The sequence below is a fragment of the Sphingomonas sp. SRI_018 genome (assembly GCF_057586275.1).
The window spans coordinates 336383-567068 of sequence record NZ_JBYCZO010000001.1 but is presented as its reverse complement, the minus strand read 5'-3'; the positions used below and the strand labels follow the sequence as shown (position 1 = coordinate 567068).

Genomic DNA, 230686 nt, shown 5'->3' with positions numbered 1-230686 from the left:
GTCTTCGCGGGCTCGTCCCAATAACCGAGCATCACCGAATAGCCGCGGGTGCACAGCTCCCCCGGCGTTCCGGTCGGCACCACCTCGCCGCCCTCGTCGACGATCTTGCATTCGAGATGCGGCTGCACCCGCCCGATCGACCCGACGCGGCGCTCGACGGGATCGTCGATCGCGGTCTGGAAGCTGACAGGGCTGGTCTCCGTCATGCCATAGGCGATGGTGATGTCGCATATGTTGAGTCGCTCGATCACCTGCCGCATCAGCGGCTCAGGACAGATCGCGCCGGCCATGACGCCGGTGCGCAGCGAGCTGAGGTCGAAACGATCGAACTCCGGATGCGCCAACATGCCGATGAACATTGTCGGCACCCCGTAAAGCGCGGTGCAACGCTCCGCCGTGACCGCCCGCAACGCCGCATCGGGATCGAAGCCGGCGCTCGGATAGACCATCCTCGCGCCATGGGTGATGCTGGCGAGATTGCCCATCACCATCCCGAAGCAATGGTAGAGCGGCACCGGGATGCAGATGCGGTCCTCGGGCGTCAGCGCCTGAGCGCGACCGACGAAATAGCCATTGTTGAGGATGTTGCGATGGCTGAGCGTCGCGCCCTTGGGCAGGCCGGTGGTGCCGCTGGTGAACTGGACGTTGGCGGCATCGGTGCTCCGCAGCGTCTCGCCGAGCGTGCCCAGCCATTCGCGGTCAGCGGGACGGGCCGAGGCTGTCACCTCGTCGAATGCCCGCCATCCCGCGGGCGGCGTGCCGCCGATCTGGATCGCATGGCGCAACGTCGGCAGCCGCTCGCTGGGCAGCGGCCCCGGCGCCATCTCAAGCAGCATCGCGGCATAGTCGCTGGTCCTGAACCGCTCGGCCAGTACCAGCGCCGACAGGCTGACCTTGTTGATCGCGAACTCGGCTTCGGTGACGCGATAGGCGGGATTGATCGTCACCAGGATGAGACCGGCGCGCGCAGCGGCGAACTGGGTGATCGTCCATTCGACGCAATTGGGCGCCCAGATGCCGATCCGGTCGCCCGGCTCCAGCCCCAGCGCCAGCAGCCCGGCGGCGAAATCGTCGGCGCGGGCGAGCAGCTCGGCAAAGCTCAGTCGTACTCCCTGCTCGACCGAGACTAGCGCCTCGCGTTCCCCCCAGCGCTCGGCGGCGAGCGCCAGCGCCGTGCCGATCGTATGCTCGATCAGCGGCGGCTCCGACGCGCCCCGCACCCGGCTGAGGGCGAGCGGGCTCACGATTTCGGCGCCACGCAGGCGAAGCTGGCCGCCTCGTCGGTCGAGCCGCTGCCGGTCCATTTCGCGACCTTGGGATAGGCGCACAGCGGGCGCGTGCGGGTCGGCTTGGCCGGCAGGCCGAGATAGGCGAACAGGTCGTTGTCGTACTTGGTCGCGACCATCGTCTCGGGCGCGGCGCCCCCCTGCCGCCACGTGTCGAGCGTGGTGAGCGCATCGAAGATGCTCGCACCCGGCCCACCCAGGCAATGCGACATGCCCGGCACCATGAACAGCCGCACCGACTGCGCCGCGCCCGGCGTCTTCTGCAGCGCCGCCTGGTAATATTGGATCGTGTTCTCGGGCGGGATCGCGGCGTCGTTCCAGCCGTGGTAGAGGATCAGCTTGCCGCCGCGCCGGATGAAGGGCGTCAGGTCCGGATTGTCGCTGTCGAGGATCGGCGCCATCCGCGCCTTCGCCGCGGCATAATCGCGCGTGAGGTCGAACCGCACCGGCTGCCAGTTCGGGTCCGAATAGACCATGTAGCGGAAGAATTCGGTGGCGAAGACGCCGTGCTGTGCCTTGGGCCCCGTCAACCACACATCCCAAGTGCCGGGGAAGGCCTCCGCGCCGGGCATCATGCCGGGGAAGAACGGCTTGCCCTTGGCGTCGACCGCGCCCCGATAGAGCGCCTTCGCCGCCGCGACCTGCGGCGCGGTCAGGCAGTCGGTGGCGTCACCCGCCTTGCATTGGAGCACCGCCGGGTCGAAGCCGCAGCTTCGCGGATCGTCGATCACCTCGTCCTTGACGCCGTCGGCCGCATCGCATTTCGCGAGCGCGGCACTCTGCAACAGCTTGAGCTTGGCGGCGGGAATGGCGGATTCCGGTCTGGCGAACACAGCGCGATCATTGGCCATGAAGCCGGCCATCATCCGCGTCCAGGCATTGGCCGGCGCGCCCGCGATGATCGCGTCATAGTCCTCCGGATAGCGCTGCGCCTCCATCAGCGCCTCCCGCCCACCGTCGGAGCAGCCCTGGAAATAGGCGGCCTGGAGTCCGCGGGGATAGAAGGCCGCGATCACCGCCTTGGCGAAGTTCGCGGTGAGGTGGTTGGCGCGGTGCCCGAAGTCGGTGATCCGCTCGGGCTCGTTCAGCGCCCATTTGCCGTCGGTGTCGCCGGTACCGACGTGCCCCAGGTCGGTGCCCGCCGTCGCATAGCCCTTGCCCAGCGCCCCATGCATCGTCAGCGAGGACAGGGTGAGGCTGCCGCCGAAGCCACCGTTGCCGGCGCCGACCATCTTGCCGTTCCAGCTCGCCGCCTCGGGCAGCCACACCTCGACCCGGATGTTCGACCGCGCCACCGGCGTCAGCACCGCCTGGACGCGGCAGAAGCTCGCCTGCGCGGGCAGGCCGGGCTTGCCCGCCTCGGTCACGACGGGCGCACCCTTCGTCACCATCGCGGCGCTCTCGATCCGGCCGTTGGCGATCGGCATGCCCGCGAGCGCGGCGCAGTCCGCCGCCTTGAAGCCGGCCTGCGCCGGCGCGGCGGTCTCGGTGCCGATCATGCCCGGGACGAGCGCCGCCGTACCCAGCAGCAGCGGAGGAACGATCCTGATCATTTGCCGAGCAATCCCTTGGCTTGCAGCCATTGCTGCGTCCGTTCGGTCCAGGCGTCGGACGCCTTCCCTTTCTTCGCGATGCCGAAGCCGTGGCCACCCTCGGGATAGGTGACGAGCGTCGCGTCGGCGCCCGCATCGGTCCATGCCTTCGCGACGCGCCCTGCGTCCTCGCCGGCCAGCTTGTCGTCCGCCGCCACGATCGCGAGCAATGGCGGCGCCTTGGGCGGCACGGCGATGCTGTCGCCGACCAGGCCCGGATAGACGGCGACCACGAAATCCGGCCGGCTCTGCGGCTGGTCGGCGAGCGTCGTCCACATCGTCACCGCCCCGCCCGCGGAGAAGCCCATCATCCCCAGCCGCCCGGGCTTGATCCCGTAGCTGGCGGCGTTGGCGCGGACATAGGCCATCGCCGCCTCGCCGTCGGCGGTGTCGAGCGGCTTCAGCGGCGCGACTGTCGCCTTGAGCTGATCGATGTCGCCGAGTAGCTTGATCAGCGAACCCGGGAACTCGCTGCCGGTCGGCACCAGCCGGTAGCGCAGCACGAAGGCGGTGATGCCGAGGCCATTGAGCCACTTCGCGACGCCGATCCCCTCATTGTCGATCGACAGCATGTGGAAGCCGCCGCCCGGCGCGATCACCACGCCGGTGCCGTTGGCGACCGCCGGATCGGCCGGGAACACGCTGAGCGACGGCTCGCTGACGTTGCGGGTGATCGTGCCGAAGAACAGCGATCCGTCGGTGGTCTCCGGCTTCGCGGGGCCGATCGTGCCGGCCGGCCCGGCCGGCGACAGCCTGATCCGCTCGCCCTCGCTCGCGCTGGCGTTGGCGCAGCCGATCAGCAGCGCCAGCGCCGGGAACGCCGCCATCCATTTCCGCATCACTTCGCGCCTCCTTGCTTGGCTGCATCGCGTACCCTCTCGATCGCGGCGATCGGCGGCTCGGTGGCGGGGACCGTCTCCGCCTTGTCGTTGCCGATCGAGAGCTTGACCGGCGCCGCACCGGCAAAGCGCGGCCAGCCGGGATCACCCGTCTTCGCGAAACGCACCCAGCGATCCGCCAGCGCCTTGGCGACGGCCTGATCCGCCGCGCTCACCGGCGCACCGATCTTGTCGAGATTGTCGAATTGATAGGGCACGTCGGTCGCGTGCGAGGCGCCGAGATCGGGCTTGCGCTTGGCCTCGGCGACATAGCCGAAGCGGTAGAGCCAGGCCGGCGCCACCTTCGCGTGCCGCCGCGCCAGCGCCAGCGCCGGCTCGGTGAAGGTGACGTCGCTGGCGATGTTCCGGTCATAGGCTGCCTGCGAGCCATAGGCGGCGCGCACCGCCTCTGCGCCCGCGCCCAGCTCCGCGGTGGTCTTGGCATTGAAGCCGGCCAGGAACGGCGCCGGGATGAAGCCGAGCTCGTCGCTGTTCGACCCGACGACATAGGGGATGCGCGCCTGCCTGCCCGCGGCGAACAGCACGTCGGTATCGCCCGTCACGATGCGTCCGTCGGTGATCGGCCCGGAGTAGCGCGCCTCGTCCGAGTTGATGAAGTTGATCTTGCCGAGCACCGTCTCGGCCGGGATCGCCCGCAGCGCGGTGAGATCATCGCCCGCGACGCCCGCGTCCTTGGCGAAGGTCACACCCTTCGCCTCCGCCTCGGCGAGGCTCGGCCAGCTGTTGCGCCCTCCCCCGGACGAGACGATCGCTTTGGCGAACAGTCCCCTGGCGGCGGTGGACGTCATCAGCCGATTGACCGACTCCCCGCCGGCGGATTCGCCGAAGATGGTGACGTTGCCCGGATCGCCGCCGAACGCCGCGATGTTGCGCTTCACCCATTGCAGCGCGGCGATCTGGTCCATCAGCCCCCAGTTGCCGGTCGGCGCTGCCCCGCTCTCCTTCGTCAGCGCCGGATGCGCGAAGAAGCCGAAACGGCCGAGCCGGTAGTTGAAGGTCACCACCACCACGCCGCGCGCCGCGAGCCGGCTGCCGTCGAGGATCGCCGCCCCGCCGCTGCCGTTGGTGAAGCCGCCGCCGTGGATCCACACCATCACCGGCAACTTCGCGCCCGCCTGCGGCTTGGGGGTCCAGACGTTGAGGAACAGGCAGTTCTCGCTCTGGGGCTGATCGGTGTTGGCGACGTCGCCCGGCAGCCGCACCTGGAAGCAGTCGTTGCCGAGTGCGGTCGCCTCGCGGAGCCCCTGCCACGGCGCGGCGGGCTCGGGCGCATGCCAGCGCAGCGGACCGATCGGCACGGCGGCATAGGGAATCCCCTTGAAGCTCGCGATACCTTCCACCTCGGCGCCGCGCAGCGCTCCGCTGTCGATCGTCACCACCGGCGACGCTGCCATCAGCAGCATCGCCAGCGCCGGCATCATCGCCTTCATCGCGCTCCTCCCGTGGTGAACTCGAACGTGCCGGCGCCGGTCCGATAGACGACCGCGCCTTTCTCTTCCCGCACCCGCGCCGCCCCCGCCGGCACGCCGGTGATTGCGCCGAAGCCGGTCGGCACCCACACCTCGCCCGCGCTGTTCATCGGGATGGTCGCGGTCAGCGTCAGCCGGCCATCCGCGATCTTCCACGCCGATCTGGCCTCGCCCTGCGGCGTCGTCATCGTCGCCGAAGCCCAGGCGAGCCCCGCCGGGATCGCCGGCCGCACTTGCACGGTGCGATAGCCCGGCGCGCCCGGCCTCAATCCCGCGAGCCGCTGCCGCAGCCAGTCGGCGATCGAGCCGAAATAATGATGGTCGCGCGAGCGCGAGCCGAGGCTCCAGCTCTCGAACATCGTCTTGTGCCCGTTGGCGAGCCAATAGCCCCAGCTAGGCTCCTCGGTACGGGTGGCGAGCCTGTAGGCGAGGTCGGCATGGCCATGGTCGCTGAGCAGGTCGAGCAGGTAGCGGGTGCCGTACACCCCGGTCTTCAGCCCCTGCGCGGCGACATCGGCGGCGATCGCGTCGGCGACCGACTGCTCGCGTCCCGCCGGCGCCATGCCGAAAGCGAGCGGAAGCACGTTCTGGATCTGGGTCGGCTTGCCGGCCGCGCCCTTGTCGTCGACGGTGCGGTACCAGCCGTTCGCGTCGTCCCAATAGCGCTTGTTGTAGGCGGCCCGGATCGCTTCGGCGAGCGCGCCATAGCGCTCGGCGTCGGCAGCCTTGCCGATCACCTGCGACGATTGCGCGAGCAGCTTCGCCTCCAGGAAGAAATAGGCACTGGTCACCGCGTCGATCCCGCCGCCGCGCGCGTTCATGAAGTCGAGCGATCCCGGTGCGCTCCATTCGCTCAGCGATATCTTCGGCCCGCGATAGTCGGGCGCGGCAAACTTGGTCGCGGTGTAGTCGACCAGCCGCCGCTGCACCTCGTGCATCCGCTCCAGCACGCGGGTGTCGCCGTAGGTCTGGTAGAGCTCCCACGGCAGGACCATCGCCGCCACGTCCCACGGCGTCGTCGGTCCCCACACCAGGTTCCACCCCGGCGTGTTCTCATAGCCGTAGTAGGGCGTCGCCGGCACGATCTCCGGCAGCTCGCCGCTCGGCGCCTGCGCGTCGGGGAAGTCGGCGAGCCACTTGCTCCACACCCGCGCCACGTCGAGGCTCCGTACCGCCGCGCCGGCCGAAGCCTGCGCGTCGCCGGTCCAGCCGTTCTTCTCATAGGTCGGCGTGTCGGTCTGGAAGCCGTGCATGTTGTTGAGGATGGTCCGGATCGCCGCCTGGTCGATCTCGCCGAGCAGCGGGTTGGCGCTGGCGAAGCTGCCGGTCCGGGCCACAACGGAATGCGCGACCTTGCCGGTCAGCGTCGCCAGCGTCGGCGTGCCGGGAAAGCCCTCGAGCTGCACGTAGCGGAAACCGTGGTAGCCGAAGCTCGGCTCCCACCGCTCGCGCCCCTTGCCGGCGAGCGTGTAGCGATCGGTCTGGAGCTGCGCGTCGATCAGGCCCGAGGCGGGCAGGATCAGCCCGTCGTCGCCGATCCGCTCGCTCGCCGCCATCGAGACCGTACGCCCGCCGGGCCCGGTCACGTCGAGCGCGACCCAGCCGGCGAAGATGCGGCCGAAGTCGTAGACCCAGACGCCGGGCTTCACCTGCTTGAGCGAGACGGGAGCGACGGTCTCGACCGGAGCGATCGGCTCCAGGTTGGCCGCGCGGAGGATGCCCTTCGGTCCCTCGACCAGCGACGCCGCCGCCCAGCGTCGATCCGAGAAGCCGGGCCTGTCCCATCCCGCAGGAAGCAGCCGCGCATCATAGCGCTCGCCGCGGTGGATCGAATCCGCCAGCGTCGGGCCCGAGATCGTCTTCCAGCTCCCGTCAGTCGCGATGGTCTGCCGCGACCCGTCGGCGAAGGTCACCTCGAGCTGCGCCTTGACCGCCGGCTCGCCATGCCACGGCGCCTGCTGGAAATACCATTCGTTGGGATCGGTAAGCCCGTACCAGCCCCGCCCGAGCTCGGCGCCGATCACATTGGCCCCGGCGCGCAGCCGATCCGTCACGTCATAGGTATAATAGAGCACCCGCTTGTCATAGGCGGTGAAGCCTCCGCCCATCGCACTCGCGCCCACGACGCCGCCGTTGAGATGCAGCTTCGGCCAACCCGCTCCGGCGACATAGAGCCGCGCGCTGGCGATCCCCTTCGCCGGCAGGGTGAAGGCACGGCGCAGCAGTGGCGCCGGGGATTCGATCGGCAGCACGATGTCGACATTCGGCAGCCCGCTCGACACCACTAGCCCTTCGGCCTCGACGCGGCCGCCGGTGAAGGCGTTGTCGTTCGCCTCGAATCGCGTCGCGAAGGCCGGGCTCCCGCTGCCGGCGACGCGCACGCGATGGATCACCGCCGCCCGCGGCTCCTTCGCCGCGAAGCCGACGGTGCCGTGCGCCTGCGCGCCGTCGGTGAGGGTATCGACCGTCTTCCCGTCGATCGCGGTGGTGATCGTCCGGCCCCTCGCGGTGATCGTCACCCGATGCCGCACGCCCTTCAGCATCACGCCGGCCAGCGGCACGCGCTTGAGCTCGGCCACCTTCACCGCCGAGCTCGCCCCGCCCGGATAGCGCCGCACCCGCTCGATCAGGACCGGCCCGTCCTTCTCCTCGGCGAGCGTCCAGACATAGGCCTCGCCATAGGTCTTGCCGACCGGCCGCGCGCGGAAGATGAGGTCGAGCGACGCCCCCGTCATGGTCAGCTCGCTCTCGAACGTCAGGTCCGCCCAGTCATGGTCGGTCCGCTTCGGTCCGGCGATCCAGCGGGCAGACCAGTCGGCGGGCCTCAGCAGCCCCATCTCCCACCAGCCGGGCCTGCTCCATCCGCTCTGGCGCCCATCCCCGTCCCAGGTCGCGACCTGCCACCAATAGCGCGTGCGCGAGGCGAGCGGCGGTCCGGCATAGGCGACCTGCGCGTTGGCATCGGACGCGACCCTGCCGCTGTCCCACACCAGTTTCTCCTGCGCCAGCGCTTCCGGGCTGGCGGCGACGCGGATGCGATAGGCGGCCTGTCGCGCCGTCGGCACCCGCCATGCCAGCCGCGGCGCCGGCTCGTCGATGCCGAGCGGCTCGGCGGCATATTCGACCTTGAGCGCGGAGGGCGCATCCGCCTCGGCCGCCGCGCCGGGCACCAGCCCGGCCGCGCCCACCAGCAGGACGAGGCGGCCGATATGCGAGCCACCTCTTCCCGTCCCCGTTGTCGGCCGATACGGCAACCGATCCTCCCCTAGAACTTGGTCCGGATGCCGAAGGAGACCAGCCGCCCCAGCGTACTGCCGTTGGTATAGCCGGTGGCATTGTTCAGATACGGCGGATCCTCGTCGAACACATTGTCGACGTTCACGGTCAGCATGGTGTCCTTCATCACCTTGCCGAGATCGTAGCCCAGGAATAGGTCGACCGTGTCGAATGAGGAGACGCGGGTCTGCGGGAGCACCCCGAGCAGCGGAAATCCGCTGCGATGGTTGAGCGCCGCGCGGCCGATCAGATCGCCCACCTTGCCGCCCAGCGTCGCAACGAATTGAAGGCGCCCGTAACCATTCTTCAGGTCGTTGCTGAAGTCGCCACCCTGGATCGCCTGCGTCCTGCGTTTCAAGGTGTACGTGCCGGCGAAGCTCGCGTTCACCGATCCGAACGACGTGTCGTGGGCGTAGGCGAGGTTGAAGTCGATGCCGCTGGTGTTCACCGCGCCGAGATTGGCGCGCTGCGCCAGGAACAGCACATAGGGTGAGCTGACCGCGTAGAGCGCCGCCAGACTCGGCACCCCATCGATCCGCAGGTTGCCTGCCGCGGCCGTCGCCTGGGCCAGCGTCGGATTGAGGATGAAGAAGCTGGCGTAGTTGGGATCGGTGAACAGGATGGGCGAGGTGAACGGCGGAACGCTGATCGCGTCCTTGAACCTGACGTTGTAATAGGTCGCGCTGGCAATCAGGCCGGGCAGCGCCGCGGGCTTGAGGTCGAAGCCCAGCGACCAGGTATCGGCAGTCTCCGGGCGAAGGTCGGCGTTGCCGCCGGCGATCGCCATGGTCGGCCGCAGGATGTCGAACGGCGAGCTGTTCGGCGCGCGGAACGGGCTGAACGGGATAACCTGAACGCGCGAATCCACCGAATTGCCGAGGTCGGCGAGGCTCGGCGCATGGAACGACGTCCCATAGTTGCCGCGCAGCGTCAGCGCCTGGAACGGCCGGTAGGTGACGCCGATCTTGGGATTGGTGGTGCCGCCGACGTCGCTGTAATGGTCGTAGCGGACCGAGCCTGATATCTCGAGGCTGTAGAAGCCGCCGCTGCGGTTGTCCGCGCCGACGAGCGGCACCAGCACTTCGCCGAACACCGACTTCACGTCGCGGCTCGCGAAGGAGCTCGCGCCCACGACCGCGGCCTGGGGACCGCTGCCGGTGAACGAGCGGATGTTCTCATAATGATATTCGGCACCCACCGCGAGGCGGACGTCGCCGCCCGGCACCGCGAACAGCGGCCCGTCGAGGACCGCGCGGCCTTCGGCCAACTCCTGGTCGGCGTCGCCGTAATTCACGAAATCGTTGATCGCGGCGAGCACCGCTGGCGCCGTCGCCGAGAGATTGTAGGGATTGAGCGCCGTCGCCGTGCTCGTTCCCGCAAGTGCGGCAGTGACGGCGGTCGCGTTGAAGGAATCCTCGGTGGTGACATTCTCGCTGCGGCCGAAATTGGCCTGTGTGCGCAACTGCCAGCCGCCGCCCAGCTCGAAATCGAACTTGGGCGTCACACCGTATGAGGTGAAGGAAGCCGGGCTGACGTGGCTCGGCCCGAACACGTCGTCGAAGGCGAAGGCGACGGAATGCGCGAGCTCGGTCCCGATCCGCGAGAAATACGGGTTGGCAGCGGTGATCGTACCGCTCGCGCTCCCCTGCGCGGTGCGCGTCACCGTGTCGCGCCGCGACCAATAGGCCGTGGTCGAGAAGGTGATGCCGTCGCTCAGCTCCTGCATGAGGCTGGCAAAGACGCTGTGCCGCTTCTCGCGCGGATAGAGATCGGCGTAATCGGTCTGGTCGCAGCGGTTGAGCGAGCCCGGAACCCGACCCGGCAAGGCGTAGGTGGTGGTGCCGATGGTGATGTTGGCCAGCGGGCATGCGGTCGACCGATTGTCGGCGCCGCCGCGCGGGACATTGTTCGCGGTCGCGTAATCGCGATCGATGCCGAGCAGATTGTCGTGCCAGGCATAGGCATAGGAGACGTAGATCGAACCCGATCCCCAATCCTTGCCGGCGATCGCGCTGGCGTCGAACGTCTTGTAATTGTCGGCGAAGCCATAGCGCGCGTTGACGCCGATCCCGTCGTAGCGCTTGCGCAGGATGAAATTGATGACGCCGCCGATCGCATCGGAACCGTAGATCGACGATCCGCCGTCGGGGATCACCTCGACCCGATCGATCGCATCGGGGGGTATCACCGACGGATCGACCGACGTCTGGAGGATGCCGGCACCGACCAGCCGATGGCCGTTCATCAGCACCAGCGTCGTCGAGCCGCCGGACGCACCGAGGTTGCGGATGTTGGGCCGCACGATCGGATTGCTGTAGTTGCCGAGACCCGCAGGCACCGTCCCGAAATTGCCGATCTGCGGAATCGAGGCCAGCAGATCGTTGGACGAGGCGGCACCGGTGGCGACCACCTCGTCACGCGTCACGCCGATGACGTTGGTGCCGGTCGGCGCAACGCCGCGCAGCAGCGTGCCGGTGACGACGATGTCCGCCGCAGTCGCTTCGTCCGGGCCCGCAACGGGATCGATCTGCTCGCCCGGCACGGTATCCTGCCTCGGGTTCGCCGTCTCCGGCGCGACCTGCGCCTCCGCAGTCCCTGCCCACAGCAGCGCTCCCGCCAGCGCCGCCCGCGACAATCCGCGCGCGATCTCGCGCCGGTCCCGAAATGTCCTGACTATGCCGATCATACCGCCTCCCCTTCCCCTCGCCCGTTCGGGCGCTCGTCGATGCACGGCGGAACGGCCGACCTTCCCGTCGACCTCGCCTCCCTGGAATCGCTCTAGCGGCACCTTTTTCGCAATTATCCATCCACGATCCCGACCAATCGTGTCAATGGTAATTTTTTATTATTAATTCAAAATTCGATAAATTAGTACGGCCTCTTGCCCTTTTCGCTCCGGACGCTCATCCGGAGCGGCAGGAGGATGTTTCATGGAAGCCACGCTGGATTTCGGCCTCGGCGAGACCGCCGACATGATCCGGGACACCACCCGGCGATTCGCGCGGGAAAGGATCGAGCCGCTCGCCGCCCGCATCGATGCCGAGGACTGGTTTCCGCGTGACGAGCTATGGCCGGCGATGGGCGAGCTCGGCCTGCACGGCGTCACCGTCGAGGAGGAATGGGGCGGCCTCGGCCTCGGCTACCTCGAGCATGTCGTCGCCTGCGAGGAGGTGAGCCGCGCCTCGGCCTCGATCGGGCTCAGCTACGGCGCGCATTCCAACCTGTGCGTCAACCAGATCCGCCGCTGGGCCAACCCGGAGCAGAAGGCGAAATACCTGCCGAAGCTTGTCTCCGGCGAGCATGTCGGCAGCCTCGCCATGTCCGAGGCGGGCGCGGGCTCCGACGTCGTCTCGATGAAGCTGCGCGCGGAGAAGACCGAGCGCGGCTACGTCCTCAACGGCACCAAGTTCTGGATCACAAACGCGCCCTATGCCGACACGCTGGTGGTCTACGCGAAGACCGGGGACGGCTCGCGCGGCATCACCACCTTCATCATCGAAAAGGACATGCCCGGCTTCTCGATCGGGCAGAAGATCGAAAAAATGGGTATGCGCGGCTCGCCTACCGCGGAGCTGGTATTCGACGGCTGCGAGGTGCCGGACGAGAACGTCATGGGCCCGGTCAACGGCGGCGTCGGCGTGCTGATGAGCGGGCTCGATTATGAGCGTACCGTGCTCGCCGGCATCCAGCTCGGCATCATGCAGGCGAGCCTCGACGTGGTCCTGCCCTACATCCGCGAGCGCAAGCAGTTCGGCCAGCCGATCGGCCATTTCCAGCTGATGCAGGCGAAGGTCGCCGACATGTACGTCGCGCTCAACTCGGCGCGCGCCTATGTATATGCGGTGGCGAAGAGCTGCGACGCCGGCCTCACCACCCGTTTCGACGCGGCCGGCGCGATCCTGCTCGCCTCGGAGAATGCGGTGAAGGTATCGCTGGAAGCGATCCAGGCGCTGGGCGGCGCCGGCTACACCAAGGACTGGCCTGTCGAACGCTTCGCCCGCGACGCCAAGCTGCTCGACATCGGCGCAGGGACGAACGAGATCAGACGGATGCTGATCGGACGCGAGCTGATCGGGGCGAACTGAGGCCGTCGTTCCGTATTTCTAGGGCGGGTCGACATTTGAGGAAATGGCCGACATCTCCACCCCTCACCGTCACCCCGGACTTGTTCCGGGGTCCACTGAGCCTGCGGGCTGCGCTCAAGCCTCTTGTCCAGTCCTTGCCTCCCGCTGGACCCCGGAACAAGTCCGGAGTGACGGTTGGGAACCGGGCTACGGCAGACCTGCAACCCCAAATGTCGACAGGCCCTATGACTGCGGACTGACCAGGAACTGCTCGAAACGGCCGTTGTCGCCCGGTTCCGCGAAGGTCGAGAGCCTGAGCACTCGGTCGGGATAAGTGATGCGGTAGCTGCGGATCACATAGCCGCCGCGCAGCTGGGGGCCGCCCGCCGGCGCGAAACCGGTGGGCTCGCCGAGCGGGCCGAGGCTCGCCTTGTAGTCCGCCTGGGCGGTCGCATCGAAATAATAGTTGGCGTCCTCGGTCAGCAGCTTGCGGTCGAGTGAGCCGGCGCGGAGCTGGTCGAATACCTGCCGCGCCTTGGCCGCCGCCGCGGCTTCGGGTCCCGGCAGCGGCGGCGCCGCCATCACCGTTCGGACGATGCCGCGCGCGATCGTGCCGGTCGCATTGCCGAACCAGCTGTTGGTGAGCACCACCACCGCCGCCTTGTCGTCCGGGAACACCATGTTCTCGGACAGGAAACCCACCGCCTCGCCCGAATGCTCGATCATCTTGCGCCCGTCGGGCGTGCCGACGAACACGCCGAGGCCGTAGCTGGTGTCCTTGCCGTCCTTCAGCTTGGTCGTGGTCTCCTGCGCCTGCCAATCGTCGGCAGGGACGAGCGCGCGGTTGATCCGGGCGATGTCCCATTTGGCGAGGTCGGTCGCAGTCATCGACAGCTCGCCCGCCGCATAGAGCCACCCGGGCGCCGCCGGCGTCTCGACGCGGACGGGGCCGAGCGCGAAACGCTTGTAGCCCTGCGGATATTTCGGTCCGATCGCCTTGTCCTGGTCGAGCACGCTGGTCATGCCGAGCGGCTTGAAGATGCGCGCGCGCAGGAAATCGAGCAGCGGCCGGCCCGACACCTTCTCGACGATCATGCCGGCGACGACATAGCCGGTGTTGGAATATTGCCATTGCGTGCCCGGCTCGAAATCGAGCGGCTGCTTGGCCCAGCGGTCGACGATACCCTGCGGCGTGGTTGGCTTGGCCATGTTGGCGGGGCTGTAGTCGTGCGGCCAATAGTCGCGGATGCCCGAAGTGTGGTCGAGGAGCTGGCGTAGCGTGATGCGGTCGGCGCCCGTGATCTCAGGGAGATATTGCGCGACCTTGTCGTCGAGGCTGAGCTTTCCCTCGTCCTCCAGCAGCAGCACCGCCATCGCGGTGAACTGCTTGGAGATCGACGCGATCTGGTACGGCAGGTCCGGCGTCGCCTGCGGGATCGTCTCGGCCGCCTTGCCATAGGCCTTGGCATAGACGATCCGCCCGCCGCGCACGATCGCGATCGAGGCCGAGGGCGTGCCGGTGCCGGCGAGTGCCTCAGTGACGATCTTGTCGACCTGGCTGCTCTCGGCGGGGGTGAGCTCCTGCGCGGCGGCGGGAGCGGCGATCAGGGCGGTGGCGAGAAGGATGATGCGCATGGCCGCACCAAAGCAGGTGCGGCGGACGGGTGCAATCACTCGGTGGAACGACTGCATGGCTAACGTGTTTGGCACGATGGAGCGAGCCTGACGACAGGTAAGGGGCCTGCCGGATTCCTTCGCCCCGATCGGAACAACCGTAGGGGAGCACCGCCATGCCACATCGCCGCAGCTGGGCCGCGATCGTCGTCGGCCTGATCGTCGCCCTGATCGGGCTGGTGCTGGCGGTCGGCGGGGCCTGGCTCGCCGCGATCGGCGGCTCGCCCTATTATGTGATCACCGGCATCGCGATGATCGTCTCTGGCGTGCTGATGATCCGCGGGCGGATGAGCGGCGCGTGGCTCTATGTGGCGATCGTCGTCGCGACGATCCTGTGGGCGTTCTGGGAGGTGAGCTACAACGCCTGGGCGCTGGTGCCGCGGATCGTGGCGCCGATCGTGCTGCTGGTGGCGGTCATCCTCATCATGCCGACGCTGACTGCGCGGCCGCGCAGATGGGCGATCGCGCTGGGTTCGATCGCTGTCGTGGTGGTGGCGACGGGTGTGCTGTTCACCGTGGCCGGACGCGACCGCAACATCGCACTGCCGCTGCCGGCTCCGGGCGCGGCGATGAGCGATCCCTCCGGCCAGGCGACCGGCGCCGACTGGCCCGCCTATGGCGGCACCTACGCCGCTCGCCGCTATTCGCCGCTGACGCAGATCAACGCCAGCAATGTCGCCAGGCTCGAAAAGGTGTGGGAGACGCATACCGGCGGCACCCCGACCGATCCCGCCTATGCCAAGCTCTACGGAACCGAGAACACGCCGATCAAGGTCGGCAACCTGCTTTATACCTGCACCGCCAAGAACGTGATCGTCGCGCTCGATCCCGCGACGGGTAAGCAGGCATGGCGTTATGACCCGCAGGTGCCGGACGAGTGGATTCCCTACACCACCGCCTGCCGCGGCGTCGATTATTACGCGGTGCCGAACGCGGCACCGGGCAGCGAGTGCGCCGCGCGGATCATCATGGGCACGCTCGATTCGCGGCTGATCGCAGTCGACGCGCTGACCGGCCGGCCGTGCAGCGGCTTCGGCACCAACGGCCAGACCGACACCAAGATCGGCATGGGCGACGTCTATCCCGGCCTCGCCTCGATCAACTCGGCGCCGACGATCGTGCGGGGCGTGGTGGTGGTCGGGCACCAGATCCTCGACGGCCAGACGCGGCTGGCGCCGTCGGGCGTGATCCAGGGCTTCGACGCGGTCACCGGCAGGCTGCGTTGGGCGTGGGACATGATGCATCCCGAATGGACCGGCTATCCGCCCGCCGGCCAGACCTGGGCACGCGGCACGCCCAACATGTGGACCAGCACCAGCGGCGACGAGCAGCTCGGCCTCGTCTACCTGCCAATGGGCAATGCCGCGGTCGACTATTGGTCGAGCAAGCGCACGCCGCAGGAGAATGCCTATGCGACCTCGCTGGTCGCGCTCGACGTCACCACCGGCAAGCCGCGCTGGCGCTTCCAGGCCGTCAAGCACGACGTGTGGGACTATGACTTCGGCAGCCAGGCGACGCTGATCGACTACAAGGGCACGCCGGCGATCGTGGTGCCGTCCAAGCAGGGCGATCTCTACATCCTCGACCGTGCCACCGGCCGCTCGCTGGCGCCGCTCGCCGAAATGACGGTGCCACAGGGCGGGGTCGAGCCCGAGCAGCGGGCGAAGACGCAACTCTTCTCGAAATGGCATACCCTGCGCAAGGAGCCGCTAACCGAGCGCGACATGTGGGGCATGTCGCCGATCGACCAGATGGTCTGCCGCATCCAGTATCGCCGGGCGGATTACCGCGGTTTCTTCACCCCGCCGCGCGCCGACAGATACACGGTGGAATATCCGGGCTACAACGGCGGCAGCGACTGGGGCGGCGTGTCGGTCGACCCGACGCGCGGCGTCATCGTCGCCAACTACAACGACATGCCCAACTACGTCCGGCTGGTGCCGCGTGCCGAGGCCGACAAGCTCGGCATCGTGCCCCGCTATGCGATGAAGTCGAAGGCACAGCTCGCCAACGCGCACTCGATCGATCCGCAGTGGGATTCGCCCTATGCGGTCAAGGTCAACGCCGGCTGGCGGGTCAAGTTCACCGGCCTGCTCTGCAAGCAGCCGCCCTATGGCGGGATCCGCGCGATCGACATCGCTACCGGCAAGATCCTGTGGGACCGGCCGTTCGGCACCGCGCGCAAGAACGGGCCGTTCGGAATCGCCAGCGGGCTGCCCTTCCACATCGGCACGCCCAACAACGGCGGATCGGTGGTGACCGCGGGCGGGCTGGTGTTCATCGCCGCCGCCACCGACGACCTCATCCGCGCGATCGACATCGCCACCGGCAAGACGCTGTGGAGCGCGCCGCTTCCCGCCGGCGGGCAGGCGACGCCCGCCGTGTACGAGCAGAACGGGCGCGAGTATCTGGTGATCTTCGCCGGCGGCCACCATTTCATGGAGACCAAGCCCGGCGACAGCGTGATCGCCTATGCGCTGCCGCAGACGCGCTAGGGAACGGCTATTTGAGCAAGTTGGTCGAGACTGGCGTCGGCAGCGATTGCAACGCGTGCTGGGTTCTGGCCGCACGATAGGCCTGGAGCCGGTTCATGCCGGTCTCGCGCATGATGCGCTCGATGTCGTGCCTGGAAATCATCCGCTCTCATTCCCCGTAACCGCGCTGAGAACGGACACGGACGGCGCGGGTGCCGCGCACGGTCTGCGCTCGCCGCGCTGACGGAACGGTCCGTCGATATCCGGCATCCCGTCACCCAGGCTCGGGCATCGGCCGCGATGGCACCGCCAGCATCCCCGCCGCCCAGTCGAGCGCGAATACGGCCACGAGCGAGGCGCCGAACAACGGCAGCAGCACGCCCGCGACCAGCAGCATCGCCAGCGCGCCACGCAGCCGCGCCTCCGGCACTTTCGGCGGCGCGCCGAGCCGTCCCGCCGGACGCCGTTTCCACCACATGACGACGCCGCTGACGACGAGCAGCACGATGCCGATGCACGGGATCAGCATCACGATCTGGTTCGCCCGGCCGAAGTAATTGCCCATGTGGAGCTGGATGCCGAGCTCGATCGCCTTCGCGCCCCAGCCATAGTCCGCATAGGCGATCTCCCGGATCAGCCGCCCCGAATAGCGGTCGAAATAGAGCGTGCGCTGGCCCTGCGGCCGGTCGGGATAGCTATAGGCGGTGAACACGCCGGTCGGCCCCGCCGGCAGAAACAGGCGATAGCCGCCGTGCAGGCCATGGCCGGCAACAGCCGCGACGACCCTGTCGGTCAGATCGGGGCCATGGCTCTCCGCCATCGCCGGCATGGCGTCGTGACCGGGATGGCCGGCATGGGGATCGGAGGCCGGCATCGGCGCGCCTTCGAGCGTCCATGGCGCTTCGCCCAGCGCGGCCTTCATCGGCAAGCTCTTCGGCGGATCGTAGTTGCGGTTGGAGGCAGGGTAGCCGATTCCGACGGCACTGAAGGCCCGCTTCAGCACATCGCCCTGAACCCCTGCCCACGGCAGTCCGGTGAGGATCAGGAACAGGATCAGCGCGACGGTCCAGACGCCGGTGACGGCGTGGAGATCGCGCCAGAACAGCCGGCCCTTTGCCCACAGCCGCGGAAACAGGATGCCGCCCAGCCCCTTCCGCCCGCGCGGCCACCAGAGATAGAGGCCGGTCGCGATCAGCACGAGCGCCCAGCACGCCGCAAGCTCTACGATACGGTCGCCGATCGTACCGATCGCGAGCGACCCGTGGATCGGGTCGGCGAGGCCGACCAGCGTCCTTTCATAAACGAAGGAACCGAGCACCCTCCCCGTCCCCGGATCGACCGAGACGCGCACCGGATCGCCGGAGGTCGGCGCAACGAAGACGACGGCGGCGCGATCGTTGGCGGCGGGCAGGTCGATCCGCGTCGCCGCACCGGGATGGGCGGCCAGCGCCGCACCGATCATCCGCGACACCGGAACGCTGGTCGCATGAGCGGCGACGAAGCGCTGGTCCGGATAGATCGCGTCGTTGATCTCGTCGTTGAACAGATAGATCGTGCCCGTCACCGCCAGGATGAGCAGGAACGGCGCGACGACCAGGCCGGCATAGAAATGCCACCGCCAGATGGCGCGGTAGAGGCGGGATGACGCTGCGAGCGTGGCCATCGGTCCAGCCTCCTCAGAACCGCGTGGACAAGGCGACTTCGACGCTGCGCGGGGCGCCGATGTAGATATTGGTCGCCGGATAGCCCGAATATTCGCCGTAGAAGGCGTCGGTCAGGTTCCTGCCGCGCAGCGTCAACGTCGCCTGATCGGCCAGCCGCCAGGCGATCGAGGCGTCCACCACCGTATGACCGCGCACGAAGATGCTGTTTGCCGTGTCGGTGTAGAAGCCCGAAGCATGGCGCACGAACGCCCCCAGCGTTACCGGCAGCGTCTTCAGCGAATAGAGCACCGAGCCGTTGACGGTGGTCGACGGCACGTTGATCGGCCGGTTGCCCGACCGGTCGATGCCGCCGGCCTCGATCAGCTCGTCATATTGCGCGTCGGTGTAGGAGACGCCGCCCGACAGCGCGAGCCGTTCGGTGACGGCGGCGTCGAGGCTGAGCTCCACACCCTGCGACGATTGCTCGCCGCCCTGGACGACCTGTGCGGGATTGGTCGGATCGCGCGTGAGGATATTCTCCTGCTCGATCCGATAGGCGGCGCCGGTCAGCGTCAGGCGCTTGCCGAAAGCCGACGCCTTGAAACCCGCCTCGACCGACCGCCCCTTCGTTAGCCGATAGCTCGTGTTGGCGATCGACAGCGTGAGCGTCGAGCCGACCGGGGTCACCGCCGTCGTATATTGGGCATAGAGCGTCAGCCCCGGCGCGACGTCATAGGTGGTGCCGATCCGCCACGAGAAGGGATCGTAGGTCGGATTCGCCCGGCTCGCCTTCCCGCCCGCGTTGAGATCGGTGCTGATGCGGGTGAGATCGATATGATCGTAGCGCGCCCCGGCTACGATCAGCCAGGCGGGCGTGACGTTGAAGGCATCCTCCGCGAAAACCGAAGCCGTCTTGAGGCGGGAATCGAATATGACGTTGGTCACGGTGTAGATGTTGCCGGTGGGGAAGACGCCCACCGCCGGACTCCAGGGATCGACCGGCACGACGGGATCGCCCAGGCGGGTGAACACCGGGCTCTGCTGGCGCGGATCGATGAAATCGGTCTCGTTATATTCGGCACCCAGCGTGAAACGATTGCGGTGCCCGGCGATCGTGCCGTCGTTGGCCACCGCCAGCCGCTCGTTCCAGAATTTGTGGTCGTGATAGATGCGCTGGACCGAACGGGCGAAGCTGCCGTTCGGGAAAGCGGCGCTCGGCGCGGTGAAATTCTGGTCCCCGCTCAGCACGAAATCGCGCTTGGCCGTGTACCAGGTGAAGTCGTTGGCGATCGACCAGCCGCCGCCCGCCGCATAGTCGATCCGCGAGCGCAGGGTGGTCTCGTCCGCGCCCGAATAGGCTCCGCGCGGGTTGTAGTTCCGGTGCCGGAGCGCCTTGTCGATGACGAGGCCGGACGCGCTGCGCAGCGCGTCGCTCGGATCGCGCGCGACCGCCGCCGACACCAGCGGCACGCCCTGGTAGCTGCTGTCGTAGCGGTCGTCGTAATGCTCGACCGCGAACAGCATCGACAGGTCCGCCGAGGGTCTCAGCAGGATGCTGCCCGTCAGCCCCGCCGACCGGGTATCGTTGTCCTCGACGTCGTAGAGGCTGTCGGAGCGCATGTAGCTGGCATCTGCCCGGATTGCGGCGCTGTCGGAGAGCTGCAGGTTGACGCCCCCGGCCGCCGTCATCGTATCGAAGCTGCCGAAACTCAGCAGCCCGTCGAGATGGTCGCCGTCGAAGGTCGGCTTGCGCGTCACCTTGTTGATGACGCCGGCCAGCGCGCCCTCGCCGTAAAGGACCGAGGCCGGCCCCTTGATCACCTCGATCCGGTCGAAATGCCAGCTGTTGGTGTCGCGCGTGACCATGGTCGAGGTCGACACCCGCACGCCGTCCTGGAGGATCGACACCGCGCCGCCCGAAAAGCCGCGCAACGATACCACCGCCGGATTGCCCGGGACGTTGCCGGAAATGGCGCCGACGACGCTGTTGAACGCCTCGCGCGACGTCCTGAGGCCCTGCACCTGCAGGTCGGCCTGGGTGATGGTCTGCACCGTCGCCGGAGTCTCGCGGGCCGACAGGCCGAGGCGGCTCGCGGTATCGTTCCGGGCATCGAGGTCGAGCCGCTCGCGCTGGCCGGTGACGACGATCGTGTCTTTTTGCTCCTCGTCCTCGGCAAGGGCCGGAGAGCAGGTCGTGAGGACGGCGACGATGGCGCCGGCCGAAAGCATGGATCTGGACATCGAAAAATCCCTGTTCCGCGCGGCCTTCGCTCGGCGAGCCGCGACGACTATTGCGAGGATCGCGGCTGCGCGCCGTCATGCGGCGCGCGGACGCTGCGATCTCAGTCGATATGGATCAGGCGATGACGGGCGGGCCTTGCGACGGCGGCCGCAGATGGATGCCGCGCCGGAGGACGGGCGGCGCGGGAATGCGGAAGGCGGTCGCGATGATCCAGGCGACCGCGATCGCCAGCAGGATCGGATCGGTCGGCCCCAGCGCCGGCGCCGACAGGCCGGAGAAGGCGCACGGCATCTCCGCCTTCTTGGGATCGCCCGAATCATGATTGCCGGGCTTGCCGGGGATCTCCATCAGGATCGTCTGCGCGCCGCCCTGGCCGTTGCAGAGCTGGACCACGATCGAGCCGTTCACTAGGCCGGGCATGAAGCCGGCGGGCACCAGCAGCTTCATCAGCAACGCCGCGCCGACCAGCCACAGCGCGAGCTGGCGATGACGAAGGAGATGAAGGCGAAGCGCGTGCACGCGGCGCCCTTACTCCCGCAAAACCGCCCTGTCACCGGGCGCGACGCATCTCCGGAAAGATCAGCCGCGCCTCCGGCACCAGCCATTCGTCGCCGCGCACGCGCAGGCCCTGGCGGGACGCCGGCGCCCGCTCGAGCGACGCGAGCTGTTGCGGCGGCGGCGCCGCGCGCGGCGTGAAGGTGACCGCCACATAGTCCGGTGAGGACTGGAGCTCGTCGATCCGCGCTATGATCACCGGAATCTCGCGATCCCGGCTCGGCACCGACCATTCGCCGTTCACGATCGCCACCGCCCCGCCGATCCTGGTCGCATCGAAGAGCAGCTGGGCGAAGGCCCGCGGCAGGCGGATGCAGCCGTGGCTCGCGGGATAGCCGGGATTATGCCCGGCATGAAGCGCGATGCCGCCCCAGGTCAGCCGCTGCATGAACGGCATCGGCGCGTTCGAATAGAGGTTGGAGCGGTGGAACACCCGCTTCTGCAGGATGGTGAACGCACCGGCCGGCGTGCGATGGCCGGCGGTGCCGGTCGACGCGCTGGCGACGCCGATCAGCACCTCTCCCCGAAAGACGTAGACGGCCTGGAGCGGCAGGCTCACCACCACCGAGACCTCGCCCGCGTCCGGACCGGGATCGCGCCAGAGATACTGGCCGGGCTTCAGCGCCAGCGCCGCCTGTTCCAGCGAAACGGCATCCTCGCGCGCGAACGCAGCCGGTGCGGCCGCAGCGAGCATCAGCCCCAGCGCTGCAACAGCCGCTTTCCCCCAACCCCTTGGATTCATGCGCGACTCCCGACATGCCGATCTGCCCTGATCTAATATCGGACAGTGACTGCGGATGCGAGAGGCGCACGTCCCGAATTGGAGCAGCACTGCGGATCGGCTGCGCCGGAACGAGCCGGCCGGGCGGCGGGAGCGCGGCGCCCGTTTACTGGAAACTAGCGTTTCCGGCCCTATATCTGCTAAGAGGGGCATAGCTGAGGACGCGAATGAATGACGTGTTTGAGCGCACGCCGTCGCGGCGCGCGTTCGTAAAATCAGTGTTGGTGACCGGCGCCGCGCTCGCGGTGCCCGGCTGTGCGCAGCAGGCGATCGAGGTCGCCAGCGCACCATCGGCGGCGCCCCCGCCTCCCCCGCCCTATGTTCCGCCCCCCGCTCCGGCGGCTGCGGAACCGCGCCGGCCGCTCGGCATCCGCAAGGAGCTGGTCGACCGCGCGCTGGCCGCACTCGACCGTCACGGCGACACGATCAAGAAGCGCGACCGCATCGCGATCGCCGATTTCTCGGCGCCGTCGCACCTGTCGCGCTTCCACATCGTCAATCTCGGGACCGGCGGCACCGCCTCCTATCTCGTCGCGCACGGCATCGGATCGGACCCGGCGCATACCGGCTGGCTGCAACGCTTCTCGAACGAGCCGGACTCTGAGGCGTCGTGCGAGGGCGCGTTCCTCACCTCCGACTATTATGTCGGCGTCCACGGGCGCTCGCAGCGGCTGATCGGGCTCGATCCGACCAACTCGAACGCGCTGGACCGCGCGATTGTGGTCCATGGCGCCTGGTATGCCAATCGCGACATGCTCTCGACGCACGGCAAGCTCGGCCGCAGCCAGGGCTGCTTCGCGGTCGGCGAGGCCGAGCTGGCGATGGTGTTCGACCGCCTGGGCGAAGGCCGGATGATCTACGCGGCCAAGATTTGACCGCCGTTTCCCCTCCCGGGATCATTGCCCGCCACAGCGGACACCCCTAAGTCGGTGGCATGGCTGCCGAAACGCTTTCGCCTGTCCTGCCGGACGACATCGACGCCGCCGCGCGGCGGGTGCTGAAGAAGGCGTGCGACGCGGAGTTGAGCCTGACCGCCGCCGAGAGCTGCACCGGCGGGATGCTCGCCTCGCTGCTGACCGATGTCGAAGGCGTGAGCAGCGCGTTCGAGCGCGGCTTCGTGGTCTATTCGGTCGACGCCAAGTGCGAGCTGCTCCACATCGCGCGTGACACGGTCGAGCAATGCGGCGCGGTAAGCGAGGAGGTGGCGGTGGCGATGGCCGAGGGCGCGCTCCAGGCGAGCCATGCCGATATCGCGCTGTCGATCACCGGCTTCGCCGGCCCCGGCGATCCCGGTGACGAGCCCGGCCTCGTCCACTTCGCCTGCGCGCGCCAGGGACGCGAGACTGCGCATCGTGAGGAGCATTTCGGCGATATCGGACGCGGCGGCGTCCGCATCGCGTGTATGCGTGTCGCGCTGGAGATGATCGAGGCGATGCTGTGACCCACCCCTTCTACTCGCTCGATGCCCAGGGCATGGTCCGCGTCGGCGCCTGCACGCCGCTCGGCACCGTCGGCGATCCCGCGGCCAATGCCGAAGCCACCGTCGCGCTGCTGCGTCAGGGGCATAAGGCCGGCGCCGACCTGCTAGTGTTCCCGGAGCTCAACCTCTCCTCCTACGCGATCGACGATCTTCACCTGCAGGACGCGCTGGCCGCGGCGACCGAACAGGCGATCGCGGACGTCGCGGCGGCGAGCGAAGGAATGCGGCCGCTGCTGCTGGTCGGCGCGGCGATCCGGCGCAACGGGCGGCTCTACAATTGCGCGGTGGCGATCCACCGCGGACGCATCCTCGGCGTGGTGCCCAAGAGCTATCTGCCCAACTACCGCGAATATTACGAGAAGCGCTGGTTCGCGCCGGGCATCGGCCTCACCGGCCTCGCGATCGAGCTCGCCGGCCAGACCGTGCCGTTCGGCACCGACCTGGTCTTCGCCGCCGAGGACGTGCCCGACTTCATCGTCCATGCCGAGATCTGTGAGGACTATTGGGCCCCCGCCCCGCCCTCGATCGACGGCGCGCTGGCGGGCGCGACGATCCTCGCCAACCTGTCCGCCTCCAACATCATCATCGGCAAGGCGCGCGAGCGGGCGCTGCTGTGCGCGTCGCAGTCGGTGCGGCTCGCCGCCGCCTATGTCTTCTCGGCGAGCGGGCCGGGCGAGAGCACGACCGATCTCGCCTGGGACGGCCAGGGACTGATCGTCGAGCTCGGCGAGATGCTGGCCGAGGGCGAGCGCTTCGACCTCGCCAGCGAGATCGTGATGGCGGACGTCGACGTGCAGCGCTTGAGGCTCGAGCGGATGCGGACCGGAACCTTCAACGATACCGCCGCCGCGCGCGGCCACCCGGAGACCCGCTTCCGCCGCATCGGTTTCGCGCATAAACCCGACTTCGCCGACCGCGGATTGGTCCGCAGTCTCAGGCGCTTCCCCTTCGTTCCCAACACGCCGTCCAAACTCGACGAGGACTGCTACGAGGCGTTCAACATCCAGGTCGAGGGCCTGCGCAAGCGCCTCGCCACCACCGGCTCGAAGCATCTGGTCATCGGCGTGTCGGGCGGGCTCGATTCCACCCACGCGCTGATCGTCGCCGCCAAGGCGTTTGACCGCATGGGCAAGCCGCGCTCGGACATCCTCGGCTTCACCCTGCCCGGCTTCGCCACCGGCGAGGCGACCAAGGGCAACGCCTGGGCGCTGATGCGCGCGCTCGGCGTCACCGGCGAAGAGATCGACATCCGCCCCGCCGCGCGGCAGATGCTGGCCGACATGGGCCACCCCTTCGCCAAGGGCGAGCCGGTCTACGACGTCACCTTCGAGAATGTGCAGGCGGGCCTCCGGACCGACTATCTGTTCCGCCTCGCCAACCAGCGGCAGGGCTTCGTGCTCGGCACCGGCGACCTGTCCGAGCTCGCGCTCGGCTGGTGCACCTATGGCGTCGGCGACCATATGAGCCATTACGGCGTCAACGGCGCGGTGCCGAAGACGCTGATCCAATATCTCATCCGCTGGGCCGTCCAGTCGGGCCAGTTCGACGACATGACCAACCAGGTTCTCGAGGCGGTCCTAGGCACCGAAATCTCGCCGGAGCTGGTGCCGGCCGACGAGAACGGCGCCATCCAGAGCACCGAAAGCGTGGTCGGCCCCTACGAGCTGCACGACTTCTTCCTGCACTATATCGTCCGCTACGGCCTGCCGCCGTCGAAGGTCGCCTTCCTCGCCTGGCACGCGTGGAAGGACGCGAGCGCAGGCCGCTGGCCGCAGGGCTTCCCCGATGAGGGCAAGCACCAGTACGATCTCGCCGCCATCGCGAAGTGGCTGGAGGCGTTCCTGCGCCGCTTCTTCGCGACCACCCAGTTCAAGCGCTCGGCGCTGCCCAATGGGCCCAAGGTCTCAGGCGGCGGCGCGCTGTCCCCGCGCGGCGACTGGCGCGCCCCTTCGGATGGAACGGCAACGGTGTGGCTCGAAGAGCTCAGACGCAATCTTCCCGCCTGACCACCCCTTGCGCACCGCAGCATTCGTCCCCTAGGCTTGCCGGATCAACGGGGGTTAGCGACCTATGTGGAGAAAGAGCGCCCGCCTGATCCGGGCGGGCATCTGGGGAGCGGCCGTGCTGTCGCTCGCGGCCTGCGGAAACGAGCCGCCACCCGCCAGGACCGCGTCAAGCAAGGCGCCGGCGCCGGGCGCGGGCAAGGGCTATTCGCACGATCCCTACCCGTCCACCTACCGCCCCTATCCCGGCGTGCCGACGGTGGTGCGCGGCGTCACCATCTACGACGGCGAAGGCGGCCGGATCGACAACGGCGCGGTGCTGTTCGCCGACGGCAAGATCGTTGCGGTCGGCCAGAGCGTCGACGCGCCCGCCGGCGCGGCCGTGATCGACGGCACCGGCAAATGGGTGACCCCCGGCATCATCGACATCCACAGCCACCTCGGCGACTACCCCAGCCCCGGCATTGCGGCGCTGTCCGACGGCAATGAGGCGACCTCGCCCGTCACCGCCGACGTCTGGGCCGAGCACAGCGTATGGCCGCAGGACCCCGGCTTCGGCCGCGCGCTCGCCAACGGCGGCGTCACCACGCTCCAGATCCTGCCCGGCTCGGCCAATCTGTTCGGCGGCCGCTCGGTGGTGGTGAAGAACGTCTACGCCCGCACCATGCAGGCGATGAAGTTCCCCGGCGCGCCCTATGGCCTCAAGATGGCCTGCGGCGACAACCCCAAGCGCGTCTACGGCGGCAAGCAGCGCCAGCCCTCGACCCGCATGGGCAACATCGCAGTCGACCGCGCCACCTGGGCGCGCGCGGCCGAATACAAGCGCAAGTGGGACAAGTACGAGAAGGACGGCGGCGATCCGCCCACGCGCGACATCGCGCTGGACACGCTGCGCGGCGTGCTCTCGGGCGAGATCCTGGTGCAGAACCACTGCTACCGCGCCGACGAGATGGCCGTCGTCATGGATATGGCCAAGGAGTTCGGCTACCACGTCGCCGCCTTCCACCACGCGGTCGAGGCGTACAAGATCGCCGACCTGCTCAAGGCCAACAACACCTGCGCCGCGGTGTGGGCCGACTGGTACGGCTTCAAGATGGAGAGCTACGACGGGATTCCGGAGAATCTCGCGATCCTGCAGAACGCCGGCGCCTGCGCCATGATCCACTCGGACGACGAGAACGGCATCCAGCGGCTCAATCAGGAGGTCGCCAAGGCGCTCGCCGCCGGCCGCCATGCCGGCATCCAGGTTCCGGACGAGGTCGCCTGGACATGGCTGGCGATCAACCCGGCCAAGGCGCTCGGCATCGCCGACAGGACCGGCAGCCTCAAGCCCGGCAAGATGGCCGATGTGGTGCTGTGGAACGGCAATCCGCTCAGCGTCTACACAAGGCCCGAGAAGGTGTGGGTCGACGGCGCGCTGCTCTACGACGCCGACAATCCGAAGCTGAGGCCGGTGAGCGATTTCGAGCTGGGTCAGCCAGGCGAGGGAGACGTGAAATGAAGCGCTTCCTCCTCCTTTCCGCGGCCGCCCTATTCGCCAGCCCTGCCGCAGCGCAGACGATCGCGATCACCGGCGGCACCGTCGCGATCGGCGACGGGTCGGCGCCGGTCGAGAACGGCACGGTCGTGATCCGCGACGGGCGCATCGTCGCCGCCGGCGCAGGCGTGGCGGTGCCGGCCGGGGCGACGGTGGTCGACGCCAAAGGCAAGTGGATCGCCGCCGGCATGGTCGCGGGGCTCAGCGGCCTCGGCCTGCTCGACGCGGGCGGGATCGGCGAGAGCAACGACAGCGCCTCGCGCGGCTCGCCGTTCAAGGCGGCGATCGACGTGTCGGTGGCGATCAATCCCAATGCGGCGATGGTCGGCAACGAGCGCGCCGGCGGCGTCACCCGCGCGATCGTCGCGCCCGATGCGGGCGGCTCGATCTTCGCGGGCCAGGGCGCGGTGATCGATCTCGGCGCCGACCCCGATCCGCTGACCAAGGCGCGCGCCTTCCAATATGTCGAGCTCGGCGAAGGCGGCGCGGCGCAGGCGGGCGGCAGCCGGCCGGCGGCCTATGTCGGCCTCCACGATGCGCTCGAGCAGGCCGAGGACTATCGCCGCAATCCGGCGGGTTTCGACGGCCGCAGCCGTGACGCGCTGCTCACCCGCGCCGACGCGCAGGCGCTGCTGCAGGTGCTCGACGGCGCCATGCCGCTGCTCGTCCATGTCGAGCGCGCGAGCGACATCCGCACCGTGCTCGCGCTGCCGAAACGTTATCCCAAGCTCCGCCTGGTGCTGGTCGGCGCGGCGGAGGGCTGGATGGTCGCACGCGAGATCGCGGCGGCCAGGGTGCCGGTGATCGCCTCGGCGCTCGCCGACCTGCCCGCGTCGTTCGAATCGCTGGCAGCGACCGAAAGCAACGTCGGCCGCCTCACCCAGGCCGGCGTGACGGTCGCCATCCAGTCGCAGGGCAATGGGGGCGAACACACCCTCAAGCAGTTCGCCGGCAACCTCGTCGCGATCACCAAGGTGCCGGGCGCGACCGGCCTCGACTGGGGCAAGGCGTTCGCCACCATCACCTCAAGGCCGGCGGCCGCGCTGGGGCTGGACGGCGAGATCGGCTCGCTCCGGCCCGGCCGGCGTGCCGACGTGGTGCTGTGGGACGGCGATCCGCTGGAGCTCTCCTCGATGCCCGTGGCGGTGTGGATCGACGGCCAGCAGCAACCGCTGGATTCCCGCCAGCGCAAGCTCAGAAACCGCTATCTGACGCCGACCGAGGGCAGCCTGCCCAAGGCCTACGAGCGTTGACGCTCTGGGCTGTGCCGACGTTCAGCAAGACGGGCTGACATTCAAGGGTGTTCACGTGAGCCCCTTTAAGCCCCTCCCCTTCAGGGGAGGGGTTGGGGTGGGGCCTATCCACCGGCGAATAGCTTGCGGCACTGCCCCACCCCCAACCCCTCCCCTGAAGGGGAGGGGCTAATTCGCTGGATGTCGATCGGCCCCATTCCGCGCCGGCGGGTAGCCACCAGCCCGTCACCGCCGCTTGCAATGTAGGATTTCGCCTGCTTGGCTCGCCCGGTCCGAGCCGCGCAAGCGTCGGGCCGCTCTTTGATCCCGTCGATCTTATCCATGCCGCGTCACCGCCGCGCCAATGTCGCGTCGCCGTCACGCGGGTGTTACGTTGTCGTTGCGTGAGTGTCGCGTCACCGTCGCGCTGGTGTCGCGTCGTCGTTGCGTCCACGTCGCCTATCTGTCGCATCCATGTAGCGTTCAGAGCGGACCGGTTCGCGCACACACGCCTCGAGTCAATTTAGTCAACATTTTCGGGTGTCCTGATACCGGAGACGCCATCCGGATCAGGGGCCGTTCTACCCGTGACTTTCGTGACCTTCGACGGTTTTCCGCGGGTTTCCGGCGCCTGCCCCAACGCCCTGCCGGTCGCTGCTTCAGTCGATGGCGGCTGCGGCGACAGGCACCGTCGAGGCCGGCGCCTGAACCGGCTCCGCCTCGCGCCGCGGCTTCGCTTTCCATAGGCTTTTGAGCTTCAGGAACGGCTGCTCGACGACATAATAGGAAAGCACCGCGCAGACGAAGGTGATCGCGACGTACATCAGCCCGTGCACCGGATCGTGGTATTTCTTCGCCGGATCGACGAACCACGCCGCCGCACCGTGCCAGATGTAGAGCGAGTAGCTGATCCGGCCGACCCATGCGACCGGCGCGAGGTTGAACACGGTCTGGAGCGGCGCCGCACGCTGCCCGAACACGACGTTCGCGACGAGCAGCAGGCAGGCGATCCCGCGCATCGTGTAACGGATCGTGTCCTTGAAATAGGGATCGCGGAACACGTAGCTCAGCAGCAGGATCACGCCCCCGGCGATCAGCGCGCGGTTGCTGCTGAGGATCGCGATCAGCCGCTGCGCCTGCGCCGTCTCGCAAATCACCGCGAGCAGCACGCCCCAGGCGATCGAATCGAACCGCGTCTCCGACAGGCGGTAGATGATGTCCGTGTCGAGGAACTCGGGATGCAGGCCGAGATAAAGGAACCGCAGCAGGAACGGCACGATGCACATCGCCGCCGCGAACATCAGCATCGGCCGCACGCGCGCCGCCACCATCAGGATCACGAACGGCATGATGAAGTAGAAATGCTCCTCGACCGCCAGCGACCACAAAGTGCCGATCGGCAGGATGCGCGGCGTGCCCGTCCACTCCTGCCAGGAGCAGAGATAGTTGACGAAGTAGAGGAACACCGACGCCGGCTCGATCACCGGGAACGCGATGCCGCGCGCCCAGGCCAGCGCCATGATCACGGCCATATAGGCGATCAGCACCGGATAGAGCCGCAGCAGGCGGCGGAAGTAGAAATAGCCGATCGCCACCTCGCCGTCGCGCTTGGCTTCGGCAAAGAACAGCCGCGTGATCAGGAACCCGCTGATGACGAAGAAGATATAGACGCCGAGCGAGGAGAAGCCGCCCATCTCCCCCATGAAGAAATGGCCGACGATGACGATCGCGATGCTGAGCGCGCGCAGCCCGTCGAGGCCGGGGATGAAGCCGGAGCCGCTGCGGATGCGATCGGGGCCGAGATGCGGGGCTTCCGCAGGAAGGATCTGCATCCCGACGCTCCTTTTCACTCGACACGATCGCTTGCGGGCAGCGGCTCATATTGCTGCAAGCGCGAACAGCCGGACGTTGAAAGCGGCGACGTCAAGCCGTCAAGGCGAAGCGCCCAGTCGATGCGACGAGCCGCGACATTCCCGCGATGTCTACCGGAGGCGGAAGCGGGTGCCGATCCACAGGGTCCGCGGGGCGGCGCGCTCGATCGAGCCGTCGCTGCCGATCCCGGCTTCGATCCGCGTATCGGTGATGTTCTCGCCGCGCGCCTCGATCAGCAGGCTGCGCCCGACCGGCACCGCCACCCGCGCGTCGAGGGTGGCAGCGTCGTCGAGCAGCTCGCGGTTCTGGTCGTCCTCGAACTGCGCGGCGACGTAGCGGCCGGTGAGCGCGACCGACAATCCCGACGAACGGGTCCATGCGAGACTCAGGCTGCCGGTATCCCGCGGCGTCTGCGCCGGCCGGAGCCCGTCGAGTGGCGCGGCGGTGCCGCTCGCCTCGACACGCGGGTCGACGTGCGACCAGGAGACGCGGGCACTGAACGCGCCGAAGCTGGCGTTCGCATCCGCCTCGATCCCCCGCGAACGCACGCGGTCGAGGTTCTGCCGGACGAGGTAGAAGCCCGCCGCCGAGACGAAGCCGACGCCGGGAAAGGTCCCCGGCCCCTTCGCGACGGTGACATTGGCGATCGCATCGTCGAGGCGATTGTCGAAGGCCGTCAGCGACAGCCGCACGCCGGGCAGCGGGGTGACGTCGATTCCCCCCTCGAATCCCGTCAGCTTCTCGGGATCGAGCGCGGCATTGGCGGCGGTGGCGTCCGCTCCGACGCGGAACGGCCGATAGAGCTCGTTGAGCGTCGGCAACCGCCAGCCGCGATAGGCAGCGGCGCGCAGCGTGAGCGCGGACACGGGCTTCCAGGCGATCGCGGCCCGGCCGGTGGCCTCGGTGCCGTCACGATCGGAGAAGCGATTGTCCGTCAGCGCCGCCCCGCCGGCGAGTGGATATTCCGTCAGCCTGCCGTCCGTGATCCGCCACCAGTCGATCCGCCCGCCGAGGCTCAGCGTCACGTCTCCAAGCGCGACGCTACCGTCGGCGAACAGGCCCATCGTCCGGTTCTCGCCCCCGGCATCGCGGCGGCGCGTCGGCAGGCCGGCGACGAAGGTGTAGAGCTCCTGCGTGCGTCCCGATACGGCGCGCACGTCAGCACCGAGCCGCAGGTCGATGCCGCTCCCCAGCGGCGGCTGCACCTCGATCCGTCCGCCGAGGCCGGTCGCCGGCACGTTGAACTGGTTGAGCGTCATCGTCGTGCCGGTACGTCCGTCGGCGATGCTCGAGAACTGGCTCGAGAAGCCGCGCGTCTGCAGATAGGCCAGCGCCGACCAGCCCCAGCGCCCGCGCGACACGATCCGCATGCTCGCGTCCGCGCCTTCGCTCGAATTGGCGGTGAAGTTCCCGCCCCGATCACGCCGATCGGTGAAGGCGGAGAGATTGGCCTGAAGCTCCGTATCGCCGCCGAGCGAGATCACGCCGCGCACGGCGCCGCTGGCGGATTCATAGGGCGCCGGGCGATCCGCCGGCCCGCGATCCCCCGCCACCACCGGAATGAACCCATCGCCACGCGCATAGGCACCCGAGAAGGTCGCGAAGCCATTGCCGCGCACTAGGGCCGCCGATCCGCCCGCTTCGACCGAATCCCGGCTGCCATAGGCTAGGCGCGCCGTCAGCGGATCGAGCTGATCCGGCCGCGCGCTCTCCAGCTCGACCGTTCCGGCAAGCGCCCCTGCCCCGACATAGCCGCTGCCCCCGCCGCGCGTCACGCGGATCGCCCCCAGCCGGTCGAGCGCATAGGCGGGAAACGCCACCCATCCGCCGAACGGATCCGATTGCGGCACCCCGTCGAGGATCAGCAGTGCGCGGCTCGAGGCATTACCGCCGATGCCGCGCAACGTGATGCCCTGGCTCGTCGGATTTGCACTACGCGAATCCGACCGGCGGAATTGTTGCAGCCCGGCGACGTCACGCAACACATCCTCCAGCCGGCTGCTCGCCGACGCCTCGATCTCCGCCCGGTCGATGGTGACGGTGTCGTAACCACGCTCGCCGGGCTGTTCCTCCAATCCCTGGCCAGTGACGACGATGTCGGGCGCTTCCTGCGCAAGGGCCGGCGCCGCCACCAGCAGCAAGGAAACCCCGACGATCGACCGCATATCATTCCTCCCCTTGAGGCCTTGCCCGTTACGGTGGAATGCGCAAACCTCCAAATTGCTCTTGCCGGGAACGTGTAACCGGTTACAACGGGTCATCGGTTCAGCGCAGGGGGACATGCGCGGGCCGCAGGAGACCTGGGGCGATGGGCGAAGCGACAATCCGCGATGTGGCACGGCGTGCCGAACTATCGGTGGCATCGGTCAGCCGCGCCCTCAACGGCCATAAGAGCGTCCGCTCCGAAACGCGCGCCCGGGTGATCGCGGCGGCGGAGGCGCTGGGCTATGTCCCCCACGCCGGCGCGCGCAGCCTCAGCATGGCGCGCACCCATGCGATCGGCGTGGTGCTGCCCGACCTCCACGGCGAGTTCTTCTCGGAGATCCTGCGCGGCATGGACGGCGAGGCCAAGGGCCTCGGCCTGCAGCTGCTGCTCTCGAACATGCACGCCGATATCCATCAGGCGGTGCAGGCGCTGAAGGCGATGCGCGGGCGCGTCGACGGGCTGGTGCTGATGGCGCCACAGGCGAACTCGGCCGCGCTGGTCGAGGCGCTGCCCGCGACGCTGCCGGCGGTGCTGGTCAACAGCCGCGCCGCCAGCGCCGGCCGTCCCCTGCTCAGGATCGACAACCGTGCCGGCGCCGCAGCGGTGGTCGAGCACCTCCTCGCCCAAGGCCGGCGCCATATCGTCCATATCGGCGGCCCCGACAGCAACGTCGACGCGCAGGAGCGCTCGGCCGGATTCCTGGAGGCGATGCGCAGCCATGCGGCCGGCGTCACGGCGCGCGTGATCTCCGGCGACTTCTCGGAAGAGGCCGGCGAAGCCGCCGCACGCGCGATCCTCGCCGGCAGCGAGCCGGTCGACGCGGTGTTCGCCGCCAACGACATGATGGCGATCGGCTGCCTCCAGGCGCTGCGCGCAGCGGGCGTGGCGGTACCGGAGCGGATCGCGGTCGCCGGCTTCGACGACGTGCCGGTGGCGCGCTACCTGTCGCTTACCACGGTGCGCGTGCGGATCGCGGAGATCGGCGCGCGCGCGATCCAGTGCCTCGACGCGCTGCTGGAGGGGCGCGATGTCGACGAGGTCGAGCTGCACGCGCCCGAACTGGTGGTGCGCGGGACGACCGTTCCCACCCCAACCCAGCAGCGATTTTAGGTCTCCCTCTGTAGCCGCCATTCAACGCGGCCCCATTTTTCGGAAAGTTCGCCCACTCATGATTACCCGTCGCGCGCTCCTGGCTCAGGCTCCGGTGGCGGCAGGTGCGCTCGCACTCGGCGGCTGCGCGGTCGATCGGCTCGGTACCGGTGGACGACCCTCCGCTTCGCTGCCCCCCGTCTTCGACGATCTTGAGGAGCGCACCTTCCGCTGGTTCTGGGATACCGCCAATCCCGCGAACGGCCTGGTCCCGGACAATTGGCCGAACCCGACCTTCTGCAGCATCGCCGCGGTAGGCTTCGCCCTCACCGCCTATCCGGTGGGTGTCGCACGCGGCTGGATCAGCAGGCGGCACGCGCGCGAGCGGACGTTGACGACGCTCCGCTTCTTCCACGACGCGCCCCAAGGTGAGGCCGAGAAGGGTATCAGCGGCTACAAGGGCTTCTTCTACCATTTCCTCGACATGGAAACCGGCCTCCGCTTCGGCCGGGCCGAGCTATCCAGCGTCGACACGACATTGCTGTTCGGCGGCATCCTGTTCGCCGGCCAGTGGTTCGACGGCGATCATCCCGAGGAAGCGGAGATCCGCCGCCTCGCGCAGGCGATCTACGAGCGCGCCGACTGGCCATGGTTCCAGCGCGGCCAGCCGGTGATCTCGATGGGCTGGCATCCGGAGAGCGGCTTCATCACGAAGAACTGGGACGGCTATATCGAGGGCATGCTGATCTACGTGCTGGCGCTCGGGTCGCCCACGCACCCGGTCGGCCCCGAGGCGTGGGATGCCTGGTGCGCACCCTATGACAAATATTGGCGCGGCGACGGCCCGACCCGCCACCTCGCCTTCGCGCCCCAGTTCGGCCATCAGTACAGCCACCTCTGGGTCGATTTCCGCGGCATCCAGGACAAGGTGATGCGCGAGGCCGGCTTCGATTATTTCGAGAACAGCCGCCGCGCGACCGTCGCGCAGCGCAGCTATGCGATCGCCAATCCGATGAAGTGGGACGGCTATTCGGAGACGATCTGGGGCCTCACCGCCTGCGTCGGGCCCGCCCACGTCAAGCGCGAGTTCAAGGGCGAGGAGCGGCAGTTCCTCAGCTATTCCGCGCGCGGCCCGATCGACTTCCCCGACGGTCGCGACGACGGCACGATCGCGCCGACCGCGGCGATCGGCTCCCTCCCCTTCGCGCCGGAGATCGTGGTGCCGGCGACGCTGGCGATGCGCGAATGGGGCGGCGGCCGGCTCTATGGCCATTACGGCTTCTACGACGCCTTCAACCCCAGTTTCCGCTGGGCCGATGTCGACCTCACCTTCGGCAAGGTCGATCCGGCAGTCGGCTGGGTCTCGGACAATTATCTCGGCATCGACCAGGGGCCGATCGTCGGCATGATCGCCAATCACCGCGACGATTTCGTCTGGCGCACGATGCGCCAGGTGCCGGCGATCCGCCGCGGGCTGGAGCGCGCCGGCTTCACCGGCGGCTGGCTCGCGGCGGGTTAGAGTCGGATTCGGCTAGTTTGAATCTGTTCCCCGGCGAAGGCCGGGGCCCAGTCTCGAACCGCCCGCAACTGGGCCCCGGCCTTCGCCGGGGAACGGCTGCTTAAGGCCAGATCGGTCAAATTTTAGCTCAGACTGCCGCCTCGGTCGCCGGCTTGCGCGCGTAGATGCCGTAGATGGCGATGACCGCATAACAGGCCATCGGCAGCAGCATCGCGAACGGCAGGCTGGTCGCATCTGCGAGCCCCCCGGTCATCAGCGGAATGACCGCCCCGCCGAAGATCGCGACGTTGATGATGCCGGAGCCATCGGCCGCACGGCTGCCCAGCTTCTCGCTGGCCAGGGTGAAGATCGTCGGGAACATGATCGAGTTCATCAGCCCAACGGCTAGCAGCGTATCGGCCGAGACCGCACCGGTCGTCGTGATCGAGGTCAGGACCAGCGCGATCGCGCCCACCGCCACGCCGGCCAGCACCTTGCCCGGGCTGACGACGCGCAGCACCGCCGAGCCGATGAACCGCCCGACCATCGCGCCGCCCCAGTAGAACAGCAGCTGCTTGCCCGCCGACTGCTCGGTCAGGCAGAGCGTGTGGTCCGACTTCAGATAGTTGACCAGGGTCGATCCGATCGCGACCTCGGCGCCGACATAGAGGAAGATGCACAGCGCGCCGAACGCGAAGCGCGGCCGCTTGAGCAGCGCGAAGCTGCCTGCCAGGCTGGTGACCTCGTGCCGCTCGCCCTTCAACCGGTTGCGCAGGACCCACACCACCGTCGCGATCACCGCGAGCGCCACCGCCAGGCCGACATAGGTATGCGCGACCGCCTGCGTCTCGGCGATGCGATAGGCGGCGGTCGGCACGATCGTGCCCTGCTGCCCGCCCCGGCATTCTGGGTCGACGATCCGCGTCACGTCCCAGAAGGGCTGGGCCTCGGTGCCGGCCTTGGCGGCGAGCGGCGCCAGGATCAGGATCGACCCGACGAACGGGAAGATGGTGGTGCCGACCGAATTGAACGCCTGCGCGAAGGTGAGGCGGCTGTGCGCGGTCCGCGGCGGGCCGAGCAGGCTGATGAGCGGATTCGACACGATCTGGACGAGCACCACGCCGGTGGCGAGCACGAACAGCGCCAGCAGGAACAGCCCGTAGATGCCCGTTCGCGACGCCGGGATGAACATCAGGCACCCGGCCATCATCGTCAGCAGCCCGGCCACCGCGCCGCGCATGTAGCCGATCCGCTTGACGAACATCGCGCCCGGGATGCCGACCACCGCATAGGCGGTGAAGAAACAGAACTGGATCAGCATCGCCTGGGTGTAGTTGAGCGTGAACAGGTCCTTGAGCTTCGGGATGATCACGTCGTTGAGGCTGGTGATGCCGCCGAAGATGAAGAACAGGGCGAGGACGAAGCCCCGGAGCTCCGGCGCGTTCACCCAGCCGCCGCTGCCGATATCGGCGGACGGATCGGTGCTGCTCGTCGTCTCGGGCGCGGGTGCCAGGGCCATTCTCGTCCTCTCCGGTTATGCGCGCGGGAAGCTAGCAGCCCGGCGGAATTAAGAAAGATGTTTTACGGATTCGCTCTTCCCCTGCGCGGCGGGCGATGCTCTAACTCTCTCATGCACATGGCCCGCAGCATCAGCCTCGTCACGGCGCTCGCCCTCACCCTCGCCTCTCCCGGCTTCGCGCAGGATGTCGATCCGTTCATCGGCACCGGCGGTGAAGGCCACACCTTCCCCGGCGCGGTCGCGCCGTTCGGTATGGTGCAATTGAGCCCCGACACCGACACCACCTGCCAAATCCGCGAATGCTACGGCCACGCCGCCGGCTATCGCTATGACGATCCGACGATCCAGGGCTTCTCCCACACTCATTTCTCCGGAGCGGGCCATTCGGACCTCGGCGACTTCCTGGTGATGCCGGTGAGCGGCGATGCCGTGCCGCTGGAGCCGGGCGACGCCGCCAAGCCGGGCTCAGGCTACCGCTCGCGATTCAGCCACCAGAACGAGGTCGCCGAGCCCGGCTATTACGCCGTGACCCTGACCGATCCCGACGTGCGGGCGGAGATGACCGCCGGCACCCGCGTCGGCGTGCATCGCTACACCTTTCCCGCCGGCAAAGCCGCGCATCTCGTGCTCGATCTCAGGACCTCGCTCTATAATTACCCTGGCAAGGTGCTGTGGTCGTCGCTGCGGCTGCATCCCGACGGCACAATCACCGGCACGCGCCAGACGCGCGGCTGGGCGCCCGACCGGCAGCTGTTCTTCGCGATGCGGCTGTCGGCGCCGCTCAAGGATCATGCCTTCGTCAACACCGAGAAGGATATCGCCTACAAGGGCTTCCAGGGCCCGGGCCGCGGCACCGACACGGTCGCCGAACGGACTGGCCGCGCGCTGGTGGGTCGGCTCGACCTCGGCCCGCTCGATAAGCCGCTGGAGGTGAAGGTCGCGATCTCCTCGGTCGACGAGGCGGGCGCGGTCGCCAACCTCGACGCGGAGCCCGGCGATTTCGACGCGGTCCGCGCGAAGACTGCCGCGGCCTGGAAGGACGCGCTCGACGCGCTCCAGATCGAGGCGGCGGCGCCGATGAAGACCGGCGTGATGACCGCCTTCTACCACACGCTGCTCGCCCCCTCGGTCGCAGGCGATGCCGACGGGCGCTGGCGCGGACCGGACAATGCCGTGCACAAGGCCGAGGGCTATACCTTCCGCTCGACCTTCTCTCTGTGGGATACCTTCCGCGCCGAGCATCCGTTACTGACGCTGGTGCAGCCCGAGAAGGTCAATTCGGAGATCGTCCGCTCGCTGATCGACAGCCAGCGGGTGAGCCCGGACGGCATCCTGCCGGTCTGGCAGTTCCAGGGACGCGAGACTTGGACGATGATCGGCTATCACGCGGTGCCGGTGATCGCCGACGCCTGGCTGAAGGGCATCCGAGGCTTCGACGGCGAGGCGGCGCTGAAGGCGATGGTCGCGAGCGCCACCTATGCGCCCTACGGCGGGCTCGGCGACTATATGAAGCTCGGCTACGTCCCCATCGACCGCGAGCCGGAAGCCGCCTCCAAGACCGTCGAATACGCCTATGACGACTGGACCATCGCCCGCATGGCCGCCGCGCTGGGCAAGCAGGACGTCGCCGCCGAGTTCCGCAAGCGCGCCGGCTATTGGCGCAACAGCTTCGATGCCAGGACCGGCTTCCTGCGCGCCCGCAAGGCCGACGGCAGCTTCCGCGTGCCATTCGATCCGACCGCAATCAACTACGGCTCCGACTATACCGAGGGCAATGCCTGGCAATACAGCTGGTTCGTGCCGCAGGACCAGGCGGCGCTGTTCAAGATCATGGGCGGCGACAAGGCCGCGGTCGCCAAGCTCGACGCCATGTTCGACTTCGACAATTCGAAGATCGACTACAGCCATGCCGAGGATATCGCCGGCCTGATCGGCCAGTACATCCACGGCAACGAGCCCAGTCACCACGTCGCCTATCTCTACAGCTATGCCGGAGCGCCGTGGCGGACGCAGGAGCGGCTCAAGCAGATCGTCGACGCGATGTACAAGCCGACGCCTGACGGCCTCTCCGGCAACGACGATCTCGGGCAGATGTCGGCGTGGCTGGTGTTCACCGCGCTCGGCTTCTATCCCGTGACCCCGGGCAGCCTCGAATATGTGATCGGAAGGCCCTTCGTGGACCGTGCGACGCTCAACCTGCCGAACGGCAAGCGCTTCACCGTCGTCGCCGACGGGCTCAGCGACGCCAACCGCTACGTCGGCGAGGTGCTGCTCGACGGCAAGCCGCTCGCGCGCGGCTATATCCGCCACCAGGAGATCATGGCCGGCGGCGAGCTGCGCTTCCGGATGAGCGCGACGCCCAACAAGAGCTGGGCAACCTCCCCCGCCGCCCGGCCCTATTCGATGTCGACGGAGCGCTGAGATGCGGGTGGCGGTGTTCGGGACCAAGCCCTACGACCGCCGCTTCCTCGATGCCGCCAATGCGGCGTTCGGGCATGACCTCATATATCTCGAGCCACGCCTCGACGCTTCGACGGTGCTGCTCGCGACAGGCTGCGAGGCGGTGTGCGTCTTCGTCAACGACCGCGCCGATGCCGCGGTGCTGGAGCGGCTCGCGGCTGAGGGCGTGCGGCTGGTCGCGCTGCGCTGCGCCGGGTTCAACAACGTCGACCTCGCCGCGGCCGAGCGCCTGGGCATCGCGGTGGTGCGCGTGCCCGCCTATTCGCCGCACGCGGTCGCCGAGTTCACCATTGGGCTGCTGCTCGCGCTTGACCGCCGCATCCACCGCGCCTGGGCGCGGGTGCGCGAGAACAACTTCGCGCTCGACGGGCTGATCGGCCGCAACCTCCACGGCCGCACCGTCGGCGTGGTCGGCACCGGCAAGATCGGCGCGCTGGTGGCGCGGACGCTGCGGCTCGGCTTCGACTGCGAGGTGCTGGCGTACGACATCGCGGAGGACGAAGCCCTCGTCGCCGCCGGCGTCCGCTACGTCGACTTGCCGACGCTGGGGGCGGAGGCGGAGATCATCACCCTCCACTGCCCCCTCACCCCCGCGACGCGCCACCTGATCGATGCCGACGCGATCGCCCGCGCGCGGCCGGGCGTGCTGATCGTCAACACCAGCCGCGGCGCTCTGATCGACACGGCCGCGCTGATCGAGGGCCTCAAGTCCCGCAGGATCGGCGGCGTCGCGCTCGACGTCTATGAGCAGGAGGGCGACCTGTTCTTCGAGGACCTCTCGAACGAGATCGTCGGCGACGATGTGTTCCAGCGCCTGCTGACCTTCCCCAATGTGCTGATCACCGGCCACCAGGCCTTCCTGACCGAGGAGGCCCTCGGCGCCATCGCGGAGACGACGCTGCAGAGCATCGCCGACGCGGAGGCGGGGCGGCCGCTCGCCAATCGCGTCGATACCGGGCTGGTGGCGAAGGGTTAGGTCGCGCCCCCCAACCGTCACCCCGGACTTGTTCCGGGGTCCACCGGGAGGCAAGGACACGGCAAGGGGTTTGAGTCCAGTCCGCAAGGCTTGGTGGACCCCGGCACAAGGCCGGGGTGACGAAGAAGGGGGGACAGACGGTTGACTGTCGCCCCTGTTGATCGGACGCTAGGCGCGAATATCCCCGCGCGAGGACGCATGAATTCGACGCTTGCCGATACCGCGGCGATCTCCACCAGCCCCGAAACCCCGGCGATCCCCCCCGGCATCGGCCGGCTGCTGCTCTACGGGCTGCTCGGATTCTCGGCCGGCCTGCCCTTCTACATGTTCTCGACGGTGCTGGTGCTGCGGCTCCAGGCGCATGGCGTGGCGCTGGTAGTGCTGGGATTCTTCGCCTGGGTACAGCTGCTGCCGACCTTCAAGTTCGTCTGGGCGCCGCTGCTCGACCGCTACGACATCCCCGGCTTCGGCCGCTTCTGGGGCAAGCGGCGCGGGTGGATCATGCTGGCGCAGCTCGGCATCTTCACCGCGATGGCGGCGATGGCGTTCACCGCATCGGACGCGAGCCTGGGCGTGACCGCCTTATTCGCGGTGCTGCTCGCCTTCTGGACGACGACGCTGGAGGTCGCCGCCGACGCCTGGCGCATCGAGCTGGCGCCCACCCAGGAGCAGCAGGGGCCGATCGCCGCCGCCAACCTGTGGGGCTATCGCACCGCGATGGTGGCGGCGGGCAGCGGCGCGCTGCTGATCGCCGACCAGCCCGGCTGGGGCTGGACCGGCGCCTATCTGGCGATCGCGCTGGCGGCGTTCCTGCCCTTCCCCATCCTCGCGGCGATGCGGCCCGATCCCGGTCACGGCGGCGGGCGACTGGCAGCGCTGGCGACCGGCCTCGGCGCCAGCGGGGCGATCCTCGTCACCGCCATGTTGGTGACCGCCGTAGTCGGCTGGGTGCTGCTGACAGCCGCGGCGGCGGCGGGGATCAGCGACAAGACCAACGTCACCCCCTACGTCCTCGTCGTCTGCATGGTCCCGTTCCTGATCATGGCCGCCGCCGTCCCCGCCATCCGCAAGGCGCCTCCCGAGGCGTGGTTCCGGCGCTCGGTCGCGGTCGGGCCCTATGTCGACTTCTTCCGGCGCTACGCCTTCGCCGCGCTGGTGCTGATGGCGTTCGTCTCTATCTATCGCATGGGCGACGTGCTCGCGCTCAACCTCAGCAAGCCGATGATCAAGGGCCTCGGCTATTCGCTGACCCAGATCGGCCGCGCCGACAGCCTGGTCGCACTGGTGGCGAGCATGGTCGGCGTCGGGCTCGGCGGCTGGATGGCGGCGCGCTGGCCGCAGGCGTGGAGCCTGGCGGTCGGCGCGGTCTTCGCCGCGATCGGCAACTTCGGCTTCGTCTGGCTCGCGCATCAGCCGACCGACGAGCTGTTGCTCTACGTCGCCACCGCCGCCGACCAGTTCGGCAACGGCATGGCGGGCGCGGTGTTCGTCGTCTACCTCTCGCTGCTAGTGAACCCGCGCTATCCGGGGGCACAATATGCCTTCCTGTCGGGCTTCGCCTTCCTGTTGCCGCGCCTGCTCGCGGGTGCCGGAGGCGCGATGGTCGAGCGGATCGGCTACGACAATTTCTTCCTGCTCTCGGGCCTGCTGAGCCTGGCGGCGATCGCCTTCCTGCCGGTGCTCGCGCGCATCCGGCCCCGCGCCGACGAGGAGCCCGCATGATCGAGCAAGCCTTCGCCCCCGCCGCCCGCTACATCGCCGAGGGCCGCATCCCCGGCGCAACGCTGGGCGTCGTCGCGGCCGACGGGCGGCGCTGCGTGACCTACGCCGGCAAGGCCGCGGTCGTGCCCGAGCCCGAGGACCTGACCGAGGACCATTGGTTCGACCTCGCCTCGGTCTCCAAGGTGATCGCGACCACGACGATGATCCTCAGCCTCGCCGACGAAGGACGGATCGACCTCGACCGCCCGCTCACCGACGCGATCCCAGACCTCCGCCAGTACGACGTCGCCAATGCCGCCGAGCGCAGGCTCACCTTCCGCGACTGCCTGGCGCATCGCACCTTTTTCCCCGCGGTCGAGCCGATCTACACCTATGGTGACGATCCAAAGCGGCTGCGCGCCTTCGTGTTGCAGCGCGAGTGGCGGCACGGGCCGCCGGTCTATTCCGACATCAACTTCATCCTGCTCGGCATCGCGATCGAGCGCATCACCGGCGCGCCGCTCTCCGCCTGGCCGCTCGGTCCCGGCGTCAGCTACGGTCCACCGCCCGGCCCCGCCGTCGCCACCGAGCGCTGCCCGTGGCGCGAACGCGTGCTGAAGGGCGAGGTCCACGACGAGAATTGTGCGGCGATGGGCGGCGAGACCGGCCATGCCGGGCTGTTCGGCACCGTCGCCGGCGTGCTCGACTTCGCGCAGGGGCTGCTCGACGGCAGCGGCGCGAGCCCGGCGATGCTGGAGGCGATCCGCACGCCCCAGTACGAGCACCGCACGTGCGGCTGGGAACGCAAGTTCGCCGGCTGGTCGGGCGGCCAGGCCTGCTCCGACGAGACGATCGGCCATACCGGCTTCACCGGCACCGGTCTGTGGGTGGATTTCGCACGCGGCATCGCCTGGACACTGCTCACCAACCGCGTCCATCCGACGCGGCATTTCGACAGCGGTATCTTCCAGCTGCGCCCGGCGACGGGGGATGCAGTGATCGCCGCGTTCGACCGGTTGTAAGCGGGGCGGCCCGCGAGCCGCCCCGGAAAAGCGCCTCAGATCGTGTTGGAGGCGGGTTTCGGCGTTTCGGCCGGCGCCACCGCCTGCCTCGGCGCCGGAACCCCGCCGCCGCAATCACCCGAGCTGTGCGAGACGACCTTCGGCGCCTGATTCGGCCCGTAGGAGGTCATCTCGAAGCTGCGGCTGCAGGTGCCGGAACCGGTGCTCGTCGACACGAACGAGTAGCTGTAGCTTCCCGCGGGAAGCTTGCCCGCCGCCATCCTCGTCATCGGGGCGCCGGCCTCCGCGCTGGCGGACAGCTGCGCCGCCTGGCGCAGCATCGCGTCCATCTGCCGGTCCATCGCCACCGCGATCCGATCGAATGCCGCGAAGGAGGCAAAGGGATCGCCGCCGAACCAGGCGACCGGCGCCGGCAGCGCGTGCACCGGCAGGACGACGACTTGAGGCGCGACATCGCCGCTGTAGCGGATCTGCTGTTGCGAGCCGTCGGGCAGGGTCAGATTGATCACATGCTCCCGCTCGGCCGCGATGGCGGCGCCCGCAAAGGCGAGCGTCCCAAGACCTGCGAGCAGGGCTTTCGAGATCAAGCGCATGAGGTTTCCTCCGCTCATAAGTGGAACAGGGAGCACGGATTCTCTTCGGCCAGCCTGAACGGCCGATGACCGAATCGCCCGGCCAGGCGTCTGTGAGACCTCGAATGCGACGAGCGGTGCGCTATCGCGCATAGGCATAGGGACCGATGACGGTGCCGACGAACCCGCCCGCCCGGTGCGTGCTGAGGAAGGTCGCGTCGAGACCAGCCTTGAGCGTCCGTCGCTCGCCTCCGATCGTATAGTCGAATGCGAGCGTCCCGCCGTTGGCATGGATCGTCAGCGTGATCGGCCGATCGACCGCCACGGGCGCCGAGGCGACGAGCGTATCCGTCTTGGCCTTGTCGCGCATATAGAGCGCGATCGCCGGCGCGCCGTCGAGGCGGGTGATGCCGAAGAACAGCCACGACTCGTCATTCTGCACTGCCGCCAACCCGGCGCGGTCGCCATCCTTGGCAGGCCGATAGCGCAAAATGGTCGAGACGGTGGCGATATGGTGTTGCTGCCGCCGTCCGATGAAGGCCGGCACGCCTTGCCGGTCGCCGAGCGCCGCGCCGCTGGCGAGCAGCAACGCGCCATCGTGGAGCCGGTAGAAGGGCTGTTTGGGCGTGCGGATGCTGACCCATTGCAGCGCCAGCCGCTTGCCGTCGAACTCGTCGACATAACCGAAGTCGCCGGCGGTCGGCAGCGGCGCGCGCGGCTGCGCCGGCAGCTTGGGCCGGGGCGCGGCAAAGGGAACCGGCCGGCCGTGCGGCAGGATGACCGGCCAGTCGTCCCGCCAGCTGACCGGCAACAGGAAGGTCTCGCGGCCGATATTGTACTCGTCCGGCCCATAGGGTCGCGTGCCGAGGAAGGTCGCCCACCACTCGCCGGCCTGAGTCTCGACGAACTTGGCGTGACCCGTGGAGGTGACCGGATCGGGCCGCGCCGGATCGAGGTCGCGCTGGGTGAGGATCGGATTGCCCGGAAAGGGCATGAACGGTCCGTGCACGCTTTCCGATCGGAACACCACCTCCGAGTGCTTGTCCTCGGTGCCGCCCTCGGCCGCGATCAGATAATAGTAGCGGCCGCGTTTGAAGAGGTGCGGCCCTTCGATCCAGATCGGCCGTTTGCTGATATCGACGCCGCCGTTAACGAGCTGCGTCCGCTCGCCGGTCATCCTGAGATTGCGCCAGTCGAACTCCTGCACCCAGATCGCGCGGTGACCCTCGTAGCGCGGCGGTTCGGCCGGCATGTCGTTGTTGACGATATAGGCCTTGTCCCCCTCCCAGAAGATCGACGGGTCGATCCCCCCGAACGGCAGCCACACCGGGTCCGACCACGGCCCGGCCGGATTCCGGGCGGTGATGATGAAATTGCCTTTGCAGCCGACGCAGGTGTTGACGATGTAGAACAGGCCGTCGTGGTAGGAGATGTCGGGCGCGAACGCCCCTTCCGACACCGCGCGTCCCGACAAATCGAGCTGCCCGGGCCGGTCGATCGCATTGGCGATCTGCGTCCAGTTCACCAGGTCCTTCGAATGGAACACGGGCAGGCCGGGGAAGTGGGCGAAGGACGAATTGACGAGGTAATAGTCGTCGCCGACCCGCGTCACCGACGGATCGGGATAATAGCCGGAGAGGATCGGGTTGCGATATTCGCCCGCCCGAAGCTGCACGCGCTCCTGCGAGCGACCCTCGTAGCTGAACCGCTCGAACCGGGCGGTCTGGGCTTCCGCCGCAGCGGCGGCGAGCATTGCCATCAGCACCGCGGCTCCGCCCGCCGTCCATCTGCGCCAAGCTGCGAACGGCCGCATTCCATTCTCCCACCTGTCATGACTACGGAGAGCCGACCGGCGGGTGCCTTGTCAATCGCCCGCCATCCGCAGCCGCCAGTTCATCGTATGGCCGGCGACGAGCAGCAGGCTTCCCGCCACGGTGAACCAGGTCTCGGCCCCTTCGGCCCGTTCGGGTAGCAGCGCGACGACGAGGCAGCCGACTCCCGCCAGCCCCAACAGCGCCGGCCGCAGCGCGCGGTGGCGCCGGTACCCCAGCCAGAAGGCCGCGACCGCAGAGGGAACGACCAGCGCGAGCGCGACATAGTGGAACACCTCCGACCGCGCGAACAGCCCGATGACCCCAGGGAGCAGGAGCAGCAGCAGCGGCAATGCAAGACAATGGACGAGGCAGAGCAGCGAGGCGGAGACCGCCGCTCCCTCGATGACGTTGGTGCGTCGTTCGGACGCGCTGCGCTCGATTTCCTCTGCGAACATGGATCGATCCAAATTCCTCTTGTGTAATGTTATATCATTCCATACCCGGGCAACCCTCTCGACCTCAAGAGCAAAAAAGGGATTTGCTGTGAAAATTCGAGTCATGCTCCGCTCCGCCGCATCGCTTGCGGCGATGCTGCCCTGCGCCGCGCAGGCGTCCAACCAGGCCGGCAGCACCGCGCCGTCCGATATCGTCGTCACCGCCTCCGCGCTCGATCAGAAGGCGGACGAGACCGCGACGCCGGTCATCACCCTGTCGGGCGACGCGCTGGTGCATCGCCGCCAGGCGACGCTGGGCGACACGCTCGCCGGCCAGCCGGGCATCAGCTTCGATAATTTCGGCGGCGGCGCGAGCCGGCCGGTGATCCGCGGCCAGACCGCGCCGCGGGTCCAGGCGCTGTCGGACGGCGCCAACGTCCAGGACGCCTCGGCGATCTCGCCCGACCATGCCGTCACCACCGAGCCGCTGCTGCTCACCGGCGTCGAGGTGCTGCGCGGTCCCGCCGCCCTGCTCTATGGCGGCGGCGCGATCGGCGGCGCGATCAACCTGCTCGACGAGAAGGTGCCGACCAGGCTTCCCGACGGCGGCATCTCCGGCGTGGCGGAAGGCCGCATCGGCACCGCCGACGACGAACGCTCGCTGGTGGGCGGGCTCACCGCCGGGATCGGCCCCTTCGCCTTCCATGCCGAGGGCGTCCACCGCAGTTCCGACGACTATCGCGTGCCGAAGGCGTTCGGTTCCTCGCGCGTCGCGGGCTCCTACAACGACACCTCGACGTTCAGCGTCGGCGGGTCGTGGATCGGCCCCGACGGCTATCTGGGCGTGGCCTATACCCGCCAGCGCAGCGAATACGGCCTGCCCGGCCACTCCCACGACTATGAGGACTGCCACCCGCATGGCACGCACCTCCATTGCGGCGGGCACGGCCATGACGACGACGATCATGACCATGATCACGGCGACGATCACGACCATGATCACGAGGGCGTGCCGTTCGTGAAGCTCCGCAGCGAGCGGTTCGACATCCGCAGCGACTATCGCAATCCACTGCCGGGCTTCGAGAAGGTCCGCTTCCGCATGTCGTTCACCGACTATGCGCACGACGAGATCGAAGGCGACGAGGTCGCCACCACCTTCCGGAACAAGGCCCGTGACCTCCGCTTCGAGCTGACGCACAAGCCGGTCGCGGGCCTGCGCGGCGTGTTCGGCGTCCAGCATTCGGAAAGCGACTTCAGCGCGCTCGGGGAGGAAGCCTTCCTCCCCGAAAGCGAGACGCGCAGCACCGCCCTGTTCCTGATGGAGACGCTGCAGGCAGGCCCCGTCCGCTTCGAGCTCGCCGGACGCCAGGAATGGCAGACGATCGAGACCTCGCTCAACCGCCGGGTCAGCCACAAGCCGCTCTCGATCTCGGGCGCGGCGGTCTGGGACATCGGCGGCGCCTATTCGCTGGCACTGTCGCTCGCCCGCTCGCAGCGCGCGCCCAACGTCCAGGAGCTCTACGCGCGCGGCATCCACCTCGCGACCAATACCTATGAGCTCGGCACCGCCACGCTCGGCAAGGAGACGGCCAGGTCGATCGACCTCACCTTCCGCAAGACCTCGGGCGCGACGACCTTCACCCTCGGCGGCTATCACCAGGACTTCGACAACTATATCTTCGCCGAGACGCTCGACCGCTACGAAGATTTCCGGCTGATCCGCTACACCGGCGCGGACGCGACCTTCACCGGCGTCGACGGCGAGATCCGGCACCAGTTCACGCCGGACTTCGGCGCCTCGCTCTTCGGTGACTATGTACGGGCGAAGCTCAGGCACGGCCTCGGCAACCTACCGCGCATCCCGGCGGGGCGCCTCGGCGGCCGCGCCGACGGCAAATGGGGCGCACTGTCGGCGGATGTCGAATACTACCATGTCTTCGAGCAGGGCCGCATCGCATCGTTCGAGACGCGGACCCCGGGCTACGACATGGTCAACGCGACGCTGTCCTATCGACTGGACCTGGCTCCCGGAAAGACCGCCGAGCTGTTCGTCCGCGGAACCAACCTCGCCAACGAGCTGGCGTTCAACCACGCCTCGTTCATCAAGGAAGCCTCGCCCCTGCGCGGTCGCAACTTCGTGTTCGGCCTGCGGACAGCGTTTTGATCCTTGCGTCGAGGTCAGCGGCCTAGTCCCCTCCCCCTTCGGGGAGGGGTGAAACGGTCTCGAGCGGGAAATTCCACGCCATTGCGCAAATTCGCGACATTTCTATTATTCCGGCGATGAATGAATCGATTCCGTCGGTTTCCACCTTCACCGACCCGTCGGTCGTCGCCCCGGTCGATCCGGACCACAATCCCACCCAGGCCGTCTACTATTGGCTGCTGCGCGATATCATCCGCGGGGTGTTCGAACCGCTGGAGCGGCTCAAGGTCGAGCAGATCGTCGCCTTCTACAAGATCGGCCACAGCCCCGTGCGGGAGGCGATCCTGCTGCTGTCGGCCACCGGTCTGGTAGTGCACGAGCATCAGAAGGGTCATCGCGTCGCCCCGGTCTCACTTGCCGAATATCGCGATCTGATCAGCGTCTACCGGCGCATCTATCGCCTGACGCTGGAGATGGCGCTCGAAAACGGCGACGACGCGTGGGAAGAGGCGGTCGTCGTCCAGCTTCACCGTTCGCTCAAGGTCCCGAAGCTGTTCGACAGCCCGGAGCATCGGGAAATGTGGCAGCGCGCATACGGCAACCTACACCACACGTTGCTGTCGGGATGCGGTTCGCCGCTGATGGTCCGGCTCTGGACCGACCTCGGTTTCCGCCTCGAGCGTTACACTCATCTTTTCGCCGATCGCGACGTCGACCTGAAACTCGACCACCACAGCATGCATCGCGAGATCGTCGACGCGCTCGTGCAGCGGGACGCGGCGCGGCTCGAACAGCTCGTCAGCGAGCTCTTCGCCATGGGGGAAGGCTTCCATAAGTCGATCGCCGCCGCGCTCGCCGCCAAGGAGAGCGGGCCGGCGGCAGCATCGCCAGCGGAGGGGGAGGCGCCGCGCAAGCGCGGCCGTCCCCGCAAGATCGCGGCTCAATAGCGGCTCAATAGCGGCTCAATAGGCGAAGCTGAGCGTGGCGAGCACGCTGCGCGGGGCGGCGTAGAAGGCCTGGCCCCACATCAGGCTGGCGAGATATTTGTGGTCGGTGACGTTGCGGACGTTCACCGTGGCGCGCACGTGACCGAGCAGGCGGATGCCCGCCATCAGGTCGACCAGCGCATAGTCCTTCTGCTTCAGAATGACGTCGCCGGTGACGATGCCGGCGCCCTGCACGCCGGAATCGGCATAGCTGATCGCATTCTGCCAGCGCATCTGGGCACCGAGCTTCAGGTCCCTCAGCTCCGGTACAGCATAGGTGGTCGCGAGCTTGAAGGTCTGCGTCGGCAGCCAGGTCCGCGCGGGATCGCCGTTCTCGTCCTCGATATCGAGATAAGTGTAGCCGCCGCTCAGCGTCCAGCGATCGGTGACGCGGCCGGCGATCTCGATCTCGAAACCCTTCGACGTGGTATCGACGCCGACATAATAGCTTTGGCCGATCTTGCCGGGACCGTCCGGATCGTCGAACACGCCGGCGAAGGACGCGAGCCCCTTCTGCTTCGCACGGAACACCGCGGCGGTGGCGTAGAGCCGCTTGTCGAACCACTCGCTCTTGATGCCCGCCTCGATGCTGCTGCCCTTGGCCGGATCGAGCTTGCGGTTGTCGACGTCGACCTCGATCTGCGGATTGTAGATGTCGGTATAGCTCGCATAGAGCGAGACATTGGGCGTGAGGTCGAGGACGGCGCCCAGATAAGGGCTGACCGCGCTATTCTTGCGCGACTGGTCGACGTCGTAGGAGACGCCGGTCGTCTTGAGCCACATCGCGCTGGCGCCGACCACCGCCTTCAGATTATCGGCCAGGTTGAGATGCGCGGCGCCATAGATGCGGGTCAGCCGGTCGCTGTAGTCGGCGGCGAGATAGGGTTCAGGAAAGATAGGCTCCGCCACCTGGAGGCGGCCCCAGTCCTGCACGGCCGGGAAGACAATCGGATCGACCGGCTTCGCCTCCCATTCGAGCGCGTCGGACCGCGCCGTCGACACCCCGAAGGCGAGCTTGTGCTCCCGGCCGAACAGCGTGACCGGCCCCGACGCATAGAAATCGCCGAGATAGCGGTCATAGGTGGACGGATAGATGCCCGCCGACCCGACGACGCCCAGCCCCGTCGCGCGATTGGGATAGCTGTAGCCGTACAGCAGCGCCGCATTCTCCTCGAAGCGCTTGTAGGTGAAGATCCCCTTCGCCGACCAGCCGCCGGCGAACTGATAGCCGAGCTCCGCAAAGGCGGTCTGGTCGGTCACGTCCCAATAGGTCCAGTCGGCCGACGTCGAGGCCGACCTTGGATAATCGACCCGCGTCCCATCCGAATAAGTGAGCGGCAGCGCGCCCCACAGCACGCCATCGGCGTCGTTGTCCTGCCGCGTATAGCCGACGGTCGCGGTGAGCCGCGGCGTCACGTCCCATGAAACGATCGCACCATAGACGTTGCGGTCGACGCGGTTGAAGTCGAGATACGAATCCTTGTCCTCGTGCGCGAAGATCAGCCGCGCTTTCAGCGTGCCGGCATCGTTCAGTGGCCCCGAAACATCTGCCTCGACGCGCTTCCGGTCCCACGAGCCGAGCATCGCCGACGCGCTCGCCTGGAAGGTATCGGTCGGGCGCTTGCGGACATAGTTGATGGTGGCGGACGGATTTCCCACCCCGGTCATGATCGCGTTGGCGCCACGGATCGCCTCCACCCGTTCGAACAGCGCGGTATCGAGGTCCCCGAACTGGATGCCCCAGATCAGCGGCAGGCCGATGCCGTCGACCTGGAAGTTGGTGACGTCGAACCCGCGCGCATTGAAATAGGTGCGATCGGTCTCGACGCGTTCGACGTTGATGCCGACCGTCTGGTCCAACAGGTCGTTGACGTTGGTCAGCGCGAAATCCGCGATGCGCTGGCGGTCGACGACGGTGACCGATTGCGGCGTCTCCCTGAGCGACAGCGACAGGCCGGTGGCTGAACTGCTCTGCGCCTGCACCGTACCGGTAACGATGATGTCGGTCTTGGCCTGATCGTCTCCATCCTCCGCCGGGTCGGCGGCCGAGGCGTGGGCCGCGGCAGGCATGAGCAGCGTCGAAGCCAGGAGGATGGAACCGAACCACTGCCGCATCTGCGCAAATCCCTCACTCGATCCACGGCATCCACACCGCGGATGTGTCGCTAGGGGATTGCTCTAATGCAAGTCAATATCATTATCATTAGACGGGTGAAACTGATACGCCTTTCTCCTCTCCCGCTGAGAGGGGGATAGTGAGCACCCCCAACAAATCGCTTCCCTAATAGGATTTGCTCTGCTTGACGCAGGCGGATGCCGCAGCGCGGCCGCGGAGATAAGTGGGCCAAAGTGAACGAATGAACCGCGACTCCCTTCACTTTGACGCCGCGGCCGAGCCGTACCTGGAGCCGCAATCGCGCGACCTCGTGGCGCTGGCCGAGCGCGGCCGCAGCCGACACCTGATCCCGCGGGCGGGTCGGGACTTCTCGTCTAACGACTATCTAGCGCTCGCCTCCTCCCCTGCCCTCGCCGCCGCCGCCATCGAGGCGCTGGAGCGCGGCGTACCGCTCGGTTCGGGCGGATCGCGGCTATTGCGCGGCAACCATCCCGAGCATGAGGCGCTGGAGGAAGAAGCGGCCCGCTTCTTCGGCACCGAGGCGGCGCTGTTCTTCTCGAGCGGCTATGCCGCCAACGCCGCGCTGCTGGCGACGCTGCCGCAGCGCGGCGATCTCGTCGTTCACGACGCTCTGGTCCACGCCAGCGCCCATGAGGGAATGCGCCTCGGCCGTGCCGAGGTTCGCACCGCCGCGCACAACGACGTCGACGCTTTCGCCGACACGATCGCCGCCTGGCGGCGCGCCGGCGGCACCGGTCGCGTGTGGATCGCGGTCGAGAGTCTCTACAGCATGGATGGTGACCGCGCCCCACTCGATGCGCTCGCCGAACTGGCCGGCATGCACGAGGCGATGCTGCTGATCGACGAGGCGCACGCCACCGGCGTGTTCGGCCCCGGCGGACGCGGCCTCGCGGCGCACTTCGACGGACGGGACAACGTCATCACGCTGCGCACCTGCGGCAAAGCGCTCGGTTGCGAGGGCGCGCTGCTGTGCGGGCCCCGGATCATGCGCGACTTCCTGATCAACCGGGGACGCGCCTTCATCTTCTCGACTGCCCCCTCGCCGCTGATCGCGGCCACGGTCCGCGCGGCATTGCGCCTGCTCGTCGCCGAGCCTGAGCGCCGCGAGCGGCTGCACGCGCTGATCGCCCAAGCCCATGACCTGCTGGTGCCGCTCGGTGCGATCGGCAGCGGCTCGCAGATCCTGCCGGTCATCCTCGGCGACGACACTCGCGCGATGCAGGTCGCGGCCGCGGTGCAGGCGGCGGGCTTCGACGTGCGCGGCATCCGTCCGCCGACCGTCCCGGCCGGCACCGCGCGGCTGCGCGTCTCGCTGACGCTCAACGTGACGAGCGAGGATGTGACCGCCCTCGCCGCCGCGCTCGCCGAGGCGCTGCGATGAGCTCCGCGATCGTCGTCACCGGCACCGACACCGACGTCGGCAAGACCGTGTTCGCCGCCGCACTCGCCGGCGCGCTGGGCGCCGCCTATTGGAAGCCGGTGCAGGCCGGGCTCGACGGCGACAGCGATGCAGAGCGGGTGGCGGCCCTCTCCGGGCTACCGCCGGAGCGCATCCTCCCCGAAGCCTATCGCCTCGCCACCCCGTGCTCGCCGCACCGCGCAGCCGAGATCGACGGCATCGAGATCGATCCGGCCCGCCTCGACCCGCCCGATCGTCCACTCGTGATCGAAGGCGCCGGCGGCGTGCTGGTTCCGGTCACCCGCAGTCTGCTCTACGCCGACCTGTTCGCGCGCTGGGCATTGCCGACGGTGCTGGTCGCCCGCACCGTGCTCGGCACGATCAACCACAGCCTGCTCTCGTTGGAGGTGCTGCGGGCACGCCGGGTACCGGTGCTCGGTATCGCTTTCATCGGCGAGGCGAACGAGGATAGCGAGGCGACGATCGCCGCGATCGGCAAGGTGCGCCGCCTCGGCCGCCTGCCCCTCCTCAACCCGCTCGATCGCGTGTCCCTTGCCCACGCTTTCACCGCCAATTTCAACCTCGCTGACTTTGCGGCATGAGCTCGCCCGTCTGGCACCCCTTCACTCAGCACGGCCTCGGCGAGCCGATCCCGCTGGTCGAGCGCACCGAAGGCGCCGCGCTCTATACCCGCGACAGGCGGCGGGTGATCGACGCCATCTCCTCTTGGTGGGTGACGACGCACGGCCATAGCCACCCACGCATCATGGCGGCGATCGCCGAGCAGGCGGGGAAGCTCGACCAGCTCATCTTCGCCGGCTGGACGCACGAGCCGGCCGAGACGCTGGCGCGCGGCCTCACCGCGATCATGCCGGCCGAGCTCCGCCACGTCTTCTTCTCCGACAGCGGCTCGACCAGCGTCGAGGTGGCGCTCAAGATGACGCTCGGCTTCTGGGCCAACACCGGCCGGCCGCGCCATCGCATCGTTGTGATGGAGCACAGCTACCACGGCGACACGATCGGCACGATGTCGGTCGGCGCGCGCGGCGTGTTCAACCAGCCATACCAGCCATTGCTGTTCGACGTCGCCACCGTTCCCTTCCCCGAGCCCGGCCGCGAGCAGGCGACGCTCGACGCGCTGGAGGCGCATTGCCGCGAGCGGCCCGCCGCCTTCATCGTCGAGCCGCTGATCCTCGGCGCGGGCGGGATGAAGACCTATCCCCCCGCCCTCCTCGCCGAGATGCGCGCGATCTGCGCGCGGCACGAGGTGCTGTTCATCGCCGACGAGGTGATGACCGGCTGGGGCCGCACCGGCACATTGCTCGCCTGCGAGCAGGCCGGCGTGGTGCCGGACATCCTGTGCCTGTCAAAGGGCCTCACCGGCGGCGCGCTGCCGCTGGCGGTGACGATGGCCACTGCGCCGATCTTCGAGGCGCACCGCTCGACCGACCGCGCGCGGATGTTCTTCCATTCCTCCAGCTACACCGCCAACCCGATCGCCTGCGCCGCCGCCAACGCCAACCTCGCGATCTGGCGCGAGGAGCCGGTGCTGGGGCGCGTCGCCGGCCTGGGCGAGCGCCAGCAGGCACGGCTCGACCGCCTCGCCGATCATCCGCTGGTGCGGAACCCGCGCCATCTCGGCACCATCGCCGCGTTCGAGATCGCGGACCGGACCGGCAACTACCTTTCGGAGATCGCCCCGCGCCTGCTGGCCTTCGCCCGCGAGCGCGACGTGCTGCTGCGCCCGCTCGGCAATACGCTCTACGTGATGCCGCCCTATTGCATCGACGATGCTGACCTCGACGCCATCTATTCGGTGGCGGAGGAGTTCCTTGCCTCCACACTCTAACCGTCACCCCGGCGAAGGCCGGGGTCCACCAAGCGGCAAGCTGAGCGTTCGAGCTTCTTGTCCAGTACATGCGGCACGGTGGACCCCCGCCTTCGCCGGGGTGACGGGACGGGCTAAGCCGCCTCCCGCGTGAAGCGGAAGCGGTCGCGGATGCGGCGGTTGAAGAAGCCGCCCTTGGACGTGGCGCGCCGCATCGCCTCCACCACCGCCGGCGGCACCTCGTGATAGCTGTAGCGCCGCCCGCTCACGAACTCGATGTCGAGCCGGTGCGCGGCGGCATCATAGTCGAAGTGGCGGATCACGCTCGACGGCATGTGCAAAAAACGCGCGCGAAGGCGCTGTGTTTCGGCACCCTCCCGCCGCTCGCGAGTTGGAATTGTTCGGCAGCCGGACAGCGTCACTCTTCATGGTCTCCCTGCTCCCCCAACTCGATGTCACCGAAACCGAGCGCGAGCGCGGGCTGCGCCTGATGATCGGCGAGGCGGGCTTCTCCGGCGGCACTGCCGCGCTCACCACCGGCGTCATCCTCACTGCCTTCGCGCTCCATCTCGGCGCGTCCAATGCGATGGTCGGCCTGCTCGCCAGCGCTCCCTTCCTCGCCCAGCTGCTCCAGCTCCCCGCGATCCTGCTCATCGAGCGCACCCGCCAGCGCAAGCGCATCGCCGTGCTGTCGAGCATCGTCGGCCGGTCGATGCTGGCGGTGATGGCAGTCATCGCCTTCTTCTCCGGCACCGGCGCGCTGCTCGCCTTCCTCATAGCGCAGATCGTCGTCTGCGGATTGGGCGCGATCGGCGGCTGCGCCTGGAACGCCTGGATCCGCGATCTCGCCCCCGAGCGGCAGCTCGGCAACGTGTCCGCACGGCGCACCATCTGGACGACCTCGATCAGCCTGGCGCTGGGCCTCGCTGCCGCCGCGGCGCTCCGCTTGACGCCCGACCACTCGCTGGCGCGCGACGCCGCCTTCGCCGCGATGTTCGCGATCGGGTGCATCACCGGCCTGATCAGCGCTCGCATCGTCGCGGCGATGCCCGAGCCGCAGATGGCGCCGCTGCCGGGCAGGCTGTCGCTGATCGAGCTGCTCGGCCGGCCGCTGCGCGACGCCAATTTCAGCCGCCTGCTGCGATTCATGGCGAGCTGGCAGTTCGCCGCCAACTTCGCCACGCCCTTCTTCACCGTCTTCATCGTCCGTCGGCTCGGCTTCGACGTCAGCTTCGTGCTGATCCTCAACATGATCAGCCAGGTCGCCAACCTGGTCGCGCTGCGCACCTGGGGCGCGCTCAGCGACCGGTTCGCCAACAAGTCGGTGCTGGCGGTGTGCGCCCCCACCTATATCCTGGCGATCGCGGCGATGGTCGGCGCGTCGCAGTTCGCCGACGAGCGGCTGGTCACGGCCTGGCTGGTGATGCTCCATATCGTCATGGGCACGTCGATCGCCGGGGTCACGCTCGCCACCACCAACATCGCGCTCAAGCTCTCGCCGAAGGGCGAGGCGACCGCCTATGTCGCCGTCAACGCGATGGTGACCGCCGTCGCCGCGGGCCTCGCGCCGATCCTCGGCGGCCTGCTCGCCGACGTCTTCGCCGCGCGCGAGCTCGAGCTGATGGTGCGCTGGACGAGCCCCTATCGTCAGGTCGTGATCCCGTTCGTGCTCAGCCATTGGGACTTCTATTTCCTGCTCGCTGGGCTGATCGGCCTCTATGCCGTCCACCGCCTGTCACTGGTCCGCGAGCAAGGGGAGATCGAACGGCACGAGATGGTCGCCGAGGTGCTGAACGCCACCCGCCGTAGCGTCCGCAACATCTCCAGCGTCGCGGGCTTGCGCGGTGCGACCGACCTCCCGGCGTCGTTGATCCGCGAGGCCCGGCTGCGCCTGCGTTTCCTGCGGCGCCACGCCCGCGAAAAATCGCGCCGCCAGCCCCTCCGTTCAGCGTCGGTCAACCTTTGATTTGCGAGGGGAACCAGGCCGTTCGGACTGGGACCTATCGCGGTTTCGGAACGTTTCGACGCTTGCACGGCCGGTCATGTTCTGTCTTAGTCGGCCGTCTGGAGGATAAGATGAACCAGACTCCTACTCGTCGCCGCGGCAAGGTGATCGCCGCGGTCCTTGCCAGTGCTGCCCTGCTCGCCTCCTGCGCGACCGCGACGACCTACCATCCTGCAACCGGCAGCGGCTTTTCCCGCACCGGCTTCAGCGATGTCCAGATCGAGCCCAACCGCTTCCGTGTGAGCTTCGCCGGCAACAGCTACACTTCGCGCGAGACGGTCGAGCGCTACCTGCTCTACCGCGCCGCCGAGCTGACGCTCGATCAGGGCTACGACTATTTCATCGTCTCCGATCGCGATACCGACAAGCAGACCCGCACCTATGCGACGCCGAGCTACGGCGGCTGGGCGGGCTTCGGCTATTGGGGCCCGCGTTGGCGCTATTACGGCCGCGGCTTCGGCTGGCGTTCGTGGGATCCGTGGTGGGGTGATCCCTTCTGGGACCGCACGATCGACGTGAACACGGTCGAGCGCTACGACGCGGCCGCGGAGATCGTGCTGGGCCGCGGGCCCAAGCCTGCGGACGTCCACGCCTTCGACGCTCATGCGGTGATGGAGCGGCTCGGTCCGACCATCAAGTTCCCCGAACAGCGCCGCTGATCGGGGCGAGCAGCACTAAAATGAAGGGCCGGGGAGAACCCCCGGCCCTTTTTTTCTCGATCCTCCCCGGCACGGGGAGGGGGACCAGCCGAAGGCTGGTGGAGGGGGAGCGCGGCAGACGATCCACTCGCGGCGAGCCCCCTCCACCACCGCCTTCGGCGGCGGTCCCCCTCCCCGTGCCGGGGAGGATTTAACTTATAGCGCTCCGTGGCAGTGCTTGTACTTGCGCCCCGACCCGCACGGGCACGGCGCGTTGCGGCTCACCACGCCCTTCCAGCTCTCCGGGTCCTCGCCCAGCAGCGTCTCGCCCTGCGGCTGCGGGATCGCGAGCGGCGGCAGGGTCGCCGCGATCAGCCCGGCGCTGCCCGCATCCCAGTCGGCCGAATTGTCCTCGCCGGTGAAAGGATCGAGGTGGCTGGTGATGAAGTCCGGCAGCTCGGGCAGGTCGGGCGGCGGCTGCAGGCGGAACTGGGCGTGCGCCAGCGTGCGGGTCACGTCCTCGCGGATGTTGCCGAGCATCCGCTCGAACATCGCGAAGGCTTCCTGCTTGTATTCGTTGATCGGCGTCTTCTGCGCATAGGCGCGCAGGTGCACCACCTGCCGCAGCGCGTCGAGCATCGCGAGATGCTCCTTCCAGTGGTGGTCGAGATGCTGGAGCAGGATCGACTTCTCCACCCCGATCCAGGTCTGCTCGTCGAGCTCGGCCGCTTTCGCGTTGACGTGCGCGTCGGCCTGCTCGCGGATGCGCTCCTCGATCATCTCGGGATCGACCGCATCCTCCTTCAGCCAATCGTCGACCGGCACCTCGATGCCGAGCGTATCGCGCACCTGCTCCTTCAGCCCCTCGACGTTCCACTGCTCGGGGTAGCTGCCGACCGGGCAGGCCTCGCCGACGATCGCGTTGACCGTCTCGGCGCGCATGTCGACGACCACATCGTCGACCGTCTCCGCGTCCATGATGTCGGCGCGCTGCTCGTAGATCACCTTGCGCTGGTCGTTCATCACGTCGTCGTATTCGACGACCTGCTTGCGAATGTCGTAGTTGCGCGCCTCGACCTTCTTCTGCGCGGTCTCGATCGCCTTGGTCAGCCACTTGGAGCCGATCGCCTCGCCCTCGGCCATGTTCGAGCGCATCATCCGCGCGAACAGCGTGTCGGGGCCGAAGATGCGCAGCAGATCGTCGTCGAGGCTCAGGTAGAAGCGGCTGAGCCCCGGATCGCCCTGACGGCCCGAGCGGCCGCGCAGCTGGTTGTCGATGCGGCGGCTCTCGTGGCGCTCGGTGCCGAGCACGAACAGACCGCCCGCCGCCAGCACCTTCTGCTTCTCCTCGGCCACCTCGGCCTTGATCCGCTCGATCGCGGCGTCGCGCTCCGGTCCCTCGGGCATCTCGGCGAGCTCGTCGTTGATGCGGAACTCGACGTTGCCGCCCAGCTGGATGTCGGTGCCGCGGCCGGCCATGTTGGTCGACACGGTGACGGCGCCCAGCCGGCCCGCCTGTGCCACGATATGCGCCTCGCTCTCGTGGAAGCGGGCGTTCAGCACCTCGTGCTTCACATTCTCCTGGCGGAGGAACTCGCTGAGCAGCTCGGACTTCTCGATCGAGACGGTGCCGACCAGCACCGGCTGGCCTTTTTCAGCATGTTCCCGGATCTTCTTCGCAATCGCTTTGAACTTGTCCTGCGTGTCCTTGTAGAACTCGTCGTCCTCGTCGATGCGCTGGACCGGCACGTTGGTGGGGATGGTCACCACGTTCATCTTGTAGATGTCGTAGAACTCCGCCGCCTCGGTCGCCGCGGTGCCGGTCATGCCGCTGAGCTTCGGGTACATACGGAAATAATTCTGGAAGGTGATCGAGGCGAGCGTCTGGTTCTCGGGCTCGATGTTGACCCCTTCCTTGGCCTCCACCGCCTGGTGCAAGCCGTCCGACCAGCGCCGGCCGTCCATCATGCGGCCGGTGAACTCGTCGATGATGATGACCTTGCCGTCCTTGACGATATAGTCGGTGTCGCGCTTGAACATCATGTTCGCGCGCAGCGCCTGGTTGAGGTGGTGGACCACCTGCGTGTTCTCGAAATCGTAGAGGTTGGCGCCCTGCAGCAGCCCGGCGGCCTCGAGCATGCGCTCGGCCTTCTCGGTGCCGTCCTCGGTGAGGATGATCGATTTCTGCTTCTCGTCCTTCTCGTAATCGTCGGACGTGAGCTGCTTCACGATCGCGTCGACCGAGATGTAGAGCTCGGACTTGTCGTCCGTGGGCCCCGAAATGATCAGCGGCGTGCGTGCCTCGTCGATCAGGATCGAGTCCACCTCGTCGACGATCGCGAAGTTGAAGGGCCGCTGCACCATCGCCTCGCGGTCGTACTTCATGTTGTCGCGCAGGTAATCGAAGCCGAACTCGTTGTTCGTGCCGTAGGTGATGTCGGAGTGGTATGCCTCGCGCCGCTCATGGTCGCTGAGGTTGGGCACGATCACGCCGACGCTGAGCCCCAGGAACCGGTAGATCTGCCCCATCCACTCGGCGTCGCGGCGGGCGAGATAGTCGTTGACGGTGACGACGTGCACGCCGGTCGCCGGCAGCGCGTTGAGGTAGGTCGCGAGCGTCGCGACCAGCGTCTTGCCCTCGCCGGTGCGCATCTCGGCGATCTCGCCGCGGTGGAGCACGATGCCGCCGATCATCTGCACGTCGAAGTGGCGCATGCCGAGCACGCGCACACCCGCTTCGCGCACAGTAGCGAAGGCCTCGGGCAGGATGGCGTCGAGCTTTTCGCCATTCTCCAGCCGCTCGCGGAAGCGTGCGGTCTGCTGGGCGAGCTCCTCGTCCGACATCGCCTGCATCGCAGGCTCGAAGCCGTTGATCTTGTCGACGATGCCGCGAAGCGACTTGACATAACGGTCGTTGGACGACCCGAACAGGGACTTGGCAATACCGCCGAGCATGAGCGTAAACCTTTGAAATATGGAGCGCTGCCCCGCTAAGGGCGCGCCAGGATCAAGCCGATTGGGAAAGCCGGCGCCGAAGCGCCCGCCCGGAGCTATTCGCGCCGACGCTCCGGCACGAGACGGCTGAAGGAAACCAGCGGCCGCTCGGTCAGCACCAGCACTGCCGGCGTGACATAGCCGTCGGGTCGCGGCGCCACGATGCGGTTCGTCGCCAGTGCATAGGCCCGCACCGCCGCAGCGCGCATGCCGCCGATCGCGACACCTGCGACCTGCGAGGCCACCACAATCTCCGGTGCGCGCACGACTACGGTCCGGACGGTGCCGGTGATGCCGCAGATCAGCGCGCTCAGGAGAAGGAACAGTTCCGTCATCTCAAGTCAGCGCGACATAATGACGCTCCGCCCCATCGTCCACCATTTCGTCGATCGCGGGAAACGGCAGGCGCCGAAACCCGCGGAAATCCGTCGAAGGTCACGAAAGTCATAGGTAGATCGAGCCTCTCCGGACGAGGCCTTCCGGTGCCGGCGTCTTCCGAAAATGTTGACTAAGTTGACTCAGGTCATGTGCGTGCGAGCCGATACGCCGGGAACGCGGCATGATCGCGACACGGACGCGACGGCGACGCGCCGGGGACGCTACAGCAGCGCGGCACGGACGCTACAGCGACGCTGCGCGGTAAAGGATTGACGGAATCAAAGAGCAGACCGGCGCTCGCGCAGCTCGGGCTGGGCGAGCCGAGCAGGCGAAATCCTACATTGCAAGCGGAGGCGAACGGCGGGCGGCCGTCGTAGAGACGCTCTCGACACCGAATATCGACGGGCCTTAGGGGAGCGGACATGACTCGCTCCCCCCTCGCCCCCGCCTCCACCCCCGAGCCCGCGCCCATCCCTGGCGTCACCACCCGCGTCGCCCGCGCGCGCTACAAGGCGTGGGATCGCTGCGACCTCACCTTCGTCACGCTCGATGAGGGCACCGCCGTCGCCGGCGTGCTGACGCAGAGCCGCTGTCCCTCGCCTGAGGTCGAATGGTGCCGCAAGGCGCTGGTGCTCGGACGCGCCCGGGCGCTGGTGGTGAACGCCGGCAATTCCAACGCCTTTACCGGCAATCGCGGCCGCGCCGCGGTCGAGGCGATCGCCGCGCGCGCCGCCGCGCATCTCGGCTGCGAGCCTTCCGACGTGTTCGTCGCTTCGACCGGCGTGATCGGCGTGCCCCTGCCGATCGACAAGGCCGAGGCCGGCCTCGACGCCGCCTTCACCGCCGAGCCCTGCTCGTGGACCGCGGCCGCCGAGACGATCATGACGACGGACACCTTCGCCAAGGTCGCCGAACGGCGCGCGACCGTCGGCGGCCAGGACGTGCGGCTGGTCGGCATCATCAAGGGCTCGGGCATGATCGCGCCGGACATGGCGACGATGCTCGGCTTCATCTTCACCGATGCCGCGGTCGAGCCGGGTTTTCTCCAGGCTGCGCTGTCGTCGGCGAACCGCAAGACCTTCTCCTGCATCACCGTCGACAGCGACACCTCGACCAGCGATACCGTGCTCGCCTTCGCCACCGGCAAGGCGGGCAACGCCCCCCTCGCGAGCGAGGAGGACGAAGGCGCGCCTGCCTTCGTCGCCGCGCTGTCGGAGCTGTGCATGGAGCTCGCCCAGCTCGTCGTCCGCGACGGCGAGGGCGCGTCGAAGCTGATCGAGATCAGCGTCGAGGGCGCCGAGAGCGACCGCTCCGCCCATGTCATCGCGATGAGCATCGCCAACTCGCCGCTGGTCAAGACCGCGATCGCCGGCGAGGACGCCAATTGGGGCCGCGTGGTGATGGCCGTCGGCAAGGCCGGCGAGCCCGCCGAGCGCGACAGGCTCGCGATCCGCTTCGGCGATACCCAAGTGGCACGGGGCGGCCTTGCGGTCGAAGGTTATGACGAGGCCCCGGTCGCCGCCCATCTCAAGGGCCGGGAGATCAGCATCGGCGTCGATCTCGGCCTCGGCGAGGGCCGCGCCACGGTTTGGACGTGCGACCTGACCCACGGCTATATCTCGATCAACGCCGACTACAGGAGCTGAGCGCGATGCTGACGATCTGGGGCCGGCTCAACTCGCACAACGTCAAGAAGGTCGCCTGGCTCGCGGAGGAGCTGGGCCTCGACTACGTCCGTCACGACATCGGCGGCCAGTTCGGCATGGACGATGCCTATCGCGCCAAGAACCCGAACGCGCTGATCCCGACCATCGAGGATGGCGAGGTCGTGCTGTGGGAATCGAACGCGATCCTGCGCTACCTCGCCGCGCGCTATGGCGGCGAGCGCTGGTGGCCGGCCGATCCGGCGGCGCGCGCCATGGCCGACCGCTGGATGGACTGGCAGTTCACCTATGCCCGCGCGCAGCTTCCGGCCTTCGTCAATCTGATCCGCCGGCCGGAAGGCGAGCGCGACATGACCGCGGTGGCGGAGGCGGCCGAAGCTGCTGCGCGGCTGATGCGGATCATCGACGCGCAGCTCGCCGCGACGCCGTGGCTGTCGGGCGCCGAGTTCGGAATCGGCGACATCCCGATGGGCGTCTATGCCCACACCTGGTTCACGCTGGCGATCGACCGCCCGGAGATGCCGCACGTCGCGGATTGGTACCGCCGGCTCCAGTCGCGACCCGGTTATGCCGCGCAGGTGATGATCCCGCTGACTTGAGGCGTCCGCCCCAAAAAAGGCCCGGAACTAGCGGGCTAATGCCTTGCCTACCCCGTCACCCCGGCGCAGGCCGGGGTCCACCGGGCGGCTGACCCGTCGCTCGAGCCTCTAGCTGCTCGCTGGCGGACGAGTGGACCCCGGCACAAGGCCGGCGTGACGGTATTGATTGATGGCAAGCGACTCTTACGCCAATTCACCCTCGAGCCAGGCCTTGATCCGCCCCTTGGGCTCGGCGCCGACCTTGGTCGCGACCGGCTGGCCGTTCTTGAACAGGATCATCGTCGGGATGCCGCGCACGCCGTAGCTGCCCGGCGTCTCCGGATTCTCGTCGATGTTGAGCTTGGTGATCGTCACCTGCTCGCCCAGCTCGTCGGACAGTTCCTCCAGGCTCGGGCCGATCATCTTGCAGGGGCCGCACCATTCCGCCCAGAAATCGACCAGCACCGCGCCGTCCGCGTTGAGCACGTCGCTCTGGAAGCTGTCGTCGGTGATCGCCTTGGTCGCCATTGTCTCGTGTCTCCTTGGGAGTTGGCCTGTAATCTATGCATGAGCGCGGCGGCGCTCAAGCGTCGGGCAACAAGCTTTGCTCCGTGGCCGGCAATTCCGGCTTGTGCGCCGCGAGCTGCTCCGGCGTCAGCGGGAACAAGGTCGGACCGGCGGTGTAGAGCAGCACCGCCTCCACCCGCCGCCCGGGGAAGATCACCGCCAGCGCCGCCGCATATGCCGCCATCTGCTTGAGGTGATGCGGCGGAATCTCCGCCTCCGAGGCCGGCGCCCGCCGTCCGGTCTTGAAGTCGGCGACCCGGATCACCTCGTCCGTCACGACCAGCCGGTCGACCGTGCCCGAGACCACGAGCCCGCCCACCGTCGCGGCGATCGGCGCCTCGGCGAGCGAATCCGGCCCGAACAGCCCGGCGAAGCGCGGATCGTCGATCACCGCCAGTGCCGCCCGGGCGATCTCCATCCGCGCGCGCGCGTCCTCGACCCCGCCGGAGCGCAGGAGCCATCGCTCCGCTGCCTCGGCCCTGAGTTCCGGCGCCACCGCCGGCAGCCGCTCGAACAGCGCGTGCAGCAGCCGCCCGCGCTCGGCCGCCGCCCACGTCGCGGCGGTAGGCGGCGGATCGGCCACCGCATCGTCGCCGATCGCCGAGGGCGCCAGTGGGCGCGGCGGCCGCGCTTCCTGCGGCGCGGGCCGCCGCACCCAGCCGGGCAGCGCCGCCACCGGCGCAACGCTTGCCGCGAATGGCTCGCGATCCTTGACCGGCGGCTGGGGTTCGAGCCCGTCGAACACCCGCTCGCCCGACGCCTCCGCCACGCCGAGCGTATCCAGCGCTCGCGCCGTCGCCGCATACCAGCTGTTCGCCGGCGCCTGCCCCTTCTTGCGCGGGCTCAGCGCGCCGGCGACGACGAGCTGCTCCTCGGCCCGCGTCGCCGCGACGTAGAACAGCCGCCAATGCTCCTCCAGCTCGCGAGCGTCGGCTTCGTCGAGCACCGCCTCCAGCGGCCCGCCCGCCCGCTCCTCCTTGCGCGGCCGGAAGATCGGCAGCGCATGGTCGAACCCGTCCGGCGCCCATTTGACCAGCGAGCGCGGCGAATCCCCGGGATCGGCGGTGGCATCGGCCAGGATCACCAGCGGCGCCTGCAATCCCTTGGCGCCATGCGCGGTCATCACCCGCACGGCATCGAGCGGCTGCGAGGGATCGCGCACGATCTCCACCTCGCCGCGATCGAACCAGTCGAGGAAGCGCTGCAATGACGGCGTCGCGGTGCCCTCGAACGCCAGCGCGGCGTTGAGCAGCTCCTCGATCGGATCGCGCGCCTCCTCGCCCAGCCGCCGGAGCAGCTTGCGCCGCCCGTCCAGGGGGCCCGACAGCAGTTCCTCCAGGAAACGATAGGGCGTGGTGAAGTCCGCGCGGTTGAGGATCGCCGTCAGCGGCGCCAGCCGGTCCTCGTCCTGCGTCGCGCGCAGGTGCCGCCACAGGCTCCCGCGCTCGCGCAGCGCCGCCGTCATCAGCTCGTCCTGGCTCCAGCCGATCAGCGGCGAAACGAGCAGGCTGGCGAGGCTCAGGTCGTCGTCCGGCTGCAATGCGAAGCGTACAGCCGCAAGCAGGTCCTGGACGGCCAGCGGCGCAGTGAGCCGCAACCGGTCGACGCCCGCCACCGGCACCCCCTCGGCATAGAGCCGCGCGACGATCAGCGAGGCGAGCTCGCCGCGGCTCTTGACCAGGATCATCACGTCCTCGGGCCGCAATACCCGGCCCTTGCTGTCGAGCCGCAGCAGCCCGACCCAGGACTTCACCGCCCGCGCGATCCGCCCCGCGTGCCGGCGCGTCGCGTCGTCGATCCAGCCTTCCTCGTCGTCGTCCTCGCCGCCGGCTTCGGTCGGCGCCCACAGGGTGACACGGCCCGGCCCCTTCACCTCGCTCGCATGGCCGCCCTCGATCTCCGTTCCCATGCCGGGTGGTGGCAGCGCGTCGATCGCGGCGTCGACGAACTCCAGCACCGGCCGCGTCGAGCGGAAGCTGTGGCTCAGGGACAAGGTATCGAGCGGCCGCGCATCGGCATCGAACTCAGGCGCCGTTCGCGATTCGCGATCGAAATACCGGTGCGCCGCCGCGAAATAGACCGGGCTCGTCCCCTGGAAGCCGAAGATCGCCTGCTTGTAGTCGCCGACCGTGAACAGCGTGCGCTGCACCCCCGCCCGCGCGCCCTCGCCCGCGAAGAACTCGTCGGCCAGCGCGCGCACGATCGCCCATTGCTCGGGATTGGTGTCCTGCGCTTCGTCGATCAGGATATGGTTGGTTGCCTGGTCGAGCTTGTAGCGCACCCAGTCGCCCATCCCCGGCCGCTGGAGCAGCGCGACGGTCGCGCGGATCAGGTCGTCGAAGTCGACCGCCCCCAGCCGCCGCTTGGCGCGAAGATAGGCATCGGCATAGGCGCGCCCCGCCTCCAGTCCGCCGGCCAGCAGATCGGCATAGGCGGCGCGGTCGAGCAGCCCCAGCAGCCGCGCACACTCCCCGCGCAGCCCCTCGGCGAGCGCGGCATAGCCGTCGACCTGCGGTGCCCAGCCCTTGGCGGTGGAAAAGACGCCGGCCAGCTCGCGCAGCCCCTCCACCCGGCCGGCGGCGTCGGCTGCGATCCAGCGTTCGACCAGCTCGACGCGCGTCAGCCCGCGTGGCGTTCCCCAGGCGCGGTTGTGCTCGACCAGCGCACCCAAGGCTTCACAGTCGAACGCCGCGCAGCACCGCTCCACTTCCGCGGCGATGTCGCCTTCGGGCAGGTCGAGCGCGCGCCTCAGGAACGGCTGCACCCCGCTCGGCAGCGCCGCCATCGCCTCGGGCGTGCGGGCGCAGGCAAGCAGGAACTTCTCGGCATCCCCTTCGCCCAATCTCAGGCTCAGCGCCCCCACCGCGTCGACCAGCCGGCGCCGGCCGTTGCGCTCCTCCTCCGCCAGCATCTCGGCGAGCGCCTCGCGCGCCAGCACCGCCTCCTCGCGCGCCTCGAGCGGTCGGAATCCTGCCGCCAGCCCCGCCTCGACCGGAAAGGCGGCGAGCAGCGACTGGCAGAAGCTGTGGATGGTCTGGATGCGGATGCCCCCGCCCGGCGCATCGAGCACCCGCGCGAACAGCTTGCGCGCCCGCTCGCGCATCGCCGGATCGCCGCTCTCGCCGAGCGCTTCCAGATCGCGCGCGAGATCGACGTCCGGCATCCGCACCCACGCCGCCAGCCGCGCGCCGATCCGCCCCGCCATCTCCGCCGCGCCGGCCTTGGTGAAGGTGAGGCACAGGATCGCGGAGGGATCGACCCCGCGCAGCAGCAGCCGATAGACCCGCGCCGCCAGCACCTGCGTCTTGCCCGTGCCGGCCGAAGCGGACAGCCACACATGCGCCCGCGGATCGCTGGCGGCGCGCTGATTGCCCTTGAGCGGCGGGAGTGGGCTGGTGGACTTGCTCACCGCTGCCTCCTCCCTACCGTCACCCCGGCCTTGTGCCGGGGTCCACCGCGCAGCAAGCCAACGCGCCGATGGGAGCGCGGCACGGTGGATGCCGGAACAAGTCCGGCATGACGAAGGATATCACTCCCGCCCATACCACTCGTCCCGCCGCATGAGCTGGTCGTAGTCGGCGAAAGGCGCGAACTCCGGCCGCAGCTTCGCCGTGAACGGCTCCTCCCCGGTCAGCCACCGCCCCGCCGCCTCGACGAAATGCCCGCGCGCCACCTCCACGAACTCGTCGGTGCGGATCTTGTCCCGCGCGCCCGTCGGATCGACCGGCGAACTGATCTTGCCGAATGCCCCCCGATCCTTCGCCAGCGACCAATATTCGAAACAGCCCGCGCGCCCTGCGATCCCCTCGAACCCGCGCTCCTCCGCGATCAGCCCAAGCAGGCCCAGCTGCAGGCTGAATCCCGCCTTCACCGCCGCGACGGAGGGCGCCTTGCCGGTCTTGTAGTCGACGATGCCGAGCGTCCCGTCCGCCATCCGGTCGAGCCGGTCGAAGGTGCCGCGCAGCTCGACCCCGGCGATATCGATCGCCCCCTGGCGCTCGACCGCGATCACTTGCCGCCCCTCCTCGGCCATCGCCGCGATCCGGCTCGCGATCCAGTCCACCGCCTCGTAGAGCCGCGGCGCCCACAGCGCCCGCATCAGCGGATGCGCCCCCGCCAGCATCGCTTCGGCCCGCGGACGCAGCTTCTCGGGCGCGCAATCGTCCTCCTCGGCCCAGACGCGCAGCACCGCATGGACCTCGGTCCCGCGCCAGGCGGCGGTCGCGTCGGCATCGACCGGCTCGAGCGGCATCAGCCGCAGCATCCGCCGTGCGTAGAAGGCGAAGGGATCGGCCTTCAGCCGGTCGACCTCGGTCACCGAGATCCGCTTCGGCCGGATCGCCGCCGGCGGCGCCGGTTCCGGACGCGGGCTCGGCGCGAACATGCCCGGATCGTCGAGCGAACGCGCCCATCCGGCCAGCGCCTCCGCCGCCACCCATCCCTCGCCCGCCAGCGCCTGCAGCCGCAGCCAGAAACGCGAGGCGATCGTCGGCGACTTGGCATCGCGCCGCGCGCGTGTCAGCAACACCTCCGGCGCGCCCAGCCCCATCGCGAAGTCGTGCGCGGTGAGGCCGATCCGCGCTTCCAGCCCCGGCAGCCCCAGCTCCGAGCGGATGCGCGGCGCCAGCCACGGATCGGGCGCCGGCCGCCCCGGCCACACCCCTTCGTTGAGGCCGCCCAGGATCATCACGTCCGCCGCCTGCAACCGCGCCTCGAGCAAGCCATAGATCGCCAGCCGCGGATGCCCGCCCTGCGGCGGCCGTACCGCCACCTCGTCCATCAGCGTGCGCAGCAATGCGGCGAGCGTCGCCGGCTCGACCAGCGGCGGCCCGAGCGCCGCCCTCTCCTCCAGTTCCGCGAGCAGCTCTGCCGCCGCCCGCCCCTCGGCGCGTGCCCAGGCGGCGTCGCCGGCGAGAGCCGTCGCCGCCTCGCGCAGACATCCGAGCAATCCCGGCAGCGGTTGTGCGCCATCGCCGAATGCGGTCTCGATCCCGTCGAGCGACGGCCGCACCTCGGCCCACCAGCTCGCCGCCAGTCCGCCTGCCTCGCCGAGATGCCGGTCGAGCCCGTCCAGCCCCGCCGCCGGTCGCGGCCCGCGCAGCGCCCGGTCGACCGCCCGCGCCCCTTCCAGCCAGGCCGTGCGCCCCTCCCCGCTCCTGACCAGCGGATGCTTGAGCAGCGCCAGCAGCGGCACCGGCGCGAAGCGCTGCGCCCCCGCCTCGGCGATTGCGAGCAGCAGGGTACCCGGCGGCGTCTGCGACAATGGCTGGCCGGCGGAATCGTCGACCGCGATGTTCCAGCGCGCGCAATGCGCCGCCACCCGCCGCGCCAATGCGCGGTCGGGCGTCACCAGCGCCGCCGTCCGTCCGGGCGTCTCCAGCGCCTCGCGCAGCTTGAGCGCGATCGCCTGCGCCTCCTCGGCCGGCGTCGCCACTTCCAGCGCGCTGACGCCGCCCAGGTTGCGCTCCCCCGGCTTCAAGGCGATCCAGCGGTGCGTCAGCTCCGCCGGCGCCAGCGCGGTCGCGATCGCGCGGCTGCGCGCGGGCGGCGCGTCGACTTCGCTCGTCGCCTGCCAGGTGCGGAACTCGCCCCGCCGCACGCCCATCCGCTCGAGCAGCAGCTTGAGGTGATATTGCGGGTGCGTCTCCTCCGCTTGGCGCCGCCGGCCGGTGACCGGATCGGACGGGAACGGCCCCAGCGCCTCCCAGCCCTCCTCGTCCATCGCCAGGTCGAGCCCCGGCAGCACCACCATACCCTGCGCCAGTCCCGCGACGCTGCGCAGCACGCGCGCGATCGCGGGCGCGGACGAGGTAACTCCCGCCGCACACACGAACCCGGCCGGCGGCCGCTCGCGCCATATCTTCGCCACCCGGTCGAGCAGCCGCCCCCGCCGCTCGGCGAGGTCGATCCGCCCGAGCCGCTCCAGCTCCTTCGGCCAGCGGTCGAGCACCACCGCAAAGGTCGTCAGGGCCCGCTCCCAATGCGCGCTGAGCGGTTCGAACAGGCTGATCTCGCGCAACCGCCCCGGCGCCACCTCCTCCACCAGCAGCTGGTCGAGCGTGCGCGCAAGGTCGCCCGCCAGCCGCACCGCCTCGGCGCCGTCGATCGCCGGATCGGCCTCCTGCACCAGCCGCGCCAGGATCATCCGCCGCGCCATCGGCGCCACCGCGGGCGGCACCGGCTCCTCGGCATCGGCAGGATCGAACAGTGGCCCCACCGCCTCGTCGATTTCGGGATCGCCGATCGCGACCAACCGCGGCAACAGGAGGCCGCTCCCGCTCGCGCGCACGAAGGCATCGGTGATCGCCCGCTTCGACCGGTTGGTCGGCACCAGCACGATGCCGCGTGCGAGCCCGGTCGGCTCGCCGCCGAAGCGCCGGATCAGCCCGGCCGCCAGGGCATCGGCGAAGGCACGATGCGGCGGGATGGTGTAGAGGTTGAGGCGCCGGGCAGCCGCCTCAGCCATGGGCCAGGATCGCCTCCGCCTCGCCGATCGCGGCCGGCTCGCCGATCTCGAACCACAGGCCCTGGTGGACCAGACCCCAAGCACGGCCCGCTTCGATCGCCCGCTGCCAAAACAGGTTGGTCGAGAACGGTCCATCGGGCGCATCGGCGATGATGCGCGGATGGATCATCTGCACGCCGACATAGACGAACGGCGCCACCCGCCCGCGCTTGCGCCGCCCGGTGATGCGGCCCAGCGCGTCAACGTGGAAGTCCCCCTGCGCGCGATAGCCGTGCGCGCGGGCATAGGGCACCATCAGCAACAGCGCGTCCATCCGCTCGCCGTCCCACGCGGCGGCGAGCGCGCGGATTGCGTCGGTCGGCCCGTCGATCCAGAGGCTGTCGGCGTTGATCACCAGGATCGGCTCGTCCCCCAGCAGCGGCCGCGCCTTCACCAGCCCGCCGCCCGTCTCCAGCAATTGCCCGCGCTCGTCGGAGATGACGACGTCGATGTCCTTCACCCGCGCCCTGAGGTGCGCCTCCAGCGCATCGGCGAGGTAATGGACATTGACCACCGCGCGCCTGACCCCGGCCGAGCGCAGTCGGTCGAAGACATGGTCGATCAAGGGCTTGCCCGCCACTTCGACTAGCGGCTTGGGCCGCGTCGCGGTGAGCGGCCGCATCCGCTTGCCGAGCCCCGCCGCCATCACCATCGCCGTTTCCGGCACATGGCCGCCCGGATCGGGTCTCAGCGCCAGCGTGCGCCCCTTGCTCATAGATGCCCGCCCACCACCATCGGATCGCCCCGCATCTCGGCGGGAATGTTCGCGTCGAACCACGCCCGGACCGGTGCCAGCACCGGCTGCTCGAGGTCACGGTTGAGATACCCCCACACGCGCGGGCACAGGCCGGGATAACGCGGCTTGCCGTCGCGCTGCCACAGACGGGTGAAGATACCGACGATCTTCGCGTTCCGCTGCGCGCCGAGTACGTGATAGGCGTCGACGAAGTCCTGTTCCGCCCCGGTGGTGCGCAGGTAGCGGTCGAGCAGCGCCTTCTCCAGCGCCGGATGCACGTCGCGCCGCGCATCCTGCAGCAGCGAGACGAGATCATAGGCGGGATGCCCCGCCAGCGCGTCCTGGAAATCGAGCAGCCCCATGAAACCTTTGCGCGGTCCATGCTCGATCAGCATGATGTTCTCGGCGTGATAGTCGCGCAGCACCGTCACCGTCGGACCGCTGAGCGCCAGGTGGAACACCTCGTTCCACGCCGCGCGATAACCCTCCACGTCCGGCTCGATCCCCACCGCCGGACAATACCATTCGGGCAGCAGCCCGGTCTCGCGGTGCAGGACCTGCTCGTCGTATGACGGCAGCTCCGCCGCGCCATGTCCCGCCAATGCGATCAGCAGGTCCACCGCCTGCTCATAGAGCCGGAGCTCGCTCTCCGGCGCGGCATCGGCGGTCTCGCGCATCCGCGCGTCGCCGAAGTCCTCGAGCAGCACCAGCCCCTGATCGAGGTCGCGCGCATAGATCTCCGGTGCCGCGAAGCCGCGCTCGCTCAGCCATTCGGCGATGGTGATGAACGGCCGCGGATCCTCGTGCGGCGGCGGCGCGTCCATCAGCACGGCGCTGCGCCCGGGGGCTACCGCACGGAAATAGCGGCGGAACGAGGCATCCCCGGCGAGCGGCAACAGTTCGGCGTCGCCCCATCCCGCATTCGCGAGGAAATCCGGGGCCGCGGCGGGCGGGTTCATGTCGGCGGCGGCCATCGCCCCTTCCATGCCGCAGGCACCTCAGCTGTCAAGACGCGCGTGCCGTCCGCTGCGACGGAGAGCGTCAGCCATAAGGCGTCGCTCCATGCGCCGGCGTCCAGCCGCTCCGGCCATTCGACGATCAGCAGCGAATCCGCGCGGGCATCGTCGAGCCCCAGTTCATCGGCCTCCTCCGGGTCCTCGATGCGATAGAGATCGACGTGCAGCACCGGAAAAGCGACCTCCGGCGGGTCGTAGGGCTGCACGATCGCGAAGCTCGGCGATGGCGCCTCGCCTTCCAGGCCGAGCGCCGTAAGCAACCCGCGCGCGATGCTGGTCTTACCGGCGCCGAGGGGGCCGGACAGCGCGATCACGTCGCCGGGGCGGGCGACACTCGCAAGGGCGCGCCCGAGCGCTTCGCTCGCTTCCGGAGAGGAGAGGATCAAAAGCTCCTCCCCGGCACGGGGAGGGGGACCGCCGCCGAAGGCGGTGGTGGAGGGGGCCCTCCAAACTCGATTCGCTTGCGGTGGGGCCCCCTCCACCACGCGACTTCGTCGCGCGGTCCCCCTCCCCGTGCCGGGGAGGAGCTGAGGATCGCAAACCCCCTCACCGCGGCAGCTCCACGGTGACCAGCGTCCCCTCCCCCGGCTCGCTAATCAGCGAGATCGTCCCGCCGTGCGCCTCGACGAACTGCTTGGCGAGCGGCAGCCCCAGCCCCAGCGCCCGCTCGCCGCTCTGCGTGATCCCCGGCCGGGCGAAGCGATCGAACGCCCGCGCCACCGCCGCCTTGTCCATGCCCGGTCCGTCGTCGGACACCACGATCCGCGCCTTGTCCTCGTCGCCGTCGAGATGCAGCAGCACCCGTCCGCCTTCATGCGTGCACGAGATGGCATGGCGCAGCAGATGCTCGATCGTCTGTCGCAACCGCTCGGGATCGCCGGTGACGCTGCCCGCCGATCCCAGCACGTCGAGCGCAAGCCCGATCCGCTTCGCCCGCGCCGACGCCGCCACGGTCTCGGCCGCGGCGTTGGCGGTCAGCTCCAGGTCGACCGTCACCCGTTCGCCTGCCCTCGAGTCCTGCGTCAGGTCGAGCACGTCGTCGACAAGCGCGGACAATCGCTCGACCGATTCGAGGATCGCCTGGACGTAACCGGTGCCGTTTTCGCTGAGCTCCCCCGCATAGCCGCCATGGAGCAGCTCGGCGAAACCCTTGATCGAGGTGAGCGGCGTGCGAAGCTCGTAGCTCATGTTGGCGACGAACTGGGTCTTGACCCGATCGGCCTCCTCCAGCGCTTCGTTGCGGTCGGTGAGCGCCCGTTCGATCCGGCGGCTGTCGGTGATGTCGAGCATCGTCAGCAGCGCGTTGCCGTCCGGCAGCGGCACCGCCGCGAACTCGAAATGCCGCCCGTCGGCGAAGCTCACCCGTCCGCCGCGCTGCTGCCGCTCGGCGGTGGCGGAGCGCACCAGCTCGCCGATCAGCGACGCGCGGGCCGGATTCTCCAGCTTCTCGCTCGCCCGCTTCGCCAGATCATCGACGCGAGGATGCTTATTGAGCAACGCCTCCTCGAAGCCCCACAGCAGGCGGAACTTCTGGTTCCAGATCTGCAGCCGCCCGTCCGACGCGAACACCCCCAGCGCCTCGAACAGATTGTCGAACGTCGCGGTCCGGACGCGCAGCAGCGTGTCGCGCGCGCTGGCGAGCTGGACCTGTTCGGTGCGGTCCTCGAAGATCACCAGCAGCCCGCCATCGGGCAGCGGCTGCGCCACCACCCGCAGGTGCGTGCCGCCGGGCAGATGCCAGGGCTCCTCGATCGCCTCCTGGTTGGCGCTCAGGAACCAATCGCGCCGCTCGGCCTTCCAGCCGGGGAAGTCGCGCACCTCGGGCAGCCGCCCCGCCTCGCGCATCCGCTCGAGCACGCGGTCGAACTCCGGCCGGTCCTTCACCCATTCCTCGCGCATCGCGAAGATGCGGCGAAACGGCTGGTTGCAGAAGCTGAGCCCCCGGTCCGGCCCGAACTGCGCGACGCCGGCGGAGAGCCGGTCGAGCATCGCCCGCTGCGCATCGGCGAAGCGCTTGATCCCGCCCCGCGCCTGCTCAAGTTCCTCGATGTCGACCGCGAAGCCCGCCACGCCGCCCGAAGGCAGCGGCACGTCATGGATGCGCAGCATCCGCCGCGCGCCCCCGATCGTCGCCGGCACCGCCGCCACCTGCGGCTCCCTGGTGTCGCGCGCGATCGCAGCGTTGGCGAGCGGTCCCCCGATCGCGCCGCCCTCGACCAGCTCGAGCCCGCGATCGATCACGTCGCGGGCGTCCTCGCCCTCCACGGCGCGGACATAGGCGGTGTTGACCATGGTGAGCGCCAGGTTGCGGTCGCGGTACCACATCGGCATCGGCGCCGCTTCGATCAGGCCCGCCAGCGCGTCGAACGCGGCGTGCAGCCGCTCGCTCTCCTGCGCGAGCCGGGCGATCTCCTCCTCGCTCTCGGTCGCGTCGAAGAACCACAGCACCACGCCGCCGGGCGCCAGTGCCGCCTCAGGTGCGCGCGCACCGCTGACGATGAGCTTGCGCGCCGATCCGCGCGTCGCAACGGAAAGGCGGAACGGCCGTCCCGCCTTGGCGGCGGCGGTCACTTCACCGGCTAGTATCTCGGCATCCGCGGGATCGAGTCCGGTATCGGGCGCCGAGAGATCGGTGAGGTATCTGGGCTCCGTCGCCAGCCCCAGCCAGTCGGCGACCCGTTGCGGCAGCTCGATCCGCCCGTCCGAGCGTACCAGCGCCGCCTGCGCCGGTCCGCTCGCCAGAAGCGCGGCATCACGGCGCGCGACATCCCTGAGACGCGCGCCACTGCGCCGCCCCGCAAGCCCGATGTAGAAGACCACGGCCGCTCCGACGACGAGCACCGCCAGCACCGCGCCGGCGATCATCGCGGCAGTGGTCGAAATGGTGATCATGTCGGCAGGCACGAACGCTCGCCCGCCCCGCATCGCGTGGCCCTCATCCGTGTTTCCTTAGGCGCTCCGCTACCCAAAGGAAAAGGGCGGAGCGCCAAGGCGCCCCGCCCTCCTTCCGATCCGCCGGCGCGGAAATCAGAACTTCACGTTCGCAGCCACCCGGAAATAGCGGCCGATGATGCCCGAGGAATAGGTCTTCAGGGCATTCGCGCTGGTCGCGGCCGCCGGGAACGGCGGCTTGGTGTCGAACAGATTGTCGACGATGAACTTCAGCCCGAAGCGCTCGTTCACCTTCGCTCCCACCGTGGCGTTGAACAGCCACCAATCGCCGACGCCCATGATGTCGCGCGCGTTCTCGGCCTCGTCGATGTCGAAGCGGCCTTTGCCGACATACTGCGCCTGGAACAGCAGGTTGAAGCTGTCGCTGTCATAGGTGAGGTTCGCCGTACCCGCATGGCGGGGATAGCCGATCTCGCCGGCGCGGTGGTCGATGTCACCGGCGCCGACCTGCTGCTCCAGCTTGTCGCGATAGAAATAGTTGATCGACAGGCCGGCGACGCCTCCGTTGTTGATTCCGATGCGATTGAGCGGAAGCCGGTATGCCGCGACGACGCTGAGGCCCGCCGTCTCGTAGGACGCGGCGTTGTAATAGCCCTCGCGGATCATCGTGATCTGCCCGGCGGAATCGCGATCGACGAGGCTGCAGAAGCTGTTCGGATAACCCGGCGAATCATAGCAGGCGTTGAGGATGTCGTCGCCGCCGAGCGAGGTGATCGCCCCCTTCAGCTTGATGTCGATCCAGTCCGCCGAAAGCGAGAAGCCGGGGACGAAGCGCGGCTGCAGGATCACGCCAGCGGTCCAGCTGTTCGCCTTCTCGTTGTCGAGGTTCGGATTGCCCGACACCGTGACCGGAACGGTGAAGTCGCTGTAGTTCGACGTGAAGTCCGCGGTGTTGATTCCCGCTGCCTGGCAGTTCGCCTGGCGCACCGCCGGATTCGGACCGCTGTTGACGTAACGCGTATCGCAGGGGTCGCTGCCCAGGTCAAAAGCGCGTGACGTCGGATTGAATACCTCGGTGATCGCCGGCGAACGGATCGACCGCGTGAAGTTGCCGCGGAAGGTGATGCCGCGGATGAAGCCGAGACGGCCGCCCGCGGTCCAGGTGAGGTCCCCGCCCGACAGCGAATTGTCGACGTAACGGGCGGCGCCGTCGAACTCGAGCGTCTTGAGCCAGCTCAAGCCGTTGTCCTCGGTGACGAACGGAATCACCAGCTCGCCGAACACTTCGTTGGTGTGATACGAGCCCTTGATCGGGTCGATCGGGATGCTGCGGCCATATTGCGTGCGCGTCCCGTCGCCATTGTCCTCGCCATAATAGAAGGCGCCCGGATCGAAGTCCGTTTCCTCGCGCCGGTGCTCATAGCCGGCGGAGATTTTCACATCGTTGCCGAACAGCGTGAAGATCGAACCCGTCAGGTTCGCGTTGAACACCAGCTGCTCGTTGACCGACACCGGCCGCGCGATCGCGAAGATGTAGTCCGCGGCCGCTTGGCTGGCCTGCCCGACGCCGAAGATGTTCAGCGGCGCGCAGGTGCTGCTGATCGTCGGCGCGGTCGAGCTGGTGTAGCCCGGGCGGCAGACGATGTTGCCGCTGGCGTCGGTCACCGCGTCGAGCGCGTTGAAGAAGTTCTGGTTGTCCAGCTCGTAGTTGCGGCCCGTCGTCTTTGAATGGCCATAAGTGACCGAGGTCTCCCAGTTGAAGCTGCGGCCTCCCACCGAGAAGTCACCGGAAAGCCCGCCGACGAAGCGATAGGTCTCCACCGTCGCCTGCGAGCGGCCCGTGGTGAGGTCGCTCAGCGCACGGCCGATGTAGAAGCTGTCCTGGCCGGCGGGCAGGTTCGCCGCGATGATCGCGCGATCGGCCGGGTTCAGATAGGGATTGTCGAGCGAGACGATCAGGTTGCCGTCGGGCGTGCCGGCATCGTCGAACAGCGCGGTATTGTAGTTCGGCTGGTCGATCAGATTGACGCCCTTGCTGTGCGTATACCAAGCCTCGCCGAACACGCGGACGTGATCGGTGATGTCGAAATGCCCCTGGACAGTTCCCATGTAGCGTTCCGAGGACGTCAGCAGATTCGTCTGGGCCGGCAGGTTGTAGCCGTTGCCGCCGCTGCTGATGTAGCCCTGGCGCATGACGGTGCCGAGGTCGAGCGGCGCCAGCCGCCCGTCCGCGCCGAACTGCAGCAGCTGGCCGGAGGCATCCCGGATGCCCGAGCGCGACGCGAGATAGTCATCGTCGCTGAACGGAACGCCACCGATCGTGAACGCGCTGTAGCGCTGCGCCGGATAGAGGACCCGCTGGAACGGCGAGTTCGCCGAAGCCGGCGGAGTGCCGAAGAAATACCCCTGAGAGGTAACCGATCGGTCGTTGGCGACCAAGCCGCTCGACTTGTTGTATTCGCCCGAAACGACGATGTTGCCCCGGCCGTCCGCGAAATTCTTGCCGCCGAGGACGCTGACTCGGAACTCCCGCGCGTCGCCCCGATCGGAGATGCCGTACTGCCCCTGGACGTCGAGACCCTGATAATCCTTCTTGAGGATGACGTTCACGGTGCCGGCGATCGCGTCGGAGCCATAGATCGGCGCGCCGCCGACGGCGACGGTCTCGACACGATCGATCAGCGTCGTCGGGATGTTGTTGAGGTCGACCTGCGTTCCCGCGTCCACCGGACCGAAGATGCTGGCCGTGTTCGACGAAACGAAGCGGCGGCCGTTGACGAGCACCAGCGTACGCTGGGTGCCGAGGCCGAAGAAGTCGACGAAGGTCTGCGCAGGCCCGAACGACGACTGAGCGCCGGCATTGCTGTTACCCGGCGGGCCGAAGGCGGGCAGCTCGTTCAGCACCTGACCGACGTTGGTGTAACCGCGGGCTTCGATCTGCGCGGCGCCCACGACCAGCGTCGGCTGGACGGTATCGAACTCGGGCCGCGCGATGCGCGAGCCGGTGACGATGATCTCCTGCTCGTTCGCGCTCTCCTGCGTGTCCGGAGCGGCGCTCTGGTCTGAACCGGTCGTCTGCTCCTGCGGCGTATCCTGCCCGAAGGCCGGAACGGCGGCGATGACGGCGAGCAGCGATGCGGTCGCGGCGAGCGCCCGGCGGGCGCGAAGGGTCTTGGACATGATACTCCCTGGACTTGTTACTGTGATACTCCCCTCAACGCTCGTTCCTGCGCGTCGTGCCCCTCGTTCGCAAGCTAGCTAAGAAAGAGGCAACAGCCCTGTCGCACAAATGCAACACCGCGCCCGGACGGGGTCCGGACGCGGTGTTCTGCTTAACGCCGGCTTGCGGCCGGCTTACGATCAATAACGGTAATGATCCGGCTTGAACGGCCCCTCGACCGGCACGCCGATATAGGCCGCCTGCTTTTCGGTCAGCTTGGACAGCTTCACTCCCAGCTTATCGAGGTGCAGCGCCGCCACCTTCTCGTCGAGGTGCTTCGGCAGGACGTAGACCTCGTTCTTGTACTTGTCGGCGCCGGTCCACAGCTCGATCTGCGCCAGCACCTGGTTGGTGAAGCTGGACGACATCACGAAGCTCGGGTGCCCCGTCGCGTTGCCCAGGTTCACCAGGCGGCCCTTCGACAGCACGATGATCTTCTTGCCGTCGGGGAACTCGACCTCGTCGACCTGCGGCTTGATCTCGGTCCACTTGTAGTTGCTGAGCGCCGCGATCTGGATCTCGCTGTCGAAGTGGCCGATGTTGCACACGATCGCCATGTTCTTCATCTCGCGCATGTGGTCGAGCGTGATGACGTCGGCGTTGCCCGTCGCGGTGACGAAGATGTCGGCGCGCTTGGCCGCCTCTTCCATCGTCACGACCTCATAGCCCTCCATCGCCGCCTGCAGCGCGCAGATCGGGTCGATCTCGGTCACCAGCACGCGCGCGCCGCCGTTGCGCAGCGACGCCGCCGAGCCCTTGCCGACGTCGCCGAAGCCGGCGACCGCGGCGACCTTGCCTGCCAGCATCACGTCGGTGCCGCGGCGGATCGCGTCGACCAGCGATTCCTTGCAGCCGTAGAGGTTGTCGAACTTCGACTTGGTGACGCTGTCGTTGACGTTGATCGCCGGGAACGGAAGCTTGCCGCTCTTGGCCAGCTCGTAGAGGCGATGGACGCCGGTGGTGGTCTCCTCGCTGACGCCCTTGATCGCCTGCACGGTCTTGGTGAGGTAGCCCGGACGCTCGGCGAGGAAGCGCTTCAGCGTCGCGACGAAGATCTCCTCCTCTTCGTTGGTCGGGGTGAACAGCGCCTCGCCCGCCTCGACGCGCGCGCCCCACAGCGCGAACATGGTGGCGTCGCCGCCGTCGTCGAGGATCATGTTGGCGGTCTGGTCCGTCCCCCAATCGAAGATGCGGATGACGTAATCCCAATATTCCTCGAGCGTCTCGCCCTTCACCGCGAACACCGGCACGCCCGAGGCGGCGATGGCGGCGGCGGCGTGATCCTGGGTCGAGAAGATGTTGCACGACGCCCAGCGCACGTCGGCGCCGAGCGCGGTCAGCGTCTCGATGAGGACGGCGGTCTGGATCGTCATGTGCAGCGATCCGGTGATGCGCGCGCCCTTGAGCGGCTTGGACGCGCCGTACTCGGCACGCAGCGCCATCAGGCCGGGCATCTCGGTCTCGGCGATCTCGATCTCCTTGCGGCCGAAATCGGCGAGGGCGATGTCCTTGATGACGTAGTCGTTCGTGTCGGCGGCGAGAGCGGTGGCCACGGGCAGTCTCCGAATGAGTGAATGCCGCTGCCCCTAGCCGCAGCGGCGCCTGGAATCAAATATAAAGATATCTTTATATGTTCGGAAGAGCGGGGGGATCGGCAGCAGGCTCGATTGGTCCAGATACGCCACCGATCCTTCACACCGGGGGGAACCGCCGTGCGCCGCAACCGTAGTACCGACACCGGCATCATCCCGGCCCATCATTCGCTCGACCGAGCCGGCGATGCCGTTCGCCCACTCCAGGGAACCGCAGCAGCGGGAGGAGGATGATCATGAAGGTGAACGAATGCATGACGCGCGAGGTGCTGATCGTCGACCCCGGCGAGACGCTCCAGCGGGCCGCGCGCACGATGGCGGACATTGATGCCGGTGCGCTGCCGGTCGGCGAAAACGACCGGCTGATCGGGATGGTGACCGACCGCGACATCGCGATCCGCGGCGCCGGGCAGGGACGCGCCCCCAACGCGACCGTCCGCGAGGTGATGAGCCCGGAAATCCTCTATTGCTTCGAGGACGACGACGTCGAGGACGTCCTCAACAATATGGCCGAGATCCAGGTCCGCCGCCTGCCCGTGCTCGACCGCAACAAGCGGCTGGTCGGCGTGGTCTCGATCACCGACCTGGTCGACAGCGGCGGGGAAACGCACGCAGGCGAGGTGCTGCGCGAGATCGCCCGGCCGAGCGGACTGCACTCGCAGACGGCCTGATCCGGCACGGCCGGCTCATGGCTGCAGGTTCGCGCCCGCCGCCGCGCGCACCGCATCGGTCAGCGCGCGCAGCGACGCGGCGTGGAGCCGCGCGACGGTCCAATGGAGCTTGACCTCGACGGGCAGCGCCGGTGTCAATTCCACCAGATGTCCCGCAGCGATGTACGGCTGGGCCAAGGATAAAGGCTGCATTCCCCAGCCCAGGCCGGCAAGGGCGAGGTTCAGAAAACCTTGCGTCGACGGAACCCAATGCCTCGGCGCCTTCAGCGCGATGCCGTGCGCCTCCTTCGCCCAACGTGCCTGCAGTGCGTCCCGCCGGTCGAAGCGCAGGTACGGCGCTTTCGCCAGCGTCTGAGCATTCACGCCGTCCTCGAAATACCTCGCCATGAAATCCGGGCTGGCGCAGGCGACATAGCGCAGCACCCCGAGCCCGATCGTCCTGCACCCCGGCACCGGCTCGGGGTCGGCGGTCACGGCCGCCAGCACCTCGCCGGACCGGAGGCGATCCGCGGTATGCGCCTCGTCCTCCAGCACCAGATCGAGCAAGGTGCCCGTGTCCCGGACGAACGCGGCGGCCGCATGAGGAAACCAGGTAGCCACGCTGTCGGCATTCACCGCGATCCTGAGCGTGAGCGGCGCCTCCACCCCTTCACCCGTCGAGGTCCGCACCGGCGTCAGCTCGGCTTCCAGCAGCCGAACCTTATCGAAATGCGCACACAGCGCCCGGCCGAGATCGGTGGGTAGGCACGGCTGTCCCCGGACGATCAGAATAGTCCCCAGACGCTCCTCATATCCGCGGATGCGCTGCGAGACCGCCGATGGCGTGATGCCGAGCGCCTCGGCCGCACGCTCGAAGCTGCCCTCGCGGATCACCGCGGCAACGGCGGCCAGAGCGGGATAGTCGAGCACGTGTGAAGCAATGCTTCATTGGCCTTAGGAAAACAAGTTTTCCTAATCCACAGCCGGGTGCCATTTCGCGGGGATGACAAACGGCATTTCCCCCTTTCTCACCGGCTTCGCCCTGTCGGCGGCACTCATCATGGCGATCGGCGCGCAGAATCTCTTCGTGCTGCGCCAGGGATTGAAGCGCGAGCACGTCGGCGCGATCGTGCTGTTCTGCGGCAGCGCCGATGCGCTGCTGATCGCGGCAGGCGTTGGCGGCGTCGGCGCCGTCCTCGCCGCCATCCCCCAGCTCACCAAGGCGCTAGCCTTCGCAGGCGCCGCGTTCCTCGGCTGGTACGGCGTCAAGGCGCTGCGGCGCATGGCGGCGCCCGATGCGATGGTCGTCGCCGGTGGCGGGGGGCTGACGCTGGGCCGGGCGATCGCCGCCACCGCCGGCTTCACTTTCCTCAATCCGCACGTCTATCTCGATACCGTGTTGCTGATGGGCGCAGCCGGATCGGCGCAGCCCGCCGATCTGCGCCCGCTGTTCGTCGCCGGAGCCGTTACCGCCAGCTTCGCCTGGTTCGCCGCGCTCGGCTATGGCGCGCGGTTGCTGGCACCGCTGTTCGCGCGGCCGGCGGCCTGGCGCGTGCTGGACGCGCTGGTCGGCGCGACGATGCTGGCGCTGGCGGGATCGCTGGCCCTGCGCGCGATCCTGTAGCCGGCTTCACGCCCGCACCAGCACGCTCGCCGTCACCTCCCCGTCGACCCGGAACCCCAGGCTCTCGTACAGCGCGATCGCACCGGCATTGGACGCGTAAGCATGGAGGAACGGCGTCTCGCCCCGCGCGAGCATCCGCTCGGCAACTGCCCGCATCAGCGCGCCTGCGTAACCGCGGCCGCGGAAGTCGGGGTGGGTGCACACTCCGCTCACCTCGGCCAGCCCCGGCATCCGCATCCGCTCGCCCGCCATCGCCACCAGTCGGCCCTCCTGCCTCACCCCAATGAACGCGCCGAGCCTGTTGGTGTGCGCAACATAGGGTCCGGGCTCTGTCAGCATCGCCAGCGCGAACATCTCCGCCGCATCGCCCTCGCCGAGCGGCACGACCTCGAACGGCGGCTGCGGTGCCGGGGTGATCGCATCTGCCACCATCTGCACGCACGCCGCCGAGCGATCCACCCGCGTTCCCGGCGGCGCAGGCCATGGCTCCTTCTCGACGGTCCACAGCTCGCCGCCCGGCGGCACCAGCGCCGCCAACGCGGCAAGGCTCTCCGACGACCGGTCCGCCGCGGCGCCGAACACGCCATAATCGCGATTCAGCCGCCATGCCCGCGCATCCCCTTCGGCGAGCGCGGCCCAACCGCTCGTCAGGGCATTCCACACCGGCCGGTCGAGCAACCTCAACTTGGCACTTTCCTACGCGGGATTCATGCGGTGCCGGTCGAGCTCGCCAGCAGCCGCGGATCGATCCCCGCCGCGGCGAATCCCGCTTCCCAACGATGATGCGCGGCGGTGTCGAACAACAGCCGCTCGTCGCCGGCGGTGTTGAACCAGCCGTGCCGCGTCATTTCGCCGTCGAGCTGCCCGGCGCCCCAGCCGGCATAGCCGAGCGCGACCAGCCAGCGCTCCGGCCCGGTGCCTTCGGCAATCGCACGCAGCACATCGATCGTGCCCGACAGCGCCCAGCGCCCCGCGACGTCGATCGTGTCTCCGCCCGACCAGTCGCGCGAATGCAGCACGAAGCCGCGCCGCGGCTCGACCGGCCCGCCGAGCAGCACCGGCCGGTCCTCGGCCTCCCCGGGATCGATCTCGAGCTGCCGCAGCACGTCATGGAAGCTCAGCGAGTCGATCAGCGTTCCCACGCCGATCCCCAGCGCGCCGTCGGTATCGTGCGCGCACATCGCGATCACGGCATGCTCGAAGCGCGGATCGCCGATGCCCGGCATCGCCAGCAGGAACTGACCGGTCAGGAACGAAGTCGACTCCATCCCCCCACCATAAAGGGCCCGCCGGCCGCGCACCACGCTTGAAAAATCCCACGATCCGTCCAACTGACCCGTCGACCGGCCACTTCGGCACGGGCAAGTCTGAAAGGAAGCGCGAATGACGATCAAGGTTGGCGACCGCCTGCCCAGCACGCAGCTTGTCAAGGCGACCGAGAATGGGCCAGAGGCGGTCAGCAGCGACGAATTCTTCAAGGGCCGCAAGGTGGCGCTGGTCGCGGTGCCCGGCGCCTTCACCCCGACCTGCTCGGCGCGCCACCTGCCGGGCTTCCTCGACAAGGCCGAGGAATTGAAGGCCAAGGGCGTCGACGAGATCGCCTTCACCTCGGTCAACGACGCCTTCGTGATGGGCGCGTGGAGCAAGGCGAACGAGGCCGCGGGCAAGGTGACGATGCTCGCCGACGGCAACGGCGAGTTCGCGCGCGAGGTCGGGCTCACCATGGACGGCTCCAAGTTCGGCATGGGCGAGCGCAGCCAGCGCTATTCGATGCTGGTCAACGACGGCGTGGTCGAGACGCTCAACGTCGAGGCGCCGGGCGCGTTCGAAGTGAGTTCGGCCGAGCATCTGCTGGGACAGCTTTGAGTTGAAGCGTTTCGGCGCAGCTGAAACGCGCTACGTCCCCTATACCGTTCCGGGAGCGGAACCGGCGGCGGGTGCAACGGGTTGAATCCCGGTCATTAGGAAAGGGATTCGAGACGATGGCCACCCAGACCGATTTCGCCACCCCGGAGACGGGCACGAGCGAGCGCAAGACCTTCTTCACGCAGGCGCAGGAGACCGCGACCAGCGCCTTCAACTCCACTGCCTCCGCGGTACGGGAGCACCCGGTCGCCGCCGCCGCGGCGGTCGCAGGGGCTGCCGCCGCGGTCGCCGGCGCCGCCTATGGCGCGTCGAGGCTGATGAGCAACGGCAGCGGCAAGAGCGCGTCGCGGAAGAAGTAAGGAAGGTCCCGCACCTCATCCCGTTCGCCCTGAGCTTGTCGAAGGGTCGCCTTTCTTCTTAGTGATCTGGAACAAGAAGGACGGCCCTTCGACAAGCTCAGGGCGAACGGGAGCGGAACTGGCGACTTGCCAGCGTCATCTTCACGGCTTAACCGCTGAAGATGACCCAAGCCGCTGACATCGTCGCCGAGCTCGACCGCCTCTACCAGGCCTCGATCGAGCGCCTAAAGGCCGCTCTCAACCGCTACCTCACCGACGGCACCCCGCCTGCGCCGGCGAGCCGCTTCGACGGCAGCTTCGCCTATCCCGAGATCCGCCTCACCTACCGCCCGGGCGCCGACCGCCCGACGCCGCTGCGCTCTTTCGGCCGCCTGGTCGATCCCGGCGACTACGGCATCAGCGTCACCAAGCCGGCGATGTTCGCCGACTATCTGACCGAGCAGCTCACCCTGCTGATCGAAGACTACGACGTCGAGGTCCGCGCGGTCGAGGGCCGGCAGGAGATCCCCTTCCCCTATGTCCTCGATCCCGGCCACGCGCTGAGCCTCGACGAGGTCTCCGCCGCCGAGCTCGCCCGCCATTTCCCCGCGACCGAGCTCGCCCATATCGGCGACGAGATCGCCGACGGCCTGTGGGCCAGCGTCGACCACACCCGTCCGCTTGCGCTGTTCGACGGCCTGCGCACCGACTTCAGTCTCGCGCGCCTCCGGCACTACACCGGCACCCCGCCCGAGCATGTCCAGCGCTACGTCCTATTCACCAACTACCACCGCTACGTCGACGAGTTCGTCCGCTGGGCGGCGTCGCAGCTCGGCGACGGCAGCCGCTTCACCGCCCTTTCCGGCGCCGGCGGGGTGGTGATCGAGTCGCCCGACGACGTCGACGTCATCGTCAGCGACAGCGCGTGGCGGCGTCACCAGATGCCGGCCTACCACCTGATCGCGCCCGACCGCACCGGCATCACGCTGGTCAACATCGGCGTCGGCCCGTCGAACGCCAAGACGATCTGCGACCATCTCGCGGTGATGCGGCCGGAGGCGTGGCTGATGATCGGCCACTGCGGCGGCCTGCGTCCCAGCCAGCGGATCGGCGACTATGTCCTCGCCCATGCGTACCTGCGCGACGACCACGTCCTCGACGACGTGCTGCCGCCGGAGATCCCGGTTCCCGCCATCGCCGAAATCCAGCAGGCGCTCGCCCGCGCCGCGGAGACCGTCTCCGGCCAGTCGGGCGACGAGCTCAAGCGCCGCCTGCGTACCGGCACCATCGTCACCACCGACGACCGCAATTGGGAGCTGCGCTTCTCGCGCTCGGCGCTGCGCTTCTCGCTGTCCCGCGCGGTCGGCATCGACATGGAATCGGCGACGATCGCCGCGCAGGGCTATCGTTTCCGCGTCCCCTACGGCACGCTGCTCTGCGTCTCGGACAAGCCGCTCCACGGCGAGCTCAAGCTGCCGGGCCAGGCCAATCGCTTCTACGAGCGCGCGATCAACGAGCATATGCGCATTGGCATCGAGACCTGCGAGGAGCTCCGCCGCGAAGGCGCCAAGCTCCACAGCCGCAAGCTCCGGGCATTCAGCGAACCACCCTTCCGTTGATGGAGGGAAACCGGCTAGGAGTTGGGCGTTAGGCGTTGGAACAACAGGGAGCGATAGCGATGGCCACTCCGCCGAAGAAGCCGACCGGCACCCCCACCCCGCCGCGCCGCAAGGCGGCCGCGCGCAAGGCGACGCCGAAGGCGAGCGCGCCCAAATCCCCCGAGAGTGCCAGCGACGAGACGCCGACTCCCGCGCCCAAGCCCCGCGCCACCAAGGCCGCCGCACCGCGCACGCGCAGCCGCAAGACCGAGACCGGCACCACGCGCAGCGCTTCCGCCGCACGCAAGCCGGGTGCGGTCGCCTCCGCCGCCAAGACGGTGACCGCCGCCGCCTCCGACGCCGCGAAGACCGTCACCACCGCCGCGACGGACGCGGGCAAGGCGATCGCCGCCTCGCCTCCCGGCAAACTGGTGACCGAGACCCGCGAGAAGGTCGGCGACAAGACCTTCTTCGGCGCGCTGATCGGCGGCGCCCTCGCGATCGGTGCCACCGTCGCCGGCATCTTCCTCGCCCGCCGGCCGAAAGCGGACGGCAAGGCAAAAGGGGATGCGCCGAAATCCTAGGGTGGCGGCGAGCGCTATTTGGCTAGGGCGTAGTCGATCCACACGGTGACGGCGACCGATTGCTCGCCGGGTTTGACAGGCGCTTTGGCCCGACCGGCGGCATAGCCCGTCACGATGATGTCGTTGTCACCGTCGTGACGCGCCGACCGCTCGCTCACCCGCAACACGCGGGCAATCCTCATCCCCAATGCGGCTGCATAGTCCCGCGCCTGCCGTTCCGCGGCGGCAACGGCGTCGGTCCGCGCCTTGGCCTTCAGCGGCGCATTGTCGCTGAAGGAGAAGGTCGGTCCATTGAGTCCCGTCGCACCTGCATTCATCAATGCGTCGATGACGCGCGGCGCGGCGCCGATGTCGCGAATCCTGATCGAGAGCCGATTGCTCGCCCGATAGCCGATGATCTCGTCAGTCTCGTCGCCATCCTTGTCGGGACGATAGCGCGGTCCGACGCTCAGGTCGCTGGTACGGACGTCGGCATCGGCGACGCCGGCTTCACGCACTGCGCCGACCAGCCGCTCGGCCACCTTCGCGTTGGCGGCGAGCGCCGCCTGCGCCGTCGTCCCGTCGCTCGTCACGCTCGTCGAGAATTCCGCGATGTCGGGCGTCGCCTTCGCCTCGCCGGCAGCATTGACCTCGAGCAGCGTCTCGCTGGGCGCGAGCGTCGTCAGCGCCGTCTGGGCCGACGCCGGCATGGCCGCCATAAGGGCCGATGCGGCCAGGATCGTCCTTCGCTTCATCACTTCCCCTCCGCCAGAAACGCCGCGATCGCCTGCCCCAGCTCGGGCTTGGTCACCGCGCTCATGTGGTTGCCCGGCACCTCGGCATAGCGCGCGTCGGCCAGCGTGTCGGCGAGCGCCTGGCCCGATCCGTTGTCGTCGTCGTCCGCCCCGTTCACCACCAGCGCCGGGACGTCGATCGCTGCCAACTCCGCTTCGCTGGTATCGACGAAGGTATTGAGGATCAGCAACAGCGCCTCGGGATCGCCCTTGGTTGTCTTGAGGAACGCCTCGGTCATCCATTCGGACGTGCCGCGCTCGAAGCTGCCGAGGTTGGTGAGGACCCGGCGGAAATAGCCGCCCCGCCCCTCGGTATGGACGATCCCCTGATATCCCATGCCCGACAGCACCACCCGCCGCGGCCGCGCGCCGCCCGCCAGCATCCGCACGCTCGTCCGCCCGCCCAGCGAATAGCCGACCAAGTCATAGTCGCTGAGCCCGAGATGCTCGAGCAGCGCGAAGCCGTCGCGCATCAGCACGTCGGGCGGATAGGCGGCGGGATCGTGCGGCTTGTCGCTGTCGCCGTGCGCGCGCAGGTCCGGCATGATCACGCGGAAGCCCCTGGCTGCGACCGCCTCGGCATGGCCGTAGCGGATCCAGTTGGTGTGGGCGTTCGAGAAATAGCCGTGGATCATCACCACCGGCCGTCCCTCTCCCATCTCCCGCCAGGCGAGGCGGACGCCGTCGAAGCTCTCGAAATATTCTGGGGCGAAATATTCAGGGGACTCGGCCAAGGCTTTCCATCCAGCGGGCGACGATGCGCGGGTTGTCCTCGGTCCGTGAGGTCGGCAGGTGGCTGGTGTCAAGCCATTGGGGATGCCAGCTCTCGACGCCCGAATGACTGACCGGGCGGAAGCGCGACGGATCGTCGAAGCTGCCGACGGTCAGGTCCATGCGATCGTGACCGTCAGACTCATAGGTGAGCGGTGTCCCGCAATTCGCGCAGAATCCGCGCTTGGCGAAAGATGAGGAGGCGTAGCGGTCCGGCTCCTCGGTCGTCCATTCCACGTCCGCCTTCATCACGTTCTTGAACGCGATCGAGACGCCGCCGGTTGCCCGCTGGCACATCCGGCAATGGCAGAGATAGGCCTCGTCGTCCGCGATCGTCACGCGATAGCGCTTGGCGCCGCATTGGCAGCCGCCGGTCATCGGTTCGCTCATCTCCTCGTCCTTCCCGTGCAATCGTGATTGCGCATTGTGCATGTTGCATGTGCTAGCTATATATAAGCACGCTCATTATATGCCGGCCTATGAGTGACAACAGCCTGGCCTTTCTCATCAGCGACGTCTCGCGCCTGATGCGCAAGCGTTTCGACGAGCGCGCGCGCAGCTTTGGCGCGACGCGCGCGCAGTGGAAGACATTGGCGATCGTGTCGCGTCATCAGGGCATCAACCAAGGCGGGCTCGCGGAGTTGCTCGAGGTCGAACCGATCACGCTGTCCCGCATGCTCGACCGGCTGGAGCAATCCGGCCTGGTCGAGCGCCGTCGCGATCCCACCGACCGCCGCGCCTGGCGCATCTACCTGACCGATGCCGCCCAGCCGGTGATCGATCAGGCCCATGGCTGCGGCGCCGAGCTGATGGAGGCCGCACTGCTCGGCGTCGACGCACGGGAAAGCGCCGTCGTCACCACCGCGCTGCAGAAGATCCGCGACAATCTCGCCCAGTTCGATCCCGACAAGACCATAAAAGAGACCGCCAATGGCTGACGCCGATCCCAAGATCGAAACCTCCGCGGGGACGGAGGTGACCCTCGAGCCCGCAGCGCCCGCGAGGAAGCGCCGCAACCTGCTGCGCCCGATCCTGATGTTCGGCGTGCCGCTGATCGTCGTCGCCATCGCCGGCTATTTCTGGGCGATCTCGGGCCGGTCGGTCTCGACCGACAACGCCTATGTCCATCAGGACAAGACCTCGGTCTCGGCCGACGTCGCCGGCAAGATCGTCTCGGTCGACGTGCGCGAGAACCAGCACGTCAACGCCGGCGACGTGCTGTTCCGCATCGATCCCGAGCCCTATCGCATCGCCATCGCCCAGGCGGACGCGGCGATCGCCAACGCGCAGGTCGAGCTCCAGACGCTGCAGACCAGCTACGCCGGCACCGGCGCCGATATCCAGGCGGCGAAGGACCGGATCAAGCAGGCGCAGGAGGATTACGACCGCCAGGCCGCGCTGATGAAGCAGGGCTTCACCACCCGCGCCAACTTCCAGGCCGCCGAGCACGCGCTCGAGCAGGCGCGCGCCAGCTACCAGAGCGCGCTCGCGGACGCGGCGGAGGCGCGGTCGAAGCTCGCGACGGGCTCGGCCGTCCCCGGCCAGAACCCGGCGATCGCCGCCGCCGTCGCCCAGCGCAACAAGGCGATGCTCGACCTCCAGCGCTCGGTGGTGCGCGCGCCGATCAGCGGGCAGGTCAGCCAGACCGACCGGCTGGTGCTCGGCCAGTATATGATGGCGGGCCTGCCGGCGGTGACGATCGTCGCGGACCAGAACAGCTGGGTCGAGGCGAACTTCAAGGAAACCGACCTCAACCACATGCGCGTCGGCCAGCCGGCGGAGGTCAGCTTCGATGCCTATCGCGGGCTCAAGCTCAAGGGTCATGTCCAGTCGATCGGCGCCGGCACCGGCAGCGAGTTCTCGGTGCTCCCGGCGCAGAACGCCAACGGCAACTGGGTGAAGGTCACCCAGCGCGTGCCGGTGCGCATTGCCATCGACGAAAAGAGCCCGCGCCAGCTCATCGCCGGCCTGTCGGCGGACGTGACGGTCGACCTTCGCGGCGGGAAGTAAGCACCGTCGTGGCCACCGCAGCAGCCTCGACAGCACAGGCGCCATCCGCGCCGCCCGCACCGGACGGCGCCGCACTCTACACGCCTAATCGCCCGCTGCTCACCGTCGGCGTGATGCTGGCGACGATCATGCAGATCCTCGATTCGACGATCGCCAACGTCGCGCTTCCGCACATGCAGGCGACGCTCAGCGCCACCGCCGACACCATCACCTGGGTGCTGACCAGCTACATCGTCGCCTCGGCGATCGCGATCCCGATCACCGGCTGGCTCGCCGACCGCATCGGCTCGCGCAACCTGTTCCTGTGGTCGGTGGCGGGCTTCATCGTCTCCTCGGCGCTGTGCGGCATGGCGACCGGCCTCACCGAGATGGTGGCGTTCCGCCTGCTCCAGGGCATCAGCGCCGCCTTCATGAACCCGCTCAGCCAGACGGTGCTGCTCGACATCAACCCGCCCGAGAAGCAGGCCAAGGCGATGTCGATCTGGGGGATGGGCATCATGGTCGGTCCGATCCTGGGGCCGGTGATCGGCGGCTGGCTCACCGACAACTACAACTGGCGCTGGGTCTTCTACGTCAACCTGCCACTCGGCGTGTTCTGCTTCGCGGTGCTGTGGTGGCTGCTCCCCTCCCGCCCGGTCCGCAGGCGCGAGTTCGACATCACCGGCTTCGCGCTGCTCTCGCTCGGCATCGCGTCGCTGCAGCTCATGCTCGACCGCGGCCAGAACCAGGACTGGTTCTCCTCGACCGAGGTGGTGATCGAGGCGCTGGTCGCCGGCATCGCGCTGTGGATGGCGATCGTCCACATGTTCACCGCCAAGAAGCCGATGTTCGACCGCGAGCTGTGGAGGAACCGCAATCTCGTGACGGCCATTCTGTTCATGCTGGTGATCGGCGTGGTGATGATGGCGACGATGGCGCTGCTGCCGCCGATGCTGCAGAACCTCTACGGCTATCCGGTGCTCGACACCGGCGTGCTGCTGATGCCGCGCGGGTTCGGCATCGTGTTCAGCATGTTCCTCGCCGCCAACCTCACCCAGCGCGGCTTCGATCCGCGCATCCTGGTCGGTGTCGGCTTCGTCGTCGCCGCCTTTTCGCTGTGGCAGATGACCCAGTGGACGATCGTGATGAGCTCGGCGCCGTTCATCGTCTCCGGCCTCATCCAGGGGCTCGGCATGGGGCTGATCTTCATGCCGCTGCAGAGCATGGCCTTCGCGACGCTGCCGCCGCACTACCGCACCGAGGGGTCGAGCCTCATGAACCTGATGCGCAACGTCGGCGCGTCGGTCGGCATCTCGGGCGTGACCGCGCTGCTCGCGCAGAACATCCAGGTCAGCCATTCCGAAGTCGGCCAGCATGTGACGGCCGAGACGCTGGGCACGCTCGATCCGTCGCTGCTCGGCATAGGCGGCAGTATCGGCGATTCGGTGATGGCGATGATCGATGGCGAAGTGAACCGGCAAGCGGCGATGATCGCTTATCTCGACGACTTCAAGGCGATGATGATCGTCACCGCCCTGTCGATCCCGCTGGTGCTGTTCCTCAAGAAGCCGCCGCGGCCGAAGGCGAGCGAGAAGGCGGCGCCGGTCGACCTTCACTAATTGCTGCGGCCGCCCTAGATCGCTCCCAACCTTCAGGAGCCATCTCATGTCCGCCGATCCGATCGTCATCGCTTCCTACGCCCGCACCCCGATGGGCAGCTTCCAGGGCTCGCTGACCGATGCGTCGGCGACGGATCTCGGCGCGGTCGCGGTCGGCGCCGCGGTCGAGCGCGCAGGACTCAAGGGCGAAGCGATCGAACGCATCTACATGGGCTGCGTGCTCCCCGCCGGTCTTGGCCAGGCACCCGCCCGGCAGGCGGCGCTCAAGGCGGGGCTGCCCGACCATATCGAGGCGACCACGGTCAACAAGATGTGCGGCTCGGGGATGCAGGCCGCGATCCTCGCCGCCGACGCGCTCGCCGCCGGCTCGGCCGACCTGCTGATCGCCGGCGGCATGGAGAGCATGACCAACGCGCCCTACCTCTCGCTCCGCCACCGCGGCGGCGCGCGCATCGGCCATGACGTGCTCAAGGACCATATGTACCTCGACGGCCTCGAGGACGCCTATGAGCCCGGCAAGCTGATGGGCAATTTTGCCGAGGAGGTCGCGGTCGAATACCAGTTCACCCGCGAAGCGCAGGATGCCTATGCGATCGAGTCGCTCACGCGCGCGCAGAAGGCGCAGCAATCGGGCGCGTTCGACCGCGAGATCGTTCCGGTAGAGGTCAAGACCCGCAAGGGCGTCGTCACCATCACGCTCGACGAACAGCCGGCCAAGGCGGACCCCGCCAAGATCCCGACGCTCAAGCCTGCCTTCTCCAAGGACGGCACCATCACCGCCGCCAATGCCTCGTCGATCTCGGACGGCGCCGCCGCGCTGGTGATGACCCGCTCCTCGATCGCGGAGAAATATGGTCTCGACCCGGTCGCCCGCATCGTCGCCCATGCCGCGCACGCCCATGCACCCTCGCACTTCACCACCGCGCCGGTGTTCGCGATGAAAAAGGCGCTGGAGAAGGCCGGCTGGGACCTGAAGGATGTCGATCTGTTCGAGGTCAACGAAGCCTTCGCCACCGTCGCCATGATCGCGATGCGCGACCTCGGCATCCCGCACGACCGGCTCAACATCCACGGCGGCGCCTGCGCGCTCGGCCATCCGATCGGCGCGAGCGGCGCCCGTATCCTCGCCACGCTGATGTCCGCGCTGGAGACCACCGGCCAGAAGCGCGGCCTCGCCTCGCTCTGCATCGGCGGCGGCGAGGCGACGGCGGTCGCGGTGGAGATGCTGCGCTAGGCGCCGACTCCTTCCGTCCGCTCCGTCGGACGGATCGTTTCCGCTTGTTAAGCAAAACATTGCCGAATTGTTGCCAGAACCGCGATTCTGTAACATCTTTGCCACATAATCGCGGCGTTCTGCATCGTGGCGGCTTGCCAACCTTGCCGCCATCCTCCCCTCGTGCAGACTTCGTTGCACCGCAGCAGATTTGCTGCGGACGCGAAAGCATCACGCCCGTGATGCTCAAACGGGGGAACCATCTGTGGCTATCTCGATACGGCAATGCTTGCTTGCCTCGACCTTCTTCGTCGCCGCCGTGGCACCGGCACATGCACAGGATACGACATCGCTGGATACGACTGCGGCGCAGACCGACGAATCCCAGGCGGATTCCGAGATCGTGGTTACGGGGACGCGCATCGCGCGCGCCAATCTCGAATACGCCAGTCCGGTTGCCGTGATCGGCGAGCAGGAAATCCAGTTCCGCCAGCCTGGCACTGCCGATGACCTGCTCCGCAACTTCCCCGGCATCCGTCCTTCGCTGGGCGCCGGCGTCAACAACGGGTCGGACGGCTCGGCGACCGTCGAGCTTCGCGGTATCGGCGCGCAACGCACGATGGTGCTGCTCGATGGCCGCAGGCTCGTACCGTTCGGCCTCGACGGCCTGACCGATACCAACAACGTCCCCGTCGCGCTCATCGAGCAGGTCCAGGTGCTGACCGGCGGCGCCTCGTCGACCTACGGTGCCGACGCCGTCGCGGGCGTCGTCAACTTCATCACCAAGCGCAACTTCACGGGCATCGACGCGAGCGCGAGCTACCGCATCTCCGAACGCGGCGACGCCGCCCGTTTCAAGGCGGACGTGGTGCTCGGCGCCAACATCGACGACGGTCGCGGCAACGTCGTCTTCAGCGTCGGCTACACCAAAGCCAACCCGCTCCTGCACACCGCCCGCTCGATCAGCGAGGTTCCGATCAGCTCGACGACCGGACAATTCTCCGGCGCGACGGCCGCACAGGTCACGATCTTCGCCTCGCCGACCAACGCCGCGCTTGGGCTGCCGGCCAGCAGCTTCGGCGCAGTCGTCGATCCCAGCACCGGCCGGCTGAGGGCGGCGACCGCTTCGGATACCTACAACACGAACAACGGCACCTATTTCCAGACGCCGCTCGACCGCATCAATTTCTATTCCGCCGGTCGCTACGAGATCACCGACGGCGTCGAATTCTATTCGAGCGCGATGTTCACGCGTAACAAGGTGAGATTGCAGCTCGCCTCGTCCGGCACGTTCAGCAACACCTATCAGCTCGCGTTGAACAATCCCTATCTGCCCGCCGGCGTCCGCGGCCAGCTCTGTGCCGCGCGCGGGATCAGCGCTGCGAGCTGCGATGCAGCCGCTGCCGTCCGGGGCGGACCGGGCACGGCCGGTTACCTGGAGATCCCGGTGATCGCGCAGCGCCGCTTCACCGAATACGGCCCGCGCGGCAACGTCGTCGAGTCCGAGATGTTCCAGGTGCAAGGCGGCTTCCGCGGCAACATCACCTCGGGGTTGAAGTACGACTTCTCGGCGCAATATGGCGAGACGACCCAGAACCAGACCCGCGAGAACTGGGGGTCGTACAGCAAGGTCCAGCAGGCGCTGCGTGCCTATCGCGCGGCCGACGGCACGCTCCGCTGCGTCGACACCAGCAACAACTGCGTGCCGCTGAACCTGTTCGGCGCGAACGAATCGATCACCCCGGAACAGCTCGCCTTCATCGATCTCGACGCGATCATCAACCGCAAGGTGCGCCAGACCGTCGTGACCGGCAGCGTCAACGGCGACCTGTTCGCCTCGCCGTTCGCCAGCAACAAGATCGCCTTCGCGGTCGGCGGCGAGTATCGCAAGATCTCGGCGGCCAGCCAGCCCGACGGCCCGTCGCAGATTCAGGGCGAGGTGCTCGGAACCGGCGCGCGCACGCCGCCCGATTTCGGCCAGTACAGCGTCAAGGAAGTCTTCGGCGAGATCAACGCCCCGCTGATCGAGGACAAGCCGTTCTTCTATCGCCTGAGCGTCGAAGCCGGCGTCCGCTATTCGGACTATACCACGACCGGCGGCAGCACGACCTGGAAGGCCGGCGGCACCTGGGAGCCCTATCAGGGGTTCAAGTTCCGCGGCACCTATCAGGTGGCGGTGCGCTCGCCCAACATCCAGGAGCTGTACCAGTCGCCGGTGCAGGCGCTCGGCAACCTGACGGTCGATCCGTGCCAGGGCGCGGTGTCAGGCGGACTGGCCGCGCTCTGCGTGGCGACCGGCGCCCCTGCGGGCACGATCGGCTCGATCCCTGCGCCGACCTCGGGCCAGATCAACAACACCACCTCGGGCAACCGCGACCTCGATGTCGAGCGCGCCAAGACCTATACGCTGGGCGGCGCGTTCACGCCGAGCTTCATGCCCGGCTTCGCGCTGACCGTCGATTACTTCAACATCCGCGTCCGTGACGCGATCACCCAGCCGGCACAGTCGGACATCCTCAACGGCTGCTATTCGGCAGCGCTGAATCCCGGCTTCACCTACAATGCGTTCTGCCAGCTGATCGGGCGCAACCCGCTCACCGGCAGCCTCAACGGCGCGGGCGAGACGCCGGGCGTGATCCTGACCTATTCGAACCTGGGCGTGATCGAGACGGCCGGTATCGACATCGGCCTGTCACAGCGCACGAAGATGGAGGATCTGGGGATCAACGACGAGGGCACGCTCTCGCTCGAATTCAACGCGACCCGTCTCAGCTATTATCACTTCCAGGCCACGCCGAATGCGATCAACCGCGATTGCACCGGCTATTACAGCGCGGGCGGATGCACCAACCCGCGCGCGAAATGGCGCTGGAACAGCCGCCTGACCTATGCTCGGGAGCTGTTCGACATCTCGCTCTTGTGGACGCACATCAGCGCGGTCTCGCTCGAGCCGTATCTGGCGACGCGTCTTCCGGGCGATGTCCCACAGCCGGGTGGGCCGAACCCCACCACCGTCCTGGAGGCGTTCCGCAGCATCCCGGCATACGACTATTATGACCTGGCATTCCGGGTGAAGCCGACCGACACCGTCGAGTTCAGCCTCACCGTGAACAACCTGCTGGACAAGAAGCCGCCGCTGGTCGGATCGGGCGTGGGCGGCACGACGTTCAACAGCGGCAACACCTTCCCGACAATCTATGATCCGATCGGGCGGTCGTTCACCATGGGCGCGCGTCTCAAGTTCTGACGCGCGGCTGTTGCCGAACAATCAGGGCGGTCGTCGCAGGGCGGCCGCCCCTTTTCTTGAAATTCCCCGGACCGGCGAAGCGTCTCAGATCGCCAGCGAATAGCAGCGGTTGAACTCGGTCAGCTCATAGTCGCCGAACGGCCCGCTGGGCGTGAAGCCTGCCGCTTCGTACATTGCCCGCGCCGGTGCGAACGCGTCGTTGGTGCCGGTCTCCAAACTTACCCGCCGGTAGCCGCGTGAACGTGCCTCGGCGATCAGGTGCTCGAGCATCGCCTTGGCAACGCCTCTGCGGAGCTGATCCGGCGCGGTGCGCATCGACTTGAGCTCGCCGTGGTCCGGCGCGAGCTCCTTGAGCGCGCCGAGCCCGAGCAGCGTCTCGCCCTCCCAAGCAGCGAAGACGGACAGAGCGGGATCACGCAGCCCGCTGAGGTCGAGCGCGAAGGCGCTGTCCGGCGGCGAGTTGCGATGGGCCTCGCGCAGATGATGCTCGATGAGCGCAACGACCGCGGGATGATCGAGGTCCGCCGGCACGATCCTCACGGCACGTCCTCGCCCGGATCGACGCCCCAGAGGTGGATCGCCTCGACATAGCCCGCGCGACCTTTGACGTCGAACCGGCACCAGCCGCGGCTGCACTTGCTGATCCTGCCGACCACCCCAGGCGCCGCGCGCCACTGGATCGCCGCGTTCGCATCCGGCGCGGATCGCATCGCCACGATCGTGTCGGTAACGTAGCCGGTACGCGCGTCGGTCAGCAGGTTGGCGAGCATCCACCCCTGCGTGCCGCCGGGGTCCTCGACCTTGCGCCATTCCTTGTAGATGTCGACCACCTTCACCGGCAGCCCGGCGCGCTGGTAAAGCCAGCTCGCCGGATAGTTGCGCCCGGGGCCGGTGCGCATCCGCGCCTGCCCGGCGTTGATCGAGGCATAATAGGGTGTCTTGCGGGTCTGCGCCTCGGCGGACGCGGCGAGTCCGGCGGCGATCGTCGCCATGACCAGCAGCTTTGCGATGCGCATTGTCGTCCCTCCGCTCATAACGCGATCTAGCGAGCGATCGGCGCAAGGTTCAACCGTTGACTGACCCTCGCCACCTCGCCAATTCGGGACTCGATGGCCAGCCGTCCCGCCCGTCCCAAGGTCGTCGTCACCCGCGAGCTGCCGATCGCGGTGATGGACCGGCTCGAAACGCTGTTCGACGCGACGCTCAATCGCGACGATGCGCCGGTCGATCTCGCCGCGGCGATGGCCGACACCGACGTCCTGGTCCCGACCGTCACCGACCAGATCACCGCCGAGCTGATCGCCGGTGCCGGCGAGCGGCTCAAGCTGATCGCCAATTTCGGCGCCGGCGTGAACCACATCGACCTCAAGGCCGCCCGGGCCCGCGGGATCATCGTCACCAACACGCCCGGCGTGCTGACCGAAGACACCGCCGACATGACGATGGCGCTGATCGTCGCGGTGCCGCGCCGGCTGGTCGAGGGCGAGAAGCTGGTGCGGTCGGGCGGGTGGAAGGGCTGGTCGCCCGGCGGCGTGCTCGGTCACCGCATCGGCGGCAAGGCGCTCGGCATCCTCGGCATGGGCCGGATCGGCCAGGCGGTCGCCCGCCGTGCCCGTGCCTTCGGCCTCTCGATCCATTACCACAACCGCCATCGCCTGCCCGCGGTGATCGAGGAGGAGCTCGGCGCCACCTGGCACGCCGATCTCGATGAGATGCTGGGGATGATCGACATCCTGACGATCCACACCCCGCGCAGCCCCGACACCGAGAATCTGATCGACGCCCGCCGCATCGCGCTGATGCGGCCACACGTCTATCTCATCAACACCTCACGCGGCGGCATCGTCGACGAGGATGCGATGATTGCCGCGCTGGAGATGGGGCGCCTTGCCGGGGCCGGCCTCGACGTGTGGACGCACGAGCCCGCGATCGATCCGCGCCTGCTGGCGCTGCCCAATGTCGTGATGACACCGCACATGGGCTCGGCGACCTTCGAGGGCCGGCTGGCGACCGGCGAGAAGGTGATCGCCAACATCCGCGCCTGGGCCGACGGCCACCGCCCGCCCGACCAGGTGCTCGAAGGCTGGGCCTGAAGGAGCCGCCGCAACCATTTGGCAAGGGTCGTCGTTTCGCCTCTGTGTCATTCCGGTTGCGAAAGGCTCACCCATGAAGCGCTATGCCTATGCGTGGATCACCCTCGCCTTCTTCCTCGGTTCGCTCGCGCTGCACTGGTTCTTCGGCTGGCAAGCCTTCGTCGATGAAGCGACCCAGCACAGTCAGGCGCCGGAGGTTTCCGGCTATCTCCATGAGATGCTGCGCGATACCTTCGAGAACTGGCAGTCGGAGTTCCTCCAGCTGCTCTGGCAGGTCGTCGGCCTCGCCTATTTCCTCTACGTCGGCTCGCCGTCGTCCAAGGAGAATGACGATCGCGTCGAGGCCAAGATCGACGCGCTGATCCGTCTTCAGGCCGGCGAGCGCGGCGAGACGATCATCGATTCGATCGACGAACGCTATCTGCGTCACATCGGCCATTCCAAGCCGCACGCCCATGGCGAGCCCGCCGTTCCGATCAGCTGAGGGAGCCCACAGTGGACCGTATCTTCACCACGATCGCCGGCAGGATTTCCGGCTTCGTAGGCCAGCCGGTCGCCTTCATCCTGGCCGCGCTGTTCATCATCGTCTGGGGCGTGACCGGTCCGATCTTCCACTTCTCGGATACTTGGCAACTGGTCGTGAACACGGCCACCACCATCGTCACCTTCCTGATGGTGTTCTTGATCCAGAACTCGCAGAACCGCGACGCGGCGGCGATTCAGGCAAAACTCGACGAGGTCATCCGCACGCTCGACGGCGCCCGCAACCGCTTCATCGGCATCGAACACAAGACCGACGTCGAGATCGAGGAGATCCGCAAAGCACTGGAACAGGAATGCGAGGACGAAGAGGACTGGACGAGCACCGAAGCCTCGATCGCCAAGTTCCGTTGGCGGCGGTGATAGCGACTTCTTTTTCCTACCGTCATCCCGGCGAAAGCCGGGATCTCAGGCAACGGCACGAGATCCCGGCTTTCGCCGGGATGACGGTAAGAGGGGGCTTTCTCAATCCCCGGTCAGGATACGATCCACCAGCTGCTTCACAGTCGGGACAAAGCCATTGGAATAGAAGGGATCGCGCTTGAAGTTATAGGCCCCGTGCCCGGCGAACATCAGATTGTGATCCACCGGTCCGCCATGCGCGATGTCCTGCAGCGTCTTCTGGATGCAGAAGCTGCGCGGGTCGGCGAGGCGGCCGGTCGAGTTGGTCTCGGTATCCGCCCAGGACGAGAACTGGCACTGGCTGAGGCAGCCCATGCAGTCGGCCTGATCCTTGCGGATCGTGCCCTTCTCCTCCGGCGTCACGAACACCAAGGTGTTGTCCGGCGTCTTCAGCGCATCGGTGAAGCCCGCACCGTACCAGGCCCGCGCGCGCAGCAGGTCGTTGCGCGTCACCCAGAAGTTCTTGCCCTTGACGCCGACATCGAGCTGGAAGGTGTGGTCGCCCGCCTCCTGCGTCGAGAAGGGGATCTGCCGCTCCGACCGCGCCTCGAGATTACGCAGGAAGGTGTTGCGCACCGCCGAGGAATAGAAGCCGGTCGGGGAGAAGCGGTGCAGCAGCACCTCGCCCTCCTCGATGTCCATCAGCTTCGCCTTCCACTCCTCCGGGATCGGGCTTTCCTTGGTGAGCAGCGGCCGCGTGCCGAACTGGAAGGCGATCTTGCCGAGCTCGGGATTGTCGATCCAGTCGTTCCAGTCGCGCAGATACCAGACGCCGCCCGCCATCACGATCGGCACGTCGTCGGACAGGCCGCCCTCGCGCATCGTCTCACGCAGCGCCTTGACGCGCGGATAGGGATCCTCGGGCTTCAGCGGGTCCTCGGCGTTCGACAGGCCGTTGTGCCCGCCGGCGAGCCACGGGTCCTCGTAGACCACCGCCGCCAGCCACTCCGCCGCCTTCGAATAGGCGCGCTTCCACAGCGCGCGGAAGGCGCGGCCCGAGCTGACGATCGGCAGATAGTTGACGCCGTAGGACGCGGCGATCTCCGACAGCTTGTAGGGCATGCCCGCGCCGCAGGTGACGCCCGCCACCAGCCCGCGCGTCCGCTCTAGCACGCCGTGCAGCACCCGCTGCGCGCCGCCCATCTCCCACAGCACGTTGATGTTGATCGCACCGGCTCCGCCGGCAATGTCCCAGGCGCGCCTGACCTGCTGCACCGCGCCCTCGATCGCATAGGCGATCAGTTCCTCGTGCCGGTCGCGCCGGGTCAGCGCATTATAGACCTGCGGAATGATGCGCCCTTCGGGATCGTAGCTGTCAGCGTTCACCGCAGACACCGTGCCGATACCCCCCGCCGCCGCCCAGGCGCCCGCCGACGCGTGGTTGGTCGCAGCCACGCCCTTGCCACCCTCGACAATCGGCCAGACCTCGCGGCCGTTGTAGATGATCGGCGTCAGCCCCTTGAACAATATAACCTCCGAAAAAATCCTGCCGACGCTAGACGGACATGCGGTGCAACGCGAGCGAAATTCGCTCAGCCAAGAACGCCCGGCCGTCCCATCGCGGCGCCATACAGCTCGGCATAGGCCGCGATCATCGCGCTCTCGTCGAATAACGCACGTGCGCGCGCCTGGTTCGCCTGGCCGATATGCCGGCGCGCACCAGGTTCGTTGACGAAATATTGGATGGCGTCGCGCAGATGGACCTCGAACCGGTCGTCCGGGATGAGCGGGCGGTTTTCCTCGGCGATCATCTCGCGGACGTCGCCGACAACGGGCGAGGCAATCGGCAATCCGGCCGCCATCGCCTCCATCACCGCGATCGGCTGCTGCTCGCTTTTCGACGACAGCGCAAAAATGTCGAACAGGCCGATGTAGCGCGCGGGATCGGACAGAAAGCCCGGCAACACCACCCGATCCTCGAAGAACATCGCCTCGGCGGTATCCAGGATCTTCTGCCGCTCCGGCCCTTCGCCGACGATCACCAGCCGGATGTTGCCGGCAAGCCCTCCGCAGGCGCGGACCAGCATCGGCAGATCCTTGACCTCACGGAGTCCGGCGACGGTGCCGATCACGACCTCACCCGCCTTCTTGACGAAGCCGGGTATCGCCTTGGGATCGGGCGTGCGGGCGTAGCGCGCCGTATCGATGCCGTTGGAGATGCGCCGGAGCCGCCCCGCCGGCTGTTTCCAGACGGTCCGCGCGATCTCCTCCAGCCTCAGCGACGGCACCACCAGTGCATGTGCGGCTGGCAGCGCCAGCCGGCGGTACATATTCCGCACCGGATTGAGCCGCTTCGCCTCATCGGCGCCGAAGCCGTCCTCGTGATGGACCAGCGGCGGCAGGCCCTTGCCGAACACGCGGCGCGCCATCACCGCGTCGATCGCGCCCCAATTGTAGGTCAGCACCAGGTCGAACCGGCGCATGAACCGCGCCAGCGCCTCGTAGCGCGCGACGGAGGGCTTGCCGGTGAGCGCCGGCGGGTCCTGCGCGATCTCGTACTTGATGCCTTTGGAGATCGCGTCGCGGGCGTCGAGCTGATCCGGCACCCCGGACACGATCATATGCCGCGCCCGGTCGCCGAACGCATTCATCAGCCGCACCGCGCGCGCTTCCTTGCCGCCGAGCGAGAAGCTCGAATGCAGGTGGAGGATGTGGACGGGCGGACCGCTCAAATCTCGACCTGGCTCCCGAGCTCGACCACGCGGTTGGTGGGCAGGCGGAAGAATTCCATCGCGCTTTCGGCGTTGCGCAGCATCCACGCGAACAGCTGCTCGCGCCAGATCGCCATGCCGGGTCGCGACGAGGGCAGCAGCGTCTGCCGCGCGAGGAAGAAGCTGGTCTCCATCATCCGGAACTCGCCGTCGTGGGTCTTGATCGTCTTGAGTGCGGCGGGGACGTCCGCCTCCTGCATGAAGCCGAAGTAGAGGACGAGGCGATAGAAGCCCTGCCCCAGATCCTCCTGCTTCACCCGGCGGCTGTCGGGGACATAGGGTTCGTCGATGATCTTGACGGTCAGCAACACCACACGCTCGTGCAGCACCTTGTTGTGCTTGAGGTTGTGAAGCAGCGCGTGCGGCACTCCGTCGGCGGTGGAGGTCATGAACACCGCAGTGCCCGGCACGCGCGAGGCGGAGTTGGCGGCGGACTGGATGAACACCTTGATCGGCATCGCACTCTCGCGAAGCTTGTCGATCATCAGGTGCCGCCCCTTCGCCCAGGTCGTGAGCAGGGTGAAGATGACGAGGCCGACCAGCAGCGGGAACCAGCCGCCGTCGGGGATCTTGGTGAGGTTCGACGCGAAATAGGCGCCGTCGATCAGCAGGAAGGTGGCGACGGTGACGGTCGCCAGCACCTTGTTGACCCGCCAGACCCGGAACATCAGCACGCCAAGCATGCAGCTGGTGATAAACATCGTGCCGGTCACCGCGATGCCATAGGCGGCGGCGAGATTGGTCGAGCTCTGGAACGAGAACACCAGCAGCAGCACCATCACCAGCAGCGCCCAGTTGATCCCCGGGATGTAGATCTGGCCGGCGGCGGCGGCGCTGGTGTGGGTGATCCGCATGCGCGGGATGAAGCCGAGCTGGATCGCCTGCTGCGTGACCGAGAAGGCGCCCGAGATCACCGCCTGGCTGGCGATGACGGTCGCCATCGTCGCCAGCACGACCAGCGGCAGCCGCCATTCCTCCGGCGCCAGGTTGAAGAAGGGATTCGCGACCGCGGCCGGATCGTTCATCAGCAGCGCCGCCTGCCCGAGATAGTTCAGAATCAGCGCGACGAACACGAAATACCAGGCGAAGACGATCGGCTTGCGTCCGAAATGCCCCATGTCGGCATAGAGCGCCTCGGCGCCCGTGACCGCGAGCACCACCGAACCCAGTGCGAGGAATGCCAGCACCGGATCGTGTGCGAAGAAATTGAAGGCATGATGCGGCGACAGCGCCTGGAGCACTTCCGGCCGGTCGACGATATGGACGATGCCGAGACCGGCAAGCGTCACGAAGTAGACCACCATGATCGGCCCGAACAGCTTGCCGACCAGGTCGGTGCCGCGCGCCTGCAGGAAGAACAGGAATACCAGGATCATGGTCGCGATCGGCAGCACGAACGGCTCGAACGAGCTCTGCACCACGGTGAGACCCTCGACCGCAGACAGCACCGAGATCGCCGGTGTGATGATGCTGTCGCCGTAGAAGAGCGCGGTCGCGAACACGCCGAGCATCACCAGGCCGGCCGACCAGCGTTTCGCCCCCGTCCGCCGCGTGATCAGCGCGAGCAGCGCCAGGCTGCCGCCCTCGCCCTTGTTGTCGGCGCGCATGATGATGAAGACATATTTGACGGTAACGATCAGCATCATCGTCCAGAAGATGAGGCTGATCACGCCGAAGATGTGGAGATGGTCGACCGCCAGCTTATGGTGGCCGATGAACGACTCCTTCAGTGCGTAGAGCGGGCTGGTGCCGATGTCGCCGAACACCACGCCGATCGCGCCGAGCACGAGCTTGGCGATGTTGTCGCTGCGATGATGGTAGGCGGAAGCCGACTCGTCGGCGGACGCCTCCCCGGACGCCGACGGGGCTTCCGTCGACGCTGATGCTGGCTGGTTCACGGGCGGAGAATCTGTGCCCGGGGGAAACGCATGTGGGTCATGTGAGACCGCATACCTGCTGTTCTACGAATAGGCGGCGCGCCTAGCACTCCGCCGCTCCCCCCGCAACACGGCATCGCCCGGGCGTGTCCCTCAGCCGAACAGCGCGTCGGCCTCGCTGCGGGTCGGCACCTGGCGGAGCACGAAGCTGCTGGCGATGGTGTTGACGCCGGGCAAACGCCCCAGATGCTCGCGATGGAGCCGCTCGTAATCGTCGAGGTCACGGCAGATGATCTGCAGGCGATAGTCCTGGTGCCCCGACACCAGCGCGCAGGAGACGACACCGTCGATCGCCGATACCGCCCGCTCGAACTGGGCAAGATCCTCCTCGACCTGGGTCGAGAGGGTGATGTCGACCAGTGCGGTGACATGGAAGCCGAGTCGCTTGTGCCCGAGCCGCGCGCCATAGCCGAGGATATGGCCGGATGCCTCCAGTGCCTGGATGCGCCGCGAGCAGGCGGACTGCGACAGCCCCACCTGCGCCGCGATCTGGCTGACGCTTGCACGCGCGTCCTCGGCGAGAATCTTGAGGATCGCCGAGTCGATTCGATCGGTCTGCATGGATTCGTTGTTTATGATGGCCGCTCTCAAGAATCCATGCACTTAACCCTCAATTGGAAACGCGACTTTGCACGGATTCGCGAAGCCCTTTCCGCTATGGGCGCGCCACAGAGAAAATCGAGGAGATCGTACGATGCGCGTCGGGGTGCCCAAGGAGATCAAGAACCACGAATATCGCGTCGGCCTGACGCCGCCGTCGGTGGCCGAGCTGACCGCGGCCGGCCATGAGGTGATCGTCGAGACCAAGGCCGGCCTCGGCATCGATTTCGAGGATCAGGATTATGTCGACGTCGGCGCCCGCATCGTCGGCAGCGCCGCCGAGGTGTTCGCCCAGTCGGACATGATCGTGAAGGTCAAGGAGCCGCAGCCGCAGGAGATCGCGCTACTGGAGCCGCGCCATACCCTCTTCACCTACCTCCACCTCGCCGCCGACAAGCCGCAGGCCGAGGGGCTGATGAAATCTGGCGCGACCTGCATCGCCTATGAGACGGTAACGTCGAGGACGGGTGCCCTCCCCCTGCTCAAGCCGATGAGCGAGGTCGCCGGCCGCATGTCGGTGCAGGTCGGCGCGCATTATCTCGAGAAGGAACAGGGCGGCCGTGGCGTGCTGCTCGGCGGCGTGCCGGGCGTGGCGCCGGCGCGGGTCGCGATCCTCGGCGGCGGCGTCGCCGGCGTCAACGCCGCGCAGATGGCGGTCGGCATGCGCGCCGACGTCACCATCTACGACATCAACAACGATCGCCTGGCCGAGCTCGATATGTTCTTCTCGAGCCAGATCAAGACCGCCTATGCCAGCAAGGCGGCGATCGCCGCGGCGGTTAAGAATGCCCATCTCGTGATCGGCGCGGTGCTGGTGCCGGGTGCGGCGGCGCCGAAGCTGGTGACGCGCGACATGCTGAAGACGATGAAGCGCGGCAGCGTGATGGTCGACATCGCGATCGACCAGGGCGGCTGCTTCGAGACCAGCCATGCCACCACCCATGAGGATCCGGTGTTCGAGGTCGACGGCGTGATCCACTATTGCGTCGCCAACATGCCCGGCGCGGTCGCGCGTACCTCGACCTTCGCGCTCAACAACGCGACGCTGCCGTTCGCGCTGAAGCTCGCCAACCTGGGCGCCGAAGCGGCGATGAAGGCCGATCCGCACCTCGCCAACGGCCTCAACGTCTACAAGGGCAAGATCGCGTTCAAGGCCGTCGCCGACGACCTCGACCTGCCGTATGAGGCGTGGGCGGGCTGACGATCAGGGAGCCGGCGTCGCGCCGGCTCCCTCCTCGGCCAGATAGCGATCGAGCAGCCGCAGCCGCGTCCCGATCTCGTCGCGGTAGCTGGTCCCCGGCGGGCTCAGCCGATAGGCCCGCGCCCACCATTTGCGCGTCTCCGTGAACCGTCCCTCATCGAGATAGGCCACGCCGAGGAAGAACGGCGGCCCCGGATGCTCCGGCGCCAGCCGCATCGCCTGATCGAAGGCGAAGCGCGACGGCGCCGAGACGCTGCCGTCATGCGAGGCATAGGCCTGCCCCAACGCCGTCCACAGCGCCGCATTCTGCTTGGCGCTGGCGATGCCGCCGATCAGCAGGCTGACCGCGCTCCCCTTCGCCCCCGAGCGCTGTAGCGCGTCGGCCGCGACGAAATAGGGTTCGGCGAAGGTGAAACGCCCGAACATCTTGAGCCGCAGCTCGCTCATCACCGGTTCGACCACGCCGGGCACCTTCGACGCCTCGGTCGGCCGGCCGGGCAGCATCGGTCGTCCCTGGAGCGCATAGCCCGCCGCCCCCAGCATCAACGCCGCACCCGCGAACGACCACAGCATCCGCGGCAATCGGAGCCGCCACAGCAGCGCCGCCGCGCCGACACCGATCAGGACAAGGACCAGCCAGCCCATCAGCCGCGCCTCCGCCGCCGGAAGCTCGCTCGGGCGACTAGTGCGCCGAGCACGATCAGCACCACCGGCGCCAGCCACAGCGGCGCGGTGAGCGGGCTCATCGGCGGATCATAGGTCACATAGTCGCCGTAGCGGGCGATCAGCCATTCGCGGATCGCCTCCGGCTTCTCGCCCGCCGCGATGCGCTCGCGCACCAGCGAGCGCATGTCGGCGGCCATGTCGGCATCGCTGTCGGCGATCGACTGCCCCTGGCAGACGAGGCAGCGCAGCGTCTCCATCAGCGCCTTCGCCTTGGCCTCCTGCGCCGGGTCGGGAAGCTGGGTGTTGGCATAGCGCGCGACGGGAAGAGCGGTCTGCGCCAGCGCGGGAGCAGCCATCGCCGCCAGCCACAAACCCATCGTCACCCCGGCCTTGTGCCGGGGTCCACGGCGCCGCGCACTCATCGGTTCCGGCTCTTGCCGCCCGGTGGATGCCGGAACAACTCCGGCATGACGGATGAGCGGGGCCGTCACCGCGCCTTCCTCACCGCTTCGAGGATCGCCGGCACCTCTTCGGGCCGGATATCGCCGATATGCTGCGAGACGATCACGCCGTTGCCGTCGATCACGAAGGTTTCCGGCACCCCCGACGATCCGAGCGCCAGCTGCACCTGGCTCGTCCTGTCGTCGCCGATCCGCTCGTAGGGATCGCCATATCGCCCGAGGAACCGCGCCACGTTCGGTCCGGTATCGCGCACCGCCACCGCGTCGATCCTCACACCGGCCTGCTTGAGCGCCATCAGCTGCGGCGCCTCGGCGATGCACGGCACGCACCAGCTCGCGAACACGTTGAGCAGCCGCGGCTCGCCGCCCTTGAAGTCGCGGGTCGCGAGCCCGGGCTTGTTCGGCTGGTTGGCCGGCAGCGCGAACTCGGGGAGCGGCTTGCCGACCATCGCCGATTTGACGGTGCGGTCGGCCGGCTTGAGCAGTTGCCCCGCCACCACCCATAGGATCACCGCAAACGCCGCGAACGGCGCCCAGATCAGCCAGCGCTTCACGCGTAGGCCTCCCTCAGCGCGCTCCGCCGCTCACGCCGCACCCGGCCGATCAGCGACAATGCTCCTCCGATCGCGATCAACGCCCCGCCGAACCAGATCAGCGTCACGAACGGCTTCCACCACAGCCGGAGCTGCCACCGCCCGTCGCCATTGTCCTGTCCCAGCACCGCATAGAGCTGCCCGTCGATCCGCGTCGCGATCGCCGCCTCGCTGGTGGTGGTCGGCGGGTTGGCGAAGAAGCGCTGCTGCGGACGCAGCACGAACGGCCTGCCCTCCTCCCCACGCGTCACCGTCAGATGCCCCTCCAGCGCCGACCAATTGGGCCCGATCGCCGGCGCGATGCCGTCGAGCGTCACCCGGAACGGCCCGACCTCGATCGGCGCGCCGATCCGTGCCGCCACCAGCCGCTCCTGGGTGAAGGCGCTGTCGCTCGCCATGCCGGCGAGGCTCACCGCGACGCCGAGATGCGCGACCACCATGCCCCAGGTGAACAGCGGCGTGCGGCGAAGGTCGCGCTTCCACAGCGGCGCCACGCTCGCCACCGCCAGCCCTGCCGCCAGCGCCAGACCGGCGAACGGCAGCACGCCGATCGGGTGGGCGGCATCGGCCGCGAACACCACCAGCGCGACCCCGGCGAACAGGGTGACGGCGATCGGCGCGATCATCCGCCCGAGCAGCGCGTCCCAGTCGTCGCGCCGCCAGCGGATCAGCGGCCCCGCCGCCAACACCACCGTCAGCAGCAGCGCGACCGGCCCCACCGCCTTGTCGAAGAAGGGCTTGCCGACCGACAGCTGCACGCCGAACCCCGCGGCGACGATCGGATAGAGCGTCCCGATCAGCACCACGCCCAGGATCACGCTCAGCAGCAGATTGTTGAGGACGAGGCCGCCCTCGCGGCTCAGCAGCTCGAATGTGTTGCCGGCCTTCACCGTGCCGATGCGGAGCGCGAACAGCAGCAACGCCCCGCCGATGTAGACCGCCAGCAGCGCGAGGATGAAGCTGCCGCGCTCGGGATCGACGGCAAAGGCATGGACGCTGGTGAGGATGCCCGATCGCACCAGGAACGTCCCGATCATCGACATCGAGAAGGCGACCACCGCCAGCATCACCGTCCAGGCCCGGAGCCCGTCGCGCGTCGCCAGCACCGTGACCGAATGGAGCAGCGCGGTCGCCGCCAGCCACGGCATCAGCGAGGCATTCTCGACCGGGTCCCAGAACCACCAGCCGCCCCAGCCGAGCTCGTAATAGGCCCAATAGCTGCCGGCGGTGATGCCGATCGTCAGGAAGATCCACGCTCCCAGCACCCACGGCCGCATCGCCCGCGCGAACGCCGGACCGACGTCGCGGGTCAGCAATGCCCCCACGGCGAAGGAGAAGGCCACCGACAGCCCGACATAGCCGAAGTAGAGCGTCGGCGGGTGGAAGGCGAGGCCGGGATCCTGCAGCAGCGGGTTGAGCCCCGCGCCGTCCAGCGGCGCCGGGTCGATCCGCGCGAAGGGATTGGACGCGATCAGCAGGAACGCGAAGAAGCCGAGCGCGATCGCCGCTTGCGCCCCCAGCGTCGCCACCAGCGTCCGCTCGGGCAATCGGTGTTCGAGCACCGCGATCGCCGCCCCGGCGATGCCGAGCACGGTCACCCACAGCAGCATCGACCCTTCGTGATTCCCCCATGCGCCCGCGAACTTGTAGAGCCACGGCTTCGCCGAATGGCTGTTCTCGACGACCAGCAGCACCGACATGTCGGAACGCAGGAATACCGCGATCAGGCAGGCGAAAGCGACGCAGGTCAGCACTCCCCCCACGATCGCGACAGGCCGCACGGCGGCGAGGATCTGCGTCCGCGCCGCGGCCCCGTCCGGAGCCCGCAGCGCGATCACTGTCAGCAGGAGCTGCATCAGCGCCATCGCCGCGGCGAACCACAGCGCGGCGAGCCCGGCCTCGGCGATCACGGCTCGAGCGACTTCGACTTGTGCATCGCGCCGGCGACCTCGGGCGGCATGTAGCGCTCGTCGTGCTTGGCGAGCAGGTTGGTCGCCTTGAACGACCCGTCGGCCAGGAAGCTGCCCTCGGCGACCACGCCCGAACCTTCGCGGAACAGGTCCGGCGCGATCCCTGCGAAGCGCACCGGCACCTGGGCGACGCCGTCGGTGACGACGAAGGTCTGCGTGACCCCGTCCGCCGCCCGCTTGAGCGACCCCTTCTCCACCATCCCGCCGAGCCGCACCGCCTTGCCGACCGGCACGCCCTTGGCGACGTCGCCGGGCGCGTAGAAGAATGCCGCCTGATCCCTCAGCGCCGACAGCGCCAGCAATCCTGCGGCGATCACGGCGACCACGGCGAGCAGGACGAGCGTCAGGCGCTGATGCTTGGCTTTCATGAGCGCTTGAGCTGCTCCGCCGTCTTCTCCGCCCGGCGCATCGCCCGCCAGCTCGCGAAGGCGACCGCCGCCGACGCGGCCAGCGTCAGCGCATAGGCGGCGGTGATGAAGGCCCAATGGTTCATGCTGCCGCCATCCGCCGCATCCGCGCCTCGACGCGGGTGGTCGCGATCATCGTCCGCATCCGCATCAGCACGATCGCGGCGAAGAACAGGGTGAAGCCCGACAGGGTGAAGCCCAATGGCCACAGCATCGATCCGTCGATGCTCGAGCTGGTGAGGCCGATGCTCTGCCCCTGGTGCAGCGTGTTCCACCACACGACGGAGTAGCGGATGATCGGCAGCAGCACGCTGCCCGCGATCCCGAACAGCGCCGGGATGCGCCCGTCGCCGCCGCGCTCGGCATCGGCACGGCTCAGCGCCATGTACGCGCAATAAACGAAGAACAGCAGCAGCATCGAGGTCAGCCGCCCGTCCCACTGCCACCACGTCCCCCAGGTCGGCCGCCCCCAGATCGATCCGGTGGCGAGGCACAGGAAGGCAAACAACGCTCCCGGCAGCGCCACGGCACGGGCGGCGACACTCGCCAGCGGGTGCCGCCATACCAGATAGACGATGCTGGAAACCGCGATCGCGCTCCACCCGCCAAGCCCGAGCCAGGCGGTCGGCACATGGATGTAGAGGATACGGACGCTCTCGCCCTGGAGATAATCGGGCGGCGTCTGGGTAAGGCCGGCCCAGGCCCCGAACGCGATCAGCGCGACGCCCACCCAGAACAGCGGCGCCGTCAGCGGCCGGGCAATGCGCAGGAATCGCGCGGGATTGGCGAGGGCGTGGATCGCAGGCACGGACGCGTGTCTAGGGGCTTTCCGGCACCATTTCTACCATCGTCACCCCGGACTTGTTCCGGGGTCCACCGAGCGACATATCCAATACCACCATGCTGGCGGATCGGTGGATGCCGGAACAAGTCCGGCATGACGGTGAGTGACGCAAGCGCCCGCGAATCATCTCCGCCCGATCAGCCGCCGCGCGATCGCATCCGCGACGTCGCTCGCCGGCTGGCCGGTACGGTCAGCCTCATCCCAAACCTCGACCAGCCGGTCGGGGATGCGGGCGATGCGGGCTTCGACCTCGGCGCGGTCGCCCTGCCCCAGATATTCGAGGCCGACGTTGATGATGCCGCCCGCGTTGATCACATAGTCCGGCGCATAGAGAATGCCACGCGCCGCCAGCCGCGCACCGTCCTCGGGCGTCGCGAGCTGGTTGTTGGCGCCGCCCGCCACCGCCTTGCAGTCGAGCGCGGCGATCGACGTCTCGGTCAGGATCGCCCCCAGCGCATTGGGGCTGACGATGTCGCAGGACACCGCCAGGATCTCCTCGGTCGGCACCACCTCGGCACCGATCTGTGCCGCCAGCGCCTTAGCCCGTTCGACGTTGACGTCGGCGATGGTGAGCCGCGCCCCGTCCGCCGCCAGCAGCCGCGCCAGCCCGCCGCCGACGCTGCCGACGCCCTGGATCGCGACATGGACGTCCTTCATGCCCTCGGCACCGAGCGCGCGCTTCGCCGCCGCATTGACGCCGAGGTAGATGCCCATCGCAGTGAACGGCCCCGGATCGCCGCCCGCGCTGCCCGCCGCGACCGGCAGGCCGGAGACATGCCTGGTCCGCGTCGCGATCACCTTCATCCGCGCCTCGGACATGCCGACGTCCTCGGCGGTGACATAGCGTCCGCCCAGCGACTCGACCGCGTCGCCGAACGCCTCGAGCTGCGCGGTGGTGATCTCCGTCCCCGGCGCGCTCGCCAGCACCACGCCCTTGCCGCCGCCCATCGGCAGGCCGGCCATGGCGTTCTTGTAGCTCATGCCCCTGGAGAGCCGCAGCGCGTCGGTAAGCGCCCGCTGGCTGTCGGCATAATGCCAGAAGCGCACGCCGCCGGCAGCCGGGCCAAGCGCGGTCGAATGGACCGCGATGATCGCGTGCATGCCGGACTTGGGGTCCGCGAACAGATGGACGCCTTCGTGATCGTCGTAATCGGGAAGATCCCAAGCCGAGCTCAATGCCGCCTCCGCGCTCAATCGAAAATTGCTCGCGCGGGCAATATTGTTTTAGCGGCCGGGGTGCCAGCCCAAAATGCAATGCTGTGGGAATGGGGCGATCGACGGGACTTGAACCCGCGACCCTCGGTACCACAAACCGATGCTCTAACCAACTGAGCTACGATCGCCGTGAAGCCGCGCGCTTAGCCGGGGTTTGCCCGGCAATCAAGGCGCCGGGGGCTGGAATCCGCACGCCGGCTTTGGCAGGGTCGCCGCATGGCCAGCCTCGCCCCTGACGCCCATGTCCAGCCCGCCCCCGGCTCCGGCTTTCCCGCCGAGCCGGTGATCGAGTCGATCATGGCGCATGCGGGCGTGCAGCGCGTGCCCAGCCCCAAGCTGACATTGTTCATGCTCCGCGATTTCCTCGAGCCGGAGCTCTACCGGTCGCTGATGGCCAAGATCGACAAGGACCGCCGCCCTTCGACCATCGCCGATGCCAATGGCGACTATGCCTTTCGCACCAGCGAGACCTGCGATCTCGACCCGAGCGATCCCGAGGTGGCGGAGGTCAAGCGGCGGATCGTCACTCTCACCGGCCTCGACCCCGCGCATGGCGAGCCGATGCAGGGCCAGCGCTACGAGGTCGGCCAGGAGTTCAAGGCGCACACCGACTATTTCGACCCGCGCGGCGCCGATTTCGCGCGCTACTGCAGCGTCGCGGGCCAGCGGACCTGGACGGTGATGCTCTATCTCAACGATGTCGAGGCCGGCGGCGCGACGCGCTTCAAGGCGATCGACAAGATCGTCCAGCCCGAGGCCGGCAAGCTGCTCGCCTGGAACAACCTGCGCCCTGACGGCACGCCCAACCCCGCCACGATCCATCATGCGATGAAAGTGCGGGCTGGCCTCAAATATGTGATCACCCAATGGTTCCGCGAGCGGCCGTGGGGCTGACGGTCGCCGCCGTCCATCAATGAAACGGCCGGCTGCACAATCGCGTGCAGCCGGCCGGAACAAGACGCTCACGATTAGAGTCGGATTCGGCCAGGTTTGAATCCGTTCCCCGGCGAAGGCCGGGGCCCAGCTGCGAGCGGTTCGAGACTGGGCCCCGGCCTTCGCCGGGGAACAGCCCTTTCGAGCCAGATGGATCGAACTCTAGAAGGTCGTGCTGAGCCCGATCGAGAAGACCTGACCGACGTTGTAGCGGTTGATATAGACGACGTTGCCGTTGTCGAACGTCTGCCGCTCGTTGAACCGGGTCTTGGTCAGGTTGCGGGCCTCGAGCTTGAGCTCGAACTTGCCGCCGGCGAGCTCGAAGCCCTGACGGGCGACGACATCAAGGCGGATGCCGGGGCGCTCGACGATGTCCGGCTGGAACCCGACGCCCGACAGCAGCGACGGGCCGCGGTTGGTCACGCGGTCGCTCGCATAGTTGAACAGCACCGTCAGCTGCGAGAGCTGCTGCGTGTCCTCGATGCCGAGCTGCAGGTTGACCAGATGATCCGACTGGCCGGTCAGCGGCGCGCCGTCGCGGAACTGGAGGTTCGCCGGGCCGAATCCGGTCGGACAGCCGCCGAGCGTCTGGTTGAGGACGTTCGGCACACAGCTCGAATCCGCGGTGATCTCCGAGTGGGTATAGGTGTAGTTCGCGATCACCACCGCCCGGCGCGTGGCGAAGAACCCGCCAAGCGTATCGAGCGGGAAGTACTTCTGCACCTCGACCTCGCCGCCGTACAGCTGCGCCTTGGGAAGGTTGGTGAAGCCGGTCTGCAGGCGGTCGTCGGCGCCGGTGTAGAAGCCGACCTGCTCGATCGGATTGTCGATCTTCTTGTAGAAACCGGCGAGCGTGAACCGCTGGTCACGAGCGAAGAACCATTCGAAGCGACCCTCGAAGTTGAGCAGCTCCGAATCCTTGAGCAGCGGGTTGCCGAAGAACAGGCGATCCGAATCCGGATCGCGGAACTGCTGCGGCGCCAGCTCGCGGAACTGCGGCCGCGAGATGGTCTTGGACGCGCTGGCACGCAGCTGCATGTCCGGCGCGAAGTTCCAGGTCAGCGTCGCCGCCGGCAGCCAATAGTCGTTCTTGAGCTTGGTGGTGGGGCTCGCGACCGGCGTTACCCGCTGATCGCCGCTCTCGTAACGGACACCGATGACGGCCCGCAAGCCGTCGAGCAGCTCGCCTTCCGCCTGGGCATAGCCCGCGTGGATGCGCAGCTTGGCGTCATAGGCATAGGCGCCGAGCGGCGTGTTAAACTGCATCTCGATCGTGCACGCGCCGGTGCCCTGCTGCGGGCAGGCGTTGTTCACGACGTCGGGGCTCAGCAGATAGTCCGGCCGCAGCAGGTTGAAGGGATAGCCGGGCGCCGTACCGCCGCCCGCGCTGGTCTGGTAGTTGAACTGCAGGCGCCGCGAGAAGCGGTCCGTGTCCGAATAATAATAGCCCGCCGACAGCGTGATCGGGCGCGGCGCGTCGATCTTGTACGACAGGTCCGCCTGGCCGGTCCAAAGGTCCTCGTTCAGGTCGGAGAAGATGATCGACGCGAACGGGGAGAAGCGCTGCGTGACCTGCCAGGCGCCGTTGCACTGGAAGCCGGTCGCGCCGTTGCCGCCGTCATATTGGATCGGTTGCCCCGTAGTCGTCGTCGACGAGCATAGATAGTCGAACTGGCGCTCGTAAGGCGCATTGCGCTTCGAGTTGGCATAGGCACCGCGCACGTCGAGCTTGAACGCATCCGTCAGATGAAATTCGCCGACGAGCTGCGATTCGATCAGTTGCCGCTCGAACCAGTTGGTGTTCTGCTGGAAGCGCAGGCCGCTGGCGTTGTTGTAGACCTCCGCCGCCGAGCCGCGCGCCTGCTTGAGCACGTCACGGATATAGATGTTGGTCCAGCGGATCGTGTTCTCGCCGAACGAATAGCCGACGCCGAGCAGCGCGTTGCCGACGATATGATTGTCGGTGAGCAGCGTATGGAAATCGTTGCGGATCGCACCCGTCTCGGTGACGCTGTCCTGCTGCAGGATCGAGCGCGTGCGGAAGCTGTTGCTGTAGCCGATCGACCCGATCACGCCCAGCCGGCCGCCGCCCATGTCGAACGCGCCGCCGCCGCTGATCTCGGCCGACCAGTTGGCGGGGAGCTGGTTGTTGCGCTGGAGCAGCGTGGTCGAGGCATTGGACAACTGCAGCACCTGCTCGGCCGGGATGAGGCCGGAGTTCTTGGTCGCGTTGCGGATGAAGTCCGGGACCTTGCGGGTACCGTCGTCGAAGCCCAGCCAGTCGGTGTCGCCGCCGTAATAGGTATAGCCGAGCTCGCTCGTCGTGGCGGTGTCCGCGGACAGCGAGCCGCCGATCTTGATGAAATTGTCGTCCGGGATCGCCTTGGTCGTGAGATTGATCACGCCGCCGCCGAACTCGCCGGGATAGTTGACCGAATAGGTCTTCTGGATCAGCGCCGAACCCACGATCGTGGTCGGGAAGATATCGAGCGGAACCGAGCGGCGCAGAGGCTCGGGGCTCGGCAGCGGCGACCCGTTGAGCAGCGACGAGGAATAGCGGTCGCCGAGACCACGGACATAGACGAAGCCGTTGCCCACCACGCTGAGGCCGGTGACGCGCGTCAGCGCGCCGGCGATGTCGCCCTCACCCGTCCGCGCGATGTCGGCGGTCGACAGCACCGACACCACCTGCGGCGTGGCGCGGATCGTGTTCGGGATGTGCCGGCCGACGACGACGATGTCCTGGGCCGCGGTAGGATCGACACCCGGCGCGGAAATCTCGACGTCCTGCTGCTGATCCGTCTGCGGAGCCTGGGCATCCTGCTGCTGCGGGGCAGCCGCCGTGACCGGATCGCTGGCCGGAGGAGCGTTGCCGGTCGTCTGCGCCAACGCCGCCGGCGAAACGAGTTGCGAGGTCAGGAGAAGAAGGGTGGCGTAGGCGAGGCGTCGCTGCATGGCCGTGTCATCCAATGAGAATTATGGGCAAATGCCGGGGCGGCTTGGGAGCCGCCCCGACACGGTTGCGCATGTGCGTTCGCCTCAGCGGCCGTTGCAGGAGAAGTAGACCGAGTTGAACACCGGCGGGCCCTGGTCCTGCAGCGCCTCGTTCTTCGGGCGAATGGTCGAACGGTCGGACGCGCTGGTCTCGCCGGCGATCATGTTGACGCAGGCGACGTTCGTCGGCGTCTTCACGATGCCATTGACGAAGGTCATGTCGGCACCGCCGCGCAGACGGATCGCCGCCGGCGCATTCGCCGTCTGGATGAAGGTGAAGTTGGCGTAGCGGCCCCAGGTGCGGGGCAGCAGGTCCTCGGCGCCGTTCGAGTCGATCTCGGTCGAGAAGGAGTCGGCGGTCGCGCCGGAGACCTTCTGCGCCGCGATCATGAACTGGATGAAGCCGCGCCAGCCGTTGTCGACGTCGAAGCCGTCGTCGTCGGCGCCGGTCACCGCGATATACTTGATGTTGCTGGTGCCGCCGAAAATCTCGATGCCGTCGTCGGCCGAGTTGTGGCTCTGGATGTGGTCGAGCACCGTGCCCGAGCCGGTCGCGCCGAGCGTCAGCCCCTGCAGCTCGTTGCCGTCGGAGATGGCGATGCCGCTGTAGCGGATCTGGACATAGGACATCTGGCCGCTGCTGTCGTTCTCGGTCGTGCCGCCGTAGAAGCGGCCGGTCACGCCTTCGATCGCCTGCTGGCAAGGCGTGCCGCTGGTGCCGCCGGTGCCGGTCGCGCAGACCGCGGTGGTCGAACGGCCGAGCAGGATGATGCCGCCCCACTGGCCCTGCGTCGAATCGCTGACGCCGTTGTTGGCGAGGTTCTGCTGCGAGGTGAAGATGATCGGCGCGGTGCGGGTGCCCACGGCCTGGATCTTCGAACCGCGGTTGACGAGCAGCAGGTCGTTGGTCGGCTCGCTCGAATCGGCCGCGATCACCACGCCGGCCTCGATCGTGAGGGTCACGCCCGCGCCGCCGGTGGCGCCGAGGTCGGTGCCGACCTCGGTCTGGCCGCGAAGACGATAGAAGACGCCGGGAATCTTCGGCAGGGTGAGATTGGCCGTGATCGCCTGCGGAATACGGCAGGCGCGGAAGGTCTGCACCAAGCCGTCGTCGGTCGTGCCGGTCGGGCAAGCTGCGGCGCTGCCTCCGGTGCCGACGGCCGGCACGGCGGTGCAAGCCGCGCTGGCGCCGCCGAAGTTTGCGCTGGTCGAGTTGCAGGTCCAGTCCTGGAAGGCCGTGTCGGTCGGGCCGTTGAGGGCACCGGCATAGTTGGTGCTGGTGAAAAAGGCATTGAGCGTCGAGGGATCGGTCGCCGGCGTCGCCGAGGTAGCGCTCGTCGGGTAGACGCCGTTGAGGAGGCTCGAGGCGTTCGCCGTGCCGTTCACATTGTTGTTGCTGCCGGTGTTGACGATCGCCAGCTGCTCGTCGGCGGTGATCGTGAGGCCGCCCTGCGTCGTCGCCGCGGCGAACTGTGCTGCGGTGATCGGGCCGGTCGGGGTCGGCGTGGGAGTCGGCGTCGGGGTCGGAGCCGGCGGGATGACGATGGTGCCGCCGCCCGGCGAGGCGACGTTGTCCGCGCCGTTGCACGATGAAAGCGCCGCCGAGGCGGCCGTCGTCAAGAGAATAAGGCCGAGGCGCTGGAAGCTTCGCATGAGGGTCTCCGTGTCCGATCCGACGGTTGTGCGGGAAGGGCCTGTTTTGCCCGGGATCGACTCGGTTCCCCCCGGCCGACCTTGCCGTGGTCGCTAGGGGCGCTGTGTGACGGCGAGATGCCAGTTCAGCGACGTTTCGGAGACTCTGAGATGACAGTTGGATGCCATTATGAAGTCGTTTCAGCGACTTATCGATGACTATTCGATGACACTCATGGACTAACGCAATGAATCAGAACGCTTTCCTGCCTTGAGCACAAGCGCGACATGCTCGATCGCGGCGATGTCCTTGGTCGGGTCGCCGTTGACCGCGATCAGATCGGCGGCGAGGCCCGGCCGAACCGCGCCTATCCGATCCTGCCAGCCGAGGATCTCCGCATTGCCCGAGGTCGCGACGATCAGCGCCTGCGCGGGGCCGAGGCCCCATTCCGCCATCAGCTCGATCTCGCGCGCGTTGCGGCCGTGCGCGAAGACGCCGGTGTCGCCGCCGGCGCACATTCGGACGCCCGCCTTGCGCGCGACGGCGAAGCTCGTCCGCTTGCCCGCAATCGCTGCCGGCTCGGGTCCAGCGCCATTCCAGCCGGCGTAGCGCGCGATCGCATCGGAAGCCGCCAGCGTCGGGCAATAGGCGACATTCCTCGCCTTCATCAGCGCGAATACCTCGGCGGTACCGTCGTTGCCATGCTCGATCGTATCGGCACCGGCCAGGATCGCGCGCCGCATCCCCTCTGCGGTGCTGGCGTGGACCGCGACTTTCCGGCCCGCATCGTGCGCGGCGGCGATACCTGCGGCGAGCTCCTCCTGGCTGAAGGTCGCGCGGCTCGGCTCGCCGGGCCCCCAGCGATAGTCGGCGTAGAATTTCACCCAATCTGCGCCGCGCGCGATCTGGCGCCGCACGCCCGCGACGACGCCCTCGACGCCGCTCACTTCCTCGGCGCCCTGCGGCACCTCGAAGGCATATCCCTTGGGACCATAAGCGCCGGTCGCGACCAGCGCGCGATTGGCGATCAGCAGCCGCGGCCCCGGCACGATCCCCTGCGCGATCGCCGCCTTGAGCCCCGCATCGGCATCGAGCGCTCCCTCGGTGCCGAGGTCGCGCACGGTGGTGAAGCCCGCCGCCAGCGTCGCCCGCGCCGCCGCCACCGCGCGCGCGGTGCGGAGCGCCAGGGGCTCCGTCACCACCTGATCGTTCCAGCTCGTCTCGTTATAGGGGTGCAGGAACAGGTGGACGTGGAGATCGATCAGCCCCGGCATCAAAGTCGTACCGGGCAAGGCGATTGTCTCGCTTCCGATCGGCGCCGTCACGTCGGGACCGGCCGCTACGATCTTCTCGCCTTCGACCAGCACCTTCCAGCCCTCATGCGGTTTGGGATCGACACCGTCGAACACCCGATCGGGCACGAGGATGATCGGATGCGAGACGTCCTGCGCATTCGCCGCCGGCATCATCAACAGTGCAGCCATCACGGCGAGCGCGCGTCCGAACATCACCGACTCCCTTCCCTCCGCTGCTAGACCGGATCGTGTCGGCCGCGAAGGGCCCGTCTGGAATTGGCAAGCCTTTCGGGCCATGAGGCAGATCATGCTGGAAATCTGTGTAGACGAAGCGGCCGGTATCGCGGCAGCGGTCGACGGCGGGGCCGACCGGATCGAGCTCTGCGCCGCGCTGTCGCTGGGCGGGCTCACGCCCCCCGCGTCGCTGATCCGCCATGCGGCCGGGGCGCCGATCCCGGTCCATCTGCTCGCCCGCCCGCGCGAGGGGGACTTCCGCTACCGGGCCGATGAGGCGGCACTGGTCGCCGCCGACATCGACGCAGCGGCAGAAGCGGGGCTGGCCGGCGTGGTGATCGGCGCCAGTGCGTCCGGTGGTGGCTTGGACACACCGCTGCTCGCGCAATGGGTGGCCCATGCCCGCGCTGCCGCCGCCAGGCGCACCCGGCCGCTCTCGCTCACGCTGCACCGCGCCTTCGATCTGACCCCCGACCCGCTGTCGGCGCTGGAGACCGCGATCGAACTGGGCTTCGATCGTATCCTCACGTCCGGCGGCGCACCTCGCGCCGCCGATGCATTGCCCATGCTGGAGTCGCTGGTCCGTCAGGCGGGCAAGCGGATCATCATCCTCGCCGGAAGCGGCGTCGACGCGGCGACCCTTCCCGCGATCCTCGATACCGGCGTCACGGAGGTCCATGCCTCCTGCCGCAGCCCGACCGGCAAGGCCGGCGAAACGGAGCAGCGGTTCGGCTTCCAGGCAGGGCCACGCCTGCGTACCGACCGGGGCAAGGTCGAGGCACTGCGCAGCCTGCTCGACCGGGCGGCAGCTCCCTGAGCTTCAGCGCGGGAGCACGTCCACCGATCCGAGGATACCTGACTCCGCTCCTGCCGACGCCTCGATCACCAGCACCACGACGCGCGGCTTCGCGCCTGGCGGCAGGTTGGCCTCCAATGGTGCCGGCGCGGTATCGGCCTTGTCGGCGAGCTTCTGCCCGTCGACCCACAGTTCGGCGCGGCCGCCGATGCGCTCGAACCGGATCACCCCACCCGCGGCCGCCATGCGCTTCCAGGGCGTGAACCGGCTGCGATAGACGCGCCAGCCCGCCTGGGCTTCCGCGGGGGTCGGCGTGCCGCTGCGGACGAAGGCCCAGCTGTTGTTGTCATCGTCCGAGGGCGCAAGCGTCGGCTCCGGCCGGGCCGGCAGCAGCGGCGAGCGGCGCCATTCGCCGATCGACATGACCGGCGGCATCACCGGTACCTGCGGCCGCGGCGCGATGTTGGCTCGGTCGAGCATCAGCGTCGCGGACTTCAATCCTTCGGCGGTGGCGGTGATCCGAATCCTGCCCCGCCCCCTGCCCGCTCTGACGATGAGCTGCGCGAGGCCGTTGAACAGCGACCGGCTGCCGCCCTGCTCGGGTTCGTGGCTGTTGGGGTCGCCGTTGCCGACGCCGATGATCGTCCCGCCCTCGACGACGAAGCGCGTCATCAGGTTCGCCGTCGGCACATGCCGGCCCCTGGCATCGACCGCGTCGATCGTGATCGGCTGCACATCCTCATCGTCGCCCGCCATCACCGTTCGAGCGGGCGTGAGGCGCAGCGCGACAGGAGGTCCTGCGGTCTCGTGAGCAGCGCGCGCGACCACCTTGCCGCCCCGCATCGCCACCGCTTCGATCCGTCCGGCTTCATAGGGGACCCGCCATTCGTTACCCATGATCCGGTCGGCCCGCTGCACGCCGAGCTCGCGGCCGTTGAGGCTGAGCGCGATCGTGTCGGCATTGGTGATTGCGAAGACGCGGATCGCCTGCCCTTCGCGGCCCGGCCAGGTCCAGTGCGGCGCCAGGAACAGCGCCGGCCAATCGTCGATCCAATGCGCGCTGTGGATGCCGAAGGCCGTCTTGGGAAAGCCGCACAGGTCGAGGATGCCGAAGAAGCTGGAGATCGTCGGCCATTCGTGAGGCGTCGGCTCGCCGTGATAATCGAACCCGGTCCACACGAACCCGCCCGCGACGAACGGCCGCTCGGCGATCTTCCTCCAGCTTCCCCGATGCGTATCGCCCCAGGATGCCGCCTCGTCGTCGTAGGAGGTGATCACATGCCGCGCCGGATCGCTGGAGAAGGCGCCGCGCGTCTCGAAGGCGCTGGTATCCTCCGAGCTGGTGATCGGCTTGGTCGGGTTCAGCCGATGGAACTTGTCATAGTCGTTCTGATAATAGTTGAACCCCATCACATCGACGACGGTCGAGACATTGGCCGGGTTGTAGAAGGACCCGTTCATCGCCGCCGTGATCGGCCGGCTGTCGTCGAGCCGGCGGACAGCGGCGGCCATGCGGCGGACCATCTCCACGCCCGCCTCGGTGCCCTGCATCGGCTCCTCGTTGAACACCGACCACAGGATCACGCTCGGATGGTTGCGGTCGCGCCGCACCAGCCACTCGAGCTGGGCGAGATAGTCGGGCGCCGGATTGAAATTGCGGTTCTCGTCCATGACGAGGAAGCCCATCCGGTCGCACCAGTCGAGCAGCTCGGCGTTGGGTGCGTTGTGCGACATGCGGATCGCGTTGCAGCCCATCGCCTTCAGCCGCTCGAGCCGCCACGCGAGCAGCGCATCCGGCACCGCTACGCCGACACCGGCATGATCCTGGTGGAGGCAGACGCCCTTCAGCTTCACCGGACGATCGTTGACGAACAGGCCCTTGTCGGCATCGAAGCGGATCGTGCGGAAACCGATCGCGATGTTGCGCTCGTCGACCGCCCTGCCCTCGCGCAACACGCGCGTACGGACCGTGTAGAGCGTCGGCTCCTCGACCGACCAGGGTCGCGGCGCGCCGGCGTCGAGCCGCAGCACCGCCTCGGCACGGTCGAGTACGGGCACGATCGCCGGGGCCCGCTGCACTGCGATCGACCGGCCGTCCGGATCGATCAGCTCCGCCTCGACCTCGACCGAAGCCGGCTCTCGCTCGATGTTGCCGAGCGTGACGGTGACCGGCACATGCCAGCCGTCTGTGTTGCGGCGCGGATCGCAATGCACCCCGTCCGACACGATCGCCACCGGCGCCCGCCGGACCAGCCAGACATGGCGGTAGAGGCCGGCGCCTTCGTACCACCAGCCTTCCTTGGCATCGGCATCCACGCGCACGACGATGACGTTCGTCTCGTCACCGAAGCGCGCGAACGGGGTCAGGTCGATATAGACGCTGTTGTAGCCCGACCAGTTGTGCGCGACGACGCTGCCGTTGACCCAGATCGTCGCGTTTGTCGCGATCCCGCCGAAATGCAGCTCGATCGTCCTGCCGCGATCGGCCGGATCGAGCCGGAGCGTCCGCCGATACCAGCCGATGCCGCGCGGGCGATAACCCTGCGACACATTGGCGGTCTCGACAAAGGGCTGGGACGCGGCCCAATCGTGCGGCAACCGGACCTCCTGCCAATCGCTGTCGTCATAGACGACCGCGGCAGCGCCCAGCGCGTTACCCGCCTTGACGCTGAGATAGGTGGCGTTGTGCCCGACCGGCTCGGGCATCGGGATGTCGCCTTCGTGGAAACGCCAGCCGAGTTCGAGCAGCGTGCGCGAAGGATCGCTCTCCGGCAGACGAGGCGGCAGGGACCGGGCCGGCGGCGGCATGGGGAAGCCGTCGTCCGTCCCGCGCGGCGGCGCAGCCAGCACCGGCCGGACCGAAAGCATCGCCCCCATTCCCGCGCTGCCGAGAAGGAGCTGGCGGCGATCCATCGGGGTACTCCTACTCGAACAAGAACGATGAGGGCGCCGCGTCAGACGTCGCTCAGCTCCGCCACGAAATCATAGGCGTCGCCGCGATAATAGGAGCGCGTGACCTCGGCGGCCCGGCCGTCACGCAGGAAGGCGCGACGCTCGATCAGCAGCCCGGCGTGGCCCGGATCGACACCCAGCATCTTGGCGTGCTCACCCCCGAACGGCACCGCGCGCAGCCGCTGGAGCGCCCGGACGGGCCGGTTGCCGGCCTGTTCGAGCGCGGCGTAGAGTGAGTCCCCGACCACGTCGACCGAGGACAAGCAGTATCCCGGGATGGTCGAGAACTCGAGCGCCATCGGCTCGTCGTCGGCATAGCGGATGCGGGCGAAGCGCAGCACCCCCGCGCCTGGCGACAGGCCCAGCGCCATCGCTTCCTCGGGATTCACCTGCCCGGGCGCGCGCGAGATCCAGCTGCTGCTCGCCTTGCGGCCGCGCGCCGCCATATCCTCGGTGAAGGACGACAGCTTGGAGAAGCTCTTCTCGACGCGCTCGGCGACGAAGGTGCCCGCGCCGCGGCGGCGGGTCAGCAAACCCTCCTCCACCAGTCCGCCGATCGCCTTGCGCACGGTGATGCGCGACACGTCATATTCGAGCGCCAGATCGCGCTCGGGCGGGATGGCGTCGCCCTGCTTCAGCACCGCGCCGCCGATCGCGTCTCGGATGAGCTGCTGGAGCTGGAGATACAGCGGCGAGGGATTGTCGTCCCGGAAGCGTCCGATCTGATCCGAAAATGCCATTCGTTCCCCCTGCCGAGACCCTTCGCCCCAACACGGCCGGCTGGTATCCCACGGCGCCATGCGGAGCAACCGGTCTGGGTTCAGGTCTAGATTGGTACGATCTTTCGACCACTCGCCCCGATGCAGTCAAGATATTTCAAAGGATTTCCGCGCCCCGCCGAATCGTTGCGCCGCCGCTATTGCCGGATAGGATATACATTGGTTACATCCGCCGCGCATCGCCGAGCCGGCGCAACAGGGAGCAACGAATGATGCGGACGAGCGCCAGGTGGCTTTGCTGGACGGGTCTGACGCTCGCAGTGCCGGCATATGCGCAATCTCCCGCGGCGCTCCCGCTCACGCCGCTGCCCAGTTCGGTGCAGCCGGGCGAGGGCAGCTTCACCGTCGCGGACGGCGCGATCATCGCCGTTCCCGCGGACGACACCGGAGCCGCGGCGGCGGCGCGCATCCTCGCGGCCCATGTCAAGGTCGAGCGAGGCATCACGCTCGTCGACAAGGCCGGCACCGGCCCGATCAGCTTCACGCGCGACCCGGGCGTGCAGGGCGACGAGGCCTACCGGCTCGAGGTCGACCCCGAGGGCATCCGCATCGCCGCCTCGGGCGACCGCGGCCTGCTCTACGGCGCGATGACCCTCGCCCAGCTGCTCAGCCCCGACCGCGCGTTCGGCAAGCCGGTCAAGGTTCCCGCTCTCACCATCACCGACAAGCCGCGCTTCGGCTGGCGCGGGCTGATGATCGACCCGGCACGGCATTTCCAGCCGATCGAGTTCCTCTACTCCGTCGTCGACCAGATGGTGTCGGTGAAGCTCAACACGCTGCACATCCACTTGACCGACGATCAGGGCTGGCGTTTCGAGGTGAAGCGCTATCCCAAGCTGACCGAGATCGGCGCCTGGCGCACCGGCCCCTCCACCGGCGGCCCGGCACCGACCGAGAAGGTCGGCGGCTTCTACACCCAGGAGCAGCTGAAGGCGCTGGTCGCCTATGCCGCCGAGCGCGGCATCACCATCGTGCCCGAGATCGACCTGCCAGGCCATGCCCAGGCGCTGGTCGCCGCCTATCCCGAGCTCGGCGTGTTCGGCGACCGGCCCGAGGTCTCGCACGACTGGGGCGTCAATCCCTATCTCATCAACCCCGGCCCCAAGGGTGTCCAGTTCGTCAAGGACGTGCTCGACGAGCTGATGACGGTGTTCCCCGGCACCTATATCCATCTGGGCGGCGACGAGGCGGTCAAGGACCAGTGGGAGCGCTCGCCGGAGGTGCAGGCGCAGATCAAGGCGCTCGGCCTGAAGGACGAGAACCAGCTCCAGAGCTGGCTGATCGACGAGTTCGGCAAATATCTCGCGAGCAAGGGCCGCCGGCTGATCGGCTGGGACGAGATCCTGGAGGGCGGGCTGCCCCCCTCCGCGTCGGTGATGTCGTGGCGCGGCGAGAAGGGCGCGGTCGAGGCCGCCAACCAAAACCACGACGTGGTGCTGAGCCCCGCGCCGACGCTCTACCTCGACAGCCTGCAGAGCCGCCGCGCCGACGAGCCGCCGGGCCGGATCGCGATCCAGACGCTCGAGGACGTCTACAAATACGAGCCGATGCCGGCCGGCATCGACGCGGAGAAGGCGAAGCATGTGCTCGGCGCCCAGGCCAATGCCTGGAGCGAGTATCTGGTGACGCCCTATCAGGTCCAGCACATGCTGTTCCCGCGCGCCGCGGCGCTCGCCGAGATCACCTGGTCGGACAAGGACAAGCGCGACTTCGCGGGCTTCGTCGCCCGGCTCGACCCGCAGGTGCAGCGCTGGCGCCGCTCGGGCGTCGAGGTGGCGGACAGCGCCTTCGCGGTCGGCTTCGAGGTCCAGGGCAGCCGAGGCGATGCGCTGCGGGCGAACAAGGTCACCGTCGCCCTCTCGACCCAGGCACCCTACGGCACGATCCGCTACACGCTCGACGGCAAGGCGCCGACCGCCAAGTCGCGCGCTTACTCCGCCCCACTGACGCTGAAGCCCGGGGCGACGATCCGCGCCGCTGCCTTCGATGCCGTCGGCAATGCCACCGCCACGCCGCGCAGCTTCGACACCAGCCGTGCCGCGCTGCTGACCCGTACCAGCTCCGACCTCATCGCCTGCCCGCGCGGCAGCCTCGGCCTCCGGGTGCCGCTGACCTCCGAAGCGACGGACAATGCACCGGCCTTCAACATCAACCTGTTCGACACCTGCAGCGCCTACCCGGCCGCACCGCTCGACGTCGCCAAGGGCTTCACCGTCGAGGTCGCACGCCTGGCCCGCCACTACGGCCTCGCGCATGAGGCCTCGGCGCTCCGCGCGCATTACAACGTCACGCCCCATGGCGAGCTGGTGATCCAGGCGCGCTGCTTCGCCGCGGCCAAGGACAAGAGCGTCAAGCCGGTCGTGCTCGCCACCTTTCCGCTGCCCGATCCCGAGCGGTCGCCGACCCGGTTCAGCTTCAGCGGCACGCTGCCGGCGATGGCGGGGGACGAGGATCTGTGCCTCCAGTTCACCTCGTCGCTGCTGGATCCCTATTACGCCGTGGAGCGCATGACGCTGACGGAGACCGCCAAGTGAAGCCACGGCTCGCGCTTCTGCCGTTGCTGTTCGCCGCACTGCCCGCCTGGGCTGCCCCCAAGGAGACGATCCCGCTCGACGGCGTCTGGGAAGCCCGGATCGATCCCGCCGACGCCGAAGCCGCCAAGGCCCATCCCCGCGAAACCGCCTGGTTTCCGGCCAAGGTGCCGGGCAGCGTCCAGCAGGACCTGATCGCGGCCAGGCGCGTCCCCGATCCGTTCAAGGGGATCAACGAGGCGCCGATCCAATGGGCCGGCCTCACCAACTGGCAGTTCCGCCGCACGATCGCGGTGACGCCGGCGATGCTGGCGCGCGATCATGTCGAGCTCGTATTCGACGGGCTCGACACTTTCGCAACGGTGTCGGTCAATGGCCAAGTGCTGCTCAAGGCCGACAACGCCCACCGCCGCTGGCGCGTCGATGCCAAGGCGGCGCTGAAGCCGGGCCGCAACGAGCTGATCGTGACGATCGCCTCGCCGATCAGGACGCTCCAGCCGATGGTGCTGGCCGAAGCAAATCCGCTGCCCGGCGAATATGATTCCGCATTCGGCGACGAGCCCAAGGGCAAGCAGACCTCGCCCTATATCCGCAAGCCCAAGTACCACTATAGCTGGGACTGGGGCCCGCGCCTGGTGAACGTCGGCGTGTGGCGCGCGGTGAAGCTCGAAGCCTGGGACGAGGCGCGGATCGACGCGCTGACGATCGAGCAGGAGGCGCTGAACGACTCCGAGGCGCGGCTGGTGGCGCGCTATCGCATCGTCGCCGGACAGGGCGCGACCGTCACGCTCGATACGCGGATCACCGCGCCCGACGGCGCATCCCAGAGCGTGACGCGCGAGGTGAAGGTCGCCGCGGGCGACAATGAGGTCAGCGTGCCCCTCAGCGTCGCCGCGCCGCAACGCTGGTGGCCGGTCGGCTACGGCGCGCAGCCGCTCTACAAGGTCACGGGTGCACTGGGCGGTGACGACCGCGTCGAGCACCACATCGGCCTGCGCACCGTCGAGCTCATCCGCAAGGACGGCAGCTTCGGCTTCAAAATCAACGGCGTGCCGATCTTCGCCAAGGGCGCCAACCTGATCCCGTTCGACAATTTCCCGTCGCGCGTGACCACGGCACGGATGCGTGACATCCTCCAGAGCGCGCGTGACGCCAACATGAACATGCTGCGCGTCTGGGGCGGCGGCTATTATCTCGACGACGATTTCTACGCGATCGCCGACGAGCTGGGCGTGATGGTCTGGCAGGACTTCATGTTCGGCGGATCGATCACCCCGCCCGACGCCAGGTTCCGCGACAATGTCCGCATCGAGGCGGAGGAGCAGGTCGAACGGCTCCAGGCGCATCCCTCGATCGTGCTGTGGGCGGGCAACAACGAGGTGCTGTCCGGCTGGGAGAACTGGTCCGACCGCAAGGCCTTCAAGCGCCGCGTCGGCGCCGACGAGCAGGAGCGGATCGGCGTGGGCATGGCGGTGCTGTTCGACCGCGTGCTGCGCGATGCGGTGCTGACGCGCTCGCCGGGCACGCCCTATTGGCCGGGCTCGCCTTCGACCGATTACGAAGGCCCGACCGACACCGACAAGGACGGCGACCGCCATTTCTGGGACGTGTGGTCGGGATCGAAGCCGGTCGAGCGCTATCTCGACAGCTGCCCGCGCTTCATGTCCGAATACGGCTTCCAGGCGATGCCGGACCTCTCGACGATCCGCGAGTTCGCCGGCGACGGACCGCTCACGCTCGACAGCCCGGTGCTCAAGGCGCACCAGAAATTCCTGGCCGGCGAAGGCAGCGCCCGGCTCCAGCTCTATCTCGACCAGCGGCTGCGTCCGGCACGCGATTTCGCCGACCTCGTCTACCTGACCCAGGTCAACCAGATGCAGGCGATCGACATGGCGGCGCGCCATCATCGCGGCTGCCGGCCGGTGACGATGGGATCGCTCTACTGGCAGATCAACGACACCTGGCCGGCGATCTCCTGGGCGAGCATCGACTATTACGGCCGGTGGAAGCTGCTCCATTATGCCGCCCGCCGCTTCTTCGCCCCGCAGGCGGTCGTCGCCGAGCATCGCGACGGCAGCACACGGATCGCCCTCGTCTCCGACGCGACCGCGCCGGTCCAGGCGCGCTGGCAGGTGCGCGCGTTCGACATGGCCGGCAAACCGCTCGGCGAGCGAGGCGGCGAGGTGACGCTCGCCCCCCTCTCGGCGAAGGACATGGCAAACTTTACCGATGCAGAGTTGTTCGCCGGCGCCGATCCGAAGGCGAGCTATGCGGTCGCCGAGTTGCAGGTCGACGGCCGCAGCGTCTCCCGCACCATCGTCGAGCGCGCCGTCCCCAAGGACATGGCCTATCCTGCTCCAGACCTCACCGCCCGCTGGGAAGGCAAGCGCGTGACGATCACTGCCAAGGCGCTCGCCCGCGCAGTGATGCTCGACTTCGGCGCGCTCGCCGCCCAGCCGAGCGACGATGGCTTCGACCTGCTGCCGGGCGAGAGCGTGACGATCGACGTCCGCTCCGACGCCTCCGCCGCGGCGCTGAAGCGCGCCCTCACCCTCCGCACACTTGGACCCCGATCGTGATCCCGCTCCTGCTTCTCGCCGCCGCCACCGCCGATGATTCGGTCGCCCGGTCGATCGCGACCATGACCGTCGAGGAAAAGGCCGCCCAGCTCCAGAGCACCGCGCCCGCCGACAAGGATGCCGGCCTCCCCGCCTACGACTGGTGGAACGAAGGGCTGCACGGCCTCGCGCGCAATGGCCACGCGACGGTATTCCCCCAGGCGATCGCGCTCGCCGCGACCTGGGATACCGACCTGCTGCACAAGGTCGGCGATGTCGTCGCGACCGAGGCGCGCGCCAAGTTCAACGCGCGCCCCGCCAGTGCCGACCGCCGCATCTATGAAGGGCTGACGATCTGGTCGCCCAACATCAACATCTTCCGCGATCCGCGCTGGGGCCGTGGGCAGGAAACCTATGGCGAGGACCCGTACCTCACGGGGCACCTCGGCGTCGCTTTCATCCAGGGATTGCAGGGACCCGACCCGGCGCACCCCAAGGTCGTCGCCACGCCCAAGCATTTCGCCGTCCACAGCGGTCCCGAGGCAGGCCGCGACGGCTTCGACGTCGACCCCAGCCCGCAGGATCTGGAAGCGACCTATTTCCCCGCCTTCCGCCTCGCGATCACCGAGGGCAAGGCGCGCTCGCTGATGTGCGCCTACAACTCGATCCACGGCACCCCGGCGTGCGCCTCCTCACCCCTGCTCAACGACCGGCTGCGCAAGGACTGGGGGTTCACCGGCTTCACCGTCTCGGATTGCGACGCGGTCGCCAACATCCACCTGTTCCACCATTACCGCCTCGACGCCGCGGGAGCGGCGGCGGCGGCGATCAAGGGCGGGAACGACCTCAATTGCGGCAATGCCTATGCCGCACTCCCCCAGGCAGTCGCCAAGGGGCTGGTGAGCGAGGCCGAGATCGACACCGCCCTCACCCGCGCGCTCGACGCTCGACGCGCGCTCGGCATCGCCTTCGGCGGCGACAGTCCGTGGAGCCGGATCAAGCCGAGCGAGATCGGCACGCCCGAGCATCGCGCCCTGGCGCTCGACGCCGCGCGCAAGTCGATCGTGCTCCTTAAGAACGACGCCGGGCGCCTGCCGCTCAAGCCCGGCAGCCGCATCGCGGTGATCGGCGCCGACGCCGACGACCTCGGCGTGCTCGAGGCCAACTACCATGGCACCGCGATCGATCCGGTCACGCCGCTGGAGGGCATCCGCCGCCAGTTCGGTGCTGCGAACGTCAGCTACGCCCAGGGTTCCGTCCTCGCCGACGGCGCCCCGGTGGTGGTGCCCGAAACCGCCTTCGCCGCCGACGGCAAGCCGGGTCTCAAGGCCGAATATTTCGCTGGCCCGACCGTCACCGGCACGCCGGTCGCGACGCGGCAGGACCGGCGGATCGACTTCAACTACACGCGCGCCGCTCCCCTGCCCCAGCTCGATCCCAAGGGTTTCTCGGTGCGCTGGTCGGGCGAGCTCGTGCCTCCAGGGCCGGGCCGCTACACGCTCGCGATCGACATTCCGGCCTGCTGGAAGGATTGCACCACCCATGACGCCGTCCGACTGTGGATCGACGGCAAGCCGCTCCACACGGGTGCGCTCGGCAAGGCGCGGGTGGAGGTCCCCTTCGACAGCGACGGCAGCCGCCATGCCTTCCGCCTGGAGCTCGACCATCACGGCGAGGACGAAGGGCTGCGGCTGATGTGGCTCCCGCCCGCCGAGCCGATGCTGGCGCAGGCGGTCGCGGCGGCGCTGGACGCGGACGTGGTGGTGGCGGTGCTCGGCCTCTCCCCCGACCTCGAGGGCGAGGCGCTCCAGGTGAGCGTACCCGGTTTCGTCGGCGGGGACCGCACCGACATCGCACTCCCCCAGGCCCAGCAACGGCTGCTGGCGGCGCTGCGCGGCACCGGCAGGCCGGTCGTCCTCGTCCTGACCAGCGGCAGCGCAGTCGCGGTCGATCCGGCGATGGCCGATGCGATCCTCGCCGCCTGGTATCCGGGCGAATCCGGCGGCACCGCGATCGCCGAGACGCTGGCGGGGCTCAACAACCCCTCGGGCCGCCTGCCCGTGACCTTCTACGAGAGCACCTCCGACCTCCCCGCCTTCATCGATTACGGCATGAAGGAGCGGACCTACCGCTATTTCACCGGCACGCCGCTCTGGGGCTTCGGCCATGGCCTCAGCTACACCAGCTTCGCCTATGATGCCGCCGCGGCGAAGGCCGGCAGCACGACGGCCCCGGTGGAGGCAAGCGTCCGCCTCCGCAACAGCGGCGGCCGTGCGGGCGAGGAGGTCGTTCAGGTCTATCTGGTCCCACCGTCCGCTAAGGGGGGCGGCTTCACGGCCCCCGTGCTCCAACGCCAGCTCGCCGGCTTCCGCCGCGTCGCGCTGACGCCGGGCAAGACCGCGACGGTCCGCTTCACGATCGACCCGCGCAACCTGAGCACGGTCGAGCGCGACGGTACGCGCCGTGTGCTGCCCGGCCGCTACCGCCTGTGGCTCGGCGGCGGCCAGCCACAGGACGGTGCGGGTCAATGGACCGAATTCACCCTCACCGGCGAGCCGGAGACGCTGCCCAAATGACCGAAATCTCGCGCCGTTCGCTGCTCGCCACCGGCCTCGCCGCCGGCACGCTGGCCACCGCGCCGGCGCTGGCCGCCTCGCGCACGGCTCCGCCCAAGCCTTACGGCGCGGTGCCGAGCCCACGCCAGTGGCGCTGGCACGGGCGTGAGCAATATGCCTTCGTGCATTTCTCGATCAACACCTTCACCGACAAGGAATGGGGTTATGGCGACGAGAGCCCCAAGCTGTTCAACCCGACCGACTTCGACGCCGACCAGATCGTCGCCGCCGCCAAGGCCGGCGGCCTGCGCGGACTGATCCTCACCGCCAAGCATCACGACGGCTTCTGCCTGTGGCCGACGACGCTCACCGAGCACTGCATCCGCAACAGCCCCTACAAGGGCGGCAAGGGCGACATCGTCCGCGAGATGGCCGATGCCTGCCGCCGCGCCGGCCTGCCCTTCGGCCTCTATCTCTCCCCCTGGGACCGCAACCACGCGGACTACGGCCGACCCGCCTATGTCGACTATTACCGCGCCCAGTTGACCGAGCTCTGCACGCGCTACGGCGAGCTGTTCGAGGTGTGGTTCGACGGCGCCAACGGTGGCGACGGCTATTACGGCGGCGCGCGCGAGGCGCGGAAGATCGATGCGCCGCGCTATTACGACTGGCCATCGATCGTCGCGCTGGTCCACCGGCTGCAGCCCGATGCCTGCACCTTCGATCCGCTCGGCGCCGACATCCGCTGGGTCGGCAACGAGGACGGCGTCGCCGGCGACCCGTGCTGGCCGACCATGCCCAACGAACCCTACGACCAGAAGAACGGCAACGCCGGCGTGCGCGGCGGCGCGATCTGGTGGCCCGCCGAGACCGACGTCTCGATCCGCCCCGGCTGGTTCTATCATGCCGACGAGGATTCCAAGGTGAAGAGCCCCGAGCGGCTGATCCGCCTCTATGACGAATCGGTCGGCCGCGGCACCAACCTCAACCTCAATATCCCGCCCGACCGCCGCGGCCGGATCCCCGATCAGGACGTCAGGATCCTCAAATCCTTCGGCGACGCGATCCGCGCCACCTTCGCGCGCGATCTCGCCAAGGGCGCCGTCGCCCATGCCAGCCACAGCCGCGGCCCGGACTTCGAGCCCGCCCATGTGCTCGACGGCGATCGCGAAACCTATTGGTCGACGCCCGACGGCGTGACCGTTTCGGAGCTGATACTCGACCTGAAGCCGGGCACGAGCTTCGACGTCATTCGCCTGCGCGAATATCTGCCGCTCGGCGTGCGCGTGACCCGCTTCGCGATCGATGCCGAGATCGGCGGCGCATGGCGCACACTCGCCGAGCATGAATGCATCTCCGCCCAGCGGATTATCCGCCTGCCCGCCCCGATCGCACCGCGCCGCGCCCGCCTGCGCATCGTCGAGGCGCCCGCGTGCCCGGCGATCAGCGAATTCGCGCTGTTCCGCTCGGTCGCGCCCGTCCCGGTCCCACCGATCATCTCCTCCGATCCCAGCGTGCTCGACACGAGCGGATGGCGGATCGTCGAGGCGAGCGCACCCGACGCGGAGCGCCTGCTCGACAACGACGCCGCGACGATCTGGCTGCAACCTGCCCCCACGCACGATGGACCGGCGCGCGTGACGATCGATCTCGGCAAGCCGGTCGAGCTCGCCGGCTTCAGCCTGACTCCCTCGCGCCAGGTAATGACCGACGCGGCACCACCTAAAGGTTATGTGGCCGAAACGAGCGACGATGGGACCAATTGGAAGCCAGCGGCGAGCGCGGAATTCTCCAACATCGCCTACGCGCTCTCCACGCAGCGGATCGCCTTCGCCACGCCCCGGCAGGCACGCTACCTCCGCCTGACCTTCGCCGAGACTGCCGTCACGGCACGGAGATTGGCCATCGCCGGAATCGGCGGGTTCACCGCAACGCGCTAGGACCGAGCGACATTTGAAGCTCCGGGCCCTACTGGCCCATCCCCACCGTCACCCCGGACTTGTTCCGGGGTCCACCGGGCCTCCCTGGTCGCACTCAAGCCTCTTGTCCTGCTCTTGCCTCCCCGTGGATCCCGGAACAAGGCCGGGTGACGGTGGGGATGGGTTGAAGCCATCCATCCCTCAAAGCCGGTCGATCGGCGGCTCCCGGCTGCGCGCCTGCGTCAACCGCCGCCGAGGAAATTCCCAACGCGCACCACAACATGCGGAAGGATGATCTTGGATAGGCGCACGATAAAACCAATTTGCTTTTTGGTATTGAATTGATTTTTCATCTATGACAATCTCGTTGCATGGGCGCGACGGAATGATAACGCTCCCATCATTGGGGAAGACAGCGATGGGCACGTCGCGCCGCGGCGCTTTGGCGATGGGATTGGGCGGAGCTGCCCTGGCCGGCCTGCCCCGGACGGCGGCAGCGCAGCCTCGGGCCCGCGCTCTCATCGTATCGACCTGGGATTTCGGTGCCGCCGCTAACGCCGCGGCTTATGCGCGATGGAAGGCGGGCGGATCGCTGCTCGACGCCATCGAAGCAGGCGCGCAGGTTCCCGAGGCGGATCCCGCCAATCACTCGGTCGGCCTCGGCGGCTATCCGGATCGCGACGGCCACGTGACGCTCGATGCCATCATCATGGACGATCGCGGCAACGTCGGCGCGGTCGCGGCGCTGGAGGATATCCTCCACCCGATCTCGGTCGCGCGGCGCGTGATGGAGAAGACGCCGCACACGATATTGGTCGGCGAAGGCGCCCGCCAGTTCGCGCTGGAACAAGGCTTCGCCACCACCCGCCTGCTCACGCCCGAGGCCGAGGCGGCGTGGCGCGAATGGCTCAAGACCGCGAAATACAAGCCGATCGTCAACATCGAGAACCAGCGCGGCACCGCGCTCGACCACGACACGCTGGGCATCCTTGCCTGCGCGCCCGACGGACGGTTGGCCGGCGGCTGCACCACTTCGGGCATGGCGTTCAAGCTGCGCGGCCGCGTGGGCGATTCGCCCCAGTCGGGCTGCGGCCTGCTGGTCGAGCCCGGCGTCGGCGCCGCCACCGCGACGGGCGTCGGCGAGGAAGTGACGCGGATCGCCGGCTCGGCGCGCGTGGTGGCGTCAATGCGCGCCGGCCTGTCGCCGATGGCCGCCTGCCGCGAGGCCGTCCAGCACATCGCCCGGCTGCGCGGCGACGCGGTCAAGGACGCGCAGGTCGCCTTCCTGGCAATCGACCGTCACGGCGCCGTCGGCGCCTACGCGCTGCAGCCGGGCTTCACCTACGCCGTCACCGACGAGAGCGGCGCCACCAGGGTTCAACCTGCCGACAGCCTCAACGGCGCGGCCGGCACGACATCGCCACACAAAAGATGATCAAAGGGGATCGACCATGAAATCCTTCCACGCGCTGCTGTTAGCCTCCACCTGCATCACCGGCCTATCTGCGATGCCCGCCATGGCGCAGGAGGCAGACGGCCCGACCCAGCTCGCGTCGAACGACGTCGCCGATCGCGAGATCGTCGTCACCGGCTCGCGGATCAACCGACCGAACACCACCGCCGCCGCGCCGATCCAGTCCGTCACCGCCGATTCGATCCGCGCCCAGGCCGCGGTGAACATCGAGGAAGTGATGAACCGGCTGCCGCAGATCGCGCCGGACAGCCAGCAGAACTACCAGGATTCGGACGGCCGCCAGCGCCTGAAGCTGCGCAACCTCGGCTTCGAGCGCACGCTGGTGCTGGTCGACGGCAAGCGCCTCGGCACGATGAACGGCGAGGACGTCAACATGATCCCGACCTCGCTGATCGAGCGGGTCGACGTGCTGACCGGCGGCGCCTCGGCGGTCTACGGCTCGGACGCGGTAGCCGGCGTCGTCAACTTCATCATGAAGCCGGACTTCGAGGGCGTCCAGCTCAACGCCAACTACAATTTCTACGCGCACGAGAACAAGCCGGGCCTCGTCTCCGAGGTCGCGAGCCAATACGGCTTCACCCAGCCCGCCAGGGGGAACGCCTTCGACGGCGGCCGCGTCGACCTGTCGCTGACGGCAGGCAAGAAGCTGTTCGACGACCGCTTCCACATCTCGGGCTATGTCAACTATCGCCAGGGCGACCTGGTCCCCTACATGTCGCGCGAGACCTCGGGCTGCCAGCTGAGCCAGGCGGTCAAGGACGGTCCCCTCACCTGCACCGTCTCTACCTACACCCCGAACGGCTATATCTCGCCGCGCACCGGCGCGAACGACGGCGCGCAATATGTCAACAATCCGGACGGCACCCGCACCTTCGTGCCCTATTCGGACGCGGTCGCGGCCAATCCCTATGACGGCTATTCCTTCCAGCGGCGGAACAAGCGCTGGAACGCCGGCGGCTTCACCTCCTTCGAGATCTCGAACGCCGTCGAGCTCTATGCCAATGTGATGTGGTTCCGCGACCGCTCGGCGAACCCCTATCCGGCGCGGGTGCTGAGCTCGACCGCCTATGGCGACGGCAGCACCCCGTATCAGGTGAACTGCGACAATCCGTTCCTGTCGGCGGCGCAGGCGTCGACGATCTGCGGCGCCGCCGCCGGCACCAGCACGATGGTGCCGATCGAGGTCCGCTACCGCTTCAACGGCGCCCCTGCCCTGGACGATCTCTATCTGAACAAGGGCACGCGCATCTCGGCGGGCGTGCGCGGCGAGTTCGCGAAGGGCTGGAACTACGACGTCGGCGGCGTCTACGCGCGCAACCGCCAGGACTGGTCCTGGGCCATGCCCGACTTCGACCGCGTCAACAACGCGCTGAACGTCGTCAACGTCAACGGCACCCCCGCCTGCGCCTCGGGCACCGCCGACGGCTGCCTGCCGTTCGATCCGTTCAGCGCCAATTCCCCGTACAACAACAGCGCGCTGTTCGATTATCTCGTCGAAGGCAGCTACGCCAACCAGACCACGATCAACACGCTCTACAACGTCGTCGCGACGGTGCAGGGCGATCTCGGCACCTATGGGATCAAGAGCCCGTGGGCCGAGCAGGGCCTGGCGGTCGCGTTCGGCGCCGAATATCGTGAGGACCAGCTGAAGGGCTATGCCGACGACCTCTGGCGCGAACGCTACGGCGGCACCGACCAGAGCCTCAGCCAGCATGCCTGGGAAGGCAATGTCGAGCTCCAGGCGCCGATCATCGAGAAGAAGCCGTTCGCAGAGCTGCTTCAGTTCAACGGCGCCTACCGCCTGTCGAAGTACAGCAGCAATCCCGACACCTTCTCGACGTGGAAGGCGGAGGCGATCTGGTCGCCGGTCCGCGACATCACCTTCCGCGGCTCGATCAACCGCGCCCAGCGCGCCCCGACCGTGGTCGAGGCCTTCCAGGGCAGCAACATCAGCTATGACCGGATCGTCCCGACCTTCAACGACATCTGCGCGCCGACAATCACCGGCTATACCACCGGTCCGAACGGTCAGCAGGTGCCGATCTACGGCGCTCCGCAGGCCTCGCAGGAGGTATGCCGCGCCACCGGCCTCGCCGACAGCCTCTACGGCAGCCCGACCCTGCTCTGCCCGACCGACATCGGCTGCACCGTCCGCCGCGGCGGTTTCACGGTCAATCCGGAGACCGCCTATACCAAGACGTTCGGCGTGCTGCTGCGGCCGCGCTTCATCAAGGGCCTGACCTTCTCGGTCGACCGCTTCCTGATCGATCTCAAGGACTCGATCGGCTACAACGACTACGACTATTTCTCGAACGGCTGCCTTGCCACCGGTCAGGAATTCTTCTGCAGCATGTTCGTGCGCAACGCGGACGGCACGCTGTACAGCAACCCGGGCACCAACCCCGCCACCGGCTTCCTCCGCGGCGGCACGACCAACTACTATAAGAGCAAGTCGCACGGCTGGGATTTCCAGGCCCAGTACAACCTCGGCCTCGGCGCCGCCGGCCGCCTGGACTTCGACTTCTCGGGCTCGCTGACCACTCTCGCCGGCGGCCAGGATTCGCCGATCCTGCCGAAGTACAACTGTGCCGGCTATTACGGCGGCGGCTGCGGCCAGCTGATCCCGAAGTGGACGCACAACCTGCGCGCGACCTACACCACCGCGGACCAGTTCTTCAGCGCCTCGCTCAACTGGCGCCACCTGGGGCCACTGACCAACGTCACCAACTCGGGCGATCCGAACCTCGGCTGGACGCCGGAGGGCGAGCGGACGACCTTCTATCGGATCGGCGCCTACGACTATTTCGACCTGGCGCTGAACTTCCGCGTGCAGAAGAGCTTCTCGTTCCGGATCGCGGCCAACAACATCCTCGACAAGACGCCGCCGATCCTGCCGAACTCGTACAGCTACGGCCTGTCGCGCAACAACACGCTGTCGGCGCGCTACGACTCGCTGGGCCGCCAGATCGCGGTCGGCGCCACCGTCAACTTCTGAACCCTCGCAGTTCCTCCCCGCTCGGCCTGCCTCTTCGGAGGCGGGCCGTTTTTTTTCGGAGAAGCTGCGCCGCCCAGAGTAATTTGCGGCTGTAGAGGGCTAGCCTAGCCTAGCAGTTGCTTCGCGAGGCTGGGGGCAGTCGGCCCGACGATCAGGTGAAGACGAGGACCACTGGCGACCGCCCGCACCCCGGCGGCCTTGAGCGCTTCGGCATCGACGGCACTGCTGTCGGTGATATCCAGGATCAACCGCGTGGCATTGGCCGACACCGATCTTATACCCGCGGGCTGCAGCACCTTGGCGATCGCCGCGGCATCGAGCGCGGGAACAGGTACAGGTCCTGCCGGAGCGGCGGCGAGCGCGTCGCGTATCTCGCCCGCGACCTGATCGGCGATCGGGCCCAGGATCACCTGCAGCCCGCCATCGGCAAGTCGCACGATCCCGCGCGCGCCGAGCGCCTTGAGCGCAGCATCGTCCGCCGCAGTCTGGTCCGCGACGACCAGCCGCAGGCGTGTGGTGCAGGCTCCGACCGACCGGATGTTGGCGCCACCGCCCAACGCCGCCACCATGTCCGCGCCGCGTCCTCGTCCAGTCGAGGCGGACGGTGTCGCAACCGCCTCGGCTTCACGGCCGGGCGTCTTCAGGTCGAAGCGGCGGATGCACCAGCTGAAGGTGAAATAGTAGATCGCGAAATAGGCCGCGCCGACCGGCAGCAGCAGCAGCGGCCGCGTCGACAGCCCATAGTTCAGGACATAATCGAACAGCCCCGCGGAGAAGCCGAAGCCGAGCTTCACCCCCAACAGGTTCATCACCGCCATCGACACGCCGGTCAGCACGGCATGGAGGAGGTAGAGCAACGGCGCCAGGAAGATGAAGCTGAACTCGATCGGCTCGGTCACCCCCGTCAGGAACGAGGTGAGCGCCAGGCTCAGCAGCAGGCCGCCGACCGCCTTGCGCCGTTCGGGCAGCGCATTGCGATACATGGCGAGGCAGGCGGCGGGCAGGCCGAACATCATCACCGGGAAGAAACCGGCCATGAAGGCGCCGGCGCTCGGATCGCCTGCGAAGAAGCGCTTGAGATCGCCCGTCGCGCCATGGAAGTCGCCGAGCAGGAACCAGGCGACGTTGTTGATGATGTGATGGAGGCCGGTGATCAGCAGCAGCCGGTTGAGCACGCCGAACAGGAACAGGCCGATCGGCCCTGCGCCCAGCACCCAGCGGCTCAGGCTGTCGACACCGCTCTCGAACCAGGGAAAGCCGAGCCCGAACAGCAGGGCTCCGATGAGGCCCGCGAAACCCGCCGCGATCGGCACGAAACGGCGGCCGCCGAAGAAGGCGAGATAATCGGGCAGCTTAATCGCGTAGAAGCGGTTGTAGAGCAGACCGGCGACGATGCCGGCGGAAAGGCCCGCCGGCACACTCAGCTTGGCGATCTCCTTGGCGCGCCAGACCGCCTGCTCCGCCGCAACCGCCGAGACGAGGTCGGGCGGGAGCGTGAGCAGCGTCTTGGCGCCCTCGACCGCGACGAGATAGGCGACCACGCCGGCCAGCGCCGCCGCGCCATGGTTCTCGCGCGCCAGCCCCACGGCGACGCCGGCCGCGAACAGCAGCCCCAGGTTCGAGAAGATCGCATCGCCCGCCGCGGTGATGAAGGCGATGTTCAGCACGTCGGGCTGGCCGAGGCGGAGCAGCAGCGCCGCGATCGGCAGCACCGCGATCGGCAGCATCAGCGCGCGGCCGAGCGGCTGGAGTCGGGCCAGTGCCGCGGATAGGTCGAGCTTCATCATATCGTCTCCCGCGCGATCGCGCGTACCTCGTCCGCCGACTCCGCCTCGCACGCCCGTTCGGCGAGCGCGACGCAGCGCTCCATCGTCAGCTCGCGCACCACTGCCTTCAGCCGCGGGATCGCGGCCGGCGTGGCGGAAAGCTCGGTGATGCCGAGGCCGATCAGGATCGGCGCCGCCAGCGGATCGGATGCGAGCCCTCCGCATACCCCGGCCCAGCGGCCAGCCTCGCGCGCGCCCTTCCCCACCTCCCGGATCAGCCGCAGCACGGCGGGATGCAATGCGTCGAGCCGCTGCGAGACGCCGGCATTGCCGCGATCGGCGGCGAGTGCATATTGGGTGAGATCGTTGGTGCCGATCGAGAGGAAAGCGGCCTCCCGCGCGATCTGACCCGCCAGCATCGCGGCCGCCGGGGTTTCGATCATCACGCCGAGCGGCGGGGCAACGATGCCAAGCTCGGCCGCGGTTTCCTCAAGCATCGCCCGCGCGGCGCGATAGTCCCCGAGATCGGCGACCATCGGCAGCATGATCCGGCATTGCTCGCCCGGCACGCCGCGCAGGATCGCGCGATATTGGAGCCGCATGAGGTCGGGCCGCGCGAGGCTCAGCCGCACGCCGCGCACGCCGAGCGCCGGATTCTCCTCGGCCGGCATCGGGAGGTAGGGCACCGGCTTGTCGCCTCCGATGTCGAGCGTGCGCACGATCAGCGGACGCTCGCCGAGCGTGGCGGCGATGCGGGCGTAGCAGTCGCGCTGCTCCTCCTCGTCCGGTGCGGTCTCGCGGTCGAGGAACAGGAATTCGGTCCGAAGCAGACCGCAGCCTTCCGCGCCCGCCTTCACCGCGGCGGCGGCATCGGCGGTCGATCCCAGATTGGCGAAGATCTCGATGCGCGTGCCGTCGGCCATGCGGCCTTCGCCATGCGCGGCTTCGAGCTCCGCCGCCCGACGCTCGCGCACGCGCGCCAACCGCTCGCTCGCGGCGGCGAGCGCCGGCGCATCGGGATCGGCAGCGATCGTGGCGGCGTCGGCATCGAGGATCACGGTTGCGCCCTCGACGATGTCGAGCACCGCGGGTCCCGCAGCGACGATCATCGGAATGCCGGCTGACGCTGCAAGGATCGCGACATGGGCGGTCGGCCCGCCCGCAGCGGTGCAGATGCCGGCGAGCCGGCCCTTGTCGAGCGCGAGGAATTGCGAAGGCAGCAGGTCCTCGGCAATCAGGATCGCATCGGGCGGCAGCGTCGGGACGGCCACCCCGCTTTCCCCCGTCAGTACGCCGATCACCTGCCGCTCGAGATCGGCGAGGTCGGCGACACGCTCCATCAGCAGCGGATCGCCGGTCGCCCGGATCGTATCAGCCGCCTGCCGGCTCGCCGCGCGCCAGGCGAAGGCGGCGCTGCGCCCTTCCGCGATCGCGTGCTCCGCCGTCGTGCCGAGCTCCGGATCGGCGAGCAGCGCGCGATGCGCCTCGGCGACCGCGGCGGCCGTGCCCGAGCCGCCTGCCAGCGCATCCGATACCTGCCGCAACGCATCGGCAAGCGCCGCGCGCTCCTGCGCGATGCCCCTGCCATCCACCGGCACCTCGATATCCACCGAACGAAGCTGCACCGCCTGCCCGATCGCGAGGCCCGGCGAAGCGCAGACCGGCCGTCCGGGCGGCGCAGGTGCCGCCGCGACGATCGGCTCTGCGGCCTCCTCCTTGGCGATGCGGTCGAGTAGCGCCGCGACCGCGTCGACCGCCGCCCGTGCATCGGCACCGCTGGCGGTGAGCGTAATGGTTTCGCCAAGCGTCGCGCCGAGACCGAGCAGCGCGACCGTGCTGCGCGCATTGGCGACATGCTTGCCGCGCCGGATCTCCACCTCCGCCACGAAGGGCTTGAGCGCGGCGGCGATCCGCGCGGCGGGACGGGCATGGATGCCGTGCGGCGCCGCCACGCGCAGCTCGCGTTCGTAGCGCTCGTCGGTTGCCGGCGTCGTCCCCGCCACCGACGGTGCTCCACCGGTAATGCGGGCTACCGCTTCCCCAGCAGCCACCTCGCGGCCGGGTCGGTCGACGGCGAGCGCATAGCCTTCGTTCGCCACCACCATCGGCGTGATGAGCGCCTTGGCGGCCTCGCCCACCGCGTCGAGATCGAAGGCGATCAGCGGATCGCCGGCGCGCACGGACGCGCCGGCCGCAACCTTGGGCGTGAAGCCCTTCCCCGCCAGCGCGACCGTCTCCAGGCCGATGTGGAGCAGCAGCTCCGCACCATTCTCCAGCCGCAGCGTCACGGCATGGGCGCTCGCCGGGATCGACAGCACAATGCCGTCGGCCGGCGCGCGGAGCAGGCCCTCGACCGGATCGATCGCGAAGCCGTCACCCATCATGCGCTCGGCGAACACCGGGTCCGGCACCTCGTCGAGCGGCGCCAGCCAGCCCGCGAACGGCGCGAGCAGGGCGATGCCGTCTCCCGCCCCCGTCACGCGATCGGCTCCGGCATTGCGCAGCATCGACGGACGATCGTGGGGATTGGGAACGGCATGGACATCAACTTACGCTGCTTTCACGGACAAAAAAGAAGGGCGGCGGAAGGAGAAGGCCCCTTTCCGCCGCCCGGCGATGTGTTTCAGCTCGAACCCATGGGTCAGAAGTTGACGTTGACCGTGGCGAGCAGCTTGCGCCCGGTACGGTACACGCTGCGCGGCAGGCGCGGCGTGTTGGCGTAGCCGTAATATTCGCTGTCGGTCAGGTTCATGCCCGCGAGCGTCAGCCCTACGTTCGGCGTGAAATTATAAGTCGCCGACACATCGACGTTAGCGGTGTCGCGCACGTACATCTCGTCGCCGCGGTCGATGCCGGTGAAATACTTCGACCGCCACGTATAGGTGCCGCGGATCGCCACCGGCCCGCTTTCGAAATAGGGGCTGAGGCTCGCCTGATGGCGCGAATTGTACGGCAGGTCCCGCCCGTCCTGTCCCTCGCCGTCCGAGAAGGTGTAGTTGGCGAGGATGCCGAAGCCGAGCGGCAGATTCTGCTGATAGGCGACGGCAAAGCCCTTCACCTCGGCCGAGCCCGCATTGAACGGCCGGCTGATGTCGTAGGTCGACACCATATTCTGCGACTGGTTGAAATGCTCCTCCGGCACCGTCTGCGACAGGATGTAGTTGCTGATGTCCTTATAGAAGACCTCGGCCGACAGGATCGCGCGCGGCGCGAAATACCATTCCAGCGATGCGTTGAAGTTGTTGGACTTGTAGGGCTTGAGGTCCGGGTTGCCGCCGGCGCCGGTCAGGACCTGGTCCGACAGCCAGAAGAAGTTGGTGAGATCGGCATAGTTCGGCCGCGCCACCACCTGCGCCGCGGCGAAGCGGAACAAGAGGTTCGGCTTCACGTCGGCGATGATGTTCACACTGGGCAGCACGTTGTCGTAGCTGCGCTTGGTGCTCTGCCAGGCCCAGTCGGCCTCGGCGGTGCAGAGCGCGCCGGGATTGCAGACATAGCCCGCGCTGTCGAAGCCGGTGTGGACATAGCGTACGCCGAAGTTGCCGCGCAGGCCGCCGACGTCGAAGTTGGCCTGGCCGTAGAGGGCGTGGATGTTCTCCTTGACCTCCCAGTTGCCGGCGGCGAACTCGGGCGCGGCGAACGGCGACGGTGTCGGCAGCGTCCGGCCCTCGAGGAAATCCACCATCGACGGGCCGCTGATGATGAAGCGGTCCTTCATCTGGTCGTTCACGCCCTTGATGCCCGACAGGTAATTGTCCTTCACCTCGCGGGGATCGAATTGCGAGGCCGGCGCCGACAACCCCGTAAGCGAGATGCCGGCATAGGCCTGAGCGGTCTCGTGATGGCGATATTTGTAGCCGACCTGGATCCGCTTGATCGGACCGTCGAGATCGAGGCCGAAATCGGCCTGGGCGTAGCGCTCCTTGTCGGAGGTCGGCTTGGCCACGGTGTTGCCGCTCCAGCCGGGATCGGTCACGAACGCCGCGGGATTGCCGAGCACGTCGGTGGTGTAGCTGATCGAGCCGGGACGCCCCGGCGCGCCGCCGATGTCCACCGTATAGTCGGCCTTGTTCAGGAACTCGAGGAACACCTGGCGCTTGGTGCCGCCGTCGGCGTCGGAGATGCCGCCCTCGACGTTCACGTCCCAGTTGCCGCCGTCCCAGCCGGCCTTGGCGTGATAGGTGTCCGAGTGCATCTCGGCTTCGCGATACTGGACGTCGAGCACGCTCAGCCCGTCGTTGAGCGTCGTGCTGGTGACGATGCCGTCCTTCACCTCGATCCCGGTCAGCGCGCCGGCGCTGTTCCAGGTATTGCCCGCGAAGCTGTACATCGACTGGTTGAGGTTGTTGTATTTCGCGTCGATCTTGAGCCAGTTGAACTCGAGGGTGAGTTCGTCGACCGGCTTCCACTGCGCGGTCGCCGAATAGGTGAGGCGCTCGCGGCCCTGCTCGAAATAGGAGGTGCCGAACGCATTGGGCGCCACCGCATCGGGATTGGCGGCCAGCGTCGTCGCGCAGGCGCCGGTGCAGTTGCCGGTGTAGGTCCGGCCCGGCACCGGATCGGCCGGCGTCGCGAGCGAACTGGTGTTCGCGTCGTTCGCGCCGTTCCAGAAATCCGCGGTGATCGACCCATAGGCCTCCAGACCGTCGCGGCGCAGGCGGTCCTTGCTGCGCTGGAAGGCAGCCAGGATGCCGAAGGTCTTGGACTCGTTATGCCAGCTGACCAACGCCGAGCCCTGGATGTCGCCCTTCTTCGAACGGTCGTTGTAGAGATAGCTGAGCGAGCCCGCGACGGTGAGCGGCTTCAGCTCCAGCGGCTTGCGCGTCACCACGTTGACGTTGCCGCCGATCGAGCCTTCGTCGATGCGCGGCTCAGGCGACTTGTAGACGTCGACGCGGTTGATGAGCTGCGGCGCGAGCAGCGCGTAGTTGAAGGTGCGACCCGGCGAATCGAGGATGAACCAGTCCGCCGACGCCACCGTCTGGCCGTTGAGCAGCGTGCGGTTGAGCGCCGGGTCGGTGCCGAGGATCGAGACCTTCTCGCCCTGGCCGAACTGGCGGTCGACGGTGACGCCCGGCACCAGCGTCAGCGCCTCGGCGACATTGGTGTTGGGAAACTTGCCGACATCCTCGGCATTGATCGAATCGACGATCGCATCGGCGTTACGCTTGGTGTCGAGCGCGGCCGCCAGCGAAGCGCGATAGCCGGTGACGACGATATCCTCGCCCTGCTCCTCGGCAGCCTGCGGCGCGGCATCGGTCGTCTGCGCATATGCGGCTCCCGAGAGCAGCGCGAGGCCGCTGGCGGTGCCGATCAACAAAGCCCTGAACCTCATCTCCATCCCCTTTGCAGCTATAGCTATGGTATGCTTTCTCTTGTACCACTTGCATACCAATGACCAGACCATCCGCTAGCAACGGATCAACGTCAAGTAGGATTCTTTGCAGCAATGTTACGGTGAAAGCCATTTCGCAGCTGAAAATGGTATTGCATTGGTTCCATTGTTGCGCGACAAGCCTGGGCAAGCACTCGATGGTTGGGGGTCCAATGCCGCTTCCGGGCCAGGGAATTGAATCGCTTGGCGAAAGTCGCCGGGGTCCGCGCGCTGCGCAGGACCGGTCGGGGATCGAACCCGGCGCGCCGCGGCCTTATATCGAGCGGCACAGCTTTTCCGGCAGCCACGATCTCGTCGCCGAACCCGACACCCGGATCTGAACAGAATGACGCAAGCACAAGAGACCCGCATGTTCGCGGAGGCCGCCGAATCCGCCGACGCCGTCGCGCGCCAGCTCGCGGCGAACGCCGAAGCGGTCGAGGCGCTGGCGGAGACGCTCCGCGCCGAGCGCCCGCGCGCCGTCGTGACCTTCGCGCGCGGCAGCTCGGATCATGCCGCCACCTTCGCCAAATATCTGATCGAGACCCGGCTCGGCCTCGTCACCACTTCTGCCGCGCCGTCAGTCGCCTCGGTCTACGGCGCGGCGCCGGATTATTCGGGGATGCTGGCGATCGGCATCTCGCAGTCGGGCAAAAGCCCCGACATCCTCGCCGCGATGCGCACCGCCAAGCAGGGCGGCGCGCGCACGCTGGCGCTGGTCAACGTGACCGATTCGCCGCTCGCCGCCGAGGCCGACACCTGCCTGCCGCTGCACGCCGGGCCGGAAGTGAGCGTGGCCGCCACCAAATCCTACATCACCGCGCTCGCCGGCCTCCTCCATCTGGCCGCACGCTGGAGCCGGGACGACATCCTGCTGGAGGCGGTGCGGGAATCGCCTGCCCTGCTGCGCAAGGCGTGGGCAAGCAACTGGACTCCGCTGGTCAATCGGCTGGCCGAGGCGCGCGGCCTCTACGTGATCGGGCGCGGCCTCGGCTTCGGCATCGCGCAGGAAGCGGCGCTCAAGTTCAAGGAAACCTGCGGCCTCCATGCCGAGGCGTTCAGCGCCGCCGAGGTCCGCCACGGGCCGATGGCGCTGGTGGGTCCCGGCTTCCCGCTGCTGGTGTTCCGCCAGAGCGACGCGACCGGCGACGGCGTCGACGAGCTGGTCGCCGACGTCGTCGCGCGCGGCGGCGAAGTGCTGGTGAGCGGCGGCGAGGTGGCGGGCGCGATCCAGCTTCCGCACGTCGACGCCCATCCCGCGATCGAGCCGATGCTGCAGATCCAGGCTTTCTACCGCGCCGCCAACGCGCTGTCGCTGCGGCGCGGCTTCGACCCCGACCACCCGCCGCGCCTCGCCAAGGTGACCGAGACCATCTGATGCGCCAGGCCATCATTCCCGATCGCGTGCTCGTCGACGGCACCTGGCGCGGCGGCACCGCCGTGGTGATCGACGACGGCAGTATCGCCGCGATCACGGCCACGGCCGAGCTGCCCGGCGACATCGCACGAGAGGCGCTGTCCGGCTCGCTCGTTCCCGGCTTCATCGACACGCAGGTCAACGGCGGCGGCGGCGTGCTGTTCAACGATGCGCCGACCGTCGAGGGCATCACCGCAATCGCCTCCGCGCATCGCCGCTTCGGCACCACCGGGCTGCTGCCGACGCTGATCAGCGACGACCTCGACGTGATCCGCCGTGCCGTCGCCGCGGTAAATGCCGCGATCGAGGCAGGCGTGCCGGGAGTGCTCGGTATCCATATCGAGGGCCCCTTCCTCAACGTCGAGCGCAAGGGCATCCACGACGCCGGCAAGATCCGCCCGCTCGACGAGGAGGGCTTCGCCGTCCTCACGTCGCTGAAGCGCGGCCGCACGCTCGTTACGCTCGCGCCGGAACGGACCACGCCCACGATGGTGCGCCGGCTGGTGGAAGCGGGCGTGATCGTCGCCGCCGGCCACAGCAACGGCAGCTACGAGGAGGTGAATGCGGCGGTCGACGCAGGCCTTACCGGCATCACGCACCTGTTCAACGCCATGTCCCCGCTCGGATCGCGCCGGCCGGGCGTGGTCGGGGCGGCGCTGGAGCGCGACGAGCTGACCTGCGGCATCATCGTCGACGGCCACCACGTCAGCCCGGCGACGCTGCGCCTCGCGCTGCGCTGCAAGCCGCGCGACAGGGTCATGCTGGTCACCGACGCGATGCCGTCGGTCGGCTCCGACGCCACCGAGTTCCTGCTGCAGGGCCGCCGCATCCGGGTAGCGGACGACCTGCTCACCGACGAGGCGGGAACGCTCGCCGGCTCGAACCTCGACATGGCGGCGGCAGTGCGGAATGCGGTGACGATGCTGGGGCTCACGCTGCCCGAGGCTGTCGCGATGGCGAGCGCGGTGCCGGCGTCGTTCCTGGGCCTGGGGCATGTGACTGGCCGGATCGCACCGGGCTTGCGGGCCGATCTCGTCCTGATGGACGATGACCTCCGCACGGCGGCGACCTGGATCGGCGGCGTTCGCGATGCCTCTGCCGCGCCGGCGAGCGGCCGAAGGGAGACGCTCCTGTCGAGGGCGTAAGCCGGCGGGAGGACCCGCGACGGATGGAAAGCGGCCGCAGCTACTCCTATGGCAGGTGTCCTTCCTGCTGCTTCGGGAGTCCGCCAAATGCGCCCTGCCCTTTTCGCCTGCTTCGCTCTGGCTGCCACCGGAACGATGGCGCTCGCGCAGCGAGCGGCGCTCGATCCGCATGACGCGGTTTACGAACTACGCATCTACTATCCGGCACCCGGCAAGCTTGCTGCGCTCAACGCACGGTTTCGCGACCATACGCTCAAGCTTTTCGAGAAGCACGGCATGCGCAATGTCGCCTATTGGAACGAGCAGCCGACCAAGGACTCCCCTGAGGGGCGGGTGGTCTATGTGCTCGCATATCCGAGCCGGCAGGCAAGGGACGAGGACTGGAAGGCCTTCGGCGAGGACCCCGAATGGCGCGCAGTAGTCGCCAAGTCCGAGGCTGGCGGCAAGCTGGTGACGAAGGTCGATAGCGTGTTCATGACGATGACCGACTACTCGCCCCCCATCTCACTTCCGCGTTGATGGAAGCGGCGATCCGAAACTTGCGGACGTAAGGATCGGAGCCTCCTGACAATCAAAGCTGGAATCTTCGCTTGGCGCCGGCGGAGACTTCCGGACGGCCGCGCCTCTTGAAAGCGCCGTTGACGCGCAGCCGCCCGCCTCATAAACATCATACATCTGACAACATCGGAGAGGCGCGTGGTCCAGCTCTACGGCGAAGCGATGACGCGGCAGGCGCTCGCCGAACGCACCGGCAGCCTGTCGCAGTTCGCCGGCGTCCGGCTCATGACGCTCGGCGACGGGGTCGAGCGGGGCATACGCCAACTGGAGTTCCGCACCGGCACGGGCCTGCGCTTCACCGTGCTCGTCGACCGCGCGATGGACATCGCCGAATGCGAGCACGCCGGCCGCGCCGTCGGGTGGCATTCGCCGTCGGGGTTCCGCCATCCGGGGCTGCACGAATATGAGGGCGAAGGCGGGTTCGCCTGGCTCCGCTCGATGTCCGGGCTCAACATCACCTGCGGGCTCGACCACATCCTGTTCATGCACGACGATCCCGCCGGCCACTACCACTACGGCCCGCGCAAGTCGGTCTCCTCGTCGCTTCACGGCCGGGTCGGCACGATCCCGGCCCGGCTCACCGGCTACGGCGAGCGCTGGGACGGCGACGAGTGCGTGCTGTGGGCCGAGGGCGTGGTGCAGCAGGCGACCGTGTTCGGCGAGGACCTGCACCTCATCCGCCGCATCGAAGCGAGCGTCGGCGGCGACGAGATCCGGCTGCATGACCGCGTCGTCAACCACGGCTTCTACCGGACGCCGCACATGTACTGCTACCACATCAACGTCGGCCATCCGGTGGTCGCCGAGGGATCGCGCTACGTGGCGCCGATCCGCGAGGTGCTGTGGGCGGCCCATGCCGAGCAGTATCGCGCGCAGGGCGTCGGCTATCGCACCCTCCCCGCGCCGATCGCCAACTTCCACGAGCAGGTGTGGCAGCACGACATGGCGCCGGACGCCGACGGCCGCGTCAATGTCGCCATCGTCAATGAGGCGTTCGGCTTCGGCTTCGAGGTGGAGACGCTGAAGGCGCAGTTCCCGGCGATGTACGAGTGGCAGAACCTGCACGCCGGCCATTATGCCGTCGGCATCGAGCCCTCGACGAACCACGTCTTCGGCAAGGAGTTCGCGCGCGAGCGGGACGAGCTCATCTGGCTCGAGCATGGCGAGGAGCGGCGCTACGACAGCGTGTTCCGCGTGCTGCCCGATGCCGGGGCGGTGCAGGACGCGATCCGGCGCATCGAAAGCGTCGCGCTCCAGCCCGGCGAGGATTATCCCGCACCGTCCGGCAACTTTCCACCGATCGGAGGCCGAAAGTGATGGGGGTGCGGAAAGTTAAGCCCCTCCCCTTCAGGGGAGGGGTCGGGGTGGGGGCTATCCTCAGGCCACCCTGCCTGCCGCACTCCCCCACCCCCAACCCCTCCCCTGAAGGGGAGGGGCTTGAGCTATGAAAAACCGCACCGTCCTCTACACCGGCGCCGCGGGTGGGCTCGGTCTCGACACCACGCTGCTGCTGATGGGACGCGGCGCGACGGTCGTGGCGGTCGACAACGATCCGGCGAAGGTCGCGAAGCTGCGGACGGCGGCCGAGAGCGTGAAGACCGGCAGCCTGATCGTCTCGACCGCTGACCTGTCCGACCTCGCCGGCTTCCGCGCCGAGCTCGAACGGCTGCTCGACGAGGCCGGCGGCTTCGACGTCGTCATCAACAATGCCGCCATCTACCCCGCCAAGCCGTTCGAGGAGGTCTCGATCGAGGAGCATCAGGCGGTCCAGCGTGTCAACGTCGACGCCGGCATCGTCGCGGTGCAGGCGGCGCTGCCGGGAATGCGCGAGCGCGGCTTCGGACGGATCGTCAACGTCTCCAGCATCACCATCTCGGGCGGCTGGGCGAACCTCGCGCCCTATGTAGCCTCGAAAGCCGCCCTCATCGGCCTCACGCGGGCGTGGGCGCGCGAGTTCGGCGGCTGGGGCGTCACCGTCAACGCGATCGCGCCGGGCGCCTTCCCGACCGACGCCGAGAAGATCCATCCCGATCCCGAGGGCTACAAGCGCATGGTGCTCGACGCCCAGGCGATCAAGCGCCGCGGCACCGCCGCCGACATCGCCCATGCGATCGCCTTCTTCGCCGCCGACGAGGCGGGCTTCATCACCGGCCAGACGCTGCACGTAAATGGCGGCTGGATCATGGCCTGAGGACATGAACGGCATGAACATCCTGAGCGGTATCCGCGTGCTCGACTGCTCGATCGCGATGGCGGGGCCCTTTGCCGCCCAGCGGCTCGGCGACCTCGGCGCGGACGTGGTCAAGGTCGAGCCGACCTCGGGCGAATGGCAGCGCCACGCCGCCGCGGGCGGGGCGACGGGGAAGCAGGTCAACGTCTCCTTCCTCTCGCTCAACCGCAACAAGCGTTCGCTGGCGATCGACCTCAAGGCGCCCGAGGGCAAGGCGACGCTGCTCGAGCTGGTGAAGACCGCCGACGTCTTTCTCCAGAACTACCGCCCCGGCGTCGCCGAGCGGCTAGGGGTCGATTACGCGACGCTCGCCGCGATCAACCCGCGCCTCGTCTACGTCTCGATCTCCGGCTATGGCGAGGACGGTCCTTATCGCCTCTATCCCGGCCAGGACCTGCTGCTCCAGGGCATGTCGGGCGCGATGCTGTCGGCCGGCGCCGAGGGACAGCCCCCCTCCCCCGCCGGCCAATATGTCGTCGACGCCGTCACCGCCTACAGCGCCTTCGAGGGCGCGCTGGCCGCGCTCTTCCACCGCGAGCGCACGGGCGAGGGCCAACTCGTCCAGGTCAACATGCTCGACGCGATCACCACCATCCAGATGCAGGAGCTGTCGGTGTTCACCGTCGGCGGCAAGCCGCAGGCCCGCTCCGCCGAGCCCCATGCGCACAGCTACATCCGCGCACCCTATGGCGTGTTCGCAACCAGCGACGGCTACATCACGCTCGCCATGGCGCCGCTCGCCAAGCTCGGCGAGGTGCTGGGCGAGCCCTTCTTCGCCGGCATGGACGACCAGACCGACGGCTGGACGCACCGCGACGCGATCTTCGCGAAGGTGAAGGCCAGGCTGCCCACCGCGACCAGCGCCGAATGGCTCGAGCGCTTCCGCGCCGCCGACATCTGGGCGGGCCCGGTCTACGGCTATGCCGAGCTGGTCGACGACCCGCAGATCCGCCACAACGGCACCTTCGTCGAGTACGACCATCCGACCGAGGGCCGGGTGAAGACGCCGGGCTTCCCGATCCGCTTCTCCAGGACGCCGTCAAAGGTGGAGCGCGGCGCGCCGCTGGTCGGCGAGCACAGCCGCGAGCTGCTCGCCGAGATCGGCCTCGACGAGGCCGCGATCGACCGGCTGGTCGAATCCGGCGTCGTGCGCCAGCACGCCTGACGGAGCGGAAGCATGACCGGCACCCTGCGCTTCACCATCGACGATCAGGTCGCGACGATCCTGATCGACCGTCCCGACAAACTCAATGCCATGACTCCGGAGATGGCCGACGCGCTCGTCGTGGCGGTGACCGAGTGCAACACGTCCGACGCGATCCGCTGCGTGATCGTCACCGGCGCCGGCGACCAGGCGTTCTGCGCCGGCTCCGACATCACAACGCTCGACGCCTATGCGACCGCGTGGGACTTCCGCAACCGTGCCGACTATTGCGACGCGCTGCGCGCCTGCCGCAAGCCGGTGATCGCGGCGGTGAACGGCTATGCGCTCGGCGGCGGACTGGAGACGGCGATGGCCTGCGACATCCGCATCGCCTCCGCCACCGCGCGCTTCGCCGCGCCGGAGATCAAGCTCGGCTGGATCGGCGGCGGCGGCATGGCGGCGGGGCTTGCGCATTCGATCGGCATGTCCAATGCGGCGATGATGCTGCTGACCGGCGACATGATCGATGCCGAACGGGCGCTTGCCTGGGGCCTGGTGAGCGAGGTGCTCGCCCCCGACGCGCTGCTGCCCCGCGCGCAGGAGATCGCGCGCACCATCGCCTCCCGCGCGCCGATCGCGGCGGAGACCGCCAAGCTCAACCTCGCCGCCGCGTTCAGCATGCCCCACGACAAGGCGATCGAATATGAACGAGACCTCCAGGCGATCTGCTTCGCGACCGACGACGCCCGCGAAGGCCGCGCCGCCTTCGCCGAGAAGCGCGCGCCCGTCTTCCGGCGCCGCTGAGCGGGACCGCCCATGACCCGCCCCCGCATCCTGCTCACCCGCCGCTGGCCCGAGGCGGCCGAGGCGCGGCTCGCCGAGCGCTACGACCTGACCGTCAGCCCCGACAACAAGCCCCTCGGCGCCGACGCGCTCGCCGCGGCTATGCGCGACTATGACGCGCTCTGCCCCTCCGCCTCCGATCGTCTTCCCCGCGCCGTGATCGAGACGCCGGGGCGCCGGGTCCGGATCATCGCCAACTACGGCGTCGGCTTCGATCATATCGACATCGACGCCGCGCGCGAGGCGGGCGTGGTCGTCACCAATACGCCCGGCGTGCTCACCGATGCGACCGCGGACATCGCGGTGATGCTGATGCTGATGACAATGCGCCGTGCGCTGGACGGCGAGCGCGAGCTGCGTGCCGGCGCCTGGCGGGGCTGGCGCCCGACCCACCTGCTCGGCCATTCGCTGGAAGGCAAGCTGCTGGGCCTCGTCGGCTTCGGCCGCATCGCCCGCGCGACGGCGAAGCGCGCGGAGGCGTTCGGGATGCGGATCGCCTATCACAGCCGCCACGTCGCGGAAGACATGCCGGCGGAGGCCTATCACGCCAGCCTCGCCGAGCTGGCGGCCAAGGCCGACGTGCTGTCGCTGCACGCACCGGGCGGGGCCGAGACGCGGCACATGATCGACGCCGCGCTGCTCGCCCGGATGCCGGCGCACGCGGTGCTCATCAACACCGCGCGCGGATCGCTGGTGGACGAGCCCGCGCTCGCCGCGACGCTCACAGATGGCGGAATCGCAGCGGCGGGCCTCGACGTCTATGCGGAGGAACCGAAGGTGCATCCGGCGCTGCTCGATGCCCCCAACATCGTGCTGCTGCCGCACCTCGGCAGCGCGACGGTCGAGACGCGCGTCGCGATGGGCATGAAGGTCGCGGACAATCTCGACCGCTTCTTCGCAGGCGAAGCGCCGCCCGACCGGGTGGCTTGACCAAAACCCCTCTCCCTTTGGGAGAGGGAGGGGCCCGCTCAGGCGTAGCCTGAGTGGGAGGGTGAGGGTGACGTATCACCCGTGGTCGCCCTCACCCTCCCGCAGCTTCGCTGCTCCTTCCCTCTCCCATGGGGAGAGGGACAGTGGGCCCTCATTCCGGCGGACGCCGCACCCCCGCCCCGGCAATCACCCCCCGCGCTTCGGCCGGCCAGTCGCTATCGGGCACCAGCACGTTATCCCGCGCCACATTCCCGATCTCCTCCAGCCAGCGGCCGCCGGTCGTCTCCGAATTGTGCCAGTTGCCGGTGGCGACATTGTCGGTCGAGATGCGCCGGCGGTACATCTTGCCGGCGGTGTTGATGTTGAGCCACTTGCCCCGCGTCTCAACGACGTTGCCGGTCACGCGAAAATGCTTGCTACCCTCGTCGAGGTAGATGCCGATCCGGTCGCCGATGTCGAAGATATGGTTGCCGCGGATCACCGCGCCCGGATTGGCGGAGAGGTTGTAGATCGCACCGCCGTCCATGAACCACTGCTTCACGCCGTGGATGCGGTTGCCCTCGATCACCGTGTCGCGCAGCGTCGTCGGCGTCGTGTAGCGGGTGTTGTGGACATAGCCCTTCTGGTTCTCGTCGTAGTTCGGGTTGCCGCCCGCGTCGTTATAGCCCCAGCCCCAGCCGACCGCGATCCCGTCGTACGGCACGTCCGAGACGTCGTTGTGGGCGATACGCGCGCCGGTGACATAGGTCGTCAGGATCGCGGCATTGTCCTTGTAATCCTGGCTGACGGTCGCGACGACATTGTCCTCGATCGTGAGGTCGCGGTTCACCAGCGCCGGGTCGCTCGGGTGATGGGCATCGGCCCGCACGCCCCCGGCCATGATCGCGCCGCCCGAGAGCACGCCGAAATGATTGCGCACCACCCGGATGCCCGAGGTGGCGAGGCCGGTGCCGGTAAGGTTGGCATTGGCGTCGTTGCCGATGCCGAGCGCCACCTGCCCGAGCTGGGCGAAGCGGTTGCCCTCGAACGTCACGTCGCGCGCCGCGGCGACCTGCACAGCCGCCGGGATCTGGCTCCAGCGCTGGCGCATCGATTCGAACTCGACGCAGCCCCAGCCGCAGCTCTGCCAGGCATCCTTCGGCCGGATCGGCGACACTTCGGCGAGGAAGGCGCCGCTCTGCTGATTGGCATAACCCGCCGGCCGCGACGGGCCGAGCCACGAGCTGTAGGAGAAGCGCAGGCCGCGGAAGGTCAGCCGCTCGACCGGCGCGGCCGGCGTGCCGGCGATGGCCACCAGCGTCTCCAGCGTCGGCAGCACGACGGTCAGCTTGCCGATGTCCTCATCCTGCCCGATCCTGAGGTAAAGCTTGCCCGCCGCCGGATCGAGGAACCACTGACGGGGCTTGGCATGCCAGTCGTTGGTCTTGCCGATGAACTCCAGCGCGTTGACGAGGAACAGCCGCGAATCCGCCGGGAAGATCGGCTTGGTCAGCGTGTCGTAGCCCCAGCTGTTGTTGTCCCACGCCGGCTGCTGCATCGTCACGCTACGCCCGGAGATCGCCTTCACCGGCGAGACGCGGTCGGTGAAGAAGCCGGTCGCCTCGACCTCCAGCCGCTCGGGCTGCTTGACCGCCGCGACATAGGCGAGGTCGGGATTGACGATGTCGAAGCCGGTCGCGGTGAAGGCCAGATCGGACGGTTTGATCTCGATCCACGGGCGTTCGGCGAGCGTGTCGTTCACCCACAGCTGGCGGGAATCGAGCCCCTTGGGCACGTCGGCCACCCAGATGCGCCGCTCCTCGTCATAGGGGCGGAAGCCGGTCACGGTCATGCCGCCGGAGATGACCGGCGAAGCGTCGTCCGCCGCACGCCATTCGACGCGGTGGCCGCGCTGCCCGCCGTCCGCGGCGCGGAAGACGAGCGGCTTCTGCAGCCGATAGGTGCCGCCGGCCAGCACCACCGTCACGTCGCCGCGAGCGCTGGTGGCCCGGACCAGCGCCTGCGCCCGTTCGAGCGACCGCACCGGCCGCGCCGCACTGCCGGGGGCGCGGTCGTCGCCCTGGGGCGAGACGTGGATCGCCGTCTCCTGCGCCTGCGCCGCCGTCGCGAGGAACAGGCCGGCGAGAAGCGCGGCCCCGCGCCGCAAGAGGGTCAGCACGCGTTCCCGCCCCGATCGTTCCATAGCTCCCCTCGCCGCGTCAGAAACGGAAACGCACGCCGGCGGAGATGCGCCGTCCGGTCTTGCGATACTCCTTGGTACGGTCTTCGCTCACCGAATAGATGAATTCCTTCGCGTCGTTGAGGTTGGTACCCTCGGCGAAGACGGTGAACTGCGGGTTGACGTCGTAGGACAGGCTCGCGTCGAGCTGGCCATAGGCGTCGAAATATTCGGGCTCGCCGTTGCGGCCGGAGGCGACCTGGAGGAAATTGTCGCGCCAGGTGTAGGCGACACGCGCCTGCAGCCCGTATTTCTCGTAATAGCCGACCAGGCTGTACGACCATTTCGACAGCCCCTCGAGCCCGAAGCTCACGTTGGCGACCGTGTTGGCATAGCTCGCGTTGGAGTCGGTGTAGTTGAGGCTGGTCTGCACGCCGAACCCGCTGAGCGCGCCGGGCAGGAAGGTGAAGGCCTGGCGATAGCCGAGCTCGAAGCCCTTCACCGTCGCGCCCTTGCCGTTGTCGGGCACCGTGACCTGGAAGGTCACCTGGTCGACGAGCTGCGGCGTCGTCACCAGCGTCACGAACGAATCGATATCCTTGTAGAAGACGGCGGCGTTGAGCAGCGCCGAAGGCGAGAAATACCATTCGAGGCCAGCCTCGACCTGCGTCGCGCGAAACGGCTGCAGGTCGGGATTGCCGCGGCGGATCGTCTCGTTGCCGGGATTGGTCTGGATCGACTGGCGCGGCGACAGGTCCGACAGCGTCGGCCGGGTCATCACCCGCGAGGCGGCGACGCGGAAGATCAGGTCGTCGGTCAGCGACAGCCGCGCGTTCAGCGACGGCAGCCAGTCCTGATAATGGCCGCGGAAGCCGACCGGGACCACGCCCGACAGGACGATGTCGTTCTGGCCGGTCGGGTTACCGTTGGCGTCGACGCGCTGCTTCGCGCTGACGATCGTCTGCGACGCGCCGTTCGAGGTGTAGATCGTGTCCTCGAACCGGACGCCGGCGTTGATCGTCAGCGGCATGCCGGCGAGCCGCGTCTCCCAGGTGCCCATCACGAAGCCGACCTTGACGTGCTCGTCGACGACCGAGGACGCGGCCGGCGAGAAGACGGCGGGGTCGAAGGTCTTGCCGTCCTGCGCGGCATATTGGTCGATCAGTTGGACCAGCGCGCGTGGATCGTAGCTGATCCAGTCGCGGACGATGTTGTCGCTGCCGCCGCCTGAGAAGAAATAGCGGTTGGTCGGCCCGAACAGCGACGTCGGCAGCGCGCGGTCTGATCCGCAATAGGCGCATTGCTGGCCGAACGGCATGTCGTTGCCGGTCAGTGTCTTCTTGCGGTCGGCATACATGCCGCCGACGTTCAGCGTGAGGTTGTCGAACAGCTTGTACTGCAGCTCGCTGCGATATTCGCCGATTTCGTCGTCGACGTCGGTGCCGCCGCCCCAGATATAGTAATGCGCGGTCAGCCCCTGCGGATTGGTCGCCGCGTTCGGATAATTGGGGCTGCTGAAGCCATAGTCGTAGATCGGGCTGCCCGAGCGGCGGTCGAACCACAGGTCGACGTTCTTGCGCCGGATCGTGGTGAACAGGCTGTCGTTCCGCCCGCGTCGCCGCGCCGCCGACTGCGAGGCGTCGACGGTCAGCTTGAGCCGGTCGCTCGGTTCCCAGGCGACGTTGAGGCCGTACTGGTCCGTCGTGACATTGCGCACGTCGTATTGGATGATCTCGTCGACGAAACCGCCCCGGTAGCGCTGGTAGACCGCCTCGTTGCCCTCGACCACCTGCTCGACCAGCGTGCCGCCGGAGAAGTCGTAGGCGAGCCCGGTCTGCTGCTCGGTGAAGTCGGCCTTGGCATAGAGGCCGTCGAGCGTGACGGTGAGCGTGTCGGTCGGCTTGAACTGGATCGATCCGTTGAGGCCGAACCGCTTCAGCTGCCGCTCGAAGAAGAAGGGCGACAGGTTCGAGGGCATCGAGACGTTGGAGAAGGGCGCGACGTCCGGCCCGATGCGCCCGCCCTGCACGCCGCCGGCGGTATAGTAGGAGTCGGTGCTCGACCGCCGCACATGGCCGGCGCCGATCGTGAACTCGTCGTCGCGGACATGCTGGTCGGTGTAGACGGCGGCGAGCGAGACGCCGAACGTCTTGCTGTCGTTGCGCCAGCTGACGACGCCCGAGACCTCGGGATTGTAGCGGTCGGCGACCTCGGCCCATTGGATATTGGCCGATCCGGTCGCGAGCAGCCCCGCCTTTTGGTCGAGCGGGCGCAGGGTGCGCACGTCCACCGTCGCGCCGATCGACGCGCCGTTGATGTTGGCCTGGGGCGACTTGTAGACGTCGGCGCCGCTGATCACCTCCGACGGCAGCACGTCGAACGAGAATTCGCGCCCGTTGTTGTCCGTGGCGAGCGTACGGCCGTTGACCGTCACCGCGTTGAACTTGGGTCCGAAACCGCGGACGGTGACGTAGCGGCCCTCGCCGCGGTTGCGCTCGATGGTGACGCCGGCGATGCGCTGAAGCGATTCGGCGACGTTCTGGTCGGGCAGCTTGCCGAGGTCCTGCGCGACGATCGAGTCGACGACGTTGACCGCGTCCCGCTTCAGGTCGATCGCCGCGCGCTCGCTTGCGCGGATGCCGGTGACGACGATATCCGCCTCGGATTGCGCCGTTTCCTCGTCCGTCGCCTGCGCCTGCTGCGCCGCGGCCACACCACTCCACAGCAGCGCACCCGCCGCCGTCGCCGCGAGCAAAACCCTGCGCGCGCGCCCATCCAAATACGCCATGCAGACCTCCCCATGCTTGTTTGAGAAGCATCCTGCACTCAGGCGAGTTCGTATGTCAAATGATCATAATACGTAATATGTCTAACGGACCGACCGGATCGGCAGGACGCACAGCGCCGAGGCGAAGACGAAGGCGAGCGCCGCCCACAGGATCGCCCGGTAGTTCCCGTCGAAGATGCCGAGCAGCACCGCCGCCATCACCGGGCTGATGATCTGCGGGATGTTGACCGCGGTGGTGAGGACGCCGAGGTCCCGGCCCTCGTCGCCCAGGGCGCTCTTCGGCAGCACCTGCGTCATCAGGGCGATGTCGATCGACATGAACATGCCGTAGCCGACGCCGATCACCGCGGCGTAGACCCACATCCCCGCCATCGACGGCGCGATCAGCGGCGCGGCCATCGCACAACCCATGATCAGGCTGCCGGCGACCACGAAGGGCTTGCGGCGCTGGATGCGGTCCGACCACCAGCCCGACACCAGCGACGCGACGACAAGGGTGACCAGCGTCACGATCGCCATGTTGGCGATGGCGATGTTCGACTCCCCGTCACCGAGGCCGATATAGTCGCGCAGGATGTAGAGCAGATAGGCCGCGACCGCCTGATAGCCCATGTAGATGGTGAAGCGGCTGAGGAACGCCCAGGCGAAGTCGGGATGCTCCCGCGGGCTGATCCAGAACCCTCGGACGAACTCCCCCCAGACGAAACGCCGCGCCGGCATCTGAGCGCTCGATGGCTCGCGGTTCACGGCGATGAAGGCGAGGCACGAGGCAGCGATGGCGGCGGCGAACAGGCCGTAGGCGACCATCGGCGTGCTCGCGAGATAGCCGGCGACCACGGTGCCCGCGGTCAGGCCGGCCGTCATTCCCGCGCCGACGATCCCCGACACCCCGCCCCGCGTCTCCGGCTCGAAACGGTCGGCGATCAGCGTGGTCATCGCCGGCTGCATGGAATTGTAGGCGATCGCCGCCATCACCCACAGCACCATCACCGACCAGAAGCTAGTCATCCACGACACGCCGAACAGGCACATGGACCCGACCAGCGATCCGACCGCGATCCACGGTGCCCGCCGCCCCCAGCGGCTGCGCGTCCGGTCCGACAGCGCCCCCGCGACGGGCGTCGCCAGCGTGGAGAAGACCGAGGTCACCGCGAACAGCAGCGCGAGGTTGTTCGCCTTGTCGCCCGGATCGAGCTTCGCGATCTGGTTGGGCAGCAGCACACCGAGCACGCCGCTGTAGAGCGCCATCAGCAGGAAGAAATTGACCATCAGCGAGAACTGCAGCCGCGTCCGCTGCCGGCCGAGCACCCAGGCGTGCGTGGTCATCCGCGCTGGTCCGCGCCGGCTCGCCGGTCGGGGACGAGGCGCAGCCCCGCCTCGCGCGGCCGCCGGTGCGGCCCGCCGCTCGCCTCCCAGCTCCCCTCGACCCGCTCGCGCGCGATCATCCCCTCGTCGACGACGATGCCGAGCCCCGGCCGATCGCCGAGCACGATCCCGCCGTCGACGATCTCCTGATCGACATCGAGCCCGAGCGGCCACTCGAAATCCTGCACCTCGATGCCGATCATGTTCGGCACCGCCGCCGCGGCGTGCGCGACCGGATTGCCGTCATAGGCGACCGGCGAGACCGGCAGGTCGCGCGCATGTGCGGCGATGGCGACGCGGTTGAAATGGGTGATCCCCCACACGCTGCCCGTCTGCACGACATCGACCGCATCCGCGTCGAACAGCGGCGCGAACTGCTCCAGCCCCGTCAGATTCTCGCCCGTAGCGACCGCCGCCCGCGTCGCCCGCGACACCGCGGCATGGCCGGCCGCATCCCAGCGCCGCACCGGCTCCTCGATCCAGGTGAGGTCGATCCCCGCCGCCTCGATCGCGGCGAGATGCCGGATCGCCTGCTTGCGGTTCCAGCTCTCGTTGACGTCGAGCATCAGCGCGGGCTCGGCGCTGTTGGCCGCCAATATCTCCCGCGCCCGCTTCAGTCGGACGATATCGCGCGCGATATCCTTGCCGCCCTTGATCTTGGCCGAGGTGAAGCCGCGCTCCGCCCAGCGCGCATAGAGTACCGCAAACGCATCGTCGTCGAGCCCGAAGCACAATCCCGAGGCATAGCCCGGAACGAACCGGTCTGCCGCCCCCAGCGTCCGCCACAGCGGCTCGTCCGCCATCTTCGCCTTGAGATCCCACAGCGCCATGTCGACCGCCGCGATCGCGCCATAGGTGGCGCCGCCATGGCCGCTCTTGAAGACATGCGACAACATGCTGTCGTAAAGCGCTGCGACGGCACGCGGATCCTGCCCTTCCACCGCCGGAAAGACGCGGTCGATATCGACATGCTGACCGAGCCCGATGCCTTCCAGCCCGGCGTCGGTCTCGAGGATCAGGATCGGCACCTCGGTGATGCCCGACGTCACCACGCCGTTCACGTCGCCGACCGGGCGCCCCCAATCATGCGAGGTGACGAGGCTTCGGTAGCCGGTGACTTTCATGCAACATCCTTGCTTAAGTGCCGAGACGACACCGACCAGGCTACCCCCGCCGACAATAACATATTATGTATGATCTTTCGCCGATGGCAAGCATTGACCGACGGGCGGCAATCGGCTCATCACCTCCCACCGCCGGAGCGGCGGCAGACACGGGGCGCAACGAGCAAGGCCATGACCCATTCTCCTCCCACCCCCGAAGCCGCCCGCGTCCGCCGGCGCCCCCGCCTGGCCGAGGCGGTGGTCGAGGATCTGGTCAAGGCGATCGTGACCGAGACCTATCCCGCCGGCACCGCGCTGCCGCCCGAGGGGATGCTCGGTGACATGTACGGCGTCAGCCGCACGGTGGTGCGCGAGGCGACGATGGCGTTGACGGAGAAGGGCTTGGTCGTCTCCCAGCAGGGCCGCGGCACGATCGTCCGGGAATCGAGCGCCTGGGACATGCTCGACCCCATGATCCTCGGCGCATTGTTCCAGCGGGAGGACGGCCTCGCCTATCTCGACAATCTCTCCGAGATCCGCTCGCTGCTGGAAGGGGCGATGGCGGCAAAGGCGGCCGAGCGCCGCACGCCGGAGATGGTCGACGCACTCACCCGCCAGATCGACAAGCTGGAGACGCTGATCCCCGTCCCCGCCGCCTATGTCCATGAGGACGTGATGTTCCACGACATCATCATGCGCATGTCGGGCGACCGGCTGAGCAAGGCGGTGATCGACGGCGTGCAGTCGGAGGCGCTGCGCACCCACGAATATAGCGGCAAGCTCAACATCGAGCACATCAAGGACACCCACGCCGCGCACCGGCGCATCTACGAGGCCATCGTCGCCGGCGACGCCGAGGCGGCGTCGCGCGCGATGCGCAGCCACATCGAGGAATCCTGGGCCCGCCGCCGAGCGGAACGCCGCGCGCGATAGCCACCCCCGTTACCCCATAGCCACCCCCGTCACCCCGGCCTTGGGCCGGGGTCCACTGGGAGGCAAGGACTGGACAAGAGGCTTGAGCGCAGCCCGCGAGGCCCAGTGGACCCCGGCCCAAGGCCGGGGTGACGGCTGGGAACCGGGCTACGGAATATCCCAATACCGAATGCCGATCCGCCTCAGGCGCCCGGTTGGGCGAACACCCCATGCCGCGCGGCAAAGGCCGCGAACAGCGACGGCCAGACGGACGCCGGCATCGTCGCGGGCAGGCGCACTCCGAAGCCGTGCCCGCCTTCCTCGAACACATGCATCGCCACCGGCCGCTTGGCGGCCTGCATCGCCTGGAACATCGCGATGCTGTTGGCGACCGGCACCACATCGTCGTCGACGGTGTGGAGGAGGAAGACCGGCGGCGTCTCAGCATCCACCCGGAGCTCGACCGACCGCGCGCGCCGCTGCGCCGGCGACGCATCGGGACCGAGCAGATTGTCGCGCGATCCGCCATGGGCGAACGGCGCATCGAGGCTGATGACCGGATAGATCAACCCGGCGACATCGGGCCGGGCAGCGAGGCGATCCGCCTCGTCGACCGGCTCGTAAACATGCTCGGCATGACGCGTCGCCAGCGATCCGGCGAGGTGCCCGCCCGCCGAAAAGCCCAGCACCGCCACCCGGTCCGGCCGGATCGCGAACCGGTCCGCCCGGGCGCGGATCAGCCGCATCGCGCGCTGGGCGTCCTGCAGCGGCACGTCCTCACGCCGGCTCCAGCCCTCGCCCGGCAGACGGTAGAGTAGGATGAAGGCGGTGATCCCGCGCGCGTTGAGCCAGTCCGCCTGGCTGATCCCTTCATTGTCATAGGAGAGAAAGCCATAGCCGCCGCCCGGCACCACCAGCACGGCCGAACCGTTCGGCCGCGCGGGTCGCCGCACCACCAGCACCGGACGATCGATGCCGGTGACCCAGCGGTCGAGCTTGGCAGGATCATGTGACTGGTCATCGATCTTGCGGACGATGCGTGCATCGGTCTTGCCTGGCGGATCGCCCGGCCACAGCTCGATCACCTCGTCGCCGGGCTGGATCTGCGCGAACGCCGCGCCGGGTACGGACGCCAGCACCGCGGCGGCGCCCAGCATCGTGCGGCGGGTCAGCCGCGTTTCGATGTGCCCTTCCATTCGTCCTCTCAGCAGCGAATCCGTCACACCGGATGGCGTGTCAGGCAGCTTAGCCGCGGCTCACCGGAGAGATCAATTTGGCCAATGCTCAATCCTCCCCCGCCAGGGGGAGGTGGCGCCGAAGGCGACGGAGGGGGAGGACGGCGACAAACTATCGATGTGTTTCCGCCCCCTCCGTCACGCTTCGCGTGCCACCTCCCCCTGGCGGGGGAGGATTTGAGTGTCGATCTTAACGCAAAAAGCTGAGCGTCGAGACGTGCATCAGCTTGGCGACCGGCTTCCCCGCTACCGTTCCCGCCTTGGTTTCCCCATGCGTGACGCCCAGGATATAGCGGCCGGCGCCCATGTCGGGCACGTCAACGCGGCCGTCGCCATCCGCCTTGAACGCCTTCTGCCAGCGCCCCGGCGTGATCACGTTGACGGTCGCGCCGGGTAGCGGCTGGCCGCGGAAGCGGACGGTGAACCGGTCGGCGCCGGGCGTGACCGGCACCAGCTCGAGGTCGAGCCTGGCCTCGGTCTCGCTACGGCCCGCGCGGGCGTAGAAGATCGCCCCTTGCTGCACGCCGTCCGATGCCCAGGGCTCGAACACATTGTCGTCGCGGGCGCGCACGTCTCCCACGCCGCCCGGCGCCGCCTCGAGATGATCGGTGCGGCGGGTGGTGGCGAGCGGCCGCGCCGGATCGGCGAGGAAGACCAGCGGCGCCTTGAGCCGATGGAATTCCGGGTCGCCGCCATCCGGAACCGGCTGGGCCGGCTCGCCGAGGTAGATGCGCACCGGGCCGGTCGTGTCGCGCTCGATCCACACCTCATGCGCGGCGGCGGGCGCCGCGACGGCGGCAAGCAGGAACGGCAGCAGTCTGCGCATCATCTCTCTCCAATCGTTACCGGGAACGGGCACGGCGGCTCACGCGCCAGCAGAGCCAGGCGACGGTGATCCACCCACCGATGCTCAGATGGCCGCACCAGATGATCGTGCCGCGCGCCGGGCCGAGCGCGAGCATGTCGGCCAGCAACGACGCCACCAGCAGAAGCCCTCCGATCCCACGCGCGGCACGTGCTTCGCGCGGATCGAGCCTGCGGCCGATCATGTCCTGCTGGTGCCGGCTCATCGACCCGGCGACCGCGGCGAAACCCGCCAGCGCGAGCAGGACGGCGAGAAGCTGGATCATGCCGCCGCCATCACCTCGGCGACCGCCGGATCGCTGCGGCGGGTCCGGTCCGAACGGATGCGGCCGGCCTTGCGCGCCGCCCAGCCGAAGCCGGCAGCGAGCACCAGCATCACGCAATCGAAACCGACGAACAGCCAGTCGCCCGCGGCGAGGCTGGCGACGAGATTGCGCGGCGTCGTCAACGCGTTCACCACCGGCACCGCGGCGAACAGCAGCGCCGCTGCCGACAGTCCTTCCACCCACGCCCGCCGCGTCGGCCGCACGATCGCCCATGCCAGTATCGCGCCCCAGGCGATGAACAGGCAGTGGATCTCCCAATCGGCCCGCCCTTCCATGCGCAGCGGCAGCAGCCGGTTGGCGAGGAAATAGGCGGCGAGCCCGGCGCTCAGCCCCGCGATCGCCGCGACGTTCAGCCGCTCCACCAGCCGGAAGCCGAAATGCGGCCGTTCGGGATCGGCGAGGCGCGTGCGCCGCTTGACGGTCCACAGCACCAGTCCGCTGCCCACCATGATCGTCCCGCCGACGCCCGACAGGAAATAGAGCCACCGGAGGCCCCACTCGGCGAAGCGGCCGGTGTGCAGGCCGATCATCACGCTCTCCGTCGCGAGCGCCGCGCCCTTGGGCGCGCCGGCGCCAACCTGGCGACCGGTGGTGCCGTCGACGATCACCGCCTCGCCGCGCGCGCCGATCGCGGCCTCCGGCGCGCGGGTCAGGACGACCTTCGCAGTAGCGTCGCCGGGATTGGTCACGCGTACCGCGCCCACCCTCGCGCCATGCCACTCCGCCGACGCCAGCCGCATCATCGGGCCGACCGGTGCCAGCGTCGCCGGCTTGCCGCTGCGCTCCACCGCCGCCGGCTCGGCGAAGACGGCGTCGTAGAACTTGGCCTCATCCGAATAATTGGCCGCGATTCCCCACGGCATGTAGAGCGTCGCCAGCGTGACCAGCCCGGTGAAGGTGATCATCAGGTGGAACGGCAGCGCGATCACCGCCGTCACATTGTGCGCGTCGAGCCAGCTGCGCTGCCCCTTGCCGAAGCGCAGCATGAAGAAATCGGCGAAGATCTTCTTGTGCGTGACGATTCCCGACAGGATCGCGACGAGCATGAACATCGCCGCGATGCCGACCAGGTACCGCGCCCAGATCACCGGCATGTAGTGGAGGTCGAAATGGAAGCGGTAGAGGAAATAGCCGCCCTGCGTCTCCCGCGCCTCGATCCGGTTGCCGCTGCCGTCGAGCGTCGCGCTGGTGTCGCCACGGCGGCCGCGCCGCTCGCCGTCGGGCTGCCAGAAGACCTTGGTGGTCGCGCTGCGGCTGTTGGGGGGTGAGATGAACCATGCCCTGGCATCGGGCGCGACGGTCTGGAGGTAGCGCACCGCGCCTTCGGTCGCGGAGACAGGATCGACGGTGCCGGCGATCTCCGGCTCCATCCAGCGGGTGATCTCGTCCTGGAAATAGGCGGCGGTGCCGGTCGCGAACATCGCGAACAGCAGCCAGCCGAGCAGCAGCCCCGCCCAGGTATGGAGCCAGGCCATCGACTGGCGGAGGCCCTCCTTCACAGCCGCCCTCCGGTCGCCAGCGACAGCCAAAGCAGCGCCCCGAGGATCGCTCCCGCGGCCGCCATCGCGAACCACAGCCGGCCGACCGAGCGGACGGCGAAGGCGGTCAGCACCAGCGTCGCGAACAGCGCGAAGGCGATCAGCGTCGCCGCGATGCTCGCTTCATGGCGCGGCCCCGGCAGCACGCGCGCGAGCCAGGCGGTGGCGAGCGAGGTCAGCAGGTAATTCGCTGGAATCGCCGCCACGACACGCGCGGCGACGCTCCACCGGCTCGGCCGGCGGCCCGTTTTACGGCGCGGAAGCGCGTTCGTCGCCATTGCCGGACCTGCTTTCCCCTTCTCGCGATTCGCGCCTGCCGTATCGCTAATGAGAATAGATCGCAACATAGTTCGGAACCGACGGGCAAAACAGCAAAGGGCTGCATCCACCATTTGGTGGACGCGCAGCGCGACGAACTCGGGCAACGACTCGATCGCACGACATTCGCGTCCAGGGAGATGAAGCGATGCGTCAGTATCTCGAGGCCGTCGCGGTCGCCGCCGCGTTGATGTCCGGCACCCCGGCCTCGGCCGGTGAAGCGGACTGGTCCAGCCCCGTCGTGGGCGGCCGCGGCGGCACGTCTGCCGCGCTGAGATGTCCGGCGGGCAGTTATCTCGCTGGCGTAGTTGCACGCATCGGCGACGACATGGACGCTATCGGCCCGATCTGTGCGCAGGCGCTGACGACCGGCGGGATCTACCCCGCCGGCCGGCCCGGAACGCTCGGAGGCACGGGGGGAAGGCTGCGCGAATTCGCCTGCCCGGCCTCGGCGCCCTTTGTCCGCAAGGCGACGATCGGTGCCGAAGGGTCCCGGACCATCGTCGTCAACAGCATAGAAATCCGTTGCGGTCCGCTGTCGGGGCCGATGCCTCAGCCCGTCCTCGAATATAATTACGTGCTCCTCAGCGGTCCGAATTATTATTCGAGCTCGCTTCTACCGGGGACCGGCGGCAATTCCCTGAGCTACTCCAACCTGGCCGAATGCCCGTCGCACATGGCGCCGGTCGGCCTGCATGGACGGGCCGGCGCAATGGTGGACGCGCTGGGTATCATCTGCGGCGAGATCGCGCTCGTGAAGCCCAAGGCGCTCGGCAAGGTACGGCCGGCGGAAAAGCCCCCGCTGGTCAACGCGACTCCCGGCCTGACGCGGCAGGAGGCGATCCGCGTCCCGACCGCCAAGCCGCTCGGGAAGGTGCGCCCCGCCCCGCCGGCCGGAGACCCACCGATCTGCCAGCGCGCCCGCAGCGCACGCGGCCATTTCAACGCGGCGACCCAGGCGGCGCTCGACGCGCAATGCCGCAACGCGGGGGGCAACCCAAACTAGACCGACATCTCGATCGTGCAGGTGACGCCTTCGGGCGGAAACTCGATCCGGGCATCCCCGCGCTCGCTCCGCAGCGCCCGTTCCAGCATCCGCGACCCGAAGCCGGCCCGCGTGGGCGGTTCCACCCGCGGCCCGTCGTGCTCGCGCCAGCTGAGCCGGAGGCGGGTCTTTCCCTCGACCTCGGCGACCTCCCAGCGGAGGTCGACCTTGCCGTTCTCGTCGGACAGCGCGCCATATTTGACCGCATTGGTGCCGAGCTCGTGCAGCGCCATCGCGATCAGCAGCGCCTTGGCTGCAGGAAGGCGCACCTCCGGCCCGGCGAAGACGATGCGCCTCCCGTCGCGATCGAGGAACGGCTGGAGCGCCCGCTCCACCGTCTCGCCGGCCGAGATCGTGTCCCAGTTCTTCTGCGTGAGCAGGTCGTGAGCCTCCGACAGCGCCCGCAGCCGGGCGACGAACGCGTCGCGTTCCATCGCGGGCGTGCTGCGGAAGGTCTGGGTGGCGATCGCCTGGACCATCGCCAGGGTATTCTTGACGCGGTGACGGATCTCGTTGAGGAGCAGCTCCATCGCCGCTTCGGCGCGCTTGCGCTGCTCGATCTCGACCTTGGCCGCTTCGTGGAGCCGGGCATTGTCCATCGCCACTGCTGCCTGCGCCGCGACCCCCGCGACCAGCGCCTCGGCATCCTCGTCGAACATACCCGGCTCGTCATGGCCGAAGAACAAACCCCCATGCACCTCGCCCGACGAGGAGACCACCGGCACGGCAAGATAGCTGACCACCGGAAGGTGGCCCTCCGGCATCCCCTGGTACGGCGGATTGTGCCCGTAGCGCGGGTCCTTGCGGATGTCGTCAGAGCGGATGACCCCATGTCCACGAAAGGTGGGGTCGAACACCGCGGTGTTGCGCGGCATGGCGAAGCGTTCGAACGCCTCGCGCGCGACGCCGGACAGGGTGTAGAGGAGATAACTCTCCCCAGCCTCGTCGGTGACATTGTAGAAGAAGGCGCCGAAACGGGCCCCGCTGAGCTCGGTGGCGATGTCGGTCACCGACTGGACGACCCGGTCGAGGTCGAGGTCGCGCGAGATTTCGCGCGCGGCGCGGTTGAGCTGCTCCAGCCGGGCCGCCTGCCTCGCGAGCATCGACTCGGCGCGCCTGCGCTCCGAAATGTCGCGCGCGATCTTCGATGCGCCGACGATCATCCCGTCATCGCGCCTTATCGGCGAGACCGTCAGCGAGACCTCGACCAGGCTGCCGTCCTTGCGCCGGCGGACGGTTTCGAAATGTTCGATCCGCTCGCCCCTGCGGATCCTTTCCAGGATTCGCTGTTCCTCATCATGCCGGTCGGGCGGGATGATCGTCAGGATCGACTTGCCGACGATCTCCTCCGCAGCATAGCCGAAGAGGTGCTCGGCGCCTTCGTTCCATGTCCTGACGTTCCCGTTCAGATCCTTGCTGACGATCGCGTCGTTCGACGAGGTCACGATTGCCGCCAGATGCTGGGCAGCCTCCTCACTCTTCCTGCGGGCGGTGATGTCGACCAAAATGTTGACAGCGCCGACCAGCTCACCGGCCTCGTCGAACAACGGCGTCGGATAGGGAAGGAAAGGAAAACGACTGCCGTCGGGCCGCTCGGCGATCGCCTCGGCGCCTCTCACCGGTTTTCCGGTCCTGAGTGTCTCCGCCATTGGGCATTCGTCGTGCGCCATCGGCCTGCCGTCGGGCCAGTAGAGCCGCCACGAGCCGCACCACCAGTCCTCGCCGATCTTCGGACGACGCCCCCACAGCTCGGCAGCCGCGGTGTTGTAGAAAGTGATCCGGCCGTCGGCATCGGTCGTATAGAGCGCGGTCGGCAGCGCCTCAACGATCCGGCGAAAATGTCCGTCCCCGATCCTCTCCGCGAACCCCGCTTCGCCCACCAGGCGCACCACAGCTTCAACCGACCGTTCGGCGGAACCCTCGAGCGCCCTCCCGCGCTCACCGTTCATCGTCGGCAGCTTTCGGCACCGCCCATCATGGACATTTGCATAAACCGCTCCTCTTCAAAGGAAACCCTTGGTGGCGAAGAGCGTTCCTTTACGCGGCAAATGTGCAGCATCGCCGCAACGAAACGAGAAACGATGACCGGGGAAGCAGGCAGGAATTGGTCTCGAAATCTCGTTCGCGCAGCCGGGAGTGCTCGCCTTGAATGACGGCGAGGGCCAACAATGCGTCGCACTCATCGTCGAGGACGAATGGCTGATCCGGATGGAGCTGGCCGACGCGCTGGCCGCGGCGGGTGTCACGGTATTCGAGGCGAGCGCCGGCGAGGATGCGCTGACCTATCTCCAGGGTGATCACCCGATCCATGTGCTGATCACCGACATCCGCCTGGTCGGCACGCTCAGCGGCTGGGATATCGCCGAAGCCTTCCGCACCGCACGGCCCGATATCGCCGTGATCTATGCGTCGGCCAATCCGCCGCAGGAGGCGCGCCAGGTGCCGGGCAGCGTCTTCTTCGCCAAGCCGGCGCCGATGCAGCAGCTCGTTCAGACCTGCTATCAGCTCTGCCCGCTGATGCGCGGCCCTTCGATCGGCGGCTGACGCTCTTCAGACGTGACGCTTCTCGAGCTTCCGCGCGAGCGTGCGGCGGTGCATCCCCAGCCGGCGCGCGGTTTCGGAGATGTTGAAGCCCGTCTCCGCCAGCGTCTGGTGGATACGCTCCCATTCCAGCGTCTTGATCGAGGTCGGGCGCGCATCGAGGCTCGCGTCGGGATCGCCCTCGACCCTGGCGAAGGCGGCCTCGATCTCGTCGGTGTTGGCGGGCTTGGTGAGATAGTTGGTGGCGCCGAGCTTGATCGCCTCCACCGCCGTCGCGATGCTGGCATAGCCGGTCAGCACGACGATGCGCATGTCGGGATCGAAGGCATGGAGCGCCTGGATGCCGGTGAGCCCCGACGCGCCTTCGAGGCGGAGGTCGACCACGGCATAACCGGGCGCGAAGTCGGCGAGCAGCGCGTCCAGCTCGGCCGGAGCGCTCGCGGTCCGCACCTCGTAGCCGCGGCGCTCGAACGAGCGGCGGAGGGTCCGGGCGAAGGCTTCGTCATCCTCCAGGATCAGCAGGCGTCCGGTCATTGCTCCGTCTCCACGGCGAGCGAGGCGAGCGGGATGGTGAGCGTCACCGTCGCCCCGCCCTCGTCGCGCCCACCTCTTTCACGCCCACCTCTTTCACGATTGCGTGCCGTCACCGTCCCGCCGAGCTTGCGCAGCACGTTCACCGCCAGGAACAGGCCAAGCCCGTGGCCGCGCTTGCCCTTGCTCGACTGATAGGGCTTGCCCAGCGTCTCCAGCATCTCGGTCGGGAAGCCGGTACCGTCGTCCTCCAGCGTCAGCACCATCGCCTCGGGCGATCGCTCGGCGGTGAGGGTGATCGCGGTCGCCTCGGCCTCCAGGGCATTGTCGAGGACGTTGGCGATCACCTGCGCCAGCGCCCGGTCGCCGACGATCGGCAGGTCGGGGCCGAGCAGGTCGGTGAAGCGCAGCATGTTGGGATGCAGCGCGTCCCAGCCGGCCGCCACCTCGCGGATGAAGCTGCGCAGCGTGGTGCGCATCGGCGCATCGCCCAGCACCTCGCCGGAGGCGAGCAGGATGCCCTTCACGATCTCCTTGCAGCGCGCGACCTCGGCCTGCATGTCGGTGACCTCCTCGGCGAGCCGCGGGTCGGCGGCGATCGGCGGCGCAGTCTTCCAGTCGGCGAGGATCACCGCGAGCGACGACAAGGGCGTGCCCAGCTCGTGCGCCGCGCCCGAGGCGAGCAGGCCCATGCGCACGATATGATCCTCCTCCGCGGCGCGCTGTCGCATCTCGGCAAGATAGGCGTCGCGGCTCCTGAGGTTCCGGTTGATGCGCGCCAGGAACAGCACCAGCAGCACCGCCGACAGGACGAAATTGCCCCAATAGGCGGCGACGTACGGCACCGGCAGCCGGATCGCCAGCGCGGGCGGCAGCGGCAGCGGCGGCGCGGTGGCGGCGACGAGGGCGAACAGCGCAGCGGCGATGACGACCAGCGCCCAGCTCGACCACGCCTCCAGCAGCAGCGCGCCCAGCACGATCTGGAGCAGATAGAGCGAGACGAACGGATTGGCCGCGCCGCCGCTGAGGTAGAGCTGCACCGACAGCGCGGCGACGTCGAACAGCAGCGACAGGAAGATGGTGCGGTTGCCGGTCTCGCGCCGCCGCAATGCACCGAGCGTCACCAGGTTGAGCAGCACCAGCGCGGCGAGCACTGCGATCATGCCGGCGAGCGGCAGGCGGATGCCGAAGCCGAGATGCGCGACCGCGATGGTAACCGCCTGCCCCGCCACCGCCAGCCAGCGCAGGTGGGTGAGCAGGAGGAGGTTGCGCCGCCCGGCGGCGTCGGCGCCGCGAAAGGGCAGCCGGTCGATGCTGGTTGGGAACCAGGAGGTCATGTCCATAGTGTTAGCGCGGTTCGCCCTTCAGGTCCTCCCCGGCACGGGGAGGGGGACCATGCGAAGCATGGTGGAGGGGGAGCTCCGCAGGCGATGTCGCTTGCGGCGAGCCCCCTCCACCGCTGCGCGGTCCCCCTCCCCGTGCCGGGGAGGACCTGAGTGTTGGCTCACCACGCCGCCCCCGCCATGCCAGCCCAATGAGCGCGCCGCCCAGCAGCGCGGCCATGGCGAACCAGGTGAGCGCATAGACGAGGTGGTTGTTGGGGAAACGCACCACCGTGAGGCCGCCGCGTGGCCAGCCCGGGCTCGACGTCGCGTCGGCGTCGACGAAATAGGGCGCGACCGGCCCCAGCCGCTTCGCCGCGGCGATGGCGGCGACGTCGCGCGAATACCAGCGGCCGCCTGCCGGATCGTTGGCGCGCAGGAAGCCGCCGCCCGGTTCGCTGACGCGCAGCAGGCCCGCGACCTCCACGACACCTTCGGGCCGATCATGCGCCTGACGCCGCTCGGGCGGAACGAAGCCGCGGTTGATCAGCACGGTGAAGCCGCGGTCGCTTCTGAGCGGCGTCATCACCCAATAGCCGCCGCCGAGCTCGGTCGCCGCCTGCACCAAGGTCTCGCGATCGTGCTGGTAGGTGCCGCGCAGCCGGACGCGGAGATAGGCGTCGTCGCGCCCGATCCGGGGCCAGCTGTCCGGCCCCGGCGCGGCGACCGGCGCGGCGGCGAGGCGATGCTCGACCTGGGCGATCAGCGCCAGCTTCCAGGTGCGGCGATGGAGCTGCCACACCCCGAGCCCGATCAGCCCGGCGATCGCCGCGAGCAGCGCCAGCGCGACCGCGGCGCGCGCGGCCGGGTGCCTGGTCACATCCCGCTCATCTCGCTCTGGCCGCTCATCTCGCCCTGGGTCATCGACGGCATCATGTTCGCGTTCATGTGGTACATGACCCATAGCGACCCGGCGAGCGTGATCACCACCAGCACGATGGTGAAGATCGCCGCGAGCAGGTTCCATCCGCCTTCCGACTTGGTGTCGAGGTGGAGGAAGAAGATCATGTGGACGAGGATCTGCACCACGGCGAAGGCGATGACGAGCGCCGCGGTGGCGCCGGGCGACAGCACCCCGCCCATCACCAGCCAGAACGGAATGGCGGTGAGGACGACCGACAGGCCGAAGCCGATCAGATAGCCCTTGAGCGAGCCGTGCGGCGCATGGACGTCGTGGTCCTCATGGCCGTGGTCGGCGGTGTGGTCGGCGCTCATCTCAGGACCCCAAGCAGATAGACGAAGGTGAAGACGCCGATCCAGACGACGTCCAGGAAGTGCCAGAACATGCTGAGGCACATCAGGCGCCGCTTGTTGGCCTGGATCAGCCCGCGCCGGCCGACCTGCACCATCAGCGTCACCAGCCAGATGATGCCGAAGGTGACATGCAGCCCGTGCGTCCCCACCAAAGTGAAGAAGGACGACAGGAAGGCGCTGCGCCATGGCCCGGCGCCTTCGTGGATCAGATTGGCGAACTCGTAGAGCTCGATGCCGAGGAAGGCGGCGCCGAACAGCCCGGTGATCGCCAGCCACAGCTGGGTCTGCCCTACCCTGCCGCGCTCCATCGCCAGCATGGCGAAGCCGTAGGTGATCGACGACATCAGCAGCATGGTGGTGTTGAGCGCCACCAGCGGCAGCTCGAAGATCTCGCGCGCCGTCGGCCCGCCGGCATAGGACGTCCCGTAGACGCCGTAGCAGGCGAACAGCACCGCGAAGATGAGGCAGTCGCTCATCAGGTAGAGCCAGAAGCCCAAAAGCGTGCTGCCGCCCGGCGCATGGTCGTGCTCGTCGGCGAGGTAGAAGACCGGCGGCTTGCCCTCGGCCTGGTCGATCGTGGTCGTGCTCATCGCGTCAGGCCCCCGCGCTCGCGAGCAGCCTGGTGCGCGCGTCCTCGGTCTCGATCACCGTCTCCACCGGGATGTGGTAGTCGCGGTCGTAGTTGAAGGTGTGGATGATCGCCGTCGCGACCAGCCCCAAGAAGGCGATCGCCGCCAGCCACCACATGTACCAGATCATGCCGAAGCCGAACACGACGCTGAATCCCGCCAGGATGATGCCGGCGCCGGTGTTCTTCGGCATGTGGATCGGCCGGAAGCCGGAGGTCGGCCGCTGGTAGTTGCGGCTCTTCATGTCGTACCAGGCGTCGAGGTCGTGGACCACCGGCGTGAAGGCGAAATTGTAGTCGGGCGGCGGCGACGAGGTCGCCCATTCGAGCGTGCGCCCGCCCCACGGATCGCCGGTGGTGTCCGCCAGCTCCTCGCGCTTCATGAAGCTGACGACGAGCTGGATGATGAAGGCGGCGATGCCGACCGCGATGATCGCGGCGCCGATCGCGGCGATCACGAACCAGATCTGCAGGCTCGGGTCCTCGAAGTGGCGCAGGCGCCGCGTCACGCCCATCAGCCCCAGGATGTAGAGCGGCATGAACGCCACCCAGAAGCCGATCACCCAGCACCAGAAGGAGACGAGGCCCCACTTCCTGTCGAGCTTGAACCCGAACGCCTTGGGGAACCAGTAGTTGATCCCCGCGAACAGCCCGAACAGCACGCCGCCGATGATGACGTTGTGGAAATGCGCCACCAGGAACAGCGAGTTGTGCAGCACGAAGTCCGCCGGCGGCACCGCGAGCAGCACGCCGGTCATGCCGCCGATCACGAAGGTCAGCATGAACGCGACCGTCCACATCATCGGCAGCTCGAAGCGGATGCGCCCGCGGTACATGGTGAACAGCCAGTTGAAGATCTTCGCCCCCGTCGGGATCGAGATGATCATCGTCGTGATGCCGAAGAAGCTGTTGACGCTCGCCCCCGACCCCATGGTGAAGAAATGGTGCAGCCACACCAGGTACGACAGGATGGTGATGACCACCGTCGCATAGACCATCGACGTATAGCCGAAGAGCCGCTTGCCGCAGAAGGTCGAGGTCACTTCGGAGAAGATGCCGAACGCAGGCAGGATCAGGATGTAGACCTCGGGGTGGCCCCAGATCCAGATCAGGTTCACGTACATCATGGGGTTGCCGCCCATGGTGTTGGTGAAGAAGTTGGTGCCGAGGTAGCGGTCGAGGCTGAGCAGCGCGAGCACCGCGGTCAGCACCGGGAAGGCGGCGACGATCAGCACGTTGGTGCACAGCGACGTCCAGGTGAAGATCGGCATCTTCATCATCGACATGCCCGGCGCGCGCATCTTGACGATGGTCGCCAGCAGGTTGACGCCGGATAAGAGCGTCCCGACGCCCGCGATCTGCAGCGACCATATGTAATAGTCGACCCCGACGTCGGGCGAGTAGTCGAGCCCCGACAAGGGCGCCATCGCCAGCCAGCCGGTGCGCGCGAACTCGCCGATGAACAGCGACGCCATCACCAGCACCGCGCCCGCGGTCGTCATCCAGAAGCTGAAGTTGTTGAGGAACGGAAAGGCGACGTCCCGCGCGCCGATCTGCAGCGGCACGATGTAGTTCATGAGGCCGGTGACCAGCGGCATCGCCACGAAGAAGATCATGATCACGCCATGCGCGGTGAACACCTGGTCGTAATGGTGCGCCGGCAGATAGCCCTCGTTCGGCCCGAACGCGATCGCCTGCTGCGCGCGCATCATGATCGCGTCGGAAAAGCCGCGCAGCAGCATGATGATGCCCAGGATCATGTACATGATCCCGATCTTCTTGTGGTCGATGCTGGTGAACCACTCCTTCCAGAGATAGCCCCAGAGGCGGTACTTGGTGATCACGCCCAGCAGCGCGACGCCGCCCAGCGCGACGCCGATGAAGGTCGCGACCAGGATCGGTTCGTGGATCGGCAGGGACTCGAGCGACAGCCGCCCGAAGATGGTCTTGAGGAAAGTCTCGTTCATCGCGTCTCGCCTCAGGCCGCGGTGGCGGGCGTGGCGCCCGGCCGGGCCGGAATGTCGTTCCGGGTCATGTTCTGGTTGCCCTGATGGCCGGGCGCGTGTCCGCCCGGCGCAGCCTCGGGATGATGCGGCGCCGACTGATGCGGCGTGGTCCGGTGCTCCTCGGGCGACTGCAGCAGCCCGCCCTTGGGCTCGCCCGGCCGCGCCGGAACATCGTTGACCGGCGCATGGCTTCCGCCGCCGCGCATCATGTCGTGGTGCATCGTCTCGCCCATGCAGGTCTGCCCCGGCCGCACGCACATCTGGACAGCGCGGTCGAACAGCCCGCTCTCGACCGCGGCATAGCGGATCACCGGCACCTTCTCGCTCGGCTTCTCGAGCTTCAGATACTCCGCCGCGTCCAGCTTGCCGCCGCCGCCGCGCAGCCCCGCCGCCCAGCGCTCGAACGCGCCCTCGTCCATCCCAGCCACCGCAAAGCGCATGTCGGAGAAGCCCGCGCCGCTGTAGTTGGACGAGATACCCTCGAACTGCCCGGCCTTGTTGAGCACCGCGTGGAGCTTCGTCTCCATCCCCGGCATGGTGTAGATCATGCCGGCGAGCTCGGGCACGTAGAAGGCGTTCATCACGCTGCTCGACGTCAGCCGGAACCGCACCGGCCGGTCGACCGGCAGCGCGAGCAAATTGACGGTGGCGATCCCCTGCTCGGGGTAGATGAACAGCCACTTCCAGTCGAGCGAGACCACCTGGATCTCCAGCGGCTTCACATGGGCGGCGATGGGCTTGCCCGGCGCGGTGCGCTCGATCGGCCGATAGGGGTCGAGCAGGTGCGTGCTCGTCCAGGTCAGCGCGCCCAATGCGATGATGATCATCAGCGGCGCCGCCCAGATCGCCAGCTCGAGCTGGGTCGAATGGTCCCAGTCGGGATCATAGTCGGCGTCGCGGTTCGACTGGCGGTACTTCCAGGCGAAGAAGATGGTCAGCGCCATCACCGGCACGATGATCAGCAGCATCAGCCCGGTCGAGATCATGACGAGCTGGCCCTGCTGGCGGGCGACGTCGCCAGCGGGATCGAGCACCGTCATGCCACAACCGCCGAGCAGCAGCGGAAGCATGGCGAACGCGGAAACCGCCTTCAGGCGCGGTGGACGGAGGACCGGTACGGGACTCATGCCGCCGCCGCTATCGCTGCGCTGCAACACGGACCATTGGACATTTTGTCCTATCCCCATGACCGCTCTCCATGGGCTAGACGTTCGCAGGCGCAGCACGCCACCTTCAATCGATTCGAACGTTTACGGAAGACGGTGTATCATAGTCTTCCGGTGTTACGGGAACCCAGCATGTCCGCACAGGCCGCCTCCTCCACGCCGCTCGAGCGCGATGCTCGCGCCCTCAACACACGCGGAAGCCATGAGGTCCGCCCGAGCGAGATCGCGGTCGGCGTGATCATCGGCCGCACGTCGGAATTCTTCGACTTCTTCGTCTACGCGATCGCCTCGGTGATCGTGTTCCCGCAGATCGTCTTCCCCTATCTCGACCGGCTGGCCGGCACCTTGTGGTCGTTCGCGATCTTCGCGCTCGCCTTCATCGCGCGCCCGATCGGCTCGCTGATCTTCATGGCGATCGACCGCCGGCACGGCCGCGGCACCAAGCTGACCATCGCGCTGTTCCTGCTCGGCAGCTCGACCGTCGCGGTCGCCTTCCTGCCGGGCTACGAGCAGGTCGGCATCATCGCCGCGATCCTGCTCGCGCTGCTCCGCTTCGGCCAGGGCATCGCGCTCGGCGGCACCTGGGACGGCCTCGCCTCGCTGCTCGCGGTCAACGTGCAGGAGGGCAAGCGCGGCTGGTATGCGATGATCCCCCAGCTGGGCGCGCCGCTCGGCCTGATCGTCGCGAGCGCGCTGTTCGCCTTCTTCCTCGCCACCCTCTCGCAGGAGGATTTCCTGAGCTGGGGCTGGCGCTATCCCTTCTTTGTCGCCTTCGCGCTCAACGTCGTCGCGCTGTTCGCGCGGCTGCGCATGGTGGTGACGCCCGAATACGAACGGCTGTTCGAGAACCGCGAGCTCCAGCCGACCCCGGTGGTCCGCACCGTGCGCTCGCAGTGGCTCAACATCATCATCGGCGCCTTCGCCCCGCTGGCGAGCTTCGCGCTGTTCCACATGGTGACGGTGTTCCCGCTGTCGTGGATCTTCCTCTACACCAAGGAAGGGCTGGTCCGCTTCCTCACCATCGAGATCGTCGCCGCCTTCTGCGGGCTCGCCGCGATCGTGGTGTCGGGGCTGCTCGCCGACCGCATCGGGCGGCGCTCGCTGCTCGGCTACACCGCCGCCGCGATCGCGGTGTTCAGCGGCTTCGCCCCGCAGCTTCTGGCTGCCGGCCCCGGCGGCGAGACGGTGTTCATGGTGCTCGGCTTCGTGCTGCTCGGCCTGTCGTTCGGCCAATCGTCGGGCGCGGTGTCGGCCAATTTCGACAAGGGCGAGCGCTACACCAGCTCCGCCGTCACCTCGGATCTCGCCTGGCTGTTCGGCGCCGGCTTCGCCCCGCTGGCGGCGCTGGTGCTGGCGAGCTCGTTCGGCCTGATCGCGGCGGGCGCGTACCTGCTGTCGGGTGCGCTCGGCACGCTGGCGGCACTGGCGCTCAACAAGGAACTGGCGAGCCGGCTGGACTGATCCAAATCCTCCCCGGCACGGGGAGGATTGGAAGTGGCCGCATCCGCGACGGTTTCCGCCCGGCGCGCGGGATCAGGCGGGAACGTACCTCAACCGGATCACATCCTCGCCGATCCGATCGCTGGCAATCAGGCGGAGCGGCGGCCGCGGTCCCGCGAAATATGGGGTACCGCGGCCGAGCACGACGGGATGCAGGTAGATGCGATACTCGTCGATCAGGCCAAGGTCGGTGAGGCTTCGCGCCAGGGTCGGGCCGGCGACCTCGATCTCCCCGTCGCGTCCGGCCTTCAGCTCGCGGATCGCGCCCTCGAGATCGTCCCCGACCAGCGTGGCGTTGGGGCCGACCGACGTCAACGACCGCGAGACGACCCATTTCGGCTGCTTCCGCCACGCCGCCGCGAAGGCGTGTTCGTCTGCGCCCCATTCGGGATGATCGTCGTCCCAGTAGCGCATGAGCTCATATAGCCGGCGACCGTACACGCTGCCCGCCTGCCCCTCAGCCTCCTCGACGAAGTGGCGGAAGAGCGTGGGATCCGGCGCGAACTCCGTATGATCGACGTAGCCGTCGAGGGACTGGTTCATTCCGAACACGAGCCTGGCCATGTCCACTTCCCTTCTCGCGCGGCGCGTCCGCGTGACTCCGATTGCATGACACGATCGGTTTCAAGGTAACTCGACTGGTTTTATTTCGTAATCGGTTTTAGGAGCGCGCATGAATGAGATGGAATCGTGCTCCTGCAAAAGCAGGAGCCCTGGATCATGGGCGCTCCGCCTGCGGCCACGGCTCCTGCTTTCGCAGGAGCACCGACTCTGCAATCTGAGGCAGGACCGGCTCTAAGGCCGGAACTCCGCCACCAGGTCATATCGGCTGCCGGGAAACAGCTGCCGCACATAGGTCACCGGCTCGCTCGCGCGCCAGGTCCAGCGTTCGAGCTGGAGGCAGGCGGCATGGCTGCGGATGCCGAGCAGCCCGCCTTCCTCCGAGGCTTCGACCGCCTGGATGCGGTGGCGGGCCTCGGTCCAGGGCACATGCGCGAGCAGCCAGCTCCCCGGCGCGATCTCCTCGAAGGATTCGTCTTCGGCCTGCGGCACCGCCGACAGCGACAGCGTGCGCTGCTCCCATGCTAACGGAAGGTCGCCGCTGTGATGGATGCCGGCCAGGTGCAGCACCGGCCCCACGATCCCGCTTTCCGCGCCGCGCCGCTCCTCGCCCCGGCGCCGCATCCGCAATTCCCAGCGATGGACCTCGCCCCGCGCACGGACGGCCTCGGCGAGATCGGGCACCTCGAGCACCGCCGACTCGATATGCGGCCGAGCCACGAACGACCCAGCCTTGCGCCGCCGCTCGATCAGCCCGTCATGGGCGAGCCGCTGCAGCGCCTTGCTGACCGTCGCGCGCGAACAGCCGTAATGCGTGACCAGCTCATGCTCGAAGGGAATCCGAGTCCCCGGCGGCCAGTCGCCGGAGTGGATGCGCGCCTCGATGTCGCAGCGGATGCGCTGGTCGAGCGTCAAGCGAGCACCCGCCGCATCGCCTGGGCGTAGCGCACCGCCACAGCTTCCGCCGCGACATGGCGGCCGCCCTCCACGCAAAGCCGCCCGGCCCGCCACACGCGATCGACCAGGCCCGCACGGCCGGTGAAGACCCAACGGTCGAGGATCGTCGCCGGATCGGCGGCGGCGAAGCAGGGATGCGACATGGCGAAGCTCACGATATCCGCCGCCGCGCCGACGACCAGCCCGCCCCGCACGCCCAGCGCCTGCGCACCGCCCGCCAGCGCGTCGCGGAACAGCCGAGTGCCGGCCGAGGGCGCCGCCTCGTCCGCGGTCAGCACCCGTCGCCGGTCGCGCAGCCGCTGCGAATATTCGAGCGCGCGCAGCTCGCCGGCCGCATCGACGCAGATGTTGGAATCGGTGCCGGTCGCGATCCGCCCGCCCTGCGCCAGATAGCGCGTCGCCGGGAAGATGCCGTCGCCGAGATTGGCCTCGGTGACCGGACACAGGCCGGCGACCACGCCGCTGGTGGCCAGGCGGTCGCACTCGCCATCGGCGAGATGCGTCGCGTGGATCAGGCACCAGCGCGGGTCGAGCGGCGCATGATCGAGCAGCCACTCCACCGGCCGCGCACCGCTCCAGGCGAGGCACGCCTCGACCTCGCGCTGCTGCTCGGCGGCGTGGATATGGATCGGGCCGCCGCCTGCCACCGGCAGGATCGCGTCGAGTTCCGCCGGCGTCACCGCGCGCAGCGAATGCGGCGCGATGCCGAGATTGGCGTCGCCTTTGAGGTGCGCTCGGCTCGCCTCCACCAGCTCCGCGAAGCCGTCGACGTCGCTGACGAAGCGCCGCTGTCCCGGCACCGGCGCAACTCCGCCGAAGTCCGAATGGGCGTAGAACACCGGCAGCAGCGTGAGCCCGATCCCCGCCGCCTCCGCCGCCGCGACGATCGCGCCCGCCATCTCGGCCGGATCGGCATAGCGTTCGCCCGAGATGTCGTTGTGGAGGTAATGGAACTCGCCGACACGCGTGTAGCCGGTCTCCAGCATCTCGACATAAGCCTGGGCGGTGATCGCGGCGACGTCCTCGGGGGTCAGCCGGTCGAGGAAGCGGTACATCACCTCGCGCCAGCTCCAGAAGTCGTCCTCCGGCTGGCCGCGCGTCTCCGACAGGCCGCCCATGCCGCGCTGGAAGCCGTGGCTGTGGACGTTGCCGAGGCCAGGGATGGCGGCGCCGTGCCGTTCGGCGTCGCCGGCCTCGGCGCCGGGTTCGACCGAGGCGATACGGCCGTCGGCAACGGTCACCAGCACCGATCGCGCCCAGCCGTCCGGAAGCCATGCCTGTTCAAACCAAAGCCGCTGCATCGCCGCCTCCACCTTAGCTCCTCCCCGGCACGGGGAGGGGGACCATTTGCGGAGCAAATGGTGGAGGGGGCCCTCGGCACCGGATTCCGTAGCGGCCCACCCCCTCCACCACCGACCTTCGGTCGGCGGTCCCCCTCCCCGTGCCGGGAAGGATCTGCATTATTATGACTAGACATAATCCCTCCAACAGGCAAGGATCGCGCAATGGATCGGCTGTGGACCAATGCCCGCCTCGTCACCATGGCAGGCGACGGCCTCGGCATCATCGAGGACGGCGCGGTCGCCTGTACGGCTGGCCGCATTACCTACGCCGGCCCCCGCGCCGACGCACCGGCGACCGCGGCGGAGGTAATCGACTGCGGAGGTCGCTGGATCACGCCGGGCCTGATCGATTGCCACACCCACCTGGTCTACGCCGGCGACCGCGCGGGCGAATGGGCGATGCGGCTGGCCGGCGCGAGCTATGAGGAGATCGCACGCGCTGGCGGCGGGATCCTGTCGACGATGCGCGCGACGCGGGCAGCGGACGAGGCGGCGCTGGTCGCCGCCGCCCTCCCCCGGCTCGACGCGCTGCTCGCCGAGGGCGTGACCACGGTCGAGGTCAAGTCCGGCTATGGCCTCACGCTCGCGGACGAGCGCAAGATGCTCGCTGCCGCGCGGGCGCTGGGGCGCGAACGGCCGGTGCGGGTCGCGACGACCTTCCTCGGCGCCCATGCCGTGCCGCCCGAATATGCCGGCCGTCCCGATGCCTATGTCGACCTCGTCTGCGACGAGATGATCCCGGCCGTCGCGGAGCTGGCGGATGCGGTCGACGCCTTCTGCGAGGGGATCGGCTTCACTCCGGAACAGACCGCACGCGTGTTCGACGCGGCGGCGCGCCACGGCCTGCCGGTCAAGCTCCACGCCGAGCAGCTCTCCAACCAGCACGGCGCGGCACTGGCCGCCCGCCACGGGGCCCTGTCGGCCGACCACCTCGAGCATCTCGACGCCGAAGGGATCGCGGCGATGGCGGCGGCGGGGACGGTGGCGGTGTTGCTCCCCGGCGCCTTCTACTTCACCCGCGAGACACGTCTGCCGCCGGTGTCCGCGCTGCGCGCCGCCAATGTCCCCATCGCGCTCGCGACCGACTGCAACCCGGGTACATCGCCTCTGACGTCCGTCCTCCTCGCGATGAACTTCGGAGCCACCTTGTTCCACCTGACCGTGGAGGAATGTCTCAAGGGCGTCACCCGCCACGCCGCCCAGGCACTGGGCCGGCTGGACAATCTCGGCACGATCGAGACCGGCAAGCACTGCGACCTCGCGATCTGGGACATCGATCGGCCCGAGGAGCTCGTCTACCGCATCGGGTTCAACCCGCTGCACACCCGCGTGTGGAACGGCCAATGCACGACCTCATCCTGACCCCCGGCGCGGTCCCCCTCGCCGACTGGCGCGCCATCTACCGCGGCGCGAGCCTCCGCCTCTCCCCCGACTGCGCCCCCCGCATCGCCGAGAGCGCCACGGCGGTCGACCGCATCCTGGCCAAGGGCGCGCCGGTCTACGGCATCAACACCGGCTTCGGTAAGCTGGCGAGCGTCCGCATCGCCGACGCCGACCTCGCCACCCTCCAGCGCAACATCGTGCTCAGCCACGCCGCCGGCGTCGGCGATCCCACCCCCGCGCCCGTTGTTCGCCTGATGCTGGCGCTCAAGCTCGCCAGCCTCGCCCAGGGCGCCTCCGGCGTGCGGCCGGAGACGGTGGCGCTGCTCGAAGCGATGCTCGCCCGCGACCTGCTACCGGTGGTCCCGTGCCAGGGATCAGTGGGCGCCAGCGGCGACCTCGCTCCGCTCGCCCACATGGCCGCGGCGATGATCGGCGTCGGCGACATGCTGGTGGCCGGGGAACGCCGGCCGGCCACAGAAGCGCTGCGCAACGCCGGCCTCAAGCCACTGGAACTCGGGCCGAAAGAGGGGCTGGCGCTGCTCAACGGCACGCAATTCTCTTGCAGCTATGCCCTCGCCGGCCTGTTCGAGGCGGAGACTTTGTTCCAGGCGGCGCTCGTCACCGGCGCGCTCTCGACCGAGGCGGCCAAGGGCACCGACACCCCCTTCGACCCGCGCATCCATGCACTCCGCCGCCACGCCGGGCAGATCGCGGTTGCCGAGGCGCTGCGGGCGCTGATGGCCGGATCGGCGATCCGCGCCTCGCACGTCGAGAATGATCCGCGCGTGCAGGACCCCTATTGCCTGCGCTGCCAGCCGCAGGTGATGGGTGCGGCGCTCGACGTGCTGCGCCAGGCGGCGGCGACGCTCGCGATCGAGGCGAACGGCGTCTCCGACAACCCGCTGATCTTCCCCGAAAGCGACGAGGCGTTGTCGGGCGGCAACTTCCACGCCGAGCCCGTCGCCTTCGCCGCCGACATGATCGCGCTGGCGATCTGCGAGATCGGCTCGATCGCCGAGCGGCGTATCGCGATGCTAGTCGACCCCGCGCTGTCGGGCCTCCCTGCCTTCCTGACGCCGCGACCGGGGCTCAACTCGGGTTTCATGATCCCGCAGGTGACGGCGGCGGCGCTGGTCTCCGAGAACAAGCAGCGCGCCTATCCCGCCAGCGTCGATTCGATCCCGACCTCCGCCAATCAGGAGGACCATGTCTCGATGGCCGCGCACGGCGCGCGCCGGCTGCAGGCGATGGCGGCGAACGCGCGGGCGGTGATCGGGATCGAGCTGCTCGCGGCGGCGCAGGCGTGCGATTTCCACCAGGGGCTCGCCTCCTCGACGATGCTGGAGGCGGCGCGGGCGCTGGTGCGGCGCGAGGTGCCGTATCTGGAGGACGACCGCTACTTCCATCCGGAGCTGGAGCACGCGACTGCGCTGGTCCGCAGCGGCGCGCTGGCCGACGCGGTCGGATTACCGCTGCCGGGGCTGACGGCATGACCGACTGGCTGGAGGTGACGCGCGGCGAGGCGCCGCTGGTGGTCGGCCTCCCGCATACCGGCACCGAGCTGCCGGACGGTCTGGCCGACAGGTTCGTCTCGCCATGGCTGGCGCGGTGCGATGTCGATTGGTGGATCGAGCGCCTCTACGACTTCGCGGCTGATCTCGGCGCGACCGTCGTGCGGACGCGCGTTTCGCGCAGCGTGATCGACGTCAACCGCGATCCGAGCGGTGCTTCGCTCTACCCGGGACAGGCGACGACCGAGCTCTGCCCGACCACGACCTTCGATGGCGAGCCGCTCTATGCCGATGCTCTCCCGGATGCGGATGAGATCGCCCGGCGCCGCGCGACATGGTTCGATCCCTATCATGCCGCACTCTCCGTCGAGATCGAGCGCCTGCACGAACGGCATCCGCATGTCGTGCTCTATGACGCCCATTCGATCCGCAGCCGCATCCCGCGCTTGTTCGAAGGCGAGCTGCCGCAGTTCAATATCGGCACCGACGGCGACACCACCTGCGATCCCGCCCTGGCCGACGCGGTGCTGGCGATCTGCGCCGCGACCGGCCTCACGCACGTTCGCAATGGCCGGTTTCGCGGCGGCTGGACCACGCGGCATTATGGTCGGCCGAAGCAGGGTGTCCATGCGATCCAGATGGAGCTCGCTTGCCGCGGCTACATGGCCGAGCCCGACCGACCGGACGAAACCAACTGGCCCTCACCCTACGATCCCGCCGTCGCCGAGCCGATGCGCGCCACGCTCACCGACATCCTGAAGGCCTGCCTCGCCTTCGCCAGCAGCAGGAGCCGCCGATGACCCGCCTCGACAACAGCCGCACCATCCGCCCCGCCACCGGCCCCGAACGATCGGCGAAGAGCTGGCTCACCGAAGCGCCGCTCCGGATGCTGATGAACAATCTCCACCCCGACGTCGCCGAGCGGCCGGAGGAGCTGGTCGTCTACGGCGGCATCGGCCGCGCCGCGCGCGACTGGGAGAGCTTCGACCGCATCGTCGAGGTACTGCGGCGGCTGGAGGACAACGAGACGCTGCTCGTCCAGTCGGGCAAGCCGGTCGGCGTATTCCGCACGCACGAGGACGCGCCGCGCGTGCTGATCGCCAATTCCAATCTGGTGCCGCACTGGGCGACCTGGGAACATTTCCACGAGCTCGACCGCGCCGGCCTCGCCATGTACGGCCAGATGACCGCGGGGTCGTGGATCTACATCGGCACCCAGGGCATCGTGCAGGGCACCTACGAGACCTTCGTCGAGATGGGGCGGCAGCACTATGGCGGCGACCTGTCGGGCCGCTGGCTGCTGACCGCCGGCCTCGGCGGCATGGGCGGCGCGCAGCCGCTTGCGGCGGTGATGGCCGGCGCCTCCTGCCTCGCGATCGAGTGCCAGCCGAGCCGCATCGAGATGCGCCTGCGCACCGGCTATCTCGACCGCCGTGCCGACACGTTCGACGAGGCGCTCGCGATCATCGAGGAGTCTTGCGCGGCGAAGCGCCCGACGTCGGTCGGCCTGCTCGGCAACGCCGCCGAGATCCTGCCCGAGCTCTACCGCCGCGGCGTCCGGCCCGACCTGCTCACCGACCAGACCTCTGCGCACGATCCGGTCAACGGCTATCTCCCCGCCGGCTGGACCGTCGCCGAATGGACCGAGAAGCGCGAACGCGAGCCCGATGCGGTGGCGAAGGCGGCCAAGGCATCGATGGCGACCCACGTCCGCGCGATGCTCGACTTCCAGGCGGCGGGCGTGCCCACGGTCGACTATGGCAACAACATCCGCCAGGTCGCCAAGGACGAGGGCGTCGCCGACGCCTTCGCCTTCCCCGGCTTCGTGCCCGCTTATATCCGCCCGCTGTTCTGCCGCGGCGTCGGCCCGTTCCGCTGGGCGGCGCTCTCAGGCGATCCCGAGGACATCTACCGCACCGATGCCAAGGTGAAGGAGCTGCTCCCCGACAACGCCCATCTCCACCGCTGGCTCGACATGGCGAAGGAGCGGATCAGGTTCCAGGGCCTGCCCGCGCGCATCTGCTGGGTGGGCCTGGGCGACCGTCACCGGCTGGGCCTCGCCTTCAACGAGATGGTAGCGAAAGGCGAGCTCAAGGCGCCGGTGGTGATCGGCCGCGATCACCTCGATTCCGGCTCGGTCGCCAGCCCCAACCGCGAGACCGAGGCGATGCGCGACGGATCGGACGCGGTCAGCGACTGGCCGCTGCTCAACGCCCTCCTCAACACCGCCAGCGGCGCAACCTGGGTGTCGCTCCACCACGGCGGAGGTGTCGGCATGGGCTATTCGCAGCACGCCGGCATGGTGATCGTCGCCGACGGCACCGAAGCCGCCGCCCACCGGCTGGAACGGGTGCTGTGGAACGACCCGGCCAGCGGCGTGATGCGTCATGCCGACGCCGGCTACGAGGCCGCGATCGCCTGCGCGCGCGAGAAGGGGCTCGACCTGCCGTCACTGTCCGGCTGATCTTTTTGCGATTGCGTGTGCGAGTCACTCTCAATAAGAGCCCCGGACAATCAAAAAGGGGGCTGATGGTGATTCTGCGCGTGGCGATGCTGGTCGGGGCAAGTGTGTCCGTTCTCGCCGGATCGGCTCATGCGCAGCAGCCGGAGGACGCCGAGGACATCGTGGTGACTGGCGACCGCACCGACCGCACCTTGCGGCAGACCGCGTCGAGCGTCTCGGTCGCGACCGGAGCCGACGTCGACCGGCTGGGCGGCGCCTACAGCACTGACGACGTGATCGGCCGCATCCCCAACGTCGTCACGGCGCGGCCGTCGAGCAGCGCGCCGGCGATCCGCGGCATCGACGGCACCGGACCGGCGGTGGGCGGCGACGCCTTCTTCGGCGGCACCCGCCCCCGTGTGAACTTCCAGGTCGACAACCGCACGTTGACCTTCAACGAGACCATCTATCTCGACGGCGTGTTGTGGGACATCCAGCAGATCGAGGTCTACCGCGGACCGCAATCGACGCTGCAGGGGCGCAACGCGATCGGCGGCGTCGTCGCGGTGAAGACGGTCGATCCCGGCTTCGCCTGGAGCGGCAAGGGGCGCGCGGTGCTCGGCGAGGACCGGGTCCGCCAATATTCGGGCGCGCTAGGCGGCCCGATCGTGCCGGACGTGCTCGCCTTCCGTGTCGCGGCCGACTGGCGGACCGAGCGGTCGTTCGTCGACTTCGAGCCCTATACGGCCCGTCGGGAGGGAATCTCGACGGAGACCAGGGAGATCGACGATCCCGAGCGCAGCCGCTCGCTGATGCTGCGCGGCAAGCTGCTGTTCACGCCCTCGCCCGACGTGCGGGCGCTCGTCACCGTCTCGCACACCGATGCCTATGCGCCCCAGGCGATGGACGTCCTCCGGCCGTTCGACCGGCATGAGGCGTCCTACCCGGCGATGCCGCGGTTCCGCACGCGCGCCGACGTGCTGGTCGCCGATACCGACTTCCGCATCGCCGACGGCCTGTCCTTCGCCTTCCTCGGAACCGCGACCGATTTCCGCGTCCAGCGCTTCGCCGCACTGAACGACGGCAATGCGCTGATCGACGGTCGCGAATATACCGCGGAGCCGCGGCTGCGCTTCGGCTCCGCGGAGGATCGCCTCTCCGGCTTCATCGCCGGGCTGGTCTATCGCACCCATCAGGACGAGGCGATCGACCTGTTCGCAGGCGGCATCTTCCACGACCGTACCCACACCAACGCGGTGTTCGGCGAACTGGTGTTCAAGGCGACGCCGAAGATCGACCTGACGCTCGGCGCCCGCTACGAGGCCGAGGAGCGCGACCGTACCGGCGGCGCGGGCATCTTCGCGATCGATTTCCATCGCACCTTCAAGGCTTTCCTGCCCCGCGCGACGGTGGCGGTGCGCGCGAGCGACAATGTCACGGCCGGCGTGACGGTCGGGCGCGGCTACAACGCCGGCGGCGCCGGCTTCAGCTACGAGCCGCCGTTCCAGCCCTATGTCTACGACAAGGAAACGGTGACCAATTACGAAGGCTTCGTCCGCAGCACGCTGGCCGGCGGGCGTCTGGACCTGCGCGCGAACGTCTTCTTCAACGACTATCGCGGACTGCAGCTTCCGTTCGATCTCAATCCCGACCCGGCGATTTTTTCCTACGTCATCCGCAATGCCGGGCGCGCCACCACCTATGGCGCGGAAGTGGAATCGCGCTACCGCGCGCTCGACGGCCTGACGCTGTTCGCCAACGCCGGTATCCTCAAGACCAAGGTCAATCGCTACGCCGATCCTGAAATCCAGGGGAACGAGCTGCCGCGCGCGCCAGCCTTCTCGCTCAACGCGGGGGTGCTGGCGCAGCCGGTCGCGCCGCTCGAGCTGTCGTTCGACATCCGCTACACCGACGCCTATTTCTCCGACGCGATCAACGACGCCCGCGGCAAGACCAGGCCCTATACCATCGCCAATGCGCAGATCGGCTGGCGGACCGGACCGACGCGGCTGTTCGTTGCGGCCTCCAACCTGTTCGACACCACCGACGTGGTACGGCTGTCGCCGGGCTCGACCTATGCCCAGGACGTCGCGACCATCTCCCGCCCCCGCCGCGTGACCGCCGGCGTCGAGCTGGCCTTCTGACCGCCATGACCCGCAACGCCACCCGCCGCTGGTATCTGGTCCACAAATGGACCAGCATCGTCTGCACCGCCTTCCTGCTGATGTTCTGCATCACCGGGCTGCCGCTGATCTTCCATCACGAGATCGACGAGCTGACCCGCGCGCCCCAGCTCGCGCAGACAGCCGCCGGTAGGACGATCGACCTCGACCAAGTCACCCGCGACACGCTCGCCAAGCAGCCGCCCGGATGGAAGATGCTGTTCCTGAGCTGGGACGACGAGAAGCCGCTGATCTACTCCGTCGTCGCCCCGTCGTTGAACGCAACGCAGGACCAGGCGAAGATCCTGCTCTACGACGCGCGCGACGGCCGGACGGTCGACGCGCCGCCGGTCAACGAAGGCGTGATGGCGTTCCTGCTCGAGCTCCATTCGCAGCTGCTGCTCGGCATCCCCGGCCAGCTGTTCCTCGGCCTGATCGGCGTGGTCTTCCTCGTCGCGGTGGTGTCGGGCGTGGTCGTCTACGCTCCCTTCATGCGCAAGCTCGCCTTCGGCACGGTGCGCAAGGACCGCAGCCGCCGCCTCAAGTGGCTCGACACGCACAACATGGTCGGGATCGTCACGCTCGGCTGGGTGAGCGTGGTCGGCCTCACCGGCTTCATCATCACCATGACCACGCCGATCACCGCGATCTGGCAGATGGACGAGCTCGCAGAGCTGGCGGCGCCCTACAAGAACGCCGCGGTTCCGACCCGGCTCGCATCGGTGAACGGCGCGGTCGCCACTGCGAAGGCGGCGGTCCCTGAAGGCAGGGTCAGCTTCGTCGCCTGGCCGGGCACGCAGTTCAGCACCAAGCATCACTATATGGTCGCCTTCGCCGGCAACACGCCGCTCACCGAACGGCTGATCAAGCCGGCGATGGTCGATGCCGAGAGCGGCCGGCTCAGCGACGTGCGCGAGATGCCCTGGTACGTCCAGGCGCTGTTCCTGTCGGTGCCGCTCCACTTCGGCGACTATGGCGGGATGCCGCTCAAGATCATCTGGGCGCTGCTCGACATCGCCGCGATCGTGGTGCTGGTGACCGGCCTCTACCTGTGGCTCGGCCGGCGGCGCGTGCCGATCGAGAAGCGGATCAACGAGCTGACCAGCGGCGGCGTGATGGAGCCGGCGGAATGAAGGCGGACCGCAGCCGGAGCAACTGGCGGATCTTCCGCTGGCCGCTGCTGATCGCGGCGGTGAGCCTGGTCGGCCTTCTCTCTGCGCTGGTCGGCGACGGCGGATACGATCTTCTGTCCTGGCTGACGCTCGGATCGACGCTGGTGGTGATGGCGATCGCCTGGCGCGGGCGCGTCCGGTCCCGCTGACGGCCCCCTCGATCTGAACCGACCTGCTGCCGGAACGTTGATCGCGCGGGGGCTGACGCCAACCGCACAGACCGATCCGATGCCGACGGAGCCCGAAGAGAAGCCGGTCCATATCTCCGCCGAGGATGCGCGCGGCGGCGAGATCATCCTCAGGAGCCGCGCCCGGCGCGCGGTCTTCCTTGCCGGATTGGTCGGCATGGTGGTGCTCGCGATCCTGCTCGTGCTCGCCGGCGTCGCGCATTGGCGCGGCTGAGACACTCGGATGGAAGCGCTGGAGCGGCGGAAACGATCGTTCAGGCGATCTCGCCGGCCGGCAGCAGCCTCACCTTCGCTGCCGCCTCGCCCGCGACGCGGCGGGCTTCGCCGATACCCTCCGCCAGCGCCAGCGCCACGCCCATGCGCCGGTGCGGACGCATCGTCGGCTTGGCGAAGATACGCACGTCCACCTCGCCGCCCGGCACGGCCAGCGCGTCGGCCAATCCCTCGACGACATAGTCGCTCGCATCCTGCTCCGCCAGGATGACCGCCGAGGCGGAAGGGCCGCGCAGCCGCACCTCCGGAACCGGCAGACCCAGCACGGCGCGCGCATGCAGGTCGAACTCGCTGAGGTTCTGCGAGATCAGCGTCACCATGCCGGTATCGTGCGGACGCGGCGACAGCTCGGAGAAGATCACCTCCTCCCCTCGCACGAAGAACTCGACGCCGAAGATGCCGTAGCCGCCGAGATCATCGACCACCTTGCGCGCCATCTCCTGCGCCGCCGCCAGCGCGCCGGCCGACATCGCCGCCGGCTGCCACGATTCCTGATAGTCGCCGCGCTCCTGGCGATGTCCGATCGGCGGGCAGAAGCTGACGCCTTCGCGGCTGCGGACGGTGAGCAGCGTGATCTCGTAATCGAAGTCGACGAACTCCTCGACGATCACCCGCCGCCGGTCGCCGCGCATGTTGGCGACGGCATAGTCCCACGCGGCCGCGAGATCCTCCTCACGCCGCACCGTCGTCTGCCCCTTGCCGGACGAAGACATCACCGGCTTGATCACGCAAGGGAGGCCGGTATGCGCCGCGCCCGCCCGTACCTCGTCCAGGCTCTCGGCATAGCGATAGCGCGAGGTGGTGAGCCCCAGCTCGGCCGCGGCGACCTCGCGGATGCGGTCACGGTTCATGGTCATGACCGTCGCACGCGCCGAGGGCACCACGTTCAGACCGCGCTCCTCGACCTCGGCCAGCACCTCGGTACGGATCGCCTCCAGCTCGGGAACGATGAAATCGGGCCGATGGCGGTCGATCGCGACGCGCAGCAGCTCGGGATCGAGCATCGAGAACACCTCGGCCTCGTCCGCCACCTGCATCGCCGGGGCGCCGGCATAGCTGTCGCAGGCGACGACATAGCAGCCGAGCCGCTTTGCGGAGATGACGAACTCCTTGCCGAGCTCGCCCGACCCCAACAGCATCAGCTTCGCCGTGAACGCCATCGCACGCTTTCCCCTGACGGATGAATCAAGGGCCCCGTTTGCGATCATCGGCGCGCGCTGTCGAGCGTTCGATACCCCGGCCGTCAGAAGATCGGCACGCGATGCCCCACCATCTCGGCCAGCGCGGCCGGCTGGTGCAGCGTCGCCATGCTGTTGCCGATCGTCACCACCCCCTCGCGCCGGAGCGCCTGGAGCGTGCGGTTCACATGGACGCTGGTCAGCCCCATCGCGTCCGCCATCAGTTCCTGGGTGAGCGGCATCGGGAAACTGCCTCCGCGGGCGACGCCGGCTGGCTCGAGCCGCTCGTACAGCTCCAGCAGGAAGTCCGCGATCCGCTCGTAGGCGGTAAGGCGCCCCAGCCGCATGATCTGCGCGAGCATATAATGATCGTCGAGCGTGCGGCTGAGGTCATAGGCGGCCGCCAGGCCGGAGTCGGGATCGAGTTCCTCCTGACGCGGAAGGTGACAAATCGCTACATCCGTCAGCGCGACGATCGTGCTGAGCGCGACCGGCTGATGTCCGCGCCCGATCCCCATCAGGTCGCCGGGCAGCAGCAGGCTCAGAAGCTGCCGCCGCCCGTTCGAGAGCGTGCGCATCCGCGCGGCCCAGCCGGACAGGATGAGCAGCGGTCGCGCGATGGGATCACCCTCCCGCATCAGCTCCGACCGGGCCTTGACCCTGCGTTGCGTGCGCTCGGCCATGAAAGCGATGCGGATCAGCTCGGCCTCGTCGAGAGAGGTCAGCGTCGCCAGTCGCCGGAGACCCGGACTCACCTCCTTGCGATGAGCGGATTGCGTTTCGGGGGACCGGGTGACGGCCTGCTCCGCCATCTCGCGGCCGGTATCACCATCCAAGGTCGCCATGTCGGGATTGCGCTCGTGCAGGATCTCCATACCGACCTCCTCCTCCTCCGGCTGAAGAGGGGCCGATCACGTTCCACCACCATGCGGCGGCATGCGGCCGAACTCGTCGGATGAATATTCCGTCGAACAAGGGGAGTGATCCTGGCCGGTTCGCCGGCCGGGGCATCCTCCCTGTTGTCCACCGTAGAAGAACCCCTGCGCGGCCCAAGAGTTTCCGACGTCGGTGGATTGATCGCGACAGCGGCACCGGCTGTCCCCGATAATGTCCGCGCGCTACCTCCTTGGGATTATCGGCCTTTAACCCACCGCACGGATCAATGCTTGCAGCGGGCATAGGAGCGCAGGCAGATGTCCCTTGTTCTTGGGAGGGGCACATGGCCGTCACCGACATCGCGACCCGCACCTACAATCACGGCTTCCGCCTCGACCCGATCGTCCGCAGCCTGCTCGACACCGACTTCTACAAATTCCTGATGCTGCAGATGATCCGGCATCTGCATCCGGATGTGCAGGCGACCTTCTCGCTCATCAACCGCACCAAGTCGGTCCGGCTCGCCGAAGTGATCGACGAACGCGAGCTGCGCGAGCAGCTCGACCATGCCCGCACCGTGCGCTTCACCAACAAGGAGCTGATCTGGCTCGCCGGCAACAGCTTCTACGGCCGCCAGCAGATGTTCGCGCCCGACTTCATCGCCTGGCTGCGCGATTTCCGCCTGCCCGACTACGAGCTGCGTGCGGTCGACGGCCAGTATGAGCTGACCTTCGACGGCCCCTGGACGCATACGACCATGTGGGAGATCCCCGCGCTCGCCATCGTCAACGAGCTCAGGTCGCGCGCGGCGATGCGCGGCAAGGGCCGTTTCGCGCTCGACGTGCTCTACGCCCGTGCCAAGGCGAAGCTGTGGGACAAGGTCGAGCGGCTGCGCCAGCTTCCCGACCTCATGCTCTCCGACTTCGGCACGCGGCGGCGGCATGGCTTCCTCTGGCAGCGCTGGTGCGTCGAGGCGCTGAAGGAAGGGCTCGGCGAGCGCTTCATCGGCACCTCCAACGTGCTGCTGGCGATGGACAACGACCTGGAGGCGATCGGCACCAACGCCCATGAGCTGCCGATGGTGCTCGCCGCGCTGGCCGAGGACGATGCCGGCGTCGCGGCGGCGCCCTATCGCGTGCTGGAGGAATGGCAGGCGCATTATTCCGGCAACCTGCGCGTGGTGCTGCCCGACGCGTTCGGTACCGCCGCCTTCCTGCGCGATGCGCCGGACTGGGTAGCCGACTGGACCGGCTTCCGCCCCGACAGCCTGCCGCCGATCGAGGCGGGCGAGCAGATCATCGCCTGGTGGCAGGCGCGCGGCCGCGATCCGCGCGAGAAGCTGCTGATCTTCTCCGACGGGATGGACGTCGACACGATCGAGGCGACCTGGCGCCATTTCCACGGTCGCGTGCGGATGAGCTTCGGCTGGGGCACCAATCTCACCAACGACTTCCGCGGCTGCGACCCCGACGGCGCCGCGGGACTGGAACCGATCTCGCTGGTGGCGAAGGTGACGCGGGCGAACGGCCGGCCGGCGGTGAAGCTTTCCGACAATCCCGCCAAGGCGACCGGTGATCCGGACGAGATTCGGCGCTATCTGAGGATCTTCGGCGAGGAAGGCAGGACGGAAGTCGGCGTCCGGGTTTAGCGTGGACTGACTGACGGACGGCAAGGGAGGAAGAGGCGATGTTCAGGCAATGGTCGAAGGGTGTGGCACTCGCGGGCGCGCTGCTGGTGGCCGCCGCCGCACCGGCTCAGCAGGCGCAGCAATCGCCGGCCGAGCTCTACGGCGACCTGTTCGCCGCGGTGCAGACGCAGCGCCTCTTCCCTGACGGCAAGACTTTCGTCGACGCCGTGCCGAAGCGCGACCCCAAGGCGATCGTCGCCGCCTATTCCCAGGCGCGCCCGAACGGCAAGGAGGCGCTGCGCCGCTTCGTGCTGGACAATTTCACCGTTCCCGGCGTCAACGACCACGGCCCGAGCGACGTGCGCGCGCACGTCCGCAGGCTCTGGCCGACGCTGGTGCGCCAGCCCGAGCCGGTGCCGCCGGGTAGCTCGGCGCTGCCGATGCCCGAGCCCTATGTCGTCCCCGGCGGCCGCTTCCGCGAAATGTATTATTGGGACAGCTATTTCACGATGGTCGGCCTGGCCGTCGACGGGCAGCAACCGCTGGTCGAATCGATGCTCGCCGACTTCACCGACACGATCGAGCGCTACGGCCATATCCCCAACGGGATGCGCACTTATTATCTCAGCCGATCGCAGCCGCCCTTCTACGCGCTGATGCTTGACCTCTCGAAGAGCGAGGACCCTGCGCTCGCCAAGCGGCGGCTGGCGGCGCTGAGGCGCGAGCATGATTATTGGATGAAGGGGGCGAGCTGCCTCGACAGGACCGGCGTCTGCGCGCGCGTGGTGCGGATGCCGGACGGCTCGCTGCTCAACCGCTATTGGGACGACAAGGACACCCCGCGCGACGAATCCTATGCCGAGGACGTCGCCACCGCCCGCGCGAGCGGCCGTCCGGCGGGCGAGGTCTACCGCCACCTGCGCGCCGCCGCCGAGAGCGGCTGGGACTTCAGCGCGCGCTGGCTCCCGGATCCCAAAACGCTCGCGACGATCCGCACCACCGACATCGTGCCGGTCGATCTCAACAGCCTGATGTTCGCGATGGAGGAGCGGATCGCCGAGCGCTGCCGCGCCCTCGCCGACACCGCCTGCGCCGGCGATTTCGCCGCCCAGGCCAAGCGGCGCAAGGCGGCGATCGACCGCTATCTCTGGAGCTCGCGCGAGGGCCGCTACGCCGACTGGGACCGGATCGCGCGCAAGCCGACCTCGGTGGTTTCCGCAGCGACCGCCTACCCGTTGTTCGTCGGCGCCGCCTCGCCCGACCAGGCTTCGGCGGTGGCGGCGACCATCAGCCGCGTACTGCTCGCGCCGGGCGGCCTGCGCACCACGCCGGTCCGCACCGGCCAGCAATGGGATGCGCCCAACGGCTGGGCCCCGCTGCAATGGGTCGCGATCGCCGGGCTCGACCGCTATGGCCAGAAGGACCTCGCGCGCGAGATCTCGAAGCGCTGGATGCACACCGTCGCGCTCACCTACGGCGAGACCGGCAAGATGCTCGAGAAATACGACGTCGAGGAGCATCGCGCCGGCGGCGGCGGCGAATATCCGACGCAGGACGGCTTCGGCTGGACCAACGGCATCGCGAGCGCGATCCTGGAGCGCTACCCGGACCTGGCGAACGCTCCGGCGAGCTGATCGAACCGCCTATGCGCCATGCTCCATGTGCGCATAGGGATCGGTCTGCCCGGCAAGCCACGGATCGCGCGTCGCCGCGCGCACCGCCCGCAGCCGCTCGCGCAGGTCGGAAAGCACGCCGGCATAGGCCGGATCGGCGGCGACGTTGGTCAGCTCGTCGGGATCGCGCCCGAGATCGTAGAGCTCCTCCGCCGGCCGCTTGAGATAGGCCGCCTGGGTCCGCTTGCCGAGCCGGATCGACGGATCGGCGCTGATCGCCTTCCAGCTCGGCGATCCGGCGACGTCGCCCGCGATCGGATAGTCGAGCGGTGAAGCGAGGTTGAGGATATAGCTGTGTGCGCGCGTGCGGATCGCGCGCATCGGATAATATTGGTTGATCTCGTGGAAATCATGGCTGGCGAACACCGCGTCGCGCCCCACCCCCTGCCGTTCACCGAGGAGCGGCAACAGCGACTTGCCCGACAGCGGATACTTCGGTCCGGCGACGCCGGTGAACTCGAGCACGGTCGGCGCGATGTCGACCCAGCTCACCATCGCATCGTTGACGCTCGCCCGCTGTCCCGGCGCCCGGATCATCAGCGGCAGATGGAGACCGGGATCGTAGAGATTGGTCTTTGCGCCCGGGAACGGCCGGCCGTTGTCGCTGAGGAAGATCACCAGCGTGTCCTTCGCCCGCCCGCTCGCCTCCAGCTCGTCCAGGATCATGCCGACGCCCACGTCGAGGCGGCTCAGCGATTCATAATATTCGGCAAGGTCCTGCCGCACCGCGGGAATGTCCGGCAGGTGCGACGGGATCGGTACGCGCCTCGGATCGTAGCGCGCCGGTTTGACTCCCGGCCAGCGGCGGTCGTTGCCGTAATCGGCCGCCGCGCGATGCGGATCGCTGTAGCCGACCGTGACAAAGAACGGCCGGTCGTTGGTGGACCGGATGAAGCTTCCCGCCGCCACCGCCAGCTCGCGCACGTCGCGGATGCCCGATCGCTCGGGCACCAGCTCGACCTCATAGGGAAAGGCGCTGTCGGGCCCGACATGCTTCTTGCCGACCAGCGCGACCGCATGGCCGGCGCGCCGCAGCAGCGACGGCAGCGTCTCGATCCCGTCGAGCAGCGACTGGTGGTGCACGTCGTGCTGCAGCCCATACATGCCGTTCTGGTGCGTGTAGAGGCCGGTATTGATGACAGCCCGGCTGGGGCTGCACGAGGAGACGGCGGCATAGCCTTGGGTAAATCGCGTCCCCGCCCGCGCGAACCGGTCGATCCGCGGTGTGCGGATCGGCACGCCATAACAGCCGAGGTCGAGCCCCTGGTCGTCGGAGATGAGCAGCAGCACGTTGCGCTGCCGCCCCGCCGGCGCCGCCCTTAGCGCCGGTGCCAGCGCGGTCCCGGCGGCCAGGGTGGCGGTGCGGCGGAGCAGCGTGCGGCGGTCCATGGCCCCTCGCGGGTTACGCGAAAAGGAAACGGGCGCCGGAACCCGGCGCCCGCTCCACGATCAGAACTTCACCGCCGCGCTGAACCGGAATGACCGGCCCAGGATCGGCCGCGCCAGGATCGGTCCTTCGCCCTGCGAGCCGATGACACGCGGGTTGCCTTCGGTCAGGCCGATCTCGTCGGTCAGATTGTTGCCGGTGACCTGCAGCCGTATCCGATCGTTGACGTCGACCGACACGCCGGCATCGAGCTGATAGAAGTGCGGCAGCAGCTGCTCGTTCTCCGGGTCGGAGAATCGGTCGCCGGTATATTGCAGCGTCGCGAAGATCGACGGCTTAAAGCCGCCGATGTCGACCTCATAGGCCGGCGTCACGCGCCACGCCCAGCGCGGCTGGCGCTGCACGCGGTTGCCGGTGTTGTCGATCGTGCCGCCACCCGTGAAGAAATCCTCATAGGTGCCGTGGAGGTAGGTCGCCGCACCCGACAGGGTGAAGCCCCGGAACGGCCGAAGCGCACCCTCCAATTCGACGCCGGTCGCCTTGGCACCGCCGATCTGGCTGAGCGGCACGTTGTCGACGAGCTGGGTGGTCGCGAGCCCGTCGAACTTGTTGTGGAACACCGTGGCGTAGAGGTTGATCCACGGCATCGAGACCTTGATGCCGCCTTCGTAGGTGTCGACCTGGGCCGCCACCGCCAGGCCGCTGCGGGCCGCGATATCCGCGTCCGAGGCGTCACGCAGATTGTCGAACTGCGGGAAGCTGTTGCCCCGGCTGTAGCGCGCGAACACGCCGATCTGGCTCGTGATGTCGTAATTGGCGCCGACGGTCCACGACCAGGCCGAGTCCGAATAGTTGATCTGCCGCGGCCCGCCGAACACGGAGACGGCATTGTCGTAGAGCGTGTCGGGATTGCCATCGAGGTCGACCGTCCCGCCAGGCGTGCGGACCATCCCGTCGATCTTGTGCCGCTGCCAGCGCACGCCGCCGTCGACGCGCAGCTCCGGCGTGATCTGGAACTCGTCGACCGCGTAGAAGGCATAGTCGCTGCCGTCATACTGGCCGTCGACGATGAAGCCCTGCCCGCTGGTGAAGCCGTTGAACGTCGCGGTCTGCAGAGCGCCGGCCGCGTTGGTCAGCGTCATGTTGAGCAGCCGCGCATTGGGCTCGCCGGTCAGCAGCACCTGGTTGCCGAGCGTCCAGCGGTCGCGCGAGCTGTAGTTGGCGTAGTAGAAGCCGCCCGTCAGCTTGTTCTTGCCGGCGGTCCATTCGAAGCCGGTGTCGGCGACGAAGGACGAGATCTTCTTGCGCACCTCCCAGATGCCGGCGCGCATCACCGGCGTGGTCGCCGCGAGCGTGCCGCCGCCGTTGACGTAGCTGAGGCTCGAGAGCGTCGCGCCGTCGCCGCCGAGCAGCTCCGCCATGTCCGAAGCGGCGATCGGCGCCTCGGTCGGCACCAGCCCGACGGTATCGGCATGGCCGCCGAGATAGCTGGCGCGCTCGCGGAAGCGGAAGCCGTCGGCGATCTCATAGTCGAAGTTGACGCCGGTGTTGATCACCTTGGCGCCGCGCCCGTCGGCGAGGTCGACGGTGCGGCCCGCGAGGTTGGTGGTAACCCGCGTCTCGCGCCCCGGCAGCGCGCCGGTGCCGGCGTCGAAGCCCGGATAGGCGTGGATGTCGCCATCCTGGTCCTGGACGATCGGGATCGGCAGCAGCCACTGGCCGCGGTCGTTGAGGTAGCGCGCATAGACCTCGACCGAACCGCGGTTGCCGAAGTCGTGGTGGATGTTGCCGGTGATCTGCCCGCCCTTCTCGGCGCGGAACTGCGGATCGCGGATGCCGTTGCCCTGGGCGTAGAAGCCGCCGACCATGAAGCCGGTATCTTCGTCGAGCGGCCCCGAGATCCAGGCGTCTCCTCGAATCTCGTCGTAATCGGTGTAGGAAATCTTGCCGAGCCCGTGGAAGTTGCTGCCGCCGGTGCGCTGGACGACGTTGACGGTGAGGCCCGGCTGCCCGTTCGAGAACAGCGATCCCGTACCGCCGCGCACCGCCTCGACCCGCTCGACCGTCTCGTCGAGCCGGACGAGCTGCGAATTCTCGAGGAACGACAGCGTCGGCGGCGGGAAGATCGGCACGCCTTCCACCTGGAAGGTGACGAACTGCGCGTCGCCGCCCGACGGATAGCCGCGCACGAAAATGTTGGCGCCGTTCTGCCCGCCCGAGCTCTCCGCCATCACACCCGGGATGGTGCGGAGCAGGTCGGCGGTGCTGTTGGGCGCCGCCTGCGCGATCGCATCGGCATTGAGCGTGGTCAGGGCGAACGCAGCATCTTGCCGCCGCGTGCCGCCACCGGCGGTGCCGACGACGATGATGTCCTCGCCCGTCTCCTCGGGTACGGCAGCAGCCGGTTCGGTCTGCTGCGGCTGTGCGGCAGTCGCCGCGTCCTGCGCCTGGGCCGGTACGGCCATCGCGAACAGCGACAACGGCGCGGCACTGCCGGCGAGCAGCGCGACGAATTGGGTCTTCCTGGTCATGGGGTCTCCTCCCTGCGATGTCCGGCGCTCTGTGACGCCGTTACGCCCCTAGTTAGTTTCGCCCTGCCACCTTTCAACGGTGGCGGCGGCGAACTGCACGAATCGCCGGATCGCGGATTTGTTCCCGCCGGGCGATTACCCGCAGGCGCCCGCCGCCAGGGCGATCGAACCGAGCGGCCCCGCCGAGGCGCCGAGTCGAGGCGCCACGATATAGTCGGACGGCGGAAGCTCCATATAGCCGTTGATGCTCCTGCACAGCGCCGCCTCGATCCGCTCGAGCAGATGGGGCTGGCCCGACACCACGCCGCCGCCGATCGCAATGCGATGCGGTCCGGTCGCGCAGACGAGCGCGTGGCACATAGTAGCAAGCACATCGACGATCGGCTCCCACACCGGATCGTCAGGCGTGAGATCGGCGACCGCGCGCCCCTCGAGCCGCGCCACCAGCGCCGAGCCCGAGGCGAGCCCTTCGACGCAATCGTCGTGGAACTGGCAGGCGCTGGGGAGGTGATCCGTCGGCAGCCGCGGCACGCGGATATGGCCGATCTCGCTATGTCCGATGCCGCGCGTCGGCCGCCCGTGCACGATCAGCCCGACTCCGACCCCGGTGCCGACCGTCACATAGGCGAAGTCGTCGAGGCCCTGCGCGCACCCCCAGCGAATCTCGGCCAGCGCGGCGCCGTTGACGTCGGTATCGAACCCCACCGGCACGGCAAAGGGCGCGGACAGGACGCCGCGTACGTCGGTGCCGGGCCAGCCGGGCTTGTTGGTCGCGAGGATCTGCCCGTGACGCGGCGAGGCCGGATTCAGCTCGAGCGGACCGAAGGAGGCGATGCCGAGCGCGCGAAAGCCATGTGAGTCCTCCCATTCGTGCAGCGCCGCCAGGATCGCCGGCAGCGTCTCGTCAGGGGTGGTCGTCGCGATCGTGCGCTGGTCGATGATCGCGTCGGGCCCATGCGCCAGCGTGCAGATGCATTTCGTCCCGCCGAGCTCGATCCCCGCCAGCGGCAGCTCGTCCGTGCCGACGCTCATGCGCAATCCTCGAAACGCAGAGCAGCCTTGCCGTCCGGCGAACATGGATCAAGGATTGCGCACGGCAACACGGCGCTGGGGACGATTATCATGGCAGCTTGCTTTCGACTGGAACGGAAGGCGGCGGAGGGACGATCGCGCCGATCATGGGAATGAGCGCCAGGCGGAACCGGATCGGCGTCCTCGGCACGAGACAGGAGCATCGAACCATACGAAGGCTTCCCCCTCTCCCTTGCCAGACGCCTGCTCGTGTCCCGAGCGGGTCCGAGCGCGCCCGGAGCCGCTTGTGCAGCGCATCGGCTCGATTAATACTTCAATTTGCATAATTCAACGATCGATGCCGGTCGGTCAAACAGGAGGGGGATCAAGGCATGGCGACTAGGAGCTTGAATCCGAATGCGGTCGTGGCGGCGGCGCTCGGCGGCCTGCTGTTCGGCTTCGATACCGCGGTGATCGCAGGCGTGACCGACGCATTGCGGCATTCCTTCGGCCTCTCGCCGGTCGCGCTGGGGAGTGCCGTCTCGGCAGCGTTGATAGGCACGCTGATCGGCGCGCTCGGCGCCGGTGCGCCGGGCGACCGCTATGGCAGCCGCACCATGTTGTTGTGGGTGGCGATCGCCTATGTCGTCTCGGCGGTCGGCTCGGCGGCGAGCGGCGGACTGGCGATGCTGATCGGCTTCCGCTTCATCGGCGGCCTCGCGATCGGCGGTTCCTCGGTGCTGGCGCCGGTCTATATCGCAGAGATCAGCCCGGCCGAGCGTCGCGGGCTGCTGGTCGGATCGTTTCAGCTCAGCATCGTGGCCGGCATCCTCGCGGCCTATGTCAGCAATTTCCTGATCGGCCGGGTCATCGACGGCGAACTCGCCTGGCGCCTCAAGCTCGGCGTGGCGGCGCTGCCCGCGCTGCTGTTCCTGGCGATGCTGCTGCGGATTCCGCAAAGCCCGCGGTGGCTCGTGCAAAAGGGGCGGGAGGCCGAGGCGCGCGAGGCGATCCGGCAGCTCTCGATGGGCGATCCCGACCGGCTGATCGCACAGTTCCGCGCCGGCGAGGACCAGGGCGGTGGCGCGCGTCTCGACTGGCGCCGGCACCACAAGCCGATCCTGCTCGCCGTCGCGATCGCGCTGTTCAACCAGCTCTCGGGGATCAACGCGATCCTCTATTATCTCGGCGACATCTTCGCCGCCGCCGGCTTCAGCGGCCTGTCGGCGGACCTGCAGTCGGTGGCGATCGGCGTCGCCAACCTGGTCGCGACCTTGGTCGGCATGGCGGTGATCGACCGGATCGGACGCAAGCCGCTGCTGCTGACCGGTGCAGCGGGGACGGCGGCGGCGCTGGCCGCGGTGGCGGCGATCTACACCAGCGGCACGGGCCAAGCATGGCTGCTGCCGGCGCTGATCGTCTTCATCCTGTTCTTCGCCATCTCGCAGGGCGCGGTGATCTGGGTCTATCTGTCGGAGATCTTCCCGACCGCCGTCCGCGCCCGCGGCCAGGCGATCGGCAGCGCGACCCATTGGGGCATGAACGCGCTGATCGCCTTCGGCTTCCCCGTGGTCGCGCAGCACATGCAGGCGCTGCCCTTCTGGTTCTTCGCCGCCGCGATGGTGGTGCAATTCATCGTCGTATGGCGCTATTTCCCCGAAACCCGCGGCATATCGCTGGAAACGATGGAAGAGGCGGTGGAGGGTTCGTGATAGCGATAGCAAGGAAAACATGCGATGCACGCCGCAACGATTGAACCGGACAGCCCAGACGTGATCGCAGCCACCATCCGCGGAACCACCGCATGACGCCCCCGTCCCGCGCCCGCCCGCGCCTGTCCGGCACCAATCTCGAGCGCGCCGCCGACCATAACCAGCGCGTGACGCTCCACGCGATCCGGGTGTGCGGCTCGCTGACCCGGGTGGAGCTCGCCGGCATCACCGGCCTCACCGCACCCGCGATCGCCAACATCACTCGCCGCCTGCTCGACGACGGACTGATCGAGGAAGCCGGCCAGCGCCGCGGCGGACGCGGCCAGCCTCCGACAAAGCTCGTGATCCGAAGGGACGCCTGCTACTCGATCGGCGTCAACATCGACCGCGACCATATCACCGTCGTGCTGGTCGATTTTTCGGGCCACACCCTGGCCCGGGTGTCGGAGGAGGTGAGCTTCGCCCTCCCCGACCACGTCCGCTCGCTCTATCGCCGCTCGATCAAGAAGATGCTGCGCCAGGCCAGCGTCGAGATCGGCAAGGTGGTGGGACTCGGCGTCGCGGTGCCCGATGATCTCGGGCTGGTCGACCTGCCCGGCCGCCCGGCCGCCTATGCCGCCTGGGAAGGGATCGACATGACCGATCTCTTCGCCGAGCCCTTCGACCTCCCCGTCTTCACCGAGAACGACGCCGCCGCCGCCGCGATGGGCGAGATGCAGCTCGGCCTCGGGCAGAAGTACAACAGTTTCTTCTACATCCTGATCTCGTCCGGCCTCGGCGGCGGTCTCGTCGTCGACGGCGCCTATGTCCGCGGTGCGGACGGGCGCAGCGGCGAGCTCGGCTTCATGCGCGCGCCCGGCAGCAACGGTCACGGCGAGCAGATCCAGGCGCTGGTGTCGCTCTCCGGCCTTGCCCGCCATCTCGAGGGCCAGGGCCTCGCGCTGGCCGATGCGATGGGCAAGCCCTCCGCCGATGCGCGGGTGAATGCGTGCGTCACGGAATGGATCGAGCGCGCCGCGCGGCAGCTGACGGTGCCGCTCGACGCGGTGAACTGCCTGATCAATCCGGCGGTAGTGCTGATGGGCGGCCGCCTCCCCAGCCATCTGCTCGAGCAGCTCGCCGAGCGGACCAATGCGCTGATGCGGGAGGAGACGAACCTGTTCCCCGCGATCGCCCCCGTCGCGCGCGCGGCACTCTCCGAGGACGCCCCCGCGGTCGGCGCGGCGATCCTGCCGTTCAGCCACTTCCTGCTGCCCAAGCCCGGCGCGCTGTGGAAAGCATCGGGAGCGGGCGTCGCGGATTACGCGGCTTAGAATCCCTTCGTCCCAGTTGAATCCGTCATTCCCGCGAAGGCGGGAATCCATTGTCGCTGAAGGCGATGAGTCTCACAACGGCCAGCCAGAATGGATTCCCGCCTTCGCGGGAATGACGATGATGCAGACTCAGGCCGCCCCTCGCCCGAACGACGGCGGCCGGTCCTTCTTCGCCGTCCCGAAACGCGAAGGCTTAGCCCCCATCTCGAACACCAGCTCACCACCCTTGATCAGCTCGGCATGGGCGATCCAGTTGCGGGTCCACGGCTTGCCGTTCCAGCGCACCGACTGGACATAGGGCCGGTCCGGCGCATTGCCCGGCGCGCGGACGCGCAGCGTCTTGCCCTCGCCGACCTCGACCTCCGCCTCATCGAACAGCGGCGAGCCGAACACATAGACCGCGCTCACCGGATCGACCGGATAGAAGCCGAGCGCGCTCAGCACGAACCAGGCGCTCATCTGCCCGCAGTCGTCATTGCCGATCACGCCGTCGGGATCGTCCTTGTACATCTCGACCAGCAGGCGGCGCACCATCGCCTGCGTCTTCCACGGCGCGCCGGCATAGGCGTAGAGATAGGCGGCGTGCTGATCCGGCTCGTTGCCGTGGGCATACTGGCCGACCAGGCCAGAGATGTCCGGCGGCGCATTCTTGGGCAGCGTCGAGGGCGCGGTGAAGAAGGCGTCGAGCTTCTTCTCGAACACGGCGTCGCCACCAAAATGCTCGATCAGCCCATAGATGTCGTGCTGGTTGAGGAAGGTCGCCTGCCAGCCGTTCGCCTCGGTATAGTCACGGTGCTTCTCCGGATCATGGCCGAGCTGGATCGGGTCGTAATCCTTCCACCAGCTCCCATCGCTGAAACGCGGGCGCGCGAAGCCGATCTTCGGGTCGATGACGTTGCGGTAGTTGCGGCTGCGCTTGCGCAGCGCCGCGGCGTCCTCCTTCGCCCCCGCCGCCTCGGCGAGCGCCGCCATCGCCCAGTCGTCATAGGCATATTCCTGGGTGCGGCTGACCGACTCCCAGATCTTGTCCGCCGGGATGTAGCCGAGATCGTAGTAGAAGCTCCGCCCCAGCGTGCTGTCGATGTCGGTCATCGTGCGGTCGAACGCCCGGCGGCGGATCACCGGCCAGGCCGATGCATAGTCGGCCTTGATCCCCTTCGCATAGGCCTCGGCGAGCACCACCACCGCGTGCCAGCCGATCATCGTGCCCGTCTCGACGCCCTGCAGCGGCCACACCGGCGGGCCATAGGGGCTTTCGCGCGTCTGGCGGACGAGGTCGCGGGTCAGCATCTCGGCGCGCTCGGGCCGTACCAGCGTCAGCAGCGGATGCAGCGCGCGATAGGTGTCCCACAGCGAATAGGTGCTGAAGGCAGGCTCGCCCTCGGGCGCCTGATGCACCTGCCGGTCGAGACCGACATAGCGGCCGTCGCGATCGGTGAAGAGGGTCGGCGCGAGGAAGGAATGATAGAGCGCGCTCGCCATGATCGTGCGCTGCGCCTCGGTACCGCCAGAGACGCGGACGGCGCCGATCTCCTTCGCCCAGGCGCGGGCAGCCGCGGCGCGGGCGCCGTCGAAGTCCCATCCCGGCGCCTCCGCCGCCAGCGCCGCGCGGGCGCCATCGACGTCGATCGCGGAGATGCCAGTCTTGATTAGGATCGGCTCGCCGCCGGCGTCGTCGAAGAACAGAGCGACCTTGAGGCGGTTGCCGGCAACCTTCGTCGTGCCCTCGGGCGAAGGCGAAGTCCCGTCGGCAAAGAACTGCACCCGATCGGGCTTGCGCGACAGCTTCATCGCGAAATGGATGCGGCGTCCCTTGGCCCAGCGGTGCACGCGCCGGCTGCCGGTCAGCGTGCCGTCGGGATCGAGCGCGAGCGACGCCTCGTCGACCAGCGTCCCCTTGTCCCACCGGTCGATGATCATATGGGCGAAGTCGATCAGGATATGCCCCGGCCCCTGCGGGAAGCGATAGCGATGGAGCCCGGTGCGCTCGGTCACCGTCAGCTCGGCCAGCACCCCCGATTCCAGCCGCACGCGGTAATAGCCGGGTTCGGCGTGTTCCTCGGAGAAGCGCTGACGATAACCCGCGTCGGGATTGTCGAGCGGCCCGGGCTCGAGCTGGAGCGGCCCGCGCGTCGGCACCACCAGCACGTCGAGCATGTCGCCGATGCCGGTGCCCGACAGATGGGTGTGCGAGAAGCCCATGATCGAGCCGTCATCGCTGTGATAGCCCGAGCAGGCGTCCCAGCGCGCATTGTCGGTGTCCGGCCCGAGCTGGGCCATGCCGAACGGCAGCGACGGCCCCGGAAAGGTGTGGCCGTGACCGCCGGTGCCGATGAACAGGTTCGGCCTCCCCGCCGCCGGCGCCTGCGCCCAGCTGCGGGCGGGCAGCGCCGCACCGAGCACGGCCAGCCCGGTGCCGGACAGCAGCTGGCGGCGGTTGGCGGTGATCATCGAAGTGTCTCCGTGTTTCAAAGTCTTACAACCGCTCGGCGAGCAGTGCGGGCCGGCGCTTCGACAGATCAATGATCAGGTCGCCGAACAATCCGTTCGCCCAGGCGAACCAACTCCGCGTGAACTTAGCCGGATCGTCCTTGTGGAAGGATTCGTGCATGAAGCCGGTGCCGCCGTGCGTGGTCTTGAGCCAGCGCAGGCATTTCACGATCTCGGCATCGTCGTCGCTGAGGAGCGCGCGGGTGATGATCGACATCGGCCAGATCATGTCCATGCCGACATGTGGCCCGCCGATCCCCTCGGCCGCGCTGCCGGCGAAGAAATAGGGATTGCGTGGACTCCAGGCGAGCGCCGCCGTCCGGCGGTAGAGCGGGTCGTTGCGCTCGGCCGCCCCGAGCAGCGGCAGGCCCGACAGGCTCGGCACGTTGGCGTCGTCCATGAAGATGGCGTTGCCGTAGCCGTCGACCTCGAACGCCCAGACCTCGCCGCCCTGCCCGTCCGGCATCTTGCCGTACGTGTCGAGCGCCTGGCGGACCTCGTCCGCCAGCGCCTCGCACTGGCTGGCCGCCGCATCGTCGCCGCGCGCCTCACGCAGCACCTTGGCGAGCATCCCGAGCGCCGACACCGCGAACAGGTTCGACGGAATCAGGAACGGATAGACGCACGCGTCGTCCGAGGGCCGGAAGCCCGAGTGGATCAATCCGACCTTGCGCGTCGGCGCGCCATAACCGCCGAACATCAGCGTCTCGGTCGGCGACTTGTCGACCCGCTGGAAATGATAGGAGCCTGGCCCTTCCTTGCGCTGCTGTTCCCGCAGCGTCGCGACCGCCTGCGCCATCCCGCGTGCCCACAATTCGTCGAACGGCGCCTTGTCGCGCGTCGCCGTCCAATAGGCGTGCGCCAGCCGCATCGGATAGCAGAGCGAATCGATCTCCCACTTCCGCTCGGCGACTCCCGGCTTCATGTCGGTGGCGTCGGTCCGTGCCGGCAGGCTCGACAGCGCAGCAGGATCATGCATGAACGCGTTGGCGTAGGGATCGATCAGGATGCAGCGCGCCTGCCGCTGCAGCACGCCGTGGAACAGCTTTCGCAGCTCCGCATCCTTCGGAGTCAGATGGACATAGGTCTGCAGCTGCGCCGAGCTGTCGCGCAGCCACATCGCGTCGATGTCGCCGGTGATGACGAAGGTATCGGGCTTGCCGTCGACCTCGCCCAGCTGGACGGTGGTGTCGAGCGTGTTTGGATAGCAATTCTCGAACAACCAGGCGAGCTCCGGGTCGGCGATCTTGCGCTTCACATGGGCGATCTCCGCCTCGACCGCGCGGCTGGTGAAGTGCCGCGCGCTCTTGGGCGGTCGCTTGGTGACCAGCGGCTCCGCGGCACCCGCCGGCACCGCAGCCGCCATCGCCAGCGCACCGGCGCCCGCCATCACCTCGCGGCGCGTGACCATCGTCATCTCCCCTTCTCTCACTTCGCCGGCGCGCTCATCGAGAAGGGCGCGCTGGCCTTGCCGCTCGCCCATTGCCTGTTGGGCGTCGGCCCCATCACGAACCGCAGCGTGCCGCCCTGCTGGAGCGCCGCGCGGTCGAGCCACGCCTTGTCGTGCGCTTTGCCGTTGAAGCTGACCGACTGGATGTAGACGTTCTTGGCGCCGTTGTTCTCCGCCTCGATCGTCAGCACCTTGCCGCCCGGCATGGTGAGGCGGACCGAGCGGAACAGCGGGCTGCCGATCGCATATTGCCCGACCGCCGGCGTCACCGGATAGAAGCCGAGCGCGGAGAACACGTACCAGGCCGAGGTCTGGCCGTTGTCCTCGTCGCCCGGATAGCCGTCGGGCGCCGCCGAATAGAGCCGCTTCATCACGTCGCGGACGTGATACTGCGCCTTCCACGGCGCGCCGGCCCAGTCGTAGAGATAGATCATGTGCTGGATCGGCTGGTTGCCATGGGCGTACTGGCCCATGTTGACGATCTGCATCTCGCGGATCTCGTGGATCACCTGGCCGTAATAGCTCTCGTCGAACACCGGCGGCATGGTGAAGATCGAATCGAGCCGGTCGACGAATAGCTTGTCCCCGCCCATCAGGTCGATGAGCCCCTGGACGTCCTGCATCACCGACCAGCTGTAGTGGGTCGAGTTGCCTTCGGTGAAGGCGTCGCCCCATTTGAACGGGTTGAACGGCGTCGCCCACGATCCGTCCTGGTTGCGCCCGCGCATCCAGCCCGACTGCGCGTCGTAGAGCTTGCGATAGTTCTGCGCCCGGCTGGCATAGAGCTTCGCATCCTCGGTCTTGCCCAGCGCTTCGGCGAGCCGCGAGATGGAGAAATCCGCAGTCGCATATTCGAGCGTCCGCGCGGCATTCTCCTTGATGCCGACGTCATAGGGCACATAGCCGAGCCGGTTGTAGTACTCGGCGCCCTCGCGCCCGACCGCGTGGACGACTTCGCCCCGCTCGTCCTTCGGCCGTCCCTCGGAGGTGGTCGCGTTCTTGACCATCGCCTCATAGAGCGTCTCGACGTCGAACCCGCGCACGCCGTTGATGTACGCGTCGGCGATCAGCGAAGCCGAGTTCGACCCGATCATCACGTCGCGATGGCCGGGGCTCGCCCATTCCGGCAGCCAACCCGATTCCTTGTAGGTGTTGACCAGCCCCTGCATGATCTGGCCGTCGAGCTCGGGGTACATCAGCGCGAACCACGGAAACACCGCGCGCCACGTGTCCCAGAAGCCGTTGTCGGTGAACATGTAGCCGGGGTGCACCTGCCCGTCGTAGGGGCTGTAGTGAACCACCTGCCCCTTGGCGTCGAACTCGTAGAAACGCCGCGGGAACAGCAGCATCCGATAGAGCGCCGAATAGAAGGTCCGCCGGTTGTCGAGGTCGGGATCGCTCACCTGGACCCGGGCGAATTCCTTCTCCCAAATCGCTTTGGCTTTGGCCTCGGTTGCCTCGAAGCTGTCCTTGCCGACCTCGCTCGTCAGATTCCGCTCGGCCTGCTCCAGACTGATGAAGGACGACGCGACCTTCACCCCCACCTGCTCGCCGTCGCGCGTCTTGAAGCTGACGACTGCGCCGACATGCCCGCCCTCCCGGGAAAGATCGGCGGCGAGCTGGTAATTGTCGTCCCAGGTGCGGCTGACGGTGAAGTCGCGGTCGAACTGGGCGACGAAGTAATTGCGGAAGTTCTTCGGCACCCCGCCGCTGTTGTTGCGGACATAGCCGGTGATCCGCCGCCGCGCCGGATCGATCGTCACCATCGATCCGCCGTCATAGCCGTCGAGGATGATGTGCGCATCGTCGCTCTTGGGGAAGGTGAAGCGGAACTGCGCGGCGCGGTCGGTCGGCGCGACCTCGGCGGTCACGTCATAGTCGGCGAGATAGACCTCGTACCTGTACGGCCGCGCCTCCTCGGCCTTGTGGCTGTACCAGCTCGCGCGCTCCTCCTGCTTGAGCTTGAGCGGTCCCGTCTCCGCGAACAGCGCGAAGGCGCCGTAGTCGTTCATCCATGGGCTCGGCTGGTGGGTCTGCTTGATGCCGTTGATCTTTTCGGCGTCATAGGTGTAGCCCCAGCCGCTCCCCAGCTTGCCGGTCACCGGCGTCCAGAAGTTCATGCCGAACGGCACGGCGACCGCCGGATAGGTATTGCCGTAGGACAGGGTGTAGCTGGAATCGGTTCCCATCAGCGGATTGGCGAGGTCGACCAGCGCCTCGTCCGGCGCGGTCTGCGCGATGGCCGCGCCCGTCAGCGGCAATGGCGCGCACAGGCTCGTCGTCACCAGCACCGCAATCGCGCCGCGAAGCGCCCCGCCCAGACCCCTGTTCAAGATCACTCTCCTCTTGTTCGCGCGTGGCCGATCGGCCGCGGCGTCACGCCCTCATTGGTCATCACCACCGGCCGGATCGTCCCGTCCGGATTGAAGATCATCCGGTCGACCGCGAGCTGGCGATGCTCACCGATATCGTCGCCAAGCGGCCGGCGGTGATAGGCGATGTACCAGTCGTCGGTGCCGGGCACGTTGACCACCGAATGATGCCCCGCCCCGCGCGCGATGCGAAAGTCCTGTTGCAGGATCTTGCCCATCGGCTTGAACGGCCCGAGCGGGCTCGGCCCCATGGCATAGGCGACGCTGTAGTCGGGCCCGGTCCAGCCGCCCTCCGACCACATCAGATAATAGACGCCCTTGCGCTTGATCACGAACGAGCCCTCGACATAGCCGGGCGGCGTGATCTCCTTGTAGGTCGTGCCGTCGGCGAACGGCACCACCGAACGCAGGTCAGCGCTGAGGCGCACGACGTTGCAGTGGCTCCAGCCGCCGTAATAGAGATAGACCTGTCCGTCATCGTCGCGGAACACGAACGGGTCGATCGGCTGCGCGCCGTTGTGGAAGGCGCCGATCAGCGGCTTGCCGAGCGCGTCCCTGAACGGCCCTTCCGGCCGGTCGCTGACGGCGAGGCCGATGCCGCCCTGCTCCTGGTCGCTCTGGATGTCGTTGGCGCCGAAGAACATGTAGTAGCGCCCCTTCACCTCGATCACCGAGGGCGCCCACACCGCATAGGCCGCCCAGGCGACGGTCTCGGTGCTGAGCACGCGGCGATGCCTGGTCCAGTGGACGAGGTCAGGCGAGGAGAAGGCGTCGAAATAGGTCTGCTTGACGTAGGACGGCCGGACGGTCCGCCGCTTGCGCGCCCGCGCCTGTTCCGCCGAGAAGCGCGGGCTCGCCTCCGGTGGGTCGGAATCGTCCGACAGGGTCGGATAGATCCAGTAGCGGCCGGCGAACACCCGGATCTCCGGATCGGCATACCATCCGGGCACGATCGGATTCTCGGCGAACGCCCATCCCGACAGCCCCAGCGCCGCTGCCGCCGCGATGCCGGCGAGACTCTTTCTCATGGTTCGGCGCTGACCCCTACAATACTCACCGCCTCATGGTCCTCCATCACTCCCGCCAGGCGCAAGTGGTGGCGCCCGGCGGGAGAGGGGGATGGCGGAGGCTGGGGGGCCATCCCCGGGGAGCTGGTCAAACCCGATCGTCAGAACTTGTACGCGAGGCCGACATAGGCACGGCGCCCCGAATAATAGTTCGAAACGAAACGATCCTTGGTGTCGTTGCCGAGATGCGACCGCTGCTCCGACTTGGTCAGGTTGATGACCGAGGCGGTCAGCTGGAAGTTCTTGAAGATGTCGTACGACGCGTTGAGGTCGACCTGCTCGTACGGATCGTCATAGACGTTCAGGCCGGATTGCAGGCCCCGAACGACCTCGCCGCGACGGTTGTACGACGCACGCAGCAGCACCGGTCCGTGCTCGTAATACACAGACGCGTTGATCTGCGTCTTGGCGCTGCCCACCAGCGGCGACTTGCCGATGTTGGTGCCGTTCAGGCTCACGTCGGCGATCGAGGTGTCGTTGTAGGTGAAGTTGACCTGCGCGCCGAGGCCGAAGTCCAACGTATGCTGGGCATAGACCTCGACGCCCTGCGACACCGCCTTGGAGCCGTTGGCCTGCGTGGCATATTGCTGGACCGTCACCGTCTCGCCGGCGACCTCCTGCGGCAGGTCGACCACGACGGGCACGATGAAATCGGAGACGTCCTTGCGGAACAGCGTCACGCCGACCACCGACCCGCGGTGGAAATACCATTCGAGGCCAAGGTCGTACTGCCACGCATTGAACGGCTTCAGGTCGAAATTGCCGCCGTTGCCGAACCAGCCCGGCAGGGCGCCGAACTGCGCGCGGTCGTAGACGAACGGATCGGCATTGAAGGTCAGCGAGCGCGCCCCGGCAAGATCGCCGTAGCCCGGCCGCGAGATCACCTTCGAGACCGCACCGCGAGCCAGCAGGGTCGGGGTCACGTTCCACGCGATGTTGAAGCTCGGCAGGACGTCGGTGTAGCTCTTCGACTCATCGTTCTGGCTGTATACCCGGCGCTCGCGCTGGGCCTGCGGGATCACGAGGCAGTTGCCGTCCTCGCCGACCGGCGGCGGCGAGAACGGGCCGCCCGGGCCGTTCACGCAGTAATCGTCCTCATAATACAGCGTGTCGGTCGAGGTGCCGGTCTGCTTGGTGTTGACGACGCGGACGCCGAGGTTGCCTCGGATCGTATCGGTCTTGAAGTTCACCTGCGCGTAACCGGCCCAAATCCGCTCGCCGATGTCGTAGACGTTCTGCGGCTCGGGCACGCGCACCGGTCCGTTATAGGTCTTGTTCAGATAATCGATGTAGTTGGCGATGTTGATCGCTGGGAAGACATTGGTCTCAAAGCCGCCGGCAATATTCCCCATCGACTTGGGGTAGAAGATTTCCGGCAGCGCCAGCGCGCCGCCAGGGGTATCCTGGAAACGCAGCGTGTTCGCCTCATCCGAATACCATTCGAAGCGGCCGGTCTGGCGGTGAACGCGGCCGTCGCGCCACTTGGCGCCGACCTGGACCGAGTCGATGAAGCTGTCGAAGTCGCGCGTCACGTCGACCTGTGCGTAGCGTTGCGAGATCGAGCTGTTGGTGAAGCCGGAACCGGTCGAGCCGAGATCGATCTGGGCGACGCCGTTCAGCATGTTCTGCAGCACGTCGGGCGAGACCTGCATCGCGATCGACTGGTCGGTGAAGTTCCACGCGCTCAGCATGTTGCCGTTGACCGTCCCCGCGCGCGGCTTGGCCTGGGCGAAGAACTGGAACGACGGCCCGCCGGTCGCCTTCGTCTTGCCGAGCACGAAGTTCACGCCCAGACGGTCATGCGTCCATTCGCCGCGCACGTCATAGGTGTTGGAAACGGTCTTCTGGCGCACATAGGTGTCCTGAGGCGCCGGCGTCTCCATCGTGCAAAGATTGCCGGGGACGCGGCACCCGGTTCCCTCCGGCGGCACCTCGAACGAGGCGCCGGTGAAGATCGTCCCGCTCGGGTCGAGCGTCGCGCCGGTGAAGAAATTGCCGTAGCCCCATTCCGGGATCTTGATGGTGCTCGACGTGTAGTTGCCGTTGAGCTGGAAACGGAAATAGTTCGCCGTGACCGTGAAATTGTCGAACGGCTTCACCTGCATCGTCGCCTGGATGCCGAGCCGCTTGCGCTTCTCGTCGCGAATGGTCTCGGCTACCGACTGAGGTGCCCAATAGCCGCTATAGTGCGTCCCGTCGCGGGTGGTCGTGCCCGCATCCTGACCGCTGTTCCAATAATCGATCGCGGCGTCGTTCGCGAAGACATTGCCGTTGACGTCGGTCGCGGGATTAGTGGTCTTGTCGTCGGTCCACCAATGCCAGCTGTCGCCACTCGCCGAGAGCGTGCGGTTGGTGCGCTCCTGATAGGTCGCACCGACCAGGAAGCCGATCCGGTTTTCCGGATCATGCCATGAAAGCATGCCCGAGACGGTCGGCTCGACCTTCTTGCTCACGTCGGCATAGGTGCCTTCGACCTGGACGCTGCCGGACCACGGATCGAGGTCGAACGGCTTGCGCGTGTGATTGATGATGACGCCGCCGACACCACCCTCGTCGAGCCGCGCCTCGGGTGACTTGAACACCTCGACGCTGCCGATGAAATTCGACGGCAGCAGCAAATAGTTGAACGACCGGTCCGGATCGTCGCCGTCGGCCGAGGCGATGAAATTGCCGTTGAGCTCGGTCAGCGTCAGGTCGGAGCTCAGGCCGCGGATGCTGACCCGGCTACCCTCGCCGCCGTCGCGGTCGATGATGACGCCCGGCACGCGCTGCAGCGAATCGGCGACGTTCTTGTCGGGGAATTTGCCGACGTCCTCGGCGGTGATCACGTCGACGAAGGCATTGGCGTTGCGCTTCTGCTCGAGGCTGGCCTCGATCGATTGGCGATAGCCGGTGACGACGATGTCTTCCGCGGCCTGTTGCGAGGCTTGGCCGGCCTCCTGTGAGGCCTGTGCCGCCTCCTGCGATGCCCGGGCGGCTTCCTGCGACGCCCGAGCCGCCTCCTGCGACGCCCGCGCAGCCTCCTGCGACGCCTGCGCGGCGGGAGCGGCCGGGGACGCATCCTGCGCCTGCGCGACGCCGGCGAAGCCGACGATCACGCTGGCCGACAACATGAGATCGCGGGTGAAGCGGTTACGCGAAACGGTGCGCGAGCGGTGTGCGTGACGAGCGTGCATTTCAGATAGTCCTCCCTCTGACGGAGGCGTCCACGGCCTCCGGCTTGTCCCTCGCTTCACGCCGCCCGGCCGGACGCGGTTCTAGGCCGTCCGATTCGCAGCAGCAGCGAAAGCAACATTGTTTCAGAATATAAAAAGCAATTTGTCAATTGGATCATTGGAGCGACGTTTTCAGCTGTCCGAACAAGGCACACCGAAAGCCCGGATTTCCCCCGCTCGGCGGGGCAGCGACGCCGGCACCGCCGCCCGCGCAGCGCCGGTGCGGTGCCGAAGCGCGACGAACGTCGCGCCTAGGCCACCCCGCTCATCGCTTTCCGTCGCTCTCCCACAGCGGCGCGGCGATCCTGGCAAGCGACTCGGCGGGCGCCTTGGCCACCGCGCGGTCGTAGGTGAGCAGGCCGTTCACCTCGTCCTCGACGTCGGTGGTCTGGGTATAGACCGAGGCGCTGAGGCCATGGTCCTTCGCCTGGCGGATCACTTCCTCCAGCTTGCGGCGATAACGGGCGAGATAGTCGCCCTCGTCCTTCGCGGTCTGATAGCCCCAGTTGCGCTTGCCCGGCCGCCAGATGTGCCCTTCGACCGGCAGGCCGATGCCGCCATATTCGCCGAGCACGATCGCCCGCACGCTCTGCCGCTCGGGCCGCCGCGGCACATCCTCATAGGTGTGGATGTCGAACACGTCGGACACGGTCGGCGCGACGTCGAGCCAGCCGCTGTCGGCATTGACCAGCCGGCTCGGGTCCATGCCCTTGACGTAGCGCGCCAGCGTCGCGGAATCATACTGGCCCCAGCCTTCGTTGTTCACCACCCACATCACGATCGACGGAAAGGCGCGCAGCCCGCCGATCATGCGGGCGAGCTCGTTCTGGTGCACCGCCATCAGGTCGGACGAGAACACCGCCTGGCTCTGGCTGGTGCCGGTGACGAACTGGTCCTCGCCCCCGCCCGACGGCATATCCTGCCAGATCAGCATCCCGAGATGGTCGGCGTCGTAGTAATAGCGCGCCGGCTCGACCTTGATGTGCTTGCGCAGCATGTTGAATCCCGCCTTCTTGAGGAAGACGAGGTCGCTCTTCATCGCCTCCTCGGACGGCGGCGTGTAGAGCCCGTCGGGCCACCAGCCCTGGTCGAGCGTGCCGTTCTGGAAATAGGGCCTGTTGTTGAGCAGCAGCACCGGCTGGCCGGCGACGCGCCCCGGCCCGACCGAGATCTTGCGCATCGCGAAATAGGTCTCGACCCGGTCGCGCGGCGCGCCGGCGACCTGCGCCGCGGCATAGGTATCGCGCTCGCCCTTGGTGAAGCGCGCATCATAGGAGACGCGGTCGCGCTCCGGCTTGCCCGCATAGGGATCGCGCACCGTCACCAGCTCGGCGGTCAGGTCGTAGAGGAACGGGTCCTCGGGCGACCAGAGATGCGCATTCGGAATCGCCAGCGTCGTATGGCGATTGGCGCGGATCAGGGTCGAGGCGATCGTCTTGCCGCCGCTCCGCGCGGTCAACCGTACGGCATCGGTGTCGTTGGCCCAGCCGCTGAGCGCGACGTCGACCTCCACCACCCCGCGGTCGATGTCGGGCGTCGCGCGCACGTCGGCGATGTGGAGCTTCGACACCGGCTCGAGCCACACCGTCTGCCAGATGCCGCTGACGGCGGTGTACCAGATGCCCGACGGATCGAGTGACTGCTTGCCCCGCGGCTGGCTGCCGGCGCTGGTCGGGTCGGCGACCTGGATCACCAGCTCGTTGCTACCCGGCCGCAGATAATCGGTGATGTCGAAACCGAACGCGTCGAAGCCGCCCTCGTGCGCCCCGACCATCGCGCCGTTGACCCACACCCGCGCCGCATAGTCGACCGCGCCGAAGTTCAGCTTCACATTCTGCCCGGCCCAATCGGCCGGCACGGTGAAGCTGCGGCGATACCACAGCCGATCATCCGGCGTGACCTTGCGCGCGACGCCGGACAGCTTGGCCTCGACCGGGAAAGGCACGAGGATCCGGCCGTCCCACTGCGCCGGCTGCGGCGCGGCGGCGCGGGTGATCGCATAGTCCCAGCGGCCATTGAGGTTCAGCCACTTGTCCCGTTTCATCTGCGGACGCGGGTAGCTGCGCCAGACGTTCTCGGGCGTCACCTCCCGCCCCCAGCGCGTCATCACCTCGCCGGTATAGACCGCATCCTGCGCAACCGCGCCCGACGCAAGCGCCAGCCCCAGCAGCGCGCCCGCCAGCTTCACGATCATCGTCATCCCTTCATTTCCCCGACAGCGACGGCGGCGCATCGCCCGGTGCGCTGCCCCAGGCCGGGTTGGGCTTCGGCCCCATCTCCAGCACCAGCTTCGCCCCATCCTTGATGTCGTCATGGCTGAACCAGGGCCTGGTCCAGCGCCGCCCATTCAGCGTCGCCGACTGGACGTACATGTTCGCCGCCGAGTTGTTCCGCGCAACGATCTCCAGCGTCCTGCCGTTGCCCAGCCGCAGCTTGACCGTGTCGAAGATCGGGCTGCCGAGGACATAATATTGGCTCGACGGATCGACCGTGTAGAAGCCCATCGCGCTCAGCACGTACCAGGACGAGGTCGCCCCCTGATCGTCCATGCCGGGGAAGGCATAGCCCGAGGCGTCGCTGCCATAGAGCTGGTCGAGGATGCGCCGTGTCAGCGCCTGCGTCTTCCACGGCTGCCCGCTCCAGGCATAGAGATAGGGCGCATGCTGGTCCGGCTGGTTGCCCTGGACATACTGCCCGATCATGCCGGTGCAGTCGCGGCAGATGCCCTTGGGATTGTACGGCGTGCCGAAGAACTCATCGAGCTTGGCATTGAATGCCTTGCGCCCGCCGAGCAGGTCGATCAGCCCCTGCACATCGTGCGGCACCAGCCAGAGCGTCGACCAGCCCGACGCCTCCTTCATCATGAAGTTGTAATAGGGCTCGCCCGGATCGAACGGCGCGATCCACTTGCCGTCGGCGGTGCGGCCGCGGATGAAGCCGACCGAGCGATCGAACACGTTGCGGTAGTTGAGCGCCCGCTGCCGAAACAGTCGCGCATCCTCATGCTTGCCCAGCCGCTCGGCATATTCGGCCATGGCGAAATCGTCCCACGCATATTCGAGCGTGGTCGCCGCCCCCGCCTTCCCCCCGGCATAGGGCGGGCTGGGGTTGCCGTCGGGGACGATGTCCGCGATCCAGCCGTTCTTCTGATATTCGGCGAGATAGTCGCGCAGCCCCTTGGGATCCATCGCGTTCTTGCGCAGATATTCGTACGCCGCGGCATAGTCGAACGGGATGCCCCGCCGCCACGCGCCGAGGTACAGGAACACCGCGTTGTCGCCGTGGAAGGAGGTGTTCATGAACCCCTTCTCGCGCGCCATGTCGAGCTCGGACTGCATCACGTCGCGCGTCAGCTCGGGCTCCATCAGCTCGAGCAGCACGATCTGGTTGCGGCCGGTATCCCAGAAGGGCACCGGGCTGTAGCGGTCGTAGTCGACCGTCCGCACCTGCCCCCTGGCGTCGGTGAACCGCTCGCCCTTGCCCGCGATCAGCCGCGGGCTGGCGAACGACTGGAACAGCGTCGAATAGAACAGCATCCGCTGCTTCGCCGTCCCGCCGGTGACCTGGACCCGGTCGAGAATCTTGGCCCACTCCCCGCGCGCCGCATCATGGACGCGCTGGAAGTCCCAGCCCGGCTGCTCGGCGCGCAGCCGCTGCTCGGCCTCGGCACAGCTGTGGCCGTGCGCCATCTTCATCAGCACCGTCTCGCCGGCCCCGGTGGCGAAGGTGAGATAGGCGCCGGCATAGCTTCCGGAGATACTGCGCCGCCCAGGCTCGACGTCCTTGTCGCCGATGCCCCAGCCCTTGTGCTCGCTGGTCGCGCGGAAGGTGCCGGAGGCGGCGAACGGTCGCGAGAACTCCGCGACAAAATAGGGCCCGTCGGCGCCATGCCCTGCGTCGCGGTCCTGCGAATGCCCGCGGACGGTGCGGTCGCCGACGATCTCCACCTCGCCGCCGTCGCGGCGCAGATTGACGATGACGTTCGACCGCTTGTTCTCGGGGAAGGTGAACCGCATCAGGCTGGTCCACTGCGTCGCGGTCAGCTCCGCCTTGGTCCGGAAGGTATCCAGATAGACCGAATAATAGCCGGGCGACGCCTTCTCGCGCGACTTGTCGTACCAGGCCTGGCTATAGGCCGGCGGCACAGTCCAGTCGCCGACCACCGGCATGACGATCGGCTCGGCCCGCGCGCCATAGGAGCTGCCGCCGCCCCCGGTGAAGCCGATCATCGTCGGATTGGGATAATGATAGGGCGCCGGGACGCCGAACGGATAGCTCAGCTCGACATTGACGTTGACCGGCGCCGCCTCGGTCGAGCTGTGCGGCAGCCGCGCGCCCGGCGAGGTCTGGCCCGAATAGGCCGGCTCCCCCGGCGGCGGCGCATTGCCGAGCAGCTCGGGCCGGTCGAGCGGCGCTGTGCCGACGAGGGGGTTGGCCTCGTCGACGGGTTGTCGGGGCTGCCCGGTCTGGGCGTAGACCGCGCCCGCGCCGGCAATGGCGCAGGCCGCAGTCAGCGCAAGGAGCGATATACGCTGACCGCCTGGGCTCTGTCCGGTTCGGGCTGAAGCAGCTTCGGCGCCCCTGCGAAAGCAGGAGCCCAGGCCGTGAGTGCCGTACCGATGATCCAGCGCTCCTGCCTTCGCAGGAGCACGATTCCGCTTCGCTCCGACAGACTCTAGCGGTCGGCGCATGCCAGATGCACGGAGAATCGCCATTCACCCCCTCATTCGCTGCGAGGGCCGACGCCCTCTCCCGTCTTCTGTTTTCGCCGCGGCCGCGAGCGGAATCGCGCGGATGGAATCGGTTCACCCGATCGCCATCAGCCTCGATTAAATAAAACTTTTTGTCAAATGAAAGCCGCTAGCCTGCTAAGATGACGCCCCACCTTGATCGCATCGGCTATCTCTCGGCAGATGCGTTCGCTCTCTTATCGTGATGACGGCACGGTTGCCCGCGCGACCTGCGCTCGCCTACGATCCAGCGGAATTGCGGAGCGAAAATGATGAAGCCGTTGAAAATAGCGTTGGCCGTCCTTTGCGCCCTCACGCCGTTTCAAGGTCACACACAGACGCCCCCGTCCCCACCGAAGCGAATGGCGCTGCTGACTGGCTTCTTCAGTGAATTGCCGACGCGTTTTCCAGCCGAAGATTTGTCGAGCTTCGGCAGATTCGTTTCGGAAAATGTGAAAGTGTACGAGGGGAACGAACTGGTCCACGCCAGCCGGCAATCCTGGTTCGACGCGCTCCGACCCCGAGCCAATGGCCAAGCGGGCTATACGATCAGCCGCTCGGCCTATTATCTTCTATCGGACGGAGGCATTCAGGTAACGGAATTCACCTATCCGGTGACGCCGGAGGGTTCAGGTGCCATCTATCATCCTGGCAATCCGTTTAGGACTGCGACATATTATTTTGACGACAACAGGCTGATCCGCGTGATCTATGGCAAGCCGATGACACCATTCTCGGGCCTTTGCCAAGCGGCACGGAGCGTGACTGCAGCCCACGATCAGAGCGTTGCCAAGTGCGATTGAAGGTTGGGAAGGCAGCCTGTTTATTGCCCCGACAATGACACATCTTGCGCCTGCCGCCGCCGCACGCGGATCGTGAGATCGGCGTCTGGAGGCAAGGATCCAACCAACCATCCGACCAAGGTTTCGCTTGACACTCGCCCCCTCTCACAAGATGGTAGCGCTACCACCTATTCAAGACTGGGACGGGGATGTTTGACAGGATTTTCAGCGCGGATCGCGCCTTGCCGGAGGACTGGCGGCAGGGCAAATTCCTCGGCCGGCTGGAAGGCCCCGAAGGCCCGAGCCCGATCCTCGTCGCGAACGGCATCGCCTATGACATGGCCGCCGTCGCCCCGACCGTCTCCGCGCTGGTCGAACGACGCGCCTTCACATCCGCAGGCGGCCGCGCGCTCGGCCCGCTCGACGAGCTCGCGATCGGCATCGGCCCCGACCACGGCGCCGGCTACGGCCTGCTGAGCCCCCTCGACCTCCAGGTCGTCAAGGCCGCCGGCGTCACCTTCGCCGTCTCCACGCTGGAACGCGTGATCGAGGAACGCGCGCTCGGCGACGCCAATGCCGCGGCGGCGGTGCGTGCCCGGCTCGAAACCATCATCGGCGGCTCGCTGCGCGCCGTCACGCCCGGTTCCCCCGAAGCAGCCTCGCTCAAGGAGGCGCTGATCGCCGAGGGCATGTGGTCGCAGTATCTCGAGGTCGCGATCGGCCCCGATGCCGAGATCTTCACCAAGGCGCCGGTGCTGGCGACAGTCGGCTGGGGCGCGGAGATCGGCGTGCGGTCCGATTCGACCTGGAACAACCCCGAGCCGGAGGTCGTGCTGCTGGCGGATTCACGGGGCCGCGCGGTCGGCGCCGCGCTCGGCAACGACGTCAACCTGCGCGATTTCGAGGGCCGTTCCGCCCTGCTGCTGAGCAAGGCCAAGGACAACAATGCCTCCTGCTCGATCGGCCCCTTCTTCCGCCTGTTCGACGACGGCTTCACCATGGACGACGTGCGCCGCGCCGAGGTCGAGCTGCTGATCGAGGGCGAGGACGGCTATCGCCTCGACGGCCGCAGCAACATGAGCGAGATCAGCCGCGATCCCGAGATCCTGCTCAAGCAGACGATGAGCGAGCACCACTATCCCGACGGCTTCGTGCTGTTCCTCGGTACCTTGTTCGCCCCGACCCAGGACCGCGACGAGCCGCAGCGCGGCTTCACTCACAAGGTCGGCGATGTCGTGACGATCGCCGCGCCCCGCCTCGGCCGCCTCGCCAACCGCGTCGTCACCGCGAAGGACGCGGCGCCATGGCGCTTCGGCATCGGCGCGCTGATGAGCAACCTCGCCGCGCGCGGCCTGCTCAGTACGCGCCAGCCCGAGACCGCCGAGTGACCGACCTCACCGCCTCCACACCGGAGCCGGCACCCGATCAGGACCCTATGTTGAGTATCTCCGAAACATCCGCCGTGACCCAGCACGCCATCTATCCCAGCCTGGCCGACAAGCGCGTGCTCGTGACCGGCGGCGGCAGCGGCATCGGCGCGGGCCTGGTGGAGGCGTTCGCCCGCCAGGGCTCCCGCGTCGCCTTCATCGACATCCTCGAGGAGGAAAGCCGCGCGCTGGCCGACCGGCTCGCGCCGGACAGCCGCCACGCGCCGCGGTTCACCCATTGCGACCTGACCGATGTCGCCACCCTCCAGCGCACGTTGGGCGAGATCGAGCGCGAGCTCGGCGGCTTCGACGTCCTCGTCAACAACGCCGCCAGCGACGACCGCCACGCGATCGAGCAGGTCACGCCCGACTATTGGGATGAGCGCATGGCGGTGAACCTGCGCCACCAGTTCTTCGCCGCGCAGGCGGTAGTGCCGGCGATGAAGCGGGGCGGCGGCGGCGTGATCCTCAACTTCGGCTCGATCAGCTGGCACCTCGCGCTCGGCGAGCTGGTGCTCTACCAGACCGCCAAGGCGGCGATCGAGGGCCTGACGCGCAGCCTGGCGCGCGATCTCGGCCGCGCCAACATCCGCGTCAACACCATCGTCCCCGGCAACGTCCAGACGCCGCGCCAGATGAAATGGTACACGCCCGAGGGCGAGGCGGAGATCGTCGCGGCGCAATGCCTCGACGGACGCATCCAGCCCGAGGACGTCGCCGCGCTGGTGCTCTTCCTCGCCTCGGACGATGCGCGTATGTGCACGGGTCACGACTATTTCGTCGACGCGGGGTGGCGCTGACATGGCAGGCAAGGTGGATCGGGTCGCGAAGGTTGGGGCCGAGCTCGGCGAAGGACCGGTGTGGGTCGCGCGCGACAACGCGCTGTGGTTCGTCGACATCAAGGGGCCGCACGTCCACCGCTTCGATCCGGCGACGGGCAAGCTCGCGAAGTGGGACATGCCGGCGCAGGTCGGCTGGGTGCTGCCGGCGCGCGGACACGGCTTCGTCGTCGGGCTGCAGCGCGGCCTCGCAGCCTTCGATCCCGCGGACAACAGCCTGCGCCCCCTCGCCGCGGTGGAACCCGACCGGCCGCAGAACCGGTTGAACGACGCCGTCACCGACGCCCACGGCCGCATCTGGTTCGGCACGATGGACAATGCCGAGGGCAAGCCGACCGGCCATTTCTACACCTTTGACGATCGCGGCGTGCGCGACACCGGCTTTCCGCCGGTGACGATCACCAACGGCCCGACGATCTCGCCCGACGGCCGCACGCTCTATCCGGTCGATACCACCGGCCGCACCATTTATGCCGTGCCGATCAACGACGACGCGACGCTCGGCAAGCCGCGCGTCTTCGTGACGATCGAGGACGGCGCCGGCTATCCCGACGGCCCGACCGTCGATGCCGAAGGCTGCGTGTGGATCGGGCTCTACGGCGGCTGGGGCGCGCGGCGCTATGCACCCGACGGCAAGCTGGTCGAGACGGTCAAGCTGCCGACCGCCAACGTCACCAAGATCGCGCTCGGCGGTCCCGACCTCAAGACCGCCTATGCCACCACCGCGCGCCAGGGGCTGGACGCCGCCGCGCTCGCAGCGCAACCTGAGGCGGGGGACCTGTTCGCCTTCGCGGTCGACGTGGGCGGCGTGCCGGTCACCGAGGCAGCCGTCACGATGAAGCAATAACGCCGGCGGGACGTCCGCCGCGCGAGATGGGAGGGGTCAATTGGCCACGACACAGGCAGCAGCACGCACGAACTATGCGTTCGTCGCCCTGGTCGTCGCGGTGGCGACGATCGGCGGCTTCATGTTCGGATATGATTCCGGCGTCATCAACGGCACCCAGGAGGGGCTCGAGCGGGCGTTCGACCTGTCGAAGCTCGGCACCGGGCTCAACGTCGGCGCGATCCTGATCGGCTGCGCGGCCGGCGCCTTCGCCGCCGGGCGGCTCGCCGACCTGATCGGGCGGCGCAACGTGATGATGATCGCCGCGATCCTGTTCATCCTGAGCGCGCTCGGCGCCGGCGCCGCCGGCTCGTCGGCGGTGTTCATCGTCGCGCGCATCGTCGGGGGCCTCGGCGTCGGCGCGGCGAGCGTGCTCGCGCCGGTCTACATCAGCGAGGTGGTGCCGGCGAACATCCGCGGCCGCCTGTCGAGCATCCAGCAGGTGATGATCATCACCGGCCTCACCGGCGCCTTCTTCGCCAACTATGCGCTGGCGCACAGCGCCGGCGGGTCGACCGCGCCGCTGTGGGGCGGCTATCCGGCCTGGCGCTGGATGTTCTGGCTGCAGGTCATTCCGGCGACGATCTACCTCGTCACGCTGCTGCTGATCCCGGAGAGCCCGCGCTACCTCGTCCTCAAGGGCCGCGATGCCGAGGCCGAAGGGGTGCTGACCCGCCTGTTCGGGGAGGACCACGCCCGCGCCAAGGTCGCCGAGATCCGCGCCAGCCTCGCCGCCGACCACCACCGGCCCAAGCTGTCCGACCTGATCGGCGCCAACGGCCGCGTCCGCCCGATCGTCTGGGCCGGCATCGGCCTCGCCGTGTTCCAGCAGTTCGTCGGCATCAACATCGTCTTCTACTACGGCGCGGTGCTGTGGCAGTCGGTCGGCTTCAGTGAGAACGACGCGCTGATCACCAACATCATCTCCGGCCTCGTCTCGATCGCGGCCTGCGTGGTGACGATCTTCACCGTCGACCGCATCGGCCGCAAGCCGCTGCTGCTGATCGGATCGGCCGGCATGGCGGTGACGCTGGCGCTGATGGCCTATTCCTTCTCGACCGGCGCGCTCGGCGAAGGCGGCCACCTCGCGCTCTCGCCCGGCTTCGGCCGCCTCGCCTTCATCAGCGCCCTGCTCTACTCGGCGCTGTTCAACCTGAGCTGGGGCCCGGTGATGTGGGTGATGCTCGGCGAGATGTTCCCCAACCAGATCCGCGGCTCGGGCCTGGCGGTGTCCGGCTTCGCGCAGTGGATCGCCAACTTCGCCATCTCGGTGAGCTTCCCGGCGCTGGCGGCAGGCGTCGGCCTGCCTTTCACCTACGGCTTCTACGCCCTCAGCGCCCTCGTCTCCTTCTTCTTCGTCCGCGCCCTGGTCCACGAGACCCGCGGCCGCGAGCTGGAAGAGATGGTCGGCTGATCTTTCAATCCTCCCCCGCCAGGGGGAGGTGGCACGCGAAGCGTGACGGAGGGGGAGGAAGCAATTCGATAGTTTGTCGCCACCCTCCCCCTCCGTCGCCTCCGGCGCCACCTCCCCCTGGCGGGGGAGGATTGAAAGGAGCCCTACACCACCGGCGGACGCCGCCGCGGCGCGGCGTCCGACTGGCGGCGGACCAGCGTGAAGTCGAGCTGACGGTGCACCGGCGCCTCGGGCGATCCCGATCGCCGCGCCCGGATCTCGCGCACCAGGAGCTCGACCGCCGCCAGCGACATGTCGGTGATCGGCTGGTGGATGGTAGTGAGCTCCGGCCAGATCGTCGTCGAGAGCGCGGTGTCGTCGAACCCGCACACCGTGAGATCGCTCGGCACGTCGAGCCCGCGCCGGTGCGCCACCGCCACCGTCGCCGCCGCCATGTCGTCGTTGCTCGCGAAGATCGCCGACGGCGGATCGGCGAGGCCGAGCAGCTGCTCCGCCGCGTCGAGGCCGGAGCGATAAGTGAACAGCCCCTGCTCGACCAGCGCATCGTCGGCCGGCAGCCCCGCCGCCGCCAGCGCATCGCGATACCCTTCCAGCCGGCGCTCGCTCGCGGTCTGGTTGGGGTTGCCGGTGATGAAGCCGATCCGCCGGTGCCCGAGCCGCGCGATGTGCCGCGTCATCTCGAACGCGGCGCGGTGGTCGTCGATGCTGACCGCGGAGAAGCCCGCCGGCGGATGCCCGCTCGCCACCGCCACCGCCAGCGCGTCCGCGCGGCGCAGCACCGCGTGCAGCTCGGTCGAATCGCACAGCGGCGGCGGCAGGACGATGCCGTCGACCCCGTCGCGGATCAGCCGCTCCGCCACCTCGGTCTCATGCTCGCCGGGATCGCATTTCTCGACGATCAGCTGCACGTTGGCGCGGCTGGCATAGTCGAGGCTGCCGACCAGGAACTCGCTCAGATAGGCGGCACTCGGATTGCTGTAGAGCAGCCCGATCCGGATCGGATGCGCCCCCGCCAGGCTGCGCGCCGCCTGGTTCGGCGAATAGTTGAGCGCGGCGATCGCCTCGTTGACGCGCTCGCGCGTCGCCGGGCGCACGCTGTCCTCGTTGTTGATCACGCGCGACACGGTCATCGGCGAGACGCCCGCCCGCTTCGCCACGTCGTTGATCGTCGCGGCATTGCCCTGCCGCCGTGATGGTCTTCGGCTCAAGCCGCGATACTCCTCCTGCTCTCGCTACGCCGTCGGTTCCGCCAGCGCAACAGACGGCAAAGAAATGGCGGCCGGATCGCTCCGGCCGCCAGCGAGGATACCGACGGCGCGCGGGGATGGGAGGCTGCGCGATGCCGGCGAAAGCGAAAGCTGAAAATGGTATCGCTCACATTCCTGGCCCCTGCCCCAGTCGCTGTCAACGCCGATGCGGCGAACGGTGACGTTCAATGCCCCGGCGCATAGGGAAAGCTGAGCGCCTTGTAATAGCCGAGGTCGTGCGCCGGCGGCGCGCTACCGGCGGGCAGCGGCAGGCCGTTGATGCTCTGGAAATAGGCGATGCAGGCGTCGCGCCACCACCCCGCCCCCGCCTGCTGGATCGCCAGGAAAGCGGCGGTCTTGCGGAACCGCTCGGCATCGACCCGCCCTTCCAACGCCTGCCAGCCCGCGCGCATCCTCGCCACCGCGGCGACCCCGCCGTCGTAGCGCCGCACCAGCGTATCCCACAGCGTCGCGCCATCGGCCATGCGATAACCCCAGGGCACATGATGGAACCACAGCAGATAATCGTCGCCGACGCTCCTCAACGACCCGAACCGCCGCGCCACCGGCGACGCATATTGCGCGATCGCGTCGCTACCGCTCGCGGTACGGTCGAAGCCGATCCCCGCCTTGTCGGCACGGTGGTAATAGGCCGGATTCCACTCCGGCCGTGCGAGGTCGCTCACCCACGGCGCCGGCCCGTAATGATGCCCCGTCCCCATCATGTGCGCGAGCCCGAGCGGCGTCATGTAATCGACCACCGCCTGCCGCGAGGCCATCATCATCTCGACGACCGGCCCGACCAGCGCCGAATCGGGCGCGAAGGTCATTCGCGCCCAGTCCCCCGCGATCGCCCGCGCCGACGCCTCCGGGTCCCACGCCAACCGCCCGAAGGCGTACCAGTCGGCCTGGTTGAAGGTCGATCCGCTCCAGTCGCGGTCGCTGCCGATGTTGGCGACCCCGGCGATCCCGGTCAGCCGATGGCCGCCGAGCGACCCGTCGACCACCCGCGCCACCGTCGATCCCGGCCCCTCGGCCATGGTGTCGGCCTTCAGCACCTCCTCGAACAGCGCGCCGAGATAGACGAGATGCGTCGCCTGGCCGAGATATTCCTTGGTGATCTGGACCTCCAGCATCAGCGGCGTCCTGGGCATCGCCCCGAACAGCGGATGAAAGGGCTCGCGCGGCTGGAAGTCGATCGCGCCGTTCTTGACCTGCAGCAGCACATTGGCGGCGAACCGGCCGTCGAGCGGCTTGAACTCCGAATAGGCCTGCTTGGCGCGATCCTCGCTGTCATGCTCCGAATAGACGAACGCACGCCACATCACGATGCCACCATGCGGCGCCACCGCCGCCGCCAGCATGTTGGCGCCGTCGGCATGGGTGCGGTGATAGTCCTGCGGCCCCGGCTGCCCCTCGCTGTTCGCCTTGACCAGGAAACCGCCGAAATCGGGGATCGCGCGATAGATCTCGTCGGCCTTGGCCGCCCACCACGCCCGCACCGCCGGATCGAGCGGATCGGCGGTCTTGAGCCCGCCGATCTCGATCGGCGCGGTGAAGCGCGCCGAGAGGTAGACGCGGATGCCGTAGGGACGCAGCACGTCCGCCACCGCCGCCGCCTTGGCGATATAGGGCGCGGTCAGGCTGTCGGCCTTGGCGTTGACGTTGTTGAGGACCGTCCCGTTGATCCCGACCGAGGCGTTGGCGCGGGCATAGTCGGTGTAGCGCGGATCGGTCCACGCCGGCAGCTTCCACCAGTCCCAGATCGACTGGCCGGCATAGCCGCGCTCGACCGAGCCATCGAGATTGTCCCAATGATTGAGCACGCGCAGCCGGATCTTCGGCGCCGATGCGATGTCGATCCGGTCGATCGCCTCGCCCCGCTGGATGCGCGCCAGCCAGGCGAAGGCGCCATAGAGCACGCCGACATCGCGGTTGGCCGCGATCACGGTTACCGGCGCGCCGTTCACCGTCGCGGTGCGGATCAGATAGCCCTCGTCGCCGACCTTGGAGAGATCGAGCCGCAAGGCGGCGATCGCCGGCAATGTCGCGGGCGTGCCGAGCAGGACCGCCCCCGCGCGTGGCGCACCGGCGATCGGCGGCCGGGCTCCGGTCAGGCCGGCGATCCCGCGCTCGACCTCATCCGCGGCCGCGCGGATCGTCGGCGAGGGGTGTTCGGGCAGCACGATCGCGGCAGCACGCTCCCGCACCGTCGCAGCCTTCGCCGGAGCCAGCGGACGGTAGCGGAGCCACAGGTCATAGCCGTCCTCGGCAAAGGCGGCCGTGGGGACAAGCCACAACACCGCGCAAACCATCGCCGCCAACCGCCCGAACCAGCCCATCCTCATCCTCCCTTCTTAGCCCCTCCCCTTCAGGGGAGGGGTTGGGGGTGGGGCAGTGCCGCAAACGATATCGCCCGTGGATAGGCCCCACCCCAACCCCTGAAGGGGAGGGGCTTAAATGAACTTTGCCCACCTTCGTCGGCATTGACATCGTTCGCCCAACCGATAGCATTGGTAGCGCTATCAATAAAGCGCTCGCGCGATGCATGTCGCAGCGGGCTGCGCCCACAGAGAGGATTCGACCCTTGCGCACCCTGCCCGCCCGCCGCCTGCTGACCGCTCTCCTGCTCGGCACGGCGATCGTCCCGGGCACCGCCGCGCAGTCGCAGTCCACGCCGCCCGCCGTCGAGGCGAACGCGCTCTACAAGAACCCTAAGGCCCCGATCGCCGACCGCGTCGACGACCTGCTCAAGCGCATGACGCTCGATGAAAAGGTCGCTCAGCTGCTGACCGTGTGGGTCGGCAAGACCAAGCTGCTCGACGCCAACCAGAAGCTCGATCCCGCGAAGATGGCCGAGCTCTACCCCAACGGCATCGGCGGATTCGCCCGCCCCTCGGACGCGCAGGGCCCGGTCTCGCCGCGCGTGGTGCCGGGCCGCGACGTCGCCCGCACGATCGAGCTGGTCAACGACCTCCAGCGCTACGCGCTGACGAAGACCCGGCTCGGCATCCCGATCCTGTTCCATGAGGAGGGGCTGCACGGCTATGCCGCGGTCGGCGCCACCAGCTTCCCGGTGCCGATCGCGCTCGCGTCGAGCTGGGACCCCGACCTCGTCCGCCGTCTCAACGGCGTGACCGCGCGCGAGATCGCCGCGCGCGGCGTCACGCTGGCGCTGAGCCCGGTGGTCGACATCGCCCGCGACTCGCGCTGGGGCCGGATCGAGGAGACCTTCGGCGAGGACCCCTATCTGGTCGGCGAGCTCGGTGTCGCCGCGGTCGAGGGGCTGGAAGGCCCCGGCAAGCCCGAGCGGCTCGCCCCCGGCAAGGTCTTCGCCACGCTCAAGCACCTCACCGGCCACGGCCAGCCGGAGAGCGGCACCAACGTCGGCCCCGCCCCGATCTCGACCCGCGAGCTGCGCGAGAATTTCTTCCCGCCGTTCGAGACGGTGATCCGCCGTGCCGGCCCGGCCGCGGTGATGCCGAGCTACAACGAGATCGACGGCGTCCCCAGCCACGCCAACCGCTGGCTGCTGCGCGACGTGCTGCGCGGCGAATGGGGCTTCAAGGGCGCGGTGACCAGCGACTATTCGGCGATCGACCAGCTCGCCGACCTCCACCACATCGCCCCCGATCATGCCGGCGCGGCGGTGCTGGCTCTGCAGGCGGGCGTCGACGCCGACCTGCCCGACGGCATCAACTATGCGACGCTCGCCGACGCCGTGCGCGCGGGCAAGGTATCGGAGAAGCTGGTCGACGACGCGGTGCGCAACATGCTGACGCTCAAGTTCCGCGCCGGCCTGTTCGAGCATCCCTATGCCGACGCCGCCGCGGCACGGAAGGTGACGAACAACGCCGACGCCATCGCCGCCGCCCGCCTCGCCGCCGAGCGCTCGATGGTGCTGCTCAAGAACGACGGCACGCTGCCGCTGAAGCCGGCCGGCACGATCGCGGTGATCGGCCCCAATGCCGCGGTGCCGCGGCTCGGCGGCTATTACGGCCAACCGCCGCACCCGGTCTCGCTGCTCGACGGCATCAAGGCCAAGCTCGGGTCGAAGGCGCGGATCGTCTATTCCGAAGGCGTCAGGATCACCGAGAACGACGACTGGTGGGCCGATGAGGTCAAGCTCGCCGACCCGGCCGAGAACGCGAAGCGCATCGCCGCCGCGGTCGAGGCGGCCAGGGGCGCCGATACCATCGTCCTCGCGATCGGCGACACCGAGCAGACCAGCCGCGAGGCCTGGGCCGACAATCACCTCGGCGACCGCGCCAGCCTCGACCTCGTCGGGCAGCAGCAGGACCTGTTCGACGCGCTGAAGGCACTGGGCAAGCCGATCGCCGTGGTGATGCTCAACGGCCGCCCGCTCTCGATCCAGAAGGTCGCCGACCAGGCCAATGCGATCATCGAGGGCTGGTATCTCGGCGAGCAGGGCGGCAACGCGCTCGCCGACGCGCTGTTCGGCGACGTCAATCCGGGCGGCAAGCTGCCGGTCAGCATCCCGCGCAGCGTCGGCCAGCTGCCGATGTTCTACAACTACAAGCCGACCGCGCACCGCGGCTATCTGTTCTCGCCGAACACGCCGCTGTTCCCGTTCGGCTACGGCCTCAGCTATACCAGCTTCGAGATCGGCGCGCCGCGCCTCTCCTCCCCCACGATCGCGCGCGACGGCAGCGTCGACGTCGCGGTCGACGTCGCCAACACCGGCGCGCGGGCGGGCGACGAGGTGGTCCAGGTCTATGTCCGCGACGACGTCAGCTCGGTCACCCGCCCGGTCAAGGAGCTCAAGGCCTTCCGCCGCGTCACGCTGAAGCCCGGCGAGCGGCAGACGGTCACCTTCCGCCTCGATCCCCGCGCGTTCGAGCTGTGGGACAAGGACATGAAGCGCGTGGTCGAGCCCGGCACCTTCACCATCATGGCCGGGGGCAATTCGGTCGACCTCAAGTCCGCGACGCTGACCATTCGATGATTGGCCGTCCGATGATCGCCCGCCGCCGCCTGCTCGGGCTGCTCGCCTCGGCCTCCGCCCTGCCGCTGCTGCCGCGCGCCGCGCTCGCCGCCGCGCCGCTCTACAAGGACGCGCGCGCGCCGATCCCGGATCGCGTCCGCGACCTGCTCGGCCGCATGACGCTGGAGGAGAAGGTTGCGCAGCTCATCGCGCTCTGGGCGACCAAGGCCGACGTGATGGACGGGCTGACCTTCGATCCCGCCAAGGCCTCGGCCGCCTATCCGCACGGCGTCGGCGCGATCTCGCGCGCGTCGGACAAGCGCGGCGGGCCGGGCATCAGCGCCGCCGCCGGCGGCAACGCCGCGCGCTGGCGCACCCCGGCGGAGACCGTCGCCTTCGTCAACGCCGTGCAGCGCTGGGCGCTGGAGAAGACGCGGCTCGGTATCCCGGTGCTGTTCCATGAGGAATCGCTCCACGGCTATATGGCGACCGAGGCGACGATGTTCCCGCAGGCGATCGCACTGGCCGGGACCTTCGACACCGATCTCATGCGCCGCGTCCAGTCGGTGATCGCGCGCGAGGTGCGGGCGCGCGGCGTGCCCTACGTCCTCTCCCCGGTGGTCGACATCGTCCGCGATCCGCGCTGGGGCCGGATCGAGGAGACCTTCGGCGAGGACCCCTATCTCTGCGCCGAGATGGGCGTGGCGGCGGTCGAGGGGCTGCAGGGCCCCGGCAAGTTCGACCGGCTCGCGCCCGGCAAGGTGTTCGCGACGCTCAAGCACATGACCGGCCACGGCCAGCCGCAGGGCGGCGAGAACATCGGCCCCGCCCAGATCTCCGAACGCGAGCTCAGGGAGAATTTCTTCCCGCCGTTCCGCGCGGTGGTCGAGCGCACCGCGATCGCGGCGGTGATGCCGAGCTACAACGAGATCGACGGCGTCCCCAGCCACGCCAACCGCTGGCTGCTCCACGACGTGCTGCGCGGCGAATGGGGCTTCGACGGCATCGTCTCGAGCGACTATGGCGCGGTCGAGGAGCTCGCCAAGTTCCACCACGTCGCCGCCGACCTCGAGGAGGCGGCGCGGCAGGCGCTGGCGGCGGGCGTGGACAGCAACCTCCCCGACGGTGTCGCCTACCGGACGCTCGCCGACCAGGTCCGCGCGGGCAAGGTGGACATCGCCGCCGTGGATGTCGCCGTCGCGCGCATCCTCGCGTTCAAGTTCCGCGCCGACTTGTTCGACAATCCCTACGGCAATGTCGAATCGACGAATCGCCTGACCGGCAATGTCCAAGCCCGCGCCCTCGCGCTGGAGGCCGCGCGCAAGGCGCTATGTCTCCTCAAGAACGACGGCACCCTGCCCCTGAAACCCGCCGGCACCATCGCTGTCATCGGCCCCAACGCGGCCGTGGCCCGCCTCGGCGGCTATTCGAGCGTACCCCGGCAGACGGTGAGCCTCCTCGACGGCATCCGCACCCGCCTCGCCCGCGAGGCCCGGGTCGTCACCGCCCAAGGCGTATTCATCACCCAGAGCGAGGACCGCTCGGCGGACGAGGTAACCCTCGGCAATCCCACGGAAAACCGGCGCCTGATCGCCGACGCGGTCGAGGTCGCCAAGGGCGCCGACGTCATCGTCCTCGCGATCGGCGACACCGAACAGACCAGCCGCGAGGGCTTCGCCGCCAACCACCTCGGCGACCGCGCCGACCTCGACCTCCTCGCCCAGCAGAACGACCTGTTCCTGGCGCTGGCGGCGCTCGGCAAGCCGGTGGTCGTCTGCGCCATCAACGGCCGCCCCCCGAGCTGGCCCACCGTGGCCGAGCGCGCCAACGCCATCCTCGAATGCTGGTATGCGGGCCAGGAAGGCGGCACCGCGATCGCCGAGGCGCTGTTCGGCGACGTCAACCCCGGCGCCAAGCTGCCGGTCAGCGTGGTCCGCGACGCCGGCCAGATCCCCTTGTTCTACAACCATAAACCGAGCGCCCGCCGCGGCTATCTGTTCGAGAGCACGGCCCCGCTGTTCCCCTTCGGCCACGGCCTCAGCTACACCAGCTTCGCGGTCGGCAAGCCGGTGCTCTCCTCGCCGAGCATTCCCCGCGACGGCAAGGTCACCGTCTCGGTCGAGGTCCGCAACACCGGCGCGCGGGCGGGCGACGAGGTCGTCCAGCTCTACATTCGCCACCTGACCCCATCGGTCACGCGCCCCGTGATGGAGCTCAAGGGCTTCCGCCGCGTGACGCTCGCCCCG

General features: G+C 68.2%; 168 protein-coding genes, 1 tRNA gene and 1 pseudogene (2 of these 170 cut by a window edge). 76 read left to right on the top strand and 94 right to left on the bottom strand.

The features are described 5' to 3' along the window. The 6 genes in view from AC2YHA_RS02545 to AC2YHA_RS02520 are tightly spaced (at most 11 nt apart) and all read right to left on the bottom strand, a layout consistent with a single transcriptional unit that may run on beyond the window. On the bottom strand, nucleotides 1-1247 hold the 5' portion of the coding sequence (locus AC2YHA_RS02545) for an AMP-binding protein (RefSeq protein WP_487401687.1). It extends 430 nt beyond the left edge of the window; 1247 of the gene's 1677 nt are visible here — the first part of the coding sequence; its start codon is at nucleotides 1245-1247; its stop codon lies off the left edge, out of view. Next, entirely contained in the window at nucleotides 1241-2839 is a 1599-nt protein-coding gene (locus AC2YHA_RS02540) for a tannase/feruloyl esterase family alpha/beta hydrolase (RefSeq protein ID WP_487400253.1), read from the bottom strand. The genes AC2YHA_RS02545 and AC2YHA_RS02540 overlap by 7 nt, the downstream gene beginning before the upstream one ends. Then, the gene (locus AC2YHA_RS02535) at nucleotides 2836-3717 is read right to left on the bottom strand and encodes an alpha/beta hydrolase (protein WP_487401686.1); all 882 of its coding nucleotides are present in this window, start codon (nucleotides 3715-3717) and stop codon (nucleotides 2836-2838) included. Before AC2YHA_RS02535 ends, AC2YHA_RS02540 begins: the two co-directional genes overlap by 4 nt. After that, nucleotides 3717-5207, bottom strand: a complete 1491-nt coding sequence (locus AC2YHA_RS02530; protein WP_487400252.1) for a carboxylesterase/lipase family protein — start codon at nucleotides 5205-5207, stop codon at nucleotides 3717-3719. The genes AC2YHA_RS02535 and AC2YHA_RS02530 overlap by 1 nt, the downstream gene beginning before the upstream one ends. Next, the gene (locus tag AC2YHA_RS02525; RefSeq protein WP_487400251.1) at nucleotides 5204-8500 is read right to left on the bottom strand and encodes a family 78 glycoside hydrolase catalytic domain; all 3297 of its coding nucleotides are present in this window, start codon (nucleotides 8498-8500) and stop codon (nucleotides 5204-5206) included. The genes AC2YHA_RS02530 and AC2YHA_RS02525 overlap by 4 nt, the downstream gene beginning before the upstream one ends. An 11-nt stretch (nucleotides 8501-8511) precedes the next feature. Beyond that, nucleotides 8512-11208: a TonB-dependent receptor plug domain-containing protein gene (locus tag AC2YHA_RS02520; RefSeq protein WP_487400250.1), complete on the bottom strand. Its 2697-nt coding sequence runs from the start codon at nucleotides 11206-11208 to the stop codon at nucleotides 8512-8514. Between the two features lie 244 nt (nucleotides 11209-11452). On the opposite strand from AC2YHA_RS02520, the gene AC2YHA_RS02515 reads away from it, so the two are divergent. Beyond that, entirely contained in the window at nucleotides 11453-12607 is a 1155-nt protein-coding gene (locus AC2YHA_RS02515) for an isovaleryl-CoA dehydrogenase (protein ID WP_487400249.1), read from the top strand. A gap of 222 nt (nucleotides 12608-12829) precedes the next feature. Here the strand turns inward: AC2YHA_RS02515 and AC2YHA_RS02510 are convergent, their stop codons facing one another. Continuing rightward, a complete protein-coding gene (locus AC2YHA_RS02510) occupies nucleotides 12830-14221 on the bottom strand; it encodes a serine hydrolase domain-containing protein (RefSeq protein ID WP_487400248.1) in 1392 nt (463 codons plus the stop codon). Nucleotides 14222-14376: 155 nt separating this feature from the next. Between AC2YHA_RS02510 and AC2YHA_RS02505 the strand changes: the two genes are divergently transcribed. Further along, nucleotides 14377-16755, top strand: coding sequence for a membrane-bound PQQ-dependent dehydrogenase, glucose/quinate/shikimate family (locus tag AC2YHA_RS02505; RefSeq protein ID WP_487400247.1), 2379 nt, complete (start codon nucleotides 14377-14379; stop codon nucleotides 16753-16755). Between the two features lie 7 nt (nucleotides 16756-16762). Here AC2YHA_RS02505 and AC2YHA_RS02500 read toward each other — a convergent pair whose 3' ends face one another. From AC2YHA_RS02500 to AC2YHA_RS02480, 5 genes are all read right to left on the bottom strand, one after another. Continuing rightward, nucleotides 16763-16897 carry a hypothetical protein gene (locus tag AC2YHA_RS02500; protein ID WP_487400246.1) on the bottom strand — a complete coding sequence of 45 codons (135 nt, stop codon included), beginning with the start codon at nucleotides 16895-16897 and terminating at the stop codon, nucleotides 16763-16765. Nucleotides 16898-17008: 111 nt separating this feature from the next. Further along, nucleotides 17009-18397 carry a PepSY-associated TM helix domain-containing protein gene (locus tag AC2YHA_RS02495; protein ID WP_487400245.1) on the bottom strand — a complete coding sequence of 463 codons (1389 nt, stop codon included), beginning with the start codon at nucleotides 18395-18397 and terminating at the stop codon, nucleotides 17009-17011. 13 nt (nucleotides 18398-18410) lie between these two features. After that, entirely contained in the window at nucleotides 18411-20618 is a 2208-nt protein-coding gene (locus AC2YHA_RS02490; protein WP_487400244.1) for a TonB-dependent receptor, read from the bottom strand. A gap of 115 nt (nucleotides 20619-20733) precedes the next feature. Beyond that, on the bottom strand, nucleotides 20734-21138 hold the full coding sequence (locus tag AC2YHA_RS02485) for a hypothetical protein (RefSeq protein ID WP_487400243.1): 405 nt from the start codon (nucleotides 21136-21138) through the stop codon (nucleotides 20734-20736). Between the two features lie 31 nt (nucleotides 21139-21169). After that, nucleotides 21170-21916 (bottom strand): L,D-transpeptidase family protein, encoded by a 747-nt coding sequence (locus AC2YHA_RS02480; RefSeq protein WP_487400242.1) that lies wholly within the window; start codon nucleotides 21914-21916, stop codon nucleotides 21170-21172. 206 nt (nucleotides 21917-22122) lie between these two features. Here AC2YHA_RS02480 and AC2YHA_RS02475 point away from each other — a divergent pair, with 206 nt between their 5' ends. From AC2YHA_RS02475 to AC2YHA_RS02455, 5 genes are all read left to right on the top strand, one after another. Further along, on the top strand, nucleotides 22123-22830 hold the full coding sequence (locus AC2YHA_RS02475; RefSeq protein ID WP_233783037.1) for a murein L,D-transpeptidase catalytic domain family protein: 708 nt from the start codon (nucleotides 22123-22125) through the stop codon (nucleotides 22828-22830). A 59-nt stretch (nucleotides 22831-22889) separates the two neighbouring features. After that, nucleotides 22890-23396 (top strand): CinA family protein, encoded by a 507-nt coding sequence (locus AC2YHA_RS02470; RefSeq protein WP_233783038.1) that lies wholly within the window; start codon nucleotides 22890-22892, stop codon nucleotides 23394-23396. 32 nt (nucleotides 23397-23428) lie between these two features. Further along, nucleotides 23429-25441, top strand: a complete 2013-nt coding sequence (locus AC2YHA_RS02465) for an NAD(+) synthase (protein WP_487401685.1) — start codon at nucleotides 23429-23431, stop codon at nucleotides 25439-25441. Nucleotides 25442-25505: 64 nt separating this feature from the next. Further along, nucleotides 25506-26939 carry an amidohydrolase gene (locus tag AC2YHA_RS02460; protein WP_487400241.1) on the top strand — a complete coding sequence of 478 codons (1434 nt, stop codon included), beginning with the start codon at nucleotides 25506-25508 and terminating at the stop codon, nucleotides 26937-26939. Further along, on the top strand, nucleotides 26936-28228 hold the full coding sequence (locus tag AC2YHA_RS02455; RefSeq protein ID WP_487400240.1) for an amidohydrolase family protein: 1293 nt from the start codon (nucleotides 26936-26938) through the stop codon (nucleotides 28226-28228). The genes AC2YHA_RS02460 and AC2YHA_RS02455 overlap by 4 nt, the downstream gene beginning before the upstream one ends. A 638-nt stretch (nucleotides 28229-28866) precedes the next feature. Here AC2YHA_RS02455 and AC2YHA_RS02450 read toward each other — a convergent pair. Then, a complete protein-coding gene (locus AC2YHA_RS02450) occupies nucleotides 28867-30039 on the bottom strand; it encodes an acyltransferase family protein (protein ID WP_487400239.1) in 1173 nt (390 codons plus the stop codon). Between the two features lie 150 nt (nucleotides 30040-30189). After that, nucleotides 30190-32244 (bottom strand): TonB-dependent receptor, encoded by a 2055-nt coding sequence (locus AC2YHA_RS02445; RefSeq protein WP_487400238.1) that lies wholly within the window; start codon nucleotides 32242-32244, stop codon nucleotides 30190-30192. A 143-nt stretch (nucleotides 32245-32387) separates the two neighbouring features. On the opposite strand from AC2YHA_RS02445, the gene AC2YHA_RS02440 reads away from it, so the two are divergent. Together AC2YHA_RS02440 and AC2YHA_RS02435 are read left to right on the top strand one after the other, a co-directional pair. Continuing rightward, entirely contained in the window at nucleotides 32388-33395 is a 1008-nt protein-coding gene (locus AC2YHA_RS02440) for a LacI family DNA-binding transcriptional regulator (RefSeq protein WP_487400237.1), read from the top strand. Nucleotides 33396-33453: 58 nt separating this feature from the next. Further along, nucleotides 33454-34893 (top strand): glucoamylase family protein, encoded by a 1440-nt coding sequence (locus tag AC2YHA_RS02435; protein WP_487400236.1) that lies wholly within the window; start codon nucleotides 33454-33456, stop codon nucleotides 34891-34893. A gap of 127 nt (nucleotides 34894-35020) precedes the next feature. On the opposite strand, the gene AC2YHA_RS02430 is transcribed toward AC2YHA_RS02435, so the two are convergent. After that, a complete protein-coding gene (locus AC2YHA_RS02430; protein ID WP_487400235.1) occupies nucleotides 35021-36391 on the bottom strand; it encodes a sugar MFS transporter in 1371 nt (456 codons plus the stop codon). 111 nt (nucleotides 36392-36502) lie between these two features. On the opposite strand from AC2YHA_RS02430, the gene AC2YHA_RS02425 reads away from it, so the two are divergent. From AC2YHA_RS02425 to AC2YHA_RS02410, 4 genes are all read left to right on the top strand, one after another. Next, nucleotides 36503-38812, top strand: coding sequence for a GH92 family glycosyl hydrolase (locus AC2YHA_RS02425; protein WP_487400234.1), 2310 nt, complete (start codon nucleotides 36503-36505; stop codon nucleotides 38810-38812). A gap of 1 nt (nucleotide 38813) precedes the next feature. After that, nucleotides 38814-39827, top strand: coding sequence for a 2-hydroxyacid dehydrogenase (locus AC2YHA_RS02420; RefSeq protein WP_487400233.1), 1014 nt, complete (start codon nucleotides 38814-38816; stop codon nucleotides 39825-39827). A 198-nt stretch (nucleotides 39828-40025) separates the two neighbouring features. Continuing rightward, complete coding sequence (locus AC2YHA_RS02415) at nucleotides 40026-41549, top strand: MFS transporter (protein WP_487400232.1); 1524 nt, start codon at nucleotides 40026-40028, stop codon at nucleotides 41547-41549. Next, nucleotides 41546-42550, top strand: a complete 1005-nt coding sequence (locus AC2YHA_RS02410; protein WP_487400231.1) for a serine hydrolase domain-containing protein — start codon at nucleotides 41546-41548, stop codon at nucleotides 42548-42550. The genes AC2YHA_RS02415 and AC2YHA_RS02410 overlap by 4 nt, the downstream gene beginning before the upstream one ends. A 35-nt stretch (nucleotides 42551-42585) precedes the next feature. Here AC2YHA_RS02410 and AC2YHA_RS02405 read toward each other — a convergent pair whose 3' ends face one another. The 3 genes from AC2YHA_RS02405 to AC2YHA_RS02395 form a co-directional block, all read right to left on the bottom strand. Next, nucleotides 42586-43143 carry a hypothetical protein gene (locus AC2YHA_RS02405; protein WP_487400230.1) on the bottom strand — a complete coding sequence of 186 codons (558 nt, stop codon included), beginning with the start codon at nucleotides 43141-43143 and terminating at the stop codon, nucleotides 42586-42588. Nucleotides 43144-43264: 121 nt separating this feature from the next. Further along, nucleotides 43265-44935 carry a glycoside hydrolase family 43 protein gene (locus AC2YHA_RS02400; protein WP_487400229.1) on the bottom strand — a complete coding sequence of 557 codons (1671 nt, stop codon included), beginning with the start codon at nucleotides 44933-44935 and terminating at the stop codon, nucleotides 43265-43267. A gap of 51 nt (nucleotides 44936-44986) precedes the next feature. Then, nucleotides 44987-45391, bottom strand: coding sequence for a MerC domain-containing protein (locus tag AC2YHA_RS02395; protein ID WP_233783051.1), 405 nt, complete (start codon nucleotides 45389-45391; stop codon nucleotides 44987-44989). Nucleotides 45392-45479: 88 nt separating this feature from the next. Between AC2YHA_RS02395 and AC2YHA_RS02390 the strand changes: the two genes are divergently transcribed. Continuing rightward, nucleotides 45480-47534, top strand: coding sequence for a TonB-dependent receptor domain-containing protein (locus AC2YHA_RS02390; RefSeq protein WP_487400228.1), 2055 nt, complete (start codon nucleotides 45480-45482; stop codon nucleotides 47532-47534). Between the two features lie 116 nt (nucleotides 47535-47650). Further along, entirely contained in the window at nucleotides 47651-48460 is an 810-nt protein-coding gene (locus AC2YHA_RS02385) for a GntR family transcriptional regulator (RefSeq protein ID WP_487400227.1), read from the top strand. A gap of 15 nt (nucleotides 48461-48475) precedes the next feature. Here the strand turns inward: AC2YHA_RS02385 and AC2YHA_RS02380 are convergent, their stop codons facing one another. Beyond that, nucleotides 48476-50614: a TonB-dependent siderophore receptor gene (locus AC2YHA_RS02380; RefSeq protein WP_487400226.1), complete on the bottom strand. Its 2139-nt coding sequence runs from the start codon at nucleotides 50612-50614 to the stop codon at nucleotides 48476-48478. Between the two features lie 242 nt (nucleotides 50615-50856). Here AC2YHA_RS02380 and AC2YHA_RS02375 point away from each other — a divergent pair, with 242 nt between their 5' ends. From AC2YHA_RS02375 to AC2YHA_RS02365, 3 genes are read left to right on the top strand one after another with little or no spacing between them, the layout of a single operon-like run. After that, nucleotides 50857-52017, top strand: coding sequence for an 8-amino-7-oxononanoate synthase (locus tag AC2YHA_RS02375; RefSeq protein WP_487400225.1), 1161 nt, complete (start codon nucleotides 50857-50859; stop codon nucleotides 52015-52017). Beyond that, a complete protein-coding gene (bioD, locus tag AC2YHA_RS02370; protein ID WP_487400224.1) occupies nucleotides 52014-52637 on the top strand; it encodes a dethiobiotin synthase in 624 nt (207 codons plus the stop codon). Before AC2YHA_RS02375 ends, bioD begins: the two co-directional genes overlap by 4 nt. Continuing rightward, the gene (locus AC2YHA_RS02365) at nucleotides 52634-53884 is read left to right on the top strand and encodes an adenosylmethionine--8-amino-7-oxononanoate transaminase (protein ID WP_487400223.1); all 1251 of its coding nucleotides are present in this window, start codon (nucleotides 52634-52636) and stop codon (nucleotides 53882-53884) included. The genes bioD and AC2YHA_RS02365 overlap by 4 nt, the downstream gene beginning before the upstream one ends. 113 nt (nucleotides 53885-53997) lie before the next feature. Here AC2YHA_RS02365 and AC2YHA_RS02360 read toward each other — a convergent pair whose 3' ends face one another. After that, on the bottom strand, nucleotides 53998-54186 hold the full coding sequence (locus tag AC2YHA_RS02360) for a KTSC domain-containing protein (protein WP_233783058.1): 189 nt from the start codon (nucleotides 54184-54186) through the stop codon (nucleotides 53998-54000). A gap of 104 nt (nucleotides 54187-54290) precedes the next feature. Here AC2YHA_RS02360 and AC2YHA_RS02355 point away from each other — a divergent pair, with 104 nt between their 5' ends. Both AC2YHA_RS02355 and AC2YHA_RS02350 read left to right on the top strand, forming a co-directional pair. Then, a complete protein-coding gene (locus tag AC2YHA_RS02355; protein ID WP_487400222.1) occupies nucleotides 54291-55829 on the top strand; it encodes an MFS transporter in 1539 nt (512 codons plus the stop codon). A 110-nt stretch (nucleotides 55830-55939) separates the two neighbouring features. Next, nucleotides 55940-56527 (top strand): DUF5320 domain-containing protein, encoded by a 588-nt coding sequence (locus AC2YHA_RS02350; protein ID WP_233783060.1) that lies wholly within the window; start codon nucleotides 55940-55942, stop codon nucleotides 56525-56527. A gap of 195 nt (nucleotides 56528-56722) precedes the next feature. Here the strand turns inward: AC2YHA_RS02350 and secA are convergent, their stop codons facing one another. Next, complete coding sequence (secA, locus tag AC2YHA_RS02345) at nucleotides 56723-59461, bottom strand: preprotein translocase subunit SecA (RefSeq protein WP_233783061.1); 2739 nt, start codon at nucleotides 59459-59461, stop codon at nucleotides 56723-56725. A 95-nt stretch (nucleotides 59462-59556) separates the two neighbouring features. Beyond that, nucleotides 59557-59835 carry a hypothetical protein gene (locus tag AC2YHA_RS02340; RefSeq protein WP_487400221.1) on the bottom strand — a complete coding sequence of 93 codons (279 nt, stop codon included), beginning with the start codon at nucleotides 59833-59835 and terminating at the stop codon, nucleotides 59557-59559. A 465-nt stretch (nucleotides 59836-60300) separates the two neighbouring features. Here AC2YHA_RS02340 and argJ point away from each other — a divergent pair, with 465 nt between their 5' ends. Beyond that, on the top strand, nucleotides 60301-61524 hold the full coding sequence (gene argJ, locus AC2YHA_RS02335) for a bifunctional glutamate N-acetyltransferase/amino-acid acetyltransferase ArgJ (protein ID WP_233783063.1): 1224 nt from the start codon (nucleotides 60301-60303) through the stop codon (nucleotides 61522-61524). Between the two features lie 5 nt (nucleotides 61525-61529). Then, nucleotides 61530-62141, top strand: coding sequence for a glutathione S-transferase family protein (locus AC2YHA_RS02330; RefSeq protein ID WP_487400220.1), 612 nt, complete (start codon nucleotides 61530-61532; stop codon nucleotides 62139-62141). Nucleotides 62142-62324: 183 nt separating this feature from the next. Here the strand turns inward: AC2YHA_RS02330 and trxA are convergent, their stop codons facing one another. The 9 genes from trxA to ahcY all read right to left on the bottom strand — a co-directional run bounded on the left by trxA (nucleotide 62325) and on the right by ahcY (nucleotide 78609). Next, entirely contained in the window at nucleotides 62325-62648 is a 324-nt protein-coding gene (trxA, locus tag AC2YHA_RS02325; RefSeq protein ID WP_233783065.1) for a thioredoxin TrxA, read from the bottom strand. Nucleotides 62649-62703: 55 nt separating this feature from the next. Further along, nucleotides 62704-66096, bottom strand: a complete 3393-nt coding sequence (gene addA / locus AC2YHA_RS02320; RefSeq protein ID WP_487400219.1) for a double-strand break repair helicase AddA — start codon at nucleotides 66094-66096, stop codon at nucleotides 62704-62706. Between the two features lie 120 nt (nucleotides 66097-66216). Further along, a complete protein-coding gene (gene addB / locus AC2YHA_RS02315) occupies nucleotides 66217-69153 on the bottom strand; it encodes a double-strand break repair protein AddB (protein WP_487400218.1) in 2937 nt (978 codons plus the stop codon). Then, complete coding sequence (locus tag AC2YHA_RS02310) at nucleotides 69146-69907, bottom strand: nucleotidyltransferase family protein (protein WP_487400217.1); 762 nt, start codon at nucleotides 69905-69907, stop codon at nucleotides 69146-69148. The genes addB and AC2YHA_RS02310 overlap by 8 nt, the downstream gene beginning before the upstream one ends. After that, nucleotides 69904-70887: an aminoglycoside phosphotransferase family protein gene (locus tag AC2YHA_RS02305; RefSeq protein WP_233786597.1), complete on the bottom strand. Its 984-nt coding sequence runs from the start codon at nucleotides 70885-70887 to the stop codon at nucleotides 69904-69906. The genes AC2YHA_RS02310 and AC2YHA_RS02305 overlap by 4 nt, the downstream gene beginning before the upstream one ends. Next, on the bottom strand, nucleotides 70884-71330 hold the full coding sequence (gene tsaE, locus AC2YHA_RS02300) for a tRNA (adenosine(37)-N6)-threonylcarbamoyltransferase complex ATPase subunit type 1 TsaE (protein WP_487400216.1): 447 nt from the start codon (nucleotides 71328-71330) through the stop codon (nucleotides 70884-70886). Before tsaE ends, AC2YHA_RS02305 begins: the two co-directional genes overlap by 4 nt. A gap of 160 nt (nucleotides 71331-71490) precedes the next feature. Next, nucleotides 71491-73836: a PAS domain-containing sensor histidine kinase gene (locus AC2YHA_RS02295; protein WP_487401684.1), complete on the bottom strand. Its 2346-nt coding sequence runs from the start codon at nucleotides 73834-73836 to the stop codon at nucleotides 71491-71493. Nucleotides 73837-73971: 135 nt separating this feature from the next. Next, on the bottom strand, nucleotides 73972-77016 hold the full coding sequence (locus AC2YHA_RS02290) for a TonB-dependent receptor domain-containing protein (RefSeq protein WP_487400215.1): 3045 nt from the start codon (nucleotides 77014-77016) through the stop codon (nucleotides 73972-73974). A 180-nt stretch (nucleotides 77017-77196) separates the two neighbouring features. Further along, nucleotides 77197-78609 (bottom strand): adenosylhomocysteinase, encoded by a 1413-nt coding sequence (ahcY, locus tag AC2YHA_RS02285; protein WP_487400214.1) that lies wholly within the window; start codon nucleotides 78607-78609, stop codon nucleotides 77197-77199. 275 nt (nucleotides 78610-78884) lie between these two features. Here ahcY and AC2YHA_RS02280 point away from each other — a divergent pair, with 275 nt between their 5' ends. After that, nucleotides 78885-79319, top strand: a complete 435-nt coding sequence (locus tag AC2YHA_RS02280; RefSeq protein ID WP_233783072.1) for a CBS domain-containing protein — start codon at nucleotides 78885-78887, stop codon at nucleotides 79317-79319. Nucleotides 79320-79334: 15 nt separating this feature from the next. Here AC2YHA_RS02280 and AC2YHA_RS02275 read toward each other — a convergent pair whose 3' ends face one another. Then, the gene (locus AC2YHA_RS02275) at nucleotides 79335-80228 is read right to left on the bottom strand and encodes a LysR family transcriptional regulator ArgP (protein ID WP_487400213.1); all 894 of its coding nucleotides are present in this window, start codon (nucleotides 80226-80228) and stop codon (nucleotides 79335-79337) included. A gap of 73 nt (nucleotides 80229-80301) precedes the next feature. Here AC2YHA_RS02275 and AC2YHA_RS02270 point away from each other — a divergent pair, with 73 nt between their 5' ends. After that, entirely contained in the window at nucleotides 80302-80922 is a 621-nt protein-coding gene (locus tag AC2YHA_RS02270; protein ID WP_487400212.1) for a LysE/ArgO family amino acid transporter, read from the top strand. 6 nt (nucleotides 80923-80928) lie between these two features. Here AC2YHA_RS02270 and AC2YHA_RS02265 read toward each other — a convergent pair whose 3' ends face one another. Then, nucleotides 80929-81606, bottom strand: coding sequence for a GNAT family N-acetyltransferase (locus AC2YHA_RS02265; protein WP_487400211.1), 678 nt, complete (start codon nucleotides 81604-81606; stop codon nucleotides 80929-80931). Nucleotides 81607-81629: 23 nt separating this feature from the next. After that, nucleotides 81630-82190, bottom strand: coding sequence for a YqgE/AlgH family protein (locus AC2YHA_RS02260; RefSeq protein WP_233783076.1), 561 nt, complete (start codon nucleotides 82188-82190; stop codon nucleotides 81630-81632). A 115-nt stretch (nucleotides 82191-82305) separates the two neighbouring features. On the opposite strand from AC2YHA_RS02260, the gene AC2YHA_RS02255 reads away from it, so the two are divergent. The 4 genes from AC2YHA_RS02255 to AC2YHA_RS02240 all read left to right on the top strand — a co-directional run bounded on the left by AC2YHA_RS02255 (nucleotide 82306) and on the right by AC2YHA_RS02240 (nucleotide 85308). Next, nucleotides 82306-82788 carry a redoxin family protein gene (locus AC2YHA_RS02255; protein ID WP_487400210.1) on the top strand — a complete coding sequence of 161 codons (483 nt, stop codon included), beginning with the start codon at nucleotides 82306-82308 and terminating at the stop codon, nucleotides 82786-82788. A 116-nt stretch (nucleotides 82789-82904) separates the two neighbouring features. Further along, the gene (locus AC2YHA_RS02250; protein ID WP_487400209.1) at nucleotides 82905-83147 is read left to right on the top strand and encodes a hypothetical protein; all 243 of its coding nucleotides are present in this window, start codon (nucleotides 82905-82907) and stop codon (nucleotides 83145-83147) included. A gap of 161 nt (nucleotides 83148-83308) precedes the next feature. Beyond that, on the top strand, nucleotides 83309-84745 hold the full coding sequence (locus AC2YHA_RS02245; protein ID WP_487400208.1) for an AMP nucleosidase: 1437 nt from the start codon (nucleotides 83309-83311) through the stop codon (nucleotides 84743-84745). A gap of 59 nt (nucleotides 84746-84804) precedes the next feature. Next, entirely contained in the window at nucleotides 84805-85308 is a 504-nt protein-coding gene (locus AC2YHA_RS02240; RefSeq protein ID WP_487400207.1) for a hypothetical protein, read from the top strand. A 14-nt stretch (nucleotides 85309-85322) separates the two neighbouring features. Here AC2YHA_RS02240 and AC2YHA_RS02235 read toward each other — a convergent pair whose 3' ends face one another. From AC2YHA_RS02235 to AC2YHA_RS02225, 3 genes are read right to left on the bottom strand one after another with little or no spacing between them, the layout of a single operon-like run. Then, nucleotides 85323-86042: an SIMPL domain-containing protein gene (locus AC2YHA_RS02235; protein WP_487400206.1), complete on the bottom strand. Its 720-nt coding sequence runs from the start codon at nucleotides 86040-86042 to the stop codon at nucleotides 85323-85325. Then, the gene (locus tag AC2YHA_RS02230; protein WP_487400205.1) at nucleotides 86042-86815 is read right to left on the bottom strand and encodes an alpha/beta fold hydrolase; all 774 of its coding nucleotides are present in this window, start codon (nucleotides 86813-86815) and stop codon (nucleotides 86042-86044) included. The genes AC2YHA_RS02235 and AC2YHA_RS02230 overlap by 1 nt, the downstream gene beginning before the upstream one ends. Then, nucleotides 86799-87242: a GFA family protein gene (locus AC2YHA_RS02225; RefSeq protein ID WP_487400204.1), complete on the bottom strand. Its 444-nt coding sequence runs from the start codon at nucleotides 87240-87242 to the stop codon at nucleotides 86799-86801. The genes AC2YHA_RS02230 and AC2YHA_RS02225 overlap by 17 nt, the downstream gene beginning before the upstream one ends. An 89-nt stretch (nucleotides 87243-87331) precedes the next feature. Between AC2YHA_RS02225 and AC2YHA_RS02220 the strand changes: the two genes are divergently transcribed. The 5 genes from AC2YHA_RS02220 to AC2YHA_RS02200 all read left to right on the top strand — a co-directional run bounded on the left by AC2YHA_RS02220 (nucleotide 87332) and on the right by AC2YHA_RS02200 (nucleotide 94920). Continuing rightward, a complete protein-coding gene (locus tag AC2YHA_RS02220; RefSeq protein ID WP_487400203.1) occupies nucleotides 87332-87790 on the top strand; it encodes a MarR family winged helix-turn-helix transcriptional regulator in 459 nt (152 codons plus the stop codon). Beyond that, nucleotides 87783-88862, top strand: coding sequence for an HlyD family secretion protein (locus AC2YHA_RS02215; RefSeq protein WP_487400202.1), 1080 nt, complete (start codon nucleotides 87783-87785; stop codon nucleotides 88860-88862). The genes AC2YHA_RS02220 and AC2YHA_RS02215 overlap by 8 nt, the downstream gene beginning before the upstream one ends. 8 nt (nucleotides 88863-88870) lie before the next feature. After that, on the top strand, nucleotides 88871-90460 hold the full coding sequence (locus tag AC2YHA_RS02210) for a DHA2 family efflux MFS transporter permease subunit (protein ID WP_487400201.1): 1590 nt from the start codon (nucleotides 88871-88873) through the stop codon (nucleotides 90458-90460). 46 nt (nucleotides 90461-90506) lie between these two features. Further along, on the top strand, nucleotides 90507-91694 hold the full coding sequence (locus tag AC2YHA_RS02205) for an acetyl-CoA C-acyltransferase (RefSeq protein ID WP_487400200.1): 1188 nt from the start codon (nucleotides 90507-90509) through the stop codon (nucleotides 91692-91694). 244 nt (nucleotides 91695-91938) lie between these two features. Then, complete coding sequence (locus AC2YHA_RS02200; protein WP_487400199.1) at nucleotides 91939-94920, top strand: TonB-dependent receptor plug domain-containing protein; 2982 nt, start codon at nucleotides 91939-91941, stop codon at nucleotides 94918-94920. An 84-nt stretch (nucleotides 94921-95004) separates the two neighbouring features. Here the strand turns inward: AC2YHA_RS02200 and AC2YHA_RS02195 are convergent, their stop codons facing one another. Continuing rightward, nucleotides 95005-95460, bottom strand: coding sequence for a GNAT family N-acetyltransferase (locus tag AC2YHA_RS02195; protein WP_487400198.1), 456 nt, complete (start codon nucleotides 95458-95460; stop codon nucleotides 95005-95007). After that, nucleotides 95457-95936 carry an SH3 domain-containing protein gene (locus tag AC2YHA_RS02190; RefSeq protein ID WP_233783088.1) on the bottom strand — a complete coding sequence of 160 codons (480 nt, stop codon included), beginning with the start codon at nucleotides 95934-95936 and terminating at the stop codon, nucleotides 95457-95459. The genes AC2YHA_RS02195 and AC2YHA_RS02190 overlap by 4 nt, the downstream gene beginning before the upstream one ends. Before the next feature lie 93 nt (nucleotides 95937-96029). Here AC2YHA_RS02190 and AC2YHA_RS02185 point away from each other — a divergent pair, with 93 nt between their 5' ends. From AC2YHA_RS02185 to AC2YHA_RS02175, 3 genes are all read left to right on the top strand, one after another. After that, nucleotides 96030-97013, top strand: a complete 984-nt coding sequence (locus AC2YHA_RS02185; protein ID WP_233783089.1) for a 2-hydroxyacid dehydrogenase — start codon at nucleotides 96030-96032, stop codon at nucleotides 97011-97013. Between the two features lie 73 nt (nucleotides 97014-97086). Next, nucleotides 97087-97497, top strand: a complete 411-nt coding sequence (locus AC2YHA_RS02180; RefSeq protein ID WP_233783090.1) for a DUF6766 family protein — start codon at nucleotides 97087-97089, stop codon at nucleotides 97495-97497. An 11-nt stretch (nucleotides 97498-97508) separates the two neighbouring features. Next, entirely contained in the window at nucleotides 97509-97916 is a 408-nt protein-coding gene (locus tag AC2YHA_RS02175) for a low affinity iron permease family protein (protein WP_233783091.1), read from the top strand. A gap of 102 nt (nucleotides 97917-98018) precedes the next feature. Here AC2YHA_RS02175 and AC2YHA_RS02170 read toward each other — a convergent pair whose 3' ends face one another. The 4 genes from AC2YHA_RS02170 to AC2YHA_RS02155 all read right to left on the bottom strand — a co-directional run bounded on the left by AC2YHA_RS02170 (nucleotide 98019) and on the right by AC2YHA_RS02155 (nucleotide 103164). Beyond that, a complete protein-coding gene (locus AC2YHA_RS02170; protein WP_233783092.1) occupies nucleotides 98019-99422 on the bottom strand; it encodes an NAD(P)H-dependent flavin oxidoreductase in 1404 nt (467 codons plus the stop codon). Between the two features lie 65 nt (nucleotides 99423-99487). Next, nucleotides 99488-100627, bottom strand: coding sequence for a glycosyltransferase (locus AC2YHA_RS02165; protein ID WP_487400197.1), 1140 nt, complete (start codon nucleotides 100625-100627; stop codon nucleotides 99488-99490). Beyond that, a complete protein-coding gene (locus tag AC2YHA_RS02160) occupies nucleotides 100624-102564 on the bottom strand; it encodes a potassium transporter Kup (RefSeq protein ID WP_406693350.1) in 1941 nt (646 codons plus the stop codon). Before AC2YHA_RS02160 ends, AC2YHA_RS02165 begins: the two co-directional genes overlap by 4 nt. A gap of 132 nt (nucleotides 102565-102696) precedes the next feature. Further along, nucleotides 102697-103164, bottom strand: coding sequence for an Lrp/AsnC family transcriptional regulator (locus AC2YHA_RS02155; protein WP_233783094.1), 468 nt, complete (start codon nucleotides 103162-103164; stop codon nucleotides 102697-102699). Between the two features lie 133 nt (nucleotides 103165-103297). On the opposite strand from AC2YHA_RS02155, the gene ald reads away from it, so the two are divergent. After that, on the top strand, nucleotides 103298-104404 hold the full coding sequence (gene ald / locus AC2YHA_RS02150; protein ID WP_487400196.1) for an alanine dehydrogenase: 1107 nt from the start codon (nucleotides 103298-103300) through the stop codon (nucleotides 104402-104404). 3 nt (nucleotides 104405-104407) lie between these two features. On the opposite strand, the gene AC2YHA_RS02145 is transcribed toward ald, so the two are convergent. From AC2YHA_RS02145 to AC2YHA_RS02105, 9 genes are all read right to left on the bottom strand, one after another. Then, the gene (locus AC2YHA_RS02145; RefSeq protein ID WP_487400195.1) at nucleotides 104408-105049 is read right to left on the bottom strand and encodes a tetratricopeptide repeat protein; all 642 of its coding nucleotides are present in this window, start codon (nucleotides 105047-105049) and stop codon (nucleotides 104408-104410) included. Next, nucleotides 105049-105447 (bottom strand): cytochrome c-type biogenesis protein, encoded by a 399-nt coding sequence (locus AC2YHA_RS02140; RefSeq protein ID WP_487400194.1) that lies wholly within the window; start codon nucleotides 105445-105447, stop codon nucleotides 105049-105051. Before AC2YHA_RS02140 ends, AC2YHA_RS02145 begins: the two co-directional genes overlap by 1 nt. 110 nt (nucleotides 105448-105557) lie before the next feature. Continuing rightward, nucleotides 105558-106085, bottom strand: coding sequence for a DsbE family thiol:disulfide interchange protein (locus tag AC2YHA_RS02135; RefSeq protein WP_487400193.1), 528 nt, complete (start codon nucleotides 106083-106085; stop codon nucleotides 105558-105560). After that, complete coding sequence (locus AC2YHA_RS02130; protein WP_487400192.1) at nucleotides 106082-108034, bottom strand: heme lyase CcmF/NrfE family subunit; 1953 nt, start codon at nucleotides 108032-108034, stop codon at nucleotides 106082-106084. Before AC2YHA_RS02130 ends, AC2YHA_RS02135 begins: the two co-directional genes overlap by 4 nt. Further along, nucleotides 108031-108462 (bottom strand): cytochrome c maturation protein CcmE, encoded by a 432-nt coding sequence (gene ccmE / locus AC2YHA_RS02125; RefSeq protein WP_487400191.1) that lies wholly within the window; start codon nucleotides 108460-108462, stop codon nucleotides 108031-108033. Before ccmE ends, AC2YHA_RS02130 begins: the two co-directional genes overlap by 4 nt. Next, on the bottom strand, nucleotides 108459-108587 hold the full coding sequence (gene ccmD / locus AC2YHA_RS02120; protein WP_487400190.1) for a heme exporter protein CcmD: 129 nt from the start codon (nucleotides 108585-108587) through the stop codon (nucleotides 108459-108461). The genes ccmE and ccmD overlap by 4 nt, the downstream gene beginning before the upstream one ends. Then, nucleotides 108584-109309, bottom strand: a complete 726-nt coding sequence (gene ccmC / locus AC2YHA_RS02115) for a heme ABC transporter permease CcmC (RefSeq protein ID WP_487400189.1) — start codon at nucleotides 109307-109309, stop codon at nucleotides 108584-108586. The genes ccmD and ccmC overlap by 4 nt, the downstream gene beginning before the upstream one ends. 159 nt (nucleotides 109310-109468) lie before the next feature. Next, a complete protein-coding gene (locus tag AC2YHA_RS02110; RefSeq protein ID WP_487400188.1) occupies nucleotides 109469-110521 on the bottom strand; it encodes a Glu/Leu/Phe/Val family dehydrogenase in 1053 nt (350 codons plus the stop codon). 90 nt (nucleotides 110522-110611) lie between these two features. Beyond that, nucleotides 110612-110688 (bottom strand) — tRNA-His (locus AC2YHA_RS02105). An 88-nt stretch (nucleotides 110689-110776) separates the two neighbouring features. Between AC2YHA_RS02105 and AC2YHA_RS02100 the strand changes: the two genes are divergently transcribed. After that, the gene (locus AC2YHA_RS02100) at nucleotides 110777-111454 is read left to right on the top strand and encodes a prolyl hydroxylase family protein (RefSeq protein ID WP_487400187.1); all 678 of its coding nucleotides are present in this window, start codon (nucleotides 110777-110779) and stop codon (nucleotides 111452-111454) included. Nucleotides 111455-111655: 201 nt separating this feature from the next. Here AC2YHA_RS02100 and AC2YHA_RS02095 read toward each other — a convergent pair whose 3' ends face one another. The 3 genes from AC2YHA_RS02095 to AC2YHA_RS02085 all read right to left on the bottom strand — a co-directional run bounded on the left by AC2YHA_RS02095 (nucleotide 111656) and on the right by AC2YHA_RS02085 (nucleotide 117628). Further along, nucleotides 111656-114448 (bottom strand): TonB-dependent receptor domain-containing protein, encoded by a 2793-nt coding sequence (locus AC2YHA_RS02095; protein ID WP_487400186.1) that lies wholly within the window; start codon nucleotides 114446-114448, stop codon nucleotides 111656-111658. 84 nt (nucleotides 114449-114532) lie between these two features. Then, entirely contained in the window at nucleotides 114533-116140 is a 1608-nt protein-coding gene (locus AC2YHA_RS02090; protein WP_487400185.1) for a hypothetical protein, read from the bottom strand. A gap of 219 nt (nucleotides 116141-116359) precedes the next feature. Further along, entirely contained in the window at nucleotides 116360-117628 is a 1269-nt protein-coding gene (locus tag AC2YHA_RS02085) for a metal-dependent hydrolase family protein (RefSeq protein ID WP_487400184.1), read from the bottom strand. A 94-nt stretch (nucleotides 117629-117722) separates the two neighbouring features. Here AC2YHA_RS02085 and AC2YHA_RS02080 point away from each other — a divergent pair, with 94 nt between their 5' ends. Next, a complete protein-coding gene (locus AC2YHA_RS02080) occupies nucleotides 117723-118466 on the top strand; it encodes a copper homeostasis protein CutC (RefSeq protein ID WP_487400183.1) in 744 nt (247 codons plus the stop codon). A gap of 3 nt (nucleotides 118467-118469) precedes the next feature. Here AC2YHA_RS02080 and galA read toward each other — a convergent pair whose 3' ends face one another. After that, nucleotides 118470-121358 (bottom strand): beta-galactosidase GalA, encoded by a 2889-nt coding sequence (gene galA / locus AC2YHA_RS02075; protein ID WP_487400182.1) that lies wholly within the window; start codon nucleotides 121356-121358, stop codon nucleotides 118470-118472. Between the two features lie 41 nt (nucleotides 121359-121399). Further along, on the bottom strand, nucleotides 121400-122137 hold the full coding sequence (locus AC2YHA_RS02070; protein WP_233783118.1) for a GntR family transcriptional regulator: 738 nt from the start codon (nucleotides 122135-122137) through the stop codon (nucleotides 121400-121402). 248 nt (nucleotides 122138-122385) lie between these two features. On the opposite strand from AC2YHA_RS02070, the gene AC2YHA_RS02065 reads away from it, so the two are divergent. The 6 genes from AC2YHA_RS02065 (at nucleotide 122386) to AC2YHA_RS02040 (ending at nucleotide 136208) form a co-directional block, all read left to right on the top strand. Beyond that, a complete protein-coding gene (locus AC2YHA_RS02065) occupies nucleotides 122386-124710 on the top strand; it encodes a beta-N-acetylhexosaminidase (protein WP_487400181.1) in 2325 nt (774 codons plus the stop codon). Then, entirely contained in the window at nucleotides 124707-127286 is a 2580-nt protein-coding gene (locus AC2YHA_RS02060; protein WP_487400180.1) for a beta-mannosidase, read from the top strand. The genes AC2YHA_RS02065 and AC2YHA_RS02060 overlap by 4 nt, the downstream gene beginning before the upstream one ends. After that, the gene (locus AC2YHA_RS02055) at nucleotides 127283-129841 is read left to right on the top strand and encodes a glycoside hydrolase family 3 C-terminal domain-containing protein (RefSeq protein ID WP_487400179.1); all 2559 of its coding nucleotides are present in this window, start codon (nucleotides 127283-127285) and stop codon (nucleotides 129839-129841) included. Before AC2YHA_RS02060 ends, AC2YHA_RS02055 begins: the two co-directional genes overlap by 4 nt. After that, nucleotides 129838-131760, top strand: coding sequence for an alpha-L-fucosidase (locus AC2YHA_RS02050; protein WP_487400178.1), 1923 nt, complete (start codon nucleotides 129838-129840; stop codon nucleotides 131758-131760). The genes AC2YHA_RS02055 and AC2YHA_RS02050 overlap by 4 nt, the downstream gene beginning before the upstream one ends. A 397-nt stretch (nucleotides 131761-132157) precedes the next feature. Continuing rightward, nucleotides 132158-133174: a glycosylasparaginase gene (locus AC2YHA_RS02045; protein WP_487400177.1), complete on the top strand. Its 1017-nt coding sequence runs from the start codon at nucleotides 132158-132160 to the stop codon at nucleotides 133172-133174. A gap of 16 nt (nucleotides 133175-133190) precedes the next feature. Then, nucleotides 133191-136208, top strand: coding sequence for a TonB-dependent receptor domain-containing protein (locus AC2YHA_RS02040; protein ID WP_487400176.1), 3018 nt, complete (start codon nucleotides 133191-133193; stop codon nucleotides 136206-136208). A 104-nt stretch (nucleotides 136209-136312) separates the two neighbouring features. Here AC2YHA_RS02040 and nagE read toward each other — a convergent pair whose 3' ends face one another. The 3 genes from nagE to AC2YHA_RS02025 all read right to left on the bottom strand — a co-directional run bounded on the left by nagE (nucleotide 136313) and on the right by AC2YHA_RS02025 (nucleotide 143309). Continuing rightward, nucleotides 136313-137992 carry an N-acetylglucosamine-specific PTS transporter subunit IIBC gene (gene nagE / locus AC2YHA_RS02035; protein WP_487401683.1) on the bottom strand — a complete coding sequence of 560 codons (1680 nt, stop codon included), beginning with the start codon at nucleotides 137990-137992 and terminating at the stop codon, nucleotides 136313-136315. Then, entirely contained in the window at nucleotides 137992-140481 is a 2490-nt protein-coding gene (gene ptsP / locus AC2YHA_RS02030; RefSeq protein WP_487400175.1) for a phosphoenolpyruvate--protein phosphotransferase, read from the bottom strand. Before ptsP ends, nagE begins: the two co-directional genes overlap by 1 nt. Nucleotides 140482-140615: 134 nt before the next feature. Further along, nucleotides 140616-143309, bottom strand: coding sequence for a TonB-dependent receptor (locus tag AC2YHA_RS02025; protein ID WP_487400174.1), 2694 nt, complete (start codon nucleotides 143307-143309; stop codon nucleotides 140616-140618). 409 nt (nucleotides 143310-143718) lie between these two features. On the opposite strand from AC2YHA_RS02025, the gene AC2YHA_RS02020 reads away from it, so the two are divergent. From AC2YHA_RS02020 to AC2YHA_RS01985, 8 genes are all read left to right on the top strand, one after another. After that, on the top strand, nucleotides 143719-144726 hold the full coding sequence (locus AC2YHA_RS02020; RefSeq protein ID WP_487400173.1) for an SIS domain-containing protein: 1008 nt from the start codon (nucleotides 143719-143721) through the stop codon (nucleotides 144724-144726). Next, nucleotides 144726-145910, top strand: coding sequence for an N-acetylglucosamine-6-phosphate deacetylase (nagA, locus tag AC2YHA_RS02015; RefSeq protein WP_487400172.1), 1185 nt, complete (start codon nucleotides 144726-144728; stop codon nucleotides 145908-145910). The genes AC2YHA_RS02020 and nagA overlap by 1 nt, the downstream gene beginning before the upstream one ends. A gap of 87 nt (nucleotides 145911-145997) precedes the next feature. Continuing rightward, complete coding sequence (locus AC2YHA_RS02010) at nucleotides 145998-146429, top strand: NIPSNAP family protein (RefSeq protein ID WP_233783143.1); 432 nt, start codon at nucleotides 145998-146000, stop codon at nucleotides 146427-146429. 177 nt (nucleotides 146430-146606) lie between these two features. Then, on the top strand, nucleotides 146607-147785 hold the full coding sequence (locus AC2YHA_RS02005) for an aldose 1-epimerase family protein (RefSeq protein WP_487400171.1): 1179 nt from the start codon (nucleotides 146607-146609) through the stop codon (nucleotides 147783-147785). A 127-nt stretch (nucleotides 147786-147912) separates the two neighbouring features. Continuing rightward, nucleotides 147913-148659, top strand: coding sequence for an SDR family NAD(P)-dependent oxidoreductase (locus AC2YHA_RS02000; protein ID WP_487400170.1), 747 nt, complete (start codon nucleotides 147913-147915; stop codon nucleotides 148657-148659). A gap of 13 nt (nucleotides 148660-148672) precedes the next feature. After that, nucleotides 148673-149863, top strand: coding sequence for a CaiB/BaiF CoA transferase family protein (locus AC2YHA_RS01995; RefSeq protein WP_487400169.1), 1191 nt, complete (start codon nucleotides 148673-148675; stop codon nucleotides 149861-149863). A 12-nt stretch (nucleotides 149864-149875) separates the two neighbouring features. Then, nucleotides 149876-150646 (top strand): enoyl-CoA hydratase/isomerase family protein, encoded by a 771-nt coding sequence (locus AC2YHA_RS01990; RefSeq protein WP_487400168.1) that lies wholly within the window; start codon nucleotides 149876-149878, stop codon nucleotides 150644-150646. Nucleotides 150647-150658: 12 nt separating this feature from the next. Then, nucleotides 150659-151615: a 2-hydroxyacid dehydrogenase gene (locus tag AC2YHA_RS01985; RefSeq protein ID WP_487400167.1), complete on the top strand. Its 957-nt coding sequence runs from the start codon at nucleotides 150659-150661 to the stop codon at nucleotides 151613-151615. A gap of 151 nt (nucleotides 151616-151766) precedes the next feature. Here the strand turns inward: AC2YHA_RS01985 and AC2YHA_RS01980 are convergent, their stop codons facing one another. The 4 genes from AC2YHA_RS01980 to AC2YHA_RS01965 all read right to left on the bottom strand — a co-directional run bounded on the left by AC2YHA_RS01980 (nucleotide 151767) and on the right by AC2YHA_RS01965 (nucleotide 159050). Beyond that, the gene (locus AC2YHA_RS01980; protein WP_487400166.1) at nucleotides 151767-153773 is read right to left on the bottom strand and encodes a right-handed parallel beta-helix repeat-containing protein; all 2007 of its coding nucleotides are present in this window, start codon (nucleotides 153771-153773) and stop codon (nucleotides 151767-151769) included. Nucleotides 153774-153813: 40 nt separating this feature from the next. Further along, nucleotides 153814-156561, bottom strand: coding sequence for a TonB-dependent receptor (locus tag AC2YHA_RS01975; protein ID WP_487400165.1), 2748 nt, complete (start codon nucleotides 156559-156561; stop codon nucleotides 153814-153816). A gap of 81 nt (nucleotides 156562-156642) precedes the next feature. Then, entirely contained in the window at nucleotides 156643-157887 is a 1245-nt protein-coding gene (locus tag AC2YHA_RS01970) for an MFS transporter (RefSeq protein ID WP_487400164.1), read from the bottom strand. Beyond that, nucleotides 157884-159050, bottom strand: a complete 1167-nt coding sequence (locus AC2YHA_RS01965; protein WP_487400163.1) for a mandelate racemase/muconate lactonizing enzyme family protein — start codon at nucleotides 159048-159050, stop codon at nucleotides 157884-157886. The genes AC2YHA_RS01970 and AC2YHA_RS01965 overlap by 4 nt, the downstream gene beginning before the upstream one ends. Nucleotides 159051-159221: 171 nt before the next feature. Between AC2YHA_RS01965 and AC2YHA_RS01960 the strand changes: the two genes are divergently transcribed. After that, nucleotides 159222-159962, top strand: coding sequence for a FadR/GntR family transcriptional regulator (locus tag AC2YHA_RS01960; RefSeq protein ID WP_233783162.1), 741 nt, complete (start codon nucleotides 159222-159224; stop codon nucleotides 159960-159962). A gap of 182 nt (nucleotides 159963-160144) precedes the next feature. Here AC2YHA_RS01960 and AC2YHA_RS01955 read toward each other — a convergent pair whose 3' ends face one another. The 5 genes from AC2YHA_RS01955 to AC2YHA_RS01935 all read right to left on the bottom strand — a co-directional run bounded on the left by AC2YHA_RS01955 (nucleotide 160145) and on the right by AC2YHA_RS01935 (nucleotide 164182). Further along, nucleotides 160145-161137 (bottom strand): alpha/beta hydrolase, encoded by a 993-nt coding sequence (locus tag AC2YHA_RS01955; protein WP_487400162.1) that lies wholly within the window; start codon nucleotides 161135-161137, stop codon nucleotides 160145-160147. A 229-nt stretch (nucleotides 161138-161366) separates the two neighbouring features. Continuing rightward, a complete protein-coding gene (locus AC2YHA_RS01950) occupies nucleotides 161367-162002 on the bottom strand; it encodes a DUF4198 domain-containing protein (protein ID WP_487400161.1) in 636 nt (211 codons plus the stop codon). Nucleotides 162003-162018: 16 nt separating this feature from the next. Then, nucleotides 162019-162306: a DUF3325 domain-containing protein gene (locus tag AC2YHA_RS01945; protein ID WP_487400160.1), complete on the bottom strand. Its 288-nt coding sequence runs from the start codon at nucleotides 162304-162306 to the stop codon at nucleotides 162019-162021. After that, complete coding sequence (locus AC2YHA_RS01940; protein WP_487400159.1) at nucleotides 162303-163865, bottom strand: PepSY-associated TM helix domain-containing protein; 1563 nt, start codon at nucleotides 163863-163865, stop codon at nucleotides 162303-162305. Before AC2YHA_RS01940 ends, AC2YHA_RS01945 begins: the two co-directional genes overlap by 4 nt. Beyond that, complete coding sequence (locus AC2YHA_RS01935) at nucleotides 163862-164182, bottom strand: hypothetical protein (RefSeq protein WP_487400158.1); 321 nt, start codon at nucleotides 164180-164182, stop codon at nucleotides 163862-163864. The genes AC2YHA_RS01940 and AC2YHA_RS01935 overlap by 4 nt, the downstream gene beginning before the upstream one ends. 188 nt (nucleotides 164183-164370) lie before the next feature. Here AC2YHA_RS01935 and AC2YHA_RS01930 point away from each other — a divergent pair, with 188 nt between their 5' ends. Further along, a complete protein-coding gene (locus AC2YHA_RS01930) occupies nucleotides 164371-165228 on the top strand; it encodes a hypothetical protein (RefSeq protein ID WP_487400157.1) in 858 nt (285 codons plus the stop codon). Here AC2YHA_RS01930 and AC2YHA_RS01925 read toward each other — a convergent pair. Beyond that, nucleotides 165225-167216 carry a sensor histidine kinase gene (locus AC2YHA_RS01925; protein WP_487400156.1) on the bottom strand — a complete coding sequence of 664 codons (1992 nt, stop codon included), beginning with the start codon at nucleotides 167214-167216 and terminating at the stop codon, nucleotides 165225-165227. The genes AC2YHA_RS01930 and AC2YHA_RS01925 overlap by 4 nt on opposite strands. A 196-nt stretch (nucleotides 167217-167412) precedes the next feature. Here AC2YHA_RS01925 and AC2YHA_RS01920 point away from each other — a divergent pair, with 196 nt between their 5' ends. Next, entirely contained in the window at nucleotides 167413-167811 is a 399-nt protein-coding gene (locus tag AC2YHA_RS01920) for a response regulator (protein WP_487400155.1), read from the top strand. Between the two features lie 6 nt (nucleotides 167812-167817). Here the strand turns inward: AC2YHA_RS01920 and AC2YHA_RS01915 are convergent, their stop codons facing one another. The 7 genes and pseudogenes from AC2YHA_RS01915 to cyoA form a co-directional block, all read right to left on the bottom strand. Beyond that, the gene (locus AC2YHA_RS01915) at nucleotides 167818-168342 is read right to left on the bottom strand and encodes a response regulator transcription factor (protein ID WP_233783178.1); all 525 of its coding nucleotides are present in this window, start codon (nucleotides 168340-168342) and stop codon (nucleotides 167818-167820) included. Continuing rightward, on the bottom strand, nucleotides 168339-169676 hold the full coding sequence (locus AC2YHA_RS01910) for an ATP-binding protein (protein WP_487400154.1): 1338 nt from the start codon (nucleotides 169674-169676) through the stop codon (nucleotides 168339-168341). Before AC2YHA_RS01910 ends, AC2YHA_RS01915 begins: the two co-directional genes overlap by 4 nt. A gap of 172 nt (nucleotides 169677-169848) precedes the next feature. Continuing rightward, nucleotides 169849-170541 (bottom strand): annotated as a pseudogene (locus AC2YHA_RS01905) (SURF1 family protein); the annotation flags it as partial. Beyond that, nucleotides 170538-170936: a cytochrome o ubiquinol oxidase subunit IV gene (gene cyoD / locus AC2YHA_RS01900; protein ID WP_487400153.1), complete on the bottom strand. Its 399-nt coding sequence runs from the start codon at nucleotides 170934-170936 to the stop codon at nucleotides 170538-170540. The gene cyoD and the pseudogene AC2YHA_RS01905, both read right to left, overlap by 4 nt. Then, nucleotides 170933-171565: a cytochrome o ubiquinol oxidase subunit III gene (gene cyoC, locus AC2YHA_RS01895; protein ID WP_233783184.1), complete on the bottom strand. Its 633-nt coding sequence runs from the start codon at nucleotides 171563-171565 to the stop codon at nucleotides 170933-170935. The genes cyoD and cyoC overlap by 4 nt, the downstream gene beginning before the upstream one ends. A 4-nt stretch (nucleotides 171566-171569) precedes the next feature. Next, nucleotides 171570-173570, bottom strand: coding sequence for a cytochrome o ubiquinol oxidase subunit I (gene cyoB, locus AC2YHA_RS01890; RefSeq protein ID WP_487400152.1), 2001 nt, complete (start codon nucleotides 173568-173570; stop codon nucleotides 171570-171572). 11 nt (nucleotides 173571-173581) lie between these two features. After that, nucleotides 173582-174736: a ubiquinol oxidase subunit II gene (cyoA, locus tag AC2YHA_RS01885; protein WP_487400151.1), complete on the bottom strand. Its 1155-nt coding sequence runs from the start codon at nucleotides 174734-174736 to the stop codon at nucleotides 173582-173584. A gap of 171 nt (nucleotides 174737-174907) precedes the next feature. On the opposite strand from cyoA, the gene AC2YHA_RS01880 reads away from it, so the two are divergent. After that, nucleotides 174908-176236, top strand: coding sequence for an MFS transporter (locus tag AC2YHA_RS01880; protein WP_233783187.1), 1329 nt, complete (start codon nucleotides 174908-174910; stop codon nucleotides 176234-176236). 72 nt (nucleotides 176237-176308) lie between these two features. Here AC2YHA_RS01880 and AC2YHA_RS01875 read toward each other — a convergent pair whose 3' ends face one another. The 3 genes from AC2YHA_RS01875 to AC2YHA_RS01865 all read right to left on the bottom strand — a co-directional run bounded on the left by AC2YHA_RS01875 (nucleotide 176309) and on the right by AC2YHA_RS01865 (nucleotide 179094). Beyond that, entirely contained in the window at nucleotides 176309-176839 is a 531-nt protein-coding gene (locus AC2YHA_RS01875) for a dihydrofolate reductase family protein (protein WP_487400150.1), read from the bottom strand. 231 nt (nucleotides 176840-177070) lie between these two features. Further along, nucleotides 177071-177751, bottom strand: a complete 681-nt coding sequence (gene hutC, locus AC2YHA_RS01870) for a histidine utilization transcriptional repressor HutC (RefSeq protein WP_487400149.1) — start codon at nucleotides 177749-177751, stop codon at nucleotides 177071-177073. Next, nucleotides 177748-179094, bottom strand: coding sequence for a formimidoylglutamate deiminase (locus tag AC2YHA_RS01865; RefSeq protein ID WP_487400148.1), 1347 nt, complete (start codon nucleotides 179092-179094; stop codon nucleotides 177748-177750). The genes hutC and AC2YHA_RS01865 overlap by 4 nt, the downstream gene beginning before the upstream one ends. Before the next feature lie 204 nt (nucleotides 179095-179298). Here AC2YHA_RS01865 and hutI point away from each other — a divergent pair, with 204 nt between their 5' ends. From hutI to AC2YHA_RS01825, 8 genes are all read left to right on the top strand, one after another. Next, complete coding sequence (gene hutI, locus AC2YHA_RS01860) at nucleotides 179299-180498, top strand: imidazolonepropionase (protein WP_487400147.1); 1200 nt, start codon at nucleotides 179299-179301, stop codon at nucleotides 180496-180498. Further along, a complete protein-coding gene (hutH, locus tag AC2YHA_RS01855) occupies nucleotides 180480-182012 on the top strand; it encodes a histidine ammonia-lyase (protein ID WP_487400146.1) in 1533 nt (510 codons plus the stop codon). The genes hutI and hutH overlap by 19 nt, the downstream gene beginning before the upstream one ends. Continuing rightward, nucleotides 182009-182830 carry an N-formylglutamate deformylase gene (gene hutG / locus AC2YHA_RS01850; protein ID WP_487400145.1) on the top strand — a complete coding sequence of 274 codons (822 nt, stop codon included), beginning with the start codon at nucleotides 182009-182011 and terminating at the stop codon, nucleotides 182828-182830. The genes hutH and hutG overlap by 4 nt, the downstream gene beginning before the upstream one ends. Next, complete coding sequence (gene hutU, locus AC2YHA_RS01845; RefSeq protein WP_487400144.1) at nucleotides 182827-184494, top strand: urocanate hydratase; 1668 nt, start codon at nucleotides 182827-182829, stop codon at nucleotides 184492-184494. Before hutG ends, hutU begins: the two co-directional genes overlap by 4 nt. Nucleotides 184495-184559: 65 nt before the next feature. Then, nucleotides 184560-186617, top strand: coding sequence for a TonB-dependent receptor (locus AC2YHA_RS01840; protein WP_487400143.1), 2058 nt, complete (start codon nucleotides 184560-184562; stop codon nucleotides 186615-186617). Nucleotides 186618-186622: 5 nt separating this feature from the next. Further along, nucleotides 186623-187768 (top strand): PepSY-associated TM helix domain-containing protein, encoded by a 1146-nt coding sequence (locus tag AC2YHA_RS01835; protein WP_487400142.1) that lies wholly within the window; start codon nucleotides 186623-186625, stop codon nucleotides 187766-187768. After that, on the top strand, nucleotides 187765-187956 hold the full coding sequence (locus tag AC2YHA_RS01830) for a hypothetical protein (RefSeq protein ID WP_233783203.1): 192 nt from the start codon (nucleotides 187765-187767) through the stop codon (nucleotides 187954-187956). The genes AC2YHA_RS01835 and AC2YHA_RS01830 overlap by 4 nt, the downstream gene beginning before the upstream one ends. A 79-nt stretch (nucleotides 187957-188035) precedes the next feature. Next, nucleotides 188036-188209 carry a peptide ABC transporter permease gene (locus AC2YHA_RS01825; RefSeq protein ID WP_233783205.1) on the top strand — a complete coding sequence of 58 codons (174 nt, stop codon included), beginning with the start codon at nucleotides 188036-188038 and terminating at the stop codon, nucleotides 188207-188209. Between the two features lie 40 nt (nucleotides 188210-188249). Here AC2YHA_RS01825 and purT read toward each other — a convergent pair whose 3' ends face one another. Both purT and AC2YHA_RS01815 read right to left on the bottom strand, forming a co-directional pair. Continuing rightward, entirely contained in the window at nucleotides 188250-189428 is a 1179-nt protein-coding gene (gene purT / locus AC2YHA_RS01820) for a formate-dependent phosphoribosylglycinamide formyltransferase (RefSeq protein WP_233783207.1), read from the bottom strand. An 83-nt stretch (nucleotides 189429-189511) separates the two neighbouring features. Next, nucleotides 189512-190321 (bottom strand): Crp/Fnr family transcriptional regulator, encoded by an 810-nt coding sequence (locus AC2YHA_RS01815; protein WP_233783208.1) that lies wholly within the window; start codon nucleotides 190319-190321, stop codon nucleotides 189512-189514. Nucleotides 190322-190665: 344 nt separating this feature from the next. Here AC2YHA_RS01815 and pncB point away from each other — a divergent pair, with 344 nt between their 5' ends. Both pncB and treF read left to right on the top strand, forming a co-directional pair. Next, complete coding sequence (gene pncB, locus AC2YHA_RS01810; protein ID WP_487400141.1) at nucleotides 190666-191970, top strand: nicotinate phosphoribosyltransferase; 1305 nt, start codon at nucleotides 190666-190668, stop codon at nucleotides 191968-191970. A gap of 38 nt (nucleotides 191971-192008) precedes the next feature. Then, nucleotides 192009-193583 carry an alpha,alpha-trehalase TreF gene (gene treF / locus AC2YHA_RS01805; RefSeq protein ID WP_487400140.1) on the top strand — a complete coding sequence of 525 codons (1575 nt, stop codon included), beginning with the start codon at nucleotides 192009-192011 and terminating at the stop codon, nucleotides 193581-193583. 9 nt (nucleotides 193584-193592) lie between these two features. Here treF and AC2YHA_RS01800 read toward each other — a convergent pair whose 3' ends face one another. From AC2YHA_RS01800 to AC2YHA_RS01790, 3 genes are all read right to left on the bottom strand, one after another. Further along, the gene (locus AC2YHA_RS01800) at nucleotides 193593-195011 is read right to left on the bottom strand and encodes a sulfatase-like hydrolase/transferase (RefSeq protein WP_487400139.1); all 1419 of its coding nucleotides are present in this window, start codon (nucleotides 195009-195011) and stop codon (nucleotides 193593-193595) included. Nucleotides 195012-195071: 60 nt separating this feature from the next. Beyond that, nucleotides 195072-197540, bottom strand: coding sequence for a TonB-dependent receptor (locus AC2YHA_RS01795; protein ID WP_487400138.1), 2469 nt, complete (start codon nucleotides 197538-197540; stop codon nucleotides 195072-195074). A 135-nt stretch (nucleotides 197541-197675) separates the two neighbouring features. Then, nucleotides 197676-198572, bottom strand: a complete 897-nt coding sequence (locus AC2YHA_RS01790) for an ROK family protein (RefSeq protein WP_487400137.1) — start codon at nucleotides 198570-198572, stop codon at nucleotides 197676-197678. Between the two features lie 371 nt (nucleotides 198573-198943). Here AC2YHA_RS01790 and AC2YHA_RS01785 point away from each other — a divergent pair, with 371 nt between their 5' ends. Next, nucleotides 198944-200263 (top strand): sugar porter family MFS transporter, encoded by a 1320-nt coding sequence (locus AC2YHA_RS01785; RefSeq protein WP_487400136.1) that lies wholly within the window; start codon nucleotides 198944-198946, stop codon nucleotides 200261-200263. A 92-nt stretch (nucleotides 200264-200355) separates the two neighbouring features. Continuing rightward, nucleotides 200356-201576, top strand: a complete 1221-nt coding sequence (locus AC2YHA_RS01780) for an ROK family transcriptional regulator (RefSeq protein ID WP_487400135.1) — start codon at nucleotides 200356-200358, stop codon at nucleotides 201574-201576. Nucleotides 201577-201705: 129 nt separating this feature from the next. Here AC2YHA_RS01780 and AC2YHA_RS01775 read toward each other — a convergent pair whose 3' ends face one another. The 7 genes from AC2YHA_RS01775 to AC2YHA_RS01745 all read right to left on the bottom strand — a co-directional run bounded on the left by AC2YHA_RS01775 (nucleotide 201706) and on the right by AC2YHA_RS01745 (nucleotide 216885). Next, nucleotides 201706-204027, bottom strand: coding sequence for a GH92 family glycosyl hydrolase (locus AC2YHA_RS01775; RefSeq protein WP_487400134.1), 2322 nt, complete (start codon nucleotides 204025-204027; stop codon nucleotides 201706-201708). A gap of 25 nt (nucleotides 204028-204052) precedes the next feature. Beyond that, nucleotides 204053-205477, bottom strand: a complete 1425-nt coding sequence (locus AC2YHA_RS01770) for a glycoside hydrolase family 125 protein (protein ID WP_487401682.1) — start codon at nucleotides 205475-205477, stop codon at nucleotides 204053-204055. A 17-nt stretch (nucleotides 205478-205494) separates the two neighbouring features. Further along, nucleotides 205495-207771, bottom strand: coding sequence for a GH92 family glycosyl hydrolase (locus tag AC2YHA_RS01765; protein WP_487401681.1), 2277 nt, complete (start codon nucleotides 207769-207771; stop codon nucleotides 205495-205497). Between the two features lie 80 nt (nucleotides 207772-207851). Beyond that, on the bottom strand, nucleotides 207852-208916 hold the full coding sequence (locus tag AC2YHA_RS01760; RefSeq protein WP_487400133.1) for a glycoside hydrolase family 43 protein: 1065 nt from the start codon (nucleotides 208914-208916) through the stop codon (nucleotides 207852-207854). A 140-nt stretch (nucleotides 208917-209056) separates the two neighbouring features. Next, nucleotides 209057-212131: a TonB-dependent receptor gene (locus AC2YHA_RS01755; RefSeq protein WP_233783227.1), complete on the bottom strand. Its 3075-nt coding sequence runs from the start codon at nucleotides 212129-212131 to the stop codon at nucleotides 209057-209059. Between the two features lie 304 nt (nucleotides 212132-212435). Beyond that, entirely contained in the window at nucleotides 212436-214370 is a 1935-nt protein-coding gene (locus tag AC2YHA_RS01750) for a glycoside hydrolase family 2 protein (protein ID WP_487400132.1), read from the bottom strand. Nucleotides 214371-214374: 4 nt separating this feature from the next. Beyond that, nucleotides 214375-216885 (bottom strand): GH92 family glycosyl hydrolase, encoded by a 2511-nt coding sequence (locus AC2YHA_RS01745; RefSeq protein ID WP_487400131.1) that lies wholly within the window; start codon nucleotides 216883-216885, stop codon nucleotides 214375-214377. Nucleotides 216886-217169: 284 nt separating this feature from the next. Between AC2YHA_RS01745 and AC2YHA_RS01740 the strand changes: the two genes are divergently transcribed. The 5 genes from AC2YHA_RS01740 (at nucleotide 217170) to AC2YHA_RS01720 (ending at nucleotide 222248) form a co-directional block, all read left to right on the top strand. Beyond that, complete coding sequence (locus AC2YHA_RS01740) at nucleotides 217170-217703, top strand: hypothetical protein (RefSeq protein WP_487400130.1); 534 nt, start codon at nucleotides 217170-217172, stop codon at nucleotides 217701-217703. A gap of 188 nt (nucleotides 217704-217891) precedes the next feature. Beyond that, on the top strand, nucleotides 217892-219070 hold the full coding sequence (locus AC2YHA_RS01735; protein ID WP_487400129.1) for a fumarylacetoacetate hydrolase family protein: 1179 nt from the start codon (nucleotides 217892-217894) through the stop codon (nucleotides 219068-219070). A 47-nt stretch (nucleotides 219071-219117) separates the two neighbouring features. Beyond that, entirely contained in the window at nucleotides 219118-219909 is a 792-nt protein-coding gene (xylB, locus tag AC2YHA_RS01730) for a D-xylose 1-dehydrogenase (protein ID WP_487401680.1), read from the top strand. Between the two features lies 1 nt (nucleotide 219910). Beyond that, entirely contained in the window at nucleotides 219911-220795 is an 885-nt protein-coding gene (locus AC2YHA_RS01725) for an SMP-30/gluconolactonase/LRE family protein (protein WP_487400128.1), read from the top strand. Nucleotides 220796-220835: 40 nt separating this feature from the next. Beyond that, nucleotides 220836-222248, top strand: coding sequence for a sugar porter family MFS transporter (locus AC2YHA_RS01720; protein WP_487400127.1), 1413 nt, complete (start codon nucleotides 220836-220838; stop codon nucleotides 222246-222248). 143 nt (nucleotides 222249-222391) lie between these two features. Here AC2YHA_RS01720 and AC2YHA_RS01715 read toward each other — a convergent pair whose 3' ends face one another. Together AC2YHA_RS01715 and AC2YHA_RS01710 are read right to left on the bottom strand one after the other, a co-directional pair. Next, on the bottom strand, nucleotides 222392-223456 hold the full coding sequence (locus tag AC2YHA_RS01715; protein WP_487400126.1) for a LacI family DNA-binding transcriptional regulator: 1065 nt from the start codon (nucleotides 223454-223456) through the stop codon (nucleotides 222392-222394). Between the two features lie 224 nt (nucleotides 223457-223680). Next, nucleotides 223681-225837: an alpha-glucuronidase family glycosyl hydrolase gene (locus AC2YHA_RS01710; protein ID WP_487401679.1), complete on the bottom strand. Its 2157-nt coding sequence runs from the start codon at nucleotides 225835-225837 to the stop codon at nucleotides 223681-223683. 206 nt (nucleotides 225838-226043) lie between these two features. On the opposite strand from AC2YHA_RS01710, the gene AC2YHA_RS01705 reads away from it, so the two are divergent. Both AC2YHA_RS01705 and AC2YHA_RS01700 read left to right on the top strand, forming a co-directional pair. Next, on the top strand, nucleotides 226044-228461 hold the full coding sequence (locus tag AC2YHA_RS01705; RefSeq protein WP_487400125.1) for a glycoside hydrolase family 3 N-terminal domain-containing protein: 2418 nt from the start codon (nucleotides 226044-226046) through the stop codon (nucleotides 228459-228461). An 11-nt stretch (nucleotides 228462-228472) separates the two neighbouring features. Continuing rightward, a protein-coding gene (locus tag AC2YHA_RS01700) for a glycoside hydrolase family 3 N-terminal domain-containing protein (RefSeq protein WP_487400124.1) crosses the window boundary here: on the top strand, nucleotides 228473-230686 show its 5' portion. Its footprint extends 153 nt past the window's final position; only the first 2214 of its 2367 coding nucleotides appear in the window; it begins with the start codon at nucleotides 228473-228475; the stop codon falls past the right edge of the window.

Bases quoted from the DNA above. Each gene is read 5' to 3' on its own strand.
- AC2YHA_RS02020 (WP_487400173.1), top strand. From the start codon at position 143,719: ATGTTCGCGGAGGCCGCCGAATCCGCCGACGCCGTCGCGCGCCAGCTC.
- cyoA (WP_487400151.1), bottom strand. From the start codon at position 174,736: ATGAGTCCCGTACCGGTCCTCCGTCCACCGCGCCTGAAGGCGGTTTCC.
- AC2YHA_RS02090 (WP_487400185.1), bottom strand. From the start codon at position 116,140: ATGCGAAGCTTCCAGCGCCTCGGCCTTATTCTCTTGACGACGGCCGCC.
- AC2YHA_RS01745 (WP_487400131.1), bottom strand. From the start codon at position 216,885: ATGGCGATTCTCCGTGCATCTGGCATGCGCCGACCGCTAGAGTCTGTC.
- hutU (WP_487400144.1), top strand. From the start codon at position 182,827: ATGACCCGCCTCGACAACAGCCGCACCATCCGCCCCGCCACCGGCCCC.
- AC2YHA_RS02140 (WP_487400194.1), bottom strand. From the start codon at position 105,447: ATGGGTTTGTGGCTGGCGGCGATGGCTGCTCCCGCGCTGGCGCAGACC.
- AC2YHA_RS02245 (WP_487400208.1), top strand. From the start codon at position 83,309: ATGACCCAAGCCGCTGACATCGTCGCCGAGCTCGACCGCCTCTACCAG.
- AC2YHA_RS02540 (WP_487400253.1), bottom strand. From the start codon at position 2,839: ATGATCAGGATCGTTCCTCCGCTGCTGCTGGGTACGGCGGCGCTCGTC.
- AC2YHA_RS02440 (WP_487400237.1), top strand. From the start codon at position 32,388: ATGGGCGAAGCGACAATCCGCGATGTGGCACGGCGTGCCGAACTATCG.
- AC2YHA_RS02430 (WP_487400235.1), bottom strand. From the start codon at position 36,391: ATGGCCCTGGCACCCGCGCCCGAGACGACGAGCAGCACCGATCCGTCC.
- AC2YHA_RS02465 (WP_487401685.1), top strand. From the start codon at position 23,429: ATGGTCCGCGTCGGCGCCTGCACGCCGCTCGGCACCGTCGGCGATCCC.
- AC2YHA_RS02460 (WP_487400241.1), top strand. From the start codon at position 25,506: ATGTGGAGAAAGAGCGCCCGCCTGATCCGGGCGGGCATCTGGGGAGCG.
- secA (WP_233783061.1), bottom strand. From the start codon at position 59,461: ATGCTCGGCGGTATTGCCAAGTCCCTGTTCGGGTCGTCCAACGACCGT.
- AC2YHA_RS01985 (WP_487400167.1), top strand. From the start codon at position 150,659: ATGACCCGCCCCCGCATCCTGCTCACCCGCCGCTGGCCCGAGGCGGCC.
- AC2YHA_RS02070 (WP_233783118.1), bottom strand. From the start codon at position 122,137: ATGGCATTTTCGGATCAGATCGGACGCTTCCGGGACGACAATCCCTCG.
- AC2YHA_RS02450 (WP_487400239.1), bottom strand. From the start codon at position 30,039: ATGCAGATCCTTCCTGCGGAAGCCCCGCATCTCGGCCCCGATCGCATC.
- AC2YHA_RS02095 (WP_487400186.1), bottom strand. From the start codon at position 114,448: ATGCAGCGACGCCTCGCCTACGCCACCCTTCTTCTCCTGACCTCGCAA.
- AC2YHA_RS02490 (WP_487400244.1), bottom strand. From the start codon at position 20,618: ATGTCCAGATCCATGCTTTCGGCCGGCGCCATCGTCGCCGTCCTCACG.
- AC2YHA_RS02000 (WP_487400170.1), top strand. From the start codon at position 147,913: ATGAAAAACCGCACCGTCCTCTACACCGGCGCCGCGGGTGGGCTCGGT.
- AC2YHA_RS01800 (WP_487400139.1), bottom strand. From the start codon at position 195,011: ATGGACCGCCGCACGCTGCTCCGCCGCACCGCCACCCTGGCCGCCGGG.
- AC2YHA_RS02395 (WP_233783051.1), bottom strand. From the start codon at position 45,391: ATGTTCGCAGAGGAAATCGAGCGCAGCGCGTCCGAACGACGCACCAAC.
- AC2YHA_RS02530 (WP_487400252.1), bottom strand. From the start codon at position 5,207: ATGAAGGCGATGATGCCGGCGCTGGCGATGCTGCTGATGGCAGCGTCG.
- cyoC (WP_233783184.1), bottom strand. From the start codon at position 171,565: ATGAGCACGACCACGATCGACCAGGCCGAGGGCAAGCCGCCGGTCTTC.
- hutG (WP_487400145.1), top strand. From the start codon at position 182,009: ATGACCGACTGGCTGGAGGTGACGCGCGGCGAGGCGCCGCTGGTGGTC.
- AC2YHA_RS01760 (WP_487400133.1), bottom strand. From the start codon at position 208,916: ATGAGAAAGAGTCTCGCCGGCATCGCGGCGGCAGCGGCGCTGGGGCTG.
- AC2YHA_RS01975 (WP_487400165.1), bottom strand. From the start codon at position 156,561: ATGGCGTATTTGGATGGGCGCGCGCGCAGGGTTTTGCTCGCGGCGACG.
- AC2YHA_RS01775 (WP_487400134.1), bottom strand. From the start codon at position 204,027: ATGATCACCGCCAACCGCCGCCAGCTGCTGTCCGGCACCGGGCTGGCC.
- pncB (WP_487400141.1), top strand. From the start codon at position 190,666: ATGGCCGTCACCGACATCGCGACCCGCACCTACAATCACGGCTTCCGC.
- galA (WP_487400182.1), bottom strand. From the start codon at position 121,358: ATGGATCGCCGCCAGCTCCTTCTCGGCAGCGCGGGAATGGGGGCGATG.
- AC2YHA_RS02425 (WP_487400234.1), top strand. From the start codon at position 36,503: ATGCACATGGCCCGCAGCATCAGCCTCGTCACGGCGCTCGCCCTCACC.
- AC2YHA_RS01995 (WP_487400169.1), top strand. From the start codon at position 148,673: ATGAACATCCTGAGCGGTATCCGCGTGCTCGACTGCTCGATCGCGATG.
- AC2YHA_RS02180 (WP_233783090.1), top strand. From the start codon at position 97,087: ATGAAGCGCTATGCCTATGCGTGGATCACCCTCGCCTTCTTCCTCGGT.
- AC2YHA_RS01960 (WP_233783162.1), top strand. From the start codon at position 159,222: ATGACCCATTCTCCTCCCACCCCCGAAGCCGCCCGCGTCCGCCGGCGC.
- bioD (WP_487400224.1), top strand. From the start codon at position 52,014: ATGAGCTCCGCGATCGTCGTCACCGGCACCGACACCGACGTCGGCAAG.
- hutI (WP_487400147.1), top strand. From the start codon at position 179,299: ATGGATCGGCTGTGGACCAATGCCCGCCTCGTCACCATGGCAGGCGAC.
- AC2YHA_RS02475 (WP_233783037.1), top strand. From the start codon at position 22,123: ATGAATGACGTGTTTGAGCGCACGCCGTCGCGGCGCGCGTTCGTAAAA.
- AC2YHA_RS02415 (WP_487400232.1), top strand. From the start codon at position 40,026: ATGAATTCGACGCTTGCCGATACCGCGGCGATCTCCACCAGCCCCGAA.
- AC2YHA_RS02520 (WP_487400250.1), bottom strand. From the start codon at position 11,208: ATGATCGGCATAGTCAGGACATTTCGGGACCGGCGCGAGATCGCGCGC.
- AC2YHA_RS01910 (WP_487400154.1), bottom strand. From the start codon at position 169,676: ATGACCTCCTGGTTCCCAACCAGCATCGACCGGCTGCCCTTTCGCGGC.
- AC2YHA_RS02270 (WP_487400212.1), top strand. From the start codon at position 80,302: ATGACAAACGGCATTTCCCCCTTTCTCACCGGCTTCGCCCTGTCGGCG.
- AC2YHA_RS02365 (WP_487400223.1), top strand. From the start codon at position 52,634: ATGAGCTCGCCCGTCTGGCACCCCTTCACTCAGCACGGCCTCGGCGAG.
- AC2YHA_RS02375 (WP_487400225.1), top strand. From the start codon at position 50,857: ATGAACCGCGACTCCCTTCACTTTGACGCCGCGGCCGAGCCGTACCTG.
- AC2YHA_RS01790 (WP_487400137.1), bottom strand. From the start codon at position 198,572: ATGAGCGTCGGCACGGACGAGCTGCCGCTGGCGGGGATCGAGCTCGGC.
- AC2YHA_RS01740 (WP_487400130.1), top strand. From the start codon at position 217,170: ATGATGAAGCCGTTGAAAATAGCGTTGGCCGTCCTTTGCGCCCTCACG.
- AC2YHA_RS02455 (WP_487400240.1), top strand. From the start codon at position 26,936: ATGAAGCGCTTCCTCCTCCTTTCCGCGGCCGCCCTATTCGCCAGCCCT.
- AC2YHA_RS02225 (WP_487400204.1), bottom strand. From the start codon at position 87,242: ATGAGCGAACCGATGACCGGCGGCTGCCAATGCGGCGCCAAGCGCTAT.
- AC2YHA_RS01815 (WP_233783208.1), bottom strand. From the start codon at position 190,321: ATGGAGATCCTGCACGAGCGCAATCCCGACATGGCGACCTTGGATGGT.
- AC2YHA_RS02495 (WP_487400245.1), bottom strand. From the start codon at position 18,397: ATGGCCACGCTCGCAGCGTCATCCCGCCTCTACCGCGCCATCTGGCGG.
- AC2YHA_RS02470 (WP_233783038.1), top strand. From the start codon at position 22,890: ATGGCTGCCGAAACGCTTTCGCCTGTCCTGCCGGACGACATCGACGCC.
- ptsP (WP_487400175.1), bottom strand. From the start codon at position 140,481: ATGCTGCGCAATGCCGGAGCCGATCGCGTGACGGGGGCGGGAGACGGC.
- AC2YHA_RS02040 (WP_487400176.1), top strand. From the start codon at position 133,191: ATGAAATCCTTCCACGCGCTGCTGTTAGCCTCCACCTGCATCACCGGC.
- AC2YHA_RS01795 (WP_487400138.1), bottom strand. From the start codon at position 197,540: ATGACCAGGAAGACCCAATTCGTCGCGCTGCTCGCCGGCAGTGCCGCG.
- AC2YHA_RS02330 (WP_487400220.1), top strand. From the start codon at position 61,530: ATGCTGACGATCTGGGGCCGGCTCAACTCGCACAACGTCAAGAAGGTC.
- AC2YHA_RS02155 (WP_233783094.1), bottom strand. From the start codon at position 103,164: ATGCAGACCGATCGAATCGACTCGGCGATCCTCAAGATTCTCGCCGAG.
- AC2YHA_RS01925 (WP_487400156.1), bottom strand. From the start codon at position 167,216: ATGAACGGTGAGCGCGGGAGGGCGCTCGAGGGTTCCGCCGAACGGTCG.
- AC2YHA_RS01830 (WP_233783203.1), top strand. From the start codon at position 187,765: ATGAAGGCGGACCGCAGCCGGAGCAACTGGCGGATCTTCCGCTGGCCG.
- AC2YHA_RS02400 (WP_487400229.1), bottom strand. From the start codon at position 44,935: ATGCGGCCGTTCGCAGCTTGGCGCAGATGGACGGCGGGCGGAGCCGCG.
- argJ (WP_233783063.1), top strand. From the start codon at position 60,301: ATGACTCGCTCCCCCCTCGCCCCCGCCTCCACCCCCGAGCCCGCGCCC.
- AC2YHA_RS02410 (WP_487400231.1), top strand. From the start codon at position 41,546: ATGATCGAGCAAGCCTTCGCCCCCGCCGCCCGCTACATCGCCGAGGGC.
- AC2YHA_RS02100 (WP_487400187.1), top strand. From the start codon at position 110,777: ATGGCCAGCCTCGCCCCTGACGCCCATGTCCAGCCCGCCCCCGGCTCC.
- AC2YHA_RS01970 (WP_487400164.1), bottom strand. From the start codon at position 157,887: ATGACCACGCACGCCTGGGTGCTCGGCCGGCAGCGGACGCGGCTGCAG.
- AC2YHA_RS01825 (WP_233783205.1), top strand. From the start codon at position 188,036: ATGCCGACGGAGCCCGAAGAGAAGCCGGTCCATATCTCCGCCGAGGAT.
- hutH (WP_487400146.1), top strand. From the start codon at position 180,480: ATGCACGACCTCATCCTGACCCCCGGCGCGGTCCCCCTCGCCGACTGG.
- AC2YHA_RS02305 (WP_233786597.1), bottom strand. From the start codon at position 70,887: ATGAACCCGCCCGCCGCGGCCCCGGATTTCCTCGCGAATGCGGGATGG.
- AC2YHA_RS01930 (WP_487400157.1), top strand. From the start codon at position 164,371: ATGCGTCAGTATCTCGAGGCCGTCGCGGTCGCCGCCGCGTTGATGTCC.
- AC2YHA_RS02480 (WP_487400242.1), bottom strand. From the start codon at position 21,916: ATGAATCCAAGGGGTTGGGGGAAAGCGGCTGTTGCAGCGCTGGGGCTG.
- ald (WP_487400196.1), top strand. From the start codon at position 103,298: ATGCGCGTCGGGGTGCCCAAGGAGATCAAGAACCACGAATATCGCGTC.
- AC2YHA_RS02250 (WP_487400209.1), top strand. From the start codon at position 82,905: ATGGCCACCCAGACCGATTTCGCCACCCCGGAGACGGGCACGAGCGAG.
- AC2YHA_RS02025 (WP_487400174.1), bottom strand. From the start codon at position 143,309: ATGAGGTTCAGGGCTTTGTTGATCGGCACCGCCAGCGGCCTCGCGCTG.
- AC2YHA_RS02190 (WP_233783088.1), bottom strand. From the start codon at position 95,936: ATGCGCATCGCAAAGCTGCTGGTCATGGCGACGATCGCCGCCGGACTC.
- AC2YHA_RS01990 (WP_487400168.1), top strand. From the start codon at position 149,876: ATGACCGGCACCCTGCGCTTCACCATCGACGATCAGGTCGCGACGATC.
- AC2YHA_RS01735 (WP_487400129.1), top strand. From the start codon at position 217,892: ATGTTTGACAGGATTTTCAGCGCGGATCGCGCCTTGCCGGAGGACTGG.
- AC2YHA_RS01875 (WP_487400150.1), bottom strand. From the start codon at position 176,839: ATGGCCAGGCTCGTGTTCGGAATGAACCAGTCCCTCGACGGCTACGTC.
- cyoD (WP_487400153.1), bottom strand. From the start codon at position 170,936: ATGAGCGCCGACCACACCGCCGACCACGGCCATGAGGACCACGACGTC.
- AC2YHA_RS02385 (WP_487400227.1), top strand. From the start codon at position 47,651: ATGAATGAATCGATTCCGTCGGTTTCCACCTTCACCGACCCGTCGGTC.
- AC2YHA_RS02505 (WP_487400247.1), top strand. From the start codon at position 14,377: ATGCCACATCGCCGCAGCTGGGCCGCGATCGTCGTCGGCCTGATCGTC.
- AC2YHA_RS02080 (WP_487400183.1), top strand. From the start codon at position 117,723: ATGCTGGAAATCTGTGTAGACGAAGCGGCCGGTATCGCGGCAGCGGTC.
- ccmD (WP_487400190.1), bottom strand. From the start codon at position 108,587: ATGAACCATTGGGCCTTCATCACCGCCGCCTATGCGCTGACGCTGGCC.
- AC2YHA_RS01750 (WP_487400132.1), bottom strand. From the start codon at position 214,370: ATGACGATGATCGTGAAGCTGGCGGGCGCGCTGCTGGGGCTGGCGCTT.
- treF (WP_487400140.1), top strand. From the start codon at position 192,009: ATGTTCAGGCAATGGTCGAAGGGTGTGGCACTCGCGGGCGCGCTGCTG.
- AC2YHA_RS01725 (WP_487400128.1), top strand. From the start codon at position 219,911: ATGGCAGGCAAGGTGGATCGGGTCGCGAAGGTTGGGGCCGAGCTCGGC.
- AC2YHA_RS02445 (WP_487400238.1), bottom strand. From the start codon at position 32,244: ATGCGGTCGATCGTCGGGGTTTCCTTGCTGCTGGTGGCGGCGCCGGCC.
- trxA (WP_233783065.1), bottom strand. From the start codon at position 62,648: ATGGCGACCAAGGCGATCACCGACGACAGCTTCCAGAGCGACGTGCTC.
- AC2YHA_RS02535 (WP_487401686.1), bottom strand. From the start codon at position 3,717: ATGCGGAAATGGATGGCGGCGTTCCCGGCGCTGGCGCTGCTGATCGGC.
- AC2YHA_RS02350 (WP_233783060.1), top strand. From the start codon at position 55,940: ATGAACCAGACTCCTACTCGTCGCCGCGGCAAGGTGATCGCCGCGGTC.
- AC2YHA_RS01770 (WP_487401682.1), bottom strand. From the start codon at position 205,477: ATGGTCACGCGCCGCGAGGTGATGGCGGGCGCCGGTGCGCTGGCGATG.
- cyoB (WP_487400152.1), bottom strand. From the start codon at position 173,570: ATGAACGAGACTTTCCTCAAGACCATCTTCGGGCGGCTGTCGCTCGAG.
- AC2YHA_RS02435 (WP_487400236.1), top strand. From the start codon at position 33,454: ATGATTACCCGTCGCGCGCTCCTGGCTCAGGCTCCGGTGGCGGCAGGT.
- AC2YHA_RS02260 (WP_233783076.1), bottom strand. From the start codon at position 82,190: ATGGAGTCGACTTCGTTCCTGACCGGTCAGTTCCTGCTGGCGATGCCG.
- nagE (WP_487401683.1), bottom strand. From the start codon at position 137,992: ATGAAGCTCGACCTATCCGCGGCACTGGCCCGACTCCAGCCGCTCGGC.
- AC2YHA_RS02085 (WP_487400184.1), bottom strand. From the start codon at position 117,628: ATGTTCGGACGCGCGCTCGCCGTGATGGCTGCACTGTTGATGATGCCG.
- AC2YHA_RS01705 (WP_487400125.1), top strand. From the start codon at position 226,044: ATGTCGCAGCGGGCTGCGCCCACAGAGAGGATTCGACCCTTGCGCACC.
- AC2YHA_RS01710 (WP_487401679.1), bottom strand. From the start codon at position 225,837: ATGGGCTGGTTCGGGCGGTTGGCGGCGATGGTTTGCGCGGTGTTGTGG.
- nagA (WP_487400172.1), top strand. From the start codon at position 144,726: ATGCGCCAGGCCATCATTCCCGATCGCGTGCTCGTCGACGGCACCTGG.
- AC2YHA_RS02235 (WP_487400206.1), bottom strand. From the start codon at position 86,042: ATGAAGCGAAGGACGATCCTGGCCGCATCGGCCCTTATGGCGGCCATG.
- AC2YHA_RS01840 (WP_487400143.1), top strand. From the start codon at position 184,560: ATGGTGATTCTGCGCGTGGCGATGCTGGTCGGGGCAAGTGTGTCCGTT.
- AC2YHA_RS02045 (WP_487400177.1), top strand. From the start codon at position 132,158: ATGGGCACGTCGCGCCGCGGCGCTTTGGCGATGGGATTGGGCGGAGCT.
- AC2YHA_RS02065 (WP_487400181.1), top strand. From the start codon at position 122,386: ATGATGCGGACGAGCGCCAGGTGGCTTTGCTGGACGGGTCTGACGCTC.
- AC2YHA_RS02340 (WP_487400221.1), bottom strand. From the start codon at position 59,835: ATGACGGAACTGTTCCTTCTCCTGAGCGCGCTGATCTGCGGCATCACC.
- AC2YHA_RS02010 (WP_233783143.1), top strand. From the start codon at position 145,998: ATGCGCCCTGCCCTTTTCGCCTGCTTCGCTCTGGCTGCCACCGGAACG.
- AC2YHA_RS02380 (WP_487400226.1), bottom strand. From the start codon at position 50,614: ATGCGGCAGTGGTTCGGTTCCATCCTCCTGGCTTCGACGCTGCTCATG.
- AC2YHA_RS02240 (WP_487400207.1), top strand. From the start codon at position 84,805: ATGGCCACTCCGCCGAAGAAGCCGACCGGCACCCCCACCCCGCCGCGC.
- AC2YHA_RS02145 (WP_487400195.1), bottom strand. From the start codon at position 105,049: ATGGGCTGGCTGGTCCTTGTCCTGATCGGTGTCGGCGCGGCGGCGCTG.
- AC2YHA_RS02205 (WP_487400200.1), top strand. From the start codon at position 90,507: ATGTCCGCCGATCCGATCGTCATCGCTTCCTACGCCCGCACCCCGATG.
- AC2YHA_RS01915 (WP_233783178.1), bottom strand. From the start codon at position 168,342: ATGACCGGACGCCTGCTGATCCTGGAGGATGACGAAGCCTTCGCCCGG.
- xylB (WP_487401680.1), top strand. From the start codon at position 219,118: ATGTTGAGTATCTCCGAAACATCCGCCGTGACCCAGCACGCCATCTAT.
- AC2YHA_RS01755 (WP_233783227.1), bottom strand. From the start codon at position 212,131: ATGCACGCTCGTCACGCACACCGCTCGCGCACCGTTTCGCGTAACCGC.
- AC2YHA_RS02500 (WP_487400246.1), bottom strand. From the start codon at position 16,897: ATGATTTCCAGGCACGACATCGAGCGCATCATGCGCGAGACCGGCATG.
- AC2YHA_RS02515 (WP_487400249.1), top strand. From the start codon at position 11,453: ATGGAAGCCACGCTGGATTTCGGCCTCGGCGAGACCGCCGACATGATC.
- purT (WP_233783207.1), bottom strand. From the start codon at position 189,428: ATGGCGTTCACGGCGAAGCTGATGCTGTTGGGGTCGGGCGAGCTCGGC.
- AC2YHA_RS02220 (WP_487400203.1), top strand. From the start codon at position 87,332: ATGAGTGACAACAGCCTGGCCTTTCTCATCAGCGACGTCTCGCGCCTG.
- AC2YHA_RS01880 (WP_233783187.1), top strand. From the start codon at position 174,908: ATGTCCGCACAGGCCGCCTCCTCCACGCCGCTCGAGCGCGATGCTCGC.
- AC2YHA_RS02050 (WP_487400178.1), top strand. From the start codon at position 129,838: ATGACCGAAATCTCGCGCCGTTCGCTGCTCGCCACCGGCCTCGCCGCC.
- addB (WP_487400218.1), bottom strand. From the start codon at position 69,153: ATGGCTGAGGCGGCTGCCCGGCGCCTCAACCTCTACACCATCCCGCCG.
- AC2YHA_RS02290 (WP_487400215.1), bottom strand. From the start codon at position 77,016: ATGTCCAAGACCCTTCGCGCCCGCCGGGCGCTCGCCGCGACCGCATCG.
- AC2YHA_RS02355 (WP_487400222.1), top strand. From the start codon at position 54,291: ATGGTCTCCCTGCTCCCCCAACTCGATGTCACCGAAACCGAGCGCGAG.
- AC2YHA_RS02255 (WP_487400210.1), top strand. From the start codon at position 82,306: ATGACGATCAAGGTTGGCGACCGCCTGCCCAGCACGCAGCTTGTCAAG.
- ccmE (WP_487400191.1), bottom strand. From the start codon at position 108,462: ATGAAAGCCAAGCATCAGCGCCTGACGCTCGTCCTGCTCGCCGTGGTC.
- AC2YHA_RS01950 (WP_487400161.1), bottom strand. From the start codon at position 162,002: ATGCGCAGACTGCTGCCGTTCCTGCTTGCCGCCGTCGCGGCGCCCGCC.
- AC2YHA_RS01835 (WP_487400142.1), top strand. From the start codon at position 186,623: ATGACCCGCAACGCCACCCGCCGCTGGTATCTGGTCCACAAATGGACC.
- AC2YHA_RS02280 (WP_233783072.1), top strand. From the start codon at position 78,885: ATGAAGGTGAACGAATGCATGACGCGCGAGGTGCTGATCGTCGACCCC.
- AC2YHA_RS02510 (WP_487400248.1), bottom strand. From the start codon at position 14,221: ATGCGCATCATCCTTCTCGCCACCGCCCTGATCGCCGCTCCCGCCGCC.
- AC2YHA_RS01780 (WP_487400135.1), top strand. From the start codon at position 200,356: ATGACGCCCCCGTCCCGCGCCCGCCCGCGCCTGTCCGGCACCAATCTC.
- AC2YHA_RS02420 (WP_487400233.1), top strand. From the start codon at position 38,814: ATGCGGGTGGCGGTGTTCGGGACCAAGCCCTACGACCGCCGCTTCCTC.
- AC2YHA_RS01785 (WP_487400136.1), top strand. From the start codon at position 198,944: ATGGCGACTAGGAGCTTGAATCCGAATGCGGTCGTGGCGGCGGCGCTC.
- AC2YHA_RS01945 (WP_487400160.1), bottom strand. From the start codon at position 162,306: ATGATCCAGCTTCTCGCCGTCCTGCTCGCGCTGGCGGGTTTCGCCGCG.
- AC2YHA_RS02215 (WP_487400202.1), top strand. From the start codon at position 87,783: ATGGCTGACGCCGATCCCAAGATCGAAACCTCCGCGGGGACGGAGGTG.
- AC2YHA_RS02295 (WP_487401684.1), bottom strand. From the start codon at position 73,836: ATGATCACCATTTCGACCACTGCCGCGATGATCGCCGGCGCGGTGCTG.
- AC2YHA_RS01865 (WP_487400148.1), bottom strand. From the start codon at position 179,094: ATGCAGCGGCTTTGGTTTGAACAGGCATGGCTTCCGGACGGCTGGGCG.
- AC2YHA_RS02310 (WP_487400217.1), bottom strand. From the start codon at position 69,907: ATGAGCAAGGGGCGCACGCTGGCGCTGAGACCCGATCCGGGCGGCCAT.
- AC2YHA_RS01955 (WP_487400162.1), bottom strand. From the start codon at position 161,137: ATGGAAGGGCACATCGAAACGCGGCTGACCCGCCGCACGATGCTGGGC.
- AC2YHA_RS02185 (WP_233783089.1), top strand. From the start codon at position 96,030: ATGGCCAGCCGTCCCGCCCGTCCCAAGGTCGTCGTCACCCGCGAGCTG.
- AC2YHA_RS01935 (WP_487400158.1), bottom strand. From the start codon at position 164,182: ATGGCGACGAACGCGCTTCCGCGCCGTAAAACGGGCCGCCGGCCGAGC.
- AC2YHA_RS01965 (WP_487400163.1), bottom strand. From the start codon at position 159,050: ATGAAAGTCACCGGCTACCGAAGCCTCGTCACCTCGCATGATTGGGGG.
- AC2YHA_RS02405 (WP_487400230.1), bottom strand. From the start codon at position 43,143: ATGCGCTTGATCTCGAAAGCCCTGCTCGCAGGTCTTGGGACGCTCGCC.